Origin of the sequence: Marivirga salinae, assembly GCF_030503855.1 — a bacterium.
Taxonomy (GTDB): Bacteria; Bacteroidota; Bacteroidia; order Cytophagales; family Cyclobacteriaceae; genus Marivirga; species Marivirga salinarum.
Window position 1 is genome coordinate 2,746,715 of the sequence record NZ_CP129971.1, and the last position, 230,686, is coordinate 2,977,400.

Sequence of the window (230,686 nt, forward strand, 5' to 3'; positions counted from 1 at the left end):
TTCATCACCAGCATTTATCTGGGATGCAGCTAAAATAGATTTACCGAGCGGTAAAAAGGCTATGGCTCAATCTGCTTATCCAAAAGAAAGTGATGGAGAAGATGGTTATGGACGATCAACTGAATATTCTAAGGCATCAGTTGAGCATTATTCCAACAAATGGTTCGAATATCCTTATCCTAATGCGGTGAATGTGGCAGCTGATATTGGAGGAATGGAATATCCAGGATTGAACTTCTGTGGATACCAATCAAAGAACAAATCATTATGGGGAGTAACGGATCATGAATTTGGTCATAACTGGTTTCCTATGATTGTAGGTAGTAATGAAAGATTATATGCTTGGATGGATGAAGGTTTCAATACTTTTATCAATTTCTATTCTTCAGAGGAATTTAATGATGGAGAATTTGCAGATGATTTGGATGAAACCAGAAGCTATGTAGGTTGGTTGACAAGCGATAGTAGAGAAAAAATAGCAACCTATCCAGATGTTGCTGATACTAGAAATTTAGGAATGATTGCCTATATGAAGCCAGCAATGGGGCTTTTGATGCTAAGAGAATATATCTTAGGTCATGAAAGATTTGATAATGCTTTTACAGCTTATATTGAAAGATGGGCTTACAAGCACCCAACTCCTGGAGACTTCTTTAATACGATGGAAAATGTTTCTGGTGAGAGCTTATCATGGTTCTGGAAAACTTGGTTTTATGGAAATGGAAATATTGATATTGCGTTAGATGGAGTTTATCCTTACCAAGGAAGTTATTTATTGGTTTTAGCTAATAAAGGTGAAGTTCCAATGCCTGTTAAAATGAAAGTTACCTATACAGATGGAACAGATGAGATGGTAGAATTGCCTGTAGAAATATGGCAAAGAGGAAATTCATGGAATCATTTGTTGACTTCTGGAAGTAAGGAAGTTGAAAAAATAGAAATTGATCCTGATAAAATTCTCCCAGATGTAAATGGAAGTAATGATGTTTGGCCAAGCCAATATTATGAAGATAAATAATCTCTATTTTTAAGATACAGTATAGTTGAAAAGCTCTCCTTTTGGAGGGCTTTTTTTACTTCTCAATAATTGGCACAAAAGGTGGCTCATTTAAATTACAAAGTACAACTTGCTCAATAGATAAATAGTATTTATTAAGTTTATCCTTATAAGCTTGGCTTACGAGTTCATGATTTAAAACCCATTCCTTAGTCGCAATAATCTCTTCTCTAAAACCTCTTTTAATGGCTATATAATCAGCTTCATGTTCTGTTTTTATTTTAAATGAATTGGAGAAGATATATTTCAAGCCATATTTTATCATACCTAAATTGGAGTAGGAGAGATAATCCACCAAATGACCTAATTCATGAGCGAACCAACCGGTCATCACTTCTTCTGGAACATCTTCCATTTTTAAATTTTCACTGCTGCTTACAAAAACACCTAATTTTATTCTATATCGCTTCACCCCACTAAAAATATTTTTCAAAGATATAATAGGCTGAGCCTGCATGGTAGATGATTTTACTCTTTTTTGATATAGCGTAATAGAATAATCATGCAAGTCCTCATACTCTTTTAAAGCAGTGAGAAAACTATCTTTTATTTTGTCACTTTTAATCTTCTTGAATTTTACTTTCATACAAAATTAGTAACGATGCAAATTTCTCATTGTTTAAATGCGAATACTGAATTTAACAAATAGAATAGAGCTTTTACCTCTTACCAAGACTTTTACTGACTATATTCTAATGATAGAATAGGAGTAATCTTTCAAATAGCTTTGGTTATTGGAACAAAATTTTGCTTTATGCGGATTTTAATTGAAAAGCTACCTCAGTGTTTTAAATACACATATGAAACCTAAAAGAATTAAACTATGCAGTTAGCTGGTTTAATCATTAAACTCACTCATTGTTCTATTGACACCAATAGTGGTAAATCCAAGAACCATATCACAGGCTTTATCCATTATAAACGGCAACTCATCAAATTCCTGCTGAGTAAAGGGACTTAATACATAATCTACTTGCTGACCTTTATGAAAATCATCACCTATACCGAATTTTAAGCGAGCGTAATTTTGTCCGCCAGTCATATCTTCAATATTTTTCAACCCATTATGGCCTGCAGCGGAACCCTTTGCACGCAATCTTAATTTTCCGAAAGGCAAGGCAATGTCATCAGTAATCACCAAGATATTTTCTTTAGGAATTTTAAGCTCTTGCATCCAATAGTTTACTGCCTTGCCCGAAAGATTCATGTAGGTAGTAGGCTTTATTAAATGGATTTGTCTGCCTTTATATTTGAACTCTGATTTCATTGCTAATTTCAAAGTTTCAAACTCCACTTTCTGTTGGTCAGCTAATCTGTCCAAAGTTAAAAAACCGATATTATGGCGGGTGATTTCGTATTCTGCTCCAATATTTCCTAAACCTACAATCAGGTATTTCATGTGTATAGTGTTTAATTTAAATGGTCACAACTTGTCCCGTATTTATAGGGATGGAATTCGCAAGAAACATTCATCAGGCGGTTGGTATAAATTTGCCCTCAAATATTTTTGCTCATTTCATAATGCTATTACTTTTTTCAAAGCGCAAAAATAAATGATTTTTGTGGGAGTGCCGAGTATTTTACTCATTCAAATATTCAGATAAGATTTTATTAATAGGAGAGGATTGAGTTAAAGTCATCATATGAGAACCATCTTCAATTATATGAGTTGGCTCAACATTTCTTATGGGGATTGTATGATCTTTTGTCCCATGGATATGTATAATGTTCTCCTGAGGGTTTTCCCTTTCCCATTTAATGATCATTTCTACAGTTCGTTTCATGTATATAGGATCTTTACTTGCAAGCATGCGTTTAAAAGTAGCTTTATTGGTATTTCTGTCTGGCTCAACTATCGGCTGTAGAAACTTGGCTCCAGCTAACATTAATTTTGGAGGTACTATTTTATAAAGTGGAATTGCTTTTTGAAATCTATATCTAGATGGAAGTTCTGATCGGGATTTTGCACTGGAAATGATAATAGATTTCTCTGGATTTAAATATTCTTTAAGCTCAGTAATAATCATACCACCTAATGAAACACCAATTAGAATGAAATGTTGAGTTGTGTCGATTTGCTCAGAAATTCCTTTTGCATATTCAGGCAATGAACTGCCTTTTTTAGGGATTGGATATTTTATATGGACTATTTTCTGATGGTTTTCGAATTTTAAGCTGTCAAATAAGCGCTCATCCGAACCTTGGCCGGGGAATAAATAGATAGTGGGTTGTTCTTGCGAGAATGAAATGCTAAAACTGCAAAGGCATAATAGTATTGTTAATATGAAGCCCCTAATTGTCATGGGTTTTATCGGATTCGCTTACCAGTTTTTGGATTTCGCTTAGTTCATTTGGAGTTAGATTCCTCCATTTTCCTTTATCTAAGTCTAGTTTAACATTCATAATCCTAATGCGCTTTAAACCTGCAACTTTATAATCAAAAAATTCACACATTCTTCTGATTTGGCGGTTTAAGCCTTGTGTAAGAATAATTCTAAAAGAGCTTTTGCCTATTTGTTCTACCAAACATTTTTTAGTAACCGTATCCAAAATAGGAACTCCATCACCCATTTTTTGAATAAAATCGCCTTTAATGGGTTTATTTAAATGAACGATATATTCTTTTTCGTGATTGTTTCTGGCTCTTAATATTTTGTTGACAATGTCACCATCGTTAGTTAAGAGAATAAGTCCTTCACTGTATTTGTCCAATCTTCCAATAGGAAAAATTCTTTCAGGATAATTGATGTAATCTATGATGTTGTCTTTTTCTCTGCGCGTATCTGTTGTGCAAACAATACCTCGTGGTTTATTAAAAGCTAAATAAACGAAATCAGATTTTGGTTCGGTAATCAATTTTCCCTTAACTCTTACTTCATCATCGGGTCCCACCTTAGTACCCATTTCAGGAACTTTTCCGTTGATAGTAACAGCACCTTCTTCTATCAATTTGTCTGCATTTCTACGGGAACAGTAGCCCGCTTCACTTAGAAATTTATTGATTCTCTTTAATTGTGTCTCCAAAATTCTGATAATTAGTTGCTTGGAAAAAGTATTATTTTGATGATGCTAAGATATTAAAACTAGGACTAAAAATTGTAGTTATTATATAAACAAAAAATCCTGTCCATAAAGTATGAACAGGATTTGAATGATTTTTTAGAGTTTTGAGAATTAACTTTCTGCTCCTTCTGCTGGTGCTTCAGCTCCTTCGCCTTCAGCTCCTTCTTCTCCTTCTTCTCCTTCAATATCTTCACCTTCAGCATCAGTTGCTTTTCCTCTAAGTGCTCTTGGAATTTCAACAACAGCAATAGATGCTTGTGGAGTATCTAAAATCTCACAATCTTCTACTGATACTGATTCAACTTTGATTGATTTACCAAAATCTAATGCTCTAATATCTAAAGTAATATGCTCAGGCATATTTTTAGGTAAAGCTTTCACTAAAAGACTTCTTCTTTTGTGAATTAAAGTACCCCCTTTGGTAACACCAGGTGCAGTACCTTCCAAATGAACAGGAATATTCATTTTGATATTCTTTCCTTTGTGTAATTGTAAGAAATCAGCATGTAAAATGATTTCACTTACTGGGTGGAAAGCTACATCTTGTAGTATTGCTTGGTACTCATCGCCTTCAATATTGATGTTAACGAAATGTGCTTCAGCTGTAAATACTAACGGGCGAAAAAGAATCATTGGCGCATAAAAGTGGATTTGCTCGTCACCACCGTATAATACGGCAGGAACCATAGCTTCCGCTCTTAATCTTTTCGCCTCTTTTTTGCCAAGATTTGCTCTTTTATACCCTATAATCTCAACAGTTTTCATAATATATATTTGTTAAAAGTGAATAATTACTATTTTTTTGTACTCTATTTTTTAATTTACTTATAATCAGTCTTTTGATATAGAATATCAGGTAATTACTAAAGATTTTCAAGTAATTGCCCAATAGGGTCTATTTAAATGAATAATGAACTGATAGATTCATTATCGTGAATTTTTCTAATGGCTTTGGCAAACATATCAGCTACCGAAAGTACTTTAATTTTATCTGTTTTTTGCTTTAAAGGCAAAGTATCAGTAGTGATCAACTCATCTAATGTTGAGTTGGCAATATTTTCATAAGCATTTCCTGATAATACAGGATGAGTAATAATTGCGCGTACTGACTTAGCACCTTTTTCTTTCAGCATGTCAGCTGCTTTACATAAAGTTCCTGCAGTATCAACTAAGTCATCAAAAATAATAACATCTCTACCATCAACATCACCAATCACTTGCATTGCGTCAACCTCGTTTGCTTTTTTTCTTTGTTTATCACAAACCACCATATCCACTTTAAAATGCTTAGCATATTTTCTTGCTCTTGCTGAACCTCCTATATCTGGTGAGGCAAAAATGGTGTCTTCAGTAATACTTTCCTGTAAATAAGGAACAAAAATAGCTGATGCATCCATATGATCAACTGGGATGTTGAAAAAACCTTGAATTTGCCCAGCATGTAAATCACAAGTTACAATTCTGTCAGCACCGGCTGCTTCAAATATATTAGCTAACATTTTAGCTCCTATGGCAACTCTAGGTTTGTCTTTTCTATCTTGGCGAGCATATCCGAAATATGGCACTACTAGAGTGACCTTATAGGCACTTGCTCTTCTTGCTGCGTCTATCATTAGAAGTAATTCCATGATATTGTCAGCAGGAGGGAAGGTTGATTGAATTAAGAATACATGATGTCCTCTAATCGACTCAGTAAAATAAGGTGAAAGCTCACCGTCACTAAATTTTTGTAATTCTACATCTCCTAATGGTTTGCCATAACTTGCAGCTATTCTTTCGGATAAGTATTTGGAGGCTGAACCAGAGAAGATTTTAACGGAGGACATGTTTTTATTTTTTGCGCGTAAAATAAAATATCCCGTCCTAACTAATTATGGACGGGATTTTGTTGCCCGACTAGGGCTCGAACCTAGACTCTTCTGTACCAAAAACAGACGTGTTGCCAGTTACACCATCGGGCATTTTTGTTTGCCTTATCGCTAAGGGAATACAAAGGTAAAAACGGATTTATTATTTGCAAATAAAGAGCTGAAAAAAAATCATTTATTTTTCATTTATTTATTCTGCTATTTACGTTTATTTCAACATTTGATTATTAAAGTGTTCAATTTCAAATTATTATAGTTTGTTAATGATTTTTCAAATTTTCACACTTTACTTGGTGAATTAATACAATTCAATAAAACTGAATTTATTTTACTTTTTCAACCCACTTTCTAGCATTTACTAAAGCTTCTACCCAAGGAGAAATTTCATCTTCTTTTCTTTCAGTAGGGTAATTTGCCCAATTCCAAGGGAAAATGCTTCTTTCTAAGTGTGGCATAATGGCTAAATGCCTTCCATCTTCGGAAGAAAGCGCAGCAGTATTGTAGTCAGAACCATTCGGATTAGCAGGATATTGGCCATAACTATATTTTGCTGCAATGTTATACTCTCTTTCTGCTAAAGGCATTTCAAATTTCCCTTCACCGTGCGCTACCCAAATACCTAGTTTGCTATTTTTAAGACTGCTTAGCATGATAGAATTGTTTTCTGGAACATCAACATTCACAAAGCCACATTCAAATTTATGAGAGTTATTATGTGCCATTTTGATTTTTTCCTTATGATGTGGGTAAATCAAATCTAATGCGATCATTAATTGACATCCATTGCAAACGCCCATGCTAAGAGTGTCTTTTCTGTTATAGAAGTTTTTTAGCGCCTTCTGTGCATTTTCATTATATTTAAATGCACCAGCCCAACCTTTTGCAGAACCTAACACATCTGAATTAGAAAACCCACCCGTGAATACTATGAAATTCACATCTGATAGATCTTCTTCTCCACTCATTAAATCGGTCATATGGATGTCTTTCACATCAAAACCAGCCATATACATCATATAAGCCATTTCACGCTCACTGTTCACACCTTTTTCACGAATAATAGCAGCCTTTATACCGCTTTCTGAATTTCTATTTGGATCTAAACCTAATGATTCAAAAGTTCCTTTGAAATGTTCTGGGAAATCAAATGATAAGCCTTGATTTTTAAAATTGTCAAATCGAGATTTTGCTAAATCTTTTCCACTTTGTTTTTCATCTAGTAAATAAGAAGTTTCATACCACTCATCTCTTAAGCTTGCAACATCTAAATCAATGGTTTGATTGTCCTTCCTGATCTTGATTTTACCTGATTTATTGACTGTTCCTAAAGCAATAACTTCAATTTCTGCAGTCTTCAATTCTTTGATTATTGAATCATCTTCGATTTGAAGTAATAGGCCTGGCTGTTCACTGAATAATAATTTCACTATATCTTTTTCCTCAAAAGCATCAAAATTTAAATCTAATCCTAAGTTTTGATGAGGGAAAGTAGTTTCTAATAGTGAAGTAATTAATCCTCCTGAACCAACATCATGACCGGATAAGATTTTATCTTCATTTATTAATTTCTGAGTGATCTCAAATGCTTTTTTGAAATGCTTAGCTGAATTAATTTTAACAGTTTCTTGTCCTAAAGAAGCACGAGTTTGAGAAAATGCTGAACCGCCTAATTCAAAGCTTCCTTTTCCCATATTGATATAAATCAATTGACTATTTTCTTTTGGGATTAAAGCAGTTTCCAATGTTTTTCTAATATCAGAAACTTCCCCAGCTGCAGAAATAATTACAGTTCCAGGCGCGTAAACCTTTTCTCCTGAAGGATATTTCTGAACCATGGAAAGTGAATCTTTCCCTGTAGGAATATTGATTCCTAATTCAACCGCAAAATCACTGATAGCTTCCACAGCTTCATATAATCGAGCATTTTCACCTTCGTTTTTAGCAGGCCACATCCAGTTTGCACTCAATGAGATTCCTTTTAGGCTATCTTGAATAGGAGCGAAGATGATATTGGTTAATGCTTCTGCTATGGATAATTCTGAACCTGCTTTTGGATCAATTAATGCGCTCACTGGTGCATGACCAATCGAAGTAGCAATCCCTTTTTCTCCTTTAAAATCTAGCGCCATTACGGCAACATTATTTAACGGTAATTGAATTGGTCCAGTAGTTTGTTGTTTAGCTACTTTTCCAGTTACGCATCTGTCGACTTTGTTAGTCAACCAGTCTTTACAAGCAACTGATTCTAATTTTAGAACATCTTTTATATAACCTTCAATTTCTGTTGCCTCATATTGCAATGTAGTGAAAGTAGTGTTGTGTTTTTGGTCAGCCAATATAGTTTTTGGGGCACTTCCAAACATGGAAGCTAATGGCCAGTCTACCGGGTTCTTATCGCTCTCTTTATCTTTAAAGCTGAAATGATGATCGCCAGTAATTTCACCTACCACATAAAATGGGGCTCTTTCACGTTGTGAGACTTTTTCTAACTTAGCAATTTCTTTTGCTTTAATTACTAATCCCATTCTTTCCTGAGATTCATTTCCCACAATCTCTTTGGCAGATAGGGTAGTATCTCCAATTGGGAGCTTCCTTAAGTCAATTTTACCACCTGTGTCTTCCACTAATTCAGAAAGACAATTTAAATGTCCACCAGCACCATGATCATGAATAGAAACAATAGGGTTTTCTGATGATTCAGCCATTGCACGTATAGCGTTGGCTACTCTTTTTTGCATTTCAGGATTGGCACGTTGAACTGCATTCAATTCAATTTGATTGGCAAAAGAACCAGTATCAACTGAAGAAACTGCACTACCGCCCATGCCGATTCGGTAGTTGTCACCGCCCATTACTACAATTTTATCGCCTTTTTGCGGAACGTCTTTTTTGCTTTGCTCTGCTACTCCATATCCAATTCCACCAGCTTGCATGATCACTTTATCATATCCATATTTTTTACCAGCATGTTCATGCTCAAAAGTCAATACAGAACCAGAAATTAACGGCTGTCCGAATTTATTCCCAAAATCTGATGCTCCATTGGATGCTTTTATCAAAATATCAACAGGACTTTGATAAAGCCATGGTCTTTCTTCCATGTGGTTTTCCCAAGGTCGATTACCTTTTAATCTTGAATAAGAAGTCATATAAACAGCAGTTCCTGCTAAAGGAATTCCAGCTTTTCCACCAGCCATTCTATCTCTTATTTCACCACCTGAACCCGTTGCAGCACCATAAAAAGGCTCTACTGTAGTTGGGAAGTTGTGTGTTTCAGCTTTTAATGAAATAACGGATTTGAATTTCTTTTTTTGAAAATAATCTGCCTTTTCAGGGTTCGGAGAAGCAAATTGCTCCACTTCAGGACCTTCTACATAAGCCACATTATCTTTATAAGCGGATACAATTCTATTAGGATTCTCTTTGGAAGTCCTTTTAATCATCTGGAAAAGCGTATTGGGCATTTCCTTTCCATCGATTACAAAAGTTCCATTAAATATTTTGTGTCTACAGTGTTCTGAATTTACTTGTGAGAATCCGAAAACCTCACTGTCAGTTAATGGGCGATCTAAATCTTTGCTTACTTGCTCAAGGTATTCTATTTCTTCTTTGCTTAGCGCTAAACCTTCCTTTTCGTTATAAGCAGTAATGTCGTCTATTAATTCTACAGGGTCTGGTTGTTTTTCAATGGTAAAGATATCTTCATTTAAGCCTTGATATTTAGCTTGAAGCATAGGGTCGATTATATCCGTTAGCTTTTCAATCGCTTCAAACATCTCAATTCTGAAGATGCCATTTAAGCCCATGGTTTGCGTTATTTCCACCGCATTAGTACTCCATGGACTCACCATTTCTTTACGAGGGCCAACATAAATACCTGCTAGTTCAGACGAAGGGATTGTTTTTTCAGCATCCAGTAGCCATAAAAGTTTTTCTAAGTCTGTATCTGAAAATGGATTTTGATGTCCTAAAGCGTAAATTTGATGATTTTTACCCTGAAAAAAGCTAAGCATAATGTGTTTTATGTAGGTGGAAGAAATAAAGCTGCAAAGTTAGAAATTATCCATTATTTAGAATAGAGAATGCTCAAATAAGTTGTCAGGTTTTCAAGTTATCAGGTTAGCAAGTTTGTTAGAGCCATGTGAAAAATTAACAATAAGAATTAGAGGTTAACAAAACTTGTAAAAAGTGGGTGTATTAAAAACGCTAACGTAATAGCATATTAACTTGTCAACCTGCTAACTCGCCAACCTGTCAACTTTAGCGCTTTGCGCTTAAATGCTTTGCAGTATCCGCTATCAATGTATTGTGACCGGCTTCCAAAATCACATGCTCATATTCTTTTACATGCTTTAATAAATCCATCATGTTCTCGGCTGTGATAATTTTATCATATTTACCTGTGAACATCATGGTGGGGATTTTATTTTGGTTAATAAGAAAGGCGATTAGTTTTAAATCAAATTTAAGATGACGAAACACTACCCAAGTCAAATAAACTCTTCGTCTTTTTTTACGAGTGTTCATTTGCGTATTGGCAAACTTCAACAAGCTTTTGTCAACCAAACCTAATTTTTTTGTGAATTTTAATATTTGATAAAAATACTTTGGCTGCACAATCATAGCTCTAAAAAATCTTCTGAAAGAATTGGGATAAGTAGCTAAACTATACCAAAAGGAAGTTTTAATTCCATCAGGAGCTATTAAAAGAAACTCTTTAATCTTTCTAGGGAATAATTCCAGACTTGCCAATGCAAATTTTCCACCCATACTATACCCAACAACAGCAAATTCATTGATTTCATGTTTTTGAAGAAACATTTTTAAAATTTCTTCCCAATCTTGTTTTTCTAAAGCTTGATTTCTGTCTTTCCATTCGCTTTTGCCATGATAATAGATGTCAAAAGCATAAACTGTATATTTTTCTCCTAATAATTCAGAAAATGAATTGTAAACTTCTTTTGACTGACCGAAGCCATGAAAGGCTAAAAGTGGTGTTTTACCATTTCCTGCAATAGAATAGTGTAAAATATTTTCTCCAAATTTTATATGGCCAAATCTCATTTACGAAAAAGTATTGTCTGTTTTAATATTATCAACGGAATTTAAAATTATTATTACGGAAAAATCAAAATATGTTCAACTATCTGTATATCAACAGATTGAAAATTTATTTTGATATGTATAAAAATTTGTAAACAAAAGCTACCTTTGTCCGTTGGAAACCGAGGAAACTTTTAATCTAATTCAAGTTTCCTTAGTACAAAACGCAATATAGTAATTTGAGTACAGAGAAAAATATATTAGAGGGAGCAAAAAGTTTATTTATGCAATTTGGCTTGAAGTCCATCACCATGGACGACATAGCTAGAAAAGTAGGCGTAAGTAAAAAAACGATCTATCAGTTCTTTAGTGATAAAAATAGCATTGTTTTTAAATCAGTTCATGAACATTTTTCTGATCATAGAAATGAGATTGAGAAAGTATTGGATAATAGTAAAAACTCAATTGAAGCTATGTACAAAATATCCAAGTGCATGAAATTGCAAGTAGAGGCAGTAAATCCCACTGTTTTATATGATTTACAACGCTATTTCCCAAAAGCACATAAAAGGTTTTTAGAATTTAAAAACACTTTTATAAAGGACAGGATGACAAAAATCATTGAGGATGGAATAGCTTCAGGTTTTTTTAGAAAAGAAATCAATACTGAAATACTCGTAATACAAAGAATTGAGCAAGCTCAATTAGCTTTTAACAATGAAATATTTCCCAGAGATAAATTTGACTTTAAGGAGATTCACGAACAATTGTTTGATCATTTTTTACATGGGATTTTAACTGAAAAAGGAAAAGAAAAATATAACCAATATTTAAATGAAGAGCATGATGCTTAACAAAATCAGAATTTTATGTGCTGCGATTTTTTTAATGCCAATAGGCATAATGGCACAAGAGGAGATTATCAAACCAATGAGTTTGGAAGAATGCGTGAATTATGCATTGGAAAACAATCGTAATTTGAAAACCACCAGATTGGAAGAAGCAATAGCTGAAACACAAGTGGGTGAAACTCGCTCACAGGGCTTACCACAAGTGAAATTTCAATCAGGAGTGAATTATAATTACCAAATTCAAAGAGCCTTTTTACCTAACTCCATCATTACCGGAGATCCTAATGCAGAAGGATTTACACCAGTGCAATTTAGCCCTGAATATGATGGGAATGCAGTTGCTTCTGTTTCACAACTTTTATTTGATGGATCTTACTTTGTAGGACTACAAGCTGCCAAAACTCTTAGAGAATTGAGGCAAAAAGAATCTAATCAGTCAGAAATTGAGACAGTTGAAGCCATTACTAAAGCATATTATTTGGTTCTGATAACCGAAGAGCGTTTGAAACTACTCGATGCCAATCAAAATCAATTAGATAGAGTTTTGAAAGAAACCAAGGCTTTATATGAAAATGGCTTTGCTGAGAAAATTGATGTTGATAGAATTACAGTTAATTACAATAACATTCAAACAGAAAATAATAAAGCCAAAAGAAGTTATGACATGACCATGGATATGCTAAAATTTCAAATGGGAATGCCTTTGAATTCTCCTTTAGCTTTATCGGGGGATATTTCTAATTTAACTTTGGAAGCAGAAGAATATTTAGGCAAATCTGAAAATTTTGACTTCAGAGAGCGAACTGAATATTCGATTTTACAAACTAATCAAGATTTAGCTAATCTGGATTTGAGAAATAATAAAGCCACTCATTTACCTAAACTATACGCTAATTTCAATTATGGATATAATACCGGGGTGAACTCTACTGGGGATCTATTTAATTTTAGTGATAATTGGTTAGAATTCGGAGCAGTGGGAGTTTCATTAACATGGGATATATTCACAGGTTTGAACCGCTCTAGCAAAATGGAAAAAAACCGAATTCAAATTGAACAAATTGAAATTCAAAAAGAGCAACTAAAAAGCTCCATAAATATGGAAATTAAACAAGCTAAGGATGATTTAAAATCTGCAAAGGAAAGCTTGGATGTACAAGAACAAAATATGGAATTGGCAAATTCGGTATATGAACAAGTAGAAACAAAATATAAAAATGGAATGGCCAGCAGTCGAGAATTATTGGATGCTGAGACTTCAAAAAAGGAAGCAGAAACCAATTATTACAGTTCACTTTATGATGCTGTAATAGCCAAAATAGAATTAGAAAAAGCTTTAGGAATATTGTATTGATTTGATAAAAATGAGAAGAACTATAAAAATGAAAAATTCAATTTTAATAATTGCCCTTGCAGTTTTAATGGGAGCTTGCGGAGGAAATTCGGATGTGGAAAAACTGAAATCAAAACTTGAGAGAATAGAAAAAGATATTCAGTCAAAAACAATTGAAGCTGCTGAGCTTCAAGATGAAATTGCAGAATTGGATCCTGAATTTTCTAAAAAATCTGATCAGTCTGTTTTAATTAAATCAGAAAAGGTAAAACCACAGGATTTTCAACATAAAATTCAGGTTCAAGGTGAAGTAGCCTCTCGCAGGAATATTACGATGGGTGCTGAAACTATGGGCAGAGTTACCCAAATAAATGTTTCGCCTGGAGATATGGTGAAGCGTAATCAATTATTAGTGAAATTGGATGCTGCTACAACAGAAAATAGCATTAAGGAATTGAAAACTGCTTTAGATTTAGCCACCACCATATTTAAAAAGCAGAAAAATCTTTGGGAACAAAAAATTGGTACTGAAGTACAATATTTGGAAGCTAAAAATAGAAAAGAGTCTCTTGAGAGACAACTGGCAACAGCACAATCTCAGTTGGATATGGCTTATCTTAAAGCTCCTTTTAACGGAAGGATTAATGATGTAAATGTGAATACTGGCGAATTAGTACAGCCAGGCATGCCTATTTTAAATATGGTGAGTCAGGAAGAAATGTATCTTAAATCTGATGTTTCAGAAGAATATATCAATGATTTTGATATGGGAGATTCAGTAGAAGTCTATTTGCCATCTATTAAAAAATCTTTCACAACGGTAGTAAGCTCAGTGAGTTATGTGATTAATCCTGCAAATAGAACTTTTCAACTAGAGGTGAAGGTAAATGAGTTTGTTGATAAATTGAAGCCCAATCAATTTGCTAAATTAACATTAGTAGATTATGAAAATGAGAATGCTATTGTTGTTCCTTCTTATGTAGTTCAGCAAGATAATATTGGTGACTTTGTATACATAGTGAAATCTGAAAATAACCAGAAGAAAGCTGAAAAAGTAAGAGTTGAAAGAGGTAAATCTTACGATGGCAAAACTGAGATATTAAAGGGAATCAAATCTGGAGATACCATCATTTCAGAAGGATATAGAGAAGCAGTAAATGGTATTGCAGTCCGTTTAGCACAATAATTTCGAAAAAAGATATTTATGAGCGATCAAAATAAAAAGAAAGTAGAAAAGGAGTTTGGGCTTACCACCTTATCGGTAAATAACCGAACTACTGTTTACGTATTGGCTTTCCTTATTGTGGTTTTAGGTGTAATTTCTTATATCAATTTACCTAAAGAAAACTTCCCTGAGATAGCACAACCTACCATTTATGTAGGAACACTTCATCCTGGTAACTCACCAGCCGATATGGAGAAATTGATTACCCGTCCGTTGGAAAAGGAAATCAACACTATTTCATCTGTGGACAATATTAAATCCACTTCAGTGCAGGATTTCTCCACCATTATTATTGAATTTACCACTGATACGGATGTTGATGAAGCTTTGCAAGAAGTAAAAGATGCTGTAGATCAGGCAAATTCTGAGTTACCTTCTGACTTACAGGATGACCCAAATGTGTTTGAGTTGAATGTGGCTGAATTCCCGATTATGAATATTAACCTTTCGGGAAATTATAGTGTGGAGACCTTGAATTCCTATGCAGAATATTTGGAAGAGGAAATGGAGAAATTCCCTGAAATGTCCAAAGCTGAAATTCGTGGGGTTGATGAGAAGGAAGTTCGTATTATGGTGGACCCACTAGAAATGGAAGCGCGTAAAATCAGCTTTAATGATATTGAAACTGCTGTTCAACAAGAGAACATGACGATGTCAGGCGGAAATATTAAAATGGGTGATATCAGAAGAACTGTATCTATTTCAGGTGAATATGAAAACCCTGAGGCTTTAGAAAACCTGATTATCAAAAATGAAAACGAAAATATTGTTTACCTAAAAGATATAGCTGAAATAGAATTTGATTATAAAGAAAAGCAAAGTTATGCTCGCTTAAATAATGAGGCGGTTGTGATGGTGGATGCCGTTAAAAGAAGCGGTGAAAATTTACTGATTCTTACCGATAAAATATATGAGGTAGTAGAAAAAGCGAAAAAAGAGGTTTTTCCTGAAGATTTGGTAGTGACCATTACAAATGATCAATCACAACAGACTCGTGATCAAGTAAGCAGTCTGGAGAATAATATCATTTCAGGTGTGATCTTGGTTGTTATAGTGCTTTTATTCTTTTTAGGAACTCGAAATGCACTTTTCGTTGGAATCGCTATTCCGATGTCTATGTTCATGGCTTTTATGATTTTAGGAGCATTAGGGATTACCATTAATATGATCGTGTTATTCTCTCTGATCATGGCCCTTGGTATGTTGGTGGATAATGGAATTGTGGTAGTCGAAAATGTTTATCGTTTAATGGAGGAAGGATATTCTCCAATTCAAGCTACTAAAATTGGTGTGGGAGAAGTTGCCTTACCGATTATTTCATCAACGGCAACTACTTTGGCTGCATTTTTACCATTGGCTTTTTGGCCAGGCCTAATTGGTGAGTTTATGAAATACTTGCCAATTACTTTGATTATCACCTTAGGATCATCATTATTCGTGGCCTTGGTGATCAATCCGGTATTTATCGCTTCTTTTATGAGAATAGATGAAGGTGGTAAACTCAATTATAAAAGAGTTTGGAGAATTGCTCTCATATCATTTGCTATAGGTGCAATCTTTATTCTACTGAAAGTATATGCTCTTGGTAATTTGGCTATTTTATTTGGAGCTTTAGGATTGTTAAATACATATGTTTTAACGCCACTTTCTCGTAGATTCCAAAAAGGATTTTTACCGGCACTGGAAAGCTTATATTCTAGAACACTAGGATTTGCAGTTAGGGGTTGGAATCCATATTATTTTCTTGGAGGTACAGTCTTGGCTTTGATTGGTTCCGTAATGTTATTGGGAGCTTTTACTCCAAATGTTTTATTCTTCCCAGAAAATGAACCTAAATATGTCAATGTATTTGTTGAATTTCCTGTTGGAACTGATGTAGAACATACTAATGAATTTTCTACTAAAATTGAGCAGGATGTAAAAAAGGTTATTGAACCTTATAGTGATATTGTAGAATCTGTAGTTGCGAATGTTGGTAGAGGTGCGAGTGACCCAAGTGACCCAACTGCAATGGGACAATCCGATACGCCTAATAAAGCTAGAATCACCGTTAACTTTGTGGAATTTAAATATAGAGATGGAATTTCTACCACTAAAGTAATGAATGAAATCAGGGATGTTGTAGCCGATAAATATGCAGGTGTTTCTATAACAGTAGATAAAGATCAGGCAGGTCCGCCAACGGGTAAGCCACTTAATATTGAAATTATTGGAGAGGATTATGATAAACTCATTCAAATCACAGAAGATTTAACAGTTTTCATTAATAATCAAAGTATTGGTGGAATTGAAGATTTAAAAAGTGATTTGGAGGTCGGAAAACCTGAATTAACCATCAATATTGATAGAGAAAGTTCAAGAAGATTTGGATTGAGTACCGCAACTATTGCCAATGAAATTAGGACTGGCCTTTTCGGAAAGGAAATCTCTAAATATAAAGAGGGAGAGGATGATTATGAAATTCAGCTGCGCTATAATGATGAATATCGCTATGACGTGAATGCATTGATTAATAAAAAGATTACTTATAGAGATCAGTCTTCAGGTAAAGTGAATCAAGTACCAATCAGTGCGGTGGCAGATGTAGAATATACGAGTACTTATGGTTCTATCAATAGAAAAGAAATGGATAGGGTAGTGACTGTTTATTCTAATATTTTAGATGGATATAATGCCACTAATGTTAATAATCAGTTGAAAGCGGCCATGAAAGATTTTGAGGTTCCTGCAGGATATGAAGTGAAATTCACCGGAGAACAAGAAGAACAAGCTGAGGAATTGGAATTCTTAAGTGTGGCTTTATTGCTGGCGGTATTCTTAATCTTTTTAATTATAGTGGCTCAGTTCAATAGATTAACTGCTCCATTTATTATCATGAGTTCTGTAATATTCAGTACGATTGGTGTATTCCTTGGATTGGTTGCATTCCAGATGGATTTCATTATTGTAATGACCATGATAGGAATTATTTCACTTGCAGGAATTGTTGTAAACAATGCCATTGTATTGATAGATTTCATCGAAATCAGTAAATCTAATAAAAAATTGAACTTAGAGGAAGGCGAGAGTCTAAATTATGAGATGGTAAAAGAAGCGGTGATGTTGGCAGGTAAAACTCGTCTAAGACCTGTTTTATTAACCGCGATTACAACGGTCTTAGGATTAATTCCTTTAGCTATTGGTTTCAATTTTGATTTTATTCAATTGTTTACAAGTTACGATCCTGATTTCTACCTAGGTGGAGATTCCGTAATGTTCTGGGAGCCGATTTGTTGGACGATTATATTCGGTTTAACATTCGCTACCTTCTTAACATTAGTGATCGTGCCTGTTATGTATCTTATTGCAAATCAGTTAAATGCCAAATTTGGGATAGGTAGGTAAGTTAGGAGTTGGGAGTAGGAAGCTCGAAGTTTCCCCTCCCAACTTCAAACTTCCAACTTCCAACTCCACCACATGTCAAAAATCATTCTCATACCGCTAGTTGCTGTTGTTTTCATCTTGATTGATCTATATGTCTTTCAAGCTGTGAAGATTGCAGTTCAAAACTTTGCTCCTTTAGGGAGGAATATTGCATTTGGGATATATTGGGGATTTACTGCTGTTACGCTTTTAGGTTTTTTTCTATATCATTTTGGTAATCCTGATTTCTTTTCACGAGTCGCTCGACAGTTTATGTTGGTGTTGGTTTTTATGAATTATCTTTCTAAAACAATTACCTTATTGGTATTTTTGATTGGGGATGTAATTCGCTTGGGTCAATGGAGTTTCTACAAGATTACAGATCTTTTAAATAATTCAAAAAGTGGTATAGAAGGACAAAAAATAAGCAGGTCTGAGTTTTTTGCTAAATCAGCTTTAGTGGCAGGCGGTCTGCCATTAGCAGCAATGAGTTTTGGTATTATTTCAGGAGCACACGATTACCGCATTAGAAGAAAATCCATCATAATTCCCAATCTTCCTAAAGCTTGGCATGGAGTGAAAGTTGCCCAGCTGTCGGATATCCATAGCGGTAGTTTTTGGAATAAGGTAGCAGTTGAAGGAGGAGTGGATATGCTGATGGCTGAAAAGCCTGATATGATTTTCTTTACTGGTGATTTGGTGAATAATGAAGCCGATGAGGTAGAGAAATATATCCCCATTTTTTCAAAGCTCAAGGCAGATTTAGGCGTGTATTCTACTCTAGGAAATCACGATTATGGCGACTATAAAAACTGGAGCAGTGAAAAAGCCAAAGCCCAAAATCTAGCAGATGTAAAAGAAGCCCATAAAATAATGGGCTGGGATTTGTTATTGGATGAAAATAGAGTTTTAAAAGTAGATAAAGAGCCTTTAGCTATTTTAGGTGTTGAAAACTGGGGAGCAGGCAGATTTGCCAAATATGGTAATATCAGCAAAGCCTATGCAGGTACAGAAGATTTACCAGCCAAAATATTACTTTCTCATGATCCCAGCCATTGGGATGCCCAAATCAGAAAAGACTATCCCGATATAGATTTAATGTTAGCTGGCCACACCCACGGATTTCAATTTGGAATAGAAATACCTGGCTTTAAGTGGAGTCCATCACAATATGTGTACAAACAATGGGCAGGACTTTATCAGGAAGACAATCAAAGTTTATATGTCAATAGGGGATACGGGTACCTTGGTTATCCTGGACGGATAGGCATCCCGCCTGAGATTACGATTTTGGAGTTGAGGCAAAGTTAAGTGATTCTTAGTAATATATTCATAATTGTGTGATGCATGAATAAATACATTTTAGGATAATCAAAATGAAGATACTTACTCCTAGTGTAGTTTAGATTAAACTTATTCCACTTGAATTTTTGGAAATAGCCTTATCAAGATTGTATTAATCTAATATTTTTAAAAAGGTTCCAAGATTTATTATTTCTTTTATAAATAAAAATTGGTGGTACTATTCTTTAGGTTTATCATTGAAGATAAATTTAACCAAAATGAAGAAATATTTATTCTTTCCCATTGTAGTCTTTTTTGTAATCTCTATAAATTCACAGGCTCAAATTAGTTTCCAACCAAGTGATACGATTCAATTTAATACTGAACAATCAACATTTGCTGAATTGGTAGATATTGATGAAGATGGACAAAACGAATTAGTTTATAAATTGGATAATAAGATTTATTCAAAGAAAAATTTTCAAGATAAATCAATTTCTAGTAAAAGTTTAATTATTGATTTAGACAATATTTCAATACACAGTATTACAAATTTTGTAGATTATAATGGAGACGGCCACTTAGATTTTGGTATTGTTGCATTTGATTCAGAGGAGACGTTGAAATCATACATTTATTTTATTAAAGGTTCAGAAGATGGGTTTTCAATTGATTACAGAAGAGAGATAACGTCTATTTATTTTGCAAAGTTTATAGATATTAATAACGATGATTCCTTCGAGCTCTTTTATTCAGAAGGAAGTCGATTTGGCTATGTGGAGGATTGGACTTCAGGTATTGATGGTTTTGATGTAGAAATTCAACAAGAAGCGGTAACTGGAATAGAAGCGGTTGATTATGATAAGGATGGTGATTTAGATATAGTTGCAACTGGAAATAATAGTTTTAATATTTATACTATTGGTCAAAATCAGGAATTTGAACAGGTATATTCTGTTGAAACTGAATATACATCCAATATAATTTCTTATGGTGATATCAATTTAGATGGCTTTACTGATTTTATTTTCAGAAATCAAAATAATGTTTATAGTCTCATTTATGATAATGGTGGATTTATTAAAACCAACATAACAGAATCCTTAACCCTTATCAATGTAAGATCGCCAAAACTAGTTGACATCGATCAAAATAATACTTTAGACGTAGTGTTTAGAGATCAACAAGACCGACTAGCTTACCTAAGAAATCAAAGTGGCACTATTGACCAACTACAAACAATAGGGCATACTGGAATTAGATTTGTCGATAAATTACTTTTTGATGATTTTGATCAAGATGGCTTCATCGATATTTTAACTTATAATTCTGGGGTTTATGATTTAATATATACAGATCAAAATCAGGAAATTAAAGAGATATCTTCTGGAGAATTTTATAATCAATCTAATGGTATATCATCATTTGATATGGATAATGATGGAAATAAAGATTTAGTATCTATAGCAACTTCTGGCTCTATAAACATTACTTATAATTATAAAAACAATCTTAATGGAGAGCCAATCAAACATCCCATTCAAAGGGGTAGCGAAAATTTGAATATTTTTGATGTAGATAATGATGGTTTATTGGATGTCTTTTATTATAAGGCAAATTTATCTGGTGGAAATTCTGAACTATATCTAATGAAAGGATTGGGTAATAGAGATTTTGAAGAACCAGTTCAATGGAAATATGTTCCATATGGTGATACCTTTTTCGAAACTGATTTAAATAATGATGGAGTAAAAGAATTTTTAACCTTTATGTTTTTTTATGAAGAAATAGTAATTGTTCATCCTAATTCTGGGGATACTGACGACTATTTTAATTCTGAAAATGTTATATCTATCCAAAACGGAAATGGAATAACAGCAATTGATCTGGGGGATATATCAGGTAATGGATCAGAAGATATTGTAACGGCAAATTATGAATCTCAAAATGTTTCAATATTAATAAATGATGGAACGGGCGCATTTACCGAGTCAAATATTGAAGTAGGGCAAAATGTCAATTCTGTAAGAATTTTTGATTATGATTTTGATGGTGATAAAGATTTATTATTAACTGTTGAAAATCAAACTGATTACACTGAAAAATTACAAATATATCTGAATGATGGACAGTTAGGATTTAATTTATCAGAGGAATTTGAATTAGATATTTACCAGGCTATTCATATAGATATTTTGGATTTAGATAATGATGAGGATAAGGATATTCTGGTTAGTGGATATTCCTTTTCTTCTCAAGAAGTTTTTGAAAATATAAACAGCACTTATGAAAAGATTTCAGTTGATATTGATGCTTCTGGTCAAGTTTATCGAATATTTGACGATATCAACGAGGATGGTAAAGTCGATTTTTTCTCTAAAAGACTTAATTATGGAAATACATTTATACACTACAATAATTCCGTTTCCAGTCCTTCAATTAATGATTTTAATTTAAATATTCAAGAAACTGGGTATTCCAACATAAGGGTTTCTCAATCAGATTTAACAGCTTCAGGCTATATTGTTTTATTAAAAGAAGATAGTAGCAGCACTTTAAATGATTTGCCTGTAGATAACTCTTTCTATGCTGCTAATTCTTCATTAGGAGTTGGTGGTCAAATTGATGGGGCATATGTAGTATACTCTGGTAGCGCATCATCTTTCGAAATTAATGGTTTAGCTCCATCTTCAAATTATAAATTATTCGCATTTCCATATAATAGTAACTCTCCTAATAATACTATAATAAATTACACAGATGAATTTATTTCTTTAAATATAGTAACAGACTCTTCCATATATCTACTGCAAGAATTACCAGTGGTTGAGGTAGATGAAGATAGCTCAACGGAGTTTGATTTGACAGAATATATTTTTGATGATGGGATCAATACTTATTCCGCTTCATCTGAAGTAGAAGATGTTGAATTAAGTTTTGATTCAAATATCTTGATAATTGAATCTCTAAACGATTTTAATGGAGAGGCTCAATTTGAAATTATGGTAGCAAATGAACACGAAGAAAAAGGTTATATGCTGCAATTATTGGTTAAGCCTGTAAATGACGCACCTGTTTTACAGGAGGGTAGCTCACTTCAAATAGTTGGATTGGAATCATCATCATTCAGATTATATTTTAAAGATGTAGATGATGCTGTTGAAGAATTATCTATGAATGTTACCTCATCCAATGATGCTATTATTAATCCTGAAGGTATAGATTTACAAATAACAGATGATTCAATTCAGGTAAATTTCACACCTTTGAATTTTGGAACAACAACTATTACTATGACTGTTTCTGACTCAGAATTTGAAACTTCAACTAATTATGAGATTGAAGTTACCGAACAAGTTTTGAGTAATTTATCAAAACTGGAAGGAGTTCGCATTTATCCAAACCCTGTTTCTGATTTAATCCATTTTGAAGGGATAAATGAAAATATGGCCTATAGAATTCTAACACTTAATGGCAAACTAGTAATGGAAGGCTATAAAATTCCTGAAATTTTGGATATTAGTAAATTAGAAGATGGTGTTTACATAATGGTTGCTAATAATAAGAAATTAAGATTTATAAAGAAGTAAAGCTTTTTCCTGCTGGTTCAGGCATCCCGCTCTGAACCAGCAATTTTCCCATGTTGGCGCACGCGTTTCGCGTGTGTCCCTTCTAACTTTCTTAGCAATTCATAGATAATTTACAACAATAATTATCTGCAATTTCAAACTAATTTTAAGCGTGTTTACATACACAAGTTACCTTTAATGTAAAAATTATTGGATATAATGTACAGTTTGTTTTACTTTATGTAAAGCAAAATGATTATTATGAACTTTGAACTGAAATATCCATTATTGAACAGAAAATGGAAATGGATTGCTTATGCTTTATTTCCGTTCCCAATAGTTTTCTTATTGAGTTTTATATTTATTCCATATCCATTTGAATTCCCACAGGAATCAGTAGCCGATTTTGTCTATTTATGTTGGGCTATAGGTTTTGGGTTGTTGATTTTTATTAAAGAACCAACAGAGGATGAAATGATCGAACAACTAAGGTTGAAAGCGTTTGCAATGGGAGTTTTTTATTTGTTTTGGGGGCTTGTTGCAGTTGCTATTATCCAGGTAATTACTCAAGGGACAATCTTTACTGATTTCATGAGTGCTTACTCTGCAGTTTGGTTACTTAACACTTACATATTTCTGAATTTTCAATATTTGAAATGGAAAAATCGTTAATCCCATGACCAATAACCTAAGAGTAGAAAGGGCTATTAAAAACATTACTCAAGAGGAACTTGCTAAAATAGTGGGAGTGTCCCGACAAACGATCAATTCCATTGAAAGTAATAAATACGTGCTGTCTACAATGTTAGCTTTGAGGATATCTGAATATTTTAAAAAGCCGGTTAATGAAATATTCTTTTTGACAGATGAAGATCGGAATTAAGTTAAACTTTTGAATAAATTTATCAGTTTACGTACTCAGTTCCTGTGAGTTAATCTTAAATTAAGTAATTTCTGATTCAAACTTTTGGACTCAGGAATTCTTTTTTTGGCAAAAAGAGATCTTTGTAAAAAGAAAGTAGGACTAACAGAATAATTTTTATGTTTGAAACAAAATAACACTTAATAGTTGTTAATTTTAAAGAAAATAAAGTGGTAATGGATATAAAGTCTGAAAAACTTAATTGAATGGTTAGCAGGGGTAAATGATAACCGAATTATAAAATAGTTAAAAACTTTCCGAAAATCTAGTCAGCAGGGAGTATTACCATCTCTTTCTAAGGAAGAAAAAATAGCTATTGACAAAGGGCTTGATTCTATTGCTAACGGTAGAACTCACTCAAATGAATCTGTTTTAAAATCAACCAAAGAAAAATTTCCGAAGTTAGCACACGCATTTCGCATATGTCCTTCCTAATTAGATTTATCAACCCTTCCGCTCAATCTCCTTCAAATTCTCCATTTTCTTATTTCTTAAGAAACCGTTAATATCCTCGAAATGCTCTTTTACCCGCTTATTACCAAATTCAAATACTTTGTTGGCTAAGCCATCAAGGAAATCCCTATCGTGAGAGACTAATATCATAGTACCTTCAAAAGCTTTCAAGGCATCTTTTAAAATCTCCTTTGTTTTGATATCCAAATGGTTGGTAGGTTCATCCAGAATTAACAAATTAACAGGCTGAAGCAATAATTTAATCATGGCCAAACGGGTGCGTTCTCCTCCGGAAAGTACTTTTACTTTTTTATCAAGTGCATCCCCACTAAACATAAAAGCACCCAACATATCTTTTATTTTAGTTCTTACATCTCCTTTAGCAATATTGTCAATAGTTTGGAAAACAGTTAAGTCACCATCTAATAAAGCTGCTTGATTTTGAGCGAAATAACCAATCATACTATTATGGCCCACTTGCAATTCACCCTCATAGTCAATTTCACCCATAATGGCTTTTACCAAGGTGGATTTACCTTCACCATTTTTACCCACAAAAGCAATTTTTTCACCTCTGGCTATGGTCAGAGAAACATCATTGAAAACCAAATGATCACCATAAGCTTTACTCAAACCATCTGCAATTACCGGATAATTTCCTGATCGTGGAGCAGGAGGGAATTTCAAATTTAATGCAGCGGTGTCAACTTCATCTACTTCCACAATCTCCATTTTTTCTAGCATTTTCACGCGAGATTGTACTTGGAGCGTTTTGGAATAGGTGCCTTTAAACCGATCAATAAATTGCTGAATATCAGCTATCTGCTTCGCTTGTTCATCAAAATGTTTTTGTTGTTGTTCGCGTCTTTCTTTGCGGAGTTCTAAATAATGCGAATAGTTGGTTTTATAATCGTATATTTTTCCTTGCGTGATTTCAATGGTGCGATTGGTTAAATTGTCCACAAAGGTTTTATCGTGACTGATCACCATTACTGCCTTTGCACTGGTGGTTAGAAAATCTTCTAGCCATTGCACTGATTCAATATCCAAATGATTGGTTGGCTCATCTAACAGGATTAAATCAGGTTTTTTCAGTAGAATTTTAGCCAATTCAATTCGCATTCGCCATCCACCGCTAAATTCAGCAGTAGAACGATCAAAATCTGACCTTAGAAATCCCAAACCGAGTAAAGTTTTCTCAACCTCAGCATCCACATTGATATCATCAATGCTATAGTATTTTTCACTGAGTTCAGAGACTTGCTCTATTATTTTGCTGTATTCATCGGATTCATAATCTGTACGTGTTTCTAGCTGCTGATTACACCACTCCATCTGATTTTTCATCTCCAAAATGGCAGCAAAAGCTTTTGAAGCTTCTTCAAAAACGGTAGAGTCGTCTTCTGTTAATAAATGCTGAGGTAAATAGGCAATTATTGCATCTCCTGGAGCTGAAATTTTACCATAAGTAGGTTTATTAGCACCAGCAATTATTTTGAGTAAAGTCGATTTTCCTGCACCATTTTTACCCATCAGGGCTATGCGATCATTCTCATTAATATTAAAAGTAATGTTATTAAATAGGGTGGAGCCACTAAATTCAACGCCAACTGCATCTACTGAAATCATATAGTATCAAATTAAGCCGCAAAGGTATCAATTATTCAGATGATTATTTCAATAGCTTAGAAATGTTTATATAAGTTGTTAAGATCTGATTAAGCTGCTTTTCTATTAAATGTTTCCAATTTATAGTATTTACCTATTCAATTACCTAAGTGAATACAAACCAGTAATTAAGTAAAAGTTACTTTCTTGATGTGACCAAGAATAAAAATTATGATAATAAATACCACAACTAAAGGTTGGGAAATCATTTCTCAATATGCCCATGGTTTACTGGCAGAGCGAATTGCTGCACAAATCCATCCAAAATATAGATCTATGCAATAGATAGAGACCCTCGCTGCTATTATTGAGCATGATGATAAACAATTTGACCTGGATATGCAGTTCTGTCTATCAGGCGCTGGTTTACCGATTGTTTTTATCTTAAGCAAAAGGGAAGCCCAAAGTAAAATAGTAAAACGGGCTAGAGGTTTAATGGGATTGGCAATGAATAAGTCTAGGTGGATAGCACTCTTAATTTCTTGCCATTTAGATTCTTTATATAAAAATGGGGAGCTAGGAAAAGAAATGAAGGATTTTTAAAAGGAAGGGAAAAAGTTTAGAAAAAAGACCGTAAATAAATTTAACATTAACGAAGAAAAGTTGAATGAATACTATAAGATACTGAGGTTCAGCGATCGGCTTTCTTTAATCCTTTGAAAAGATGAAGTGCCTGAAAACGGGAGAAAATTAGAAATCAATAAAAGCATTAATAATAAAACTTTTTATGTGAGCAAGGATCAAAAAAAATCAATTAATCATTGATTCTTGGTGTTTTAAGGCGCAATCATTTGACTTTTCATTTGAAACAAGATACGTAGAACAAGCCACCTTCAGTTCAGGAACTGCACTGCAGAATGCTATCAATAAAACAGAAGTTACCTTAAAAGATTCTAAGTTTAAATCAGATGTTTAGGGATCTTCTTAAAATCCACAAAAACTTTCACCAAAAATTATATTTCACATCGAAAGTGGTTTAAATTCTTTGATTTATGTAAGTTATATAAATTTAGATGTAAGAGTTTTCTATTAGCTATGCCTGATCTTTGAATAGAAAACAACTAAAATCATTTTATGAAAAATTTTAAAGTTTACATCGCAACGGTAGCCCTTGCTTTTTCATTTTTTCCTGTTAGTCTGAAAGCTGATACAGGAAATAATGTAAAGACAACAGAGCCTACTAAAAACACTCAAATCAGAGCTGAACTATTAATTAATAGGTTGGAAGAGATCAAGGATATAGATAAGTCTGATATGAATAGTTCAGAAAAGAAAGAAATCAGGAAAGAGGTCAGAGCCGCACATAAAGAATTAAAAGAATCGAGTGGGGGAGTTTACCTTTCGGTTGGTGCAATTTTATTGATTGCGCTTCTATTAATCCTTTTCTTATAACCTAAATTAGAATCGAACTCAGGTTTATAGGATTAAGATGAATATATGATTCAAGGTTCGAGTATCTAGCTCGGATCTTGAATCATTTTACACTCCCTAGAACAAGCCCAGTTGTTCCCCAAATTCATGCTTTTCAATAATATCTGCGGATTGGGTTTTATTTTTCTTACCTCTAATAGTTTTTACAGGCCATGCTTGCATTAATTTCTCATCAAATGGCTGAATGAGTGCTTTCACTTGTTCTTCGCTAATTTTATCTTCAATCATCATTAACCATTCTGATTCCAACTCTTCAGGAAGAATTAAAGGCATTCTAGCTTCTTTCAATTTTGGATTGTTATGAATTTCTGCCATTAAAGAATTAGCCTTAGTGGTCACAATGCTTGCGGTGGATATTTTCTTTCCATTTTCAGGATTTTCCCAATCTTCCCAAATCCCTGCTAAACTGATAGGAGATTGATCTTTTAAGCTAATGAAATAGGGTATTTGTTGTTTTTGTTTGTGGTGGTGTTCAAAAAAACCATCTACCATAATGATACATCTTCTATCCGCTGCAGCTTTTCTAAAAGCAGGCTTTTCAAATAGGGTTTCACCTCTGGCATTGATTGTTTTATTGTGGATTTCGTTTGCTTGCTTGTCATCTTTTGTCCAAGATGGTATCAAGCCCCATTGAATCAAACTAATCGCCTCTGGATTTTCATTTGTTATAATCGGCAGTTTAGGATGCTCAAAACCTGTGACATGAAAAATAGGCTTGATGGGTTCTCCTTTTTCATTAAATAGATCTTCTAAAGCACTCATATCCTTATCAGGATGGCGCTTTGCATATTTCTTTTTCTTTTGGGTTAAATAACTGACATCATAACACATATTCTAATGATAAGAATTTATTTTGGTTTTAAGGAAATAAATAAGAACTTAAGCACTATTATTTAAAAATAAGCCTACCTAAAAATGCAGAATAATAAAATTGATTCAGTTAAAAATGAATTAGCAAAACCTATAGAAGCCATCACAACTAAACTGGATACATGGATGGAAATGTTAGTGGAAATGATTCCCAACATGTTATTATCCATTATTTTATTCATCATTTTCATCGTTCTAGCTCGCTTGGTTAGAAAATTATTTATTAAGGTATTTCAAAAATCCTCTGATAATAAAGCACTCCAAAACCTATTCGCCACCATTATCCATTATTCCATGATTGGCATAGGGTTGTTCATTATTCTAGATCTTCTTAATTTAGACAAAGCGGTCACTTCACTATTAGCGGGAGTAGGGGTAATCGGTTTGGCTTTAGGTTTTGCATTCCAAGATATAGCTGCAAATTTTGTTTCAGGGGTTATTTTGGCATTTAGAAAGCCTTTTTTGATAGATGATGTGGTTCAAGTAGGAGATTTGATGGGAATTGTCAATCGAACCAATCTACGTGTTACAGTTATTAGAACATATCAAGGGCAAGAAGTTTACGTCCCTAATAAAGACGTTTTATCAAATGCTATAACCAACTATTCTATTTTAGGAGAAAGAAGAATTGATTTAGCTGTTGGGGTCTCTTATGGTGAGGATCTTCACAAAGTCCATGATTTAGTATTGGAAACGCTTAAGAATTTGGAAGGTGTTATCCGCCATGAAGATATGATATTTACATATAAAGAATTTGGAGATAGCTCTATTAATTTTGAAATAAAATTTTGGATAAAATTCCCTGATAACCCCAGCTTTTTAGAAATGCGATCAAAAGCCATAATGGCTGTAAAAGATGCCTTCGATAAAGATGGGATCACAATACCTTTCCCAATCCGAACATTGGATTTTGGCATAAAAGGAGGTCAGAAATTATCTGAAATGAATATTGGTCCAAATAATAGTTTAAGCAGTAAATGATTTTTTAGTAGACTAAAATAATGTTTTTAAAATGAAGAATATATTCAAAGTTCTATTATTGCTAAGCATTTTATCCTTTATCTTATCTTGTCAGAAATCTGATAATAAGGTGAACAGCACTGAAGTTCAATCAACTAAGTGTATGCTTCAGCATAATGTCTATTTCTATTTGCAGGATAGTATTAGCAATGCAGAAATTAAGGAATTTGAAGCTGGACTCAAAAAACTTCTTTCAATCGATGTAATTTATCAATCTGAAGCGGGCATGACAGGTACTACCAAATCAAGAGAAGTCACAGATCATGAGTTTGATTATTCACTTTTTATCTGGTTCAAAACCATGGAAGATTATGAAGTTTATGCTGAGCACCCCGATCATATGGAATTTATAGATGACTTTAAGCATTTATGGTCAGACGTTAAAGTTTATGATTCCGAAATCATTGAAATTGGTGCTGAATAAGATTCCTAACCTTTAAATTGAATCAAATTTTTTCTAAAATTATAGAATTTTGGTAGTCACGCTTTTTTAGAAAATCCTTAATTGGATTAAATTCTAACGGTTTTTCCATATACATGTCTGCCTTATTTTTTAGCGCAAACTCTTTGTCATAGTCGCAACTAGAAGAAGTTAAGATGATGACTGGAATATCCTTTAAATCAGGAGTGCTTTTTACTTCTACCAAAACTGCAAAACCATTACTTTTGGGTAAATTTATATCTAATAAGATAATGTCAGGCTTTTCAGCAAAATGAAAAGGACCTATCTTGTTTAAATACATGAGTGCTTCTTCTGCACTACTTACAGAATTAAGAATATTCAAACCACTTTCTTGATTTAAAATCTCTTGAGTAATTAGAATATCAGCTTCATTATCTTCAACGAGTAAAATGTTTAAAGTATCCATAACCTTTACATTTAATAAAAGTAGGCTTACTGATGATGCTACTAATTGATAAAAAAGATGGATGATGATGAAAGCTATACAAACTTACTACTATTCACGTTTAGTACTATATAAAGATGCGTGTTTTCGATGAACGAAAGCTAATAATAGATTGGATACAAAATTGAAGCTATATGATTTTAAATATTCTTACAATATGTCAAATTAAAGCTATTTATGTATCTGAGTATAATTACTTATTATATTTAAGTGATATACTTAAATCTATTTTAAGTGAATTTCATAATTAAGTAGAAATTGTATTTAAATAATTTTTAACAATTTGTTTTTCGACCATTTAAAATGGTTTGATTTAGTCTTATTCCCAATCTTCTAAACACTAAATCTTTTAAGCTTTAGCTGAATATCAGTATAAATTATGTTTTAAGTGTTTTAACATAAAAAAACCCAAGCCTCTCAGCTCGGGTTTTGAATACCTATCTATTTATATTTTACCCTTCAGCAGGCTCTCTGAAACCTACCCAAGTAAATCTTTTTATCACATATTCAGGATTAGTCAAAGATGCGTTTCCAGCAGGATTACCACCTGTAACGTGGAAATCTGAGAAACCAGCATTTTGATTTACGTGAATAGCACCTGTTAAATTAAAACTAACTGAAGTAGCGGCCATTCCCATTTTATCCATAATCAGATTTTTGATAGTTTCATCTGTAGTATAAGCTGCACATGAAATTGCTCCATGATTTTCAGCTAAACTAGATGCTAAATCTACTGATTGATTGGTGTCTTTAGTTTTGATTAATAAAACTACAGGGCCGAACAATTCATTGGTGAATTTATCTTCATCAGAAGCACTCATTTCCACCACAATTGGAGTTGCAGTCCTTGCCTTATCGAACATTGGGTTTTCAATTGTTCTGCTCTCCAGCCATACTTTTCCACCTAATTTCTTAGCTTCTTCCGTATGGCTTAAAGTATTAGCATTTTGTATTGCTCCCAACACAAATGGTCCTGCTTTAGGATTATCAACTAATCCATTGATGTTATCAGCTAATTTTTGTGCAAAATCTTCGAAACTTACTTTTCCATCAGGAGTGTTGATACCACCTTCAGGAATAAAGAAGTTTTGCGGGCAGGTACACATCTGACCCGAATACAAACAAACTGAAAAAGCTAAATTTTGAGCTACCTTATCTATGTTTTCTGCAGAATCAAGAATTACAGAATTCACTCCAGTTTTTTCTGTGAAAACAATTTTACCATCTAAACCTTCCAAATAATCTCCAAATGCTGAGCTTCCGGTATAATCAATTAATTTGATTGCTTTATTTTCTGCTAAATCTTTTGTGATCATTTTATCATAGGTATCAGGAGCCAATTGACAAACATTAGGGTCAATTCCGTTTTCCTTTAATACTTTCTGAATTTCAGCTACCACTATAGCCATTGGCAAGATTGCACCTGGATGTGGTTTAACAATGCAAGGATTTCCTGTGATTAGTGAAGCATACAATCCTGGAACTGAATTCCAAGTAGGGAAGGTGCTACAACCTATCACCATGCTTAATCCTTTTGGCATTGGTTTCCAGCTTTTATTCAATTGTACATTGAATTTGCCCATAGGCTTATCCCAGAATTTCTTTTCTGGGAATCTTTTCAATTCATCATATCCAAAAGCAACGGCTTCCATCGCACGATCTGCAGCATGAGGACCTGATGCCTGAAAAGCCATCATATAACCTTGTCCGGTTGTATGCATGGTGGCATAAGCATTTTCAAAGAAACGCTCCTTAAATCTATCTAAACTTTCTACTAAAATAGCCGCTCGGTCATCAATAGAGGTGTTTCTCCATTGCGTCCAGGCTTTTTGGCTTCTGTCAATCAAAGTTTCTGCACTAAATGCAGGGTATAAAATCCCTAATGGTTTTTGTAAATAAGGAGATTCTTCCTGACCCACCCATGCTTCAGGGTCAGTTTGCAATAAATCCTCAAATTTCTTATCTAAACTTGCTTTGAATTTGTCCTGACCATCTTTATCGGCAGTTTCTCCGTAAATTTTGGGTGATGGATGCTCAGGGTATTGCGCATAAAAAGAGCGATCATGAACAGCATCTATTGCCTTTTTTAAAGTGTCTTTGTGCTTTTCGTATAAACTCATGGATATTATTTTTAAATTTGTGTTATATTCTTTAAAGCCTAAATATACATTTAAGATTTGAAGCAAGAAAATGCTTTTCTGTAAGAGGAAAAAAAATTAGAAAAAACAACACCTTAAAAGTTAACCTATGAAGTACATTTTAACACTCTTGCTGAGTATTTTTATTTTTCAGCAAAGTTTAGCTCAAGATTATGTCCCAGGGCTAATTGTAGTGAAACTAAAGGATGAAGATCAAACAAATAGAAAAAAATCATCGAACACATTAAGTTTAGACCTTTTAGAAAAGGATAGTAAAGTTAAAAATATCCAATATCTGGGAAAGAAAAGTGGATTTTTTCAAAGAAAGCAAGAGAAAAGTCGATTAGATAATATCTACAAACTGGATATCAAAAAGGATATCTCCGAGGAAGACTATATAAAATATATCAACAGCTTTGATAATATTGAATATGCAGAGCGATATCCGAATGTAAAACCACTCTACGTTCCCAATGACCCGGAAGCTCAATTTGGTCGGGAGCAATTTCATTTAGCTCAGATTAATGTTTATGACGCATGGAATGTTACACAAGGGAATGAAGATATTATTATAGGAGTTATTGATACCGGAGCAGATTTAGACCATGAAGATTTAGTAGGGAATTTGTATTTGAATGTCGATGATTCTGAAGATGGAGTAGATAATGATAATGATGGTTATATAGATAATTATTATGGTTGGGATTTTGCCGATAATGATAATTCTCCTGAAGCGGATGGCAGTACCCACGGAACAGGTGTGACTGGCATTGCAGCTGCTGCTACTGATAATAATACTGGAATAGCAGGTATCGGTTTTAACACCAAATTTATGCCGATTAAAATATTTCAGACTGAGAGTAATTTTTCTCGAAATAGTTATGAAGCCATAATCTATGCGGCTGATCAAGGTTGTGATGTCATTAATCTTTCTTGGGGGAGTTCAGGTAGATATTCACAGTTTGCCCAAGATATTATCAATTATGCAGCACTCGAAAAGGATGCAGTGATTGTTGCTGCGGCAGGTAATACAAATGCAGAACTTGATTTTTTTCCAGCATCCTATGATAATGTCCTTTCTGTAGGTTTTGTAAATGCTGATGATAGTCGAAATTCTAATGCCACTTATAGTGATTTTATTGATTTGGTAGCCCCAGGCTCAGGAATTTATTCTACTGAAAATAATGATACTTATGCCACTGATGGTGGTTCATCTTATGCTGCCCCTATGGTTGCTGGAGCTGCTGCTTTGGTTCGATCAGTTTTTCCCGAATGGAATGCACTTCAAGTTATGGAGCAATTAAGAGTAAGCACTGATGATATTAATGATGTAGCTAATAATAGCAATTTTCAATATAAATTTGGGAAAGGTAGATTGAATGTTTTCAAGGCTTTAGCTGATTATGAAACTCCAGCTATCCGTATCTCAAATGTAAATTATACAAATGGATTAGATGAGGCAGCATATTTTGGTGATACCTTAGATATCACGATTGAATTCACTAATTTCTTAGAAGCAGCTGAAAATATAAGTGTGAGTTTAACTTCATCTAGTCCTTATGTGAATATTTTACAAGGTGATTTCGAAATTCCTGCTTTAGGCACATCCCAAAAAATCACGAATGAAAACAACAGTTTTAAAGTAGTGCTTTCGGAAGATTTACCAGAAGATGAAGCCTTGAATTTCAGAATCTTATTTGAAGGCGAATTTTATAATGATTACCAATCCTTTCAAATTCAAAGCAGTCCTAAAATAAGGCTATTTGAATACAATGGGTGGGAATTTGGCTTTACGGCCACTGGTAATTTAGGAAGAAGTTATGCTACTCCATTTTCAAATTATGCAGTCACTTTTGATGGTAAAAGATTGATAGACCATATGGGATTGATTTTATCCGTAGGAGAGGATAGCCTAAGAAGAAACACCTTGGTCAACCCGAACTCATTTCAATATTTGGAAGAATTTCAAAGCACAGAATCCTTAAAAAGATATGATGATATCACAGCTGATTTTGATGTGAGAAGTGTTTTTAAAGAACAGGATACTATTTCTAATCCACTGAATATTTATATCGATCAACGCTTTTTAGGTTGGGATGATGAAAGCAACATTTTAATTCATCAATATCAATTACAAAATAGGAGTAAAGCAAACTATGATTCAGTTTATTTTGCCCTTTTTACAGATTATGCTTTGTCTGATAAAATTGATAATAAATTAAATTATGATAGTGCCTATCAGCTTTCTTATGCATTCAATGAAGCTGAAAATGAGTATGTAGGATTGGGCTTTATTGGAAATCAGGATTCAATATTTTACGCCTTCGATTTGGCTGAAGAAAACGGACACATCAGCGATCTGGAAAATGATAGTCTTAGGCAAAACGTTATTCAAAATGCTTTGCAAAATCCATTCTCTCAAAGACAAGCCGGAGAATTGGCCGGAGGAAATAATGTAGGAGGATTACATGGATTAATGATTTCTGAATTTCCTGCTGCAAGCACACAATCCTTTTCTTTCGCACTATTAAGAGCTAATAGTTTAGCGGAATTGCAGGCACTAATCGAAAAAGCACGAGAAAAAGATTCTTTATCAGCATTAAAGCCACCATTTGGAAAGCAAATATTGATTTGTCGTGATGATACGCCTGTAATTGAAGCGCAGGATGGGTATTCACTTAAAGTTTATGCTTCTCCTTCAGTTGATACCACTTTATATGAAGGAACTGCTTTTGAAACAGGTACTATTAGCAATGATTCAGTATTTTATATATCAGAAATTGACACTTCCGGTATTAGCTCAATTAGAAAGCGATGGATTTTGAGTATTACTAAACCTAATGCAGCTTTTATGGTTCCTGATGGACCACTATTACTGGAACCTGAAATTGATAATGTTTTCAGATTTATGGATGAGAGTAATAAGGCTGTAAGTTGGGATTGGAGCTTTAGTAATGGTTTTACATCCACTAATCAAAATCCTAATATCACCATAGAAGAAGCGGGAGATTATGAAGTGGAATTAATTGTCAGTAATACTTTTGGATGCAAGGATACGTTGATTCAAAGTTTTCAGGCAGTTATGAGGTCACCTAAACCTCAAATAACCAATCAAGAAGTTTGTAAAAATGAAAGCCTGAGTTTGAATGATCCAACAATAGATGAAATTACGGTTTATGCCGATAGTTTAATGAATAATAAGCTTTTTACAGGGGCTGAATTTGTGGTTGAAGAATTAGATCAGGATACAGTTTTCTTTTTACGAAATGAGACAGGAGAATATCCATCAACATTAGTGGAAGTGGAAGTTTCAATTATTCCTATTGCTGCCAAAATGGAAGTAAGTCTTGATTTAAATTCATCAAATGAAGAATTGCAAGGAGTTGCCATAAGCAATAGTGAATATGCCACAAACTTGATTTGGATGATGGGTAATGATACCCTAGGAACTGAAAATGAAATCTATTTCAATTTAAAAGATTTGAATGATCGGCAGTTGAAATTAATGGCTATTTCAGAATACGGATGTATTGATTCAACTGTATTTGAAACAACTAAAAGCGAAATTCCTGAATTTGATGATTATTATTTATGCCAAAGCCAATCAGTAAATTTATCAGCTTTGAATACGGATGCTGTTTACTATTTTACAGATGAAAATCTGAGTGAATTTATAGGGAAAGGTTCTAATGTTACTGTTTCGGCAGTCAGCGAAGATATGACTGTTTATGCAGTAAATGTAGAAAACATTGAGCCTTCGGATATAGTTGAAGTACCCATATTTGTTAGTAATCTATCGGCTGATTTTAATGCCTCTCACGATACTATCAATTTGGCTTTCGAGCAAAATATCATACTTGAAGCATTATCTGAGTCTGGAACAGAATGGACTTGGCACTTAAATGGAAACGAAATAGGAAATAGTAAAAATCTACAACACGAGATCGGTAAAGCAGGCGTGTTTACTGTTGAATTATTGGTTTCTGATTCATTAGGCTGTAGCGCACAATCTCAACAAGAAGTTGTGGTTTTTAATGATCCATTACTGGGTACTAAAAATGAATTGAAATCCTATTTTTCAATATTTCCTAATCCAGCTGATAAAATGATTCATTTAACTGGTGATGGTCAATTTAAATATGATAGCTATTCTATAATTGATACCAAGGGAAAAGAATTGATGAAAGGGGAAAATGATAAACCCATCATTCAAACTGAAATTATTGATGTGTCAGAATTAAAAGAAGGACCATATTATTTAATCATAAGAAAAGGTAAACAAGAAGGGTCCTTTTTATTTGTAATAAGACGTTAAGTAGTAAATAAATTATGCGAGATATTTATGCAGAACTTATTTCCATAGGAGATGAGATATTGTACGGACAAACATTAGATACTAATTCACATTTCATAAGTGCTGAATTGGATAAGCTGGGCATTAGGGTGAAGAGAAAAGTAACCGTTGCGGATAACAGAGATTCCATGATGCGCGCTTTTAAAGAGGCGGAGGCCAATGCTGATCTTATCATTATAACAGGAGGACTTGGGCCAACCAAAGATGATTTAACTAAACTGCTTTTGGCTGAATACTTTGATTCAGGCATGAAACTTCATGAAGATATTCTAGAGGATTTGAGGGAAAGATTTGCTAAGAGAGGAAGGGAACTCAATGAATTAAACAAAGGGCAGGCTGAATTACCTGAAAAGTGTAAGCCAATTGAAAATAAATACGGCACTGCTCCTGGAATGTGGTTTGAGAAAAACGAAAAAGTTTTTATTTCCATGCCGGGTGTTCCTAAGGAAATGAAGTATATGATGGAAGATACCATCATTCCTAAATTCAAAGAAATTTATAAAACTCCGGTTCTTATCCATAAAATGGTGAAAACGGTTGGTATTCAGGAAAGTATATTGGCTGAAAGGTTAGAAGATTGGGAGGACAATCTGCCTAAAGAAATTAAATTAGCATATTTGCCTGGATTAAATCAAGTGAAATTGAGATTGACCGCTTCAGGTGAAGATGAAAAGCATTTGCAAAAGCTGATTGACAAGGAAGTGGATAAGCTTTATGAGCAGGTAGGAAAATACATTTATGGTACGGACGACACCAATTTGCCAGCTAAAATAGGAGAGTTGCTTAAAGAAAAGAATTTGACTATTGCTTGTGCAGAAAGCTGCACAGGTGGATATATTGCACATTTAATTACTTCCAATGCAGGAAGCTCTGAATATTATCGTGGTGGAATAAATCCTTATCACAATGATTTAAAGATCAATATACTAGGAGTAAAAAAAGAAACTATTGAGCAAAATGGTGCGGTAAGTGAGCAGACCGTAAAAGAAATGGCGGAAAGAGTTCGTGAACTTTTTGGCGCTGATATTGGTATTTCTACCAGTGGAATTGCAGGTCCTGGAGGTGCAACTGATGAAAAACCAGTGGGTACTACCTGGGTAGCTTTGGCAGATGGAGAGAATACCCAAACGAAATTGTATCATTTTCAGTTTGATAGGGAGAGTAATATCGAGATTACCTCTAATTCATTATTAAATTTGGTTCGACAAACTTTAAACTCAAAAGAATTGAGAAAAAGTTTATAAATGCTAATTTTGTACAAATTTGATTTGGTTTTACTATGGAAACTAAAACTGTCAAGTTTGATTAATTATAAAATAAAGGAAAATGTCCTTTTGAAAATTGATTATATTTCAAAAAGTTTTTCATTTCAATAAACGACTAATTATTACATGGCAACGGTAGAAATGGTAATGCCCAAAATGGGCGAAAGTATAATGGAAGCAACAGTGCTTACCTGGTTGAAAAAAGAAGGTGACACTATTGAAGAAGATGAATCAGTATTGGAAGTAGCCACTGATAAAGTGGATACGGAAGTTCCTGCATTAGAAGCTGGAGTTTTAAAACAAATATTAGTTCAAGAAGGTGATATAGTAGGAGTTGGAAAACCAATCGCTATTATAGAAACCGAAGGAGAAGCCGCTGCCGATAATGGCGCTGCTGCTAAACCAGAAAAGCAAGAAAGTTCAGCGCCAGCTACCGCAACTGCTGATACTAGCTTATCTTCATCTTCTGGAAATAATGGACATGAAATTGCTGCTCGTTCTGAGTCAGGAAGATTCTATTCTCCTTTAGTAAGAAACATTGCTAAAGAAGAAAATATAGTCATGGCTGAATTGGAATCCATTTCAGGAACTGGTAAAGAAGGACGAGTAACGAAAAAAGATATTTTATCTTATTTAGATAATAGGGGAGATGCTCCAGCTCAAACTGCAAGTCAGCCAAGCACTGCTCAGGCAGCTCCGAGCTCACAACCAGCAGCTCAGCCAGCTCCTAAAGGAGTACCGGTTAGTATTTCTGGTGATGATGAAATCATTGAAATGGACAGAATGCGTAAGATGATTGCCGGTAGAATGGTGGATTCTAAGCGTATTTCTCCACATGTTACTTCATTTGTAGAAGCGGATATGACCAGTGTGGTGCAATGGAGAAACAAGCATAAAAACACCTTCAAAGAGCAAGAAAATGGTAATCTGACTTTTACTCCTATCTTTATTGAAGCGGTAGTAAAAGCAATCAAAGATTACCCAATGATTAACATTCAGGTTGATGGTGATAGAATCATCAAAAAGAAGCATATCAATATTGGGATGGCAGTTGCCTTGCCAAGTGGTAATTTGATTGTGCCTGTAATCAGAGATGCTGATCAATTAAACATCAGAGGATTGGCTAATAAAGTAAATGATTTAGCCAAAAGAGCTCGTGATGGTAAATTGAAAGCCGAAGAATTAGAAGGTGGTACTTTCACGATTTCCAATGTAGGTTCATTTGGTAATGTAATGGGAACACCTATCATCATGCAACCGCAGGTTGGTATTTTAGCATTAGGAGCTATAGTGAAAAAGCCTGCTGTTTTGGAAACCCCACAAGGTGATGTGATAGCTATTCGTCATAAAATGTTCTTATCCCACTCTTATGACCACCGAGTAGTGGATGGTTCTTTAGGCGGAATGGTAGTAAGAAGAGTAGCAGACTATTTAGAAAAATGGGATGTGAAGAAGGATTTATAATTGATCATTTGGATTTTATTGATTAGAAAAGGGCTGTTTTACAGTCCTTTTTTTGTTTCTGAATTGTTGTAAATCCGCCAGAGGCGGTAGTAGTTTCCACTAGCGAGACGCTAGCGGAAGAGTAATGATTACGGGAATTGGAAAAGGGTGGACTCCTGTCGCTAGCGCTAGTGACTTTTACTGTTGCCTGGCATAAAAAAAGGGCAGCTCAATGCGAGCTACCCTAATCTTACTCCCCTATAAAAATCAATAGTGCTAAGAAATTAATTTTATCCCGATTTGTTGGGATCATTCTATTGTACTATTTCTTAATCAACTTTCTCATTGCTTTTCCTGAGCCATTTCTTATCTCTAAGAAATACATATTGCTATGTAAACCCTGAATATCCAATTGAATGAAATCGGTGAATTGCTCTTCTTTTACCACTACGCCATTGATGTCAATTACTCTAATAGAGGCTTTACCTGGCACTTGAATATTCACAAAATCTTTTACAGGATTTGGATAAACCGCCACTTCAATTTCGTTTTCTATTCCGAGAACTTCTTCAATTGCGAAGCTAACACCTTCTTCACTCACGGCTGCAGAAATGGTCAAAGGAGTACCTTCTTCATCCATGGTAAAAGTAGAACCTTCAAGATTTAGGTCTATACCTGCAACATCTAGTATTAATTGATACTCACCAGCTGGTATACCAGTGATCTCAAAATCTCCATTAGCATCTGTTACTACATTAGTCATGATTTCCTCATCAGACGTCCTCACAAGAAACACTTTCACTCCCTCTAGTGGATTTCCCTGAAGGATTCTTCCCTGAACTATTCGCCCTCCGCTTGAGCTTGATACCACTTTCCCAGATACACTTCCATTTCCTGTCATTTTATTGGTAGATGTTTTTCTAACCATTTTAATTGTGACATTTGATTTATTGTAATAAATAATCCTTTGGGAAAGTGGAGAGTTTGTACTTCCTAAATAGGTAATATCGTATTCATCAGTATTAGAAGGTAAAACCCATAAATTATTCACCCCTGTACTTAACTCAATAGTAAAATTACCTGAAGCGTCAATTTCAGCCGTTGGATTTCCTTTTTGATATTGATATCCAATTACTGTACCAGATGTAAAAGCGTTTCCATTTTCGTCAACTACTTTTCCTGAAATTTTTAACTTTTGATCTCCTTCAAGCACCCATTTGTGTATCGGAAAATGCCAAGGATAATGCCACACATTCGTGAAATCCCAACCTGCTTCAGTAAATGTTCCCTTATTTCTTAATTGATTATGCGTTTTAGGTAATGCGCCATTTTGACTACTACCAGTCTCGGAATCGGACAACCAAAAACTATTAATGACATTACCGCCTAATGTTCCCAAATTTAATTGGTTATCTTTAGCGATAATGTAACAATTTGAAATCGTACCTATTGCATCAACGTTATTTATCAAAACCAGTGAGCCTTCATCCTGCAGAACAGCGTAAGAATCCTTTATTGTACCACGATTAATTGAAGCAATCCCTAGTCTGCCTGGCAAAACAGCAAATGAATTGCTAATTGTACCACTAGCTTCATTATAGTTGACCATAGGTGAATTTCCAGTCGTGTAAGAGTTTCTTATTATGCCTTTATTATTTCCTGTTATACCACTGGATGAAACAGCTCCAAAACCAATACTAGATTCTCCAGAAGCTTCCAGTTGGCTAGTTGTATAACATGACTGTATTATACCAGTAGATCTATTTTCAGCAACCAGCCCATCTACACTTACTGTATTTCCAGAAGTATTACCTTTACCTTGCATGGTCATATATGAGTGACTATCTTGTATAGTTCCACTATTAACATAGGCAATTCCACCAATTTTGACAAGTTCACCAGCACTATACTCAAACTGTCCATATGAAGAGCTGTTAATGATTTTAGCGCCTTGATGAACCGTAGCTGCAAGTCCTCCTCCTTTTCCTGTTGACACTCCATCACTTAAAGACAAAGAAACATTACCATCAAATGTTGAATTGCTAATTTCACCAGTTCTCATAAGGTCTACTACGAGACCCCCAAAACTTAAAGATCTATCATTACTTAGATTGATATTGCCTTTAAAACTACAATTATCAATAATACCCTCACATAAATTTACCAATACGCTGTAAGTAGTAGTATAATCAAGGTCATAATCATTCTTCGATATATCATTTTCAATACTCAAGTTGCTAATTCTACCCAGACTAGAAAGTGAGTTAAAAAGACTGCCAATTTCTCTTAAGTAAAAATTTCCTGTGGTGTGAGCTTTAAAGTTTACAAGTTTAAATCCACCGCCATCATATGTACCACTAAAAACACCTGTACTGCCACCAATTGTATAAATATAATTACCTTCAAAATTTAAATCTGATGTTTGAAGAAAAAAGCTAGCCCAGTCTTCTTTTTCCTTAGATATTAATTTAAAGTCTTCAGCATTGCTAATCAAATAAGGATCTGCCTCTGTTCCAGTTCCTCCGCTGTATTTTTGCTGCAACTCAAAAGAAGCACTTGCTGCTTCATTGCCATTACCAGCTGCATCGGTTACTATGTTCTCAGCAATATCAATCGTGATTGTACCGACTGCCTCAGGTGTAATTTTCGCCGTAAATATTGGGTTATTATCAGTTAAGTCGCTAGCCGATGCATTCGTAACTGCAATGTCCGTAAGGACAAAATCAACTACGGGCTCACTAAAGGTAAAAGTGAAAGTTATTGGATCTTTGCTGGTCACTGCTGTTTCCGGTGTTCCTGTAACCGCAAGGGTTGGTCTGGTCGCATCAAAAGTAATTGTTTTGCTAGCTGATTCACCAGGTGAGGTGTTGCTATTTCCTGCCAGGTCACTAAATTCAACTACTGAAATTGTGATATCTCCAGCACCTGAAGGGGTGATGGGCGTTGAGTACATGTTACCTTCCTGTGTAATAGCACCCCGAGAAGCATTTTCCAGTGTGATATTGCTGGACTCCAAACCAGTTATAGCTTCATTGAAGGTAAAAGTTACTGTAAATGGCTCGTTGCTGTTTACCGCATCAGGGCCTCCAATTGTTACAGTTGGAGCAACATCATCGAAAGTGATGGTGAATGAACCCGTGTTTGTATTGAAATTACCGGCAAGATCCGTCACAGAGGCATCCTTCAAGCTAATATTTAATTCTCCATTAGCTGTAGGTGTAATATTTGAAGTATATACCAAGTTGTCCTCAGTGTTTAGTTTACTGGCAGTAAAGTTGCCTTCAGCAATATCTTCAGCCGCAAAACCAGTCGTTTCTTCATTAAAGGTGAAGATTACCGGTATTGGAGTTTCATTAGTTGGATTACTAGCATTTGAAGTAATTTCCACAATGGGGCCTACCACGTCTACCGCAATATTGAATGTAGTTGCTAAATTGCCAAAGCCTAAAGCGTCAGTTATTGCATCTGCTGAGATTTCAATCACTACATCCTCTGTTCCAGTAAGTGCAATATCTACACTATACCTTATAGTACCAAAAATGTTCTCTTCAACAAAATTGGATTTTGTTCCATTGGTGACATTGATATCAGTAATGTCAAATGTGGACACAGGTTCTGATATGACAAAGTAAGCCGTAAAATCGCCATTTACGGCAGTAAGTGGAACATACATATCATTTGTCAAATTGATCTCAGGAGCCTGATTGTCGAAAGTCACTGATATGGAGGTGGGAGCTGCAGTATTACCATTTCCTGCTATGTCCAATACTTTATCGGCTTCTAGGTCTATTGTAACCACAATTCCGGCAGTGGAGGTGTTCCCTTCGGCTACTTCGTCCGGTGTTATTTCTAGGGTGTAGGTGATGTTATCTTCGGTGCTTACAGCAGTGACTGTTCCGTTGGTGATTGTTAAATCCTCTACCACTAAGCTTTGCACTGCTTCACTGAAAGTAACTGTAGCCATAACTGGACTAGTTGATACCGCATTGGCTGCAGTAGTAATTTCCACAGTAGGTGATGTAACATCATAAACCATCTCCAACAATTCCGAAGCCACTGCATTGGTATTTCCCGCCAGATCCTCTACTGCACCTAGAGGTAACTGCACTGTTAATGCTCCTTCAACAGCGGGTATGACATTCATGGTATAGGTTAAATTATCCTCAGTGGTAAGATCTGATACAGAGCTAACGTTAGTCACCGCCAAATCAGTGCTTTCAAATGCAATCGTCTCTTCATCGAACACAATTTGAATCGGAATAGTGGACATATTGGTGGTGTTAGTACCTATTGGTTCTATGGCCGTTACAGCAGGTGCTGTTCCATCATAAGAAATCGTAACGCTTTTCCCTGGATTTGGATTGCCTGCAAGGTCAGTAACTGCACCCATGGGCAGGGTAACCGTTACCTGCTGATCAACGCTTGCGTCTAGCAGGGGGATAGTTAAGCTGTAATAGTTTCCTGCTTCATCCTCTACAAATGCAAGAGCTGTGGTACCTACCTGGCCATTTATTTGGATATCTTGAAGATTTAAAGCTGTTACTTCTTCACCAAAGGCAATAGTAACCAAGAGCGGCTGCTCATTTACCGGCTCTGTAAATAAGTTAAGGCCAGTCAAATTCCCATTTAGGAAGAAAAAATCAGGATCGGTCAAATCTATTTTTAAGTAGCCTTCTACTGGCTCACTGCTTATCTCTAAAGCATTTGTTGCTGTGGCACTTATAGTATATTCACCCTCATTTAATACAGGTTGTATAATATTGTCACGCAATGTCCATGTGCCATCTCCGTTATTGGTGGCATCATACGCATCGCCGTTCACCGTTACACTAACTGTTGCATCATTATCATCGACATCACCTGTCAAAGCAGGGGTTTGATCACTGGTATAAAGCGTATCGATGGTGACAGTGGGAGGTGTAGTATCTGGTGCACCCTGTTGAAATACCCTAACATGCCCGGCATCTGCACCGCCAGCATCATTTAGATGTGCCCCAATCGCTGCATACATACCTTCTTGTGATAAACTCAGGGAATAGCCAGCTTCATCTCCAACTGCTTCACCAGTAATGGCCTGCTCTACCAGCGTCCAGTTAGCGCCATTGAATTCATATATTTCGGCACGCCCATTCTCATTTCCAGTGACATTATTATTCGCTCCAATTCCTAATCTAGAACCATCACCTGACATGCTTATGGAAATTCCAAAATTATCGCCAAATATTGCTGAAGTTAGGGTTTCTTGTAAACTCCATGAAGTGGTATAATTATAAATACTAACAGAAGCACCGCCTAAAAAAAAGTTGACAGCACTGACTGCTAACAGATTACCGTTATCAGAAAGGCTTACTCTTTGGCCTAAATATTCATCAGCAACCCCATCAAAGGTGCCGGTATTGGTATAATTAGTAGAGTTCCAGCTGTAAGTGGTAAACTGTCCTTCCAAATTAGCCCCATTATCTGGTGCACCAATCGCCAGAACATCTCCGTCCAAGTCCAAACTGACTGCAGAACCAAATCCTGAATTATCTGTAGATCCATTGATATTTTCACGGCTTTGCCATACAGTTCCATCCCAAGCATAAACGCTCACTCTTCCGCGAGCACTACCGCCTCCTGCATGAAGTGGAGCACCTATGGCCAGTATATTTCCATCTCCCGAAAGACTTAAGGCAGCACCTAGTCTATTTTCGACTGCATCACCATCTATAAAGTGTATTAAATCCCAGTCGCTGGTAGTTGAATTCCAGTTATAAATTTGAACCAAGCCTGCATTGATAGACGAACTTGAATTAGTAGGGGCACCTATTGCCAGTTTAGTTCCATCATCACTCAAACTCAGCGTCTGTCCGAAGGAGGCACCATCATTTGTTCCATTTATAGTGGAACCCTTTTGTACCCAGGAGCCACTTTGTAATTCATATATTTCTACACTTCCACGAAGAGAAAATTCAGTTCCTCCCGCATCGGAACTAGGCGCACCAATGGCTACTATAGTTCCATCAGCTGAAATGCTAACAGCTGCGCCAAATCCTTCGTTAGCAGTTCCCTGCATCGCTGTACCTACTTCGGTCCAGACATCCTGTGCCTGAACCCATGGTGCAGCGCCCCAAAGGCAGGCTATAACAAAGATTAATTTTGTAAATAATTTTTCCATAAATAGGTGTTTTATAGGTTAGTGAAAATTGCTAGCTGCTTAGTTAGTATTAATAATAGCTAGAAATTGTAACATAAAAATAGGGGTAGAAAGGGCATGGGTATTATCGAATTCCTGCCATTTATTATCAAATTCCTGCCAAAATTCAAAAGGATAATTGCTGATCGAAGATATTAGGCATTTCATCCTAGTAAGGATATTTTGTATTTATTTTTGATTGAAAAGTCAGCGAAAACTTAAGACTTTTTGTTTGCTTAAACAGAAGCAGGAAATTGTGATAAAAATCTACCAGAGGTGGTTTTAATTTCGTTGGTAAGAGGTCAGCGGTAGACTAAAACAAATGTTTTATCGTTGCCCATTTCATTAGATCCAAAAGCCCATTTTTTCCATGTTTTCGGCCAAAATATTTCACCAAGTAGCGATAACCCACAGAAATTAGGAAGCTAAAAACACATATAAAGCGAGTGATTTAAAGAGGAATCAGGATCAATTACTTATAGATGTATATTCTTTAGGGGTTTTGCCGAACCTCTTTTTGAATGACTGACTGAAATGAGCCAGGTTATCCATGCCACATTCCTGAGCGATTTCTGAGATATTCATTTGCGGTTCATTGTCCATTAACTCACGTGCTTTCTGTATACGAATCTCCCGAATGTAACTTGCTGGGGTTTGACCAGTGACGGCTCTTACTTTTCTAAACAAATTACGCTCGCTTAAATTTAGTTTTTTGCTTAAAAACTCATTTGAAAGTTTAGCGTTCTTTAAATTCTTCAGAATAAAATTATCCAGCTTAATTTTAAACGATTGCAGGTTTTCATTATCTAAATCCTCTACTTCTTTTTGAAGAGGCTTTTTGCGGCTAATTGAAAAATTTAAAGCATTTTGAATTCGTACTTTTAGTTCATCCAGATTAAAAGGTTTTATTACATAATCATCTATACCAAGATTCAATATTTTTACTTTTTCGCTGCTAAGACTTTTCGCTGTTAAAAAAATAATCGGAATATCCCTCCATTTAGGATTGCTTTTTAACCTTAGCGCTAATTCATATCCATCAATATTAGGCATCATATAATCCGTGAGGATTAGGTCTGGCAGAACACCTTTTTCCAATTTATTCAAGGCTTCTTGTCCGTCAGCGGCTTCCATTGAATTGTATTCGGACAATTTTTCTTTCAAATACGTACGCATGAAAGCATCGTCTTCCACGAACAAAATGCTTTGCTTTGCTTGATCTATTGAAGAGATTAAGGTGGGAGCATCCTCCTCAAAATATTCTTCAATAGCATTCGGAAATGTAAGTTTAAAAGTTGTTCCTTTTCCTAATTCACTAAGACATTCAACTTTCCCTTGATGCAATTCCATGAATTCTTTTACAATGAAAAGACCAATCCCTGTACCTCCTGTTTTTGATGAGTTCTCTGATTGAAAATAGCGATCAAATATTCTTGCTAAGTCGTTCTGACTAATTCCTATGCCTTCATCTCTAACTTCAATATTTAAATCTTTTTTATGCTTATCAATCTTAATATAAATACTGCCAGACTTATTGCTGTATTTAATCGCATTAGAAATTAAGATCGTAATGATCTTTTCAAATTTATCCTGATCAACGTATGCTACTATAGTCTTTTCAGAAGGATTCAGCACAATAATTTGGTCCTTATATTGTGCAGCATCTTGCAAATTGTGTTGAATATTTGTTATGAGCTTTGTAATGTCAGTGGGTTGGCAAACCGCAACAAGTTCAGCATCATCCAGTTTTGCCAGATCGAGCATTTCATTTACAAGCTGCAACAAATATTTACTGTTTTTTAAAGAAAGATTAAGGTCTTTTTTAATAGCTGGCACTAGTTTTTCATTCTTCAAACTGCTTTCCAGTGGAGATATGATTAGCGATAATGGAGTTTTAAGTTCATGCGATACATTATTGAAAAATTGTGTTTTAAATTTTTCAACGCGCTTCAGCTGTTTTTTTTCTTCTTTGAGTTGGTTGATTTGCACTTTACTTGATAAAGATTCTTCTTGAAGTTGGAAGTAATCTTTTAGCCAAGCAAGAGTAAAGATGGCATCCCTAATCAATAGACTGATATATACAGTCTTGGTTGTTAAATATGTGCTTGGTAAAATTCCATTTATGGCAAGAATGGTTAAAGTGGCAGCCAAAATAGGAGGGATATTAGCAATTATATAAATGAGGCAATTGTGCCGTTCTTTATTCCACACTTTTATGATCAACAATATATTTGCTAAAACAAATAGTACGAAATATAAGCCTGAGCTTACTTTTAAAAACAAGCTGTTATCTTCATTGATAAAAGCTAGTTGAATAATAAAAAATGGAAATACTAATATGTAAAATAAAACTTTTGAATGTTGGTAGGCTTTGAGATAAAATGCAGTAAAAAATGTATAAGCTCCAACGAGAAGAATATTGAGAATGATTTCTGCCTGATGTATTTTCCATGCACTGATATCTATAAGCCCTATAAAAGATTGATGTACAACGTTGACCAGTAGTATGCTAATGATAATAAGAATAATATAGGTAGCTTGACTGAGGCTTGGCCTTAGGAAAAATAATATAAGGTTGATCAACAAGATGATGAGCTCCATTCCGCTCAGGAGTATAACTACCGTATTAATTAAACTTGAATCGTGCTCAAATTCTTCAGAAGAAACGGCTTCTATGTTTGATAATGTTCTAAGAGGTGTTGAATAACTCGTTTTGCTGATCAGTTTTAGGTAAAGATTGCCACCTTCAGGCTCTAAATCAATCACATTAAGATAGAAACCTTTTTTGTAGCCTCGCTCTGAAAACTCTACTAGCCTTCCTGAGCGCGAGTGCGGATTTTTGTCCTCCGGATAATAGGCTTCTATCCTTTCAAAATATTCAGATAGATATAAATAATCTGCACCATTTAGGGCTTCCTGTTGGATCTTAATCCAATAAATAGGTATTTCTTTGGATAAGCTATTCGATTTCTCGAATGAGATTTTTTGATTGGTTTCAAGATTTTGGATTTCAGAAAATGATAGATCAGTTGTATCAGCAAAAACCTTGAAACTGATGTCACTTGTAGTTTGACCAAAAGATGAATCTGCCCAAAATAGAAGCAGTATAAATAAAAATTTTCTCACAGATTTGGAGTATTTACTATCTAGCAAATGGAAACTATAAAAAGCCTAATTATATATTTTTCAAATAGCTAAAATAATGCTTTTTTAATCTTTCGTCAATATCTTATGAGATAATGCTGGGTTCTTTCGACCAATACTATTTATACTTAGAGGAATAGGTGATGGGGATTCAATTGCTATAATTACTACTCCGTAATTAGCTCTTTTGGTTTAAAAGCTTGGAAAATAGGTAAGCCCAAAAGTAGAAAAACCTTCCAGGTTTTAAACGCCTGTAAGGTTTTTTAATAATGGCTGATCTAAATCTTGTTAGAGGTTTCTGCCCCGGATTTGTATTTTAAAAATCATATGGAGCTGTGAAGACACGACTTTTGGCTATCATTAGATAGTAGGACAAGTTTAACATAAACAATTTTAAAGATAAAATTGTAAACCTAAAGCAAAACTACCGGGATTAAAGTCTAAGCCAAATCTTTGCGATACATCGCTTACGTTTTCATTAGGATCATCCGATGAAGTTTTGGAAGAGTTGTAACCTAATAGACCATATTTACCTTCAATTCCGAATTTTTCGGTTATCATGAAAAGAATTCCTGGTTGAATACCTGCATGAAAATCAAAACTATTTAAATCATTATTCTGACTTTCTTCATATCTGATTTTTCCAAAACCTACTTCAATATTTCCTTGAAGAAATAGATATAAATTTTCCTTTATTGATTTATGTACACGGGTAAATGTGCCAAACCTAAATGTATTGTCTTTTCTATTGTAATCTGACATAGTGTTTTGACCAGATTCATAATAATTTAAAAATGATGCCCGTGAATATCCGATTTGTCCACCTATTGAAATATTATCACTAATAAAATAACCAAACTGAGGTGTAATGGAGAAATTCGTACGTTCAATTATCTGATTTCGGTAATCTATTCCCGAACCACTTTCATACTCTGAATTATTTGTGAAATACGAAGCACTTCCACCTAATTGAAATTTCCCATCTAAAGATTGGCTCAATACTGGAAACTGTATGAGTATAAGGATAGCTAATAGTAATCTTTTCATGATTTTTTGTTTGGATTTAAATTTAATTATTGAAACAGAATAAAGTTTATTGCAATTAACTTAGTGACTTTCCGTATACATAAACTATGCCACTAATTTATTGAAATATGGATTGTGAATTGATTTATTGAGATAAGCTGTTGTATTCATATTCCGCCTCAGCTAAAGCTCTAAAAGCTTTTAATTTAAGATTGGATAATTCCAGCGTAATCATTTCAGGCGGGGCATAATATCGGATTTTGACATCCTCAGCATTGGCTATATCTCTAATTAAGTTCTCTTCAAGGGTATATTGAATACTAATTAAACTATAATTTCTAATTTCATAATCTCTGATAACAGAAGTAGTGCTCGAATCTGCTAAAATTAAATCTTCTTCCTCTTTATCCACTTCTGTAAGGCTTTCTTTTGATTGCGAATGGATCTCAATCGGGTAATTTCTGCCATCCACAATGAAATAAATAGTGTTTTCAATAGATTTCAATCTATTTTCTAATTGCAGATAATCATAAAATTTATATTCTTGTTTAAAGCCATTGGTTTCCTTGTAGATAAGTTGTTCATTTTTAATGAAAGAAGAATTCCGTTCCTCGGAAAAATTGTAAAAGAGTGTTTTCTTAAATCTAGTTATTCCTTTAATTTCATCATGCTCTACCTCAGGTTTCGGGTTAGCTTTTATTAATAAAATAGCAGCAAGACAAGATTGAAGGCTGAAAAATACATTGACTAATAATATTTTTATAATTATTGATTTGCTGTAGCGATATAATTTAAAGGCTGTCATAATTGAAAATGGTTTTTAAATCTATTTTCAAAAACTGTGCCTTTTATATAAATTAAGCTATAAATACATTACATCTTAGAACTTCTGGATACATATTGAAAGCTTTTGGATTAGATCCTTGTTCAATTCTATTCAGTTAAGGCCACATTTAACTCATCAATTTTCACATCAATATATTCCTACCACAAAGTGAACAATAGAAAAAAAAACCAAGGTTATTTGTGAGATAATTCAATTTTATATTTATGTAAAATCTTTTGTTTTCTTTTGAATCTCTTGTGGTTAAAAGAAATCAGTCTTAGGCTGCCCTTTTCCATTGCGGTTTAAAATATAGCAGTTATTAATCATATTTTCTGTTCCCATTGTTGAAGCGAATAAAAAAACAGACTTCAAAGTTTAACTTAATTTTCCCGTTGGGGATTAAGAGGCTTCAACTTCTCCTTCAATTCTTTCATTCCTTCTACTGCACTTTTGGCAATGGCCGATACCTGATTATTTCCATAATATTCTGGAGTGCTAGGATCTACCACATAAATCGGAACATCAGTCTCTACTTGATGAATCAAACCTGCAGCAGGATAAACTTGCAAGGAAGTGCCTACTACTAATAATATATCTGCGGAAGCGGTAATGCGAGCTGCCGGCTCAATCATCGGAACCATTTCACCAAACCAAACAATATGTGGACGTAATTGAGAGCCTTTTTCGCATAAGTCTCCTTCATTAATTTCCCAACCGTCCAGTTCATAGATTAGATTTTCATCCTGACAGCTTCTGGCTTTTCTAATTTCTCCATGTAAATGCAAAACATTGGATGAACCACCTCTTTCATGCAAATCATCAATGTTTTGTGTGATGATTTGGACATCATAATATTCTTCTAGTTCTGCCAATATTTTGTGTGCTTCATTAGGTTCTGCCTCTAATACGGCTTTTCTTCTTTGGTTATAGAAATCTAATACCAATGCTTGATTTTTAGCCCAGCCTTGAGGTGAAGCTACTTCCATCACATCATGTCCTTCCCATAATCCATCGGCTCCTCTGAAGGTAGGAATGCCACTTTCTGCACTTATTCCGGCTCCGGTTAAGACGACTAATTTCTTTTGCATAACTTTATATTTTGAATTCATACAATCAAATTTGAATTCGATTCGTTACAGACTTCAATATAATAAAACTTGAAAAAATGATAGCAAGAATAATTTTTATTGCCTTAGTAATTTTTAGTAGTGCAGCCTGCGTAACGCAGAAAAAGTATGATGAACTCCTGGCTGAGAAAGTAAAACTTGAAGCTGAAAAAATGGGCTTAGAGGATAAAGTGGACTTGAAAAACAACACTATTGAATCTTTAGAAGCACAGTTAGCAGAGGAGAAAGAAACTTTAGCGCAGGTCAAAAAAGCTTATCAAAATTCTCAAAGTAGTTTGGACTCTTTGCAACAGCAGTATACAACGCTGAATGATTATTATGATAAATTAATGAGCAGCAGCGGAAAGCTCAATACAGATTTAGCGAATAAGGAGAAACAACTCTTACAAATGGAAGCTGATTTGGAAATTTCCAAGCAGAAAAACGATGAACTAGCGGCTGAATTTAGCAGAGCGTGAAGAGCGAGTAGCAGAACTTGAAAAAGTATTGGCCGATAAGGAAGCAGCAGTAAATGCCTTAAAACAAAAAGTGAGTGAAGCACTCCTAAATTTCAAGGAAAACGATTTAACTGTTGAAGTGAAGAATGGGAAAGTATATGTTTCCTTAGCAGAGCAGCTATTATTTAATTCCGGAAGCACAGTGGTTGACTCGAAAGGAGCAGAAGCTTTAAAGAAATTAGCCCAAGTATTGAAAGATAATCAGGATGTAAATATTGTTGTAGAAGGTCACACTGATGATGTGCCTATTTCTGGAAATAATAAATATTTAAAAGATAACTGGGATTTAAGTGTTTTAAGAGCTACTTCTATTGTAAGGATTTTAACCAATAATGGTGCATCTCCAGAAAGAGTTACGGCTGCTGGAAAAGGAGAATTTTCCCCTAAAGCATCGAATGAAAATGCAGAAGGTAGGAGAGAGAATAGAAGAACAGAAATTATCCTGACTCCAAAATTAGATGAGTTATTCCAGATTTTGGAAACGAATTAGTTAGAAGTGGGAAGTCTGAAGTCTGAAGTTTATGATACCAACAATGATTTATAAACCTAGACTCCAGACTTCTTTCATCCATCACCCCTCATCTCCACATCCATCACCCTTCCTCAACATATCTTTCTTCCCACTTGTACTAAAGCGGATTATTTGGTAAAATGCATGAAATTTTAATACGGCTTACGTTTTAATTAATGGAAGAAAATCAAGAACAGCTTGCGCAACAATGGCATTCATTTTTGCAAGAGTATTTTCATAAAATCATTCAACAAAAAAAGGATTTCTTAAAGACTCATATTGAGTTTGTTAAGAAGCAGAAGCCTATCCAAACGGATGAGACAAACTTTAAAGCAGATGATGAATATAAGCAGGCAGTTTTTGAGTTTATCAAAAGTACTTATGGAGAGCAGCCTAAACTTGAACATTCAGATTTTGAAGAATTACATGCCACTTTAATTACGGAATTTCAAAATTTGCTCTCTTCTGTTCCGGATGTAATAGTTAAGGAACAAAAATCGGAGCGTTTTCAGATTCAAAAAGAAGATAGTTTTGGCTTAAAATTGAGAAAGCCTTTTAAGATCTTCTTTTTCGGATTAAGTAAAGTGCCTTTCCATATTGCTAATCTATTCAGAAAACAAAAGAAACCACTTAAATACTGGAAGCATGAAGTCAAGTCCAAAGCCTTATTTGAAAGGCACTTTTTCAATGGATTTCAGAATGCTTTTATTGAACTCAATCAACAGATATTAAAAGAATTTACAGCTTCATTGGTTAAATTGAGAGATTATGAAAATTTACCAACTGATGATAACCATACAGATTTTGAAAATTCGGCTTTAGGTTTTCAGGAGGGTTTTATAAAAATAATCAAATCAAAAATAAATGATGAATACCTTCGATTGTGTCAGGCTTATGATGATGAATTTAAATTAGTAGGCACCATTGAATACAAGAGCAAACTATTAAATCCTAACAGACTTGATAAAGATTATCAGCAGTTCAAGAAGCAATATTCAAAAAAACATCATTGTTGGAATAATACAATACATGCGCTTTTTGAGGATTGGCGTTCTGAACTCGAACTTTCCGCTCTACAATCATTTTTGCAAAAGAGTATAAAGGGATTGAATAATAACGTAGGGGAATGGAATGATAAATTGCAAGATAATTTCATAAGCCCCATCAAATCTTTTTTGGAAGAGGCTCAATCAACTTTTGATAAAGATGAAAAGGAAAGTGAAGATATTGGTAAAAAAATTACTCAAGTAAAGTATATTACAAATAAGCAATTGGATCGAGGGTTGATTCAAAAAATGCAAGAAAGCCTTTCTAAGAATACTATTCTAAATCAGATGGATAGATTAGAGCATTTGATAGGGGAACGCATTGAAAAGCTAGCCAATGATTATGTAGTAACCAAATCCAATCATTTTGATAGACCTTTAGAAGATAATGAGCTTTCTTCCATTTCTAACTATGAATTATTATCATTTGAAATTAAGCCAAAGCTAAATGATAAATTGGAAGCTTTAAAAAGTAATATTTTCCAAAAAATGGGGGAATTGCTTATTAAGGTAGGGGATATAGATGAAATTGTGCATTATGTATTGAGTTCAGCTTCCAATTCATTAAATGCGGAGCCCAAGGAGAATCAAGCCAGTACTATAATTCTGGATGGATTTAAAAGAGCTGAAAACACAGCCGAAGAAGTAGATAATCAAATTCAAGAATTGATTGAAAATGCACAATCTGAGCTCAAGAAAATAAGTGATGAGCTGATTCAAGAATTACAAAAACTTAAGGAAAATGAAAATGTTTCTGCCTTAAAAATCCGAATTAGCAAGGCTAAAGCAATTCATAAATCAGAGGCACTCACACAAAAGATATTAGATTTTGGAAAGCAGTATTTTGATGTCACCAAAAAATTCAGTCTAACTTATTATCAAAAAGCTAAGGAACTAAAAGAAGAACTTTCCAAACGCTTTTTATCGGCTACTATCGAAAATGAGCCAAATAGAGCAGTTTCTGATTTTTTAAATGAGTCCAATCAAATAATAGAAGGGTTACCTGTTATTTATAAAAGATTATATGCCATTGAGCCGCTAACCGATATGGTGCTGTTTGAAGGCAGAGAAAAAGAAATCGCAAGAATTTCAAAGGCTTATGTGGCTTGGACGGCCGGGAAATATGCTTCTGTTTTGATCACTGCTGAAAAATGGAGCGGTATGACCTCACTAGTTAATTATGCCATTAAAAATATTAAATTCAATAATGTTCCGCTTCGCACTGAGTTGAAATTTAATAATCCTGATCCACAGTTTTTTCTTAAAAGTTTATCGGATTTATTGGAATTAGAGTCAAGTGATAAACAAACCATTATAGAACATCTCAATTTGGGTAAAAGGCGCATTATCATATTTGAAAATCTGCAAAAGCTTTTTCTTAGGGAAATGCATGGACAAAAAGCTTTAGTAGAGTTTATTGACATCATGACGGCCACCCAGAGAAATGTATTTTGGATAGGAACGATGTCCATTTATACGTTTAATTACTTGGAGAAATCATTGAAAATGAGTGCTTTTTTCAGTTATCATGTTCCGCTTGAGCCATTAAGCGATGATGAGATTAGTCAGCTAATTATTAAGAGAAACCGAATAAGTGGTTTTAAAATAAAGTTTGAGGCTTTAGAAAAGGATTCCAATGATAAAAAGTTTAAGAAGCTGAATGAGTCAGAAAAGCAGCAATATTTAAAAGAGCGTTTCTTTAAAGATTTGAATAATTTTGCGAAAAGTAATATTAGTATGGCGCTGATGTTTTGGCTGTTATCCACAAAAAAAGTTGATGACCAAACCATCGTTATCCAAAACTTTAAAAAGCCTGATTTTAGCTTTTTAGCTTCTTTAAAAAATGATAGGGTTTTTGTTCTGCAAGCTTTAATAATGCATGATGGATTAAAATTGGAGCAAGTTTCCAATGTATTATCCTACAGTTTGACTAAAGCTAAATTCTTACTGTTAGAATTATTGGAAGATGGCGTATTGATTGAAAGAAATTCGCAATATCTAGTCAATCCGATTATTTATAGAAATACTGTTCAACTCCTTAAATCAAGAAACTTATTATGAAGGTAGGGCAAATAAAATGGATGCTTTCTTTGTTTGTTGGGCTATTAATTGCTTTTCAAATTCAAGCTCAGGACAGTATAGAAAATCAAAAGAAAAGCTTGGTTGGAGTAAAATCCGTAGTGGATTCTCAAGCTGTAAAACCAAAAAAAGTAAAAGTTCAAAAGCCAGCTATAAAATCAGATTCTCTTAAATTTCAAAAGGACAGTTTAAAGAAGGAAGAGAAAGCAGAAAAAACTACAGAAAAGGATTTCGAGGCGGATACTTTAATAGTGAAAACTGAAAAAAGAGAAGAGGGGGAGGGATTTGGAGAAAGCAAAATCAAAGAATTGTCTAATTTGATTTCCAGTGCTAATATCTTCTATACTATTGTTTTTTTACTTTTTGGCTTTGCATTTATTAAAGTCATCACTTTTATACTAAATGGACTTGCTGAAAGAAGCACTAAATATAGAATTGCTTTTAAAGGCTCTATTCCGATAGTTAAAATCGTAGGATGGGTCATCATTATCCTATTAATTATTGTAGTGATTTATCAGCCTTCCGTAGCCTCCATGCTGGCGGTTTCCGCTTCTATTGGAGTCGCGATTGGCTTTGCTTCTCAGGATATATTGAAGAATATATTTGGAGGGATCGTCATTTTGCTCGACAGACCCTTTGTGTCAGGGGATAAAATTGAGGTAGATAAGTATTATGGTGAAGTAGTGGAAATAGGTTTGCGTTCTACTCGCATCGTTACTCCTGATGATTCTTTGGTTTCTGTTCCTAATGCAGTGATGATGAATAGTTCTTTATCCAACTCTAATGCAGGAGAGCCCAATTGTCAGGTGGTAGCTGAAATATATTTACCGCTAACCATTGATACTATTAAAACCCGAGAAATTGCCACTCAAGCCGCTACAGTCTCCAAATATATTTATTTAGGAAAGCCTATTACAGTCCTGTTCTTTAATGAAGTCAATAATAATCATTCTTATTATAAAATGAGAGTAAAAGCCTATGTAATGGATATTCGTGATGAATTCCGTTTTAAAAGCGATATGACCGAATTAATCATCACAGAACTGGTCAAAGAAGAGGTATTGGACGGTAAATTTTAGAAAACAGGTAGTTTACTGTGTAAACAAAGAAAATCCGCCAGAGTCGTCAGTGATTTCCACTAGCGAGACGCTAACGGAAGGGATTTATACTATCGCTAGCGTCTTGCTAGTGATGGTTACTATTGCCTCTGGCAAGGAATTACTTTTGGTGCTTATATTGTATCATTTACCATAAGGTCGTTCCTCTGGAACTTAACTCGCACAATTCATCTTACTGAATAGATATTTGTAGCCACCTTAGATACCAATAAAACCCGCCAGAGGCGGTAGTAATTTCTACTAGCGAGACGCTAGCGGAAGAGCACTTTTTTCTATCGCTAGCGTCTCGTTAGTGATGGCTACTATTGGCTCTGGCATTTTATTCAATATATTAGTACTAAATCATTGAACAAAGGTCATTTTGCTTTTCACTTATTTTTAAAGTTTAAGGAAATCGGAGAAACCACATGCTATATGATATAATCCGTTTATTGATTTTAAGTTATTCAGATGTTCAATAGAAACTTGCTGTCAACTTTGCAACCAATAATATTCGCCTGAGGCGGTAGTAAATTCCACTAGCGAGACGCTAGCGGAAGAGCACTTTTTTTCTATCGCTAGCGTCTCGCTAGTGATGGTTACTATTACCTCTGGCAAGGAATTACTTTTGGTGAATTTATCCCTTATAAGGTCGTTCCTACGTAACTTTTGGTGCTTATATTGTATCAGTTACCATAAGGTCGTTCCTCTGGAACTTAACTTGCATAATTCATCTTACTGAATAGATATTTGTAGCCACCTTAGATGCCAATAAAATACGCCAGAGGCGGTAGTAATTTCCACTAGCGAGACGCTAGCGGAAGAGTACTTTTTTTCTATCGCTAGCGTCTCGTTAGTGATGGCTACTATTGGCTCTGGCAAAGAATTACTTTTGGTGAATTTATCCCTTATAAGGTCGTTCCTACCTAACTTTATTATTTTATGTGGTTTTAATTACCTATTGACGTTCCGCAGGAACTTATGGAAAGTAAATCATACTCTAACATTATCACTAGAAAATTATATTTTTCATGATTTTATTATGAATAAAGTGGGTTAAAATGCTTTTAATTTAATTAATTTGCACAAAAACTAAAGTATGCGTCAACCTTTTACCATTCTATTGATCCTTATTGCTGTGAATTTTACATTCGCTCAACAGGATACTCCAAAAAATTTGGGTCAGAATATTAATTCCTCTTATCAGGAAACCAAGCCAGTGATTTCACCTGATGGCAACACCTTGTTTTTTGCCAGGCAGAATTACCCGGAAAATTATGCTGGTTCCAATGATCCACAGGATATTTATGTGTCGGAAAAAAGAAATGGGAACTGGTCTAGCGCCCAAAATATTGGAGAACCATTGAATGATAAATACCCTAATGGGGTAAGCTCGGTAACGCCTGATGGTAATACGATGCTGATTATAAATGGCTATAATGAATATGGAGATGTGCTAGATGGTGCTTCTATTTCCCATAGAAAAGGTGGAAGATGGCAATATCCTCAAATGATTAATATTCAAGAGTTTTATAACCTAAATGAATATATCGATTATTATTTAGCCAATAACGAACGAACACTTTTACTGGCCATTGAAACTGAAGAGAGTTTTGGTGATCAAGATTTATATGTCAGCTTTAGAATAGATGAAAGAAATTGGTCTAAGCCAGTAAATTTGGGCAGACAAATAAACTCTTCTTCTCCCGAGTTTTCTCCTTTCTTGGCGGCTGATAATAAAACCTTATTTTTTGCTTCATACGGGCATAATGGATATGGCGATGCCGATATTTTTTACTCTAAAAGACTGGATGATAGTTGGCAAAATTGGTCCAAACCTGAGAATTTGGGGACTGATGTCAATACAAAAGAATTTGAAGCCTATTATACTATAGATGCCTCAGGAGAAGATGCTTATTTCGTGACCACTAAAGGGAGTGTTGCAAATTCTAAGGATATCTATCAGATGACGTTGCCTTATAAATTTAGACCTGATCCCGTTTTATTATTAAATGGTGAGGTCGTGGATTTAGCAAATGGCAAAAAGCTTGAAGCAGAAATTGAGTTTGTGAATACCAATAATTACAATAAAAATGAAGACGTTATTTCCAATACTGAAAATGGGTTCTCTCATATTTTAGAGCAAGGCGCACTTTATCAATATCTACCTGTTAAAAGAGATTATGTAGGAATTTTACAATATCAGGATTTAACAAAGCTAAGTGAATATTTAGAGAAAGAACAAAAACTTGGTATGCTACCAATTGCTGTGGGATCTGAAATCCCTGTTCATCATATCACTTTCGTAAATAATGCCGATATTTTCAGGTCTGATGCTTATTATGAATTGGATCGATTTGCTTCCATATTGCAAAGCAATCCTCAGATGCAAATTGAAATTATAGGACACACTGCCCAACTACCTTTAGAGGCCGAAAATGATAGATTATCCTACAATAGAGCCAAAGCAGTGGCAGAATATTTTGAGAAGAAAAACGTACATCCTGATAGATTAAGAATTAACGGAGCAGGAGAGAAGGTTTCTTTTTCTTCGAACACAGATATTGCTTTGAAAAATGGTATAGCCTTAGAGGACCGCATCACCATCAAAATCATCAGCATGAACTGGGAAAAGCCAAAGCCAAAAGATACTGATGAAGATGGAATTATTGATTTAGAGGATGATTGCCCAACTTTAGCGGGAGTAGCAGAAAATAATGGTTGTCCTGAAATTACGGAAGAAACCAAAGAAGTGTTGAAAGAAGCTCTGGAAGGTATTGAATTTGAATTAGCTTCTGATGTGATCCGTGAGCAATCGCTTCCAATTTTGGATAAAGTGGTTACCGTTATGGAAGAAAATCCTGATTACAATTTAAAGATTTCAGGTCATACGGATAATCAAGGAGATGATGATGCCAATTTATTATTATCGCATAAAAGGGCTCAAGCCACCAAAAAATATCTGCTGGATCAGGGAATTGCTATTTTGAGGCTAGATGCAGTGGGTTATGGTGAAATGCAACCGGTAGAAAGCAATGATACAGCCGAAGGCAGAGCAAAGAATAGGAGAGTGGAGTTTGAGATTGTGTTTGATTAAGTTGGCAGGTTGGCAAGTTTTCATGTTGGCGGGTTGACAGCTAGGGGGATTATGAATGATGAATCGGATGCTAAATTTCTTGACTCTTGACTCTAAAATGGGCTATTAGGTCAGTACCGCAGGTCAGACAGGAAATGGCTTGAAGATGGAAGTTGGAAGTAGGAAGCTCGAAGTGGGAAGTTCTAAGAGGGAAGTTTACCTTTATTCAAATTGCTTCAATAGAAGGGAACTGGATGAATTAGGAATGATGAATATCGGATGCTAAATTTCTTGACTCTAAAATCTAGCTACTAGCTACTCATTACTTAAAACTTAAAACCTAAAACTTATTACCAAATCCAATTACCGTAAAAAATTCGTAATTATTCCATTCGTAATTCGTAATTCGTAATTAAAAATTCTTAGTTTTGCTATTTGAAAAATTAAAATGTTGATTAGAAATATTACATTATTTATTCTTGTAGCCATACTATTTGCTTCTTGTGTAGGCAATAAACGCCTGGTGTATCTTCAAAAAGATGATTTACATGAAAATCAGCCTAAAGACACGGTTTTAAGGGAATACGATTTAACTTATCACGACTATAAAATCCAACCGCAGGATATACTTTCAGTTCAGTTTACAAGTATTACAGATGAAGACTTTGATATCTTCAGTGATTTTGGAATGGGTGGAGGAAATGCTGGTGGTGGAGGCGGTGGTATGCTTGCATTAAGAGGTGAACTAGTAGATCCACAAGGTCAGATTGGTTTTCCGGTTGTGGGGAAAATTAAAGTGCAAGGCATGACCATTTTTGAAGTGCAAGATACATTGCAAAGCATAGCCGCACGGTATGTAGAAGACCCAGTAGTGAAGGTCCGGCTGTTAAACTATAGGTTTACCATTTTAGGTGAGGTAAATGGAGAGAGTGTCATTACCACCCAAAATACGAGAGTTACTTTTATGGAGGCCATAGGAATGGCTGGAGGACTTACCGAATTAGCCAGTAGAGATAATGTAAAGGTTGTTCGCCAAAAAGGTGATACTGCTGAAGTTTTTTACATTGATTTATTAGAAGAAGAATTTCTAGAATCCGAAAAGTTTTATGTTTATCAAAATGATATTATAATTGTTCCACCATTGCAGCAAAGACCCATCAGACGGTATTACAGTCAAAATTTAAGCTTATTGCTTTCATCGGTTTCTGCTGTTTTGTTTATTGGAAGTTTTTTCGGTTTAAGCGCTACAAGATAAAAGATATTGGATAATCAATTCAACCCATATAGTTCTGATTTTGCCGACCCAAGCATGGGTACCTCATCCACTGAGGGAAATCAGTTGATTGACTTCAAAAGAGTACTCTATAAGATAATTAAGTTTTGGTATATAGTTGTAATCACCTCTCTTTTAGCATTATCTGTAGCTTATATTATTAATCGCTATAGTACTCGTATATATCCAGTTACTGCCTCCATTATGATTAAGGAAAATCAGGAGGAAGTAGGAGCGAAATTTTTATATAACAATGCCATTTCTGACCCCTACAGAAATTATTATAATGAAATGTATGTCATCAAATCATTTCCTTTGATAAATTCTGCAATAGAAGAATTGAATTTTCATGTTTCATACTTTCGAGAGGGTGAAATCAAAAGTTCTGAATATTATAATCCTAATTTTCCTGTAGAAGTGAAGCCTGAAGATGAAAGTGAATTACCTTATGGTAAGTCTGCAGGGATTACTTTTTTAAATCAAGATGAATTCAAACTTTTCAATCTTACTATCACCTCAGAAGGAGAAGAGAGCAAAGGAGAAAAAATATTTAAATTTGGAGATTTAGTACCTATTAATGGACACAAAGTCATATTCCATAATTATGGAATCATTCCTGAAGGTGATTTAAATAAATATTATATCATCAGGTTTAATGCTCCGGAAAGCATTACAGGTCAATACCAATCCAAGTTAAATGCAAGATGGGCTGAGCAAGGTTCGTCCGTTTTAAACTTAAGCTTGAATGGACCTGAACCTCGGAAAGAAATTGATTTTTTAAATACTTTCATTGAGAAATATCAAAAGCTTGATATTGACAGGAAAAATCAAACCGCTAGTCAAACCATTCAATTTATTGATGATCAATTAAATGCCATTTCCGATACGCTCCAATTCTATGAACAAAGGTTGATGCAGTTTAAGAAGGAAAATGTAGTCACCAATATGGATGGGGAAGCGCTTAGAATTTATGAAAATCTTCGTGAAATTGAACAAGAAGCTGTACAATATACAGTTCAAGAACAGTATTATACGTACTTAAGAAAATTTTTGAGGGATCCCAATAATAAAATGGATCAGGTGGTTACTCCTCAAAGTGTGGGCATAGAAGATCAAGTGATAGCTGAAATGCTCGGAAAGCTTTTGCAATTGGATATTGAAATTAAACGCTTTCAACAAAAGGATAAAGCAGCTAATCCGATTTTAGAAGACAAAAAGCAAGAAATGCAAGCGCTCAGAACCAATATTCTAAGCAGTATCAAAACTTTGGAAGAAACGAGAGGGATTATGCAGGAATCTGTAAAGCGTCAGCAACGGATTTTGGAAGATCAACTAAAATTATTGCCTGGATTGCAACAAGATTTCATTAATATCAAAAGGGATTATTCATTTAGAGAAGGTTTATATACTTTCTTGATGCAAAAAAGGGCAGAGGCCGCTATTTCAAAAGCTTCTACCACTAGTGATATCAGAACTGTTAACCCTCCTAAGTTAGCAGGTGGTCCCATTACACCTAAGACTACTCAAAATTACATGATATTCTTAGTGATAGGTTTGATAATCCCAATAGGCTTTTTCATTATTCTAGAGTTGTTTAACAACAAAATTCAATCTAAGGAAGATATAGAAAGAGCTACTTCTATTCAAGTAATAGGAGGGATTGGACATAAAAAATTACAGGATAATTTGATTGTATTTCGTAAACCAAGGTCTGCAGTAGCAGAATCCTTCCGAGCATTACGATCCAATTTGAACTTCTATACAGAAGGAAAAGAGAAAAAAGTATTTTTGGTTACGTCCTCTATTTCTGGGGAAGGGAAAACTTTTACCACTATTAATTTAGCCACCGTTTTAGCGCTTTCAGGCAGACGTACTTTATTGATTGGAGCTGATATGCGTAGACCCAAAATCTTTGATGATTTTAATCTACATAATGAATTTGGTTTAAGTAACTTACTATCTGGCCAAGCTGAAATGGAAGAAGTAGTACAAACTACTGAAATAGATAATCTGGATTTATTGAGTGCTGGACCCATTCCACCCAATCCAAGTGAGTTATTAATGAAGAATATCATGAAGGATAGCTTGGATAAAGCATTCAAAACCTATGACTTTATCATTATTGATTCACCGCCAATTGCATTGGTGACGGATGCTTTTGTGTTGTCTAAATTTGCAGATCACACCATTTTCATGGTCAGACAAGATTATACGCCTAAGGAAGCAGTTGTGGCAGCAAATGAACTCTATACCAAAGGCAAAATTAAGAATATCAGCATTTTATTCAATGATATCAAAAAAGCTGGGCCAGGTTACGGCTACGGATATGGTTATGGCTACGGATATGGTTATGGTTACGGCTATGGTTCAGGCAAAAGAAAAGACGGTTACGGCTACTACCAAGAAAGCTGATTTTTAATTAATAATTACAGGCAGGCTTGAATTTAACAGCAAAGGCTGTTATTTTAACTACAAAGTGAACAAAGCTTTTCACAGAGTTTCACAAAGAAAATTAAAGCCAGCCCACGGTCTGACGCATTTAGCGTCTTACCGTTAAATGTAAAAAAGGGATTACCACTATTCATGCAATTAAATTTAGATTTGGTCACTTTTAACTCCGGTCATCAATCAACTTTAGCTGTATTTTTTTCAGTGACCTTCGTGTAAACCTCAGTGCAACTCAGTGGTTAAACCATTTCAGCTTTAGCTGAATATTTCTTATTGTTCCTTAGTGCAAAACTCAGTGCAATTTAGTGGTTAACCAATTACAGCTTAAGCTGTAATTTCTTTTGTTCTCTCATGTTACTTTGTGGTTGATTTATCAGCTTTAGTTGCATTTTTCTCAGTGACCTTTGTGTAAATCTCAGTGCAACTTAGTGGTTAACCCATTTCAGCTTTAGCTGAATTGCTTTTTGTTTTTTAGCATATTAACTCAGCTGTTAAACTTTTTTGCTTATATTTTTTATCTGTTTATTGCAATTCAAATTTTAATCTCATAAATTTATAATTGAGTAGAAATTCTACTCGTTTTGCATTACAGAAAATAGCTCTTTACTAGGTTCCGAATGGGACTGAAAGGGCGGAGCTGAAGTTAATTACGAATTACGAATTATTTAATTAGGAATTGAAGATTGAATCAAACAACAGAAGTAAAGGTCAGTACCGCAGGTCAGACCGGTTTTAATTAATGATTAGTGATTTTTAATTGATATGTCGAGCTTCAAACTTCAACTTTACATCAATTTTTGACAGCCTATAGCCACAAAGTAAGACAAAAGCAGACTGAATAATTATTACTACCAACAAAACTTCCCACTTCTCCCGATTCGTTACTCTCGGGATCTCCGTTACGCTGCGACAACCTTTACACCTGAAAACTTGTAAATTCGACAACTTGACAACCTGACAACGCGTCAACTTGCCAACCTAATAATGTTAGACACCCTCATCACCTCAAAAACCCGAATCAAACTCCTGCTGAAATTCTTCTTGAATGCTCAGACGAAGAGTTATTTACGATCCTTGGAAGGAGAATTTGGAGAGAGCACTAATGCCATCCGATTGGAACTCAATAAATTTGAGGAAGCAGGTATGCTAAAAGCTGATGTGGAAGGCAATAAAAAAGTGTATCAAGCCAACACAAAACATCCCTTATTTGAGGAAATACACAGTATTATTAAGAAATATATTGGCATTGACCGAGTGATTGAACAAATAATAGGAAATGTAGGGCAATTGGAAAAGGTCTACTTAATTGGAGATTACGCTAAAGGGGTTGATGGTGGTATTATTGATTTTTTATTGGTAGGCAATCATTTTAATTATGACTACATAGCGAATATGACCGGCATAGCCGAAAAGAAAATAGATCGTAAAATAAGGTTTTTGTATATGAACCCGGATGAGTTTGTTGGGCAGGTGCCCACTGCGGAAGCGGGTTTGCTGCTGTGGGAAAACTAAAGTAATTAATAATTAATAATTATCGAATTAAGAATTTGTCAGATATTCCCGTCATTGCGAGGAACGAAGCAATCTCAGCTAGTCCTTGTTTGTAATGAGGGGTTCACTAATCATTGAGTTTTTAACTCAGTTCGAACTAAGTGAGAGTAATTGTGGCTGCTTTTTTTGTTCCCTACGTTCCGGGACGGGTTTTGTCTCTGTTTTGGTTAAATAAACAGCCTTCGCGATGAATATGGGACAAGTAGCCTGTCCATCAAAGTCAAAATAAATACTGAACTTTTTATGAGTTTTATTTTTTATAGATTTGTAAGAGTTAATTAAATTTAAGGGTCATGAACATTGAAGCACGAAAAATATCGTTTATTCAAGAATTTCTGAAGATACAGAATGAAGATATCATCAATAGTTTAGAGCAAATTTTGAAAAAGAGGAAGTTAGAATCATATGATGAAAATTTAAAACCTATGAGTACTGAGCAGCTAAATTCAGAAATTGACAAAGCAATGGAAGATTCTAAAAATGGAAGAATGACTAAAGCATCTGAACTGAAAGCGAAGTATAAGTAATGGAATTAGAGGTTTACTGGCTTGAATTAGCAAAAAGCAAATTAGACGATATTTACGATTACTACACATATAAAGCCAGTAGGAAAACAGCCAAATCCTTAGTAGATGGGATAATTGATAAGACCCTCCAATTAGTTGATCAGCCTTTTGTAGGTCAAATTGAAGAAAACTTAATTAATAGACCAGAAAAATTTAGATACTTAGTTTATAAAAATTATAAAATCATTTATTGGGTAAATACTGACAAAAAGAGGATAGAAATTGCCAATGTATTTGATACCAGACAAGATCCCGATAAGTTAGGAGAAAATGCTGCAACTTAAGAAATATTTCTCCTTGCATAAACTTTGCGCCTCCCGACTTTCAGTACGGGACAGGTTCCGCGGCTCTGCGTGAAATTTTAGCAGCCTTTGGCTATCTTTTGTGTTCTATTGTTTCTTTGTGGTGAAAAACAATCAGCTTTAGCTGATATTTTCTCAGTGACCTTTGTGAAAAACTTAGAGAAACTTAGTGGTTAAACCTTTACAGCCTTAGGCTGTCCTTTTGTTTTCTTTTGTCACTTTTGTGGTAAAGAATTAATCAGCTTTAGCTGATTTAATCTCAGTCTTAGACTGTAAAAATAAAATCTTAGAAATTTGAAAAAAATATTAGTAACAGGTTCAGCGGGGTTTATTGGCTTCCACCTTACCAAAGCTTTGTTAGAACGAGGCGATACAATTATCGGCTACGACAACATCAACGATTACTACGATGTAAACCTCAAGTATGGCCGCCTCAACGAACTCGGCATCAAAAGAGAACTCGTTCAAGACCATCAATTAGTACTCAGTTCACAATACCCGAATTACCGCTTTGTCAAAGCCGACTTATGCGATAGAGAATACCTATACAAATTATTTGAAAAAGAAAAATTTGACCATGTAATCAACCTGGCAGCACAAGCAGGCGTGCGCTATTCAGTAGAAAACCCCCAAGCTTATTTGGACGCCAACGTACAAGGCTTTTTAAATATACTCGAAGCTTGCAGACATTACCCCGTTAAGCATTTAGTTTACGCCTCATCCAGCTCGGTTTACGGCAGCAATACCCAAATGCCCTTTTCAGTGCACCACCATACTGACCACCCATTATCACTCTATGCCGCCACTAAAAAGAGCAATGAAATGATGGCGCATACTTACAGCCATTTATTCAATATTGCCACTACAGGCATACGATTTTTCACCGTTTACGGCAGCTGGGGCAGACCTGATATGGCACTTTTCCTCTTTGCAGAAGCTATAAGGAAAGGAGAAAAGTTGAAAGTATTCAACCATGGCAAAATGGAAAGAGATTTTACCTATGTAGGGGATATTGTTCAAGGTGTAATGGCAGCCTTAGATCAACCGGCTAAATCAAATCCTGAATTTGACAATGCCAAGCCTGATGCCGGAAGTTCTCATGCGCCTTACAGACTTTACAACATTGGAAATAATCAACCAGTAAAACTAATGGATTATATTGAAGTCTTGGAAAAAGCCATGGGTAAAACAGCTGAAAAAGAATTTTTGCCCATGCAGCCTGGTGATGTTCAAAAAACTTATGCTGACGTACAAGATTTAATCAATGATTTTAATTATCAACCTAATACACCTTTGGAAAAAGGGATAGGGGAGTTTGTGGCTTGGTTTATAGCTTATAAGAATTTAGAGAATAAGTAAATAATAAATATCGCTTTATCAATTATTATTTAAAATTGTATAAATGGAATTATTAAATAAAAAAATATTAGTTACAGGAGCAGATGGTTTTATAGGAAGTCATTTGACAGAAAAATTGGTGGATGAAGGCTATAAAGTAAAAGCATTTGTTTATTATAATTCTTTTAATTCATGGGGATGGTTGGATACTTTACCAAAAGAAAAATTAGCTAAGATTGAAATATTTTCCGGGGATATTCGTGATCCTAATGGGGTAAGAACTGCCATGAAGGATGTGGATATTGTTTTTCATTTAGCAGCTTTAATTGCTATACCCTTTAGTTACCATTCTCCCGATTCGTATGTAGATACTAATATTAAAGGAACGCTTAATATAGTTCAAGCTGCAAAAGATTTTGGAACTGAAAGAGTTTTAGTTACCTCCACTTCTGAAGTCTACGGTACGGCTCAATTTGTACCTATAACTGAAGAACATCCCAAACAACCACAATCTCCATATTCAGCAAGTAAAATAGGGGCTGATTGCATAGCCGAGTCATTTTACCGTAGCTTTGATTTACCCATTACCATCGTAAGGCCTTTTAATACCTATGGACCAAGGCAATCTGCCAGAGCTATAATTCCAACCATAATTTCTCAATTGCTTAAAGGAGCAACTGAAATTAAGTTAGGAGATTTAAGACCTACCCGTGATTTGCTTTTTGTAGAAGATACTGCAAATGCTTTTATTGAAATTGTGAAATCTGATAAAGCAATAGGAGAGCATATCAATATTGCTACTGAATCCGAAATTTCTATGAAAGAATTAGCGCAAGGTCTAATTGATATCATTAATCCTAAAGCGAAAATCATAACGGATGAAGAAAGATTGAGACCTGAAAAAAGTGAGGTGTTTAGATTATTTGGTTCAGCTCAAAAAATTAAAAAATTAACGAACTGGAAACCACAAAATGATTTGACTACTGGATTAAATAAAACAATTGAATGGTTTTCAAAAGAAGAAAATCTTAAGAATTATAAAACCGATATTTACAACCTTTAAGATTCTATATTGTTTTTTGATAAATAGAAATTAGATATGAAAGAATATTATATAATTGGATCATCTGGCTTTGCAAAAGAAGTATATTTTTTAGCTGAGAATACTTTAGATAAAGAAATTCAATTTAGTGGATTTATAGATTTTAGACCAAAAGAGAAAGAAATAGTAGTTAGAGGTAGAAAAGAGAGAGTGATTGATGAGAATTACTTTCTCTCCAATATTAAACCGAATGAGAATATTTCCCTTTTTATGGGAATTGGAGACCCTAAATTAATTAATAAACTTTCAATTACCTTTAAAGCTTATAAGTTTCCCAATCTAATAAATAAAAAATTTGTAATGGATCATTCCATTTCTATGGGTTCAGGAAATATTATAACTTTTGGATGTGTTTTTACAGTAGATATTACGATAGGTTCCTTCAACATTTTTAACTTAAATAGTACTATTGGTCATGATACTGAAATAGGTTCGAGTAATGTTTTTAACCCAGGGACAAACATCAGTGGTGGAGTAATAATAGGAGATACAAATTTATTAGGTACAAATTCAACAGTTTTACAATATAAAAATATTGGAAATAATAATACTGTCGGAGCATCTTGTTTAATTAACAAAGATTTTGATTCCGGCAATCTAATCGTTGGTATACCCGGTAAAGTTTTGAAAAGATGAAAAATAAAGTAGTAATAATAGCAGAAGCTGGAGTTAATCATAATGGCAGTTTTAATAATGCTTTAAAGTTAGTGGATGCAGCAGTGTTTGCTGGTGCTGATTTTATTAAATTTCAAACGTTTAGAACGGAACTGAATATTTCTAGAACAGCTTCAAGGGCAGCATATCAAATTAATAATACTAAATCAGATGAAAGTCAGTTTGATATGGTAAAAAAACTTGAACTGTCATTTGAACAGTTTTTAGAAATTAAAAAATATTGTGATAAAAAGAACATTGGTTTTGTATCAACAGGATTTGACATTCCAAGTCTTGACTTTTTAGAAACTTTAAACCCTACATTTTACAAGATTCCTTCAGGTGAAATTACCAATAAACCTTATCTACAACATATCGCCAAGATAAAAAAAGCAATTGTACTTTCCACAGGAATGGCAGATATGCAGGAAATAAAAGTGGCTTTGAATATATTAATAGAAGCAGGATTGGATAAATCGAAATTAACTGTTTTACATTGTAATACAGAATACCCAACTCCAATGTCAGATGTGAATCTTAAAGCTATGTTGCACATCAAGGAAGAATTGGATGTTGGTATAGGATATTCTGATCATACCTTAGGTATAGAGGTACCAATAGCGGCAGTTGCTTTAGGAGCCACTGTAATTGAAAAACATTTTACATTGGATAGAAACTTACCCGGTCCTGACCATAAAGCGTCACTCGAGCCGGGGGAATTGAAACAAATGGTTCAATCGATAAGAAATATCGAAATAGCCATTGGTGGGAGCGGTAGAAAGGAGCCAAGCGAAAGCGAAATACCCAATAAGGCGATTGCCAGAAAATCGATTCATTTATTGAAATCACTAAAAGCAGGACATAATTTACAAGAGTCAGATTTGATTATGAGAAGACCTGGTGATGGTATCAGCCCTATGGAGATTGATCAGGTAGTAGGTAAAAAGCTTAAATGTGACCTGCAGGAAGATGTAAAACTTTCACAGGATCATTTAGAATGAAAAAGGTTTTAGTACTTACAAGTTCAAGAGCTGATTATGGGATATATCTTCCCCTTTTAAAGAAGTTAAGAGCTTCTAAAGAAATTGAAATTGAAATTCTTGCATTCGGAACCCATTTATCCAAATTTCATGGCTACTCTATTGATGGAATAATCAAAGATGGATTTGAAGTAAGTTACAAAATCAGTAGCCTTGTTTTAGGTGATACAACCAGAGATATAGCTAACTCCTACGCCTTAACTGCTCAAAAATTCGCTGACTTTTGGAACGATCATGCTAACCAGTTTGAGTGGGTGCTTGTATTAGGAGATAGATTTGAAATGGCTGCTGCAGTAGCTGCAGGAATACCTTTTAATATTAATTTTGCACATATAGCGGGGGGGAGACTACTTTAGGTGCAATAGATAATATTTATAGACATAATATTTCGTTGGCTTCAAAACTGCATTTTGTTTCGCTTCCTCAATTTAAGGATCGGCTTAATGGTATTTTAGGAGATAGTGATAATATTCATATAATTGGTGCGCTAAGTCTGGATAATCTGAAAGATATTAAGCTCTTGAATAAACAAGAATTTAACTTAAAATGGGGAATAAATCTGGATAAACCAACGGTTTTAATTACTGTCCATCCGGAAACAGTAACTTCTGAAATAAATAAATTGTACGCTGAAGAGTTAATTATTGCATTGACTAAACTTTCGATGCAGTACCAACTAGTTATTACTATGCCTAATGCAGACACATTAGGTAGTCTCTACAGAGATAAATTTGAAATCCTAAAAACTGCACATCCGGAACAAGTATTTTTAATTGAGAATTTTGGGACTCAGTCTTACTTTACAGCAATGAAATATTCGGATATAATGCTAGGAAACACTTCAAGTGGTATTACTGAAGCAGCTAGCTTTAATAAATACGTAATTAATGTTGGAGATAGGCAGAAAGGGAGAATAGCGAGTGAGAATGTAATCCATACTCAATTTAGCAAAGAAGCAATTTTGAAGGCTGTCAAGAAAATAGGAAATAAAGAGTTTAAAGGTCAAAATATTTATTATCATGGTAATGCCTCTGAAAAAATTGTGCAAATAATTGAAAAGTTATGACCTTTAAAAAACATTTAATAAAACAAAATTGCACTGTAAAAGAGGCTTTGGCAAAGCTTGATCTACTAGCAGCGGATGCCATTTTATTTGTGGTAGATGAGGATCAGAAATTAGTGGGTTCACTTACAGATGGAGATGTAAGAAGGGGGTTATTAAAGGATATGTCAATTAATCAAAAAGTAGTTGATTTTATACAACCCACCCCTAAGTTTATTATAAAATCAAATTATAATGTAGAAGATTTGGATTACTTTAGAAAAGCGAATTTAAAGATAATTCCTGTTTTAAATGATTCGCATCAAGTTGTAAATGTTATAAATTTTAGATTTCTTAAATCCTATTTACCCATTGATGTGATTATCATGGCAGGGGGTAAAGGGACAAGATTGAAGCCTTTGACAGATAAAATTCCAAAACCACTATTGAAAGTAGCTGATAAACCGATAATCGAACATAATATTGATCGATTAATCAGCTATGGAATAGATGATTTCTGGCTTTCCATTAACTATTTTGGCAATCAGTTAAAAGATTATTTTAAAAATGGGGAGAGCAAAGGAGTTCAAATAGATTATGTTACTGAGGACAAGCCATTGGGGACTATAGGAGCGGTTCGAGCTATAAAAAACTTGAAACATGATACAGTCTTAATCACTAATTCTGATATACTAACTAATCTTGATTATGAAGACTTTTATAAGGATTTCATTCAGTCAGATGCAGATTTAAGTGTGGTTACCATTCCTTATGAAGTTTTAATACCTTATGCGGTTTTAGAGACAGAAAAAGAAAGAGTTAAATCTTTTAAGGAAAAGCCTACCTACACTTATTATTCGAATGGTGGGATTTATTTGATTAAAAAAGAATTATTGAATTTGATCCCTGAGAATGAATTTTACAATGCCACTGATTTGATGGCAGAATTGATTAAACAAGGAAAAAAAGTAAAATCTTATCCTTTAATAGGCTATTGGTTAGATATTGGAAAGCACGAAGATTTTAAAAAAGCACAGGAAGATTTTAAATATATCAAGTTTTAATGAAGCCTTTAGTAATTATACCAGCAAGAGGTGGTTCAAAAGGTGTACCACGCAAAAACATTAAAGAGCTAGGAGGGAAGCCATTAATTTATTACACTATTGAAGCAGCCAGAGAGGTTTTTGAGGATAAACACATAATTGTCAGTACAGATGATGAAGAGATTAAAGCGGTAGTGGAAAAAACAGGGCTAAAAGTTCCTTTTACTAGGCCAGCAATATTAGCTACTGATGAAGCAGGAACACATGAAGTATTAATGCATGCAATTAAATTTTCAGAAGAAAATGGTTACCACCCTGATGTACTAATTTTATTGCAACCTACTTCTCCCTTTAGAACAGAAACACATATTAAAGAAGCATTAGCGTTATATCATGATGGGTTAGATATGGTAGTTTCAGTTAAAGAAACCAAATCTAATCCTTATTATGTGCTTTTTGAAGAGGATAAAAACGGTTACTTAAGAAAATCCAAAGAGGGTGATTTTACTAGAAGACAAGATGTACCTAAGGTTTGGGAGTACAATGGCTCCATATACATAATAAGTATTAATTCTTTAAAAAAAAACCCACTGCACTCATTTAAGAAAATTAGAAAGTTTGTAATGAATGATTTTTCCTCTCATGACATAGATAACCAAATTGATTGGCTTTCAGCTGAAAGTATAATTTTTGGTAATGTTCTTAAATCCTAATGTTAAAAAAGCTTTTTTCTCATACAGCTATTTATGGTCTAGCTCCACAAATAACCAAAGTAGCTAGCTTTTTTTCACTTCCTTTAATAACTCAAGAATTAACGGAGCTAGATTATGGTGTTGCAGGGGTTTTGACTGCCTACACATCTGCATTAGCGGTTTTATCTATCTTAGGGATGAGAGTAGTTCTGGTTAATGCTTTTTTTAAATCACCGCAACAGTATAAATGGGGCTGGCGCCAAATCTATGGATTTCTGACTATGTGGAATATAGTATATGGCATTTTACTAGGGGCATTGATATTTTTAATTGTGCCTTCTGAGGCTAATGATGACAGGTTATTGATTACAGTACTTCATATTGGACCTATCATTTTCTTTGGTCCTACTGCCAATATTTGTAGCACATATTATCAGCTAAGGCAAAAGCCTTTGCAAATAGCAGTTCGTTCAATCATTTTTGGTTTTCTAGCTATTGGTTTAAATATATTATTTATAGTGTATTATAAAATGGGCTACATGGGTTGGTTTTGGTCAGCATTTTTAGTGGGTATTTTTAATAATCTTTCCTTTTACTATCCTTTAAACTATATTTTGAAACTTAAACCTATTTTTAATTTTAAATGGCGATACCTTAAATCCTCTCTAAAAGTGAGTTTACCGATGGTTCCTCATTATTATTCTGGCTATTTGCTTGAAAATTCAGACAAAATGGTAATGGATTTAAGCGGAATAAATACCGGTAATATAGGTAAATATAATGTTGCTTATACTGTTGGTAAATTTACCAATAGTTTAGGTATGGCTAGCGGTTTAGCAATAGGCCCTATGTTAATAAAGTATTACAAAGAGGGAAATGATTTGGAAGCATCTCGTTTAGTTTTCATACTGCAGATTGCTTTTTTCTGTATTACAACCTTATTAAGCTTATGGATGAAAGAAGCCTTTGCATTCCTGATTAGAAATGAAGTTTTGGCTTCAATGTATTATTTAGGTATTATAATTGTAATGGCATATAATTATCGTCCGATGTACTTAGGCTTTAGTACTAAAACTATGTATAATGAAAAAACTAGCATTATGTGGAGAGTGACTTTTGGTGCAGGTATTATCAATGTGTTGCTAAATGTCATTTTGTTACCCATTTATGGCTTTGAGGTAGCCGCAATTACCACTTTTATAGCTTACATGTTTATGGGGTATGCTGGTTATTATTTCAAGATGTTTAAGGAGATTAACACCATTTCCTACTACCCCATATTGTGGTTGGGGGGCACTGTAGTTTCAACTATATTTGTATTTTTTGCTGTGGAGTTATTGGTCTTATATAAGTTAATAATATCTTTTCTTATAATAACTGTCGGAGGTTTTGCAATTTATTTTTTAAATAGAAAATTAAATGGATTATCAAAGTAGAAAAGATTTAATTGATAAACTACAGGAATTAGAATTAAAATATGAAGTTCAGGAATGGAAAATTAAAGAAATCCATATTTGGCCGCTAATTAAACAAATTATTTTTTTTTATCATTATCAACAGATTTTCTCGGATGTACATGAGAATACTTTAGAACAAAATGAAGTTAAAGGAATTGTAAATAGAATTTATAATAGAATTAAAAATTTCATTTTTTTCTATAGTATCAAAATTCCAAAAATTGACTTTTTATTCTCCGGAGCTCCTTCACACAGAGTTGATTTTAATGGAAGTTTTATTAACAGGTATTTTGATCCTTTAATTGATATAAATGAAAAAGAGGGGATAAGTTCACTTTTGGTAGAGAATCAAAAATTACCTGCTAAAAAAATAATTTATAAGAAAGAGCGTGTATTAGATGCAACCTCTATATTTCCTGTATTTTTTAAAAGATACCATATAGCTTCTGAATGGAAATTATTGTTTAAAGATAACAAGGGGTTTAAAGAGTTTTTACATGATATTGAGAAAAATGGTGTAATAGACCGGAATATTTTGAATATAAATCTTCAAAAAAAAATTAATCACGTAAAAAGTTGGTCTAACTTCTTTCGGTGGTTAATAAAAAAAACTGAAGCTAAGATGGTTGCGGGAATTTGCTATTATAGTAATGCCATGTATGGGTTAAATTTGGCTGCACATCAATTAAATATTAAGTCCGCAGATATGCAACATGGTGCGCAAGGGAATATGCATATTGCATATAATTTTAATAAAATACCTGATAATGGATATAATATTCTGCCCAAGTATTTTTGGGTATGGGATTTTGAATCAAAAAATCATTTGGAAAATATATTTAAATCTCAAAATTTTCATAAAGTAGTTTTAAAAGGTAATCCGTGGTTTAATTTTATAAAAGAAAACAGTTCAAAATTGAGCATTCGTGAAAATAAACCCCTTATTTTAATATCAGTTCAACCATTAAGAGAAATTTTGAATACAAATATATATGAAATAATAAGGTCAACAGCAAATATGTATGCTTGGTGGATAAGGTTACATCCCAGAATGAGTAAAACAGAAACAGCAAATTTTATTTCTGAATTGAAATTCAACCAAGTTTATGATAAAATAAATATAAAGGAAGCCTCTAATCTGCCGCTACCGATAATATTACAAAATGCTAAATTACATATCTCCAAATATTCAGGAACCATTTCAGAGGCTGCTATGATGCAAGTACCAAGTTTGATTATTGATGAAATCGGTACAAAAACTTATGATAATTTAATAGAGAAAGGGATTGCCTATAATGGATTGAATCTAACAAGCGCATTAATTGAAAAAATAATTTCAGAAAAATAAATGGGACTATCAAACTTGAAAATATTTAGATTTCTAATATTTAGGATTAAAAATATATTAAATAGTTACAATCATTTTGAGGGTAAGAATATAATTGGAAAGAACTGCAAGATATATGGCACACATTTAAAAGGAAATATAAATGTAGGTGATTTTTCTTCATTAAAATATACTACTTTAAATGGTAACATCTCCATAGGTAAATTTTCCCAGTTAAACGGACCAAATATTCACATAAATGGTAAAATGAAAGGCGTTTCAATAGGTAATTATTGTTCTATTGCTCGTGGTGTAATAATACAAGAGGTCAATCATAAATTTGAAAAAGTCAGTACATTTTACTTTAATAAACATATTTTTAAGAATAGTGAATATACAGATGAAATTACAAAAGGAAAGATACAAATAGGTAATGATGTATGGATTGGCGCTAATTCAATGATTTTGTCAGGTGTAAAAATTGGGGATGGAGCTGTTATTGCTGCAGGTTCAGTTGTTACAAAAGATGTTTTAGATTATGCTATTGTTGGTGGATCACCAGCAAGATTAATTAAGATGAGGTTTTCTGATGAAATAATTTTAAAACTTAAGAATCTTAAATGGTGGGACTGGTCATTAGAGAAGATTAAAAAAAACAGTGTTTTTTTTATGGAAAATATTTCTGAACTAGATCTGAATTCATTGAATGAGTAAAAATAAAACCAAAATCTTTCTCTATGCCCACATCAATAACATAGGAGCTTTTAATTTAAACTGCAGGACTATTGCTAAATATATTGATAAGAAAAGGTTTGAAGTTTATACTTTATCACTATCATCTGGAAATCTTGACACTCCAAATTTTAAAGGAGTTAAAATTTTTAATTGTTTCTACCCAGCTAAAATATCAAATTATTTAGGTATTCTTTGGGGTATCTATAATTGTGATGTAGCCTACATACCAGGTGGGAATTTTTATCGATATATAAATTTTTTATTAAAACTTTTTAAAAAACCTTCTTTCAAGCGACAAGGGAATTTAATCGATGAAAAAGCCTTGAAGTCTTTTCTGCCAATCATAAGAAAAACTGAAAATTTAAAACGGGTTTACAATTTTCATACTAAAGTATTAGCGCCATCGAAATTCGTAGGTGAATACAATTATAAGAAATGGGATTTGAAATATGATTCCACTGTTTTTATGCCACCCTTTATGGATTCTGATTCATTTACTAAAAAAATCATTTATAATGAAACGGTTAAAGATATAATTTTTATTGGAAATGATATGGAAAGGAAAGGCATCCATGAGTTTTTGGATATAGCTTTTAAATTTCCAGAATTAAATTTTCATATTGTTGGCAGAGACACTGTTTTAGATGGTATTTTAAATCAAGTATATAGAAAGCAGTTGAAAAATATAAAATATCATGGTGAATTATGCCCTGATAAATTGAATTCTTTATTGGTTAACGAAATAGATTTACATGTTTTTCCTAGTAAGTCTGAAGGATTTGGGAAAGTTACAATTGAAACTGCCTTTTGTGGTATCCCATCTATAATTTATGGTACTTATGGGGCAGAAGAATGGCTCAAATCAGGTGATGAAGGAATCATTGCAAGTTCATTTGATGATTTTATTTTATATATCGATCAATTATCTAAAGACAAAGATTATTATTCTAAACTAATTAAAGGTACAGATGATTTAGCCAACAGATTTGAAATTAGAAAGAGGATTAAAGTGTTTGAAAAAGTTTCGATTGAGCTTACAAAAAATGAATAACATAATCTACCATATAGGCTTTCCAAAAACAGGAACAACATATCTACAGAATAGAATATTTCCACTTTTGAATTTAGAATATTTCAATTTGGAGCAATCAGCTTCAATTTTCAGTAATTTGATTTTTGCAGATGATTTGGAATTTCAACAGCCTGATTTGAAAATACAAAATGGTAATAATTACTTATTTTCTCATGAGGGACTGATTAATCCATTATTTATTTATGGTGGCATAAATAAAAGTAAAATTGCTAAAAGGTTATATAATTTAAGTGAAGATAATAATGGAACTAGTAAAGTAATTATTAGCATACGCAAACAGGAGGACCTAATTAGGTCCTTGTATTGCCAATATTTAAATCAAGGCGGCACATTTAATTTTGATCAATTCATTTTTAGCAATAAAGGGAGCCAAAATTTAACTTTATTTAATCCTGATTATTTGAATTATTACAATATAGTTAAATGCTATCAAGATATATTTGGTTCTGAAAACGTCATGGTTTTGTTACAAGAGAAATTTATAGACAATGAGGAGGATTTGTTAAAATCAATTAGTGATTTTTGTAATGTTTGTATTTTAGAGGATATACAAATTCGAAATTTGCAAAATAGTAGCTTGTCAAGGTTTAGTTATAAAGTATTAAGAGTTTCAAATTATTTTTCTTCTAGTTATTTTATTCCAAATGGTTTTATACCCTTTTTGAAGAATGGACATGTGAAAAAACAATTGAAAAGGTTTGACAGAATTTTTAAAAACAAAAAATATCAACCTAAAGTAAAAAAAAGCAATGTCTCAAAATTTGAGGAGTTGCTTAATAAATATAAGGAAGGGAATAGGATGTTAGACAACATAATTAAAGAAGATTTATTAAAATTTAAATATTATTAATGCCTAACATCCAAATTATAATTCAAGCTCGTCTTTCTTCCACAAGAATGCCTCAAAAGGTTTTAAAGCCATTTTATGGTTCTCAGAGTATATTAGATATTCAGTTAAAAGTCATAAAGCAAGATTCTAAATTTCCACTAATAATAGCTACTACCGATCAGCCAGCTGACGATAAAATAGAAGAATTTGCAAATCTACATCAGGTGGAACTTTTCAGAGGGAGTGAGGAAGATGTATTAAGTCGTTTTATTCAGTCTTCTGATACTAATTTTATTGTAAGGATATGCTCTGATAATCCTTTTATGCAACTTGGCAGTATCAATGAGTTTTTAAAGTCTATGAAGTCGGATACTGATTATATTTCTTTTGCTGATGTCCACGGTACTCCCGCTATTCGTACTCATTGGGGATTATATCCTGAAATTGTGAGTAGAAAGGCTTTGGTACAAGCACATAAAGAAACCGAAAATTCTGAAAATGGAGCATTTTATAGGGAGCATGTCACCAATTACATTTATGGAAATCCAGATAAATTTAATGTGAAATTACTTCCTGCCCCTGAAATTATCAAAAACAGAAAGGATTTGAGGTTTACCATTGATACGCCTGAAGATTTTGAAAATATGCAGAAGCTGTATAAGATCATTCAGATAAATGGTGGGGATTTTTCTTTGGAGAATTTAGTGAGAACTGCTGATGAGCATAAAGAGATTAAGGCGGTGATGGGCGAGGGGATAGCTAAGTTCAGTAAGTAAGGTTTCACGTACAAAAGGTTTCACGCAAAGGCCGCAGAAGTGATTTGACGCAAAGTGCGCAAAGAAAAAAATAAGAAAAAAACAAAAACTTTAATTCAATTCAGCAAGGCATTATTTGTTTAGTTAATGCCTTGCAATTAACTTTAATTTTAATAAAACCTTTGCGCACTTTGCGTTTTAGTCTTAGCGCTCTTTGCGGGAAACCAAATGTCTATGAAGAACACATACTTAATCGGAGAAATCGGTCAAAACCACAACGGCTCCGTAGATATAGCCAAATTATTAATTGATAAAGCAGCTAAAGAAGTGGTAGATCCTCTTTTTGGGCAGCACCTCAAGCCTTGGGATGCAGTAAAGCTGACCAAACGGGATTTAAGCGAAGAGCTTTCTGCTTCGGCTATGGCTAAGCCTTATGATAATCCTAATAGTTTTGGAGCAACCTATGGCGAGCACCGTGCAGCTATTGAACTGAATGATGAACAACACTTTGAGCTTTATCAATATGCTAAAAGTTACGGACTTGATTTTGTAGAAACCCTTTGTGCTACAGGCTGCTTATCCATGATGCGTTATTTTGAACCGGACAGACTAAAAGTAGCCAGCCGTGATTTAACCAATCTGCCTTTATTGGAGGCCTTAGCTGAAACTAAAATTCCTATTATTTTTTCTACCGGTATGGGCGGAGTAAAGGAAATCGATAATGCCTTAGAAGTAATCACCAAGCATCATGAAAAAATTACGATTTTGCATTGCCTGTCGCAATATCCTTCTGAGTACAAAAACATAAATCTTAATAGTATTCATTTCTTAAAAGAGCGCTATCCCAATTATATCATTGGCTATTCCGATCATTCGATTGGAATTTCCATTCCTACTGCAGCGGTAGCCATGGGAGCGGAAGTGATTGAAAAACATATCACTTTAGACCGCAGCATGAAAGGCACTGACCAGAAAGGCTCGTTAGCGCCTGATGGGATGTACAGAATGGTGAGAGATATCCGTAACCTTGAAATGGCATTGGGAGAGAAGAAAAAGGAAACCAGTGAAGCAGTAGAATCAGCTAAAATCAAACTGGAGCGTTCCATAGCTACCAAAATAGAGCTTAAAAAAGGAGATATCATCAAAGAAGAGGATTTACATATGTTGAGCCCTGGAGATGGGTTTAAGTGGGCAGAAAGAGAAAATGTAGTAGGGAAGAAGCTTAATCAGGATGTTCCTAAGGACGAGGTGATCTACAGGAAAATGGTTGATTGACCGCAAAGGCGCTAGGACGCAAAGAAAAAAAGACTAACCGCAGAACCAGTCCCGTACTGCAAGTCGGGAGACGCGGAAGCGCAAAGAATAGCAAAAAAAGTATAATTTAAATTGAATAGATATTTAACTGAAATGGTTTAAAATATTGAAATTTAATTTCAATAGACTAGATTCCCCTCTACAGGGGAATGACGTTCTAATCGAGTTTAGCAGGTAAAACAAATTATGAAATACTATTATTATTAATTGAATTATCTTTACTTAAACTCGACACAATTTGTTCCGAGCGTCATTCCTGTGAAGGCAGGAATCTAAACTTTTTAAGCTTTGCTTAAAATATCTTGTACTGAGATTTGCAGAAATCATTTAAAGTTTGATTCTAAAATCCTAAAAAACGAAATTCATCGAGTTGTAAATAATTTATAAAGACTTAGCGTTCTTTGCGTTTCAACCTTTGCGCTCCTTGCGTGAAACTTGTGCGCAGTTTGCGGTTAACTATTATGCTACCGAAATTAATACTAACAGACATAGACGGAGTATGGACCGATGGCGGGATGTACTACGACCAGTCAGGCAACGAATGGAAAAAATTCAATACTTCCGATTCGGCAGGCGTACTTTTCGCCCGCAAGCTTAATATTGAAATCGGCATCATCACTGGTGAAGACACCCAAATAGTCCAAAGGCGAGCCGATAAACTCAAAATCAAACATCTTTTCATGGGCATAAGCGATAAATTGCCCGTTGCCCAAAAGCTTTGTGATGAATTAGGAATCAGCTTGGAGGAAGTAGCCTACATAGGAGATGACATAGGAGATCTACAGCTATTAAAAGCGGCAGGAATCTCTTCAGCTCCAGGTAATGCCCCTGATTACATTCAAAAGCATGTGGATTATGTAACCACTAAAAAAGGGGGAGAAGGATCGTTTAGAGAGTTCGTTGAGTGGATTATCTCGAAAGAAATGGATATCGAAGATTTATTATAACCGCGAAGACGCTAAGGCGCAAAGTTTTTTTATTTTTAAATTCAGTATCAATTATTACTTAAATATTTATAGAAACAATTAAAATCAGTCTCTTTTTATTTCTTAGCGTCTCCGCGTCTCTGCGGTTCATTATAAATTTAACATGAACATCAAGTATTTATAGAATTCAAATTTTTTCAATGCAAACACTTAAAATCAATTCCTTATTTTTTCTTAGCGTCTCTGCGCCTTTGCGGTTAGTTTTTGCCCCTCTGCGTCTTTGCGGTTCCATTATTGGATCTATGCCATGAAAAGGATATTAGCCATATGGCCCACCCACAGAGAAGACTGGATTCTCCCTTTCAAAGCACTATCCAATCAATTTGAATTTATATTTCTCTCAGGCATCTCTCCCGATGAAGAAAAAGAAACCTATGTTCAAGATTTTGCTCAAACCATCCACTGGTCAGATTACAGTTCAGCCCAGGATTTATTAGCGCAAATTCAAGCCGATAAACTAGTATTTATGTCCATTGACAGCGGACTAAATATCGCCTTAAATATCAATGCAAAAAAGCATAAAATCTCTACCTATATCCTTCAACACGGAATTTATACCAATTACAAAGACTATCGAACCCGTGAAAAAATCTGGCAAAAGAAAGAACTAGCAGCCCAAAGTAATCAGGCAAAAAGTAGTAGTGGTTTCAGCAGTTTTCAATGGATCAATAATTCTTTAAGTGGAATTCAAAAGCTAATCCTTTTACCCATCACTTTATTTATAAAAGCATCACAAAAGGTTGGTCCTTATTGGGCGGCTAAGCATTTGTCTTTTGAAGCCAAAAAACCTAATCAATATATTTGCTTTTCACCTTTTAATGCGACTATCCATAAAGAAGTGGATAAAATAGGAGAAGAGCGGATTCAATATATTGGGAGTCCTGAGTTGACGCAATATTTAAAAGAAGAAAATGATTTAATTCAGGAGGACTTTTATTTGCATATAGATCAGGCTTTTGCAGAAAACAGCTTTGGAGAGGAGACGGTTAGCAAAGAAAATATGATTCAATTTTACTTAAAACTGAATGAGTTTTGTTTACAGCAAAATGCTAAACTTTATATCAAATTGCATCCCGAATCATTTAATTCTGATTGGTTACCTCAAGATGATAATATCATTTATATACGAAAAGTAGAAAATTTCAATCGCTATGTGCAATCTGCTAAGGGCTGTTTTGGTTTTTACTCTACTATGGTGATTCCCGCAGTTTATTGGAAACCGACTATTTTATTCAATATTTTCTATTCCGGTTTACAGGAGGCTTTGGAGGATATCGAACAAGTGAAAATCTTAGCTTTTCATCAATTTTCGGTAGATGATTTGAATTTTAACAAAGGTAAATTGGAGCAGGACAAATTGATCAATCGTTTCTTTTACAGCAAAGAAGCCATATCTTTGGAGCTTTTGGCTGAAATATTGAATGCAGAAAACTAAAATCTTACATATTCTTTACTCAGGACAAGGCGGATTGGGGACTTACTTCATGAACTTTGTCAACAGCGATCAGGAAAAGCAATTTGAACATTTTGCTTTTTTTTATGGAATAGAACCTTTAAATCAAGAGTTAGAAGATTTTTGTATTGATAACAAAATCCAGTTTAAATATCAGCAAAAACAATCAAAAATTGATTTTAAGGCTTTAAAGACAGTTATGGCTTTTCAGCAACAACATCAAATTCAATACTTGCTTTTACATACATTTAGTTTAAGTCTATTGACCTTATTTGGTCTTTTCATGAGATGGAGATTGATTGCTTTTGACCATACCACCTTGGCATACAAAACATTGATAGAAAAAGTTTTTACTTTAATCAATCATTTATTTGCCTATAAAATGATTTACTTTTATACAGGCCATTTTGAGCAAAATAAAAGTGTTTTTCCATTATTAAGCTTTGGCAAAAACTCTCATATCATCCCAAAAACCGTTGATATCAATTTCTTTCAGCCGCCTGAAGAAAAACCAAAAAACGATGTTTTCACTATAGGTATTACAGCTAGGCTTATTCAAGGTAAAAGACATGATTTAATAGTAGAAACTTTGGCAAAACTTAGAGACCAAGATTTAAAAGTAAACTTTAAAATTGCGGGCATCGGTCCAAAAGAAAAGGAAATAAAAGAGTTGGTTAGCAAGTTACATTTAGACGAGCAAGTTGAGTTTACAGGCTTACTAACTAGAAATGAATTATTGTCTTTTTATCATTCATTGGATGCTTATATTCACGCTTCAGAAGGAGAAACGATTTGTTATTCTATTATGGAGGCTCAGGCTTGCGGATTACCCATTTTAGCATCGGATGTAGAAGGAATTAATAATGTGATTTTTGAAACCACAGGGGGTTTTTTGTTTAAAAATAATAATGCAGATTTAGTGAGTAAGTTTAATGCCTTGCTAAGCTCAGATGAGAAACTTAACTATTATAAAGAGCAATCCAGAGAAGCTGCAGTAAATAATTTCACTAATTTTAATAATGCAGCATTACTTTATTCAAAATTGAATTAATGAAAATACTTTTTATACAAAAAGAAGGCGGAATTTTTGGAGCGGAGCAATTTCAACTTAGAACAATTCCAGCTCTTTTAAAAGCGGGAACCGAAGTTGAATTTCTTCGATTATACACGGATCACCAATTAGGGAAAGATTCTCCATTTGTTCAACAATTAAATGATTTGGGTGTCAATGTTTATCAGGTGAAAATCACCAATATTCCAAGACCCTCTCAATTTTTCCAGATCAAAAATATTATTAAAAATGGTGAATACGATTTAGTGCATACTCATTTAATACATGCTGACTTATATGGAGCAGTGGTGAAGAAATTTTTATTGCCTAAAATGAAATTGATCTCCACTAAACATGGCTATGAAGAGGATTATAATAATCGATTTGGATTTGACCCTTCCTACAAAAGAAAGGATTTATATTGGCGAATAAATAAATTTTCTGAATCTGTTGCAAACAAAAGTTTTGCTATATCAGATGGATTAAGAGACCTATTTATCAATACAGGAATATCAAAATCAGAAAAATTAGACAGAATTCATTATGGTTTTGAAATGAAAGATTTTATCCCAGACGATAATAGGGATAAATATAGGTTTGCAAAGCATCAATTGGTCATAGCAGGTCGTTTGGTTGGTTTTAAAGGGCATCGATATGCTTTGGAGTCATTAACTATCATAAAAAAGGACTTTCCTGAAATACAATTATTGGTAATTGGCATAGGAGAGCTTGAAGAAGAACTTAAAGCATATACTGCTAAATTAGGACTGGAAGAGAATGTGTCATTTTTAGGATTTAGTGATCAGGTTCAGAATTTCATGTATCATTCAGATGTGGTATTAACACCTTCTATAGCAGAAGGATTTGGGGTGGTATTTTTAGAAGCCATTAATCAAAATACTCCAATTGCAGCCTTTGATGTCCCTGCTGGTAATGAAGTTTTACCTAAAGAATATCATGAATTTTTAGCAAAGCCATTTAATGTTGAGGAATATGCTAAAAAAATAAAACTAATGCTTGAAGAGCCTCATAAATTAGATAATGCGATTAAAGCTGCAGAAGATCGAATGCTAACCTATTTTCAATTGGATAGAATGATCAATGAGATGATCAAGTTTTATCAAGAGGTAATTAAAAATTAATTTTTGATATGTGTGGAATATTAGGAGCTTGGCTTCCGAAAAATAATATTACTAATCAAGATTTCACCTCTTTAGTGGATAGCATTTATCATAGGGGACCTGATGAAGCGGGTTACTTAATTGAAAATGATTTCTATTTGGGAATGAGGCGTTTGTCAATCATTGATTTAGCAGGTGGACAACAGCCAGTTTTTAATGAAGATCAGTCAAAAGCGGTTCTTTTTAATGGTGAAATTTATAATTATAAGTCTCTTATTAACTCCTTAAAGGATAAAGGCCATGATTTTCAATCTGTAAGTGATACAGAGGTAATTGTTCATTCCTTAGAAGATGATTTAGAAAATATAAATCAGTTCCGAGGCATGTTTGCATTTGCTTATTTTGAAAGAGAAGAACAAATCCTTCATTTGTTTCGGGATAGGATTGGAGTAAAGCCTTTATACTATATTTTTATACCGGGTAAAATATTTGCATTTTCCTCTGAAATCAAAGGGCTGGAGAAAATCTGTGATTCTGCAGGGATAGAACTTACAGTAAATGAAGAGGCTATCTATCATTATTTGTCTTTTGCCAACATACCTCAACCCATCACAATTTATAATGAAATTAAGGCTTTAATGCCTGGGCATCATTTAACTTTTGATAAAGAAACAATTGAAATTGAGCAATATTGGAAATATAATTATCAACCAAAGCTAAAAATTGATTTTGATGAGGCAAAAGAACTTATTCATTCAGAATTAAAAGAAAGTGTAAACTTAAGGCTGAATAGTGATGTTCCAATGGGATTATTTTTATCGGGAGGTCTTGACAGCAGTATTATAGCCTATTTGGCAGCCAAGGAATTGAATACTAATTTAAAAACCTTTACCATAGGTTTTCCTGAGCATAAAGAGTTTGATGAAACCGACATAGCGACTAAGACTGCTCATCATTTAGGCTTGGAAAACGAGATCTTGCCGTTAGAATATGATCCACTGGAAAGCTTAATGAACATTAATGCTATTTATGATCAACCTTTTGCTGATCCAAGTGCTATCCCAAGTGTTGAGATTTCCAAATTAGCGAGTAACTACGTTAAGGTAGTATTGAATGGGGATGGCGGAGATGAACAATTTGCGGGCTACAGAAGATATATTTTAGCGTCTAAACTCAACAATATTCCAAATCTGTCAGGCTTTAATATTTTACTAAATCAATTGAACCCTAAACGAAGAAGTATGTTAGGGTTTTTGCAGCGGACTTTGAAAAATACGGGTTTAAAAGCAGAAGAACAAAGTATTGCCCTAACAACAGATATGCTTTTAGATCAAGATAAAAAACATATCTTTAATTTTGACACGGCTAAATTTAGTACTCAAGATATTATCAGTAATTTTAATTTAGGTGAGGATGCAGCGTTTTTAGATCAGGTGATGCACTATGATAGAAACTTTAATTTACTGAATGGCTTATTAGTTAAAATGGATATGGCTACCTCATCAGCTTCTATAGAAGGCAGATCCCCATTTTTGGATAATATACTGTTCGAAAAATCATCTCTATTACCTGCTAATTTTAAGGTGAAGGGTAAAAATACAAAGTATATTTTAAAGGAATTATATGGTGAATTTCTACCTTATGAGGTTATTCATGGAAAAAAGAGAGGCTTTGAAATCCCTTTAAAATCGTGGCTGTCAAAAGAGTTTCAACCGCTGATAAATCAAATGAAAGCTGATAGTCAAAGTCCTTTTTACAATTATTTAAAAGTAGATTTTGTTACTAATTTATTTGAAAGTGAAAGATATAAATCGTTTAACTTAGATTATTTGAGATATTCTGTATTAATTTTATATCTGTGGTTTAAAGAAAGGGAGAATTAATGTTTGGGATATTAATATCAATTATAATTCTTTTTTTAATAAGTTATTGGGTAAGACCAAAGCATGTAAAACTGAATTCAAAATTAAATACTTACTATAATTATGGCATAGTACTACGAATTTTGGGTACATCAGCTTATATCTTTTATGCCTTTCAGTTAAGTGATGGTTCAGTTGATGCATTTATATATGATAATTATGCTTTAGAATTTGCTGAATATTTTTTAAGAGGTGACTTTTCTCCTTTCTATGATGAAAAGCTTTGGCGTACCGGTCAGTTTTTCTATACCAATTTTGTAGCATATCCAGCAGCATTATTTTTAATATTAACTTTTAATTCGACTTTTGGTATTTATTTACTTTTCAGTCTTTCCTGTTTCATAGGGTTAGTTTTGTTGTATAAGGCTTTTGTGAAAAATTATGTATTTTTAGATAGGAAGATGATGATGTTGGTTGTCTTTTTATTTCCTGCTTTATGGTTTTGGACTTCTACGATTGGGAAAGATTCCTGGATGTTTTTAGGTATGGGGCTTGTATGCTTAGGGATAACTAACACTAAAATCAATTATTTTTATGTGGCATTTGGTATTTTTGTCATGTATGCCTTTAGACCTCCAGTTGCTTATATTTCAATTTTGGCTTTTGGCTCCTTTTTTATTTTAAATACAACTGATAAATTTTTAATGAAGTTTTTTAAAATTGGCTTAGGCTTATTTGCAATCGTTTTTCTATTAAATTATTTACGTGAAGAGTGGGGTGTTAGTGATTTTAGCAATGAAGAGCTTACTGAATTACAACAGGAAACCTTAGTAAATACTGATTATGGTTCAGGTGCATTGGATGAAAAACAAGGTGGTATATCTTCGATTCCACGTGGTATAGTCGATGTCCTATTTCGCCCATTTATATGGGAAACGAATAATATCTTATCTTTAGCCTCAACAATTGAAATTAACTTTGTCGTGATTTTATTATTGGTTAAAAGGAAATCAGTTTTTCAATTTATTAGAAATGGTTTAAGGCATAGACTATCAACATTTACATTGGCTTTTGTGGGTCTTTATGTGGTAACAATTGGTCTATTTGAAAATAATATTGGTATTATAGCCCGCCACCGTGCGATTATCTTTCCTTTCCTCTTCCTCATGGCATTTGCTTATGATGATAAAGTCAAAAGAGCCTATCAACAGTTTTTATGGAGAAAAAGAAAGCAAGCTGAGATTAACCGCAATACCTGTCCCGCACAGTAAGTCGGGAGACGGAGAGACGCAAAGGGGTTTAATTATTAATTAGTGATTGGATAATTAATAATTGGGGCCGATTGTTTTAATTATTAGTGTCCTTTGTGTAATCCTCAGTGCAACTCAGTGGTTAAATTTCTTTCAGCTTTAGCTGATATTTACTTAGTGCCCTTTCCCGATTTGTCGGGACATGTTGTGAAATCCTCCGTGTAACTCCGTGGTTAACACCTTTCAGCTTTAGCTGAATAAACCTTGCGTCTTAGCGTCTTCGCGGTTAACTTTGCCCCATGCAAAAACCCACAGCCATTGTCTTCGGTAGCTACCTGCCATCTGTCATCAACTTCCGTAAACCTTTACTCACCGCTCTCCAAGCAAAAGGTTATAAAGTCATTGCTCTAGCCCCAGGCAATGATGAAGCCACCGAACAAACTTTGGCAGAACTGGATGTAGAATTTATACAAGTCCCCTTAGGCAGAACAGGCTTTAATCCCCTCCAAGATTATAAAACACTTCAATTTCTTAAAATGCTATTTAAGGAGCTTCAGCCGGAGGTAGTCATCACTTACACCATAAAGCCCAATATTTATGGCAGCTGGGCAGCAAAAAGCCTTAAAAACGCCAAAGTATTGGCTTGGATCACCGGACTTGGTTATGTCGGCATGGAAGCCGATACTTTTAAAAGAAAATTAGTCCGCTCGGTGATTTTTAAGCTTTATAAAAAAGCCTTTTCAAAACTACCTTTTATCGCCTTTCAAAACCCAGATGATCAACAGTTTTTCAAGCAACATAATTTGCTTAAATCACAAGCTAAGCAAACCATAACAGCCGGTTCAGGAGTGGATTTAAATCATTATCCCAAAGCAAAACCACAAGTCAGCCCTATTAAATTTTTATTAACAGCCCGTTTAATAGGAGCAAAGGGCGTAAATGAATACTTAGCCGCAGCGAAAATTATCAAGAAAGATTATCCTGAAGTTATTTTTCAACTCATAGGCATGACCGATGAAGGCAATCCAGATTCACTGGAAGAAAAGGAGCTGAATGAATTGCATGAAGAAGGTATAATAGAATATTTAGGCTTTCAATCTGATGTGCGAAAGTATTTGGCAGAATGTTCTGTATTTGTTTTGCCGTCTTATTACAGAGAAGGAACACCAAGAACTATATTAGAATCCTTAGCCATGGCTAAACCCATCATCACTACCGATAACCCAGGTTGCAGAGAAACAATTGATGGAGATAAAAATGGCTATTTAATTCCAGTAAAAGATGCAGCATCATTGGTAAAAGCCATGAAATTCTTTATAGAAGACCCAGCTTTAATAGAAAAGAAAGGGGAGGAGAGCTACCGACTTGCCACAGAGAAATATGATGTTAATAAAGTAAATGAGCATTTGTTTGAGTTTATGGGGATAGAATAGAGTAAATCATCCCCATTCCCAGACAAAAGCAGCCCTTCCGCCTGCTTCCGACTGGTGGAAATTACTGCCGCCTCAGGCGGATTTTAGCTATGAAATGCCACTTTATACTCCTAAAACTAGCTGATATCCCGTGCCAGAGGCACCTAGTAAAAATCGCCAGCGGGACGCAGGCGATAGGGCAATGTCGTTAAGTTAAGATAATTTCTCTTCTCCAATAGGAGAAGGATTAAAGGATTTGCCTGCCAGCCTTTGGCTGGAGGCTTAATAAAAGCTTAACTTAACGACATTGGGCGATAGGGTGTGCAAAATATTCCCAAAGTACTCAAAGCAGCTCCCATCCTTAAAAAAGGAGGGCTAGGCTGGTTGTACCATAATCTAAGAGAAGGAAATTCGGTCTGACGTTTTTTCAGATTAATTGAAATGCTGAATTGTCCCCATTTACTGAAAATTTTATCCAAGATTCATAGCTTCTGACCGATACTAGCACATCCAATGCTCTATGCATCGGAGTTAATGAGCAAAATTTTAACATAAAAAAAGCCCTTTAAGCTTAATTAAAGGGCTTTTTTGCTTTGAAACGTGATCCGTTCAGGGTTTGAGCCAGATACCTTCCCGCCTTTGCAAGTCGGGATGCTCTATCCATTTGAGCTAACGGAAAAAATTTGCAATAAAAAAGCCTATCCAAAATGTTTGAATAGGCTTTGTAGAAGTGATCCGTTCAGGGTTTGAGCCAGATGCCTTCCCGCCTTTGCAAGTCGGGATGCTCTATCCATCTGAGCTAACGGAAAAAAAAAGCAATAAAAAAGCCTATCCAAAATGTTTGAATAGGCTTTGTAGTAGTGATCCGTTCAGGGTTTGAGCCAGATACCTTCCCGCCTTTGCAAGTCGGGATGCTCTATCAATCTGAGCTAACGGAAAAAAATTGCAATAAAAAAGCCTATCCAAAATGTTTAAATAGGCTTTGTAGTAGTGATCCGTTCAGGGTTTGAGCCAGATACCTTCCCGCCTTTGCAAGTCGGGATGCTCTATCCATCTGAGCTAACGGAAAAAAAATACAATAAAAAAAGCCTATCCAAAATGTTTAAATAGGCTTTGTAGTAGTGATCCGTTCAGGGTTTGGGCCAGATACCTTCCCGCCTTTGCAAGTCGGGATGCTCTATCCATTTGAGCTAACGGAAAAAAATACAATAAAAAAGCCTATCCAAAATGTTTGAATAGGCTTTGTAGTAGTGATCCGTTCAAGGTTTGAGCCAGATACCTTCCCGCCTTTGCAAGTCGGGATGCTCTATCCATTTGAGCTAACGGAAAAAATTTGCAATAAAAAAGCCTATACAAAATGTTTGAATAGGCTTTGTAGTAGTGATCCGTTCAGGGCTTGAGCAAGATACCTTCCCGCCTTTGCAAGTCGGGATGCTCTATCCATTTGAGCTAACGGAAAAAAATACAATAAAAAAGCCTATCCAAAATGTTTGAATAGGCTTTGTAGTAGTGATCCGTTCAGGGTTTGAGCCAGATACCTTCCCGCCTTTGCAAGTCGGGATGCTCTATCAATCTGAGCTAACGGAAAAAAATTGCAATAAAAAAGCCTATCCAAAATGTTTAAATAGGCTTTGTAGTAGTGATCCGTTCAGGGTTTGAGCCAGATACCTTCCCGCCTTTGCAAGTCGGGATGCTCTATCCATCTGAGCTAACGGAAAAAAAAGCAATAAAAAAGCCTATCCAAAATGTTTGAATAGGCTTTGTAGTAGTGATCCGTTCAGGGTTTGAGCCAGATACCTTCCCGCCTTTGCAAGTCGGGATGCTCTATCCATTTGAGCTAACGGAAAAAATTTGCAATAAAAAAGCCTATCCAAAATGTTTGAATAGGCTTTGTAGTAGTGATCCGTTCAGGGTTTGAGCCAGATACCTTCCCGCCTTTGCAAGTCGGGATGCTCTATCCATCTGAGCTAACGGAAAAAAAGCAATAAAAAAGCCTATCCAAAATGTTTGAATAGGCTTTGAAACGTGATCCGTTCAGGATTCGAACCTGAGACCTACTGCTTAGAAGGCAGTTGCTCTATCCAGCTGAGCTAACGGACCATTTTTATATATTCGTTTAGGAAAATTCACCGCTTTTCCCTTAAGCGAGTGCAAAGAAAAGCATTTCTATTTTTTTATACAAAGCTTTTCTCATGAATTCTTATAAAAATATTTTTAATATTTATTAGAGGCTGTGAATGAATAACTTAATTGAAAGAAAATTTTAAGCTAAGCCCACCAAAGTAATCCCATCACCACCTCTTTCTTCGTGTTCGTTTTTTAATGACTTCACATAATTATACTGCCTTAAGTAATCTCGGATAAATCTTCTTAGGATTCCATCGCCTCGACCATGCAATATACTGACTTCATTATAGCCTAATACCATAGCGTCATCAATGAATCTATCCACTGCCTGAATGGCTTCTTCTGCACGCATTCCCCTAACATCTATCTGATGATTGAAATTAGTGCTGCGTTCCACCATACCAGTAGAAGTGCCAGAGAAACTCTTCTTTTTCTCTTTTTTGATGGCTGTCTTAGACATTCTTTCCAATCGGTTTAGCTTTATTTTGGATTTCAATTCTCCCAACATGATTTCAGCTTCTTTTTGTCCTAATGCTAAAACTTCACCAATCGTATCCTGTCCTTTTATTTTGACATAATCACCCACTTTGATATCACCTTCCGCTGTTTTAAAAACTGGTTTTGAAGGTTTAGCGGGTTTGTTCTCGACAAGCAGGCTCCATCTTTTGATCGTAATCTGTGAGCTGTTTACGGGCTTTCTTAGTCCGCTCTTTTTCTGCTTGCGATTCTTTTATTTCCCTGATCGCTTGCTCTACTCTCTTATTGGCTTCCTTAATAATGGATTTCGCTTCTTGCTTAGCCTCTATGATGATCTGCTTCTTTTGGGATTTCAGAAATTCATTGAGCTCGTCATAATCCTGAGCACTTTTTTCCAAGTGACCTTCTCTCTTTTGAATTTCTTTGATTTTACCCTCTAGTTCTCTTTTTTCCTTCCCTAATTGATTTAAAAGCTTGTCGTAATTCACTCGTTCAGTACCAATTTTTCCTTTGGCTTTATTCAAAATAGCAGGAGGGATGCCCATTTTTTCAGCCACTTCTATGGCAAAGGAACTACCCGGCTTGCCAATTTCCAATTCATAAAGCGGTTCCAGATTACGCTCATCAAATTTCATGGCTCCATTGATGACATTCTGGTTTTTTACAGCAAAGTTTTTAATGTTGTCGTAATGAGTGGTAATGACTCCAAAAGCTTTTTGGCTATACAATTCCTCCAAAATAGATTCTGCAATGGCTCCACCAAACCTAGGTTCAGTTCCGGTTCCAAATTCATCTATTAAAAATAAGGTTTGTTTATTCGAATTCAGTAAAAAATTCTTCATGTTTTGAAGATGAGAACTGTAAGTACTCAAATCATTTTCAATACTTTGCTGATCCCCTATATCAATAAATAGATTTGAAAACATTCCACATTTACTATCCGGATGAACTGGAATCAATAAACCACACTGCAACATAAATTGCAAAAGCCCAACGGTTTTCAGCGCTACGGATTTACCACCGGCATTAGGTCCTGAAATAATCAATATTCTTTTGTCACCTTTCAACTGAATGGAGAGCGGGATAACTTTTTTATTTTGTTCTGCTAAGCTTAATTTTAAAAGAGGATGCTCAGCATTTCTATATTCAATTATTCTGGAATTTTCTAACTGTGGCAATACAGCTCCAATTTTTTGAGCAAATCGTGCTTTGGCTCTTATGAAATCCACTATGGCTAAAAAACGATAGGCCTTTTCTAGGTTTTCCAATTCAGGCTTCACTAAGGCAGTCAATTGCGTCAAGATTTTAACGATTTCTCTGCGTTCGGCATATTGTAGTTCCCTTACCTCATTATTTAATTCTAGGGCTTCTGTGGGCTCTATATAAACCGTCTGACCTGTGCCAGACTGATCATGGATAAATCCTTTGACTCTTTTCTTATACTCTGCTAGAACGGGTATGACAATCCTTCCATCGCGAACTGTAATGGAAGCATCTTCTGGTGTATATTTATTAGCAGAGGCTTGTTTATAAATTTTCTCTACCTGCCTTCTTAATTGAGCTTGAGCTTTGAAAATATCACTTCTAATTTGCTGTAAGGCGGGGCTGGCATTATTTCTTAAGGCGCCTCTTTCATCTATTTTAGCATCAATGGCTTTGTATAAAGTAGGTTCCAGATTTACAGCTTTTCTTAAGTTGAATAAATTTGGATAATCTTCCTCAAATTTATCAAAGAAAGAAATACAATCTAATATGGTTTTAAGGCTTAATTTTAAATCGAAAAACTCCTCTTCTGTAAAAAAGGTACCATCTACTTTTGCTCTTTTGATGAAATGGCTGACGTCAATAAAGTTTCCTGAAGGGAAGTATTCTCCAGATTGAAATATCTTGACAAACTCATGGGTTTGCAATAATAAGGGTTCAAGCTTTTCGAATTTTCGAATAAAGCCCATTTTCTCTACGATTGCTTGACCTAAGTTGCTACTACACTCAGCAGAAATTAGTTCTCTTACTCTATCGAATCCAATCCTTTGCTCAAAATCCTGCGGTAAAATCATAAAATAAGGTAGGCTTTATTGTCTATCGAATTTATCTCTCTTTTTATTCTCATTTAATACTTGCTCACGCAAACTGACCGTATCAATAACGATATCGTATATGGTTTCTAATTGGTCAGGGTTTTCTAAATAATACTTAAAACTTTCTTTGTAAATGGAATCATTTGTATTATGATCTTCAAAAATTTTCAATTCATAATGACGTAAAACTTCTTTAGCTGAGTCGTTTTTTAAATCAATATGAGTCGCTTTATATTCAGCCAGATAAATATCTGATAAAATTAAGGCCATTTTTTCATGAGAGATGACGCCTTTAGGTCTATCTTCTTTTCCACTACAGGAAACTATTGTTAATATTGCGATGATGTAGATAAGTTTTCTCATTTTTATATTAATATTACAATTGGCTTCATCAAATTCGTTGCCAATTATATTTTTGTAAACTGATAATGACAATTATCGTTATCTTTTTCGTTTGTGTTTTATGCAATGCAAAATTAACAATTTAAAAGACCTATTATGAGGGAGCTCTTTAAAAAGCTTCGAAAATATGAAATAAAAATTCGAAAAGCTGTTAACAATCAAATGCAGGGTGATTTTCATTCTGTATTTAAAGGTTCAGGTTTGGAATTTGATGATGTGCGCCCATATCAATACGGAGATGATGTGCGAACCATCGATTGGAATGTTTCGGCCAAAGGACATGGCACCTTTGTTAAGACCTTTAAGGAAGATAAAGAACAAAATGTTTATTTTTTGGTGGATGTGAGTGCATCTCAGGAAATTGGTCTGGAAGGCAAGCAGAAATCCGATATAGCCAAAGAGATTACGGGTGTTTTGTGTATCTCTGCCTTAAAAGAAGGGAGTCAGGTTGGCATGGTGGGCTATTCCGACCAAAGAGAATTATACATAAAACCTGGTAAAGGACAAAAACATGGATATTATGCTATTTCTAAACTATTTGATTTAACTCCAAAGTCCTTAAAAACAAGTTTAGATAAAGGTCTTTCCTATTTATTGGGATTGGTTAAAAGAAGAAGTGTTATATTTTTGATTAGTGATTTTGTGGATGAAGGCTATGAGCATCATTTGAAAGCATTGGCTCGTAAACATGATTTAATTGTCATTCATATTAAAGATAAATTGGAAACTGATTTGCCTATGTTGGGCATAGTTCCGATAAAAGATAAAGAGACTGGTAAAACCAGATGGGTGAATACTTCAAGTGCGTCATTTAAAAGGCATTTTCAACAAAAAAATAAGGATCATTCTTCCGAATTGAGAGATATTTGCAAACGTAATCAAGCAGATTATTTACTGATCGATACGCAGGAAGATTATACCTCTAAATTAATTAAACTATTTAAAATCAGGAATTTAAGCAAGAAAAAGGCATGAAGAAATACGGGTTGAGCTTAATTTTCAGTCTTGCATTTATTATAAATTTATTCGGGCAAAAAATCGAGCCAAAAGGACAATTCCTTCAGGACAGTATGGCAATAGGAGAGCCTGTGCAATACAGCTTGAGTGTGAGCTATCCAGCTGATTTTCAAATTTTAATGCCAGATTCCTTATATGATTATACTCCTTTCGAATATACTCGAAAGCAATATTTTCCTACTAGAACTGATAGTGTTCAAAGTTTTGATAGTGTAGTTTATACTTTAACATCATTCGAAATTGAAAAAGTCCAGAAATTAAAGTTGCCTGTTTTTATTATTCAAGGAAAGGATAGTACTGCACTCTATGCCGATTTGGATTCTGTGTTTTTAGAAGAGCAGATCCAAATGGTGAGCGATAGTTTGCAAATGAAAACAGAGACTACCATCTCTAAACTAGATAAAGATTTCAATTATCCTTATTTGATTGCTTTCCTGATTGCTTTAGGCATAATTATTCTGCTAGTCATTATAATTTTTGGCAAGAAATTTAGAAAAAAATGGCAAATCTGGCGATTGAACAAACGCCATAAGAAGTTTAGAATTTCATTTGAAAGTAAATTATCCTCAGTAGGTGATATGCCAGTGGAGAAAATTGAAAAACTACTTTACACCTGGAAAAAGCATGCTGAATTTATCTCAAAATCGCCTTATGCTAAGCTGACCAGTAAGGAGATTAATCAAATGCAACAAAATGAAGAGTTGTATGAAAATTTAAAGTCAATTGACAGAACAATTTATTCTTCAAAAGGAAGGGAGAATGCCACGGAAGCTTTCAAATTCCTCTTGAATTATACCGATGTTATTTTAGAAGAAAGAATTAAAGTGATCACAGATGGAAAGTAATAATTGGTTTAGTTTAGATTGGTTTTTCCCTGAAAGGCTTAAAGCTTTTGAATATGAATTTCCTATGGCTTTTTATGCCATGATTGCTTTGCCTATCATTTACTTATTGGTAGAATGGTTAAAAAGTAGGTTTAGTCCTAAAGTGCCAGTTGCTTTCAGAGGGGAAGGAATTGGTTTTCAGTTTTCTTCTATTCTCCGATTTATTCCCTTAATTCTTTTATTGTTTTCAGGATTATTGATGTTGCTGGCTTTAGCCCGCCCACAACAAACTAATGAGCGCGTTGAGCAGTGGACTGAAGGAATCGATATCATGTTAGTGTTGGATATTTCGGAATCCATGAAGATTCAAGATTTTACGCCTAATCGCTTGGAGGCTGCTAAGCAAGTTGCCAATGATTTCATAGATGGTAGATTTCAAGATAGGATAGGGTTGACCATTTTTAGTGGGGAAGCTTATTCCTTATCTCCATTAACTACGGATTATAAAATGCTAAAAAATCAGATTACGGATATAGATTTCAAAATGATGGAAGCTTCAGGTACTGCTATTGGAAGTGCCTTGGCTGTGGGAACTAACAGAATGCGAGAATCAGATTCAAAATCTAAAGTTTTGATTTTATTGAGTGATGGGGATAATAATGCAGGAAATATTGATCCGGAAACGGCTGCCAAACTAGCCAATGCTTATGATATTAAAATTTATACTATTGCAATCGGTAAAGAAGGAAAAGTACCTTATGGAAAAGATTTCTTTGGAAGAACCCGCTACATTGAAAATTCAATGGATGTTACAGGCTTAAAACAAATAGCAGAAATTGGAGAAGGTAAATTTTACCGAGCCACTGATAATCAAGCTTTGGAAGAAGTATTCAGCATTATTGATGAATACGAAAAAGCCGAAATCAAAGAAACTCGCTATAAGGATACCAAAGACTATTATGATGTCTACCTAAAATGGGCGATAGTGTTTTTCCTTCTGTGGATGCTGACTAAGTCGACTTATATTTCTAATGTTTTAGTGGATTAGGTTAGAGCTCTTGGATTGTTTTAAAATCGAAAAGCAATATAATGCGGTATTAAAAATCGCTATAATTACTATCCCTTTGGTCTAACCTTTAAATCCTATCAAAGAAGTAAAGGAAGAAGTTTAGCAGTTCCGATATCTTGGGATAAAATCAATAAATGAAACTAAATTAGGAACTGAAAATGTTATCTTTACATAAATTAAACATTAATTATGGGTACAGCTCAAATTAGAGAATTACTTCATGAATACATTAACAAAGCAGATGAACGTCTGATCAATTTAATGTATGCCATGGTTCAGGCAGATCTTAAAGAAGATGGCTATGATTTAAGTGAAGCGCATAAAAAAGTATTAGATGAAAGATTAACAGCATATCAAGCTAATCCTTCCGCTGGATCAAGTTGGGAAGATGTTAAAAATCGCATTCGTAATAAATTATGAGTTATAGCTTAATTGTCAGGCCAGAAGCTGAGCTTGATATATTAGAATCGTCTCAATGGTACGAAGATAAACAGGAAAATCTAGGTGTACGTTTTTTAGATGAGGTTGAAGAAAAAATTCATTTAATTACTCAAAACCCATTACATTATCAAGTCAGGTATAAAAATACCCGTTTAGCTTTAATAAAGCATTTTCCGTACGCCATCCATTTTATTGTAAATCAGCAAGATATAATTGTGTTAGCAGTACTGGGTACTCGGGAAGACTCTGAGAAATGGGTTTGACCTCAGATCTTACCAATTTTAGAAAAATCAACCCTAAATACAGTTCAGAAGGAATATGCTGGTTTAAAAACAGAGTTGTTGGAAATTGAATTATTGTGCTAAGCGCGTGTTTTGCTTCGCAACGCGCGCTATGGGAGTCGACTTATATTTCTAATGTCTTGATGGATTAGGTTAGAGCTCTTGGAATATTTTAAAATCGAAAAGCAATATAATGCGGTATTAAAAATCGCTATAATTACTATTCCTTTGGTCTAACCTTTAACTCCTATCAGAGGAGCTACAACAAGGCGAATAACTCCAAGTACAAAGACAAGGAAGAGGCAAAAAACTCACTTCCAAACCTCACCACATAAAAACTTCAACACCTATATAGGCTTAAAACTCTCAAAAGCTTCACCGCAATTATTGCAATGATGCAATGACCTACAAAGCGTTGGCCCAAAAGGAGATTTTAAAGTAGTATTAGTGCTGTCACAATTAGGACACTCTGCATGTTCAATGATGTCCAAATCTTCAATGACATTATTATGAACAGGGGGAGGAGCAAGCCCAAATTTCTTTAGAGCTTTCTTACCTTCATCTGAAATTAAATCAGAACTCCATGTGGTTTTCAGATTTAAGTTGACCGTATGATTATCTATACCATTTTTATTGAGCACATCCACCACATCCTGCTTCATATAATCCATAGCAGGACAGCCAATGAATGTGGGAGTCATATTGACAGTCACATGATCGTTTTCGATTTCAATCCCCGTTATAACGCCTAAATCTACTAATGAAATAACAGGGATTTCAGGATCTTTCACCTCTTTCAACAACTCTATAATTTTATCCTCAGTTAATGTCATTTCAAATATGGTTTATAATTAAATTCTAGCTCCACAATTCCTCCAATTGATCACCAATCCGCTGATGGATCCACTCTAAATACTTCACTCATCTCTTCTACCAATGGTTGAAGATGCTCTGTATGTTTGCCGTATCTTCCGCCATAAACAGGTTTAACCGTATCCCAATCAGGTAATTTTAAGCCCGCTTGCTCTAATACTATTGCAATATTCTCTTTCCATTGCTCTTCAATAGCTTTTTCTCCAGGATAAACTCCAGCTTCTATGATTTCATTTTCGAATTTAGAAGGTTCAAACACACCTAAAGCATAAGGTAAGGCTTCATCTAAACTCTTTTGAAGTCTCTCATGAGCTTCTTCATTAGCTGTAGCCAATTGCTTAATCCATGTATTAGCATGCATGACATGATATTTGATTTCACCTTTCAGTTTTCTTGCAACTTGAGCTACTTCCTCAATTGGGCAATCTGCTAACATGCTAAATCTGATGTAATCCGCGTGGTCAAATAAGAAATGGCGAATTAAGCTGAAATCATATTCACCAATGGGCAACTCCACAAACTGACTGTTATGAAACTGATCGGCATTTCTTGTGAAAGCTACAGTATCAGGATCTTGCTCGCCCAATTCATGTAATAGATTATAAAATGCTAAGCTTTGGCCCACTTTATCCTGTGCCATGGATGAGAATGCAATATCTTCTTCCAATAAAGGACCAACTCCTGTCCACTCGGAATTTCTATGGCCTAAAATCAATAAATCATCCGCTATTTTATATAATAAATCTTTTAATGCTTCTTCAGTCATGGCTTATGCGTTTTGTTCTGCTTTAAATTTCTTGATTTTATCGGTTGCCTTGTAATCCATGGCATCACGGTATTTTTTATCAGGAAGTGTTTCCCATATATCGGCAAAATCTTCACCTTCAATTTTCATGAATTGCTTAGTTTTAGCTACCCAAATATTTAAAACTGATTTTTCTTCCTGGAATTGGCTTTTAGCTTTAAAAAGAGCCTCTTCATAGCATGTAGCATCTAAACTGCCCACATGTGCATGTTGCTTTCCTCTTTTTTTCAAATGGAAAATCTCATATTTCTCAGAATCTCCTTTTTCAGCTCCTTCCATTATTTCTTCATGAATGAAGTCGTAAATATCTTCATCATTTTCGGTGATAGGAGATACTTTAACATTATTAGTGTTCACTACCCAAACTCCAGAACAGCTCATTCCTCTTCGGCTGAATTGCTCTTTGGCAAATAAAAATGCCATATCTATGGTTGGTGCATGCACTATTCCTTCATGCTGATAAGGCTTGTTTTCCTTAGGCTGAACAAATACTTCAAAAGTCACAAACTGATCTTTGTTTTCTTTTGAAGGAAATGTAGTACCAAATTCAGCAGGTATATTTAATCTGTTGATCCGAGGATCTAGTGAGTTTAAAAAATCAGACATTGTTAATTAATAATTAGTAATTAAAGATTAATAATTAAGAATTGATTGATTACCTAGTTTCGTAATTAAACAATTCCTAAATCGTAATTAAGCTAGTGGCGCTACGTATTCTTCACCTTTTGTTTTAGCAGTTAAAGCTCTTCTTACCCAAGCACCTCTTTCTTCTGCAGTTCTTCTAACAGCTAAACGTTCTTTATTACAAGGACCATCACCATTAATTACTCTTTTGAATTCTTCCCAATCTGGCTCAGTAAATTCCCATTCACCTGTTTCAGTATTCTTTTTCAAGTTTTCATCTGGAATAGTTAAGCCTAATTCCCAAATTTTTGGAACATACATATCCAAAAACTGCTGACGGCATTCGTCATTAGTCGCCATTTTCACTTTCCACTTAGTTAAAATCTGAGTGTGGGTTGACATTTTATCGGAAGGGCCAAAGAAGTGCATCATTGGTGGCCACCATCTATCTACAGCTTCCTGCATCATTTCTCTTTGCTTTGGGGTTCCTGTAGCTAAGTGAATAACACAATGGTGTCCGTATTTTAAGTGGAATGATTCCTCAGCACATATTCTATCTAATGCTCGACAATATGGACCATAGCTACCTCTAGCATTCGCTAATTGGTTTACGATAGCGCCTGCATCTACTAACCATGAAATGAAACATGAATCTGCCCAAGTGAAAGTAGGATAGTTGAAGATGTTGGAATATTTAGATTTTCCTGTGATTAAATCTTCGATCATTTGTTCACGGCTTTTGCCTAATGTTTCGGCAGCACCATATAATAACTGTGCGTGACCAACTTCATCCTGTACTTTTGCCATTAAAGCTAATTTCCTTTTGAAACCAGGAGCTCTGGTAATCCAGGTTCCTTCAGGCAAAGCGCCAATGATTTCAGAATGACCATGTTGTTCAATCATTCTGATCAACTGCTTTCTATATAGCTTAGGCATCCAATCATTAGGTTCAATTTTTTCACCTCTTTCAATTCGAGCTTCAAATTCAGCTAATTTTTGTGGGTCTTCATCTTTTAGTAATTCATTGTTTACTGATGAAGATTCAAATACTTGTCCGCCTCCGTACATAATTTTTTATTTTTATAATTTCCAAATTTAAAACACAAAAAATTGTCAGTTGTTACTGCAATTGATTGTATTGTTGCCTAATGGGCATTGTTCATGATCTAATTTTCAGTCCGTTAATGAAAACATCTGTTACATTCTCAGCTATTTCCTCTGGACTTAATTTACCTTCAGGTTTATACCATGAAGGCATCCAGTTGATGGAAGAAAGTAATGCTAAAACTGTAAATTTTGCATCCATCTTTTTAAAAATGCCTTCCTTATGACCATCAATTAATATTTGTATAAATTTATTTTCGTAATTGTTGCGCATTGCCAAAAAATCTTTCAGATATGATTCACTTAAATGTCGCCACTCTGAAAAGAATACCGCACTGGCAGCACTATCTTTCGTTAATACTTTAACATGAGAGATCACCGCTTTCTTTAATTTTTCATCTGCACTTAATTTTTCTAGTTCAATTTTTTCTAATGACTGAAAAAAATCATTTGCCATTTGAAAACAAATGGTTTGCAGTATTTCTTCTTTAGATTTTATGTGAGAATATAAGCTTGCTGCTTCAATTCCTATATAGCCTGCTAAATCGCGCATACTAGTTGCAGCATAGCCTTGCTTTTGAAAAAGTTGAGTAGCTTTTTCTATTATTTGCTGCTTTCTATTTACTTTAGTCTTAGTAATCATTTTCCAAATATAATAAACAAACGTTCGTTAGGGAAATATAGTTCAAAGAAATTTATCGTCTATTTTTCTTAAACTTCCATAAAAGAATATCTCAATTCATTTAAATCTGATAATTATTTATAAATTAAGCTAATTGAAGCCAAATCAATAATTATTTTAAATCCATCTTAAAATATCCAGCAATTAGAAAATGTTGAATAGAAGTATATATAAACTACTAATTTGTTTCATTCTTACTTCCAATTTTGTCTCTGCTCAACAGGAAGATACGATCCAATCCATAAATAAAACAAGACTTGGGATTTCTGCTGGATTAACGGCTACTGCATATACTGCAGGTATTTTGTATTTATCAGAAGTATGGTATAAAGATCATGAGCGTGTTCCTATGCATTTTTATAATGATAATGCAGGTTGGAAGCAGATGGATAAAGTGGCACATGCTTACATTGCTTATCATCAGAGCAGGGTCGGTTATGAAATGCTGAAATGGAGTGGTGTAAATGAAAATACAGCTATTTTTTTGGGTGGTAGTTTAGGGTTTATTTTCCAGCTGCCCATTGAAATATTTGATGGTCTTTATGAAGGATATGGTTTTTCTTGGGGAGATGTATATGCTAACACGGCAGGGACTTTATTATTTATTACACAACAAAAATTTGCCGATGAGCAAGCTATTAAGTTTAAGTTTTCATATTTTCCTACTTCATACTCAAAAATAAACCCGCGAGTATTGGGTGAGAATGCATTAGAAAGCTTATTTACGGATTACAATGCCCAAACTTATTGGCTAAGCTTCAATCTCAATAGAATCATTCCAAATCAAAGAATACCTGATTGGCTAAATTTGGCAATTGGTTACAGTGCTGGTGGTATGTTGTCAGAATTTGAGAATCCCAAATGGATTCAAGGAGAGAGGGCTCCAGTAATAAATTGATATCGGCAATTTTTCTTATCTCCTGATATTGATTATGCCAAGCTGAAAAGCAAAAACAGTTTTTTAAATGGAGTATTGGAGGCTTTGAATTTAACTAAATTTCCTGCTCCTGCGCTGGAGTACAGCACTGAATATGGCTGGGTATTCCACTTTATTCATTTTTAACACTATTTTCTAAATTCTTGCTGATCGTGAAAATAAAGGTGCTTCCTACTTCTGGTTCTGAATCTACCCAAATTTTGCCTCCATGTATTTCTACTATTTTTTTACAATTTGCTAGGCCTAATCCAGTTCCAGGAAATTTGTCTTTATGCAATCTATGGAAAATAGTAAATATTTTTTCTTTGTATTTAGGATCAATTCCTATACCATTATCAGCCACTAAAAATTCCCAGTGCTGATCTTTCTCATTTGCTTCAATTTTAACTTCAATGTCTTCTTCATCTTTTTTGAATTTGATAGCATTAGCAATTAGATTTTGAAGCAATTGTTTGAATTCTATTTCATATCCGACTATTTCTGGTAAACCATTATAAATTACCTTTGCTTCATTTTCTTCTATTAATTGACTAAGGTCTCTCTCTAACTCTTTAACTAATTCTTTCACAGAAAAAGCAGACATTTGCTTTCCTTTACCTATTTGAGCGTAATTCAACAAGGAATCTAACAAAAGCGCCATTCTTTCAGAGGAAGTTTGAATATGGGTCAAAAATTCCTGTCCCTTTTCAGGTATAGATTCTTTATACTTGCTAATGGTTAAATGCGCAAATGCTTGCATTGATCTTAAAGGTTCTTTTAAATCATGAGCTATAGTATGAGCGAACTGATTGAGCTCTTCATTTTTCTCTTTCAGGACTTTCTGAGCATCTAACATTTTTTGATTATCCTGATTTACAATTTCGTTTAGTTGCCTCTGTTGAATAATGATTTTTTCTAACTTTTTAAATATTACTTCAAAACAAGCAACAATAATAATGCTTAAGAAAATTAGGTTTACCACAACTCCAAACCATGTGGTGATAGATTGTCCTTCTGAAATTGCTAAAGAAAGCCATTGAAATTCAATATTTAAACCAATTAAACTTAAAATTATTGAATTAATCAATATCAATAGATAGGCTACTTTACCAGAGTGAATAAGGCAAGTAACAATAGTAACTGTAAACAGATACATTAATCCAGGTCCTTCTAATTTCAATTCAAATAATAAAGTCCATGAAATTATAAATAGAAATGAAACCAAAATTAATTTTCTGGTTTCAATTTTGATAGGTTTGATAAAGGCTAATACTAATAAAATAAGAAAAGTAAGAGCATTTAATATAGCGAGATTAATAAAACCTGTTTGATAAGAGGCGAAAATGCCAGGGACAATTGCAATAGGAGAGAAAACTAAAGTATATAATACTATGTAATAAAATAGCTGATTACGGTAATATGATAAGTTCTGTATTGCTTTTTGTTGACCCAGAATTGTTTTAGCCAACCTAATTTTATACTCCCCCCAGTACTTCATCAGAATAATTTAAAAAGTGATAAATTAGAGTATTAATATAGTTTAAAAAATCTTCTTTATGAAGTTATATAATCCTTAAAAATGTAAATGTAATGTATCATATTTGAATTATGATATAATCTATTAATTTATAGCTATTTAAATAGTAGGCTTGAATATAAATCACTTTAAATTTATCCTAAACTTACTTTTATATGAATTTATAAAAATGTGATAAATCATTACTTTATGTGAATAAATCTTTATAATTACATAAGTTTTAATTATATTTTTATAGTAAAGCCAAAAAAGTATTTTTTAATTAATAATCATGTCCGTAAAACATAAGTTATTGATATTTTTCACTTTATTTTATCTACCTTATTTAGGTTTTAGTCAAGGTTGTAGCGATGCGGGGTTTTGTACTATGGGTGCAATGAAGCCTGCTCAAGATTTCAATAAGAAAATCCCTGTAAAGCTTCGTTCCATTGGATTGACTTTATATGAAGGACAAACTAATACTTCTCCAATTATTCGTGCTGCAATAGTTGACTTTGGATTGCTAATAGCTGGTGAATATGATTTACAAGTAAAGGTTCCCTATATGAGGGTAGATGGTAATTTTGCCAGCACTTCAGGCTTAGGTGATATTTCTTTAAGCCTAACTAAAAATCTTCACTCAACGCCAGAATATAATATTATGGGGACTTTAGGAGCTAAAATCCCTACCAATAGATCAGATTTGAGACCACCCGATAGACAATCTGTTTTACCTATGTATTATCAAACCTCTTTGGGAACTTATGATTTTATAGCAGGCGGAACATATATTAACAGAGAATGGATGATTTCTGCTGGATATCAACAACCTATTATTCATATAAATGAAAATACATTTGAGCCTACCGAAGCTAAATGGTCTTGGTATGAAGGGGGAATGGATTATGTGAGAAAGCATGATGGAAGTAGAATGTTGAAAAGAGGAGCAGATATCATGATGCGTTTTGAACGGAATTTTAGAATGTCAAGACTGAACCTTAGTTTAGGATTACTGCCTATTTATCGCATAACTAAAGACCAGGTCTTGAATGATAATGATGAATATGTGAAATTGGACGGAACTACCGGTTTAGCACTTTCTGGATTAGCTGGTGTGAATTATAAATTCAATGTATTTTCTAGCATTCAGTTAATATATGGTCATAAAATCACCGATAGACCCGTTAATCCAGATGGTTTAACAAGAAAACATGTCATAAATTTAAGCTTTAACTACAATTTTTAGCAATGCTTAAGTATTCAATTTTTTTAATTCTATTTTCTATTTCAACTTTTTCCTTTGGGCAATTATTATCTGAGGATTACCATAAAGCAATTAGTGAGTCAAGAAGTAATAATATTGATCAATTGATTAATCAAGTAAAGAGTTTAGAGTCTTCTCTAGAAAATAGGGCGTTGATAGCAGAACTCTACTTTTTGAAAGGAAGAAATGATTTGGCGAAAGATTTATTGGAGCAGATTCTGAATAAAGAAAGTAATTCAATTTCCAAAAGCTCTGAAATTCACGCTCGGCTTTTAAAGAATTATGGTCTTTTATTATGGAATGCAGGTAAAGATGATCAAGCATTGGAGTATTTGCGGCAATCCTTAAAGTATTACGGACAAATAGAAGGTATCGGTAAAGTAAATGAAGCTGATTTATTTAATAATATTGGTTTGGTGTTTTCTCAAACTAATGATGATGAAGCCATTCGAAATTATGAAAAAGCTTTAGAGATTTATGAGACTGATGTAGCAAAATATTTAGATAAAATAATCCAGATTTCCATTAATATCAGTTTAGTAGAAGTAAATCAGGGGAATTATGTGAATGCTCTCCGTTTATTGAATGAAGCATTAGGTAAATGGAATGAAGCCCATCAAAAGGGATTGCCAACGGAAGGATTTATAAAAGCAAACATTGGCGCTGTTTACCTGAATACAGATCAATTTATTTTAGCTGAAGATTATTTTAATGAGGCAAAAGAAATATATCAGCAGAATTATGGGACTAGGCATTCGGAATTGGCTAATGTGTTTGCGCAGCTGTCAGAATTGAAATTGAAGCAACAAGAATATGAAGAATCCCTTTCTTATATACAAAGAGCTTTAAAAGCGAATAGTTTTAAATTTGAAAAGCTTCAATTTACATCTAATCCGAAAGCTGATGATGTCAATAATTTAGACCTTCAAGTAGTATTACTTTTACGGAAAGCCAGCATTTTAGAAAACTATTATTTTGGGTATTCACTTAAGAGAGATCATTTGATTTTTGCACTAGATGCAATTGATTTAGCTGATGAATTGTTGGTTAATATGCGAGCTAGTACTAATAATAAAAAAGATCTGTTGGATTTAAGTGCTCTTTCAGCAGAATTGTATGAAGATGGTCAACGAATTTCATTACAATTAGATGATGTTACACTGCTAGGGGATAAGTATATACATAAAGCTTTTTCTTATTCTGAGAAATCAAAATCCTCTATGCTTTATAATGCTGTTATTGAAGCAGAAGCCAAAAGTTTTGCCAGAATTCCCAATGAATTATTGGAGAAGGAAAAATCATTGACAAGTCAAATGGCTTATCTCAATAATCAAATTTCACTAGAATCGGATCAAATGGAATTAAACTATTTGAGAGATCGATATTTTCAAGTGAAAAGCGAATTTCAAAAATTTATTAACGATTTAGAAAAAGTATATCCAGATTATTTTAATCTAAAGCATCAGAACAAAGAAGTAGAAGTCACAAATATTCAAGAAAAATTAATGTTAGGTGAGATCATTTTCGAATATTCCATGGCACCAAAAACGAATGAAATATATCTCTATACAATCACCAAAGATGATTTTTCCTTCAATAGGATCTATTTCAAAGATGAAATTATCAAATATATTAAAGCATACAGAAATACTATGGTCTATAATCTGCCGGGTAGTTTTAAGGAGATATCTTTCAGTCTTTTCAACTATTTGTTTCCAAAAGGAATTAAAGGAGATATAAATAAACTAATTATTGTTCCTGATGGAGAATTATCAACTATACCGTTTGATGCTTTAATTCAGAATGAAATAAAGGAAAATGATCAGGCATTTTATGAATTGGATTATCTGATTCAAGATTATGAAATCAATTATGCTTATTCTGCTAGTTTATATAATAGTCAGTTTAACAAAGAATATGTAAATGAAAGTTTGTTGATCTCACCTGTAGAATTTGGAAATGAAATTCCTGCTTTGCCAGCATCAGAGGAAGAAGCGGAGCATTTTATATCCTGGAGTGAAAAACAACAAATAGAAGTCAATGCGCTGGTTAAATCTTCCGCTACAGAGGCGAATTTCAAAAAATCTGATTTAGAAAGCTATCGTTTTATTCATTTGGCTACCCATGGAACCGTAAATATGGAATCTCCTGATTTATCAGGAGTTTATTTTAAACAGACTGAGAATGGAGGTCTTTCTGAAGATGGGATTTTGTATGTTGGAGAAATTTATGGTTTAAGCATAAATGCTGAATTAGTAGTTTTATCAGCTTGCGAAACAGGCTTGGGTAAGATTAATAGGGGAGAAGGTGTGATGGGATTGGGTCAGGCCTTTGCTTTTTCCGGTGCTGATAATTTGATTTTATCTTTATGGAAAGTAGCCGATAATTCAACCTCTTTTTTAATGAAATCATTTTATGATAATCAATTAGATGTAAATAAAGCTTCATTTTCAAGTTCACTTAGAAAAGCTAAACTTGATTTAATCAACTCAGATTACAGTGCTCCTTATTATTGGGCACCATTTATTTTGTGGGGCAAATAAAAATTACGCATAAAAAAAGCCTTTTGCATTACTACAAAAGGCTTTTAAATTTTTTTAAGGAAAATTAATCAGCTTCCACAACTAGTGAAATCTCTTTTTTCACTTCTTTATGTAAGTCGATATTTGCTTTATATTCTCCTAATTGCTTTATATCTCCTGAGATTGCAATTTTCTTTCTGTCAATATCAAAACCTTTTTCTCTCAAAGCTTCAGCAATTTGAACAGTAGTTACTGCACCAAATATTTTGCCACTTTCTCCAGCTTTAGTTTTAATATTCAAAGTCAAATCACCAATTTTATCAGCAATTGCTTGAGCATCATTCTTCAATTTCTCTGCTTTATGAGCAGCTTGACGAATATTTTCAGCAATTTTCTTTGCGTTTGAGTTATTAGCTATGATAGCAAATCCTTGAGGGATTAAATAATTTCTACCATATCCGGGCTTAACGTTTACTGTATCATTTTTATAGCCCAATCCATTTATATCTTGTGTTAAGATTACTTCCATTTTTATAAATATTTTTGGGTTAATTATTTTAATGAATCAGTAACATAAGGTAATAAAGCAATGTGTCTTGCTCTTTTTACTGCCTGCGCCACTTTTTTCTGATATTTTGCACTTGTTCCTGTAATTCTGCTTGGTAATAATTTACCTTGCTCATTTACAAACTTCAATAAGAAGTTAGGATCTTTGTAATCAATATATTTGATACCGTATCTTTTGAATCGGCAATATTTCTTTTGATTATCCTGCTTTTTCTGGTTAATTGGCTCGTTATGAAGTGTCATTTCGCTACCTCCTCTTTTTGTTCTTTAGGTTTATTAAATGCGCCTTTTCTGCGTCTTTCTCCGTATTCTATAGCATGCTTGTCTAAAGCTACTGTTAAGAATCTCATGATTTTCTCGTCTCTTCTATACTCCAACTCCAGTGCAGCAACAACTTCAGGTGTCGCCTTAAATTCAATTAGGTTATAGAAACCAGTGCTTTTATGCTGAATAGGGTAAGCTAATTTTTTTAAGCCCCATTGCTCAACATTAATGATTTCAGCCTTTTTGTCCTCTAAGACTTTTCTGAACTTGTCGACAGCATCCTTCATCTGTGCATCAGATAAAACGGGAGTAAGTATGAATACCGTCTCGTAATTGTTTAATTGCATTGTATAAATATTTAAATTGAAGCGCAAAAATAGTGATTTTGTTCTTATTCAGCAAAACTTATATGAAAGTTTCTTAAAAATATCATTTTGGTTACAACCTTTAGTCTAGTTCCGATGTCTTTTGACTACTTATAAAATTTTATGAAATACATTTTACCTATTCTATTTATATCTATTGTTGCATTTGGCTGTATGGACATGGATGATGCTAGCCAAGATTTGTGTATACCTGTTATTTGTGGAAGCACTCAGGCTGATAAAGTAAGTTTAGCCATTTACAATGGTAGCGGTATTGATTTTGATTCTTTTTATTTTGATATAGGAGGCCAATCAGATTCTACTGGATTTTTGCCTTTACAACAATATACATGTTGGTACAATTATGATACGCTTAATACAGAGTATTTTATTGCTTCTGGAATTTCTGAAAATGTATCCTTTACTTCAGACACTTTATGGTTAGAATCAGAATCGGAAAAATTCACCAGTGGAGTTTATGTTTTAGAAATTCTACGTTCAGATGATAATAAATTATCATTTGATTTCCTTGAAGAATTTGATGGGGGATGTAAAGATTTACAATAATTTTCTGTTTACTCAACTTTTTTGAACATAATAGGTTTTCTTATTATGATGAGAAAGCTATTCCTTTTTTTTATATCACTTCTAATTCTTGCTGTTCTTTTAGTCCCTTCGCAGTCTGATTATTTTCAACGTCTTGAAAATGATTATAGAAATACTCATCATGCTAACTTATTAAATAAGGAACTTTTACGAAAGGTGGGAGAATTTGAATATAGAAATCGATTGCTATTCAGTCAGTTTGATTATAGTTTTGGCAATATTTCAGTTTCTTATTATGGGTTTTTAGATATTATCTTTTTTAAAAGCTCTACGATCAAAGAGCAGGAGAGTCCTGAAATTACTGTATAAAGCAGTTATTTGTTACACCATCTTTTTTCAGCAGAGATATTTTTTCTATTTTTAAGGCTGATTTTTATCATATATTTTAAATAACATATTTTCTTCTATGAATATTTTTTCTCGCTTACAAAGAATTGGCGTTCGTGACAATTATCCTGAATATGGAAATGCCAAAATCAGATTAAGCAATATGGCAGCATTATTTATTATGGTTTTTGTTGCTGTACCTTTCTCAGTAATAGCTTATTATTATGTACCTGAATTAATTATTATTCCTCTTTTAGGTATTTTAGTATTGTCTTTAGTTTGGGTATTTAATAGAATTGGTGCTATTTATTTGGCTAGAATTTTAGTAGCCGTAACCCCTTTGCTTTTGGCTGCTACTTTTACAGCCAACTTAATGAATGGTAATGATTTAAGACCATTAGTTTTGTATTTAATCATGATTTCTTTTTCTATCATTCCTTTCTTGGTGTTTGATATAAGAGAGAAAAAGTATTTAATCATTTCAGCAATTCTTAATTTCTTTATTTTTAGTGGGGTTGAATATCTACCGTTCCTTTGGGTAGAAAATGTAAACTTAGATTTCATTACGGAAGGATTTCTATTTCAACTTAATTACTTAGTTGCTTTCCTATTGACCTACGTGGTTGTATTTCTTCTTGCTTTTTTTAACTACAAGTCTGAAATAAAAAGCCAACAGCTAATTGAAGACAATAAAAAACAAACTGAAGAGCTTCATGAGTCAGAGAATGTATTGAAAAAGAATTTAGAAGAAGTTCAAAAAGCTCAAGAAGAAGAGAAAAATCGTGCTTGGGTAACTGAAGGATTAGGTCGAATTAATAATTTGACACGTCAATTTGATGATCCAGCAGCTTTATCTAAAGAAGTGATTAGTGAAATCGTTAAATATGTTGATGGCAACCAAGGAGCAATTTATTTGGTGGAAAAAGAAGAAGAAAATGATGAGCCCTTTATGGAAATGAAGGCTGCTTTTGCTTTTGGAAGAAGAAAAGCCATTAAAGATAAAGTTATGCCTGGAGAAGGGTTAATTGGTCAGTGTTTTCTTGAAAAAGATATGATTTACTTAACTGAAGTTCCTGATGACTTTGTTAGGATCAAAAGTGGGTTAGGAGATGCCCCTCCAAAAAACATTGTCATTATGCCTTTGATGACGAATGAAAAAATTGAAGGAATCCTCGAGGTTGCCTCATTTCAGGTTTTGCCTGATTATAAAGTAGATTACCTCAAAAAACTAGGGGAGAGTTTAGCAACATCCTTTAGTATGAATAAAATTAATGCTAATACCAAGCGGTTGTTAGAGCTTTCGCAGGAGCAAGAAGAACAAATGCGATCTCAAGCTGAGGAGTTACATCAAAATATGGAGGAGTTGCAGGCTACTCAAGAGGAAATGGAGCGTAAGAATAAAGAGACTGAGGAACAGAATCAGCAATTGCAGCAACAAGAGGAAGAACTTCGTCAGAATATGGAAGAATTAAGTGCACAGTCTGATGAAATGGAAATTCAAATGAAGGAGATGATGAAAATGCAGTCAGAGATGAAGGCTCGTGAAGATATTCTGAATGAAACTACCATTGTTTCAGAAGCGGACTTACATGGTACTATTACTTATGTAAATCAAAAGCTGATTGACACTGCGAAATATTCTAGAGAGGAAATGATAGGCAAAGGTCATAATCTATTCCGACATCCTGATATGCCTTCCGAAATATATAAATTAATGTGGGATACTATTCAATCTGGGAAAGTATTTAGAGGTATTGTGAAGAATCGGGCTAAAGATGGTTCTGTCTATTGGGTAGATGCCACCATATCACCAGTGTTAGATGCTGATGGTAAGCCAGAAAAATACATAGGAGTTAGATATGTAATAGAACAAGAAGATGTTGCTCAGAAAATGTTTGATAAGCAACTAAAAAAATTAGGATTGAAATAATTTTTCAATTGAAGTTATAAACATATCCCAAGCTCGCTTCTGAAAAGTCTGCCTGACCGAAATTTGCATTAATATGAGCCGAAATATATACATTATGTTTGGGCTTTTTTGCGGTATTAATAAGATATAATTTTAGTCCCATTCTGCTCGGGAATATTTTTTTCAAAGTATACTTTATACTCTCAGTATTTTCATAATCCTTTGCGAAATGATAATAAAAAGGTTTAGATAGATTAATACCTCCTTCAATTGAAATCCCCACATGGTATACTAAATATTCAATTCCCATCATGAAAAAATGATTATTAGGGTGAACATTTAAATCCTGTAATTCTGGACTGTTCGCAATTGAATCAGCATAATGTTGATAATGTCGTGTTCCAAATCCTGCATACCACCTGAAGTGTTCTCTGAAGGTGAAACCAACACCTATACTGTTGCTAAATACCAATTTCTTTTCTCCTCCAACAGGTGAAGTCGTACTTCCTAATTCATGTATACCAATTCCGCTTCTTGCCAAGAGAAATAAATTTCTGCTTTTAGGGATTTTTTCTTTATTAAAATTTGATTTTCGCAATCCATTAGGAGTGAGGGCTATTGAAAATACAGCAGAATTGAGACCATAATTCGGTAATTGTGTATGACCATTAGAGGAATGATGGTAGCCAATGCCTAAGCGGATATTTTTATTTTCTGTTATGCTTAAGCTTCTATAATACATCCATTGAAAAGCCCAGTTCAAATGACTTCCTATTGATTGGTTTAGTTCGTTTTGCTTGTGGGTTTTGGTAAAATAAGAGGCGCCAATTCCCCATTGGAACATGCCTTTTTTTAAGTTTAATCCTAATACAGGCATAAAATTTATTTCATTTCCATAAACAAATGGATTGCCTAATCTATGAAAACCAGCTTGAAAACCTAAAAGGGGATATTTGTAATATAGATTTGTTTTATTTTCTTCAGTTGATTGTTTATAATAAGTGACAGCCAATCCTATTCTTGGTCCAAAGGCTGGGCCATTCATATAATTAGGTACGATTGAACCGCTTAAGATTTCAGGGATAAAGTAATTTTGCTGCTGTGAATATACTGGTGACTGTAGTAAAAAAATACAGAAAAAAGCAACAGTTATACTTTTCAGATTCATTAATTTTAATGTTAATGCTGGCCTAGTTAACTATGAATTTTTCTTTACCTATCAAGTAATCGTCTGCATATAGCTCTAATTGGTAAACACCTTCTTCATATTCTTCACCTCTATCATAAATAAAAGAAAGCTCTTGCTGAGTATTATCAAAAAGGATCTCTTGCTTTGCAGTATAGAACATTTCTTTGCCATTTATCATAAAAGAACCTGAACCTGTTGCTACATCAAATAAGGCATTTCCTACGGGATTAATAACTCTTAAAATGATATCTTTCCCTTCTGGTTGCGCAACACTGTTTTCAGCTAAATTGAATTGAATTTTTAATTTTTCAATATGCCGTGGCTTATATTCTTTATCATCTCTTTCACGTCCTCTTGAATTAACAGCAATTATTTTAATATTTTCAGCCTTTAATCTTGAAGCAACTGCAACTTTATCTTCTAATTCTTCTCTATTATTTCTTAGTCTGGAAATACTATCATTCAAAACATTTTTTTCAGATTTTAAATCAGTGTTTTCTGTTAGTAACTTCTTATTAATAGCTTCTAATTTTGCAATTTTTTCATCCTGAAGGTTTAATAGCTCTTCATAACCTCCTACTTTGTCTTTATATTGCTGAATTTGATTTGCAGCCCAATTATTAGACTTCTTTAACTCTTCTTTTTCAGATTCTAAATTTTTTCTAATAAGCTGAAGTTCAGTAATATCTCCACCTAACGACTCTATTTCTGCTATTTTCAAATCTAGTTGACTGCTTATACTGTCTAATTCACCGTAGGTCTGCTCTAAGTTTGCTTGTAATTGCTCGTTTTCTTTTTCAGAATCTAGATAAAATTTGACACCAATAACAGCTACAATTATCACTATGAAAGCAATGATAATCATATTTCTTTTTGAGTTTTTATTCTCATTTTCTAATTCACTTAAATTAGAATTTTTTGATTCCTCTGACATGATAGGTCGAACTTTTTAATAAATTTACAGATGAAACTATACTATTGAACTACAAATAGTATAATTTCTACGTTAAATACAAACTGCAAATTTAAACAAATATTATATTTTACCGCATGGAGTTAAATGAATCTTACTGGACTAGCAGATATAAAAGTAATCAACTGGGTTGGGATATTGGATATCCATCACCCGCTATCACTGATTTTATGGATCAAATTGAGGATAAAGAGGCAAAAATCTTGATTCCAGGATGTGGAAATGCATATGAAGCAGCCTATTTATGGAAAAAAGGATTTAAGAATGTTTGTTTATTAGATTTTTCTCCAATTCCATTACAGAAATTTGCAGAAGAAAATCCTGAATTCCCCAAAAATCAATTATTAGAGATCGATTTCTTTGAAGTAAAAGGTGATTTCGATTTTATAATAGAACAAACCTTTTTCTGCGCTTTAAATCCTGAATTAAGATTGAAATATGTAGAGAAAATGGTGAAACTCTTGAAACCTGATGGTCTTTTAATAGGATTATTATTCAATATTCCCCTTAATGATGATCATCCACCTTTTGGAGGAGATCAGAAGGAATATGAGCAATTATTTTCTAAATATTTCGAAATACAAAAGATGGAAACAGCTTATAATTCTATTCCTGAAAGGCAGGGGAGTGAGCTTTTTGTGAAAATGAAGCTAAAGAATCAAAAATCCAATACATAATGCTGCTTCTCAAAATCGGGATTGAAGAATAGCAAGCCGGCATCAAATAAATCGATACTAGAACTAACTTCTTTTCTTAACTTTAAATCTTCCCAAGCTTTTTTCATGCCAGCCGACCAATGGATATCATCCATAATATAAATAGATTCAGTAGCCAAATAGGGTAGAATGATGTTGAAATAGTCAATACTGGCTTCATAAGTATGATTAGCATCAGCATAGACTAAATCGATTTTTGAATTTGAGTTTTGAAGCATTTTAGGAAGTAAGTTGGCAATATCTCCTTCATGATAAAGTATGTTTTTATGTTTTGCGTTGACTTCTTTTGCAATCTTCAAAGCATTTGGATCCGCCTCAAAGGTGAAAATGTTAGCGGAAGGATTTGCTTTAGCTAAATAAGAAGTATTAGTCCCTAAACTAGTGCCTAATTCTAGTATTTTTTCAAATTTATTATCATCGATTAAGTGGAACAGGAACTGTGAAAATTTAGGACTTGACAAGCTATTTTTTGCAATAGACTTTACTTTTCTAAACTGAGATTTATCTACTTTTGAACCTGCACCCAAATCAACTATTTTAAATTCAGTGTCATCTCTTAATAAATCCTTTCTGTTATTTTCTATGCTTGTCCATTCCTTTGATATGGATTTATTCTTAACAATATTCAGATAAAAATTATAGAAAAAAGGGGAGTGGAGTGAGTGTTCGTCAGTCTTTAGATGGAAATATCGAAGGTATTCTTTAAGTAAAAAGAAATTCAATTTATCTGGATTCTAAAAAGAAATTTTACAAATTTTTCGAATGAAGCTTTGATTGTCAGGCTATTACCCGACAGGGTATATTTAGTTGAGTTTATAGGGTACAATCATATTAAATTCAGGAATTCTTACTTCAATTAATTGTCCATCTAACATTCTTTCCATTTGATAGGAGCCATGCATTTTCCCGTAAGGTGATTTTAAATTACATCCTGAAACGTATGTGTGTTTTTGACCTGGCTCTAATATAGGTTGCTGACCAATTACGCCTTCACCTTCTACTTCTTTTATTTCAAAGCCAGCATCATGAATAAACCATTGTCTTCGGAGCAATTGTACAGTTTGGTCGCCTTTATTTTCAATCTCCACTTTATATGTAAATACATAGTGAAATTGAACCGGACTGCTGTATTCCGGTTGGAATTCCGTTTCAACGGTAACGTGTATGCCTTTTGTGATTGACTGAACCATAATGTAAATATAAACAAATCAACGCTGCAACCGCATGAATAGTTAATAGATTTATTACATTCGAACAAAACTATTGGCTTTTTACATCTTTTTATAATTTTGTGGAAATTTAAATCAATGGAAGTTAGAATTGAAAAAAGCTGGAAGGAAAAACTCTCAAGTGAATTTGAGCAAGATTATTTTCGTGAATTAGCAAGTTTTGTTAAAACTGAATTTCAAAATAAAACCATATATCCTCCGGCTAACGAAATATTTAAAGCTTTCGATGCTTGTCCTTTTGAAGAGGTGAAAGTAGTGATCTTAGGTCAAGACCCTTATCATGGAGAGGGACAAGCCAATGGTTTGTGCTTTTCAGTACATCCTGGTGTTCCCATGCCTCCATCTTTAGTCAATATTTTTAAAGAACGAAAAGTAGATTTAGGAAAATCCATGCCTCCTAACGGAGATTTGACATCTTGGGCTACACAAGGCGTACTCTTATTGAATGCAACATTGACAGTGGCTGCTAAATCTCCAGGATCTCATCAAAAAAAAGGATGGGAAGAGTTTACTGATGCTGCCATCCAGAAGCTTTCAGATGAAAAAGAGGATTTAGTATTCATTTTATGGGGAGCATATGCTCAGAAAAAAGGTGCTGTAATAAACCGAAATAAACATTATGTAATTGAATCACCTCATCCATCTCCCTTTGCAGCACATCGTGGCTTCTTTGGTTCTAAACCTTTTAGTAGATGTAATGAGTTTTTGATATCTAAAAATAAAGAACCGATTGAATGGTAGTTATGGACTTATCTTTTGATCCATTTCTATACTAATTTTAACACCATTTTTTTGCAAAGTTTCTAAGGTGTTTTTCAATTCCTCAGCTTCCTCTTTTCCTGATGCTTCAAATGTTATCCCTCGCATCCATAGGTATTTTAATTGATTGAGTTTTAACATTTCTGGTGGGAATTTATGGATTTCATTATAAGAGATATCCAAATCTTCTAGATTCTTAAAGTTTAAAATGAATTCTGGGAAACCTTGAAAGTAGTTGTTATGGATATGGAAATCAGTAATAAGTTTTAAATTGGAAATGCTTTCAGGTAAATAAGAAATGCGGTTATGATGCAAGTAAAATTCCTTCAAGAATTTCAATTCTCCTATACTTTCAGGTATGCTGAAGAATCGGTTATGTGCCACATATAATTTTTCCAAATCTTTAAGATTACCTATTTCATTAGGGAGTATTTCAATTTCATTAAAATATAGATCTAGTTCTGTTAAATTTTTCAAATCAAAAATAAATGGAGGTAAGCTGTCTAAATCATTTTTGTAAAATGAAATTACTTTCAACTTTTTTAGACTTCCTAAAGCTGGGTGGATCAAATCACTTTGAATGTCATTTTCTGCAAATTGTAAATCGACTAAATCTTTTAATAAGCCAATTTCTTTAGGAATAGTAGTTAAGTTATTAAAAGATAGGACTATATATTTTAAATTGTTGACAGTATCCTCAGCTAAATTGCTTAGGTCAATATTGTTCCTTGATAGATTAAGATGCTCTAAATTTTGAAGCTTCTCTAGATGAAATTTACTATTTGCTCGAAAGTCATTTCTAGCAAAATCAATTTCTTTTACGTTTTTAAGTTTATGGAAATTTTTGGGTAGAGGAGAGTAAGGGCTATCCCTGTAGACTAATTCTTCAATATTAGTATTCCTTTTAAATTTGATTTGTTTATTTGGAGCGTGGTTATAAATCCTAATGGTTTCCAAACTATCTAATCCAAAGAGTGACCAATTTAGTAGCCATGGAATTTTTTTAACCGATGTATTCACTAATTCAATTTCCTTAAGATTTTTACATTTCAATAATTTAAAAACAGGGAGTCTTTTTAAATCTCTACCTTCAAATGAAACATGAGTTATGGTGTCAAATTGATTTGTTCTATTTAGTTGTTCTATTTTAGTATAACTTTCATTTTGTTCACGGATGTAATATTCAAATTTTGAAATTTGTTTTTGTAAAGTATAAGCGGAATCATAATCAATGTAATTTTCGGAATCCTGATAACTACTATCTACTAAAACTCTTTTTAAAAGTCCATTCCAAGCTTTCCATTCATAGGCTTCAGTCATTATTATTCTATAATGATGAAAATCAATTGAGTCTTGTTTATTATAAAATTTATATGATTTTTGCGCTTTTGAAATGTGGCAAACTGCCATCATTAATGTTATTAAAAAAAGAAATTTTTTCATAAATCAATTTATTTATAACTAAATATATAGTATTTAATTAATAGTTACAAGTTATGTTTTAGATTCCTTTAAGGAAGGATAAAGCTGGAAAGTGGAAAAAACCCATTATAATGCTATCAAAATCCATTAAAATAACCTATTTTTGACCTTTTGGTAAAAACACTATGAGTACAGAAAAAGATAACAAGAACAAAGAATATTCAGCGGGTAATATTACCGTTTTAGAAGGCTTAGAAGCAGTTAGGAAAAGACCAGCCATGTATATTGGCGATGTTGGGGTTAAAGGACTTCACCATATGATTTGGGAAGTAGTGGATAACTCCATAGATGAAGCGATGGCAGGGCATTGTACCACCATAACTGTAGAGTTGAATGAAGATAATTCAGTTACCGTAATGGATGATGGTCGTGGTATCCCAGTTGATATTCATGAAAAGGAAGGTCGTTCGGCATTAGAAGTTGTAATGACGGTACTTCACGCTGGTGGTAAATTCGATAAAGATTCTTATAAAGTATCTGGTGGTCTTCACGGTGTAGGTGTTTCCTGTGTAAACGCCTTATCTACTATGCTAAGGGCTACTGTTTACAGTCGGGATGGTAAAATATACGAACAGGAATATTCTGAAGGTTTTCCTAAGGCACCTGTTAAACCAGTAGGTGAAACGGATATAACAGGAACTAAAATCCAGTTTAAGCCTGATGAAACTATATTCATTGAGTCTGTATATAAATATGAAACTGTTGCTTCTCGTTTGAGAGAATTAGCTTATTTGAATGCTGGAATTAAGATAAAATTACAAGATCATAGAGATAAAGACGAAGAAGGCAATTCTAAAGAAGAAAATTTCTTCTCTGAAGGTGGTCTATTAGAATTCGTAGAGTATTTGGATGTGAGCCGTGAAAAATTAATTCCTCAGCCTATTTATATGGAAGGGGAAAAGAATGGTGTTCCTGTTCAAGTGGCTTTAAATTATAATACTTCCTATAGCGAAAATGTTGTTTCTTATGTGAATAACATTAATACTATTGAAGGAGGTACTCATGTTTCTGGTTTTAGAAGAGCTTTAACTAGAACTCTTAAAAGTTATGCTGATAAATCAGGGCTTTTAGAAAAACAAAAAATTGAAATAACCGGGGATGATTTTCGTGAAGGATTAACAGCTATTATTTCTGTAAAAGTAGCTGAGCCTCAATTTGAAGGACAGACTAAAACCAAATTAGGTAATTCAGATGTGATGGGCGCAGTAGAAAGCTGTGTATCTGAAACCTTGCAATATTTCTTAGAAGAAAATCCTAAGGCAGCTAAAACCATTGTTCAAAAAGTAATCTTAGCAGCACAGGCAAGAAATGCAGCTAAGAAAGCCCGTGAGATGGTGCAAAGAAAGAATGTGATGTCTGGGTCCGGATTGCCCGGTAAACTGGCGGATTGCTCTGAAAAAGATCCCTCTATTTGTGAAATATACTTAGTAGAGGGAGATTCAGCAGGTGGTTCAGCGAAACAAGGACGTGACCGTAATTTTCAAGCTATTCTACCATTGAAAGGTAAAATTTTGAATGTGGAAAAAGCGCAAGAGCATAAGATTTACGATAATGACGAGATTAAAAATATCTTAACTGCATTAGGTGTTCGTTTTGGAACGGAGGATGATGAAAAAGCCCTTAACCTTGAAAAATTAAGATATCATAAAATAGTGATCATGACCGATGCTGATGTGGATGGGTCCCACATACGTACACTTATCTTGACATTATTCTTCCGATATATGCGTGAATTGATCGATAAGGGATATGTATATATTGCTCAGCCACCTTTATATTTAATTAAAAGAGGGAAAACCGAGCGCTATGTATTTACTGAAGATGAAAGAGTGCAAGTAGTAAAAGAAATTTCTCCGGATGGAACTGAAGGAGCTGTTCATTTGCAACGATATAAAGGTTTGGGTGAAATGAATCCTGAGCAATTGTGGAGCACAACAATGGATCCACAGACTAGAAAAATGAAGCAAGTATCAGTGGAATCTGCCGCTGAAGCCGATCACTTATTTAGTATGTTAATGGGAGATGAAGTACCACCAAGAAGGGATTTCATTGAGAAAAATGCAAAATATGCTAAAATAGATATTTAAACATTTTGAATAAATCATTATTATTAAAGCCTGAGCCTAAAAGTTCAGGCTTTTTTGTTTTCAAAATTTAGATTATGATTGAAACAGCCAATAGAATTAAGAGTGTTGAGGAATATTATTTCAGTAAGAAATTACAAGAAGTAAGAAGTTTGGATAGTCCAGACTTCCCTGTGATTAATTTAGGAATAGGAAGTCCTGATTTGGCGCCACATCCTACTGTGATTCAGGCTCTGAATGATGCAGCAATTAAGCCAGATGTGCATGCTTACCAATCCTACAGAGGGATTCCTGAATTGAGAACTGCCATAGCAGGTTATTATGCTCAGTATTTTGATGTAAAATTAAGTGCTGAGAATGAAATATTACCCTTAGTGGGTTCTAAGGAAGGGATAATGCATATCACGCAGGCATTTGTTAATCCTGGTGATAGAGTATTGGTTCCTAATCCTGGATATCCAACTTATGGCGCTGTGGCAAATTTGGTTCAAGCAAACATAAAATATTATAATCTAAGAGAAGAAAATAATTGGCAATTAGATATCAATTTAATTGAAAAACTGGAGTTGGATAAAGTGAAATTATTTTGGCTGAATTCGCCCCACATGCCAACAGGAGTTCAATATTCTAAGGAAACACTTCAGAAATTAGTTGCTTTAGCTAAAAAGCACCAATTCTTAATAGTGAATGATAATCCCTATTCCATGATTTTGAATAAAGATTATCAAAGTATTTTGTCAATAGAGGGAGCTTCTGAAGTTGCTATCGAGCTAAATTCCTTAAGTAAATCCCATAATATGGCAGGTTGGAGATTAGGATGGTGCATGGGTAAAACTGAATTTATTGATGCCATTTTGAAAGTGAAAAGCAATATGGACAGTGGGATGTTCAAACCATTGCAAATAGCAGCATTCAAAGCCTTAAAATTAGGAGATGATTGGTTTGAAAGCTTAAATACAGTCTATAAAGAAAGAAGGGTTTTAGCTGAAAAGATTATAAATAAACTAGGCTGTTCCTTTGATGAAAATCAGCAAGGATTATTTTTATGGGCAAAATTACCAGCCAATATTTCTTCCTCTGAGGAACTGGTTGACCATTTACTTCATGAATATCGAGTTTTTCTAAGTCCAGGATTTATATTTGGAACACAAGGTCAAGGGTATATTAGAATTTCATTATGTGCTAATGAAAATCAATTTAAGACTGCATTAGATCGCTTTCAAAATTATCAACCATGAATAGTATTATTAATAGCCTTAGTGTATTTGGTTTAGGTTTAATAGGAGGGAGTTTTGCTTTAGCCATTAAGAATAAGTTTCCAGAAATTAAGGTTTATGGAGTGGATCAAAATCTAGAACATGCACGAAAGGCTTTGGAATTAAATATTATTGATGAAATCAAATCGGCTGATGATAATGAGGTATTGCAATCTGATTTAATAATTCTGGCTATTCCAGTGAGCGCAATACATGATATTCTACCTCAACTTTTATCTGATGTTTCTGAAAAGACTGTAATTATAGATGCTGGCTCAACCAAAGGCAGTATTTGTCAAAATATAAGTAAACATCCGAATAGAGAACAATTTGTAGCAGCGCACCCAATAGCTGGAACGGAATATTCAGGACCGGAAGCTGCTTTTCCTAAGTTATTTGAGGATAAGAAGAATATTATATGTGAGTTTGATTTAAGTAGTGAAAAAGCCCAAAAATATGCTAATTGGTTTTTTGAAACTGTAGGGATGAATAACATTTTTATGGATGCTGAAGACCATGATAAACATTTGGCTTACGTATCTCATCTTTCGCATATAAGTTCATTTATGCTGGGACTAACAGTATTGAACATCGAAAAGGATGAAGAGAATATTCTTAATTTGGCAGGAAGTGGATTTGCTAGTACGGTACGTTTAGCCAAAAGCTCTCCTGATATGTGGGCGCCAATATTCCAGCAGAACAAATCACATCTAAGCAAAGCATTAGATGAATATATTCTTCAATTACAGGTTTTTAAAGAGAATTTAGAAGAAGGAAATTCAGAAGAATTGAAAGCAATAATGCTTAAGGCAAATCAAATTAGGAAAGTGCTTAGTTGAATATAGGCCAAGTACTGATAACCTGAGTTCGACATTAATTTGGAAATTCAGATTTTTCACCCAAGGGGTGACCAGCCTATGGCTGGCATCCATTCAATAGACAAGGCGTCTTTTTGAAGATATAGCGAGCTATATCGAAGAAAGACAACGCAGTATATTGGATTATATGGGAAAGTTTTTCTGATTCCGCTTGTAAACAGCGATTTTCTTCCTAAAAATTTCTTACAATAGCCCGCTATTGCTTCAAAATTTTTAGTTGAAACTCATCCGCCAGCTGGCGGAGGTTCTGAATCCTAAATTAATAATCGAATTCAGGTTGATAGTGTTTTATAGTAAAAATGCACAAAATGAGTAAGGTTCTAGATTTAGATTTCCCTTATTTAAATTAGTATAAAATATCAGAGATCTACTTTGAATGCACTTTCCATGTGTGTATTGATTACATCAATCTTCATTTATAAGTCCATTTTGAACGGCATACATCACCAATCCCGCAGTATTTTTAGCATTTAGTTTGCTTAAAAGATTTTTTCGGTGGGTATTAACTGTATTTTGACTGATAAATAGTTCTTCGGCAATTTCCTGTGCCGTAAATTCTTTTGTGATCAATTTTAATACTTCGAGTTCTCTTCTGCTAAGTTGAATTAATGAGCTTTTAGCTTTTTTGCTAGTGAATACACTATTCATGTAATCATCTTTAACGGATTGACTAAAGTATTTTTCACCTTTATATATTTCTTTCAAAGCAGTAATTAATTCTTCTTTTTCAGCATTTTTAAGTAAATATCCATCGACTCCATTCTTTATACATTTTTGTACCATGCTTATTTCACTATGCGTACTTAAAATCAAGGTTTTGATATCAGGATAGTCATCTTTTATCTTTTTACTTAGTTCAATTCCGTCCATTTCCGGCATATTGATGTCTGTAACAATGATATCGATAGGATGCTTTTCAATCAAAGGGAAAACCATTTTCCCGTTTTCGCAAGTCTCAATTATTTTGAAATCATCAACATTATCCAAAAGCGCACTAATTCCTTCCAAAAACATGTGATGGTCATCTACTATTATTATGTTGATAGTTTTCTTCATTTTTATACTGTCTCTAATTTAACACCAGATTTGATATAGTAATCGATATCTATATTTATTATAGTGCCTCTTCCTTTTACCGAATCAATATTAAGGTTGCCATTCAAGGATTGTATTCTCGACTTGATATTTTGTAATCCCAGGCCGTTTGATTTCTCTTTGTAATCAAAACCTTGCCCATGGTCTTCTACTATTAAATTAATGTTATTAAGATTAGTCACTATTTGAACTTCTACAAAATCTGTTTTAGCATGTTTTATTATATTGGTAATCAGTTCTTGTAAAATTCTATAAATCTCAACTTTAAAATTATCATCAAGCTGATTAAGTTTTCTCTCATTATGAAATATATATTCTATCTCAAAAGTGGCTATTTCAGAAACATCGGATAGATATTTCTTCAAGAAATCTGCAAAAGAATGATTAAGCATTTCTGGTGGTGTGAGGTTATGCGAGATTGTTCTTACCTCAGAATATATAGTATCCACCCCTTTTATCAGTTTTTTCAGCTGCGTATTTTCGTTTGATGAATTCTCTAATGATTGTAATTTCATTTTTATGGCGGCCAATCCTCCAGCAATTCCATCATGCAATTCTTTTGCTATGCGTTCTTTTTCATTTTCCTGACCTTCTATCTGTGCTCTGATTGTTTTAATTTCAAATTCTCGTATTAGTTCTAGGGTTTTTTGTTGATTTACTTCCTCCGTTTTTGCAGCTAATTGCTCTTTGCTTTTTACTTTTTGTCTATATACAATTAGTAAAATGATTACAGGTACCAAAATTGAAATTGCGCTTATAATCACGATGTTTTTTATTAGAGCTTGACGTTTTAATTCATTTTCCTGATTGAGTATGTTTGCTTTTTGAAGCTCTCGATTTTTGTTTAAGATGTCTATTTTTTTATCTCTTTGTAGTAATTCATATTTGTTTTCCTGTTCTTCTAAAGATTTATTTAATAGTTCTTGTTCAAAGATGGCAATCTCCTTTTCCTGTTGAATTTCACGTAATGCTTTGTTTTTCCTTAATAATTCAATTTCCTTATCTTTCTTTTCGGTTTCATATTGAGCTAATAATTCCTCAGTTTTCATTTTATGCTCTAATGCGTTAATACTGTCTAATTGCTGATAGAATTTTTCAATATGAGTAAGCGCATTTTTGTAGTCTTTTAAGTTTTCATAACTATCAGAAATATTAGCATGAATATAGGGAGTATGTATTGAATTTATTCTGTTTGATATTGTTAGGCTTTTTTCATATTCCCTAATAGCCTTTTCATATTCTCCCATAGCATTATATGTCAGTCCAAGGCGATTATAACTTACAAGAAGATCTTTATCTAATTTCTTTCTTTCTTGAATCTCGATTGCTCTTTTAGTGGTTTCTAGCGCTTGTTCGTAAGCATTCTGTTGTAAATATGTATTGGCAATCCCGTTTAAAGGGGTTAAAGTGCAGTAATCATCATTAATTTCTTTGCAGGCTTCCAGGCTTTTTTGATAATATTCTCGAGCTTCATCATATAATCCCTGTTGATATTTTACTACTCCAATATTATTTATAGTAATGGCGTATTGATATCCTTTTTTACTGAGAGAAGCGCTTTCTTTAAATAATTCAGATGCTTTATCATAATGTTGCTGTTTAAGATAGATAGTTCCAATATTATTAATGAAAGGTGGGATTAGTTCATTGAAATTATGATCTCTAGCTATTTTCAATCCTTTGGTATAATAGGCTAGGCTTTCCTCTCGTTGGCCAGTTTCTTCTAAGAGTACACCAATTTCTTTATAACATTTACTGATCGCTTTATATTCCTTCTGGATTAAATAAGTTGATAGCGCTTTTTTTAACAACACTTTTGAAGAGTCATAATTTCCTTCGTTTAGGAGTAGTTTACCTAATCTGAAATAACTATCTGCCTCTTCTTTTTCCAACTTATATTGTTTACTTAAAGCAATTGCTTGGTTAATTAAACTTTTTGCCCGAGTAGGTTCTGAAGTAATTTTAGAATCAAAATCATCTAATAGGGCATGTACTCTTTCAACCACCTCCAGTTCATCTGTATTTCCTTGTGAAAAACCACTTGAACATAAGAAAAGGGAAATAATTGATGTAAGAATTATAAAACACAGTTTATCCATCTCAAGCGACTTTCATTATTGATTACATAATTAAGCATAGTTTCACAAAAAACACTCATCATTTTTAGTGATTTATTTTTATGGTTATTTCTAATGATGCTTATAGTCAATGACTTAACTAATTTTGATAAAATTAAATCGGAAGTTAAAACTAATTGAAGTTATCATGAAATGAGCATAAATTTTAGAATCCTCAACATACCAACTGAGGATAGCTTGCCTGCCTCTGGCAGGGATAAAATTTATTGAATTCCATGTGACCGTTGAAAGTAAACACTATACACATGAAAAATCAAATGTATTTAATGTTATTTTTTTCAGTACTCATCGGCAGTCTATTCCATTCGGTAGAAATTAAAGCCCAGGAATTAGGGAAATATATCGAACAATATGAAGGCAGAAAAGGGGCTAGAACCTTTAGGGTGAAATTACTAAGAATAGGAGAGAAGGAAAATGAAGAAGTTTTAATTCAAATCTCAGGTGTTGATGATCCAATTAGTGGCAAAATTTATAAGTATAAAAAAGAATGGCAACGTAGTGAAAAAAGATTCAAAAACTATCAATATGTGACTACACAAATTCCTGATAAAGAACGGTTTGCAACACTTCATTCCAATACTCAATACGGGAGTCAAGTATTGAAAGTCTATTTAATTGATAATCCTTCGGAAGCAATATCAATTTACCCGACAGAGTATCAGAAGAATTTAGATCCATTATTTATGTATGATCAGTACAAAAGACAGATGGAAGAAGTAAAGAAGTAGTAATAAAGGCTAAGCTCATTTTAATCTATACTTGTAATCAGCTTGCTGGACCACTCACCATTTTTAGTGATTTTTATACTTACTGTTTTATGATGGTTTATTCCATGCCATCCAATCCTAGATTTGCTATTGTTCAAATGTAAATGATTTGACCATTAACACATATATATTTTAATCTAAATCAGAACCTTTATTTGAAATGAAAAAACTACTACTATTAATTTCATTTTTTACATTTATTTCTTTGCTGTATTCAGCTAATAAGCTTTCAGCACAAAATTACCCTCCAGTTTTTGATAAAAATACTCTTAAAGGAACTAGGGGGATTACAATTCCTAAACCAGATGCTGATGACAGAAGTGGTTATGGCACTGATTTACAATTTATAGGTGATATTAATAATGATGGACTGGAAGATATAGCTATTTCTAGTGGAGCGACAACAGTTGATGGACTGGATAACGCAGGTAAGGCTTATATCATTTTCGGTTCTAATGATGAATTTGATTTTCCATTTGACCTGAGTACGCTGAATGGGAGCAATGGGTTCGTAATAGAAGGAGTTGTAGAAGGTGAAAGGAGAGGGAGAGAAGTTGCAGGCCCTGGTGATATTAATGGTGACGGAATAGATGATTTAATTATTGGTGGGGCAGGTAGTTATGATGTGAAAATTCTATATGGAAAACCGTCTTTTCCTTCTTTAATTGAATCTTCAGATATAGGCGGAAGTAATGGTTTTAGTATAGAAGTTTCAAAAAGTGGTTCTGTTGCTAAATTGGGAGATATCAATGGAGATGGAATTAATGATTTTATTATAGCTACCCCTGATAGTTTCAATGGCTTCAGTGCTTGTATAGTTTTTGGGCGATCTGATAATTTTCCATCAGAAATTGATGTTACATATCTTGATGGAGTAAAAGGTTTTAGAACCACTGATTTTATGGCATCTGGTCCTGGAGATCAAGTTGGAAGCGCTGGTGATATCAATAATGACGGAATAAATGATATTTTAATTGGAAGCAGGAATGGTTTCAGCCCTGAAAGATCAATCAGCTATGTATTGTTTGGTAAAAATGGAACATTTGACCCCTTAGTTGAAATAGAAGATGTTGACGGAAGTGATGGATTCAAAATCGATAACAGAGATAATAATTTTTTAACTTTTGTTGGCCCTATTGGTGATGTCAATGGTGATGGAATAGATGATTGCTTTTCTGAAAATAATATCATTTTTGGCTCTAATGATCCTTTTCCTGCTGAGATGATGATGGCAGATTTTGACGGGGATAACGGTTTTGTTGTGAAAGACATGCTTCTGTGTGCCGCCCCTGCAGGTGATCTTAATTTTGATGGTATTGATGATTTTATAATTGCTGACCCCAATATTAACATTGTATATGGCACAACAGATGGGTTCCCTTCTGAATTTGATAGGGCAGATATTGATGGAACTAATGGTTTTTTGATTGATGATATGGATCATTCTAATGTTGGAAGACCAATTGACGGGGGCAAAGATTTCAATGGTGATGGTTTGGATGACTTCATTTTTGGTGAATGGACTTATCGGTCTGAAAGTGTATATGTTGTTTTTGGTGGGGATCATTACGCAATTCCTTTTCATGATGACTATCCTAAACTGGAAAATATAACTACAGAGGGATTTTCCTTGCTTGTAAATGCAAAGGAAAAAGGTAAAGTTAATTATGCTGTTTTTGAAAGCAGTACTTATTATACTGTTGATTATGAGGAAATTAATGAAGGAACAGATGCAGTTTTACAGGGTAGTTTTCCAATAAATACCAAGGATACTGAAATCATTAATGTTATTGATGAACTGAAATCAAGCTCTCAATATGATGTTCATTTCTATTTTGAAGATGATGCTAATAATTTTGGAGAAATATTTTCATTTGAGGATATAGAAACATTATTTGACCCTGAAAGTGCTTTTGTAACAACTTGGGATACTGAAGAAGAGGGTGATACTAATAATGATCAAATAGAACTAAGAGTTTCTGGTGGATATTATGATATCTATTGGGAAAAGGTGACAGATCCTTCGGTAAATGGAGTTTTAGAAGATCAATCTGGAACCACTACTATTACATTTCCTGAACCAGGAGTTTATCAGGTTTCTTTACCAGAGAGTATTACTCGCTTTTATTTTCCGTTTTATAGTAATGATCCTGCCAAATTATTAACTGTGGAACAGTGGGGTGATGCTCAGTGGCAATCGATGGAGGATATGTTTTATGGTTGTTCCAATTTGACTATTCCAGCTGATGATATACCTGATTTATCAGAAGTAACTAGTATGAATTACATGTTCTACCAGGCTTCATCATTTAACAGTGACATCAATGATTGGGACGTATCTAATGTGACAGATTTTAGCTCTCTTTTTACATTTGCCCATAGTTTTAATCAAAACCTAAATAATTGGGATGTAAGCAATGCCACCACCATGAGAAGTACATTTTATGGTGCATCTTCTTTTAATTCTGATATTTCTAACTGGGATGTGAGCAATGTGACAGATATGTATTTTATGTTTTCCAATGCCACTTCTTTTAATCAGGATATCGGGGATTGGGATGTGAGTAAGGTTACAAAAATGGGTTGCTTATTTAGGGAGACACCATTCAATCAGGATATTGGAGAATGGAATGTGAGCAATGTTAAGAACATGAATGAGATGTTTAGAAAAGCATCAGCATTTAATCAGGATATAAGTGGCTGGGATGTAAGCCAAAATACGACTATGTATTTTATGTTTTCTGAAGCCTCTAGTTTTAATCAAGATATTGGAGGGTGGGATGTTGGAAATGTAGAAGATATGTATTCCACCTTCAGAGATTCACCGGCTTTTGATCAGGACCTTGGAGATTGGGATATTTCAAAGGTGGAAAATATCCGCATGTTTTTAGATGATAGCGGTCTTTCACCATGTAATTATTCTGCTACACTGGAAGGCTGGTCAAAATTATCTCTTCAAGATGGTTTGTTTTTTCATGCTGGGAATTCTAAATATCCATCTGAAGCTGCAGAATATAGGCAGTCCATTAAAGATGATTTTGGTTGGACTATTTATGATTACGGTGAACTATCAAATGAAGTAACTATTTCAACTAGTCAAGAGATTTCATGTCCTGGAGCATCAGAACGCCACTCTTGAGGGTGAGTCATCAATTAATGATGTTGAATTTAAATGGTTTAATGAGGAAGATGAGTTAATTGGTGAGGATGAAGTATTGGAAAATATTGGAGCTGGAACCTACACACTCAAAGTAGAAGCTACAGCTGATTGTTTTTATACTAAAGAAATTACACTCACTGACGGAACAGATACGGAGGCACCGGAGATTACTTGTCCTGATGATCAAAAATTAAATCCAGGTGAAAATCTTAAGGATTATACTTCTCTGGCAGTAGTATCCGATAATTGTGATTCTGATGTTTCAGTGAGTCAATCTCCTGAAGCAGGTACTGAATTTACAGAAGAAACAACAGTTACTTTAACTGCTGAAGATGCTAGTGGAAATACAAAAGCTTGTACTTTCATTATTGAAGTAACTCCTGATACTGAAGCACCTGAACTGACTTGTCCAGATAATCAAGAACTGGCCTGTGATGCTACAGTAATTCCAGATTATACTGATTTGGTAAGTGTTTCCGATAATAGAGATTCAAGTCCTGAAGTGACTCAATCTCCGGCAGCTAGGAGTCCTTTTACTGCAGGTATGACTATTTCCATAAAGGCAAAGGATGAAGCAGGAAATGAATCTACCTGTGAATTTTTGGTTAATCTTGAAGAGGATACTGAATCTCCTGCTATTGAATGCCCTGATGATCAGGAATTAATTCCAGGTGAAAATCTTAAGGATTATACTTCTCTGGCAATAGTATCCGATAATTGTGATTCTGATGTTTCAGTAAGTCAATCTCCTGAAGCAGGTACTGAATTTACAGAAGAAACAACAGTTACTTTAACTGCTGAAGATGCTAGTGGAAATTCAAAAACTTGTACTTTCGTTATTGAAGTAACTCCTGATACTGAAGCACCAGAACTGACTTGTCCAGATAATCAAGAACTGGCCTGTGATGCTACAGTAATTCCAGATTATACTGATTTGGTGAGTGTTTCCGATAATAGAGATACTAGTCCTGAAGTGACTCAATCACCGGTTGCAGGAAGTCCTTTTACTGCAGGTATGACTATTTCCATAAAGGCAAAGGATGAAGCAGGAAATGAATCAACTTGCGAATTTTTAGTCAATCTTGCAGCAGATACTGAATCGCCTGTTATTGAATGCCCAGAAGATCAGGAATTAATTCCTGGTGAAAATCTTAAGGATTATACTTCTCTGACAGTAGTATCCGATAATTGTGATTCTGATGTTTCAGTGAGTCAATCTCCTGAAGCAGGTACTGAATTTACGGAAGAAACAACTGTTACTTTAACTGCTGAAGATGCTAGCGGAAATACAAAAATCTGTACTTTCATTATTGAAGTAACCCCTGATACTGAAGCACCAGAACTGACTTGTCCTGATAATCAAAGTCTAGCCTGTGATGCAACTGAAATACCTGATTACACTGATTTAGTAAGTGTTTCTGATAATAGAGATGCAAGCCCAATTATCACACAATCGCCAGAAGCTGGAAGTGAATATACAGCAGGTATGACCATTACTATTTCGGCTGAAGATGAATCGGGTAACGTATCCAGCTGTGACTTTGTAGTCAACAGTGAGGAAGATACTGAATCTCCGACTTTAAGCTGCCTAGCACCTCAAACCGTAACAATTGGTGGAAGTTTAGCTGATTATACTTCACTTGTAACAGTTGAGGATAATTGTGATGCGGAACCTACAGTAAGTCAATCAGTTGCTCCTGGTACTGAGATTACAGAAGATATTACTATTACAATTACAGCTGAAGATGCTAGTGGAAATATAGAAAACTGTGAAATAGAGATTATTGCAACTTCAGAACCTGATACCGAAGCTCCTGAAATCACATGTCCAGATGATCAGTTTTTAGCCTGTGGAGCTACCGAAATTCAAGATTATACTGATTTGGTAAGTGTTTCTGATGATAGAGATCCAAATCCGATCATCACACAATCACCTGAGGCTGGAAGTGAATTTACAGAAGGTATGTCCATTACTATTTCGGCTGAAGATGAATCGGGTAATGTATCCAGTTGTGACTTTGTGGTCAACAGGGAGGAAGATACAGAATCTCCGACTATAAGCTGCCTAGCTCCTCAAACCATAACAATTGGTGGAAGCTTAGCTGATTATACTTCACTTGTAACCGTTGAGGATAATTGTGATGCTGAACCTATAGTAAGTCAATCAGTTGCTCCTGGTACTGAGATTACAGAAGATATTTCTATTACAATTACAGCTGAAGATGCAAGTGGAAATATAGAAAACTGTGAAATTGAAATAATTGCAACTTCTGATGCTGATACGGAAGCTCCTGAAATCACCTGTCCAGAGGATCAGGTTTTAGCTTGTGGAGCAACGGAAATCCCTGATTATACTGGTTTAGTAAGTGTTTCGGATGATAGAGACCCAAATCCGATCATCACACAATCGCCAGAAGCTGGAAGTGGATTTACAGAAGGTATGACCATTACCATTTCGGCTGAAGATGAATCGGGTAACGTATCCAGCTGTGACTTTGTAGTCAACAGTGAGGAAGATACTGAATCTCCGTCTTTAAGCTGCCTAGCTCCTCAAACCATAACAATTGGAGGAAGCTTAGCTGATTATACATCACTTGTAACGGTTGATGATAATTGTGATGCAGAACCTACAGTAAGTCAATCAGTTGCTCCTGGTACTGAGATTACAGAAGATATTACTATTACAATTACAGCTGAAGATGCAAGTGGAAATATAGAAAACTGTGAAATTGAAATAATTGCAACTTCTGATGCTGATACGGAAGCTCCTGAAATCAGCTGTCCAGAGGATCAGGTTTTAGCTTGTGGAGCAACGGAAATCCCTGATTATACTGGTTTAATAAGTGTTTCGGATGATAGAGATCCAAATCCGATCATCACACAATCACCTGAAGCTGGAAGTGAATATACGGAAGGAATGACCATTACTATTACTGCTCAAGATAATTCAGGAAATACTTCAACTTGTACATTTCAAGTTTCGGCAGAGGGTGATAATCTCAATTCGCTGACTTGTCCTGAGGAGCAAGAAATTTCACTGAATGAAAATTGTGAAGCTGTTTTACCTGATTTCAGAGATTTAGTTAAAGTTGATGCTAGTTGCAGCAGTATTGAAAGTATAAATCAATTTCCTGAACCAGGCTCTGTTATTAATGAAGATTCTGAAGTGATAATTGAAGTAGTAGATCAATCAGGGAATAAGACTTCCTGCAATTTTAATCTAAAAATAATAGGTGAAGGAATACCTCAAATTGAAGTTGGTGAAGATGTTGAAATTAATCTAGGGGAATCAGTAGAGCTAAGTGCTGAGAGTTCCTCTGATGGAAGTTATAAATGGTTTCCCGCACGTGGTCTAAGTAACACAACTATTTCAAACCCAATAGCTAGTCCTGATAAGAGTACCACTTATACTGTAATATTTACCAATTCTTTTGGATGTTCTATAGAATCGGAAATCACTGTCAATGTAGAGGAAGGTGTTCAAGTAGCAAAAGGCTTTTCACCGGATAATGATGGGATAAATGAAATATGGAAGATTGAAGGAATTGAAGAATATAGAAATAATGAAGTAGTCATCTATAATCGATGGGGAAATATAGTCTTTGCTATTAAAGGCTATGATAATCAGTATAATGTATTTGATGGAAATGCAAATCGGAATACAAGCTTAGGAGGGGGACAACTTCCTGAAGGTACATATTTCTATAAGATCAGATTTGCTGAAGGGCATTCTGATTTAGAAGGATTTTTAGTACTTAAAAGATAATAAACCTTAAAATTTAACCGCTTGATATGAAAAGATTTTTAATTCTTTTAGCTATTGGTATGATTGCATCTGTTGGTATGGCGCAACAGATGCCCGCCAATTACAATTATTTACTTGACCCATTTTCGATTAATCCTGCTGTTGCAGGATATGATATAGATCCTGTCTTTAACTTTTCTGCAAGAGGTTCTTTCCAAGGAATGGAAGGTTCTCCTCGGAGCATGTTTTTTTCGACACACGGGAAGGCTTTAAGTCCGAAAGTTGGCTTAGGAGCTAATTTTTATAGTGATAAAATAGGGGTGACGAGCACAAATGGTGTTTATGGTAGTTATTCCTATTCGCTAATTTCAAAAAACAAAAATTCTTTTACTTCCTGGGGATTTCATCCAAATGTTTTGTCTTTTGGCTTGCGAGCAGGAGTGTCATTTTTTAATGAAAGCCTTAGAAGTCTAAAAGTAGATGATGATCCTAATTTTGAAAAGAATATATCAATTGTTAGACCTAGTGTTGGAGTAGGTCTTTATTTTAGTAAAAATAAATTTTTTGCTGGACTTTCTATTCCAGAGGTATTGACAGTATGGGAAAATGAAAATCTGAATTTGAACAGACACTTATTTCTTAATGCGGGATATGAACTTATATTAAATCATACTTCTAAAATCCAATTGAATAGTTTGATAAAAGTGGTAAAAGGTTCTCCTATTCAAGCCGATGGAAATGCAATATTGGAGTTTAAAGACAAAATCAAAGTTGGGCTAGGATACAGATCTGTTTCTTATGTAAATTTTATGATAGGATTCCAGTTCATTAATGATTTAGACTTTAATTATTTTTATGAGCTTCCTTTATCATCTTCTGTCAAACAAATGAATTTCAATATTCATGAAGTGAGTTTACGATATAGGCTTGGAAGATAATGAGTATAGCAGAAAATAGAGGATTTGGTTTAACAGTTATAAGATTTAAACTAAAATGAAGAATACGGATTGATCTACATCAGTAAACACCTGAATTTGAAGATGATTCTTTAAAAACCTTCATTATTTCAGCTATTACTTTTTCTCTGTTATTTGTTAATCCGTGACTATCGTTTTCAAATATTTGTAGATCAACATTTTTGCTATATTTTTTTAAACTATCCGCTAACATGAGTGCCTGTGAATGATGAACATGCTCGTCAGTGTTACTGTGCAAAATTATGTAGGGGATATCAGGTAATTCATTTGTCCAATAATTTGCAGATCTTGCCTGAAGTACTTCTTTTGGCTTTTCATTATAGTCGGGGATTAATTCTTGGTAAACACCTTCCATCTCAGGGTGATGTTTTAAAGTGATCTCTAGGTCAGAAACACCACCTATGGCTGCTGAAGATTTAATTTTATCACCCTTGTAATTCTTTAGGGTCAAATAATTCATCATTCCACCTCTGCTAATTCCCAATAAATTAATATTATTTGTGTCTGCTTTCTCAATTTCATGTAAATGAGAAATCAAATTAATATTGTCCATAACATCTGCTCCACCAAACTCTTCTTTACCTTCACTTCCGCTATTTCCTCTATAGTTAGAAGCTACTACCACAAAGCCTTCAGCTGCAAATGGAGCCATTACTTCCACCGCAGTAGCCACCAATAGTCTGCCTAATTCCTGATTTCCACCTCTATTTAAAATAATCACGGGATATTTCCCAGGTTTTTTAGGCTGAACCATAAATCCAGATACTAACAGACTGTCGCTATAGTAAGCCATTGAAAATATTTCGACTTCATCTAAGTGGGTGAATAATTCAGGATGATGATCTATTTTTTTTGCAATAGGAGCGGCCATATAATCTACCGTCTTTAGTAAAATATTCTGCCCACTAAATTCCGCAATATTCTCTTTAACATCATGTCCTTCCTTCTTGCTATTGCAGCTAAGGAAAGTGGATAAAACTATGGTGGTTAAATATAAGGTGGTTTTCATAATGATGAAATTAAATCTCTTCAATAGACTGTTGATACATATTAAAAAACAAAAATGGTAGGAAAGCGAAAGCTAAAATGACAAATGCAATAATAAATGTGATGTTGGCAAAAAAGTCATTGGTAAATCTGAGCCATGTGGAAATCACAAAAATTACTACAGCTGATTGCCCAAAAACCCACTGAAATAATACTCTTTTTGTCGAAAGTTTATGAGTTCGCCATTTATAATAAAAAACTAAAGGAAAACAAATAAGCCCTGCAACTGTGCCTCCTACGTAAAGCATAATAAATGAATAGGGCAACTGTAGGATTTTGAATAGAAATCCAATTACGAATATGAAGCTAAATAGCCATCCAGATATATAGATGATCTTTTTCATGTGAATAGTGTTTACTTTTAAAGGTCACAACTTGTCCCGTATTTATATGGATGGAATTCGCATCAAATCTATTCATCCTTCGGTTGGTATATTAAGGATTCTAGATTTATGCTCATTTCATGCTTGTTTTTGGTTTAGAGTTTCTTTTTGACTGGTTTTATACATTCTGAAAAATAGGAATGGTAGGAACAGCATACCAAAAATCAACATGCCTAATCCGAAAATTACTGCGGCACCTTGCAAATGCAATACTTTAAATCCACTACCAATCAGGATAAGCATTATACTTAATGTCCCAAATATCCATTTTAGTTTTTCAGACATCACATTAAAAACCTTGTATTTAAATTTATTGATCAACAATAAAGGCAAGAAAATAAATGATATACCCAGTAAACCTGAGAATAACATTATGTTAGCGCCAGGAAAGTGCATGACTTTGAAAAATGCTCCCGCAGTTGTTGATAGGGCAAATAAATAGCCTGAAATGTAAGTGAACTGTTTCATGAGTATTATTTTTTTATGGTTTAATAAAAACAAAGTTTCGAAATGTATTTCTTCAAATCCATTTGGAGTGGTTTGTTGGTATGCTTTCTCGTAAGCGCCTTCAAAAGAATTTCCTCTTTGCATTTCAATTTCTACCAAGCAACAAAAGTGATCAATCAAGTCGTCTTGAATTTCTTTAGAGGCAATCCCACTCTTTTTAATTTTTTGGTTGATAAAAGAAAATTGTTCATCCGTAATCATAGTGCAGGCGATGTTTTGTTGTCCGTAAAAATTATTTTGTTCAAGGTCTCCATAAAATCTTCTAACTCTTTCACCACAATCTTTTTCTCACCCTGTCCTTTAGGAGTTAATGTATAATATTTCCGTACCCTTTTGCCAATTTTCACTTCTTCAGTGGTTAAAATCCCATCTTTTAAAAGCTTATGAAGGGTGGGATATAGGCTTCCATCTTTAATCAAGATTTTACCATCTGAAATATCCTTTACCTTTTGGCAAATTTCATAGCCGTACATTTTTCCGTTTTCTTCGAGAAGTTTTAAAATGATAACTCCTAGCGTGCCTTTTAATAATTCTTTTGAATACATAGCACAAAAATACATCATAATACGATGTATCAAAATATAATGTTAAATAATTTTATGAAATTCAATCTTATAATAAATGTATTTTATGATTTTGAACAGTTAAATCACTGTCTAATTTAAAATTGAGAGGTTTTTGTAGATAAATTAAACTTTGTAATACTTAAAAGGCAGGCTTTTATTGCCTGCCTCTGTAAGCTAATTTGTGTTATAGTTATTTACCTTAGATAATAATAGGTATGGGTTTTCAAGCTTATTTACCAACCTTATCGATCAATTTAAATGGATTAACCTGCCGGAGGTTTAATGAAAAACGGATATGATCCCTGAAACTAACAAAGCTTTCCACTACACCATTATAGTTAGTTCCTACTAGAGGGAAATAAAAACCTAGCGCATTATTAAATAGGTCTATTTTTAAACCAGAACCGTAGTAAACATCATTTGAAATCAGACCTAGATCACCGTAGAGAGAAACTAGATTGGTAAATGGCATGTCAATATCTACATTGGCTGCAGCGAGCCAATTATTGCTAATAGCAATTGGTAAGAATGCTCGAAAGCCTCCATCTTCCAAATTTGTTTGATGCTCAAATGCTGTAAAAGTATTCGAGATCTGTGCTCTATCTAAAAAAGTGGTTTCCATTAGGTAATCTGTGCTACCATTCATTCTTAATAGAAATGAAGGATGTACATTATCATTATTTAAAAATGAGCCAAAGAATAAATTTAGTGAAGCAAATCTTCCTTTCTTATATTGATGTTTAACTTTAGCCTTATTTTTCCAAAGTGTAAAATCCTGAAGTTTATATTGAAGTTCACTATTGAAGCTATATTCTGTGAGAGCATTTCCATTTTCAATATTATAGATAGCAGATACAATTTGATAATCTGATTCATAAGTGGGTTGTAATTCCGTATCCACCCCAATTGCTGTATATCTAAATTTTAACCACTGTTTAGGACTTGTCCTTAGTTTTTTCGGCTTGAACGTAAACGTGATAGTAGGTTCGGCTTTTTGATAGCCAGCATATTGTTTGGCTTCACCTCCAAAAGTAATTTTCTGAAAAACTTCGGATGGATATACAGAATAATTTACTTCAGCAGAACCTGCCATTTGATTTAGCCCAAAACTATACATAGGCATGATAACATAATTAAATTTTTTCTGAGGAACCACATTATTATAAAAAACTGCACCAAGCATATATTTATCTCGAGTATTAGCACCCATAGTGGGGATAAAATTTATGCGCTTTTCAGGCCCTGTTTCTATACCTCCTATAAGTCCAATATCCAACCCATCATTTTTCTTAAATGCCTTATTTAAATAAGCTTGATTGTCTTGCCAATATAGTTCTAGAGTATGATGTTCGGGGTCAATAATGACTTTGTCGATCTTATTATCTGGTAATTCAATTTCTTTTTTTCCTACAAAACCTTCAAGATAACGATTCATGATAGTATCCTGGCCTGAAAGTGCAACAATTGGGACAGGTGAAGCTATTCTACCCTTGTTTTTTAAAGTAATATTATAGCCCTTTCCTGAATTGTCAATTTTACTAATCTTATAATCAACTTTTTTTGTGCTTTTTAAAAGATCATCAAAAAACCATTCAAGATTTTTATCACATTCTTTTTCAAAAATGGCTCTAAAATCTTCAGGTTTTGGATGTTTAAATTTCCATTGATCATAATATAACTTCATGATGCGGTCAAATTCTTCCTGTCCTAAGTATTGCGATAAATGAGAAAAAGCCATGGCCGATTTCATATAAACCATAGTGCCATAATTCATTGAAGTATATTCACCTGCTTCTAGGTCAAGTGGCTGATCAAGGTTTCTGCGTGCATTAAGTAAATAAGATAATTCAGTTATTTTACTATATTCCAATTTGTCAAACTGAGTAGTTTTTGCGACCCATTTTCCAAACTCATTGTCTTCCTCCAGCCCCGTCAAAGTGATTAGTTTCAGCGCTGGGTATTTAGTTTCAATATAACGGTTTTCATAAAGGGAATTAATACCTTCATCCATCCAGGGATGTTTTCTTTCATTACTAGCTAAAATTCCGTAAAACCAATTATGGCCTATTTCATGTGTAGTAACTTGATCTAGCGCAAAAGGACTGTTTCCACCCAATACAGTAATGGTTGGGTATTCCATGCCTGCACCTGCACTAAGTGCACCGTCAACCACAGTCACCACATCGTATGGATAATCACCTATCCACTTGGAATAATAAAAAGTGGCGTCTTGCATATATTGTATGATATCCTGCCATACTTCATAGTTTTTTTTATTGAAAAGTGCATATAGTTTTACTGTACGCCCTGAATTAGGTAATTCTATTTCACCTTTAAGCACTTCATAAGTTTGATCGGCAAACCATGCAAAATCATGGACATTATCCTGGGTATAGCTAATGGTTTTGTATATTCGATTTGTTGGTGCCTCATTAGCACTTTCCGAATCAGTAGCATCTGAAGATTGTTCTGACAGTAAATGCTGCTTATCGGTTTTGGCCAGAGAGTCAAGAAAACTAATTTCCTTTTCAGTGTTTAAGTTACCTGTTGCGCCTACTACATAGGTTTCAGGAATCGTTATGGATACTTCAAAGCTTCCGAATTCCGAGTAAAATTCTCCTTGATCAAGATAGGGCATAGGATGCCAACCATCTTCATCATATACGGCTGGCTTTGGATACCATTGTGTAATTTGATATTGCTTTCCTACGTGGCCAAGCCTTGAGAAAGAATCAGGAAGTTTTACTTTGAATGGTGTGCTAATCATTATTTTTTCACCTGGAGCTAATGAATTTTTCAGGTATACTTTTGCAATATCCTCATGCTTTGGATGGTATTCCCATTTCAAAATCTGACCATTTGTTTTAAAATTCAGACTGTCAATATAGCCTTTTTTAGCATCCTCGGAAAAATGAAATCGGGAGGAGCCGTTTGCTATCTGCTGCTTTGCGAAGGCAGTTTTACAGTTTTTATAAGCATTGGGCCATAGATGAATCCATATAAAATCAAGTTTGTCCGGTGAATTATTGATATATTCTATTTCTTCGTAAGCGTGAAGGGTATGAGTGTTATCATTAAGCTTAACTTCAATGTCATAATTAACCTCTTGTTGCCAATAGTTATTCTGTGCATGGAGCATTATAGCCTGCATCAATAAATAAGTACAAATAATAATTTTTTTCATTTGGTTTAAGTTGATGTTTTAAAAAGTTGTTTTGTTGCTAAGTTGATGCATTTTTTCAAACAAAGGTTGCAGAATAATCAAACAACACATTTGTTAAGTAAAGAAAAGTAGCTAATTTAATTGTTAAAATTCGAGAATAAATTTTTTATTAAATATTTTTGAAGTGATTCAAAATTGATAAATTTTAAATCAAATGAACCGTTATTAATTATCTCCAAAAATGAAAAAACACTTTAAATTTATACTACGTGTTATTTTAATTTTATTTATAGCTGAAATGAGTTTTCACTTTTTTTCGGGCATGCTTTTTCCTTTTGTTTCGAATGAATAGTGATCTTTTATTTAAGATAGCTTTTAATTTCATTTAGATTCGTGCTATTAAATTCTTTAATATATTTTCCATCAGGATCAATCAAAACATAAGTTGGATAACCTCCAACATTGAAATAGGAGCGCATTTCCGAATTCCCATCCACTAGGGTTTGAGCGTATTTTATATTGAATTTATCAATTGCTTTTAAAAATCTTTCTTCAGTATCTACTGGGTCAATTCCGATTATACTGAGATTTTCATTCTCTTTTTCTAAAGCATTAAGTTTCGGTACAGCTTTGAGACATGGTTGGCAGCCAGAGTACCAAAAATCCAGTAATACATATTGGTCTTTATAATCGGATAATTTCTTAGTAGATTGATCTAATAATTCAAATTGAAAGTCTGGTACTTTTTTACCTTCTTTTAACTGATTCATTTTAGCTTTCAGAACTTGAGCAAATTTTAGAATTGTTGGATTTATTGGGTTGTTTAGTATTTTTTCTAAAGTGCTATTGATCAAACTGTCGTTCGGTTCAAAATTGAATGATCCATACAGTATATTGTTAAGCATGATTAATTCAACAAACTGTTCCAGCGTATCATTTGGAACGTATTTCGCTTCATCTAACAAATAAAGAGTTGGCTTTGATGGAGGTACATCGCTTTCAATTAAATCAAAAGAATTAGCTTTAATTGGATATACATTATTTATAAGCATGATGAATGCTTTGTTATCCAATAAAACCCCATTGTTTATAATGTCATTTTCTAATTCCTTAAACTGTTTAGTATTTTTTAATGTATTAAATTCCTTGTGCTTCAATTCATAAAATATAATGTCTTCTGCATATTCTGTAAGTGCTTTCGAGTCAATTAATTGCTTTATTTCTTCAATATATTTTTCATAATTCGAATCATAATTTTTCTTTTCCTTACCTATTAGATTAGTGTTCTTTTTTTGAAATTCTTCAAACTGTTTTTGATTTTCTGCCAGTAAATAGTTCAGAGGGTCTTCAGAATCTACATTTAGCTTACCATTTTTTGACTCTAAGTTATAGGTAAATCCTGGTTGTAAATAAATCCCATAGCTATTGTCGGCAATTTTCAAATTGTAGAAATCAGCCTTTTCTAATTCAAAAATATAAACTTCATTTGTAGGTTGAATTTCTTTAAAAGCATAATATTCAGGAATGAAATGTTGATCAGTTTTTTCCAAAATCAGCGTTTCGTCTTGCCATTCATTTGCTGAAAACTTAATTTTCGTTTTCTTTTGTGCCTGAGTTTGGCAGATTAACAATAGATTAATGCAAAACAAGCTTACAATTAGACGCATTTTCTTTAATTTGTTGTTTAAGGTTGAGTTCAAGTCCCAAACTAAAATTTTCTTCTTTATTGAACAAATAAGCTAAAAGCTTTTTAAATTTAGAAATTGAATCATTACCCATGGCTATAGATAGAATAACATCATTAATTAATAAGAGTAATTTAGTCAGCAGAGATTTAAGCTGGTTACAGTTTAACTATAGAGTGTTGGATTTGGCTCGAAAGCCTAGTCGAAATATCTTTGATAGGCTTAAATTTCTAGCGATTACAGCTTCTAATTTAGATGAGTTTTTCATGATTAGAGTAGGCTCACTGTATAATTACATTGATTATGGAAGAGAGCGAATTGACTATTCAGGTTTACGTGAATTACCTTTCCGTAAAAAACTCTTAACGGAATGCCAGAATTTTGTAAAAGCACAAAACCAGCTATTTGAGGATGAACTTGAGCCTCTTTTTGAAGAGAATGGCTTTAAGTTTGCCGATTTAAACGATTTATCTGCAGCTGAATTAAAAAAAGCCAATAGCTTTTTCGATAAAATCATATTCCCAATGCTCACACCAATGGTTTATGATAATTATCATACTTTCCCTATTCTGATGAATAAACTACTGATTTTTTCAGTTGTAACTCGATCTTTTGGGGAGAAAAAAGATAATAAGAAACTTTCCTTTATTCAGATTCCACAGAATATCCAGCGTTTCTATGAAGTAGAGCGAGATGATAAAATGCTTTTTATTCCTATAGAGGAATTAGTAAAAGCCAATATTGAAAAGCTGTTTAGAAATATCGAAATATTGTCAGTAAACCTTTTCCGGATTACTAGAAATGGAGATTTCACTTTAGAGGAAAGTGATGATATTGAGGCTAATTTCTTAGAAGAGATGCGTAAAAAGCTTAAAACTCGAAAGACGGGTAGGGTAGTGCGTATTGAAATTGACAAGGATTACGATAAATGGATGATGAAAATTCTTTGTGATCGGTGGGAGATTGATAAAGACAATATTTTCAAATTCAAGAAAGGTGATTTGGTGGATTATAGTGCTTTATGGCAAATCATTAAGCATACTGAATTTAAAGATAAAATTCCAACTACCCCTGATCCAGTTCCGCCTTTAGCATTTCCGGAGCATAAATCTGATTCGGATAATATCTTCGAAATATTGAAAGATAGAGATATATTATTGCATCACCCTTATAATAATATTGAACCAGTAATTGATATGCTAGAACGGGCATCTGAAGACCCAAAGGTCTTGTCTATCAAGCTTACCATTTATAGATTGGCCGAAGATTCTAGAATCACCAATGCTTTGCTTAAAGCTGCTGAAAATGGAATTCACGTTTCAGTTTTATTTGAAGTGAAGGCTCGTTTTGATGAAGAAAATAATATAAGAGAAGCCAAAAGATTGCAGAAAGCAGGTTGTTTTGTGATTTATGGAATCAGTCGTTATAAAACCCATACTAAGCTTTTGATGATTGTTCGTAAGGAAAAGGAGAAAGTAACGCGCTATTTGCACATGGCAAGTGGTAATTATAATGAAGAAACCGCAAGATTATATACTGATATTGGGCTGATGACAACAGATGAGACATATGCTCAAGATATTTCGGAGTTTTTTAATGTAATCACTGGGCACAGCCTGCCGCATGAATATGAGCGATTAATTACGGCTCCGAAAGACATGCGAACCCGCCTAATTCATTTAATTCAGCAAGAAGCTGAAAATGCTAGAGCAGGATTACCATCTGGTATTTGCATTAAAATCAATTCCTTGGAAGATAAGGAATCAATTGAAGAACTTTATGCTGCTTCTCAAGCTGGAGTTAAAATTAAATTGATAGTGCGTGGAATTTGTTGCTTGAGACCAGGAAGAAAGGGATTGAGTGAAAATATTACTGTCAGATCAATTGTAGGAAATTATCTTGAGCATTCAAGAATCTATTATTTCCATAATAATGGAGAACCCAAACTTTATGGTGGAAGTGCTGATATGATGGTAAGGTCTTTTGAAAGAAGGTTGGAGTCTTTATTCTTAATTGTAGATGAAACCTTGAAAAGACAGGTGATGAATATCCTACGATATAATTTATGGGATAATGTGAACTCCTATGAAATGAATGAAGAAAGTTTTTATAAAGAGCTGGAAAGAAATGGAGAACCTGTATTTAATATTCATGAAGAATTTTTCAAGGTTACTCCTGAGCTGATAGAGGATGTGAAATTGTTTGATTGAGGTTAATAGGTTGATGACACATCAACCTATTCCTAAACATCATCCAAAAACCATTTTATAGCTTTTTTATGATCTTTAAAAACCTTGGTTAAAAAAGTTGCGTTTTCATCATCGTTATTGTACTCAGCCACTTTATTAGAAGCTATTTGTGTAATTGGAGAAAGTACAGCCTGATGAGTAAAACCGAGTTTTTCGTATTGAGGATTGATTTCAGAATCAAGCCAGGTTATTTCCTCTTGCCGGATCATTTCTAATTCTGTTACGTCTGCGTAAAGCAGAAATTTATCTTGACCTGTAATTTTATGCTTTTTGATTTCCGTTTCATAAATCTCCAATGAAGTATTAATTAAATCCCTGAAAACTACTGGATTCAAAATTCCTCTCCATACTTCTTTTATATAAGGAATATTATTTATTTCCTCAACAGTGATCCTTAATTTGGGGTGAGTGTATAACCTCATATTTACATGATTTATTAACACATTTCAACCAATAAGTTAAAGAAATATTTTTAGTAATGGTACTATTCAAGTAATTCTTTACTTTTTAATCGATAAAAGCTTTGAAAATCAGCGTTTTATATGGTAAAAAATTATTGATAATAATGATGTATTAATTCAGTAGAACTTTTACAGCCTGATTTTTTTAAAATATTACTTCTGTGTTTTGAAACAGTTTGCGGACTTATAAAAAGAATATCTGCAATTTCTAAACTTGATTTTCCAGCAGCTAAAAGTTTGATGATTTCAATTTCCCTTGAAGTGAAATTAGATAGAAAATCTTTATTAACAGCTTTAAACTCATTTTGGTAAAATTTATTGATTGCCATATTAATGGCAACCTCTAAGCTTCTTTCATTATAAGGCTTTACTAAATAACCGAATGTAGAAGAATCAGTAATTCTTTTTATAAGTTCTTGGTCTGAATAAGCAGAAAGGTAAATTACCGGTATTTTTTTAATTTTGTTTAGCGCAAATACAGTTTCAATTCCATCCTTATCTCCCTCTATATTTATATCGCAAAGAATAAGATGTACATCGTTAGTATTAAATAAAAACATAGCTCTCTCATAATTTTTAGCAATGCCAATGCATTTAAAACCTAAATCTTCTACTAAATAGGAGAGGTCTTGAGCAATTAACAACTCGTCTTCAATTATCAATATGTTTTTATATCCTTCCATTTTTATTCAGTTTCTTTACTTATGAACTCAAGTATAAAATGAGGTCCTTTTTTAAGTCCTACAGTTAATTTCCCATTTATTTGATCTACCAATGATTTTATCATGCTAATTCCAAAAGAGTTACTATTCTCAAATTGTTTTTGACTAATGCCTTTTCCATTATCTTTTAGCGTAATGTAAATATGCTCTTTTTCCTTCTTCGCTATTAAATCAATTATTAATTCATCTTTACCACTGTGCTTTAATGAATTAGTAACCAATTCATTTAAGATTAAACCCAATGGTACTGCTTGATCTAGGTTTAATTTGAAATTATCAATATCTAAATTGAAATTCACATCAGAATAGTTGCTTTTAAAAGCAATAGATAAATAATCTATTAATTCTCTTATGTATTCTTTGCAATTGACTTCTGTATATTTTTCAGTCATATACAGCTTTTGATGTAATAGAGACAGCGCCTGCATTCTTAACTTACCTTCCGTTAGCGCCATTTTTGCATCTAAGTTATCGGTACTACGGCTATGCAGATTTAATATACTGGAAATTAGCTGCAAATTATTTTTTATTCTGTGATTAAGTTCTCTTAATAATAGCTCAATTCTTTCGTTTCTTGTGAACAATTTCTCATTTTGGCTTTCAATTTCTTCTTTTTGAGCCATAACTTCTTCTGTTCTATTATTTACTAGCGTTTCAAGTTTCTTATTAATATTTTTGATTTGATTGAATCGCCATCTTAATGTTAACCCAACAATCAAAAGAATTGAGAGACTAAGCAGGATTCTAAACCAATCTGAATTATACCAATAGGGCAATACTTTAATAGCTAAAGTTGCCTCTTCCTTGCTCCAGATGTTTTCATCATTTAATGCTTTTAAGCGTAAAGTATAATTGCCAGGTGTCAATTTGCTTAAAGTGATGGATTTTTTAGTGCTGGCTGGTCTCCACTTTTCATCCAACCCATCAAGCAAAATTGAATATTGATTTTTATTGCCATTAATTAAATTGAGTCCATCATAACTAATATTTATTAAATAGTCTTCGGGGTTTAGGGTTATATTCTTAGTGTAGGAAAGTGCCTTTTTTAATTTATTATTTGAACTACGGACATTAATTACTTCATTATTGATTTCCAATTGATCAAAATATACTGTTGGTGGTTTTTTATTAAACGATAACTCATCTGGTTGAAAATGAATGAACTCACGGGAAGTTCCAAAATAAAGTGTACCATTATTGCCCTTAAAAGCAGATCCGAAAATGAAATATTCTTCTCTTAAACCATCTGATTGGTCATAATTTATGAAGCTTCCGTTGTTTTCCATTTTTGATAGACCCGATGCAGTTGCTATCCATAAATCACCATTACCGTCTTCAAGTGAACTACTGATAACATTAGAAGGTAATCCATCTTTTTTAAAATATCTCGTAAAACTGCTATCTTCAATATTTAAATAGTTCAAACCTACTTCAGTGCTAATCCAAATGCCACCATTCTTACTCGCAGTAATATGATTGATATTGCCATTGCTTAAATATTCATCTTTCTTTGAAGCTTCAAATTTCTTAAAACTATTATCTTGCTCATTATAAAAATGAATTCCATCAGCTGTACCAATCCAAAGTCTATTTTTATTATCCTCTGTTATATATTTTATATATTCATCTCCGCTATTTTCAATATCAGTCAAATCACTGACAGGAAATGGAATTAAGTTTTCATTTTCTAAATCATACTGAAACAATCCTTTTAGGCTATTCCCTAACCAAATTCTCTTTTTATGATCTACAAAAATTCTAAGATTGAATTTTAAATCTGTATCTTCTGAATTATTCTTGAGAGCAGTTAACTTTTTACTCTGATGGTTCCAGTGATATATAAAATTACCCCATACTGATATTAAATATTCATTTTCTTTCCATTTCTGAATTTGAGTCATTCGATTCACACTATTCGGATCACCTTCATCAAACTGATAAATCTTGTGGGTATTTTCTACTGGATTCCATTCTATCAGTCCGGAATAAGTGGTGATTAATATCGTATTTGCATCATGGTCAATATAGCTGGTATATCGATTAAGGTATTTGTCAGTATCTGTTGGGAGGAAACTTTCATAATCAAATTTGTTAAAAGCAGGATGTGAATAAAATACTCCAGCATTATTAACTGCTGCCCAAACCCCTCCATTTCGATCTTCAAAGACATTGTATATGCTACTTCCACCAATATTATCCTTGTTTTTTTGTCTTGCCTTTACTTGATGAAAAGTCTTTTCATTTTGGTCATAGAAATTAATTCCATTCATAGTGCCAAACCATATTTTATCTGGGTTTTGTGGATTTTGATAAATAGAAAAGCATACACTATGACTTAATCCAGCTCCATTTGTTGATTCATTTGGAATATGAGTGACTTCATAAGTTTCAGTATCCACAATTTCTAATCCACCTCCCGTGGCTACCCACAGCTTATGGTCATCTGTTTCCATTAAATCATAAATGTAAGCGTAGCGAAGCCCTTCATTTTGAATTGTTGATTCTCCTATAAAATGAAAATTATTGGTCTCAAGATTTAATATGTTTAATCCTACTGCTGTTGCAATAAATAGCTTTTTATTATCCTTTGATTGTTGGATAGTTCTGATAGTATTATCTGCTAGCCCATCCTTAATGTTATATCTTGTAAATTTTTCAGTTTCAGGATTGAGTTTATTCAAGCCCTTATTGGTGCCTACCCAAATGTTCCCCTCGTGGTCTTCTTCAATACCTCTTACTTGATTATTACTTATGGAAGTGCTATCGCCTTTTTTATGAATATAATTAGTGAATTGATTATATTCAGGATTGTATTTTGAAAGGCCACCACCATAAGTTCCAGCCCAAATATTTCCTTTACTGTCTTCAAATACTTTCCATACAAAATCATAGGCTAATGAATTAGAATCTGTTACACTATGGTGGAAATGCTTGAATTCACTTCCACTATATCTCCACAAACCATTTTCTCCACCTATCCAAATGAAGCCGGATTGATCTTGGATTATACTATAAGGAAAGGGTTGATCTAATCCATCATTTTTATCTAAGTGACGAAATTCCATCGGGTTTTGCTGTCCCCATAAAAAGTGTAGATAGAAAAGTAAAAAGTAGCCTAGTGAAAAGTATTTTTTCATATACAATTATTTGAATAATTAAATTAGAAAACAATACCTATAAAGCTGTATTTTTTCACGGATATTTTAACTACAAAAAACAATAGTTAGCCTAAGGCTGGAAAAGGTTAACCCACTAAGATCTATACTAAGGTCACGAAGAAGTAAACAGCTAAGGCTGAAATGATTTAATCACAAAGATTTCTTCCAAATTCACAAACACAGATTTTTTGCAATTAAAGAAAATCAAAACATACTATATATGGAAAAATGCTTTGGAGGACAGGAATAAAAAAAGGTGAGCCATTGCTGACTCACCTTGTGATTTATATCTGTTTAAGAAGAATATTTATTTTTTCTTCTTTTTATTTTTATCCTTTTCTTTTTTAGCTTCTTCGCTTGCTTTCATTGCTTCTTGCAATCGCTGCTGGAATTTAGAAGTCTTTTTATTAACGTTCTTCTTCTTATTTTCTTCCAGAATTGCAATGATTTTATCTTCATCAATCATTCTTCTAATTAAAGTCTGCTGACCGAAGGTTATTAAGTTGGCAATCAAATAGTAAAAACTTAAAGCTGCTGGAAAACTATTCAATACGAACATGAAAATGACAGGCATAAAATACTGTATATTCTTCATTGGCCCTTGTACTGAACTAACCTGACCTTGTGACCATGTTATCAATAAGGTTGATAAGGTCATTAAGATTGTAAACAAACTCACGTGATCACCATAGAAAGGAATTTCAAATGGTAAACTTAATACACTATCGTAAGTTGATAAATCACTTGCCCATAAGAAAGATTCTTGTCTCAGCTCAATAGAACTTGGAAAGAAATAGAACATAGCAAATAGAATCGGCATCTGAAGCAATAATGGAATACAACCCGAAAGTGGATTTACGCCTACTTTTCGATAGAGATCCATTTGATCTGCCTGAGCTTTTTGCATATCGCCTCCATGCTTTTCCTTAATCTCGTCCAATTGTGGCTTTAAAACTTTCGTTTTGGCCATTGAGACATAAGATTTATAAGAAAGAGGAGAGAGTGCTAATTTGATTAAAAACACTAAAATGATGATAATCAATCCATAATTACTGATGTATTTTTCCAATACATAGAATACATTGATGATCACATATTTATTCACTAAACTGATAGGGAACCAACCTAGATAAACATTTTCTTCAAAGTCTGGGGCTACTTTTTGTAGCGTTTTATAATTGTTTGGTCCAAAGTAGTATTTGAATTCACCTGCTTTATTGGTAACTTCAGCTAAAGGGATTTCAACTTTGGCTTTTCCTCTTTTTACATAATCGTCAGATAATCCTTCAATGTCAGTAGCAAACTCAGCTCTCTTCATTGGAATATCCGTAATCAAGGCTTCCATAAAGAAATTCTGCTTAAAGGAGAACCATTTTACGGGTTCAGCTATTTCTTCGCTGTCATCATCAGAACGTTCGCTTAAACCATCCATTCCTTCTTCTTCGGAATAGTAGTTCATGGTGACTTTAGTTCTACTTTGAGCAAGATCTTTTTCGAACTTGCGCATTTTCTTGTTCCAGCGCAATGTTAATTGATCTCCCAAAATTTCATTTGAGAAACCATTGAAAGCCAATGAATAACCTACCTGATATTGATTGCCGGATAAGGTGTAAATTTGCTCTATACTTTTGCCCTGTGCTAACTGTGCTACAAATTTAATTTGAATGCTATCCCCATTTGAAAGGTTTCTTTTTGGAGAACCCTTCATTTCAAAGTGAAGATCATATAAATTTACTTCACCTGTAGCTGTATTAAATAGCAACTCTTTTTCTTCATCTTCTTGATTGGAAATAATGAGAGGCTGGCCATCGTAAGTTTTAAAATCTTTTAATTCAACTCGATTAATTCTACCACCTTTGGAATCAAATGCAATAGCCAAAGTTTCAGTATCGAAAGTAGATATTTGAGATTCTCCTTTAGCCAAACTTGCAAAAGCACCATATTTTTGAACCATTGCCTGGTTTAAACTAGAGTCATTTTGGATTACAGCAGTTGACTCACTTGTGCTTGATGAATTTGATTCTACTTGTTGGTCGTTTTGTTCTATTTTATTGGGTTCAATATTTTCTGGCTGTTGCGGTGCATCCGCAAAAAACCAAAAATAGGCAATCATTAAAATAGAAATCAGGATGAGTCCTGTTGCTTGATTTTTGTCCATCTAAATTGTAATTAATTCGATTCTGATAAAATTTTATGTTCTAAACTCGCTTTTACAAATCGCACAAACAAAGGATGTGGATTTAAAACAGTACTTTTTAGCTCAGGATGAAATTGTGTGCCCACAAACCAAGGATGCTCTGGAATCTCTACGATTTCGACTAATCCTGTTTTTGGATTAACTCCAGTAGCTTTCATGCCCGCAGCTTCAATATCCTGCAAATATCTATTATTAAATTCGTATCTGTGCCTATGACGCTCATTAATTTTAGTTTTTCCGTAAGCTTGGTATGATTTAGTATTCTTTTTTAGCTCACAAGCATAAGAACCCAATCGCATTGTACCTCCTTTTTGGGTAATGCTTTTTTGTTCTTCCATTAAATCAATGATAGGATTTTTAGTTTTAACCTCCATTTCTGTTGAAGAAGCATCCTTTAATCCTAATACATTTCTTGCAAATTCAACTACGGCACATTGCATTCCTAAGCAAATGCCAAAGAAAGGAAGTTTTTCTTCACGGCAATATTTTATAGTTTCAATTTTCCCTTCAATACCTCTTTCTCCAAAACCAGGTGCCACTAATACACCATGAACATTGGCAAGTAATGATTCTACATTTTCAGCATTTACCTCTTCAGAATGGATCCATTTTACGTTAACCTTAGTCTCATTTTCTGCACCAGCATGAATAAATGCCTCAGTAATAGACTTGTAAGCATCAGGTAATTCAATGTATTTACCAACTAAAGCAATATTGATATCTGAAATTGGATTTTTTAATTTCCCTAAGAAATTCTTCCATTGGGTCAACTCAGGCTCAACTTTATGTGATAGCTTCAATTTAGCTAAAACTCTTTCATCAAGCTTTTCTTTTCTCATTAGCAATGGCACATCATAAATTGAATCAGCATCCATGGCTTCGATTACAGAATTGATGTTTACGTTGCAGAAAAGGGCTAATTTCTTTCTGATTTCTTGAGGTAATTTATGCTCTGTTCTGCAAACTAGAATATCAGGTTGAATACCTGATTCAAGTAATTGCTTTACGGCATGCTGTGTAGGCTTAGTTTTTAATTCTCCAGCAGCTTTCAAATAGGGGATAAGGGTCAAATTAATAACTAGGAAGTTATTGGTTCCAACATCCCACTTTACTTGTCTTACGGCTTCAATAAAAGGTAAAGATTCAATATCACCTACACAACCTCCAATTTCTGTAATTACGATATCGTAATCGTTTTTTTCAGCTACAGCATAAATATTTCTTTTGATTTCATCAGTGATATGAGGAATTACCTGCACTGTTTTCCCTAAATAGGCACCTTCACGCTCTTTTGTAATCACATTGTTGTAAATCCTTCCTGTAGTGACATTATTTTCCTGAGAGGTGTTGATGTTCAAAAACCGTTCATAATGACCTAAATCCAGATCAGTTTCAGCACCATCTTCTGTTACAAAACACTCACCATGCTCATAAGGATTAAGAGTTCCAGGATCAATATTAATATAAGGGTCTAATTTTTGGATAGTAACTGAGAAACCACGCGCTTGTAGTAGTTTGGCTAGTGAAGCTGCGATAATACCCTTACCTAAAGATGAGGTTACACCACCAGTAACAAATATGAATTTAGTGTTTTTTTGAGATGCCATAAGTTATTTTTGAAATGCCTGCTATACTTATGGGATACAAAGGTAGTATAAGCATTTTAAAATCTTCATCTATTTGAGATTTTAATGTTAATTTTTCTGCTCGTTTTATGGAATACTTTCACAATTAGGGGATTAATGATAAAATAAATTTAGATTATGATAAAGTAGTCTTTCAACCGTATTATTCTAAAACAGTAAATTCATTAATATTTGGATATTCTTTAGCAGAAATCCAGGTGTCAAGCTGATCAATATTTACATTGAAAAAACTCTCATGTGCTTGCGATATTTTAGCTCCACCTGCTGTTGTGTGCCAATTTTCCCAGCTAAATTTGATTCCACCTATAGGAATAACCTGCACCCACATTTTTACAAATTCAGGCATAGCTGTTTCCGAATTGATTAACCATAAATAGGAATCACCAGGAGTAACACCGCCACTTTTATAAGTTATCAAAAGTCCTTCTAAGTTCTCATCTTTTTGAGGCACATATCTTCTTTCTGTTCCAGCGTCTCTTACTTTGGTAATGGGATTGAGCCAAAAAGAATCATTTACCCAAATAGCATAAGCATCTTTTAATAATTGCTTAAGTACTTCCTCTCTTTCAACTTTCTTGCCTTTAGCAAAAGCTACTCCTTCTTTGGAATCCAACTTGATGAATACATCATAGTTTTCCCAAGAAACTTTAGCCCAATGCCTGTCTTTGTCCCAAACAAGATGATGTTTACCTGCGTAATCCCATTCCACTATGGCAATTTCCTGCCAAGCTGAATCATTTACAGCTGCTAACATTTTGTCAGCTAATTGCTCAGCTTTCGCTCCTTTTTCACCTTGAGGCAATTCTTCATCTAACACTAGATATGTAATATAACCTACTAATCCTAAAACGATTAATACTATAAATATCCACTTTAAAATTTTCATTGATCAACTATTAGAAGGGTACAAAAACAATTTTCTTAGTCTCGAAAAAAGGTTCTGAAAAGTAATCAGAGATTGAAACTTCTTGATACATTCTTTTAATTTCCGCCATTTCTTCGTTTAAATCACCTCCTTTTAAGGCGATGATTCCGCTATTTTCTTCTGGTTTATCAGAATGTACTTTTTCAATCACCCAATGTATGAATCCTTTCATTCGAGTAACGGCTCGGCTTATTACAAAGTCAAATTTACCTTTCGTTTTTTCAGCTCTTTGATGGAAGGCTTCCACGTTTTCCAAACCTAAACTTTCTGCAACTGCTTTTACCACTTTAATTTTCTTTCCAATGGAGTCTACTAAAGTAAAGTGTGCATCAGGAAACATAATTGCTAACGGAATCCCTGGAAAACCGCCACCAGTTCCTACATCCAATATTTTCTTACCAGAAAGGTCTTGAAATTTCGCTATAGCTAATGCATGAAGAATATGTTTTTCATAAATATGCTCGATGTCTTTACGGGATACCACATTTATTTTTTCATTCCACTCAGCATATAAATTGCCTAATTCTTGAAATTGTGCTTTTTGCTGTGCATTCAGATGAGGGAAATACTTTTCTACTATAGCACTACTGTCCATATTAGAATTGAGTTTCTTTTCCAGTGATCAATTCACGCATTAATTCTCTTGAACGGTGAAGTTGCGCTTTAATAGTACCTAAAGGAGCCTCTAATTCAGTAGCTATTTCTTCATAAGACAATTCCTGGAAGTATCTTAATTTCACTAATCGCTGATATTTTGCAGGTAATTTATCCACAAACATGCGCATCAATTCAATTCTTTGTGTTTTAATAGCTTTATCTTGTGGGGTTAAATTCCCTTTGTCTTCCACATCCAATTCTACAGCATCCCCATTATCATCTGTATAAGATGAGTGAATACTGATGGTTCTTAATTTCTTCTTTCGAATAAAATCAATTGCATTATTGGTTGCAATTCTAAAAAGCCAAGTACTGAAAGTGTAATCTTTTTTAAATCGATGAAGACTTTTAAAGGCTTTAGAAAATGCCTCAATGGTTAAATCCTCCGCATCATCCACATTTCTCACCATTTTCAACACCATGTGATAAACAGGTTTTTTATATCTTTTCATCAACTCAGCATAAGCCATTTGGTCTTTGGCTATCACTGCTTGGTCAATGAGTCTAAAATCCTTTAATGCCTTCTCTGAAAAATTTCTATTTTTATTTATTTCCATTTAAGATGCTTTGTAAGTGAAGCATAAATTCCCCAAATCCAATAGTATAATATAAATAGGATTTCTAAAACGGGTAAATTGTAATGCGCATATTTAATCCCAAAATTAATGCTAAGCTTGTAAAATACGACATATTGTCCTACTATATACATTAAAATAAGGAAGCTTAAAATTAAACAATCAGTTGGACTTCCCAACACTAAGCCTAATATAAATAAAATCCAGAGTAAAGTTTGTGAAAAATGGAAAATTCCTAATTTCAATTTATCTTTGAATTTATAATATTTCCCTACTGATAAATGCCTCTTTTTTTGTTTGAAAAACGAACTCCACTTATATTCTGGTATCGAAAAAGTCAAACTTTTAGAATCAGTACAAATTGAAGTGTTCTCTTTATTTGTATGTCTGTTAACCCATAAATCATCATCTCCGCCTAATATTGAGCTTAATTCTTTAAATCCTCCATTGGCTAAGAAAAATGATTTTCTGTATGCCATATTTCTACCGATACCCATGTAGGCTTCATTTTTGAAAGCAAATGATAAATAGAGCAAAGCGGTTTGTAATGTTTCAAATCGAATAAATTGATTTAGCAGTCCTTTTCTCTTTTTGTATAAAGAAGCTCCTAAAACGATGGAAGCTGACTTTGTGAAAGATTGTGACATTCTGTCAACCCAATACTTGGATGCAGGCTGGCAATCTGCATCGCTTAATAAAATAATGTCGTTTTTTGCAAATTCTATACCTTTGGTAAGCGCATATTTTTTGGAATTAAAATTTTTAGGAGTTTTTTCAATGTGAATATACTTTAAATGGGGGTGGGATTCAGATTGCGAAATTAACCAATCTTTGCTTCCGTCATCGGACCGATCGTTTACTAAAATCACTTCATAATCATCAAATTCCTGATTTAAGAATAGAGCTAGGTTCTGCTTTAGGTTTTCAAGCTCGTTATGTGCACATATAATTACAGATACAGCTTCTTTTTTATGATTTTCTGTTGAAGATTGATTTGGGTTAAAAACAAATGTGAAAAAATACTTGAAATGGAAATACACTTGGATCAAAAATGCTATAATAAATATAAGACTAATGAGGTGGATTTGATCCATATTTTAAAATTGATTCAGCTTTTTGACAAAGATATTGGAAAATAAAAACTATAAATTCTTAAGAAGCTATATTTTTGCATTCTTATGCAATTTACGATTTCAAATAAAGATAAAAACTCAAATGCTCGTGCGGGTGAATTAACCACAGCACATGGCAATATCAAAACTCCTATTTTCATGCCTGTTGGTACTGCTGGTTCAGTAAAAGCTGTACATCAGCGTGAATTAAAGGAAGATATTCAGGCTCAAATTATTTTAGGGAATACCTATCATTTATATCTGCGCCCTGGCTTAGATATATTGCAAAAAGCAGGCGGGCTTCATAAATTCAATGGTTGGGATAAGCCAATTTTGACGGATAGCGGTGGTTATCAGGTTTATAGCTTATCAGGAACAAGAAAAATTAAAGAAGAAGGTGTGACCTTTAAATCTCATATTGATGGCTCTTCTCATATTTTCAGTCCTGAGGGCGTGATGGATATTCAGCGAAATATAGGAGCAGATATTATCATGGCTTTTGATGAATGTACTCCTTATCCATGTGATTACGAATATGCGAGGAAATCTATGGATATGACTCACAGATGGTTGGATAGATGCATTAAGCAATTTGACAACACTGAAGGTCATTATGGCTTTGAGCAATCCTTATTTCCCATAGTGCAGGGCAGTACTTATAAAGATTTAAGGAAAAGATCAGCAGAGGAAATAGCTTCAAAAGGCAGGGCTGGAAATGCAATTGGTGGTTTATCTGTTGGAGAACCAGCTGAAGACATGTATGAAATGACCGAGTTAGTTTGTGATATTCTACCTCAAGATAAGCCTCGTTATCTGATGGGAGTGGGGACGCCAGCCAATATTTTGGAATGTATTGCTTTAGGAGTAGATATGTTTGACTGCGTAATGCCAACTCGAAATGCAAGAAATGGTATGTTATTTACCACAGAAGGGATCATCAATATAAGAAATAAAAAATGGGAAGATGATTTTTCCGCTATTGATCCAACTTTAGGAACTTATGTGGACACTTTTTATTCAAAAGCTTATTTAAGACATTTAACACATTCAAAAGAAATTCTCGCGGCTCAAATCGCCAGTATTCATAATTTAACTTTTTACCTTTGGTTGGTGGAGCAAGCTAGAGAACAAATTATATCTGGCACATTTTATGAGTGGAAGGGGAAAATGGTCAAAAAGTTAATGACTAGGTTGTAAAAATATATGAAGCTATTAGATAAATATATACTCAAAAAGTTCTTATCCACCTTTGTTTTTGTGGTGATTATTATTCTAGCGATAGTTACAGTAATTGACTATACCGAAAAGAATGATGATTTTATGGAGCATAATCTGACCTTTCTTCAGATTTTACCTTATTATGGTGCATTTATTCCCTGGATAGGAAATTTGATTACACCGATTACAATTTTTATAGCAGCTGTATTTGTAACTTCTAAATTAGCAGGGCATACTGAAATTGTTGCTATGTTGGCAAGTGGTATGAGTTTTAGAAGATTGTTAGTACCTTATATGATGGGTGCTGGCTTGGTCGCAATATCAAGTTTTTATTTAAATGCCTATGTTATCCCCGATGCTAATAAAACCAGAATAGCTTTTGAATCTGCCTATATTAAAAAACCATTTTATTTTACCGATAGAGATATTCATTTAAAAATTGCCCCGGAGACCTATGCTTATATGGAAAGCTACAATAACCAACGGGATGTCGGATATCGCTTTACTTTGGAATTAATTGAAGATAGAAAGCTTATTGAAAAATTAAGTGCCAGAAGAATTGAATGGGATTCAGCCAAAAGCAGCTGGACTGTGAAAGACTGGACTTTAAGGAAATTTGATGGATTGGAAGAGGAATTTTCGGAGGGAAAGGAGATGGATACCGTACTCAATATCACACCCAAAGATTTTGGAAACACTTACGGTTTGCAAGAAACACTTACCCTAACTGAATTAAATGATTATATCAATTTATTGAAAGAAAGAGGTGCTGACAATGTTAAAGTGTATCTAATTGAACGTTATATACGATTTATGGCTCCATTTGCGGCCATCATTTTAACTTTTATCGGTGTGATAGTTTCATCCAAAAAGAAAAGGGGAGGAACAGGTTTTCAAATTGCTTTAGGGTTTGTGATAGCCTTTGTCTTTATTATATTCTTTATTTTAAGCAAAGCCATAGCAGAAAATTCTACTATGAATCCACTGCTAGCTGTTTGGCTTCCAAACATTACTTTTAGTATTGTAGGTTTGATTCTTTATAAATTTGTACCTAGATGACAAATGAGGTAAAAAATTATGTGCAGCTGCATTTTATAGTTTTGATTTGGGGACTGACAGCTATTTTAGGTCTCTTAATTAATATTTCTGCAGTAGCTGTAGTTTTTTACCGTACACTTTTCGCTACCGTCATACTTTTATTTTTACTTTACTTCTGGAAGCTTAGCTTTAAAATAGGCGTGAAAGAATTCCTGAAAATTATTGGAGTAGGTCTAATTATCGGTTTGCATTGGATTCTTTTTTTTGCTGCCGCTAGAGTTTCCACAGCCTCTGTATGTTTGGTGGGGATAGCCACTTGTTCTTTTTGGACGAGTTTGATAGAACCCATGATGAGCAGTAGAAAAGTGAAAATATATGAATTGGCATTGGGTATAATGGTGGTTATTGGGTTGTACATTATATTTAGTGTTGAATTTCAGTATATAGAAGGTCTAATTATGGCGATTTTAGCTGCTATGTTAGCCAGTGTATTTACCGTACTGAATGGTAAATTGACTCATCGCCACAACCATTATGTCATTACTTTTTATGAAATGATGGGAGCATTTATTGGTTCTGTTCTATTAATTCCTCTATATCTATTCTATTTTGATACTGAAGTCCTAAATTTTATTCCAGTTGAATGGGACTGGCTTTACTTGATTATTTTAGCAGGTATTTGTACAGTCCTAGCTTTTTCAATGTCTGTAAAAGTACAAAAAGTATTAAGCGCTTTTGTAGTAAATCTTACAGTTAACCTTGAGCCAATCTATGGAATTATTCTAGCTTTTCTTATTTTTGGTGAGGAAGAGAAAATGAGCCTTGGCTTTTACATAGGAACCGCTATCATTTTACTTTCTGTGCTTTGCTACCCTATGGTGAATAGGATTATGAAACGTAGAGCACTGCAAAGCGATTTAATCAGATAAATCATCTTATGACATTGAGGATAAGCATTTTATTTATTTTTTTCACTTTTTTATCAATTAACATTCACGCGCAGAAGGATGTTACATTAGAATCACCAGAATTAGTTGAATCTAAGGTTGGAGAAGGAGTGGTATTCTTAGTTAAATATAATAAAGAGGATAATCCGCAGCTTAAACTTACATGGAAAAGCGATATTTTAGATGCTAAATTTGATGATCAAGAAGGTGAATTTTACTGGCAGACAAGCGGTGAGGATATCGGGCTTCATTCTGCTTACTTTTATTTAAAAGATACTGCGAAACAAATAATTGCCAGTTCTAAAACACTTATCAAAATTGATTCGAGAACTTCTGTCCCTTCTATTGATATGGAGCCAGATTCTCTTGATAGTCGTGCATTCATAAAACTATTACAAGGAGAAGAGTATAATCTTGAATTTATAGCTTCCACTCGGAATAGTCGAAATGCAGATGATGTAGTACTCACTTATATTTGGAATAATGATACAGATCTAGCCACAATTGATCAGGCTGATACTCATGTAGTAGGTAACCGACTGTTACTCAATTGGACTCCCAGTCAGAAGCAAGCGGCTGAAAAAGTATTTTGATTTGGATTTAATTGCCATTGATAATTCTGATGCGGTTAACAGGCGAAAGTATCGCTTTCAAATTATCGGGCAAGAGCTACCACCCAGATTAAGAAATAATGTTAACGATACTTATATTATTACAGCAGATCAGGAATTAGATATTGATTTTTCAGTATATGATCCTAATAATGATCCTGTGGTTTATTCTGTGGATATACCGGTAACTGTAGGTGCCCCTACTATCAATGAAAATGGAATTTTTACGTGGGAATTGAGCTCAATGGAAATGAGTAATATCAGCTCAATTTTCCCCCTCAAAATTAATTTGAAGGCAGAAGAAGCTGAGGATTCTAAGCATTTTGTAGAAAAAGAAATTACTATTCTCAAAAGTGAGCAAAATGATCCTCCGCTTATTACAAAGCTCAGTAATTTAAGTGTAAGGGAAGGATATGATATAAAAAGAAGGGTTTTTATACAGGATAACAATCATCCAATAGAAGAACTAAAGTATTCATTAGAAAATGAGCCTGACTGGCTATATGTTCAACAAGAAGGCGATAGGCTATTCTTGATGAGTGATACATTGGGTTTTGATATAGTGAAAGCAGATGGAATCCCCGTTCAATTTGATGTGTTATTTACAGTAACAGATCCTGAAGGAGCTACAGATAGTAAGTTTTTTACCGTAACGGTAAATGAAGGAGTAAATACTCAAAAATTGTATGGGCAATTAGTTGATTATCAGAATTCCACAGATGGACTGTTGGTAGGGTTGAGGAAACAAATTAGAGAGCTTGATTCACGTGTACAAAGAAACCAAAGACTTAAAAAAGGATTGCTTTTCACTACCTTTTTCTTAGGTAGCTTTAGTGCAACTGGAGCTTTTTTTGAAGATCACACAATTGCAAATGAAGCTATTCCTTATGCTGGGGCGCTTTTAGCTATCACCAGTAGTGTGAATGCTTTGGCATTTAATCAAGAAAACAAGGTAATTAATCTTAAAAATCGATTAGAAGATGTCGAAAAATCTATAGTTAGGAATAAGAGTTATCTTAAAACTTATTCTATTGATAATGAAAGCAATGATGAGTTGAGAAATAGTGAATTGGTTAATAGAGTACAATCCTACCGACAAGCTTTAATTGAGCAACGCATAGAATTACGAAGATTAGAAGATGAATACCGTGAGTTAAATTATGTTCAAAGAAAGGTTAGGAGATTCAATCGAAAAGGAAAGGCTGAAAATTTAAGATGGAATTTTATTGACAAGATTTAGGCTGATTGCTTAATTCAGAAGTATTATAGCTTTAAAATCGTATCATAACGATTTTCAGGAAACTCTTTAAAAATTCCAAAAATTGTAGAGCCACTTCCTGTCATACTTGCAAAGACTGCACCATCATCATAAAATTTGTTTTTGATTTTATTTAGTTGTGGGTACTTCCCAAAAACAGCATCTTCAAAATCATTTTTTAATAAACCTTTCCAATTCTCAACAGTATGGTTTTCAATAACTTCCTTCACAGTGATTTCAGGTTTCTGAGGATTCACTCCACTGTAAGCTTCGGCAGTACTGATATGAATATTAGGATAAACTAAAGCTAAAAAGTATCCAGATAAGTCTAGCTTAGTCTTTTCAAATAGTTCTCCTCTTCCGTTAACTAGTTTGGGTTTGTTTTCAATGAAAAATGGACAATCACTTCCCAAATTTAGAGCGTAAGCTTCCAGTTTTTCAATTGAAATTTCTAGTTTAAAATATTCATTAAGCAAAGTCAGCATAAATGCTCCATCTGCAGAACCACCGCCCATTCCAGCACCCATGGGTATGTTTTTATGAAGAACGATTTGTATAGGCGGCAAATCAAACTCAGCTTTTAACAATTCATATGCTTTCAGCACTAGGTTGTCCTTTGAACTGCCTGGAATTGTTAAACCAGAGGTTTCAAAGCTTAATTTTTCAGAAGGTATAATTTCCAATACATCCTTCAGAGGAATAGGATAGAAGCAGGATTCAATATCATGATAACCATCTGTACGATTGGCAGTTATATTAAGTCCTAAATTGATCTTAGCATTGGGAAATTTTAGCATTGGGATGTTGTTGAATAAAAAACCTTCCAGCTTGTAAAAGTCTGGAAGGTTCGTAAGTTAAAGTATATCCTGCAAGGATTTTATTTCATTTCCTCTATCAATTCCTCTGAAATACCAGTGAAAGAATATCCACCATCATGGAATAAATTCTGCATAGTTACCTTTTTAGTGAAATCAGAGAACATCATAATGATATAATCTGCACACTCTTCAGCTGTTGCATTTCCTAATGGAGACATTTTTTCTGCAAAATTATAGAATGAATCAAATCCACTAATTCCAGAACCAGCAGTAGTAGGAGTAGGGGATTGAGAAATGGTATTAACTCTAACATTTTTACGTTTTCCAAAATGGTAACCATAACTTCTTGCAATAGATTCTAATAAAGCTTTAGCATCCGCCATATCATTATAAAAAGGATATGTTCTTTGTGCAGCAATATAAGATAAGCCTAAAATGGAACCATATTGGTTCATGATATCCATTTTATCTGCTGTTTGCATCATTTTATGAAATGAAACGGCAGAAATGTCATAAGTTTTCTGTAACCAATCGTAATTTAAATCATTATAAGCTTTTCCTTTTCTCACATTTGGGCTCATGCCGATTGAATGTAAAAGGAAATCAAAATTTCCGCCTAAAATTTCTTTTGATTCAGTATATAATTTAGTGATATCATCAACTGAAGTAGCATCAGCTGGAATCACCTCAGTATTACATTCTTTAGCTAATTCCTGAATTCCGCCCATTCTTAAGGCAACAGGAGCGTTGGTCAAAACAAATTTTGCACCTTGCTCTTTTGCTTTTAAAGCTACTTTCCAGGCAATAGAGTTTTCATCTAAAGCACCTGTGATAATTCCTTTTTTTCCTGCTAATAAGTTATTTGACATAGTTTTCTGTGTTGTGTGTTTAGGCAAAAATATAAATTTATTATGATTATGGCATAAGGATTTAGAATATAGTCAACCAAAAGCTTTAGATCATACAAAGCATTTAACTTTTATTTGGTCTTGTCCCTTCTTTTCCCTCTGTATGATTATAATATATTCTTTGAGTAGGGTATGCAAAATCTATATCATCATGTTTGTTGATTTCATCTAATATTTCTTCCCATACGTTATTTTCGATAACTCTTCTTTTCTTTGGCTCTGAAAGAAATCTAATAGTTAATTCAACTCCACTGTCTTTAACAGAGGTATATACAATAGGAGTGAGGTTACTATAGAAAATCATAAATTGTTTAGAGGCTTGCAAAAGCTTTCTTTTTGCGCTAAAAGACAATTCTTCTGCATGATTATTAATTATTTTGTCTAGCAGCTCTTTAGCCTTTCTCCAGTTACTTTCAAATGTAACCAAAACAGGCATTTCTATCCATATATGGCTAAAACCTTGATTATAATTAGCCTGACTTACTCTAAAAACTTTACCATTAGGAATATGAATTATTCTACCTGTACTTTGATCTGCACCTACCCAATTACCAATTTCATTTATCGTAAATTGAAAAAAACGAATATCTATCACATCTCCGGCAACATCTGCAATTTCTATTCGATCTCCAACTTCAAAAGGCTTACGAATTATAATAAAAAGCCATGCTGCAAGATTCACAATAGGAACCTGTAATGCAATAGCTAAACCGGCACTTACTAGTCCTAAAAATGTACCAATTGAATCAATTTTATCAATCCAAATATTCAGTAAAATGATAAGTAATAAAATGTAGTAAATATTTTTTACGCCATTTTTCCACAGATAGCGATGTTTAGGATCTTTAATATTTTTGAAAACTACTTGAAGAGCGGAAAACCGAAGTATGACTAAAATGAGTATACTTAGTAGACTGAAAAATATTTTATATTGCAAATCAGGGCTAAGCTGCCAATATTCTTCAAAATAGGAAATGATTTCTTCGATCATACTGCAATATAGGAAAATGATAGTTTTCTCAAATTGATCAGGATATCAATATTTAGAAATATGAGTAATTTATAAAGTTCAAAATCTCTTCAAAGCCAGATCACTCACATGATCTCCAATCGATAAGGAAGAAGTTGCCGCAGGTGAAGGAGCATTGCAAACATTAATGGCATTACTTTCTTCCAAAATTAGAAAATCATCAATTAAGCCTCCATTTCTATCACATGCTTGGGCTCTTACGCCAGCCCCTCCAGGAGTTAAATCATCTTCGGTAATGTCTGGTAATAATTTCTGAAGTGCTGTTGTGAAGGCTGATTTAGAAAAAGAACGATACATTTCCCCAAAACCAGTTTTCCAATATTTAGCTGCCACTTTTTGAAAACCTGGCCACGCTAAAGATTCTCCCAGTTCTACTAAATTGAATAATGATTTCCGGTAGCCTTCACGCTTAAAGGCCAAGACTGCATTAGGGCCTGCTTCAATACCTCCATTGATCATTCTAGTAAAATGAACACCTAAAAATGGGAAATTAGGATCTGGCACTGGATAAACCAAATTCTTAATTAGGTATTGTTTTTCAGGCTTTATCATAAAATATTCACCACGAAAAGGGATAATTTTTAAATCGAGTTTTTCTGAGGTTAATCTGGCGATTTTATCAGAATATAAACCAGCACAATTCACTACTAATCTGGTGTCAAAACTGCCTTTATTGGTAATTATGGTTGTAATTCCACTTTTTTCTTGAATATCAGTCACTTTCTGCCCTAGAGCAATTTCTCCTCCCAGTTCTTGAATTTTTTCAGCATATTTGAGAGAAACAGCTGTATAATCAATAATTCCTGTTTGTGGGACATGGATACCAGCTATTCCATTTATATATGGCTCATGTTCTTTTACTTCCTCTTTGGTGAGTCGCTTTAAATTTTTGAGGCCATTTTGTGCTCCTCTTTCCTCAATCATAGAAAGTGTAGGGAGCTCGCTCTTATCAGTAGCCACGATTACTTTGCCGCATAATTCATAAGGAACATCTTCCTTATCACAGAATTTTAATAACTGATTATATCCATCAATGCAGTTTTTGGCTTTCAAGCTGCCAGGTTTATAATAAACTCCTGAATGAATCACGCCACTGTTATTGCCTGTCTGATGCTGCGCCAATTTATCTTCCTTCTCCAAAAGAAGCACTGAAAGTTTAGTGTTTTTTTGTTTGATTTTCAAAGCAGTAGCTAAACCCACAATTCCACCTCCAATTATGATTATATCTTTCATTTAATAGTTTTAAGTAATAAGTTTTAGGTTTTAAGTATCGAGTAGCTAGTAAACCTTCGGACCTACCAACTCGAAAACCTGAAAACCTGCCGACTTAGCTGACAGTCACCAAAAAATAATTCTTTTTACCCTTTTGAGCTAAAATATATTTTCCTTGTAACAAGCTTAATTCAACAGGTGCATTTGCATCTAAAACCTTCTCTTTATTGATGCTTACTCCACCACCTTTAATCATCTTTCTGGCTTCTCCTTTTGATGGAAAAACAACTCCTTGAGTCAATTCAGAAAGGAAATCCGTTACATTTTCCGTTTTATCTAAATCAGCTTTACTGATTGTTACCTGTGGCACACCTTCAAAAACACTTAATAGTGTATCTTCATCTATGCTTTGCAATTCCTCGGTAGTTGACTTTCCAAATAGGATAGAAGATGCTTTCAGTGCCATATCCAAAGCCTCCTGCGAGTGAACTCTAACAGTTAGTTCTTCTGCTAATGCTTTTTGTAAAACCCTTAAATGTGGAGCTTCATTATGTTCTTTTTCCAAAGCTTCAATTTCTTCTTTTCCTTTTGTACTGAATATTCGGATGAAATTACTCATATCTTCATCCGAAGCATTCAACCAGAATTGATAGAATTTATATGGAGATGTTTTCTTAGGGTCAAGCCAGATGTTTCCAGTTTCTGTTTTTCCAAACTTTGAACCATCCGCTTTTTTAATCAATGGACAAGTAACAGCAAAAGCTTCGCCTTGATCCATTTTCCGGATCATTTCAGTTCCAGTAGTGATGTTTCCCCACTGATCGGAACCGCCCATTTGAAGCTTACAATTCTTTTCCCTGAACAAATGAAGGAAATCATAGCCTTGCACCAATTGATAAGTGAATTCAGTGAAACTCATGCCTTCACTCGATTCTGATGATAATCTTTTCTTTACAGAATCTTTAGCCATCATATAATTTACAGTAATATGCTTTCCAACATCACGGATAAAGCCAAGAAAGCTAAAATCCTTCATCCAATCATAGTTATTCACTAATTCAGCACTATTGTCACCTTTGGCATCAAAATCCAAAAAGTTTTCAATTTGTGCTTTTAAAGAAGCTTCATTATGGCGCAAGGTTTCTTCATCCAAAAGATTTCGTTCTTGAGATTTTCCAGAAGGATCACCAATCATTCCAGTGGCGCCACCAAGTAATACAATAGGTTTATGTCCTGCATCTTGAAAATGTTTCAACATCATAACACCCACTAAATGACCAATATGAAGTGAATCGGCAGTTGGGTCGATACCAACATAAGCACTGCTCATTTCTTTAGCCAATTGTTTTTCAACTCCTGGCATCATATCATGGATCATCCCTCTCCATTGAAGCTCTTCTATAAAATTCTTTTGCATATTATTAGTAATTGAAAGTCTTGTGATTGAATAATAGCTGCAAATATAAAAGGCTTAAAAAGGAAATAATAGAAAATTAGAAAATAGATTCAAGAACCAAGATTCTAGAAACTTCCATCATCTAACTTCTGACTTACTACTTCTTAAATAATTACGAATTACGAATTTTGGAATTACGAATTGATTTCATCGCCAATATTAGTTTGTAATCAAATATCTAGTACTTTTTTGAACTCACCCGACACCCGACACCCCACATCCTTCATCCTGCTTTCACTTCAAACTTCCTACTTCCAACTTTTTTACTTCAATCTTCCGACTTCCCACTACCAACTGTTCATTTTTCGCAAAATCGGACTTAACTTGCAGCCATGTTAGCATTAGGAAAATGGAATACCTTAAAAGTAGTCAGAGAATCACCTCAAGGACTATATCTCAGCGATGGGAAGGAAGATGTATTATTGCCCAATAAATACGTCCCGCAGAATACCAAAATAGAAGATGAGATTGATGTTTTTATCTATAAAGATTCAGCTCAGCGGCCGATAGCCACCACTTTAAAACCTTTGGCTGAACTGCATCAAGCCAGACTGTTTGAAGTAATGCAAATAACAGAGGTGGGTGCTTTTGTGGATTGGGGATTGGAAAAAGAGCTTTTAATTCCATTTTCAGAGCAAACAGATGAATTGGAAGTAGGGGATTTAATTGTGGCTTATGTCACTTTAGACCCCAAAACAGAAAGAATTGTAGCTTCCATGCATATTGAATCTTTCTTGGAAACGGGTTCTGGTGATTTGAAAGAAGGGCAGGAGGTAGATTTGTTGATTTACAGAATCACAGATTTAGGCTATGAAGTAGTCATCAACCAGCAATATAAAGGCTTGGTGTATGAAAACACTGTTTTCGATCCGCTAGATATTGGAATGGAAGGAAAGGGAAAAATCAAATCCATTAGAGCAGATGGTAAAATGGATGTGCAGTGGAAGATTGAAAAAGAAGAGAAGCAAAAGGAAATTCTAGAGTTACTGAGAGACCATAATGGTTTTATGCCTTATCATGACAAATCCAAGCCGGATGAAATTTATGATGTGTTTGGGCTAAGCAAAAAAGAATTCAAAAGACAAATCGGACATCTATATAAAGTAAAGAAAATCCAGATTAAAGAGGATGGGATTTATTTGGTATAATCTTTTTGTAAAAAATGAGCACCGAATTATATCAAAACTGGAAAGAAAACAGCAAAGATTATGTTGCTCAAAACAAAGCGCTTTATCAACAATTGCGCAAAAAGAAAAAGCTTGATGATGAATTTCATGAATTAGACGCAAAGGTTTTCGAGAAAATGGATTGTCTGGATTGTGCGAATTGCTGTAAAACCACCAGCCCAATTTTCCAACAATCTGATATTGAAAGGGTTTCCAAAGCTTTGAAAATGAAAGTGCCTGAATTTATTGAAACTTATCTGCACATTGATGAAGACCAAGATTATGTACTGAATTCTGCTCCTTGTCCATTTTTAGGCTACGATAATAAATGTATAGTCTATAAAAACAGACCCACCGCCTGCAGAGAATATCCGCATACCAATCGCAAAAGAATGCATCAAATTTTGAAGAAGACTTTCAAGAATGCGGAGGTTTGTCCTGCGGTGTATGAGATTTTGGAGAGGATGAAAGCCCCCTAACCCCCAAAGGGGGGATTGGAAGCATCAACTGTTGAAATATGGTTGAGGGAAATAGTTGGAAGTTGGGTGTGGGATGAAGGGTGAATTTCGCTTTAGCGAAAAACCTTTTGTGTTCTTTTGTTTCTATTGTGGTTAAAAAAAAGTAGTATTTGTATTCTTTATAAGCCAGTCTAATGCAAGACATTCCCAATAATTATACATTTTTATTTAAGTTTTACAACAAAGGTTTACTTTCGCATTGAGACAGAGTAAGAAGGGAATTCTAGATACTAAATACTTGCAACTTGATACTGACAATCGGATAGTTTATATTCGCACCAATACTTCAATTTTATGGCAAAATCAGCAGAACAAATACTGGCAGACCTTAAAAACGGAAATTATGCACCCGTTTATTTCCTACATGGAGAGGAGCCTTATTTTATAGATTTAATCAGTAATTACATTGAAAAAAATGGGTTGGATGAAAGCGAAAAGGGCTTTAATCAGCAGGTTCTTTACGGCAAAGATGTAAAGCTTGATCAGGTGGTTTCTGCTTCCCGCTCTTTTCCAATGATGGGACAAAGGCAAGTAATCATTGTGAAGGAGGCTCAAAATCTTGGAGAATTTACTGAAAGTAATTTTGATTTTTCAATGTTTGAGAATTACTTGAAAAGCCCTCAGCCTTCAACTGTTTTGGTTTTTTGCTATAAGCACAAAAAGGTTGATAAGCGTAAAAAAATAGTTAAAACCCTCGATCAATTTTCAGTTTTATTGGAATCCAATAAGATTTATGAAAATAAAGTACCTGATTGGATTCAGAATTATGTAAAGTCAAAAGGACACAGCATCAATAGACAAGCATTATTGTTGTTGACAGAATACATCGGCAACAATCTGGAAAGACTTTCCAATGAAATCGATAAAGTATTGGTAAACTTCTCCGATCCAGTAGAAATCAATGAAGGATTGGTTCAGGAGTATGTGGGCATCAATAAGGATTTTAATATTTTTGAATTACAGAGTGCTATCATTAAAGGAGATGCTTTGAGAGCGAATAGAATAATTAATTATTTTGCATCTGATCCTAAAAATCATCCTGCAGTGGTCAATATTGCTTTTCTGCATGCTTTTTTCGCTAAAGTTTTACTCATTCATCATTCTCCTGACAAAAGTGAAAGAGGAGTGGCTTCAGCAGCAGGTGTAAATCCATTTTTCGCTAAAGATTATTTGGCAGCAAGCAGAAGATTCAATTTGAATAAAACCATTCAGAATCTGGCACATATCTTTCAAGCTGATTTAATGTTCAAGGGAGTCACTGCTAATATTACTGAGGCGCAGCTCATGAAGGAATTGGTATACAAATTGATGCATTGAAAAAATAATTGATGGATTATTCAGTTATTTAGCTGTAATAGCGTTAGATAAAATACTTAATATAAGTTGATTTTTGAAAATTAGATTTACCAGACATATCATCATAAGAATGAATAAAAATATTTTACTTCTAGGGCTCATTTTAATGTTTCCCTTTTCTCTATTTAGCCAATATGCTTTCGTTAATTCTCATGCTGATAAAATTTATCAGGATGGAATTGAATTTTTTGAGCAAAAGCAATTCACAGCGGCACAAAACAAATTTGAAGATTATCTAAAACATCAAGATAAAACCAAGCTTAAATCAGATAATGCTGAGTATTTCAGTGCGCTTATTTCAATTTATCTGTATCATGCAAATGGAGAGAAACGTGTAAAATCTTTTGTTGAATCGAATCCGACTCACCCGAAAGCATCAGAAGCCTATTTTGAATTGGGTAATTTCTATTTCAGGGAGAAAAACTATGCTAAAGCTATTCAGTATTATGAAAAGACGGATGCAGAAAAGTTAAGAGGAGAGGATAAAACCCACTATCAATTTAAAGTGGCTTATTCTTATTTCAGTAGAAGAGCATTTGAGGAAGCTTTACCTTATTTTACCCGATTGAAAAGGCGTGATAATCAATATCAATCTGCCGCAAATTATTATGCTGGTTATATAAATTTTGAGCAAAAGGATTTTGATGAGGCCCTCATTGATTTGGAAAGAGCTGCCGAAAATGATGCCTATAAAGTTTCAACGGCAAATATGATCGCCAATATCTATTATCAAAAGGGGCAATATGATGAATTGATCGATTATGCAGAGGATTTATTACCTCGATTAAGTAGATTGGAAGCACTTAATATCAAATTAATAATAGGAGATGCCTACTTTGAACAGAATAAGTTCGAGGAAGCAAACGAATATTTTGAAGAGTATAGAGACGAAAGTAAGAGCAAAATGGATAGGGAATTGCTCTATCGGATGGGATACGTAGCCTATCAACTAAAAGACTATGAAGAGGCTATCAAACTTTTTGAAGAAGTGGGTATTGCCAAAGATTCACTTTCACAATTTAATGCTTATTATTTAGGTGAATTATATCTTAAGAACGAAAATTATCGCTTTGCAGCCAATGCATATGAGCAAGCAAAACTCTTGAATTTTAATAAAGATATCGCTCAGGAAAGCCATTTTCAATTAGCGAAATTATATTTAAAACAGGGAAACACGACTTCTGCAGTAAATGAACTCTCTACTTTTATTGAAAAATATCCTAAAAGCAGTTATATAACGCAGGCTAATGAATTATTGAGCGAGGCTTATTTAAATTCCAATGCCTATGAACAAGCTATTGATTTTCTGGAAGCTATAGATAATAAATCCTTAAAATTGAAAGCAGCTTATCAGAAAGTTACTTTCTACCAAGGGGCTGAATTCTTTAATCAAGCTAATTATTACCGAGCCATGCAGTTATTCCAAAAATCAGTGGATTATCCTCAGAATAAATCATTGCTAGGGGAGACTTATTTTTGGATGGGAGAGTCCTATTCTACTGGAAAAAAATATAAAGAAGCTATTTCATCTTATGAGAAGTCTATGAGGAATAGTAATAGTTCGGATGGTTGGTATGCTAATTTGAATTATGGTGTAGCTCATGCTTATTATAATGATAAGCAATTCGAAAAATCATTACAGTATTTCAAAGATTATTTGAAAAAGGGAAAATCAGCTACTTATTATCAAGATGCTGTTATTCGATTGGCCGATTGCTATTATGTGACTAAAAATTACCAATTGGCTATCAATTATTATCAAAAAGCCATTGATGAAAGGAATTCTAATATTGATTATGCCTATTTCCAAAAAGGAGTGGTCAATAGTATAAATGGAGAAAATAAATTAGCCAATCAGAGCTTTGATAAGGTTATTAGAGACTATTCCAATTCAAATTATTACGATAATGCAGTATTTCAAAAAGCGCAATTAGCTTTTGAATCAGGTCAATATCAAACGGCAATTAGTGGTTTTTCTGATTTATTGAAAAATTTACCACAAAGTCCTTTGCGGCCATTTGCATATTCAAAAAGGGCGTTAGCCTATTTTAATTTACAAGAATATGAGCAAGCAGAAGACGATTACACTATGATTTTGCAAAATTATCTGACTCATTCCACTGCAAATGGTGCATTAGCAGGTTTGCAAGAATTGTATTCTATCATGAATAAGGAAGGAGATTTGGATCAATACTTAACAGCATATAAAAATGCCAACCCTAATGATGGGGAAGTCACCAAAATTGAATTTGATGCAGCCCAATCGCTCTACTTCAATCAAAAGTATGATAGAGCTATTTCATCTTTCAAAGCATATATAGATAATTATCCTGAACATTCATTAACTGCTGAAGCCAGATATTATTTAGCAGATTCATATTATAGAAATAGCCAATTTGATCAAGCTTTAGAATTATTTTATCAGGTTGTTGATGATAATAACACTTCATTCAATAAACGATCAATTCAAAAAATAGCAGAAATTGAACTGGAGAAAGAAGAATTCGATAAAGCTCGATTGTATTTCACCAAACTTTTGGATCAAGCGGAAAATAAGAAGGATAAATACAATGCATATACTGGTTTGCTAGAAATTGCCAAAAGAAATTCGGATTACAGCAAGATGATTATGTATGCAGATTTAATTCTGGAGGAAGCAGCCGTAAATGCTAATGCAATCAATGAGGCCTATCTCAATAAAGGTATGGCAAATTACTATCAAGGAAAATATGATGAAGCAAAAGTAAGCTTTCAAAATGCAGTTAATGCTGCTAAGGATGAATATGCTGCTGAATCTCAATATATGATTGCTCTAATGCAATATAACTCGAAAGACTACCAGGAATCCATTAATACTTTATTTGAATTGAACAAAAACTTTGGCTCTTATGCAAAATGGTTAGGTAAATCATTTTTGTTGATTGCAGATAACTATTTTGCGATGGGTGAAATCTTTCAAGCTAAGGCTACTTTAAATTCTATAATTGAAAATTCAGATTCTAGAGTTTTAAAAGATGAGGCGAAATTAAAGCTTGACATTATTGAACAATCTGAAGGAGATAAAAAATCTGAGCAGGATAGTTCGAAAAATACCCTTGAAATGGAAGAAGTAATTGAAAATGACTCTACAAAAAATTAATATGCTAAAATATATTTTATTCATCATATTTTTCTTTCCTCTTACTGCAATAGGGCAGGATAACTGGGATCAAGAGGGAGACTTAAAGGATTCTCAAGTAATCATTGAGAAAAACCGTAAGATTGATTTACCGCGAATTAATAGAGATTTTAAGAAGGTACCTGAGATTAAAAATAATCAATCAGCTTTAGATGTAGAATTTAATTCAAGGCAGTTTATTCCTAATCTCAATAGTTTAGCTCCTCGGATTAGAGTGTTAACTATTCAGGATGAAAAACTAGAAAAGCTTTATGCCAATCAAGTAAAAATTGGAGGTGGAAACTATGGTGCATTATATTTAGAAGGAAATTTTGCTAGTAAGAGAAGCAAGGATAAGAGTTTTGGACTAAATGTTTTTCATCAAAGTTTTGCAAATGGTGCAATTGATAAAGGAAATTCAGGTTCAGGATACCAAAGAGTAAATCCTTATGGAAAGATGATTTTTCAAAAGGCAGTATTAGATGCAGAGGCTTTTTATGAAAGACATAATAATTTTTTATATGGATATGACACCGCTTTATATTCTGAGGTAGATAGGGATTCATTACAAAGAACTTTTCATACCATTGGTGCATCAGTTTCATTAAAAGACCAAAATGAAACTAGCCGGTATCATTACAATCTTGAAACAGATATTTATCAATTATTTACAAACATTAATAACAAAGAGTTTTCATTTGACTACGATATTGAGAATGAATTTGACATAAATGATGATTTCGCTATTTACCTTAATTCAGATGGATATATCAGCAATTTAAAATTTGACGAGTTGGATTCAGCTCAAAATCGGAATTTGCTCAGATTTAAGCCAGGGGTAAAGTTTACAAGAGAGAATCTAAGAATTGGTTTGGGCTTTAATATGGTTCATGAGAATGACACTTTGGAAGGTATGAATAAATTCCATGTTTTTCCAGATTTAAATATCATTTATACTCCATTCGATAAATTGAGTGTTTTTGGTGGTCTTAAGGGAGATGTCCGTGCTAATCGATATAGAGATTTACTAATGGAAAATCCATATTTAGATAACACAGTAAATATTTATAATACATTGATGCCTTTCCAATTTTATGGAGGTTTAAGAGGCTCAGTAAATAATTTCCTGGGATATGAAGCAGGTTTTAGTCTTTCTTCTGTTCGTAATAATTTTGGTTATGAGGCAGTTTATAATGAAAACCAAGGAGAAATCAGATATAGAACTAAATATTTTAATCAAAATAATACAGAAGCCAATGTTTATGCATCTATATCAACAAATATTAATAAACTGAAATTGAATCTTAGGGGTGACTATTATTATTACAATGTAGGAGAAACCCAATTAATGCCATTTCGACCTAATTTCCGTTTGAAATTTAACACAGATTATTGGGTAGTAGATAAGTTAAAGATTGGATTAAATGCTCATTTGCAAGGCAGTATGAATAATGCCAATACCTTTGTACAGGAAAATGCAAATTATTCATTCAATATCGATGAATCTATACCGCCCATCTATGATTTAGGAATAAAGTTAGGGTATCAACTAAGCAATAGGAGTCAGGTTTTCTTACATGCTAATAACCTGATAGCCAATAAATACGAGTATTATTTGGGGTATCCTAACCGTGGTTTTCAAATTTTAGGCGGGTTCACATATTCATTTTAATGTTTTTAATATCAATAATTGCCATTATATTTGATTCTTATAGTTAAATCTACTTATAATTGAGTATTGATTTTATTGAAAAATAATAGTTTATTGATAAAGTATTATAATTATTTAATACTTTTAAGCTAGAATAAACCTTAAAATACCAGAATATGGCCAAGAAGGACAAAAAAGACGAAGAGTATAAGGACGAAAACTTACATAATGAGCCGGAACAAGATGATGAAGATTTCGGGCTTCCTGATTTAGATGATGATTCTGATTCAGATAAAGATAGTTCATCTACCACAGAAGAATCTGAACAAGAAACTTCATTTGACACTTCTGAAACTTCAGAGGAGCCAATTGCTTCCGATTATGAACAAGAGGATGATGAATATGATCCAGATCCTTTCGGAGATGATGAAGAAGAAGAGCCAGTATCCACTTATACACCACCGAAAAAACAATCTGCAGCACCTATTATCATTACATTATCTATAATTGTAATCTTAGCTTGTGTATTGGTTTATTTTTTCTTTTTGAGAGAGCCTGAAAAGGAGCCAGTTGCTCAAAAGCCTGTTAAGGATACAACTTCTTATGTAGTAGAAAAGCCTGTAGAGCCTGAGCCAGAAGTGATTGAACCTGAAGAACCTTCAGTTGGAGTTGTGAATACACTAAACTCAAGAACAGGTCGTTCATATGTTGTTGTGGGTAGTTTTTTTGATGAAGATCTAGCTCAAGACTATGCAGATAAGCTTACAAAAGACGGCACTAATGCTTATATTATTCCGCCATTTGGAAAAAGTAAATTCAATAGAGTAGCTATTGAAGAAACTGAAAGCTTTGCAGCAGCAAGTACTAGAGCTACAGAATTATCAGGACAATTTAAAGAACAACCTTGGCCATTGAAATATTGATATATAAAATATGACACTATTACAAGTTACCACCGCTGCAGACTCTGCAATGGTAAACGCTTCTGACAGCAGCGTTAATTTGTTCGACTTACTTTTAAAAGGGGGATATGTTATGATTCCCCTTTTGTTATTATCAGCTGCCGCAATTGCTATTTTTGTGGAGCGTGTTTTAACCATTAAAAAATCTTCGAAAACACCTGCTGGATTGTTAAACCAAGTGAAATCATTGGTTTCTGAAGGTAAAATTGATCAAGCAAAGATGATGTGCTCTCAAAATGAAACACCCATTGCCAAAATGTTGGAAAAAGGGGTTTCAAGAATTGGAAGCCCATTAAAGAATATTGAGGTCTCTATTGAGAACGTTGGAAAAATTGAAATTTACCGATTAGAAAAGAATTTATCATTATTGGCCACCATTTCTGGTGCTGCTCCTATGATTGGATTCTTAGGAACTGTAACGGGTATGATTCAAGCTTTTATAGCTATCGCTCAAGAAGAAGGTTCTGTAAGTCCTAAATTGCTTTCTGAAGGGATTTATGAAGCTATGATTACTACTGCAGTTGGTTTATCAGTGGGGATTATTGCTTACTTAGGCTATAATTATTTAGTAACCCAAGTACAGAAGGTAATTCATAAAATGGAATATACTTCAGTTGAGTTTATTGATTTACTTCAAGAATCTAAATAAGACGCTATGTCAATGAAATCCAGACATCAGGTTGACCCAGCTTTCAGTATGTCATCTATGACTGATATTATATTTCTGTTGTTGATTTTCTTCATGTTGACCTCTTCTTTCATCACACCATCAGGATTACCTGTAAATTTACCTTCAAGTAAATCCACGAATATTGTAATGCAAAAAGTGAGTGTTACTATAACAAAAGACATGTTGTATTTCGTTAATGATAAAAGAGTAGCCGTTTCTGATATAGAAACAGCTATCAAAAGAGAATTAAGAAATGCAGACGAAGGTGTAGTAGTATTGCACATAGACAAAAGTGTTCCTACTGAACATTTAGTAAGAGTTGCAGGTATAGCTTCGTCTTTAAAAGCAAAAGTATCGATTGCAGCACAGCCAAATGAGTGATTATGCACATAGGGAAAAGAAAAATCGGATAATTGGAATATCCGTATCGGTAGGGCTCCATATTTTGTTGCTTCTGCTATTCCTGTGGGTTACCGCTTGGAAAGAACCCTTTCCTCCAAATCCTGAATACGGAATTGAATTAAATATAGGAATGGATAATAGTGGCTCAGGAAATGAGCCAGTTTCTGGTCAAGAAACTGAAGAAATAGAAGAAACACCTACCGAAGAGGCCGAAGAATCAATTGAAGAAGAAATAGAAGAAACTACAGAGTCAGAGACAAATGATGTTGTAGAAGAAGTGTCAGAACCTGCCGAGGAAGTTGTAGAAGAAGCGGTAACTGAGGAAGAAGCTCCGGTAAAAGTTGAGGATACTCCAACAGAAAAGGCCAAAGAAACTCCAAAACAGGAAGAAAAAGAAGAAAAGAAGGAAGAGCCAAAAGCCAATCCAAATGCACTGTTCCCTGGTGATAATACTTCCCAAGGAGAAACTAATGATGATAGTGGTGACCAAGGTAATCCAGAGGGTGAAGTGGATGCAGAAGCGATGATGGGACCTCAAGGTGGTGGGAGCGGCAGTAAATTGGATATGTCAGGATGGAGATGGGATTCACCTCCTAGACCAAATGACCCTACTCAACAAAGCGGGAAAATTGTCTTTGAAATACGAGTAGATAATAATGGTGAAGTAATTTCAGTAAGAGCCATAGAAACTACAGTGTCAGCAGAAGTTGTAAAAATTTATCAGGATGAAGTGGCTAAATTATCTTTTAGCAGAACTTCAGGAGGAAAAACAGCTCCTCAATCAAAAGGAACCATTACATTTTTGATACGCTCGAATTAAATCTTAGAATTTATAATATCCTATGACATACCAAGAAGCGGAAGCTTTTTTATTTGAACAATTACCCATGTTTCAAAGGGTAGGAGGTTCAGCCTACAAAAAAGATTTACATAATACTGTAGCTTTATTGGAAGTATTAGGCAATCCTCATCAAAAAGGAAAATATATTCATGTAGCCGGAACAAACGGAAAAGGAAGTACGGCTTCATTTTTGGCTTCCGTTTTGAAAGAGTCTGGTTATAAAACTGGACTTTATACTTCTCCTCATCTTAAAAGTTTTACTGAAAGAATGAGGATAAATGGTATCCCGATATCAAAAGAAGAGGTAATTGGATATGTAGAAAAATTCAAACCCATCATTGAAGAATTAAGCCCCTCTTTTTTTGAATTGACCACTGCCATGGCTTTTGATTATTTTGCCAAACAAGAAGTCGATATTGCAGTGATTGAAGTAGGCATGGGTGGAAGATTAGATTGCACCAATGTAATTCAACCAGAGGTGTCTATTATTACACAAATTGGATTGGATCATCAGCAATTTCTAGGAAATACGCTAGAAGAAATCACAAAAGAAAAAGCTGGAATTATAAAAGATAAAACATCTATAGTTTGTTCAGTTATAGAAAATGAACTTAAGTTAAGTATTAAAGATACTGCAAAAGCTAAAAATGCTCCATTTATTGACAGTAATCTGCTGTATAGAGTTTCCATACGAGAGGAGTCTATTCCAAACTGGAAATTAGCTGCTGAAAATCTTAACACTTCAGATGTTGTTGAATTTGAATCCGGGCTATCAGCAAGCTATCAATTACAAAATTTAAGGGGCGTTTTTGCTGCTTTAGATATTTTGAAAGATAAAGGATATTCAATGACCAATGAGAATATCAAAAATGGTTTAAAGAATGTTATAGAGAATTCAGGAATTAAAGGAAGGTGGCAAAGGATACTGAATGAGAAATCCAAAACAAAGATTATTGCAGATACTGGACATAACATCCCCGCTTTTGAACATATTGTAAAGATGTTGGGGAATGAAGCATTTGATCAGTTACATTTTGTTTTTGCGACAGTTAATGACAAGAAATTAGATGGGGTTTTGGATTTGCTTCCTAAAAATGCCGTATATTATTTCACACAGGCTAATATTCCTCGTGCATTAGATGCAAATGAATTAAAAAAAACAGCTAGTGAATTTGGCTTAATTGGAAATTCTTATCCTACTGTAGCCGAAGCATTTGAGAATGCACAAAAAAATGCAACTGATAAGGACTTAATATTTATAGGAGGTTCTACCTTTGCAGTAGCGGAAATTCCCAATTTGTAAATATGAGTAGACAAAAATTAAAGCGGTTTGATGATTTAAGAAATCGCCACAATGTAATTGAGTATGATGATGATAGGTTTCCAAATATAAAATCAAATTGGGGAAAAGAGATTTTTGGTAATTCTAACCCCATAAATTTAGAATTAGCTTGTGGAAGGGGGGAATATTCTATTGGCTTAGCTAAGGAGTTTCCTAAAGAAAACTTTATAGGTATTGATATAAAAGGCGAGCGTTTGTGGCAAGGAAGCTCAAAAGCAATTGAGGAAGGCTTAGAAAATGTTGCATTTGCCCGAAATTTCATTTTAGACTTAGAGCAAATGTTTTCTGAGGGTGAAGTGAATGATGTCTGGATCATTCATCCTGACCCGAGACCTAGAGACCGTGATGAAAAAAGAAGGCTGACTTTTCACCGATTTCTAGAGATTTACAAAAGAATTCAGGGAGGGAAAGGACGAGTTTATTTTAAAACTGATAATACAGACTTATTTAATTGGACACTAAATGAAGTATTGCCAGTAAGAGATGACATTAAAGATTTGCATTTTACGGATGATTTGCATAATTCTGTATATTTAAGGGAACATTATGGAATCTCTACCCGATATGAAAGAAAATTTTCAAAAGTAGGGGAAACCATAAAATATTTAAGATTTGAATGGAAAGCTTAAAAGATAAATTACAGAGCCCTGCTTTTTTGATGTATGTGCTTTATTTTCTCACTGCATTAGTCTTAGTGTTATTTTTAGATAAAGGAACTTTTTTGTTTTGGCTAAACCAAAGACATAATCCGTTTGGAGATGTCTTTTTTAGTTATGTTACCCTCTTAGGGGAGGCACATATTTTCGTGATTGCAGGTATCATACTCTTACTCTATAGAATTTACTATGCAATTTTACTGACTTTGACAGGAATTATTCATTATATAATCGTACAATTTCTAAAAATTATAGTTTTTGATGCTCATAGACCTTCTCTTAAATTTGAAGAGTCCCTGTCATCATTTAACCTAGTGGAAGGAATAGAGTTACATTCGCATTACAGTATGCCAAGCGGACATACTGCTTCTGCTTTTGCACTTGCCACTATCTTGATTCTGCTGACCAAAAATAAATTATTGCAAGTCATTTACATGCTATTAGCTATTTTAGTTGCTATTTCCAGAGTTTATTTATTTCAGCATTTCATGGTAGATACTGTAGTTGGAGCCACTATCGGGCTTTTAGTCTCAGGAATTATTTGGTGGTATTTATCTTTTAAAAACCCATACCTTCTTTACAATATCAATCCTTTACATAAAGGTTTAATTTTCAATAGATGATTATAAATGGAATAGAAATAGCTCCAGGAGAGGAAAAAGTGGTCGATGTTAACATTGCCCGATTGCCTTCTCACACTACAATTGATGTATCCATTACTATTGCCAGATCCACTGAACCTGGGCCAGTTTTATTATTAATGGGAGGTTTACATGGTGATGAAATTAATGGTTCTGAGATAGTAAGAAGAATGATTGAGAAAAATGATCATATTCCTAAAATTGGAACAGTGATTTGTATTCCTATCATCAATGTTTATGGTTTTATATATTTTTCACGTTATGTACCTGATGGGAAAGATGTAAATAGATCCTTCCCAGGTAATAGAAATGGCTCTTTGGCTTCTCGAATGGCTAATTTTCTTACCAAAGAAATATTACCAATAATCGACTATGGAATTGATTTTCATACCGGTGGGGCTGATAGAACTAATTATCCTCAGGTTAGGTGTATGATGAAGGATCCGAAAAACGTGGAGCTAGCAGAAGCTTTTCATGCGCCTTTCACTTTAGATTCAAAATTTCGTCCAAACTCATTGCGTCAAACAGCAAACAAATTCGGTAAAAATATATTAGTTTATGAAGGTGGCGAGTCTTCTCGTTTTGATGAGTTTGCCATTCGAGAAGGTATAAAAGGCGCTAGAAGATTGATGCAACACTTGGAGATGCGTGAATTTGCAGAAAAAGCAGATTATGAAAACCTTGTTATTAAAAATTCTTCATGGGTGAGGGCTAGAAGATCTGGTGTTTTTCTTTCGGCAGTAAAAAGCGGAGAAAAAATCAAGAAAAATCAGTTGTTGGGACACATTAATGACCCATTTGGAGGATTTAAAAATAAAGTCACTTCTACGGTAAATGGATATGTTATTGGATTAAATCACAATCCAATAATTCATGAAGGCGATGCTTTAATGCATTTAGGAGTAATTAAATAATATGTACAGAAAATTAATCAAACCTTTTTTTGATAAACTTACGGCTTTGATAGCATTAGTAATTGCAAGTCCAATTTTTCTAATTGTCAGTATTTTACTTGCTATTTTCCAAAATGGAAAGATCTTTTTTTCTCAGAAAAGACCAGGATTGAAGGAGCAAATATTTTTGTTGGTCAAGTTCAAAACCATGCGAGATGATAAAGATGCAAATGGTGAACTTTTACCTGATGAAGAGCGATTAACTTGGATTGGCAAAATTGTAAGAAAAACCAGTATGGATGAAATCCCTCAACTTTTGAATATCTTAAAAGGAGATATGTCTTTTATTGGTCCAAGACCACTATTAGTTGAATATTTACCTCGATATAGTGAAGAGCAAAGAAAAAGACATTTAGTTACACCAGGCATAACAGGCTGGGCACAAATTAATGGTAGAAATACTATAAGCTGGCAAAAGAAATTTGAATATGATGTTTGGTATGTTCAAAATCAATCATTCTTACTTGATATGAAAATAATTTTTATGACCATCTTCAAAGTTTTTAAAGCTGAGGGAATTAGTGCAGAAGGTATGGCTACCATAGAAAAATTCAAAGGTAATAAAGATTAAAAAACAGGCTGTTTTACCACAATATTAATAATTCACAAGATTTTCATATCCAATATTAAGTTTCCTTTACCATCAAGTTATTTTCATTTTAACATCAATTATTAGAGGTAGATTCAATTTAAAATAGTGCTTTCTTAGAGAAGCGAATAAATGAGGTGTCTAAGAAATGCAACAAAGTAGAACGGCTGTAATAGCGGATGATGATAAAGAAACTTTACGGGATTTAGTCAAAATATTAGAATCTGAAAATTTTAATGTGGCTTTGGCATTAGATACTCAGCATGCGATCCAATTAATCAATAGACATCAACCTTTACTTATCATTTCTGAAATAGCTAATCATAATTATGATGGAATAAGTCTTTTTAATTATCTCAAAAATGAAGCCACTAAAAAGGAACTTGATCCTAAAATTATTGCTTTAACTTCTAATAAAGAAGAGCGATATGAAATCATGAGCTATGAATCCGGAATCGATTATTTTCTTAGAAAACCGCTTAGAAAAAATGCATTTAAGCAACGATTATCTAAGTTTTTTGGTGAAGAAGAAAGTGTTTTTTATCTCAAACCTTTAGGTGAGTATGAGATAAGGGATTTACATTTCGATATTAAAAAGCACCTACTTTTTAAAATACCTTCAAATGAATTAATGGAAATCCAAGCAAAATCATTTGAAATATTTTTATTCCTAGCACGCTTTCCAAATCAAGTTTTTTCACGTGAACAAATCATGCAGGCAATATGGGGGAATTCTTCTAAGGTCACATTGCGGTCAGTTGATATACATATTCTAAAAATTAGACAGCTTTTAGGAGAAGACTATATAAAAACAATTAAGGGGGTGGGGTACCTATTTAAGGATAAAAAGTGAGTTTTGCAGTTTTATTTTGTAACCAATCAAATTTGAATCAGTTGATTTAATGTAATCAAATTTTAAATTATGCAAAACATAGAAAATAAAACAGCACTTATTACAGGAGGAAGTAAAGGCATTGGATATGGAATAGCTGAAGCACTATTGGCAAAAGGCGTTAATGTAGCCATCACTAGTAGAAGTCAAGAATCTGCAGATAAAGCAGCTGAATCTCTAGCAAAAAATGCTAAAGGCGAAGTTTTAGGACTTCAAGCTGATGTTCGATCTTTTGAAAATCAGCAAACTTGTGTGAATGCCGTTCTCGATAAATGGGGGAAATTAGATATTGTTATAGCTAATGCTGGTTTAGGACACTTCGCACCTATTGATGAAATGGAAATCGATAAATGGAATGAAGTAATAGATACTAATTTAACTGGCGTTTTCTACACCATTAAATCAAGTGTAGAAGCACTTAAAAAGAATGGAGGTTATTTCTTTACTATTTCCAGTTTAGCAGGTACCAACTTCTTCCCATCAGGTTCGGCTTATAATGCAAGTAAATTTGGCTTAACTGGATTCACGCAATCCGTAATGCTGGATTTAAGACAGCATGGTATTAATGTTTCTACTATAATGCCAGGCTCAGTCGCTACTTATTTCAATGATCATGAACCAAATGAAGATGATTACTGGAAAATTCAAAAAGAAGATCTCGGTAAAATGGTAGTGGATTTATTAGAAATGAATCCTAGAACCTTACCAAGTAAAATTGAAGTGAGACCAAGTAGACCGCCACAGAAATAGTAATTTTTAAGTGTATAGGAAAGTAGAAAAGGTCAGCAAATGCTGACCTTTTCTATTGTTACCCATTAAAAATTTTAACTGGAAATTAGTATAAATATTCTATCGCTACTCTATCATATAAACCGAATTCTCCATCTTCATTAGCACTAAAACAAGCTAACATTAAAGAATTTGGATCTATGTCAGTTGGGGTACCAGGTATATGAATTGCTCCTACACCAGCAGTTCCTTCACTTCCACCAGAACCACATGAGTATGATCTGTTAAACCAATCTGTATGACGTAGTCCAATAGAATGTCCCATTTCATGTCCAATTACATGTTCTACAACATTTGTGTCATAATTGCTTGTTCCAGACTGAATCTGAATGAATTTGTTGGGATCGCCTCCGCTAGGAAATCCTGCACTTCCTCCACCAGAACCGCTTACTCTGTAAACTACCATGTCATAAGAACCATAATTAGTGCCGTAGGTTAATGTAAATGTTAAGCCTGTATTTAGAGCATTGTAATTATCTACTGCCCATTGTAGGCCAGTTCTCATTTTTGAATCTAATCCATTTGAATTATTACCTGTATAGCCAATTACATTGATAGTGCGATTTTGGCTAACAAGGTTGGTTGTACGGTACTGTTCGGCAAACTTTCCTGTATGGAATAGCTCACTTTTAGACATTTTTTCCAATTGCTTATCGCTAATTAAAATGTCTCCTTCTACTACATAGTTAAATCCTCTTTCTCCATTTAGTGGATTGGAGAACTCCTCGCGATAAACATCGCTTGGATCAAAGCCCAAATTTTTCAGTTGGTCTTTGACTTCTTCAGACACTATGCTGTTGTCAATTTCATTTGCCATTTCATCATCTTGTTGGCAAGAACTCATCATTACTGTTACGGCCATGCAGGTAATTACATACATGACACCTTTTCTTAAATTTGTCATAACTTTTGTTAAGATTTTAGTTAGGTTTGCAACATATTATATTTATTTTGGAAAGGAAAAATATTACATTAATTTATTTTGATATTATTAAAATATCAATATATAATATTGGTAATGTTAAGAATATGTTGATAAAAATTAACCAAAACCCATTGTCTAATAGCCATAAGAATTTTAAAATACGACATGCTACAGTTAAGATTATCTTCCTATTATTCTATTTTCTATTTGTCGAAAATAGTGCCTCATATTCTCAAAATCAGGTTTTAAGCCCTAATTACTCTTTTATTAAATCAAAAGTAGAATCTTCTGATAGTTTAAAAGAAGGTAATTATTACCTTATCAATATTGAATCAATAAAAAAAGAATCAAATAGGTTTTCTAATCATTTTAAAATTGTAAAAAGACTTAAAAATGACTCATACATTGTGTTTTATGAGTCTATTGATTCAAAGTCAGTTGAATTTAAACCTAATTATTTCTCTTTATTTGAAGTTGAAAATATCTGGAAGAAGTCAATAAATATAACAAAAAATCAAAATGATTATCTGGCTGGTGATTATTGGTTGAGAATTTCAAATTTTAAAGATTGGGAAAAGTTCGAAAGCAGTGAATCAGGAATAAATACAATTTTTCTATCTAAAAGTTTCGTAAAAGTCGAGCTAGACAATATTCAATTTAAACTTTTATTAAATAAGGGTTTTATTACTTACATTGAAAAGGCGTCTAGATCACCAATTAGTGAAGCAAGAGTATTAGACCTCAATTTAAATCCAAATAGAATTAATACAATTCATGCATATTACCCTGAACTTGATGGGGAAACAGAAGTGGTAAGTATTAAAGAACCTTTCTACAACATTAATGATATTGATATTTCTGGGAGATATATTAAATCCGAAAGGGAAAGCGAATTTTCAGATTCACATGCTTTGGAAATGGCGACCATCATAGCGGGTAATGGCAATTCATTTTTAACTGGACTTGGGGTGGCTCCAGAAGTATTTCATTCTTCTAGTTCGAATGAAGAAGTTTTGCCTGATCCAATTGATTATTTTAATTCCAATAATATTCAAACTCAAAATCATTCTTATGGTACTGAGATAGAATCCTTTTATGGGGTTTCAGCTTCACTATATGATCAACATCTTTTTGAAAACCCTCATATTATACACGTTTTTTCTATAGGTAATTCAGGTTTAGATGCTTCTGATCACGGCAGATATGAAGGTTTAACCGGTTTCTCAAATATTACTGGTAATTTTAAACAGGCTAAAAATATATTGACAATAGGGGCAGTAGATACCAGTATGAATACCATCGAACTGAATAGTAATGGACCAGCTTTTGATGGCCGGATTAAACCAGAATTAGTAGCTTATAGTATGACAGGAACTTCCAATTCCGCAGCATTAGTAAGCGGAGTTTCCGTTTTATTACAGCAAGCTTATAGAGATATTTTTCAGGAGAATTTAACTTCTTCATTAGCCAAAGCCTTATTAATCAATAGTGCTGATGAAATTGGCAATTTAGGTCCTGAACATAAAACCGGCTTTGGAAGTCTTAATGCTTTTGAAGCTATAAAACAGCTTAATAATGAGCAATTTATTCAAGATGAAATAACGGGGAGTATTGCAAAGAAATTTAAAATTAAGGCTCCTGATAATGTAGTGAATTTTAAAGCTACCTTAGTTTGGACTGATCCGCCAGCCGAGGCTAATGATGAATTTGCTTTAATAAATGATCTGAATTTCAAAATTCGAGATGGATCTGGAGAAGCACATTTGCCTTGGGTTTTATCTACCACACCTAATACAAATGATTTAAATGCTTCAGCCACCAGAGGAAAAGATCATTTAAATAATATAGAACAAATCTATATTGAAAGAATAGGTGCTGACTCTATTGAATTTATAGTAAGTTCAGAATTTGCTTTAAGCAGTCCGCAGGCATTCTCCATTGCATATACTTGGGAGTTTGAAAATGATTTTAACTGGACTAGTCCTACATTCAATGATAATATTCCATATAATGGAGAAACTGCTTCTCATATAAGATGGCAAAGCAGTTACCTAAGCCAGAAAATTGGAAATCTTTATTACAAACTAGTATCAGACGATAATTGGGAATTGATTGAAGAGAATATTGTTTTATCAGATGAGAATTTTAGATGGGAACCTGAAATAGTGAATGATTTTGCTCAGCTAAAAATGGAGATCGATAATCAAAGCTATTTAAGTGATACTTTTTCCATTTCAAAGCCACTTAGATTAAATGTAGGTTTCAATTGCTCAGATTCCTTGTCTTTTTATTGGGATTCAATACTAGATGTAGATTATTATAGCTTATTTCATTTGGAGGGGAATAAAATGAAAATGCTGGTCAATACTCAAGATACAAGTATAACAATTCATAAATCAGCTTTAGGAAGTTCTTTTTTAAAGGTTCAGGCTTTTAAAAAGGGTAGAGCACTTATTCAAGGAGGAATCATAGATTATAATCTTCAGGGATCAAATTGCTTTCTGGAATCCTATTTTGTAGAATCTGTGCAAGGAGAAGGTATATATCATGATTTGCAATTATCTTCTTTGACTGGAGTGGAAAAAGTTCGATTGGAAAAAAGAAATGAAGAAGGGAATGAATGGACAACAATAACTGAATTTGAGGCTAATGATTTTGATATTGAATATTTAGAAAATGATCCTTATAATGGATTTAATTTATCTCGGGCTATCCTATTTTTTACTAACGGAGAAAGGGTTGTAAGCGAGACTCAAACTGCTTATTATGTTAAATCTTCAGATTTTATCGTTTATCCTAATCCGATTAATAAAGAAGAGGATTTAAAAGTATTTGCAAAAGAAGCATATCCTGATGCCTTTATTTCTTTTTATAATTTTCAAGGGCAAGAAATAATATCTGTGGCCATTCCTAATGATCGCAATTTCCTAGATCTCGATATTTTAAGTGAAGGAATATATTTTTATAAAATTTTCGATAAAAATGGTCAATTTACTAGTGGTAAAATTTTAATACGAGATTAAATCCAAATACTCTCCAATAATTTGATAATTAAACCATTTATATAATTCCCGAAAATTTCATTGTTCGCATTCACATTTTCCCGTAAACTCGTGAAATGAATAAATTTTTCTTCACACGCTTACAATATGAATCAGGGGATTGGAATGTGGATCAAAGGATGCCAAGCAACCTGTTGAATTCGATTATTGAATATACTAATATTCCTGTTGATACTCAAGAAAGGATAGTGGCACTAAGCAGTGATGAAATTTTCGAATGTCCTTTTTGCTACTTAAGTGGACATAAACTGGTTCAGTTTACCAAAGCTGAGAAGGAAAATTTCATAAAATATATAGATAATGGTGGATTCATCTTTGTTGATGACTGCAATCATGATATAGACGGACTTTTTGCCAAATCATTTGAAAGTCAGATGGCGGAAATATACGGTGAGGAAGGATTAAATAAAATCCCGAATGACCATCCTATTTTTTTCAGTTTTTTTGAATTCCCTGATGGTCCACCTACCACTTCTCAGGAACTGAATGGCTGGGGAGATGATATCGTTCATGATTATTTGAAGGCTATTGAAAAGGATGGGGAAATTAGAGTTCTATATAGTAATAAAGATTATGGTTGCGAATGGGATTACGATTTCCGAAACAAAAGATGGCTAGCAGAAGATAACACTAAGTTTGGAGTGAATATAGTGATGTATGCGATTTTTGGGTGATGATGTGTTGAAGTGACGAGGCTTTTAAGTATGGTTTAATGCAGGATGATGGGTGTAGGATGATTAGGTTAGAACGGGTATAGCTAATAATTAAATATATAGAAACAAGGTAGAAATAGTTTGTTGAAAGCCATAAGAGGGTAGAAGCAAGAGAAAAAAGTCCCGTAGGGAAGAAATTATGGTAGAAACAAAAAAAAGCATAACAAACCCCATAGGGGTGACATTACAGAGCAATGGAAGACATACAAAATACAGTAAAAAAGTTTAAAGAAGCCCGAAAGGAGCTATCCAAAGCTATTATAGGTCAGGAAAATGTCGTAAGCGAAGTTTTTATGGCTTTGCTGGCTGATGGGCATATTTTATTAGAAGGTGTTCCTGGCTTAGGTAAAACACTTTTAGTGCGTTCTTTAGCCAAAGTATTACAATTGGATTTTCATCGAGTTCAATTCACGCCAGATTTAATGCCTGCTGATATTATAGGAATGGAGGTTTTAGAAGAGGACAGGAGCACAGGGAAACGATTCTTTCAATTCAACAAAGGGCCAGTTTTCACTAATATTTTGTTGGCAGATGAAATCAATAGAACGCCACCTAAAACTCAATCAGCATTATTGGAAGCTATGCAAGAACGAGAAGTTACCTATGCTGGCAAAACCTATAAATTACCTGAGCCTTTCTTTCTATTAGCTACACAAAATCCATTAGAACAATCCGGAACTTATCCATTACCCGAGGCACAGTTAGATCGATTTCTATTTTACACTGTCGTGCAATATCCTGCTGAGCAAGAGGAAGTTGACATCCTTCAACTCACCACTGGAAATCAAAAAAATCAGCTTAATCCAACCTTAACGGCAGAAGAAATTTTGAAAGCCAGAAGCTGGGTTAGGGATATTCATATCGATAAGGAATTATTAGTGAAAGTAAGTCAGTTGGTACGCTCTACTCGTCCTCAAAACTCAGATATTGAGTTGGTAAAGCAGTATGTAGATTGGGGAGCAGGTCCAAGAGCTGGTCAATCCATAGTATTGGCAGCTAAAGCCCACGCTTTCCTAGATGGTAGACTCTCTGTTATTCCAGAAGATATTAAGGCAGTGGCATTAGCTGTACTTCGCCATAGGGTTGTATTGAATTTCGTGGCAAAAACAGAGAAATTTACAGTGGAACAATTGATTCCGGAACTTCTGAAGACCATTAAATAGCACTGCTCCAATGCAATCCATGAATCAAATATTTCAAATGCCTGACTTTGAAGCACTCAAAGCACTTCAATTGTACATTAAGCATCATATTGAAGGGGTGATGATTGGGATGCATCAAAGCCCAAAAACAGGTTTTGGAATTGAATTCAAGGAATATAGAAATTACGTTCCGGGAGATTCTTTAAAACAATTGGACTGGAAATATTTTGCCCGCACTGATCATTATATGATTAAGGAAGCGGAAATGGAAAAGCAACATGATTTCATTTTCGTTTTGGATAAAAGCTTGTCCATGAAGTTTGAAATGGCAAATGCAAGCAAATTCAATTGGTCACGCACGCTCATAGCTGCCTTGGCTTTTTTAGCCAATAATCAGCATGATAAATACCTTATCTACAATCAGGATAATCCACCTACTGATTTTGAGTCTTTCCTTTACCGATTGATTCAACTTAAGCTGGAAGATGAAACCAGTATCAAAGATTTAAACCCCATTCAACAAATTCAAAATAAAAGCACTGTTTTTATCTTCACAGATGGTTATTCAGATGAAACTGAATTTCATAGTCTATTGAAAAATTGGGCAATGGCATCGGAGGAAGTCATGCTGGTTCATTTATTATTTGAAAATGAGGAACAGCTCGATTTCAAAGGACAATATTTCACTTTTAAAGATTTGGAAGGGAAGGGTAGTGTTCAAGTGAATACACAAGAAGGTTTTCAAGATTATCAAAAGAAAATCGAAAGCTGGAAAAGTGAAATTCAAAAAACTTGTGCGAAAAATGGAATAGCTTATTGGCAGCTGAATGGTCGAGATTCTATCCAAAAAGCAATTTTTGAGCTATTAAATCACTTTAACCAATCTTGGGTGTGAACTGGCTTAATCCTATAGCGCTCTGGGGGTTAACCGCTTTGGTGATTCCAATTCTCATCCATTTGTGGAGCAAGAATAAAACAAAGGAAATTGCTTTTGGAAGTATTCGGTTTTTGAGGGAAAGTAGCACTTTACAATCCAAAAAAATCCAACTTTCAGAGATTCCATTATTATTAGTTCGCTTGATTATATTGGTTTTGGTTGTTATGCTCATGGCAAGATGGGTCAACTACCAAGAAGTAGAAAAACAGAAAGCTTTATTGCTGGGAGAGGACGTTAAAGTACCTGAAGCCTATGCAAATGATGAAATAACTGTTTTTAGGGCTTCTGCATTTGGTGAAAATTCTAATCATTGGTATTTATTGGAAGAACTTGCAGTGGAGCATCCCGAAATTGACTCCTTAATTTACATCAATGATTTTAGGGATACGGATTTTGTAGGAGCTATTCCCAAATTAAACTTCCAATCAGAGCTTATTTCTGCTAATCAAAAGCAGAATTCACAAGGAAAAAGGAATTTGGACACTTTACTTATCCATTTTGCGGAGCTTTCTGAAACTGTTCAAGGAAAGTTTGTTAAAGTATTGAAAGCAAATCAGTTATACACCAATGGGAAAGTGAATTTCAAAGAAGCAAAAAGGAGTGAGGCTCAATTGATTTTTACTCTTTCCCCACAGAAGCTGGAAACCAATCAAATTGTGGTGAGTGACAGTATATCAAGTAATTATCAAATCCAGAAGAAGTACCAAAGCAGCCTATTATACCTAAATGAAAGCTGGCTAAATAACCCATTGAATGAGGATATGTTTTTATTGATTGTTTCCGAGTATATAGCGCAAGTAGTAGAACCTAATTATCAGTATTCTTCTTTTGATATGCTTTATACCAAAAAATCAGAGGGAGTGGAAGAAGTTAAAGAAGCCAAAACATTTGATGAGGAGCTTTTATGGCTGATTGTGTTGTTGATCCTTTTAGAAAGGTATTTTAGTTTTAGAAAAAAGCATGTATAAGGATTTCGAAAAATATTGGTCGAAGCTCAAAAAGCAATTTCAACTATTGTTGGCAGCATCCATAGTGATTCCACTTGTGGCTGGAGTACTTTTACTGTTGTCAATTGCCAATATCGCGCATCTAAGTATTACTTTTGCCTTTTGGATCGTTTATACTGTATCCATAGCTAGTTTACTAATGCTATGGAACTCAAAACTATTTTGGAATAATCAAAAGCTGATCCAGTTTCTGCATCATAAATATCCTGATTTGGAATATAGCTTATCCATTTTCTTCCAAAAGGATATTAATTCTTTAGGAAAATTGCAGCAGGCAAAGATTTTTAAGCAACTACCTTCTATTCAAAATATAACTTTCCCAATACCTTTAAGAAAGGTGTTTATCTTATTGGTATTTAGTGGTTTATTGTATTTTGCTTCATTCAATTATCAAATGGAAAAACCTTCCGGAATTCAGTTGACATCAATCGAAAATAAGGCTGAGGTGGAAGTTGATAGTGCAAATCAAAATGAAGTTGGAAATTTTGCTTATCAATTAAAAGTATATCCACCAAGCTATACTGCTTTAAGAAGTTTTGAATGGCAAGGCAATAAAAAGATTCCGGAAGGAAGTCGGTTGGTTTTTACCAATCAGGGAAATATCAATTTCGATTTGATATGGCAAAATCAATATGAATTCAAGCTTACTGATAATCAATCCAAGACATTTTTTCTCAATCAGTCATCCATTTTCCAAATTGATTATTTGCAAAATGATGATTCTATTTCCTTGAAGCCTGAAATATTGGAAATGAAAAGAGATGAACCACCGATTCTCTCTACCAATTTGAAAGAAAATCGACATGAGGTTAGATGGGAAGATTTAGATAAGGATTTCAATTTGAATCTGACTTTGCAAGACGATTACGGAATTGGCTCGACTGACATTATCATGACCTTGAGTAGAGGAGAGGGCGAAGCGGTGAAGTTCCGGGAGATGAAACAATCCATTAGAGGCATTTCTCAGAAGCTTCAGCGACAGCAAAAGAGCATCAGCTTACCAATGGATACTTTTGATCTAGAGCCCGGTGATGAGCTTTATTTTTACTTTTCAGCTAAAGACAATAAAAAACCAAAAGCAAATACCGGCAAAACGGATGTCTATTTTCTTTCCATAGCAGATACGGTGGAATCAGAGCCTGTGGAGTATGAGGGCTTTGCATTGACTAACGAGGCAGAATATTTTAAAAGTCAGCGACAAATCATAATAGATACCGAGAAATTGCTAGAAGAGCAAAATCAAATCAGTCAAAATGAATTTGAACAAAGGAGTAATTCTATTGGTGCTGACCAGAAATTGCTAAGGTTAAGGTATGGTGTATTTTTAGGAGAAGAATATGAAACAACAGGAGGATTGGGAGAGGTGGATCATACAGGGCATGATCATGGCGCTATTGAAGGAGAGGATGATGAGCACGAAGGTCATGATCATGACGAGCAGGAATCCGAAAGTAATTTCTCCAACCCGATTTACAATGAAACCCCAGAATTGGAAGCATATGTGCATGCGCATGATGAATCTGAGCTATCCACTTTTTTAGATGCTAATGTAAAAGCCAAATTAAAAGCAGCGCTCACCAATATGTGGGAAGCGGAGCTTTATTTAAGAACCTACAAGCCAAAAGAAGCACTTCCTTTTGAGTATGAAGCCCTAAAACTGATAAAGGAGGTAAAGAGAGCCTCCAGAATTTATGTGGAAAGAATGGGCTTTGAACCACCTCCAATTGATGAAGAGAAAAAAAGATTGACAGGTGATTTGGATAAAATTGATGCCCAAACAACCGAAGAAGAACTGAGAGAAAAATCATTTGAAGAGAAACTGGCTGAAACTTATACTGAATTAAAAGCTGCTTATCAAGTTGGAGATATGAGTAAGGCTGAGGCAGTGGTAAATGATTTCACAGATGATTTAGTTTCAATAATTACTTCAGAACCTGTGCGCTATGGAAGTTTGTTGGCTACTGTTAAGCAATTCCGAAACACTAACTCACAAAGTAGACTAAGAGATATTTTAATCATAATGGAAGATATGCTGCCGGCATCAGTTTTGGAAGAGGCTAATGCAGGCAAAAGCATAAAAACCTCTTTGCATAAAACTTATTATGACTTGCTGAATGAATGATTTGATAAAAAATATCGGCTGGGAAAATAGTGTTGAAGTTTGGCATTTAGCTGTGCTTGCAGTAGTTTTTATACTTGCCTTCGTATGGGAAATCAGGAAGCAAAAGCCTCGAAAAGCATGGAGAACAATTGCTTTATTATTTGCATTTATTTCTCTGTATATCATTTATTTATCCCCATACATTTTAACTGAAAAATCAAAAAAGTCTGTATTGCTTATTGGGCAAAATATATCTGAAACTAAAGTGGATTCATTACGAATTACTTATGATTTGGAAATCTTTCAACGGCAATCAAATTCTAAATTTCAGAATATGGAGACGGAGCAGCAGATAATTTTAGCAGAACTCAATTATCAGATTGATACCGCTTTTGTTTATGGATATCTTCCGCAATTAAATCCTGACCATTATCAAGTCCGAGAAGATATTAAAATCGAAAAAGGTATTCAGATTGATTATCCGAAATCCATTGCCTTAGGTGATAGTTTGCAAATTAACATTCAGAATTTAGAGCACAGAACACTTAATATCACCGCTATTATTGCGAATAATAGTATTTCAATATCCATTCCAGGCGAAACTCATAGCCCTATTTCAATTCTACCAAAGTCATCAGGTTATATTTTATCAGAAATTAGAACGGACAATGAAGATTATCACTTTGCAGTTAAGGTGGAAAAACCCGAACATCATGTCATTCAAATCCTGGCTGCCACTCCTGATTTTGAGTGGAAATTTTTTAGTGATTATCTGAAATCTAAAAAGCATTCTGTCTATCAGAAAACTCAAATTTCCAAAGGAAAATTCAAATCTTCATTTTTCAATTGGCAGGATACTTTACAAATCAATAGGGGAGTTGCGAAAGATTTAAAAGTACTATTTGTAGATGCAAAAGCTTGGGCAGATTTAGTACCAAATGAGAAAAATCTATATCTAGAAAAATTGAAGGAAAACAAGGGGAGTTTAATCTTTAGAACTAACCCAAATAGCCGAATTCAGCTTAATTTAGACAAGCCTAAATCTACTAATATTTTTAGTACAAGCAATAATTTACTTGAGCAAAATAATTATAACTACTTACAATTCAATAATCTATATCAATTAGATGAAGTGGCAAAAAACAGTGTTTTCAGAAAAGTAAATCCTGATTTGATTTGCGGGATTTTAAATTTTCAAAACAGTTTTCAACTCAAGTTGTCAGGAAAAAATCGGGAATATGAACAAATTTGGTCTACTGTTTTTAGTGAATTAATCAGAAAATCATCTGAGATTTTTTATGATAAATCGAAATGGTCGGTTCATCATCAGCCCTTCTTTTTTAGACTTTGGTCAGATGAAAAAGTAGACAGTATTTCAATTTTCAATCTTCAAAACGACACCATCAAATTGCATTCGATGTCAGATTTTATGTATCCCGAAAGGAAGCATTTTATGTTTTATCCACAGCAAAAAGGCTGGCATTTTATCAAGGTGAAAAATCAATTGGATCCGATCCTATTTTTTGTTCATTCGGATTCTCTAGCTAACCAATCAGAATTCTTAAGTAATTACAATTATGATTACCTAAATTATCTTAATTTTACAGATTCAAGTATTAAGCAGAATGGTGAAAAGTATAATAAAGAATCCGTAACATTATGGTTCTTTGTTCTGTTTCTGTTGTGTGTAGGATATTTATGGATTGAAGATAAAATTACTTAAAATGACGCTAAGATTATTCGTGCTATTTGTTGTATTGTTTTCCACTTCAGCTTTAGCTCAAAATAGTAGCGAACCCATCAAATTACCTAAGTCTGTTTCTTTAAATCAATCCATTGATCTGCTTTCAGCATATATCCAAAGAGAGAGCGTATCTGGCAGTGAGAAAGAAGCAGCCATTTTTATAGAGGATTATATTTTAACCACAGATTTGAATCTAAAGGTTTTCTCTGATTTTTCAGATAATTATAATCTTGCTGCTTCACTATATCCCTTAAATTCAGGAAAGCCCAATATTATTTTACAAAGTCATATAGATGTTGTTCCAGTCGAAGATTTTGATGATTGGGAACACGATCCTTATAGTGGACATTTTGATGGAGAATACATTTATGGTAGAGGAGCTTTAGATGCTAAAGGATTAGGTATTATGCAATTGAAAGCCTTAGAAGCTTTTCAGCAGGATTATGATACTACAGACTTGCCTTTTAATGTAACAGTACTTTTTCTTTCTGCAGAAGAAACAGGTGGTGATAAAGGTGCAAGATACCTTATGAAGAATTTTAAAGAAGAACTTAATGCAGCAGTTATTCTAGGAGAAGGAGGAGCAGGTTATCAAAATGTTCTTAAAAACAAGCCTGATAAAGTGGTTTTTGGTGTTTCCATTGCTGAAAAGCAAAGTTTATGGTTGCAATTGAAGATTAATAGCAACTCTGCAGGCCATGGGGCTGCTCCTTCAAAAGACTATGCAAATATTCAATTAATTAGTAGTTTAAATAATCTTACCAACAGAAAAGTACTTTTACTTTTTAATAGAAGTACTAGAAGAATGTTCAGAAGCTTAGGAAGAGCTGAAGGAGGTGTCAGAGGCTTTTTTATTCGTAATATTAATTGGTCTATTTTAGCACCTTTCGTCCGAAAGCAAATTGACAGAGAACCTTTTCTATCCTCATTATTAACTAATACAGTGACGGTTACAAACATTTACAATCCACCCGGGCCACCTAATCAAGTCAGTAATTCTGCTACTGCAGTGTTGGATTGTCGTTTGGTGCCTGGGACATCGTCCAAGAGTTTTATTCGCTATATTGAAAGAAAACTAGATAATGATAATATTAAAGTAAGCGTAATTTCGGAAAGTCCTGAAGCTCAACCTTCACGTTTAAACAAATTTTATAGGGCTTTGGAGGATGCTATTGCTACCAGCTATCCTGATGCGGAAACAATACCGTTTTTATTTCCAGCAACTAGTGATAACAGTCTTTTTAGGTCTTATGATATTCCTTCCTACGGCCTTATTCCTGCTGTAATAACTGAGCGGGACATTAATAGTATTCATAGTACAAATGAAAGAATCAGCTTGGATGTGTTAGAATCAGGAATAGGCATTTATTATAACTTTCTAAAAGAAATCCAGTTAAAAGAACCGTTTTCCTTATTTGGAATTAATGATGATGAAGAATCTGAATAGAAATGAAGAAATCTAGAATTTTTTTACTTATCGCAATCCTATTTATGTTGATTGTATTTTACGTGGTTTACGATATGTCAAGGAAAACCAAATTTCCAAAAGGAAGACCGGGTGCAGAAACTGAACAAAACAAATCTGTTAAAGATAGTGTTGAGCAAAAAGACCCTATGGAAGTTGAAATCCGAAGGTAAATTGATCTTAATAGATAGGTGTAATGGTGAGAGCTATTAACTTCCTTATAATTAGCACCTATAAAACAATTTTTGGTGTAATTGAATTTTAGAATACATACAATTTGAGAAATGAGTGAAGCAGGCAAAAAAATAGATGTTGATAAAATTGATTTAGAAAAAATGAAGGAAGGCACTTCTGATAAGCCTGGAACTATTGCCTTTCCTCATCATTCTGGTAGTGCTATTATTAAACCCACTGATAGAGGTAAAATAAAGGGTCGTGCTGTTTCAGCTATGCATGAGCAAACTGATAGGCAAATGACTCAGCTATATGAGCAAATGCAATTATTAGCTAAACAAGCAAATGATCTAAAAAGCCGTGTTGAAATTTCAGAACGTATCTATCTAGCTAAAATCAATTTTGAACCACTTATTAATCATACCTATCATATGTATGAAGATGCTGAAGGAAAAGACATATTGTCCTTGATTGCACCCGGAGAATGGGGCAGAAGCCAAAATAGTATGAAGTATTTGGCTAGTGTTAAACTGCTGGCAGATCATACTTGGGAGGTTTTGGAGAAAGCCAAGGACTGCTAAATTGCTAGCTGGCGGGTTAAAGAATCTTTAGTAACTAAAGTTACTCCATTCCAATCCTTTCATTAGTATATTGAACTAATCAATAATGAAAGTGAATCATGAAAACTTTAGGACTAATTGGAGGCACATCATGGCATGCTACAGTAGAGTATTATAGCCAAATTAATCAGAAAGTGGGGGATGTGATTGGTAAACAAGCCAATCCCGAACTGATTATTTATAGCATTAATATTGAATTAATGCGGGAGCAGAATAAGGAAAAGATCCAAGCTAAATATCTTGAAGTCAGTAAAAAGCTTCAAGAAGTCAAAGCAGAAGGTATTATAATTTGTGCCAATACTCCTCACATGATTTATGATTACGTACAGCCTAAAATTGATATTCCAATTTTACACATTGGTGTAGCTACAGGACGAGCAGCGCAGGATGCTGGGCTTAAGACTTTGGGATTATTGGGCAACAAACCCACTATGACGGGAAAATTTATTCCTTCAATTCTAGAAAATGATTTCGGAATAAAGATTATAATTCCGGAAGGGGAAGATTTAGATCAATCCCATCATTATGTTTCCAAAGAACTTACACAAGGCACATTTTCACAAGAGGCTAAAGCATTTTACCTCAAACAAATAAAGGAAATGAAAAGTAGAGGAGCGGACGGAATTATTCTAGGTTGTACGGAATTACCTTTGTTATTGAAAGATATTAAAGCTGATTTACCTATGTTGGCTACCACTGATTTGCATATTGAAATGGCTGTAAATTTTATTTTAGACCATTAAAAATTTTAATAAACTTAACAAAAGTAGAAGCTATAAGTTACATTCTAAAATTAAAAAATGGAAACTACCCAGACGCTTCAGCTTAAACCTATTAAGTTTAAAACACACATTTTCACCAAGGAATATGAATCACCTTATCAAGAATCTCAAATTTGGGATTGGTTGAATGATCCTAAAACTTTTACTGACAATCAGGTTTGGCCATTTAGAGTAGAGTTTCTACGAAATGAAAATCAGGAGCATGATTTTGAAGAAGGGGTTTTGAACATACATCATGGACCAATGCTTTCATTGGCAGGTGAAATTGGTGAGATTACTTCCCATTATAGAGATTTGCAATATTTTTACGGAAGTTACGCTATTTCATTTCGAATTATTCGTCCTTTCAGACTTGAGTTTAGGACTGAAGATAAAGAGGATAAACGTATTGTGAGAGTACAACTGAGTAGTTATGTAGCCCCCTCTTTCTATAAAATCTGGAATTGGAGTCAAAGTATTTTTTGGAGTCGCTTTGGAAGATGGATGAATAAAAGCATTAAAAAGAGAATATCATGAGTTTAATTGAATTAAAAGATAACTTATCTGATGTTAAAAGTACTATGCTTGGTGCACTGAATCAAGCAGGCAATGATAAGCGTTCTGCTTTTCGATATATCATATTGAATACTATTTCAGAAGGAATTCCAAATACAAGGTATGTAGTCTTAAGAAAATTCAAAACTGATTCTCAGGAGCTATTTATTTTTACTGATTACAGATCAAATAAAATTAGAGAAATCAAGGAAAATCCTTTTGCATCTGTTTTAGCTTATGATCAACAAAATAAATGTCAAATTAAATTGAAGGGGAAAATTAACATTCATCATCAGGACGAAATAGCTGATGATTTATGGGATTCAGTTGAAGATGGACAAGAATCCTACAATACTAAATCGCAGCCAGGGAAAAAGGTTGATTCTTTGAATGATGCTCATCAAATGAAAAATGATTATGATGATAAATATTTCGCTGTGTTGATCATGAAGGTTTCAAAAGCAGAAATTCTTCAACTTAAGGGAGATGGACACATAAGAGCATTTTTAGATTTTGAAAGCGATGAATCAAGTTATTTAGTACCTTGAAAGCAGGCCATTTTAATAATGACCTGCTTTTAAATTATAATTGACTTGCCTTATTTACCAGAGATTTCAACTCTTCCTTATAACCATAAGGATCATCCAAATTAGTTTGATATAACCAATCATTAATATCTTGGTAGCTTGCAGTTCCTTTAAATTGGGAATCAATTAATTGCATTCCAAAAGCTGCAACAGAAGCCGTGAATTTCATATAGTCGGAAGATTGTGCAAAGCTTTTATCTTCATCTACTATATCCAATTCAAAAGGAACACTGGTGGTGTTGTCAGGCAATTTATATCGCATATCAATGGAGAACGTTCTTCCGGTTTCAAACCCAACAGCAGGATTAGGTATGATTTCATAGATTGCTGTAATGCTCTGTCCTGCACCTAATTCTCCTGCATCTTCGCTATCATCTTCAAAATCTTCTTCATTCAATATTCTGTTTTCATAACCAATTAAACGATAAGCATCTACAATTTCAGCGTTGAAATCTACCTGAACCTTAACATCCTTTGCAACCGTATAAAATTTATTCTTTTCATAAATAAACACCTTTTTTAATTGCTCTACATTATCTATGTATTCATAAGTCCCATTTCCTTTATTAGCTATTTGCTCTAAAGTGCCCTCATTCAAATTACCGCGACCAACACCGAGAGTAGTTAAAAATATACCGTTGTCTCTTTTTCCTTCTATTAGGGTGATAAGCTCTTCTCGGTCAGATATACCAACATTAAAATCGCCATCAGTTCCTAAGATGATTCTATTATTGCCCCCTTCGATGAAATTATCCAAGGCAATATTGTAAGCTGTGATTATACCATCAGCTCCTGCAGTTGAACCACCGGAGCCCAAACTATTGATAGCCTCTTTGATTTTTCCTTTTTGATCACCTGATGTTGATTCCAATAAAAGTCCAGCCTGACCAGCATAAGTCACTATGGCAATTTTATCTTGACTTGTTAATTTATCTACCAATAAATTAAAGCCTTGTTTTAATAATTGTAATTTATCCTTGCTACTCATTGAGCCCGAAACATCAATCAGAAACACATAATTTGAGGCTGGAAGCTGGCTTTCTGGAATATCCTTTCCCTGAATTCCTATTCGAATTAGCTTGTGTTCTGGCTTCCAAGGACATTTAGCTACTTCTCCATTAGCTGCTATTGGCGAACCATCAGTGGGCTGAGGATAATTCAGGTCAAAATAATTAATGAATTCCTCTATTCTTACAGCACCATTAGGCGGAAGGTTTGATTCTTGCGTTAAAAACCTTCTGGAATTCGCATAAGATCCACCGTCAGCATCAATTGAAAAAGTAGATACATTTTGTTCCGAAGTACTGATAAACGGGTTTTCTCCATTATCAATATATTGGTCTCCTTCATTATAATAGGATTCTGCAGAATAATCGGGACCATAACCATCTTCATAATTGCTATGACAAGAAAAAATAAATAATAGTAAAAATAGTGAACTGAGTTTTGTAATTTTTTTCATTTTGATAGTTTTAATGTTTTATAAATGGAAGATAAAGTGGTTGGTTTAAGACCACGGTTGAAGGCAGGATCCAATCAATAGACTCAAGGTTTTTATTTTTGGTTGTAACCTAAAGTGAAAAAACGGTTAGGAGATGTGATATATTAAAGATCATAGTTATGGCTATTTAAATATTTGTTTTTCATAACTTTTTGAAACTAAAACACTTATTTATTGATAGAAATAAGTTTCCATTAAAAATATCTTATGAAAAAAATAAAACCAAAGGCAGGTCAAGAGTCTGTTTGGGATTATCCACGTCCACCAGCAGTTGAAGCGGTTAAGAATCACTTAAGGATTATTTTCAATGGTGAGGTTATTGCAGATACAAATACATCTTACAGAGTGCTAGAAACCAGTCATCCACCAACTTATTATCTTCCCATTTCATCTTTCAAAGAGGGGACACTAATTGAAGGAACTCACAGCACAGCATGTGAATTTAAGGGAGTTTCATTTTATTATGATATTAAAAGTGGTGATAAAAAAGCCTTAAACGCTGCTTGGGGATATCCAACTCCGAATGGAAAATTCAAAGTGATAAAAGATCATATTGCAGTCTATGCTCACAAAATGGACGCATGTTATGTTGGGGATGAAAAAGTAGAACCACAAGAAGGAGATTTTTACGGGGGATGGATTACCGCTAAAATTGTCGGGCCTTTTAAAGGAATAAAGGGAAGTTGGGGATGGTAAAAGGCTTATTTCAAAGGATTCTTTCTCATTTTCTTTTTATCAGAGTGCATTTTTTTCTTTTCTAATCTCTTCTTTTGAGAGGCTTTAGTGGGCTTTGTCTTTTTGCGGATTTTAGGCTTTTCAAATGCCTTTGATAAAGTACGCTCCATTTTTTTATAAGCCAGTTCTTTATTTTTGATTTGAGAAGAATGGTTTTCAGCTGTAATAATAACATCACCTGATTTAGTCAGTTTGCCTGCTAAAGCTTTTTGAATGGTCTGTTTTTCATATTCTGATAATAATTGAGATTCATTTACATTGAATCTTAGTATTACTTTTGTTTCTACTTTATTGACATGCTGACCACCGGAACCCCCACTTCTTGCTGTAGAAAGTTCTAATTCTTTTTTGATTTTGCTGAGTTTGAATTTTGGTTTGTCCATGCTTTATCTATCGAAAGATTATGTTGTTTGTTGTAAATCCTGTGGATGACATTAAAATACAATAATGATTATTATTATCAATAAATATAGTATTTTGTAGATAGAATGAGTTTTGGGTGAAAAAACATTACATTAATCGAACAAAATGCATGTTTAATCATACCATCTATAATAGATGGTAAATTTCCATTAATTTGATGAGTTTTTAATTAAATTGATTTAAGCAATGCTAATAATTAATTGAAAATGGGGGGGATAGTTGAATTCTTTTTAACAGAAGACAGGAAGAAAAACCGGGTTAACTTAAGAAAATCTAAGTTACTGATAAGAGCTTCACTTTTAACTAGTCTGTTTTCTAGTACCTATCTTGTCTTAAGTTTAACTTTTGATTTTGATATAGGAGTTAAGCTAATGGCATTTAATGTTATAGGGTTTCTATTATTACCCTTCTTTCTGAAATTTAAGATTTCAATCAATGGTATAGGCAATTTGTATGTTTTTGTGGGAGGTATTGCTGTTATGATCCTAGCTTATGCCTCAGGAGGAATATTTTCAGCCATTTATCCTTGGATTATCTCTATCCCCATTTTAGCATTATTAGTTGTAAATAGAAAATCTGCCATTTTTTGGGGCATTATAAGTTTTGCTGTAATGCTTGGAATGGGAATCAGCCGCTACCTCTGGTTTTGAATTTCCAAATCAGTTAAAAATTTCAGATGAGGCATTATGGATTACTTTCGTCCAGCCTGGTTTGTTATTGATTATCTTTTTAGTAGCGTATATTTTCCAATCTACCCAAACAGCTGCTCTGGAAAAATTGGCGAATCAGAACAATACGTTGATCGAACAAAAAAATATCATTGCCTCTCAAAAGGAAGAATTAACCACCTTGATAGATGATAAAAATTATGTCATTCGAATATTAGCCCACGATGTGAGAAGCCCATTAAAAAATATTCAAGGCTTAGTTAAACTTTTAGAGTTAGAAACGGAGGAAGAACGAAGGTTAGAAATAAGAGAATTGTTATTACAATCTTCTACTAATGCCGAAAATTTGGTGAATAAGGTTTTGGAATTGGATAGATCTGAACATGAAAGCTCAAAGAGTAATATTTCAAAAGTTGATGTTAAAGAACTGCTGCTAGAACTAATTCAAAATATGCAAGAATTAGCCAATAGAAAGCAGATCAGCATCTATTATGTAGATGCCGCAAAGAAATCCCAAATTGAAGCAGATCAAACTTATATTCATTTGATTTTTGAAAACCTATTGTCAAATGCTATTAAATTTTCGGAAGAAGGAAAAAAAATTGAAGTAGATATTTCTAATTCAGATAGTCATTTGCTAATTAGCATTAAGGATGAAGGACCTGGAATTGACTATTCAGAAGAAGATCAATTATTCAAAAAGTTTTCAAAGCTGAGCCCAAGACCAACAGCGGGGGAAAGTTCAACAGGCTTGGGTTTATCTTTAGTGAAGCGCTATGTTGAATTAAGTAATGGAAAGGTTTGGTATGAGAGAAATCCTGAAAGACAAGGCGCTATATTCAAAGTGGAGTTTCCTTTAGCAAATTAGTAATCAAAATTAATTTGAGATGAGCCAAATCTAGATACAGGAGGCTTATACTAGCTATTTAAATAATCAATTTCCAAAACCTCAATGCTCCTTTTCTCCTTACCCAATTGAAAATCACCACTATCCCCTTTTTTCTTTCCAATTAAAGCTTTAGCAATAGGCGCAGTAAAAGCAATCTTTTGTTTTTTGACATCAGCTTCATCCACACCTACAATTTGAAAGCTTTGTTCTCGTCCATTCATTTTGAATTTTACTTTTGCACCAAATCGAACTTCATTTTTGGGTTGGTCAGTCGGATCTAAAACTCTGGCTGAATTGATTCTTTCCTTTAGCAATTTAAGTTGACCATTTATGGTGGCCATATTTCTCCTTCTATCTTGTTCTTTCTCTATGGACTTAACTTCGGATTTATCTTTTTCTAAAATGGCTTTCTCATCTAATAGTGCTTGCTTTCCTGCAGGGGTAACATAATTTGGTTCACCTTCGGGCAATGGAGCTCTTGGTGGTATAAATGGAGCTTCTTCCTGATCGTCTTCTTTTACAAATGCTCTGCTCATGATGAATTCCCTTGTTTTGAAAGTATTGAAACAATTAAAGATTTCCCTTGTTTTAACGACTGTTTATAGAAGTTGTTCATTAGTGATATAAGCTAAATTTTCTAATCAGTTTTATACAATAGTAAGTGCAAACGTATATCTCTCAATAGATTTTTAGAACTACTTTTTTTTTATTAATTTCAAATCATTTATTTCTAAATCATCATTTTGAAGAATCCATTAGTATTACTTTTAGTATTCCTTCTAATTTCCTGTAACTCTTGGGCACAAAAAGAAAATAGAGAAAATAGTATTGCAGCTTCCTACCAAAGAGATTTTTTTGACCGTGATTTTAATGACTGGAATCAATTTTCACTATCCTTAAAATCGGATGGCCCAAAATACGTTTGGATTCCACAAATTCAATTGGTTAATAGGTTTAGTCTTTCTGATATTGCTGGTCAACTTTCAATCTATAGAAAATTTAAAAATAAAGATTATGCATTATTAGAGGGAGGCCTTTCAGAAGGAAGAATTATGTCAAAAAACCATTTGCGTTTTATTTATTATCATACCGCAGGATTATGGGAAGTGAATGCGGGCTTTCATTACTTAGTATTTCCCGATAATTCACAGTTTTTTGGGCCTCAAATAGGCTTGTCGAGATATATCGGAAATTTTTTAGGAAATTTTACAGCCCAATATTTTTGGGATAGTCAAAATGAATGGCCTAACAATTATTCCTTGCAACACAGCTGGCGCTATTACTTACAGGGTAAATCGCATTTGTCCGTTTCCGGCTCTTATGGGTATGATAATTCCTTGGTTATTATTTCGGATCAACTAAACAGTACAACCAATAATCCTTATTTATGGAATATTGGCACCTATTTCCAAAGTAAATTTTATGGACGTACAGCTTTTAGGTTGTCCTATGTTTACGCTCGCTATCAGCTTGAACTTTTTGAACGAAACCAGCATAGTATTCAATTATCATTTGAATTTAAGAGATATAAAGATGGAAAATAAAGTGTTTCATATCTTACTAGCAGAACATAGCGAACTTTTAAGGAAAGTTTTAAAAGATAGGCTAGACATGGAAAAGGATTTTAAAGTCTCCACTGTGGTGGATGGTTTGGAATTGCAGTCTTATATGCAAGAAAAAATGTGTGACTTGATAATAGCTGAGGAGTTATTACCATTTAAAAGTGCTTTCGAATTGTTAAAATTGGCGAATGACAAGCAAATCCCCATGATTATTATCAGTGATGCGGATTTGGAAGAAAAGATATTGGAGGCTTTTTCTTTAGGTGCTGCTGATTTTATCGATAAGCCTTTTAGTCCAAATGAAATGGTAGCCAGAGCTAAAAATGTATTTCGAAAACAAAGCCAATCTGCATGAACACTGGAGATCAATTTTTAATTTATTGTATTTTCGTTGTTTTGATCTTTCTGCTAATTGTAGTTTTTGGAATAGGCATAAGTAGATCATTTTTCATTTTAAGGGATAAAAATTATCATAAACGTGAAAAAACACTTCAGTCAATTTTATCCATGATTTTGAATCATCCTGATAAAAAGAAAGCAGGATATTCTAAGCTTAAAAAGTTTTTAAAATCTGATAACGATCATCAAGTCTTGGTGGATTTACTAACCTCAATTGGTTACAATTTGTCTGGGCAATATTTTGAGAGGGCAAAGGCTATTTACGATGATTTTAAATTGGAAGAGTTTTCCATTAAAAATTTAAACAGTACAAATTGGGATAAGATCGTGGAAGCTATTATTGAATTGTCAGTTTTGGGCTCAGAAAAGCATACAAAAAACATTCTACCATTATTAGAGCATCATAATTCCAATGTGCGAAGACAAGCAAAAATAGCTATAGTTGAAATTGGCAAGAGTAAGGGATTAATGCAGATGGAAGATAAGATAGGCGTAATGTCATCTTGGACTTATATTTCCATTTTATCTATTTTGCATAGAACACCTTTTAAATTAGGCAACAAAGAATTAGAGAAATTGCAGAATTCAAGAAACCCATCAATGAGAAAGTTGTCCTCTCATTTGGGAAGATTTTCAGTTATTTATCAATAATTTATGTATCAGGAAATAAGTCAATTTTTTAATTATACTATATTTTTCTACGCTATCAGCATTATGCTTTTCTATTTAGTGTTGGCGGTCATCTCGCTTTTTGCCATGCGGGAATACATAAGAAAAACGAAGCATGTTTATTTTGATGATATCTTAAGATCACCAATAGCTCCTAAAATCAGCATTATTGCTCCTGCTTATAATGAAGAGCTGTCGATTGTTGCCAATATCCGCTCACTACTAAATTTACACTATAATAATTATGATATCATCATTGTTAATGATGGAAGCAAAGATGATAGTTTGAAGAAAATGATTGCAGAATATGATTTGCAAGCTATTGATGGACTTCATTGTGTTGATTTACCTCATAAAGAGGTTCAAAATGTTTACCGATCACTTAATCCTGCATTTAAGAAATTAACAGTTATTGACAAGAAAAATGGTGGTAAATCTGATGCGCTCAATGCTGGTATTTCAAATTCTGATGCTGAATTAGTGGCCTGTATTGATGTAGATTGCGTGATTGAAGAAGATGCACTATTAAAATTAGTTAAACCTTATTTAGAAGAAACGAAAAATCGAGTGATTGCAGTTGGTGGCGTGGTAAGAATTGCCAATGACTGTAAAATTGAAGATGGCAGGTTAATCAAAGTCAAATTAGCTAAAAATCAATTAGCCAGATTTCAAACACTTGAATATATCAGAGCATTTCTCTTAGGAAGAATGGCTTGGGGTCATTTAAATGGTTTATTGATTATATCTGGCGCCTTTGGCATGTTTGACCGTAAACTTCTAATTGAAGTAGGAGGCTATGACACTTCAACAGTGGGTGAAGATATGGAATTGGTAGTGAGAATGAGGAGAAGAATGGCGGAACAAAAAATTCCTTATAAGGTCGCCTATGTGCCAGATCCGCTTTGTTGGACAGAAGTACCTGAGTCAACAAATTCATTTTTTAAGCAAAGAAATCGCTGGACTCGAGGGACAATAGAAACCTTAAGAAGCCACAAAAAAATATTTCTACGCAAAAAGTATGGCTTAATGGGGATGCTAAGTTATCCTTTTTGGTTCCTATATGAATGGTTGGCTCCGATAATCGAATTTTTAGGTGCCCTCTACTTTTTAGTGATGGCCCTATTAGGTTGGATCAATTGGCCTCATTTTTATATATTGCTTACACTAGTATATAGTTATGCTGTCCTTATTTCATTTTTGGCATTATGGATAGAAGAAATAAGCTACAGGGAATATAGTAGCGGTAGAGCATTATTAACTTTGATGTTTACAGCCTTAATAGAGCCTATATTTTATCATCCTTTAACGGTTTGGGCTGCAATCAAAGGTAATTTTGATCAGTTTATATTGAAAAAGAAAAGCTGGGGAGATCAACAAAGAAAAGGATTTAAAAAGGCATAATTTCTATGCCTTTTTAACAAATTCAGATTTTAATGCCATGGCACCAAATCCTGGAACTTTACAGTCAATATTATGATCACCTTCAACTAATCGAATACTTTTTACTTTCGTGCCCGCTTTAATCGGTTTTGGCGCACCTTTCACGGGTAAATCTTTAATGATTACCACGCTATCCCCATCCTCTAATGCATTGCCATTTGCATCTTTTATTTGTAGGCGATCATCATTGATGGATTCAGTTTCAACTTCTGCAGGATTCCATTCATGACCACATTCTGGACACATCATTAAAGTATCAGTAGGGTAGGCGTAAGGAGATTTACAATTTGGGCAATTATTAGACATGTTTATTATTTTTTAAGTCTGCAAAGTTAAGTTCTTTATTCAAATAAAAAGAGAATTAAAAATTATATGGTAATTCAATCAATTAGCATAAATTCAACCTTCGTAAATTAAAAATCTCATAAAACGAATAAAATGAAAGAAGCAGAAGCACTTAATTCCGTATCAAAATTCCATAGAACTTTTAATCACCCCATTTTATCTGAGCCACAAATACCACCAAAAAATCGAGCAGAATTACGTTTAAATTTGTTAAAGGAGGAATTAGAAGAATTACAGGAAGCAGTTGAAAATCAAGATGTAGTAGAAGCAGCAGATGCTTTATGTGATTTGCAATACGTATTGGCAGGAGCCATTTTAGAATTTGGGATGGGAGAGAAGTTTGCCGATTTATTTGCTGAAGTACAGAGGTCCAATATGAGCAAAGTATGCCGATTTAAAGAAGAAGCTCAAGCCACCGTAAACCATTTTGAATCCCAAAATCAAGAAGCCTATTTCGAAAAGAAAGATGATTTTTATTTAGTTTATCGTAAAGCGGATAATAAGACTTTGAAGTCAATTAATTATTCTGAGGTGGACTTAGGGAGGATTTTGAGGGGCGAAGGGTGATGGATGTAGGATGAAGAATGGTGTTTCAATTTCAATACTTCTTCCTTATACCTGTTTTCATTAAAAAATGTATCCAGTTTGATTAAAACAAGCACATCCTTTTTTTTGTTATGATTTTAAAATCTTAAATCATGACAAAAGAAGATGCAATAAAAGCCATTAAAAATATTCCAATAGGAGCTAAAATCCAAGTGATTCAGAAATCAGGGAATATCATGGATGTCAGATTATCCAGCCATGAAGTGAATAAAACTGAAGAAAAGCGATACGAAATGGTTACCGTTCCTGAATTGCCACCTGCATTATTGGTTCATGGACATATCAGACAGGGAAATTATAGAATTGAACTTGAAGATATTGTTCGAATTGCTTGGGTTCAAGATTGACTGGAAAGATAATCTGAACTTGAATAAAAAATAGCAATCTGAATTCACTCCAGATTGCTATATACTTTATTCTTTTGTGCCTTTGGTTAACCTATTCTATTGCTTTAGCTTCTTCCACTAATAGTTCATTATCATCTTCCAAACCAGCTTGAACGAAAGTATTAATCGCTTCATTTCTTTCCAAGCCTTTTTTCAACAACACACCTAATGCAATAGTAACCCCAATTCTAGTACCTACTTTCTTTTTGGCTGTTCCAAATAGCGGTTCCAGCTCATCATAAGTAACATCTTTCGCTAGTTTAGCAATATCGGCTCTTGCTGATTCCAATTTTGCACCTGAAAGATTTGTATATTTCTTACTGATTTTCTGAATTTCATTTATTGGACTTCTGCCTTGACCTTGTTGTTTTTGTTGCTGAGGTTGAGCTTGGGTTTGTTCCTTAGTTTGTGCTTTAGCCCAAGAATCTTTCAGTCCTACGGTTTTATTGAAAATCAAGTGATCCGCTGTTGCATCTTTATCTAGAGTAAAATACCCCACTCGCTGAAACTGGAATTTATCTTCCAACTTTGCTTCTTGCAAAAATGGCTCTAAATAAGCTTCATTGGTTATTTTTAAAGATTCAGGATTTAAAAATTCCATAAAGCTCTTTTCACCATGTGCATCTGGTGCTTCATCTAAAAATAAACGGTCGTACTCTCTGATTTCAGCTTTAATTGCATGCTGAATGGATACCCAATGCAAAGTTCCTTTCACTTTTCGCATACTTGCTTCTGTTCCACTTCCGGAACGAGAATCTAAATCTGCGGTACAGTGAATTTCAATTATATTGCCTTTATCATCCTTTACAACTGATTCTCCTTTGATGATATAAGCATTTTTCAATCGAACTTCTTGACCTATGGTCAGCCTAAAAAATTTGCCACCAGCATTTTCTTTAAAATCCTCTTTTTCAATGTATAATTCCCTAGAAAATGGAACTTCATGCGAACCTGAATTCTCCATTTCTGGATTATTCTCAGCCTCAAGCATTTCTGTTTTTCCTTCAGGATAATTGGTAATGATCAATTTAACAGGATCAATTACCGCCATGGCACGTGTTGCTCTTTTATTCAAATCTTCACGAATGGCATATTCCAAAAGGGAAACATCCGTTACGCTATCTCTTTTTGAGATTCCAGAAATCTCACTGAATTTACGGATTGATTCAGGCGTATAACCTCTTCTTCTCAAACCTGAAATTGTGGGCATTCGAGGATCGTCCCAGCCTGCTACGGTTTTGGTTTGCACTAATTCCAATAATTTACGCTTACTCATCACAGTATAGCTTAAATTACGTCTGGCAAACTCCCTTTGCTTTGGTCTTAATTTGTTTTCATCATAAATCTGATCTAAAAACCAGTCATACAGTTCTCTATGCGATTTAAATTCTAGTGTACATAAAGAATGTGAAATTTGCTCAATATAATCGGATTGACCATGTGCCCAATCATACATTGGATAAATGCACCAATCTGTTCCAGTTCTGTGATGAGCCCTATTTATAATTCTATACATCAAAGGATCGCGCATCAACATATTTGGAGAAGCCATGTCAATTTTAGCTCTTAATACATAAGAACCCGCTTCAAACTCCCCATTTTTCATTTTCTCAAAGATCTCCAAGTTCTCCTCGATTGGTCGTTCACGATGCGGACTAGGTTTACCGGGAGATGTAGGAGTCCCTTTTTGCTCAGCAATTAATTCAGGAGATTGTCCATCAATATAAGCTTTACCATTTTTGATTAGCTCTATTGCCCAATCATATAGCTGTTGAAAGTAATCAGAAGTATATAATTCATTAGCCCATTTGAAGCCCAACCAGTCAATATCATTTTTGATAGAATCAACAAATTCTTGTTCTTCTTTGATTGGGTTTGTGTCGTCAAAACGCAGATTTACAGGAGCTTGATGATCTTCACCTAATCCAAAATTGAGGCAAATGGAAGCAGCGTGACCAATGTGTAAATAGCCATTTGGTTCTGGTGGAAATCTAAAACGCAGTTTATCTTTCGATAATCCTGATTTTAAATCTTCCGCAATAATATGTTCTAAAAAATTAAGTGATTCTGATGCTTCCTTCATGTTTATTCTATTGAGTTGCAAAATTAGCTGAAAAGCATTCAATTGCAATAGGAGTGTTGGGGTATTTATATTTCATTTCAATGATAGGCTCGTACTAAAAAAAGTTTGCATTAAACCCATCTTCCAATACTTTATGATAGTTGCTTTTATGAAACTTATAGACAATTGGTGCTCTATTGCTGGATCCCATTCTTTTTTCATTAGTATCAATCAATATATCTAAGCTCAACATTTTCCGCCTGAAATTTCTCCTATCTATCTTTTTTTGAAGGATTGTTTCATACAAAGCCTGGAATTCGGGCATTGTGAATTTTTCAGGCAAAAGATTGATGCCTATCGGTTTTTGATAAAGATCCTGCTGAAGCTTTTTATAAGCTTCATTTATAATTTCCTGATGATCCAACATAAGATCAGGCAATTTATCAATTGAAACCCACTCACATTTTTCTGATATAAAATCTGGTTTAGGCTTATTCACTTTAGAATATTCAACCAAAGCATAAAATCCAATGGATATAAAACGATTTTGAAACCAAGCTAGGGAATCTTTATCCAACACTTCCTTCTTGATTAAATGCTCAATATGATGTGTATTGGATCTGTCAGGATTTGTGAATACATGAAATTGTTGCTGATATATATTCTCAAGACCAGTTCTGTCTTTTAACACGACATCTGCAGCCAAAGATGCACTTTGATTATTCTTTATAAAACCGCCTGGTAAAGCCCATAAATCAAGATGTTTTAATTTTAGAAGTAACACCTTTAATTCATTTTGATGAAATCCAAAAACCACGCAATCTATTGATACCGAATGAAGAAAATTTGAAAAATCCATGTAAATAATTTAAATCCTGATTAGATTTTATTACTATTGTGTAATATTGACACATTAGAATATGTATTCATAATATTAACTCAAATTTATCATAATTATTTAATTGAATACTTTAAGATCACGGCTATGGAGAATAGAATGTTAAAAATTAAAAAGAACATGATTATCTACAGGATATTACTTTTGGTAATATTTGGTGGGATATTGTTTTCATGTCAAACATCTGAAAAGGACGGGAATAAAAGCGAATTCGATGTTTCATCTGTAATTGAAAAAATGACAGTTGAAGAAAAGGCTCAATTAGTAGTAGGAACGGGGATGTATTTGCCATTACCGGATTCTATAAAAGCCATGATTCCAGAAGGGCTTAGAAAAGAATTGGACACTACTACCGCCTACGGAAAGATGGTAACTAGAATACGACAATATTTACCTGGGACGGCTGGCGTGACAGCTGAATTTCCAAAATATGGCATCACTAGTCAAACTTTGGCTGACGGCCCTGCTGGATTGAGAATATCACCAGTAAGAGAAGGAAAAGAAGGCACTTTCTATGCCACCGCATTTCCGATAGCAACTGTTTTAGCTTCCACTTGGGATACAAAACTAATCGAGAATATTGGACAAGCAATAGGAGAGGAAGTATTGGAATATGGAGCGGATATTCTGTTAGCACCAGGTTTGAACTTACAACGTGATCCGTTAAACGGTAGAAATTTTGAATATTATTCTGAAGACCCATTGGTGACTGGTAAAATGGCAGCTGCTATGGTAAACGGAATCCAATCGAATGGAGTGGGTACATCGATTAAACACTATGCAGTTAACAATCAGGAAACCAATCGTTTATCTGTAAATACAATCTTAAGCGAACGAGCTTTAAGGGAAATGTATTTGAAAGGTTTTGAGATAGCGGTAAAAGAAAGTCAACCATGGACGGTGATGTCTTCTTATAATAAAGTAAATGGGGTTTATACATCAGAAGACCCTGAATTATTGACCACAATTTTAAGAGATGAATGGGGTTTTGATGGATATGTAATGACAGACTGGGGAGGTGGAAGTGATATTGTAGCTCAATTGAAAGCAGGTAATGATATGATCCAGCCAGGCTCTCCTGAACAAATTCAGGCTGTAATTGCTGCTGTGGAGAATGGAGAATTGGAAGAAAGCATTTTAGACACCAATGTTAGAAGAATTCTTTCCGTTATGTTAAGAACCCCGAGATTTAGTGATTACCAAAATTCAAATAAACCAGATTTAGAAGCTCATGCTACTTTAACTCGTCAAGCTGCTTCAGACGGTATGATTTTACTTGAAAATAAAGATAAAGCACTTCCTTTTAGTTCTTCTGTTAAAAATATAGCAGCCTTTGGGGCTAATTCTTATGACTTCATTTCTGGAGGAACTGGTAGTGGTGATGTAAATGAAGCTTATACCGTTTCCTTAATTGAAGGTCTTCAAAATGCAGATTATCAAGTAGATAGTGAATTACAAGATATATATACAAGTTATATAAAAGAGACAAGAGCGAACCAACCACCGCCAGAAAATTTCTTGACCGCCTTATTAGGTGGAAAGCAACCACTTCCTGAAATGGAATTAGATGAAAATATTGCGAAGAAAATGGCTTCCAATTCTGATATAGCTCTTATTACCATCGGTAGAAATGCAGGAGAGGGTGATGACAGAAAGCCTGAAGCCGGAGATTTCTATTTAAATGATAAAGAAAAATCATTAATTAAAGTGGTTACTGAGGCTTTTCATGCTGAAGGGAAAAAAGCAATAGTGATTTTAAATATTGCGGGTGTGATTGAAACTGCTAGCTGGAAGAATGTTCCTGATGCCATTTTATGTTCATGGTTGCCAGGACAAGAAGCTGGGAATTCTGTAGTAGATATATTAAGCGGAAAGGTTAATCCATCAGGTAAATTAGCAACTAGCTTTCCAAATTCTTATGAGGATGCACCAACAGTTGAAAACTTTCCCGGCAATAGTGTAAAAGGAGAGACCGATGATAAAAAGGACGAATCAGGATTTTCATTTATGAAAAGAGAGCCATGGGAAGTGGTTTATGAAGAAGATATTTATGTTGGATATCGTTATTATCAGACTTTTGATGTTCCTGTTTCCTATGAATTCGGCTATGGAAAATCCTATACTTCATTTGAGTACAGTAATTTACAATTAAGCACCGATTCATTTACTGATCAATTGGAAATAACGGTTGATGTTAAGAACATAGGCCAAGTTGCAGGTAAAGAAGCAATTCAAGTTTATCTAAAGGCTCCTACGGAAAAATTGGAGAAACCAGAATCTCAATTGATAGCATTTGGAAAAACATCATTATTGGAACCTGAAGCTGGTGAAAGCTTGAGCTTCACAATAAATGCGAAAGATTTAGCATCCTTTGATGAAACTAATTCAAGATGGTTAGTTGAAGCTGGAGAATATACAATTAGAATAGGGGCTTCTTCACAAGATATTAAATTAACTGATCAGATAAGTGTAAGTGAAGATATCACAGTGGAAACCGTAAATAAAGCAATGACACCAAATAGGGAAATAGAAATTATGAGACAATAGATTGTTTAATTTTTCATAGGTTGGTTTAAGGGCAGTTACTCTTTTGGAGTGCTGCCTTTTTTCATTTTGATCAGCTAGTGTATACTATTTTCTTTACTGGAGAGTTAATTATGAATTAAAACTGAGAAATATGAAAACAGCCACCTTATTTTTAAGCATATCCGTAAGTCTTTTTGCCTTTAAGGCAAATTCACAATCCAAATTTTACATTTCAACTGAAGGTAATTTCAATTATGACCTTTATCAAGTTACGGATGAAGGCAATTCAGCTGGCCCACCCATTTTCAGATTAATAGCTCCTCCAGGAGCGACTTTTATTGCGGGATATGAATTAAATTCAATTTTTAGTTTGGAAACTGGAATTGCAATTCATCCTGTAAAAAGTGGTTTTTCCTTAGTTTTCAGTGATCACGGATCGGTTAGTGAAGGGACATACGAAGGCGAATACTATCACATTCCTATTAGAACAAGAGTAAGAATCCCACTTTTTAGTGATTGGTTATTTGCCACTACTAGTCTGGGAGTTCAATTAAGTGTTACTAACCCAGCTCAAGTTGGAACTACTTCTACCATTGATGGAAGCCAAGGTAGTTCCACCATAAATGGAGATCGTTTATATTCAGTAAGTACTCAAAATACTTATTATCATAAATATTATCTAACTGCATCGGTTGAAACTGGATTTGATTTCCAAATCAGTCCAAAATTTAATATGTATTCCACTTTCACCTACAATAGAGGGTTTACTGACCTTAGACAGACTGATATTCAGTATCAATATAAAAATGAGCCTGAGCGAGAGGCAAGTATTTTTCATCAAGGAAGTTATTTAAGTGTTAATATTGGGTTAAGATTTCATTTGAATGCTGGTTAATTTGATTGATTAAGTCTAGTTAATCGGTCTGCAGTTTATAATAGTTAATTTCGCATTGACTTTGGTAATGATTAGAGGACTCTCAATAAGTCCATTTTCAAATTTTATTAAATTAAATTTAAATCATTAGCTATAACTCAACATAACCCATTAATTTTAAGCTTTACAAATATTTAAAAGCATTATGTTTAACGGGGCATCATTTCCAAAACCATTGGAAGAATCAGTTTTTGAAGGTTGGCTTGAAACAGGTAGAGCCAGCAAAATTGGCTATAAATACATGTTGATTATCTGGGATAATTACGATGATGCTTACCAAGCTGTTTATGAAGAAGAAAGAGAGAGCATTTACAAATACGAACGCTATGAAAGCTCCACTGGTAGAGAATCGTTAGTGGCTGCTTATGATTTGTATTCGGAAAGTAGGGTGAGTTGAATCAATTTTATCCTAATTTTCTATTTATAAATATATTTACCTATATTAATAAATATGTAATTATTCGAATATTAATGTAGATGACAGAACTCAAGCTTAAGTTTTTTGAAAAGCATTCAGATTTATTTATTACAATAATATTTGGATTGCTTTCCGCAGTTTTAGGATTAATTACAATTGATACACCCGGCTTTGAAGGAAGCTATAGTGATTTAAGAGAAGTCCCACTTTTGATAGCTATTTTTCACCTAAGAAATCCTCTATATATAGTTTTACTTTGTATTCTTACTCTTTTAGGGTTGCCATTAGAGCTTAGGTTAATTCCTGTTTTTTTGATGCATGTCGTTCCCTTAATTATCTTTTGGTATGTCTATCAATGGATCAAAAAGTTTGATTTTAAGGCAATAAAATTAGGCTTCATTTGGTTTTTTAATGCTCTTATTTACTACTGCATTTTATTGTATCCTATGTTAATTTTCACCTATTGGATGTTTGGTTTTAACCAGGATGTATCATTTTTACCTTCTTATAAATCTATCTTTATTTCCGGAACTCTCGAGATGATTGCAACTGCTTTTGTTAGTTCTATTTATTTGGTTCAAATGAACTTTAGACGAAAGTTGGAAAGCAATAATAAAAATCTCGAGAAAATTGTAAATGAGCGGACACAGGAACTATCCAATGCTAATGATAAATTATTAGAATTAAATTCCAACTTAGAAAATATAGTAGAAGAGCGTACACAAATTGTTAATCAACAACTTAAAAGAATTACTAAATACGTCCACATGAACTCCCATGAAGTGCGTGCACCATTGGCTAGAATGTTAGGTCTATTAAATTTAATTGAATTAGAAACTTCTGAAGAAAAAAAGAAAAATCTAATGAAATTATTAAATATAAGCTCAATAGAATTAGATCAAATTGTTAAAAGAATGAACAAAATCCTTGAAGAAGAAAAAAAGTATTTAAATTGAGTGGTCATACCTTTATCAACCAACTTTTATTAGATTAATACTCTCAATTTTTCAGGATTTTTAATATGAATGATTTAAATATTGATTTCGACATCATAATAGTAGGAGCAGGGCCAGCTGGCTTTGCCTGTTCTTATCAGTTAAGAAATCAGAATCTGAAAATTGCCATAATTGATCATGCTACATTTCCTCGTGATAAAATTTGTGGCGATGCATTAAGTGCTGATGTGGTGAATCAATTTTATAGAATGGATCAGTCTTTGGGTGAAAAGTTTGAAAGATTTGCTCAGAAAATTTATTCTCACGGTGTTCGTTTTGTAGCCCCTAACCATTCATTCCTGGATATCAACTACCAAAATCCGAATCACGGCAATGCTGCCGGCTACATCAGTAAAAGAATAGATTTTGATCATTTTCTTTTTCAGCAAATTGAAAACCAGCCAAATATTGAGATTTTTCAAGGTGAAAAAGTGATGGATATTAAAAGTGAGTCATATGGAATTGAGTTAAAAACAGACCAAAGGCAACTGACTGCGAAAATGATAATAGGTGCAGATGGTGCACATTCCATCGTGAACAGAAAATTAGGTAACATCAAAGTAGAAAAAGATCACTATTGTGCTGGAATTCGTCAATATTATGAAGGCGTTACAGGTTTTCATGCTAATCATCATATCGAACTTCATTTTTATAAAGAACTATTGCCTGGCTATTTTTGGATCTTTCCATTACCCAATGGACAAGCCAATGTGGGATTGGGAATGTTATCCAGCGAAGTAAGCAAAAGAAAATTAGACTTGAAAAAGGCCTTAAATGACCTAATTCAATCAAAACCTGATTTAAAAGAACGCTTTAAAAATGCCAATTCATTAGAAAAACCTCAAGGGTTTGGTTTGCCAATAGGTTCGAAAAAGAGACCACTTTCAGGAGAGCGCTTTTTATTATTGGGAGATGCTGCCAGCTTGATAGATCCCTTTACCGGAGAAGGAATTGGCAATGCATTAAGGAGTGGAAGAATTGCGTCTGAGTATATCATTAAAGCATTTGAAAATCAAAACTTTACTGCTGATTTACTTAGGGAATATGATAAGATGATTTACCATAAAATGTGGAATGAATTGCGCATTAGCCGAAGGATTCAGATGCTACTTCGATACCCCAAACTCTTCGATTTTGTGGTTAATAAAGCAAATAGCAATTCCTCAGTTCGAACACTTTTAACTTCCATGCTTGATAATGTGGACTTAAAAAAGGAGTTGCTGAAGCCGAGGTTTTATGTGAAGCTTTTGTTTGGTGAGCGCATTTGATCCTTAAAACTCTTAATTATCGATAATCTACTTTTTTTGCAAGGAGATAATTATCTCTTAATTGTTAATTTATATGCTTCTTTTGTTTTTTGATAATAAAGGCATTTACTTTTGGTAATCCACTCTGATAATAATCTGTTTTAATCTTCCGTATATATTGTAGATTGCTGAAAAATATGATATAAGTCATTGTTCTACAGTATTTTACATCATTATTTAGATGGAGTTATTTTACTTACTTTATGCAATAAAAAGTAAAACTAAACCTTTTAAATCTATTCAAAATGAAAAAGCTATTAATACTTGGGGCAGGCACAGCGGGCACAATGATGCTCAATAAGCTTGACAAGAAATTAGATAAAAAGGAATGGGAAATAACCATTATTGACAAAGATGATACTCATTATTATCAACCAGGATTTTTGTTCATTCCTTTTGGTATTTATAAACCTAAAGATGTTGTAAAAAGCAGAAAGGAGTTTTTTCCGGCAGGTACTCATTTTATTATAGATGAAGTTGACAAAATAAATGGAGATGACAATAAGGTTATTCTTAAAAGTGGTGAGGTATTAACTTATGATGTTTTAATAGTAGCAACAGGCACCACTCCAGTTCCTAGTGAAACAGAAGGCTTAATGGGACCATTATGGTATAAGGATATATTTGATTTCTATACTTTCGAAGGAGCCAGTTTACTAGCGAAGAAATTGGAAAATTGGAAAGGTGGTAAATTGGTTATCAACTTAGCAGAAACGACCATAAAATGCCCAGTAGCGCCTTTGGAGTTTGCTTTTTTAGCGGATGCATATTTCACTGAAAAAGGCATAAGAGATAAAGTAGAGATAAATTATGTGACACCTCTTTCTGGTGCTTTCACCAAACCGATAGCAACCAAAATGTTAAGTCAGCTCATGGAGAAAAAGAATATTCATGTAGTTCCTGATTTTTATTTGGAGCATGTTGACAATGACCTTAAGAAAATAGTCTCTTATGATGGCATGGAAGTGGAATTTGATTTGCTAGTAAGCATTCCAACTAATATGGGCGCTGATATGGTCGCAAATAGTAATATGAGCGATGAGGATGATTTGAACTTTATCCCAACTAATAAAGAAACTCTTCAGCATAAGCAACATGAAAACATCTTTGTGATTGGAGATGCCACTAACTTACCGACTTCTAAAGCAGGATCAGTAACGCACTTTGAAGGGGAGATTTTGATAGAAAATATCTTGAGTTTTATTAACGGCAAACCTTTGGAAGCCAAGTTTGATGGACATGCAAACTGCTTTATTGAAACAGGCTTCGGAAAAGCTGCATTAATTGATTTTAATTATACTACTGAGCCATTGCCTGGGCAATTTCCTATACCAGTTTTAGGACCAATGGGCCTATTGAAAGAAACTAGAATTAACCATATGGGAAAATTAGCCTTTAAATGGATCTATTGGCATATGTTATTAACAGGTAAATCCTTACCGGTTAGTACCAATATGAGTATGACAGGGAAAAAAGCTCCTAAGAAAGAAGAAAATAAAGAGAAAGAAGAGCCTCAACAAGAGGAAGTTTTATTATAACAAAATATCAAGACCATGGACACATTAACAATCAACAAATCAGCAATTAAGGTAAATGAAGAAGGTTATTTCACAGATCCATCTCAATGGAATGAAGATATAGCTGTAGAAATGGCTAAGCAGCAAAATATAGACCTTAGTGAGAAGCATTTTGAAGTTTTGCATTTCTTAAGAAATAAGTATGCAGAGGAAGTACCACTTACAATTCGTAAAGTGGGAAAATCTGGAATTGTGGACATCAAAGAATTTTATAAACTCTTCCCAGGTGGACCATTAAAGATATCTAGTAAAATAGCAGGGATTCCAAAACCCGTAAGTTGTGTTTAACCCTTTAAAGAAATAGTCATGGAAGTCGTTAAAGAAATGACCGCAAATAAAGTGGTTGCTAAAGAGAAAAAAGAAGTAAAAAAAATATTGGTCATCTGTGCCAGAGGCACATTAGAGGATGTTTATGCTGCTCTTATAATGGCTAATGGTGCTTTGGCGGAAGGAAAAGAAGCTAAAATGTTCTTCACCTTTTTTGGACTTGACGCCATTACAAAGAAAAAAGCAGATCACCTCCATACTGCCACAGTGGGAAACCCAGCTTTTATGAGAGGATTACCTACTATGATTGGTGGCTTACCTGGTTTTGAGGCACTTGCTTCATCCATGATGAAAAAAGAGATGGATAAATTAGACATTCCACCCGTAACAGAATTTTTTGAAATGATTGAAGCCGGTGGGGGTGAAATATACGCTTGTAAATTGGCAGCAGATATGTTCCATCTTAAAAAAGAGGACTTTATTCCTGAGGTTAATGATATCATTACCGTTGGCCAAATGTACGAACTGGCTGAGGGAGAAGGTACCCACATGGTGTTTATTTGATTGTTTCTGATACCTAATCATATTATAAAGTCTTAAATTAGGTTCTTTTATAAGGGAAAGAAATCACTTTCCCTTTTTCTATTTATGACCTCAATAAATAAAATTCTTTTCCGAAGGGATTTGCTAAATTATATTTTATAGCATTAACTCCTTTCTAGTTATCATATTTATCAAAGGGCAATTTTTGAGATAGAAAAGAGACAGAATTATACAAGAGAGGTATAAAAACAGAAGACGGGCATCTAGATTACAATCAACGCCCGCCTCAAATGGTATTTCCTTAGATTTACCATATGTCAAGTTACAGTTATTGTGGACTCATCTTAATAGCTTTTAGCTTATGAGATTCAGATTAAATAAAGCTTCATTCTTCCCAAATCCTTTCCTAAATTGAAAAGGAAGATTTCCGAAATCCGGATTTCATTTAACCCAGTCTTAAAGACTTTCCTTTTATCTCTGGCTTGATGATATAAAGATATAAAGCTTTTAAATCTTAAGCGATGATGGATATCAACACTTTTGATAATTCTTATCATCGACATTATGTGAATTATTCGTGTTATTGAGGAATCAAATAAAGGAAAAAATCATGTTAGTCGAATTAGAAAAAAACAAACTGGATAAGTATACTGAAAAGAGACCTTGGGGTAATTTTGAGCAATTTACGCATAATGAAAAGTGTACGGTTAAATTAATTAATGTTGATGCTCACGCTGAGCTTAGTTTACAATACCATTTAAAAAGAAGTGAGTTTTGGAAAGTTATAGAGGGAAGCCCAATTATTTTGATAGGAAATCAAAAAGTGACAGCCAATAAAGGCGATGAGTTTTATATACCACAATTAACACATCACCAAATTATTACAGAAAGTAAACCAGCTTGTATTTTAGAAATTGCATTTGGTGATTTTGATGAAAATGACATTGTAAGAATTAAGGATAAATATAATAGAGTCAAAAATGAGTGAAATTCATTCCCTTAGAAGTATTTAAATGGTTACTTACTTTAGTTAAGCAGGAAACAGATGATCTTTAAAAAAAAACAATTTGAATTATTATTCTATCCTAAACAAATAGCCATTATTGGTGCTTCTACTAAAGTCAACAAAGTAGGCTATGCTTTATTGAAAAACATATTGGACGCAGATTATAAGGGTGAAGTTTTTCCAGTTAACATTAATGCAAAGCAAATTCTTGGAGTTAAAACCTATCAAAATATAAAGGAAATAAATCATTCCATTGACCTTGCAATTATTGCAGTTGCTGCTCCTATTGTTCCTGAAATATTAACTGATTGTCAAAAGAAAGGAATTAAAGCAATCATCATTATTTCAGCTGGGTTTAAAGAAACGGGATTAATAAGTGGTAAAATATTAGAGCAACAGATATCAAATTTTATTTCCGAACATGATTTATTGGTTGTAGGACCTAATTGTCTAGGCATTATCAATACAGATCCAAAAACTAGTCTTAATGCCACTTTTGCCAGAGCCATACCACCGAGAGGTAATATTGCATTTATTTCTCAAAGTGGCGCCATTGGTATTCACGCATTAGAATTTGCTGATAAGCACGATATTGGATTCAGTAAATTTGTGACCATTGGCAATAAATCTGCCTTGGATGAAAATGACTTTATAGACTATTTATACAATGATATCCAAACAAAGGTCATATTAATATATCTCGAGAATTTTGCAGATGGTATTCGTTTTCGAGAAATCGTAAAAAGAAACAATAAAATAAATAGAAAGCCTATTATTCTTTTAAAATCTGGGCGAAGTGAAAGTGGTAAAAAGGCAGCGCTTTCTCACACCGGTTCATTGGCAGGAGAGGATGGAATGATTTCGTATTTTCTGGAAGATTGCAGTGTGATAAGGGTTAATACGATGGAAGAAATGTTCCATTCAGCGATGATCATGGCCAATCAGCCAGTTCCTAAAGGTGATAAACTATTAGTGGTTACCAACGCAGGTGGACAGGGAATAATGGCAATGGATAGTGCAGAGAAATATCATCTAAAAGTTGCAGAACTATTAGAAGAGGAACAACATCTATTAAAAACTTTACTTCCACCACCTGCATCTGTAAAGAATCCTATTGATATATTAGGTGACGCAACCGCTGATAGATATCGCGATACCCTCAGAGATTTAATTAAGTTAAATTCTTTTGACTTGTTACTTGTCATATGCACACCTCAGTTTATGACCAAAAGAGAAGAAATTCTGAAAAGTCTTAAATCAATCTTAGAGAAAGCAAGAAAAAGGAATATACCAATTGCAGCAGTTTTTCCGAATGTACAAGATGATGCTGTTATGAAATTGTTTGATGAATATGATTTACCAAATTATGAATTTCCTGAGCAAGCGGTGAAGGCACTTTCATATTATTCGAACTTTGGAAAGTATTCACAAACGGAAGAATTAAACCCATCCAAAAAATTAGCTGAAAGGAAATACTTGACTATTAAAAAGCAGATAGATGAATTAAAAAAGGCAGGCGAACGCTATTTTAATGAAATTCAAAGCTATAGTTTATTAAAAGAATTTGGATTTGAAATAGCACCTTATGCTGTTTCAACTAATTTAAAAGAGGCACTTCAGACTAGTAAAATTAAGTATCCAATGGTTGCTAAAATTTTGGCAAAAGGTGTGATTCATAAGTATGATATCGGAGGTGTAATTGTGAATATCTCCAACAAAAATGACTTAATAGAAGCCTTTAGTAAGATATCAACTTGTGTGTCAGCAGATCGCTTTCAAGCTGTAGTACTCCAAAGTATGGTTAAAAATGGAGTCGAGTTAATAATGGGGATTAAGTATCATGAAGGATTTGGGCATGCCATAATGTTTGGGATGGGTGGAACCAAAGTAGAAATTCTTCAGGATGTAATTTTTGGTATGGCTCCATTATCTAAAACAAAAGCACTTCAAATGATCAATTCAATAAAAGGGGTCAAGTTGTTAGAAGGTTACAGATCTCAGCCTCCAGTAAATAAAGAAGGCTTGGCAAATTTGCTGCTAAAATTATCCTATATAGTTTATAATTTCCCAGAAATCAGTTCATTAGATCTCAATCCTGTATTTGCTTCTGAAACAGAGCTTTTAGTCGCTGATGCAAGAATCTTCATTAAATAAATTATCTATCCCAACCTGATAATGCTATTCAATAACCTAGCTAAAATCAGTCATTTCTAATTTTTGAATAAATCCCCTCAGTAGACCTAAGAAATTGATGATTTAATGAAACAACCCTAGAGGAAAGCAGAGCCAATAAAACATATAACTCCTAGTGTATATTTATAATTTATGCTCTCGATTTAAATCATAGATTTTGGTGATTTAAGTCATAATATGTCTCAATACCAATTTGTAGATTTATTTCCATAACAAAATGCTACCGATATGGAAGAGATGACTAAAACCCTCCAAGAAACGGCTGATGAGCTGTTATCAAGAGCTAATAATGAATTATGCAAACCTGAAGAGGACGTAGTACACTACAGCGTTTGTCAGAATGCATATAACGCCATCGTAAATTTTTTAGGAAGTTTTCTTTTAGAAAATGGAGCTGATTTTGATAAATCTTCAAATGTAGCTGACTTACTTTCTAGATGTAGAGAAATTGATAAAAGATTTAATGAACTCCATTTAGCACCACTTTATCATCCTACGCAAAACGAGGATGTGTGGATGAGTTTAGATACCGTCAATAGTTTTATGGCGATGGCTACAAATACACGAAATATGGTGCTTGGTAAATAAATAAAAATTAAAGGAAAGACTCATGAGTAAGATTGTCAAACCGAAATATCCAGGAATCGCTGCAGCACTAGACGGCAATTCTGCAGCCATTATGTGCGAACGTGAATCCTCAGATGCAGCTGGAGCTTATCCGATCACTCCATCTACGCAAATGGGAGAGTACTGGGCGGAAGAGGCCGCAAAAGGACATCTCAATATTTCAAATAAGCCACTTATATTCATTGAACCTGAAGGAGAACATGCAGCAGCAGCTGTAACTGCCGGACTTTCTATGACTGGTCAACGAGCAGCTAATTTTTCGTCTGGTCAGGGCATTGCCTATATGCATGAATCCTTGTATGCGGCAGTCGGTAAGAGACTTACTTATGTGTTGAATATAGGAGCCAGAGCCATGACAAAGGCCACGCTCAACGTTCATGCCGGACACGATGACTACCATGCAGTGGATGACACAGGTTTTTTTCAGCTATTTGCCAAGAATGCCCAACATGTAGCCGATCTCAATGTTATTGCCCACCGTGTAGCAGAATTGGCCCTTACACCTGGAATTATTGCTCAAGATGGATTTTTAACCACTCACTTAATTGAAAGCTTATTAGTTCCAGAACGTGAGTTAATCAAAGAATTTCTAGGTAGACCTGATGATATCATAAACACACCAACTCCAGCTCAAAAAATAATTTTCGGTGAACAAAGAAGAAGGATTCCTGAGTTATGGGATGTGGATAATCCAATGATGGCGGGTATCGTTCAAAATCAAGATTCCTATATGCAAAGTGTGGCTGCCCAACGACCATTCTTTTTTGATCATATTAAAGAATTAACCGATCAAGCTTTTAAAGAATATGGGGAACTGACAGGTAGAAAGTATCAACGTGTAATGTCTTATAAAGCTGAAGATGCTGATTACCTGATTCTTGCTCAGGGAAGTGTAATTCCAAGTGCTGAAGCAGTAGTTGATTATCTTAGAGAGACTCGAAAACTCAAAGTGGGTGTAGTAGATTTAGTGATGTTCCGTCCATTTCCTGCTGATCACCTATCCAAAATCCTTAAAGGAAAAAAAGGAGTGGTGGTCTTGGAAAGACTGGATCAACCGCTAGCAGAAGATTTACCAATAGCGCGTGAGCTTCGGTCAGTCTTATCAAAATGCCTCGAAAATGGGCTTTCAAAAAGGGATAAACCTTATCCTGAAATCGAATCTTATCAATTAAAAGAAGTACCAAGAATTTATTCTGGTTCCTTTGGAATGGGTAGCCGTGATTTGCAAGCTGAAGGGATCATAGGTGCTGTTGAAAATATGCTGCCTGAAGGCAAACACAAAAAATTATTTTACTTATCCATAGATTTTATCCGTGACAATCCTTTTACACCTAAGCAAAGAGCTCATCAAGAGACCATAGAGGCGGCATATCCTAAAGTAAAGGAATTAGCAGTGCATGGCTCTGAGAGCCCCAACCTTATGCCAAAAGGAGCTACTACTGTTCGTTTCCACTCTGTTGGGGGATGGGGCGCTATAACTACAGGTAAAAACTTGGCAATGACACTATATGACTTGCTTGGTTATGATATTAAAGCAAATCCAAAATATGGTTCAGAGAAGAAAGGACAACCCACCACTTACTATCTAGCCGCAGCTCCAGAACCTATTCGAATGAACTGCGAGTTCTATTTTGTGGATGTGGTTTTATCACCTGATCCAAATGTATTTAAGCATACCAATGCACTTGCAGGCTTAAAAGATGGTGGATGTTTTATAATCCAAAGCGATAAAGCAAATCAGGATGAAGTGTGGGCTAGTATTCCAAAGCAGTATCAAAAATTGATTGTCAAAAATAATATTCATGTTTTTTACATTGATGGCTTTAAAATCGCCAGAGAAGAAGCTACAGATCCTGAACTTCAGTTACGTATGCAGGGAATTGCCTTTCAAGGAGCCTTCTTTGCAGCCTCCCCTTTGATGAAAACAGCTGGTTTAAATGAAAAGGAATTATTGCAAGCCATTGAAGATCAATTACAATCCAAATTTGGTGGTAAAGGTCAAAGGGTAGTGGATGATAATATGCGTGTAGTAAAACGTGGGTTCACAGAAATTACTGAAATCACCAATAAAGAAATTCAGACTGGTTCCGCTATTCATTCCAATGGTTCTTTTGGAATTCCAATTCCAAAAATGTTGAAGGAGCTGCCACAAAGCAAATCCACCTTGAGTGATATCCATCGGTTTTGGGAGCAAACAGGCAACTTCTATGCACAAGGCATGGGAAATGATAATATAACTGATCCTTTCATTGGATTGAGTGTTATGCCGGCTGTTTCTTCAGTATTTCGAGATATGACAGGCATTCGCTTTGAACATCCTGATTGGATTCCAAATAATTGTACTGCATGCGGCAAATGCTATACGGTTTGCCCGGATACTGCTATACCTGGACTGGTTAGCGAATTAAAAGATGTGCTGGATACAATAGTTAAGCGGGTTAAAAAGAATCATGAAAAGGTAAGTCACTTACAAAAAGCCGCAAGAACTTTGGAAGGAAAGATCAGGACATTATTGAATTCATCTTCCAATGGTGCTACGGTTAATAATTATGTTAAAGAGGCTATCGATCAGATGATAGACGAGAATAAAGGTCAGGCCGAGATGGTGGAAGAGCTGGGATGGTTCAGGGAAGAGTTAGGGGATTTTCAATTTGCCCTCACCAGACCATATTATGATTTACATGAAAAGAAAGCGGCAAATAGTGGCGGTTTATTTAGTATTACTATAAACCCAAATACCTGTAAAGGCTGCAACGAATGCATTCAGGTTTGTGAAGATGATGCGCTCAGGCCAATTATTCAAACTGATGGCTCTATAGCTAAACTGAGAAAAGATTGGGACTTATGGATGGACCTTCCTACTACTCCAGAGAAATATAATCGCATTTCTGATCTGGAAGAGAAAATTGGCCCATTAGAAACTATCCTTTTAAACAAAGAGGCTTATTTAAATTTTGCAAGTGGTGATGGCGCTTGTCTTGGTTGTTCGGAAAAATCAGTGGTTCATTTGTTTGTAGCCACGGTAGAATCTTTAATGCAGCCACGTATTAAGAAACACTTAGATCATTTGGATGAACTCATTCAAAAGATGGAACATCACATCCAGTCTCGATTAATAGAAAATGTAAATATTAACGATACAGAGGCAATAGCAAGAATCCTTAAAGATACGCATGATTCAGATCTTACCATGTCGGGCATTGCCAGTAGGTTAGAATCAGAAAGTGGAAGTAAGCCAATTGATCAGGATTGGTTGCAAGAAACCACACAACTGCTATCCCAATTAAAGCGGCTGAAATGGAAATATACCGATGGAACAAGCGGTAAAGGTAGATCTTCAATGGGAATGACTAACGCCACTGGATGTACTTCTGTATGGGGTAGTACTTATCCTTATAATCCGTACCCATTCCCTTGGGCAAATCATCTATTTCAAGATTCAACCTCTATGGCAATGGGTATTTTTGAAGGACACATGGCGAAAATGGCGGAAGGATTTACTATTATTCGTAAGGTTGAGTTGGAATTAGAAGGAAAATATAAGCCAGAAGAAGACAAAGATTTCTTTACCTATTTCAATTGGCATCAATTTACGGATGAGGAATGGCTGCTTTGTCCACCAGTGGTGGCCTTAGGTGGCGATGGAGCAATGTATGATATTGGTTTCCAAAACCTATCCCGAATGATGGCTTCCGGTAAGCCGATTAAAGTGATTGTGGTTGATACTCAGGTATATTCCAACACAGGAGGACAAGCTTGTACTTCAGGCTTTATAGGCCAGATTTCTGATATGGCACAATATGGAAAGGTATGGAAAGGAAAATCTGAACCTAGAAAAGAAATTGGATTAGTAGCTATGGCTCATCGTAATACCTATGTGATGCAAGCTTCTCTGGCAAACACAAGTCATATGATTGAAGGTTTTATTGACGGCCTGACTACAAAAAGACCTGCATTGTTTAATCTTTACACCACCTGCCAACCTGAGCATGGGGTAGCAGATGATTTAGGAGTACATCAGGCAAAATTGGCAGTAGAGTCAAGAGCCTATCCAATATTCAAATACAACCCTGATTTGGGCGTAAAAGTCCAAGAAGCGCTTGACCTTTCCGGGAATCCTGCAATGGATCAAGACTGGCCAACTTACCAGTTGAAATATGAGGAAAACGGTATAGAGAAGACAATGGAGGTTCCTATGACTTTTGCAGATTTTGCCTTAACAGAAGCGCGTTTTAGAAAGCATTTTAGAAATGCACCACGCAATTCATGGAATGACAATATGATCTTACTGACTGACTTCCTAGAGCTGGAAGAAGGAGAGCGTGAAGGTAAATTCCCTTTTATTTGGGCAGTAGACAGGAAAAGTCAACTGAGTAGAGTATTAGTCGCCAAACCAATAGTAGAATCATGCGAGGAGCGCAGAGATTTCTGGATTTTGTTGCGTGATTTAGCAGGTACTAATTATGAAGATGCTACAGAAATTGACCTTGAGAGTAAGATAAGGTCTGAGGTGGTGAGTAAAATCACCCAAAAGCTCATGCAATTGGCAGGAGGAAAGGGTGCAACTATTCCAGATGTAAGTCCTGTGGTTAAAAAAGTTGAAAAGCAAGAGGAAGCTGAATCAAAAGCTGAACCAAAAGCTGAATCAAAAGCTGAACCAAAAGCTGAATCAAAAGCTGAACCTAGTACAAGTAGCGAGTCAGTCATGTCTCCATGGATAGAATCAGATGAGTGTACTTCCTGTGATGAATGCATCAATATAAATGCTAAAATATTTGCATACAATAAAGACAAACAAGCCTATATCAAAGATCCTACGGGCGGACCCTATCAAGATTTAGTGATAGCGGCTGAAAAATGTACAGCGCAAGTGATTCATCCAGGATTACCAGCTGATCCAAGCGCTAAGGATATGGATAAATGGATCAAAAGGGGAGAGAAATTTAATTAATCCGTTATGAAACTAGCAAAAAACACCTTCAAGAACGGAATACATCCTCCTGAAAATAAAGAGGAAACGAATGGATTACCTATTCGCCAATTTTCATTTTCACCTTTAATCATTTTACCGCTTGCTCAACATATTGGAGCACCCTCCAAAATTATAGTAAGAGAAGGGCAGGAGGTAGTCAGGGGACAAATTCTAGCAGAATCAGACGGATACCTTTCCGTTCCACTCCATGCTCCAGCTAGCGGAATGGTAAGGAAAATTAGCAATGTGCCCACTATCTCAGGAAAGATGACAACAGGCATATATCTAGAGCCATTTCCTTCTTCCACACAAGAGATATTAGAAGGAAATCCCATTGATTTAGACACTGCATCCCCAGAGGAAATACTTCTAGGAATTCAGCAGGCAGGAATCGTAGGATTGGGGGGCGCTGCATTTCCCACTCATGCCAAATTAAAAATTCCGGAAGGCAAGTATTGTGATACTTTAATCATTAATGGAATTGAATGCGAACCCTATTTAACCACCGATCATCGGGTAATGCTTGAGCAACCCAGTGATATATTCCTAGGAATCAAATACTTAATGAAAGCAACTGGAGCTAAACGTACCATAATTGGTATTGAAGCGAATAAGCAGGATGCGGCCAATTTCTTAAGAAGTCTTCTTCCTAAAAATGAACCAATTTCAATAGAAGTAGTGCCGGTTAAATATCCACAAGGAGCTGAGAAAATGTTAATTACCGCTCTTTTGGACAAAGAAGTGCCTTCAGGCGGCTTGCCTATTGATGTTCATGCAGTGGTAGTAAATGTAGCAACCACTGCGGAGATCGGTCGATTGCTTCCTCATGGTAGAGGTATTCAAGAGCGTGTGATTACCATTACAGGACCTGGTGTTAAGAAGAAGGGTAATTATCTTATTCCAATTGGCACTCCACTTCGATATGTATTAGAGCAGGTAGGAGTAGATGAATCAATTAGTGAAGTATATATGGGAGGCCCAATGATGGGAGTTGCGGTTGCTAATCTGGACATTTCAATTGTAAAGGGCACTTCGGGAATAGTGGTTTTTAATGAAGAACAGCTACATCGTGCTGCCCAGGTTTACCCGTGTATCAAATGTGGTGCTTGTGTAGATGCATGCCCACTTTCATTAAATCCATCCAAACTGGGTATTCTTGCCAAATTCGAATCTTATGAAAAAATGGCGGATGAATATCATCTAATGGATTGCTTTGAATGTGGTTCTTGCTCCTATGTGTGTCCATCAAATATTCCCTTAGTACAATATTTCCGACTATCGAAATCTATTATAAGAAAACGAAAAGTAGCCTGATGAAAAAGCATACACTCCATATCAGTACTTCGCCACATCTTAAAAAAGACCTTAGTGTAGAGGTGATTATGCGGAATGTGGTATTAGCATTAATGCCAACCGCTATATTTTCGATTTATGCTTTTGGATGGAATGCGGCTTTAGTATTGCTAACTGCTGTTGTTTCCTGTGTTTTGACTGAACATGTGTTATGTCGATTGACCAATAAGAGGAGTACTCTTTCCGATTGGTCTGCTATTATCACAGGATTGCTTTTAGGCTTGACATTACCACCTATTTTCCCACTTTGGATGACCTTTCTGGGAGGCGTGTTTGCCATCGGAATGGGTAAGTTCCTTTTTGGAGGATTGGGTTATAATGTATTTAACCCGGCATTAGTTGGAAGAGCTGTACTTCAAGCTGCATTTCCTGTAGCTATTACTACTTGGTATGCAAGCTTTTCTGTTAACCGTTTTACTGAACTTCATCCAGCTGTCTTAGGTGCTCCTTTTATGAAACCCATAGTAGATGGAACATCAGGCG

185 protein-coding genes, 2 tRNA genes and 3 pseudogenes (2 of these 190 cut by a window edge) are annotated in these 230,686 nt (G+C 34.1%); 126 read left to right on the plus strand and 64 right to left on the minus strand.

Annotated elements, in window-relative coordinates; genetic code table 11:
* Positions 1-1,018, plus strand: the 3' portion of a protein-coding gene (locus QYS49_RS11560; RefSeq protein ID WP_308347409.1) for a M1 family metallopeptidase. 944 nt of this gene lie to the left of the window's left edge; 1,018 of the gene's 1,962 nt are visible here — the last part of the coding sequence; its start codon lies beyond the left edge, outside the window; the stop codon is at positions 1,016-1,018.
* Positions 1,019-1,073: 55 nt separating this feature from the next.
* Here the strand turns inward: QYS49_RS11560 and QYS49_RS11565 are convergent, their stop codons facing one another.
* The 9 genes from QYS49_RS11565 to QYS49_RS11605 form a co-directional block, all read right to left on the minus strand.
* Positions 1,074-1,643 (minus strand): hypothetical protein, encoded by a 570-nt coding sequence (locus QYS49_RS11565; protein ID WP_308347411.1) that lies wholly within the window; start codon positions 1,641-1,643, stop codon positions 1,074-1,076.
* A gap of 252 nt (positions 1,644-1,895) precedes the next feature.
* Positions 1,896-2,456, minus strand: coding sequence for an aminoacyl-tRNA hydrolase (gene pth / locus QYS49_RS11570; RefSeq protein WP_308347412.1), 561 nt, complete (start codon positions 2,454-2,456; stop codon positions 1,896-1,898).
* Positions 2,457-2,637: 181 nt separating this feature from the next.
* A complete protein-coding gene (locus QYS49_RS11575) occupies positions 2,638-3,360 on the minus strand; it encodes an alpha/beta hydrolase (RefSeq protein ID WP_308347413.1) in 723 nt (240 codons plus the stop codon).
* A complete protein-coding gene (gene rluF, locus QYS49_RS11580; protein WP_308347414.1) occupies positions 3,350-4,081 on the minus strand; it encodes a 23S rRNA pseudouridine(2604) synthase RluF in 732 nt (243 codons plus the stop codon). The genes QYS49_RS11575 and rluF overlap by 11 nt, the downstream gene beginning before the upstream one ends.
* Before the next feature lie 150 nt (positions 4,082-4,231).
* Positions 4,232-4,885 carry a 50S ribosomal protein L25/general stress protein Ctc gene (locus tag QYS49_RS11585; RefSeq protein ID WP_308347416.1) on the minus strand — a complete coding sequence of 218 codons (654 nt, stop codon included), beginning with the start codon at positions 4,883-4,885 and terminating at the stop codon, positions 4,232-4,234.
* A 134-nt stretch (positions 4,886-5,019) separates the two neighbouring features.
* Positions 5,020-5,946, minus strand: coding sequence for a ribose-phosphate pyrophosphokinase (locus tag QYS49_RS11590; protein ID WP_308347417.1), 927 nt, complete (start codon positions 5,944-5,946; stop codon positions 5,020-5,022).
* A gap of 62 nt (positions 5,947-6,008) precedes the next feature.
* Positions 6,009-6,081 (minus strand) — tRNA-Gln (locus tag QYS49_RS11595).
* Positions 6,082-6,311: 230 nt separating this feature from the next.
* Complete coding sequence (gene purL / locus QYS49_RS11600) at positions 6,312-10,001, minus strand: phosphoribosylformylglycinamidine synthase (protein ID WP_308347418.1); 3,690 nt, start codon at positions 9,999-10,001, stop codon at positions 6,312-6,314.
* Between the two features lie 247 nt (positions 10,002-10,248).
* Positions 10,249-11,052, minus strand: a complete 804-nt coding sequence (locus tag QYS49_RS11605) for an alpha/beta fold hydrolase (RefSeq protein ID WP_308347420.1) — start codon at positions 11,050-11,052, stop codon at positions 10,249-10,251.
* Positions 11,053-11,270: 218 nt separating this feature from the next.
* Here QYS49_RS11605 and QYS49_RS11610 point away from each other — a divergent pair, with 218 nt between their 5' ends.
* From QYS49_RS11610 to QYS49_RS11645, 8 genes are all read left to right on the plus strand, one after another.
* Positions 11,271-11,885, plus strand: coding sequence for a TetR/AcrR family transcriptional regulator (locus tag QYS49_RS11610; protein WP_308347421.1), 615 nt, complete (start codon positions 11,271-11,273; stop codon positions 11,883-11,885).
* A complete protein-coding gene (locus QYS49_RS11615; protein ID WP_308347422.1) occupies positions 11,875-13,236 on the plus strand; it encodes a TolC family protein in 1,362 nt (453 codons plus the stop codon). The genes QYS49_RS11610 and QYS49_RS11615 overlap by 11 nt, the downstream gene beginning before the upstream one ends.
* Before the next feature lie 28 nt (positions 13,237-13,264).
* Positions 13,265-14,401: an efflux RND transporter periplasmic adaptor subunit gene (locus QYS49_RS11620; RefSeq protein ID WP_308347424.1), complete on the plus strand. Its 1,137-nt coding sequence runs from the start codon at positions 13,265-13,267 to the stop codon at positions 14,399-14,401.
* Between the two features lie 18 nt (positions 14,402-14,419).
* Positions 14,420-17,824 carry an efflux RND transporter permease subunit gene (locus QYS49_RS11625; RefSeq protein ID WP_308347426.1) on the plus strand — a complete coding sequence of 1,135 codons (3,405 nt, stop codon included), beginning with the start codon at positions 14,420-14,422 and terminating at the stop codon, positions 17,822-17,824.
* A 72-nt stretch (positions 17,825-17,896) separates the two neighbouring features.
* Entirely contained in the window at positions 17,897-19,153 is a 1,257-nt protein-coding gene (locus tag QYS49_RS11630; RefSeq protein WP_308347427.1) for a metallophosphoesterase, read from the plus strand.
* Between the two features lie 251 nt (positions 19,154-19,404).
* A complete protein-coding gene (locus tag QYS49_RS11635; RefSeq protein WP_308347429.1) occupies positions 19,405-22,716 on the plus strand; it encodes an FG-GAP-like repeat-containing protein in 3,312 nt (1,103 codons plus the stop codon).
* 240 nt (positions 22,717-22,956) lie between these two features.
* Positions 22,957-23,367 (plus strand): hypothetical protein, encoded by a 411-nt coding sequence (locus tag QYS49_RS11640; protein ID WP_308347430.1) that lies wholly within the window; start codon positions 22,957-22,959, stop codon positions 23,365-23,367.
* A 4-nt stretch (positions 23,368-23,371) separates the two neighbouring features.
* On the plus strand, positions 23,372-23,578 hold the full coding sequence (locus tag QYS49_RS11645) for a helix-turn-helix transcriptional regulator (RefSeq protein ID WP_308347431.1): 207 nt from the start codon (positions 23,372-23,374) through the stop codon (positions 23,576-23,578).
* Positions 23,579-24,061: 483 nt separating this feature from the next.
* On the opposite strand, the gene QYS49_RS11650 is transcribed toward QYS49_RS11645, so the two are convergent.
* Positions 24,062-25,699 (minus strand): ABC-F family ATP-binding cassette domain-containing protein, encoded by a 1,638-nt coding sequence (locus QYS49_RS11650; protein WP_308347432.1) that lies wholly within the window; start codon positions 25,697-25,699, stop codon positions 24,062-24,064.
* Between the two features lie 210 nt (positions 25,700-25,909).
* Here QYS49_RS11650 and QYS49_RS11655 point away from each other — a divergent pair.
* Positions 25,910-26,281 (plus strand): annotated as a pseudogene (locus tag QYS49_RS11655) (DUF3891 family protein).
* Positions 26,282-26,812: 531 nt separating this feature from the next.
* Positions 26,813-27,130 (plus strand): hypothetical protein, encoded by a 318-nt coding sequence (locus QYS49_RS11660; RefSeq protein WP_308347434.1) that lies wholly within the window; start codon positions 26,813-26,815, stop codon positions 27,128-27,130.
* Positions 27,131-27,226: 96 nt separating this feature from the next.
* Here the strand turns inward: QYS49_RS11660 and QYS49_RS11665 are convergent, their stop codons facing one another.
* Positions 27,227-28,000, minus strand: a complete 774-nt coding sequence (locus QYS49_RS11665; protein ID WP_308347435.1) for an SOS response-associated peptidase — start codon at positions 27,998-28,000, stop codon at positions 27,227-27,229.
* Between the two features lie 84 nt (positions 28,001-28,084).
* Here QYS49_RS11665 and QYS49_RS11670 point away from each other — a divergent pair, with 84 nt between their 5' ends.
* Both QYS49_RS11670 and QYS49_RS11675 read left to right on the plus strand, forming a co-directional pair.
* Positions 28,085-29,020, plus strand: coding sequence for a mechanosensitive ion channel family protein (locus QYS49_RS11670; RefSeq protein ID WP_308347437.1), 936 nt, complete (start codon positions 28,085-28,087; stop codon positions 29,018-29,020).
* Positions 29,021-29,051: 31 nt separating this feature from the next.
* Positions 29,052-29,483 carry a Dabb family protein gene (locus tag QYS49_RS11675; RefSeq protein ID WP_308347438.1) on the plus strand — a complete coding sequence of 144 codons (432 nt, stop codon included), beginning with the start codon at positions 29,052-29,054 and terminating at the stop codon, positions 29,481-29,483.
* Between the two features lie 22 nt (positions 29,484-29,505).
* On the opposite strand, the gene QYS49_RS11680 is transcribed toward QYS49_RS11675, so the two are convergent.
* Positions 29,506-29,928, minus strand: coding sequence for a response regulator (locus QYS49_RS11680; RefSeq protein WP_308347440.1), 423 nt, complete (start codon positions 29,926-29,928; stop codon positions 29,506-29,508).
* 491 nt (positions 29,929-30,419) lie between these two features.
* Entirely contained in the window at positions 30,420-32,087 is a 1,668-nt protein-coding gene (gene paaN, locus QYS49_RS11685; RefSeq protein WP_308347442.1) for a phenylacetic acid degradation protein PaaN, read from the minus strand.
* A gap of 127 nt (positions 32,088-32,214) precedes the next feature.
* Here paaN and QYS49_RS11690 point away from each other — a divergent pair, with 127 nt between their 5' ends.
* The 3 genes from QYS49_RS11690 to QYS49_RS11700 all read left to right on the plus strand — a co-directional run bounded on the left by QYS49_RS11690 (position 32,215) and on the right by QYS49_RS11700 (position 39,188).
* Positions 32,215-36,420, plus strand: a complete 4,206-nt coding sequence (locus QYS49_RS11690) for a S8 family serine peptidase (protein WP_308347443.1) — start codon at positions 32,215-32,217, stop codon at positions 36,418-36,420.
* A gap of 14 nt (positions 36,421-36,434) precedes the next feature.
* On the plus strand, positions 36,435-37,703 hold the full coding sequence (locus tag QYS49_RS11695; RefSeq protein ID WP_308347445.1) for a competence/damage-inducible protein A: 1,269 nt from the start codon (positions 36,435-36,437) through the stop codon (positions 37,701-37,703).
* Positions 37,704-37,850: 147 nt separating this feature from the next.
* Positions 37,851-39,188 carry a dihydrolipoamide acetyltransferase family protein gene (locus QYS49_RS11700; RefSeq protein WP_308347446.1) on the plus strand — a complete coding sequence of 446 codons (1,338 nt, stop codon included), beginning with the start codon at positions 37,851-37,853 and terminating at the stop codon, positions 39,186-39,188.
* 301 nt (positions 39,189-39,489) lie between these two features.
* Here QYS49_RS11700 and QYS49_RS11705 read toward each other — a convergent pair whose 3' ends face one another.
* The 5 genes from QYS49_RS11705 to QYS49_RS11725 all read right to left on the minus strand — a co-directional run bounded on the left by QYS49_RS11705 (position 39,490) and on the right by QYS49_RS11725 (position 51,426).
* A complete protein-coding gene (locus tag QYS49_RS11705; protein WP_308347447.1) occupies positions 39,490-45,324 on the minus strand; it encodes an Ig-like domain-containing protein in 5,835 nt (1,944 codons plus the stop codon).
* A 486-nt stretch (positions 45,325-45,810) separates the two neighbouring features.
* Positions 45,811-48,108 carry an ATP-binding protein gene (locus QYS49_RS11710; RefSeq protein WP_308347449.1) on the minus strand — a complete coding sequence of 766 codons (2,298 nt, stop codon included), beginning with the start codon at positions 48,106-48,108 and terminating at the stop codon, positions 45,811-45,813.
* A gap of 771 nt (positions 48,109-48,879) precedes the next feature.
* A complete protein-coding gene (locus QYS49_RS11715) occupies positions 48,880-49,533 on the minus strand; it encodes a hypothetical protein (protein ID WP_308347450.1) in 654 nt (217 codons plus the stop codon).
* A gap of 124 nt (positions 49,534-49,657) precedes the next feature.
* The gene (locus QYS49_RS11720) at positions 49,658-50,317 is read right to left on the minus strand and encodes a hypothetical protein (protein ID WP_308347451.1); all 660 of its coding nucleotides are present in this window, start codon (positions 50,315-50,317) and stop codon (positions 49,658-49,660) included.
* Positions 50,318-50,718: 401 nt separating this feature from the next.
* A complete protein-coding gene (locus QYS49_RS11725; protein WP_308347453.1) occupies positions 50,719-51,426 on the minus strand; it encodes an SIR2 family NAD-dependent protein deacylase in 708 nt (235 codons plus the stop codon).
* 77 nt (positions 51,427-51,503) lie between these two features.
* Between QYS49_RS11725 and QYS49_RS11730 the strand changes: the two genes are divergently transcribed.
* The 32 genes and pseudogenes from QYS49_RS11730 to QYS49_RS11880 all read left to right on the plus strand — a co-directional run bounded on the left by QYS49_RS11730 (position 51,504) and on the right by QYS49_RS11880 (position 89,488).
* Positions 51,504-51,923, plus strand: coding sequence for a hypothetical protein (locus tag QYS49_RS11730; protein ID WP_308347455.1), 420 nt, complete (start codon positions 51,504-51,506; stop codon positions 51,921-51,923).
* A 28-nt stretch (positions 51,924-51,951) separates the two neighbouring features.
* Positions 51,952-52,452, plus strand: a complete 501-nt coding sequence (locus tag QYS49_RS11735; RefSeq protein WP_308347457.1) for an OmpA/MotB family protein — start codon at positions 51,952-51,954, stop codon at positions 52,450-52,452.
* A gap of 197 nt (positions 52,453-52,649) precedes the next feature.
* On the plus strand, positions 52,650-55,580 hold the full coding sequence (locus QYS49_RS11740; protein WP_308347459.1) for a hypothetical protein: 2,931 nt from the start codon (positions 52,650-52,652) through the stop codon (positions 55,578-55,580).
* Positions 55,577-56,677 (plus strand): mechanosensitive ion channel family protein, encoded by a 1,101-nt coding sequence (locus tag QYS49_RS11745; protein ID WP_308347460.1) that lies wholly within the window; start codon positions 55,577-55,579, stop codon positions 56,675-56,677. The genes QYS49_RS11740 and QYS49_RS11745 overlap by 4 nt, the downstream gene beginning before the upstream one ends.
* 1,117 nt (positions 56,678-57,794) lie before the next feature.
* Positions 57,795-59,792, plus strand: a complete 1,998-nt coding sequence (locus tag QYS49_RS11750; RefSeq protein WP_308347462.1) for an OmpA family protein — start codon at positions 57,795-57,797, stop codon at positions 59,790-59,792.
* A 427-nt stretch (positions 59,793-60,219) separates the two neighbouring features.
* Entirely contained in the window at positions 60,220-61,026 is an 807-nt protein-coding gene (locus QYS49_RS11755; RefSeq protein ID WP_308347463.1) for a polysaccharide biosynthesis/export family protein, read from the plus strand.
* A gap of 6 nt (positions 61,027-61,032) precedes the next feature.
* Positions 61,033-63,456 (plus strand): GumC family protein, encoded by a 2,424-nt coding sequence (locus tag QYS49_RS11760; RefSeq protein WP_308347464.1) that lies wholly within the window; start codon positions 61,033-61,035, stop codon positions 63,454-63,456.
* A 1,020-nt stretch (positions 63,457-64,476) separates the two neighbouring features.
* Positions 64,477-65,004 (plus strand): ArsR family transcriptional regulator, encoded by a 528-nt coding sequence (locus tag QYS49_RS11765; RefSeq protein WP_308347466.1) that lies wholly within the window; start codon positions 64,477-64,479, stop codon positions 65,002-65,004.
* A gap of 332 nt (positions 65,005-65,336) precedes the next feature.
* A complete protein-coding gene (locus QYS49_RS11770; RefSeq protein ID WP_308347468.1) occupies positions 65,337-65,570 on the plus strand; it encodes a hypothetical protein in 234 nt (77 codons plus the stop codon).
* Complete coding sequence (locus QYS49_RS11775; protein ID WP_308347469.1) at positions 65,570-65,893, plus strand: type II toxin-antitoxin system RelE/ParE family toxin; 324 nt, start codon at positions 65,570-65,572, stop codon at positions 65,891-65,893. The genes QYS49_RS11770 and QYS49_RS11775 overlap by 1 nt, the downstream gene beginning before the upstream one ends.
* A 312-nt stretch (positions 65,894-66,205) precedes the next feature.
* A complete protein-coding gene (locus QYS49_RS11780) occupies positions 66,206-67,270 on the plus strand; it encodes an NAD-dependent epimerase (RefSeq protein WP_308347470.1) in 1,065 nt (354 codons plus the stop codon).
* 43 nt (positions 67,271-67,313) lie between these two features.
* On the plus strand, positions 67,314-68,312 hold the full coding sequence (locus QYS49_RS11785; protein WP_308347471.1) for an NAD-dependent 4,6-dehydratase LegB: 999 nt from the start codon (positions 67,314-67,316) through the stop codon (positions 68,310-68,312).
* Between the two features lie 36 nt (positions 68,313-68,348).
* Positions 68,349-68,987: an acetyltransferase gene (locus QYS49_RS11790; RefSeq protein WP_308347473.1), complete on the plus strand. Its 639-nt coding sequence runs from the start codon at positions 68,349-68,351 to the stop codon at positions 68,985-68,987.
* Positions 68,984-70,006, plus strand: a complete 1,023-nt coding sequence (neuB, locus tag QYS49_RS11795) for an N-acetylneuraminate synthase (RefSeq protein ID WP_308347474.1) — start codon at positions 68,984-68,986, stop codon at positions 70,004-70,006. The genes QYS49_RS11790 and neuB overlap by 4 nt, the downstream gene beginning before the upstream one ends.
* The gene (locus QYS49_RS19085; protein WP_505307693.1) at positions 70,003-70,401 is read left to right on the plus strand and encodes a UDP-N-acetylglucosamine 2-epimerase; all 399 of its coding nucleotides are present in this window, start codon (positions 70,003-70,005) and stop codon (positions 70,399-70,401) included. Before neuB ends, QYS49_RS19085 begins: the two co-directional genes overlap by 4 nt.
* A gap of 35 nt (positions 70,402-70,436) precedes the next feature.
* Positions 70,437-71,111, plus strand: a complete 675-nt coding sequence (locus QYS49_RS19090) for a UDP-N-acetylglucosamine 2-epimerase (protein WP_505307694.1) — start codon at positions 70,437-70,439, stop codon at positions 71,109-71,111.
* Entirely contained in the window at positions 71,108-72,151 is a 1,044-nt protein-coding gene (locus tag QYS49_RS11805; RefSeq protein ID WP_308347476.1) for a nucleotidyltransferase family protein, read from the plus strand. Before QYS49_RS19090 ends, QYS49_RS11805 begins: the two co-directional genes overlap by 4 nt.
* Positions 72,151-72,843, plus strand: coding sequence for an acylneuraminate cytidylyltransferase family protein (locus tag QYS49_RS11810; RefSeq protein WP_308347478.1), 693 nt, complete (start codon positions 72,151-72,153; stop codon positions 72,841-72,843). Before QYS49_RS11805 ends, QYS49_RS11810 begins: the two co-directional genes overlap by 1 nt.
* Complete coding sequence (locus QYS49_RS11815) at positions 72,843-74,258, plus strand: lipopolysaccharide biosynthesis protein (protein ID WP_308347479.1); 1,416 nt, start codon at positions 72,843-72,845, stop codon at positions 74,256-74,258. Before QYS49_RS11810 ends, QYS49_RS11815 begins: the two co-directional genes overlap by 1 nt.
* Before the next feature lie 358 nt (positions 74,259-74,616).
* A complete protein-coding gene (locus tag QYS49_RS11820) occupies positions 74,617-75,627 on the plus strand; it encodes a hypothetical protein (RefSeq protein WP_308347480.1) in 1,011 nt (336 codons plus the stop codon).
* A 399-nt stretch (positions 75,628-76,026) separates the two neighbouring features.
* Positions 76,027-76,320, plus strand: a pseudogene (locus QYS49_RS19055) (CatB-related O-acetyltransferase); the annotation flags it as partial.
* The gene (locus tag QYS49_RS11830) at positions 76,313-77,392 is read left to right on the plus strand and encodes a glycosyltransferase family 4 protein (protein ID WP_308347483.1); all 1,080 of its coding nucleotides are present in this window, start codon (positions 76,313-76,315) and stop codon (positions 77,390-77,392) included. The pseudogene QYS49_RS19055 and the gene QYS49_RS11830, both read left to right, overlap by 8 nt.
* Positions 77,385-78,284: a hypothetical protein gene (locus tag QYS49_RS11835; RefSeq protein WP_308347485.1), complete on the plus strand. Its 900-nt coding sequence runs from the start codon at positions 77,385-77,387 to the stop codon at positions 78,282-78,284. The genes QYS49_RS11830 and QYS49_RS11835 overlap by 8 nt, the downstream gene beginning before the upstream one ends.
* A complete protein-coding gene (locus QYS49_RS11840) occupies positions 78,284-79,039 on the plus strand; it encodes a cytidylyltransferase domain-containing protein (RefSeq protein ID WP_308347487.1) in 756 nt (251 codons plus the stop codon). The genes QYS49_RS11835 and QYS49_RS11840 overlap by 1 nt, the downstream gene beginning before the upstream one ends.
* A gap of 213 nt (positions 79,040-79,252) precedes the next feature.
* Positions 79,253-80,293, plus strand: coding sequence for an N-acetylneuraminate synthase family protein (locus QYS49_RS11845; protein ID WP_308347488.1), 1,041 nt, complete (start codon positions 79,253-79,255; stop codon positions 80,291-80,293).
* Positions 80,294-80,793: 500 nt separating this feature from the next.
* Positions 80,794-81,279 carry a 3-deoxy-D-glycero-D-galacto-nonulopyranosonate 9-phosphatase gene (locus QYS49_RS11850; RefSeq protein ID WP_308347490.1) on the plus strand — a complete coding sequence of 162 codons (486 nt, stop codon included), beginning with the start codon at positions 80,794-80,796 and terminating at the stop codon, positions 81,277-81,279.
* A gap of 286 nt (positions 81,280-81,565) precedes the next feature.
* The gene (locus QYS49_RS11855; protein WP_308347491.1) at positions 81,566-82,753 is read left to right on the plus strand and encodes a polysialyltransferase family glycosyltransferase; all 1,188 of its coding nucleotides are present in this window, start codon (positions 81,566-81,568) and stop codon (positions 82,751-82,753) included.
* Positions 82,740-83,822, plus strand: coding sequence for a glycosyltransferase family 4 protein (locus QYS49_RS11860; RefSeq protein WP_308347493.1), 1,083 nt, complete (start codon positions 82,740-82,742; stop codon positions 83,820-83,822). Before QYS49_RS11855 ends, QYS49_RS11860 begins: the two co-directional genes overlap by 14 nt.
* Positions 83,822-84,964, plus strand: a complete 1,143-nt coding sequence (locus QYS49_RS11865) for a glycosyltransferase family 4 protein (RefSeq protein ID WP_308347495.1) — start codon at positions 83,822-83,824, stop codon at positions 84,962-84,964. Before QYS49_RS11860 ends, QYS49_RS11865 begins: the two co-directional genes overlap by 1 nt.
* A gap of 8 nt (positions 84,965-84,972) precedes the next feature.
* Complete coding sequence (asnB, locus tag QYS49_RS11870; RefSeq protein WP_308347496.1) at positions 84,973-86,826, plus strand: asparagine synthase (glutamine-hydrolyzing); 1,854 nt, start codon at positions 84,973-84,975, stop codon at positions 86,824-86,826.
* Positions 86,826-88,076 carry a hypothetical protein gene (locus tag QYS49_RS11875; RefSeq protein ID WP_308347497.1) on the plus strand — a complete coding sequence of 417 codons (1,251 nt, stop codon included), beginning with the start codon at positions 86,826-86,828 and terminating at the stop codon, positions 88,074-88,076. Before asnB ends, QYS49_RS11875 begins: the two co-directional genes overlap by 1 nt.
* Before the next feature lie 278 nt (positions 88,077-88,354).
* On the plus strand, positions 88,355-89,488 hold the full coding sequence (locus QYS49_RS11880; protein WP_308347499.1) for a glycosyltransferase family 4 protein: 1,134 nt from the start codon (positions 88,355-88,357) through the stop codon (positions 89,486-89,488).
* 2,005 nt (positions 89,489-91,493) lie between these two features.
* Here the strand turns inward: QYS49_RS11880 and QYS49_RS11885 are convergent.
* The 3 genes and pseudogenes from QYS49_RS11885 to QYS49_RS11900 all read right to left on the minus strand — a co-directional run bounded on the left by QYS49_RS11885 (position 91,494) and on the right by QYS49_RS11900 (position 94,584).
* Positions 91,494-91,567: transfer RNA gene (locus QYS49_RS11885), tRNA-Arg, on the minus strand.
* Positions 91,568-91,730: 163 nt separating this feature from the next.
* Positions 91,731-94,128 (minus strand): annotated as a pseudogene (locus QYS49_RS11895) (endonuclease MutS2).
* Positions 94,129-94,143: 15 nt separating this feature from the next.
* Positions 94,144-94,584 carry a DUF4296 domain-containing protein gene (locus tag QYS49_RS11900; protein WP_308347504.1) on the minus strand — a complete coding sequence of 147 codons (441 nt, stop codon included), beginning with the start codon at positions 94,582-94,584 and terminating at the stop codon, positions 94,144-94,146.
* 63 nt (positions 94,585-94,647) lie between these two features.
* On the opposite strand from QYS49_RS11900, the gene QYS49_RS11905 reads away from it, so the two are divergent.
* The 5 genes from QYS49_RS11905 to QYS49_RS11925 all read left to right on the plus strand — a co-directional run bounded on the left by QYS49_RS11905 (position 94,648) and on the right by QYS49_RS11925 (position 98,165).
* Positions 94,648-95,526: a DUF58 domain-containing protein gene (locus QYS49_RS11905; protein WP_308347505.1), complete on the plus strand. Its 879-nt coding sequence runs from the start codon at positions 94,648-94,650 to the stop codon at positions 95,524-95,526.
* A complete protein-coding gene (locus tag QYS49_RS11910) occupies positions 95,523-96,413 on the plus strand; it encodes a hypothetical protein (protein WP_308347506.1) in 891 nt (296 codons plus the stop codon). Before QYS49_RS11905 ends, QYS49_RS11910 begins: the two co-directional genes overlap by 4 nt.
* Positions 96,403-97,440 carry a vWA domain-containing protein gene (locus tag QYS49_RS11915; RefSeq protein WP_308347507.1) on the plus strand — a complete coding sequence of 346 codons (1,038 nt, stop codon included), beginning with the start codon at positions 96,403-96,405 and terminating at the stop codon, positions 97,438-97,440. Before QYS49_RS11910 ends, QYS49_RS11915 begins: the two co-directional genes overlap by 11 nt.
* Positions 97,441-97,650: 210 nt before the next feature.
* Positions 97,651-97,881 carry an addiction module protein gene (locus tag QYS49_RS11920; RefSeq protein WP_308347509.1) on the plus strand — a complete coding sequence of 77 codons (231 nt, stop codon included), beginning with the start codon at positions 97,651-97,653 and terminating at the stop codon, positions 97,879-97,881.
* Positions 97,878-98,165 (plus strand): type II toxin-antitoxin system RelE/ParE family toxin, encoded by a 288-nt coding sequence (locus tag QYS49_RS11925; protein ID WP_308347510.1) that lies wholly within the window; start codon positions 97,878-97,880, stop codon positions 98,163-98,165. Before QYS49_RS11920 ends, QYS49_RS11925 begins: the two co-directional genes overlap by 4 nt.
* Positions 98,166-98,530: 365 nt before the next feature.
* Here QYS49_RS11925 and paaD read toward each other — a convergent pair whose 3' ends face one another.
* The 5 genes from paaD to QYS49_RS11950 all read right to left on the minus strand — a co-directional run bounded on the left by paaD (position 98,531) and on the right by QYS49_RS11950 (position 102,232).
* The gene (gene paaD, locus QYS49_RS11930) at positions 98,531-99,016 is read right to left on the minus strand and encodes a 1,2-phenylacetyl-CoA epoxidase subunit PaaD (RefSeq protein ID WP_308347512.1); all 486 of its coding nucleotides are present in this window, start codon (positions 99,014-99,016) and stop codon (positions 98,531-98,533) included.
* Positions 99,017-99,066: 50 nt separating this feature from the next.
* Complete coding sequence (gene paaC / locus QYS49_RS11935; RefSeq protein ID WP_308347513.1) at positions 99,067-99,822, minus strand: 1,2-phenylacetyl-CoA epoxidase subunit PaaC; 756 nt, start codon at positions 99,820-99,822, stop codon at positions 99,067-99,069.
* Positions 99,823-99,825: 3 nt separating this feature from the next.
* A complete protein-coding gene (locus QYS49_RS11940; RefSeq protein WP_308347514.1) occupies positions 99,826-100,467 on the minus strand; it encodes a phenylacetic acid degradation b in 642 nt (213 codons plus the stop codon).
* Between the two features lie 87 nt (positions 100,468-100,554).
* Complete coding sequence (gene paaA, locus QYS49_RS11945; RefSeq protein ID WP_308347516.1) at positions 100,555-101,553, minus strand: 1,2-phenylacetyl-CoA epoxidase subunit PaaA; 999 nt, start codon at positions 101,551-101,553, stop codon at positions 100,555-100,557.
* Positions 101,554-101,644: 91 nt separating this feature from the next.
* Positions 101,645-102,232 carry a TetR/AcrR family transcriptional regulator gene (locus tag QYS49_RS11950; protein ID WP_308347518.1) on the minus strand — a complete coding sequence of 196 codons (588 nt, stop codon included), beginning with the start codon at positions 102,230-102,232 and terminating at the stop codon, positions 101,645-101,647.
* 190 nt (positions 102,233-102,422) lie between these two features.
* Between QYS49_RS11950 and QYS49_RS11955 the strand changes: the two genes are divergently transcribed.
* Positions 102,423-103,169 (plus strand): DUF2279 domain-containing protein, encoded by a 747-nt coding sequence (locus QYS49_RS11955; protein WP_308347519.1) that lies wholly within the window; start codon positions 102,423-102,425, stop codon positions 103,167-103,169.
* A 151-nt stretch (positions 103,170-103,320) separates the two neighbouring features.
* Here QYS49_RS11955 and QYS49_RS11960 read toward each other — a convergent pair whose 3' ends face one another.
* Complete coding sequence (locus QYS49_RS11960) at positions 103,321-104,685, minus strand: sensor histidine kinase (protein ID WP_308347521.1); 1,365 nt, start codon at positions 104,683-104,685, stop codon at positions 103,321-103,323.
* Between the two features lie 310 nt (positions 104,686-104,995).
* Between QYS49_RS11960 and QYS49_RS11965 the strand changes: the two genes are divergently transcribed.
* Complete coding sequence (locus tag QYS49_RS11965) at positions 104,996-105,949, plus strand: hypothetical protein (RefSeq protein WP_308347523.1); 954 nt, start codon at positions 104,996-104,998, stop codon at positions 105,947-105,949.
* Positions 105,950-105,951: 2 nt separating this feature from the next.
* The gene (locus QYS49_RS11970; protein WP_308347524.1) at positions 105,952-108,510 is read left to right on the plus strand and encodes a CHAT domain-containing protein; all 2,559 of its coding nucleotides are present in this window, start codon (positions 105,952-105,954) and stop codon (positions 108,508-108,510) included.
* 64 nt (positions 108,511-108,574) lie between these two features.
* Here the strand turns inward: QYS49_RS11970 and rplI are convergent, their stop codons facing one another.
* From rplI to rpsF, 3 genes are read right to left on the minus strand one after another with little or no spacing between them, the layout of a single operon-like run.
* Positions 108,575-109,018: a 50S ribosomal protein L9 gene (gene rplI, locus QYS49_RS11975; RefSeq protein ID WP_308347525.1), complete on the minus strand. Its 444-nt coding sequence runs from the start codon at positions 109,016-109,018 to the stop codon at positions 108,575-108,577.
* A gap of 23 nt (positions 109,019-109,041) precedes the next feature.
* Entirely contained in the window at positions 109,042-109,299 is a 258-nt protein-coding gene (rpsR, locus tag QYS49_RS11980) for a 30S ribosomal protein S18 (protein ID WP_013452439.1), read from the minus strand.
* Positions 109,296-109,667 (minus strand): 30S ribosomal protein S6, encoded by a 372-nt coding sequence (gene rpsF / locus QYS49_RS11985; RefSeq protein WP_296618914.1) that lies wholly within the window; start codon positions 109,665-109,667, stop codon positions 109,296-109,298. The genes rpsR and rpsF overlap by 4 nt, the downstream gene beginning before the upstream one ends.
* Before the next feature lie 141 nt (positions 109,668-109,808).
* Between rpsF and QYS49_RS11990 the strand changes: the two genes are divergently transcribed.
* From QYS49_RS11990 to QYS49_RS12000, 3 genes are all read left to right on the plus strand, one after another.
* Complete coding sequence (locus QYS49_RS11990) at positions 109,809-110,252, plus strand: hypothetical protein (protein ID WP_308347532.1); 444 nt, start codon at positions 109,809-109,811, stop codon at positions 110,250-110,252.
* A gap of 45 nt (positions 110,253-110,297) precedes the next feature.
* Positions 110,298-110,600 (plus strand): hypothetical protein, encoded by a 303-nt coding sequence (locus tag QYS49_RS11995; protein WP_308347534.1) that lies wholly within the window; start codon positions 110,298-110,300, stop codon positions 110,598-110,600.
* Positions 110,601-110,697: 97 nt separating this feature from the next.
* Positions 110,698-112,548, plus strand: a complete 1,851-nt coding sequence (locus QYS49_RS12000; protein WP_308347535.1) for a PAS domain-containing protein — start codon at positions 110,698-110,700, stop codon at positions 112,546-112,548.
* Between the two features lie 4 nt (positions 112,549-112,552).
* Here the strand turns inward: QYS49_RS12000 and QYS49_RS12005 are convergent, their stop codons facing one another.
* Positions 112,553-113,695 (minus strand): acyloxyacyl hydrolase, encoded by a 1,143-nt coding sequence (locus tag QYS49_RS12005; RefSeq protein WP_308347537.1) that lies wholly within the window; start codon positions 113,693-113,695, stop codon positions 112,553-112,555.
* A gap of 22 nt (positions 113,696-113,717) precedes the next feature.
* Positions 113,718-114,650: a DUF8428 domain-containing protein gene (locus QYS49_RS12010; RefSeq protein WP_308347538.1), complete on the minus strand. Its 933-nt coding sequence runs from the start codon at positions 114,648-114,650 to the stop codon at positions 113,718-113,720.
* 116 nt (positions 114,651-114,766) lie between these two features.
* On the opposite strand from QYS49_RS12010, the gene QYS49_RS12015 reads away from it, so the two are divergent.
* Positions 114,767-115,366, plus strand: a complete 600-nt coding sequence (locus tag QYS49_RS12015; protein ID WP_308347540.1) for a methyltransferase — start codon at positions 114,767-114,769, stop codon at positions 115,364-115,366.
* Here the strand turns inward: QYS49_RS12015 and QYS49_RS12020 are convergent.
* Positions 115,348-116,127, minus strand: a complete 780-nt coding sequence (locus tag QYS49_RS12020; protein ID WP_308347542.1) for an O-methyltransferase — start codon at positions 116,125-116,127, stop codon at positions 115,348-115,350. The two genes, QYS49_RS12015 and QYS49_RS12020, sit on opposite strands and share 19 nt — an antisense overlap.
* An 81-nt stretch (positions 116,128-116,208) precedes the next feature.
* Entirely contained in the window at positions 116,209-116,595 is a 387-nt protein-coding gene (gene apaG, locus QYS49_RS12025) for a Co2+/Mg2+ efflux facilitator ApaG/CorD (RefSeq protein WP_308347544.1), read from the minus strand.
* A 117-nt stretch (positions 116,596-116,712) separates the two neighbouring features.
* Here apaG and ung point away from each other — a divergent pair, with 117 nt between their 5' ends.
* A complete protein-coding gene (ung, locus tag QYS49_RS12030; protein WP_308347545.1) occupies positions 116,713-117,375 on the plus strand; it encodes a uracil-DNA glycosylase in 663 nt (220 codons plus the stop codon).
* Here the strand turns inward: ung and QYS49_RS12035 are convergent, their stop codons facing one another.
* A complete protein-coding gene (locus QYS49_RS12035) occupies positions 117,376-118,836 on the minus strand; it encodes a leucine-rich repeat domain-containing protein (RefSeq protein WP_308347546.1) in 1,461 nt (486 codons plus the stop codon).
* 164 nt (positions 118,837-119,000) lie between these two features.
* Here QYS49_RS12035 and gyrB point away from each other — a divergent pair, with 164 nt between their 5' ends.
* The 3 genes from gyrB to QYS49_RS12050 all read left to right on the plus strand — a co-directional run bounded on the left by gyrB (position 119,001) and on the right by QYS49_RS12050 (position 123,054).
* Positions 119,001-120,962, plus strand: coding sequence for a DNA topoisomerase (ATP-hydrolyzing) subunit B (gyrB, locus tag QYS49_RS12040; RefSeq protein ID WP_308347548.1), 1,962 nt, complete (start codon positions 119,001-119,003; stop codon positions 120,960-120,962).
* A 74-nt stretch (positions 120,963-121,036) separates the two neighbouring features.
* On the plus strand, positions 121,037-122,197 hold the full coding sequence (locus tag QYS49_RS12045; RefSeq protein ID WP_308347549.1) for a pyridoxal phosphate-dependent aminotransferase: 1,161 nt from the start codon (positions 121,037-121,039) through the stop codon (positions 122,195-122,197).
* Entirely contained in the window at positions 122,194-123,054 is an 861-nt protein-coding gene (locus tag QYS49_RS12050) for a prephenate dehydrogenase (RefSeq protein WP_308347551.1), read from the plus strand. Before QYS49_RS12045 ends, QYS49_RS12050 begins: the two co-directional genes overlap by 4 nt.
* A gap of 444 nt (positions 123,055-123,498) precedes the next feature.
* Here QYS49_RS12050 and QYS49_RS12055 read toward each other — a convergent pair whose 3' ends face one another.
* A complete protein-coding gene (locus QYS49_RS12055; protein ID WP_308347552.1) occupies positions 123,499-124,149 on the minus strand; it encodes a response regulator transcription factor in 651 nt (216 codons plus the stop codon).
* Between the two features lie 2 nt (positions 124,150-124,151).
* On the minus strand, positions 124,152-126,287 hold the full coding sequence (locus tag QYS49_RS12060; RefSeq protein WP_308347553.1) for an ATP-binding protein: 2,136 nt from the start codon (positions 126,285-126,287) through the stop codon (positions 124,152-124,154).
* Between the two features lie 284 nt (positions 126,288-126,571).
* Between QYS49_RS12060 and QYS49_RS12065 the strand changes: the two genes are divergently transcribed.
* From QYS49_RS12065 to QYS49_RS12080, 4 genes are all read left to right on the plus strand, one after another.
* Positions 126,572-127,054 (plus strand): hypothetical protein, encoded by a 483-nt coding sequence (locus QYS49_RS12065; protein WP_308347555.1) that lies wholly within the window; start codon positions 126,572-126,574, stop codon positions 127,052-127,054.
* A 199-nt stretch (positions 127,055-127,253) separates the two neighbouring features.
* Positions 127,254-130,232 carry a BspA family leucine-rich repeat surface protein gene (locus QYS49_RS12070; RefSeq protein WP_308347556.1) on the plus strand — a complete coding sequence of 993 codons (2,979 nt, stop codon included), beginning with the start codon at positions 127,254-127,256 and terminating at the stop codon, positions 130,230-130,232.
* 76 nt (positions 130,233-130,308) lie between these two features.
* On the plus strand, positions 130,309-134,019 hold the full coding sequence (locus tag QYS49_RS12075) for an HYR domain-containing protein (protein ID WP_308347557.1): 3,711 nt from the start codon (positions 130,309-130,311) through the stop codon (positions 134,017-134,019).
* 26 nt (positions 134,020-134,045) lie between these two features.
* On the plus strand, positions 134,046-134,936 hold the full coding sequence (locus QYS49_RS12080; RefSeq protein ID WP_308347558.1) for a PorP/SprF family type IX secretion system membrane protein: 891 nt from the start codon (positions 134,046-134,048) through the stop codon (positions 134,934-134,936).
* 79 nt (positions 134,937-135,015) lie between these two features.
* Here the strand turns inward: QYS49_RS12080 and QYS49_RS12085 are convergent, their stop codons facing one another.
* The 6 genes from QYS49_RS12085 to QYS49_RS12110 form a co-directional block, all read right to left on the minus strand.
* Positions 135,016-135,984, minus strand: a complete 969-nt coding sequence (locus QYS49_RS12085) for an alpha/beta hydrolase family protein (RefSeq protein ID WP_308347560.1) — start codon at positions 135,982-135,984, stop codon at positions 135,016-135,018.
* 10 nt (positions 135,985-135,994) lie between these two features.
* Entirely contained in the window at positions 135,995-136,366 is a 372-nt protein-coding gene (locus QYS49_RS12090; RefSeq protein ID WP_308347561.1) for a hypothetical protein, read from the minus strand.
* Between the two features lie 117 nt (positions 136,367-136,483).
* Positions 136,484-137,113: a hypothetical protein gene (locus QYS49_RS12095; RefSeq protein ID WP_308347562.1), complete on the minus strand. Its 630-nt coding sequence runs from the start codon at positions 137,111-137,113 to the stop codon at positions 136,484-136,486.
* Positions 137,110-137,472, minus strand: a complete 363-nt coding sequence (locus QYS49_RS12100) for a PadR family transcriptional regulator (RefSeq protein ID WP_308351584.1) — start codon at positions 137,470-137,472, stop codon at positions 137,110-137,112. Before QYS49_RS12100 ends, QYS49_RS12095 begins: the two co-directional genes overlap by 4 nt.
* 235 nt (positions 137,473-137,707) lie before the next feature.
* Positions 137,708-140,662 carry a M1 family metallopeptidase gene (locus QYS49_RS12105; RefSeq protein WP_308347564.1) on the minus strand — a complete coding sequence of 985 codons (2,955 nt, stop codon included), beginning with the start codon at positions 140,660-140,662 and terminating at the stop codon, positions 137,708-137,710.
* A 338-nt stretch (positions 140,663-141,000) separates the two neighbouring features.
* The gene (locus QYS49_RS12110; protein WP_308347565.1) at positions 141,001-142,308 is read right to left on the minus strand and encodes a TlpA family protein disulfide reductase; all 1,308 of its coding nucleotides are present in this window, start codon (positions 142,306-142,308) and stop codon (positions 141,001-141,003) included.
* 110 nt (positions 142,309-142,418) lie between these two features.
* On the opposite strand from QYS49_RS12110, the gene ppk1 reads away from it, so the two are divergent.
* On the plus strand, positions 142,419-144,536 hold the full coding sequence (ppk1, locus tag QYS49_RS12115; RefSeq protein ID WP_308347566.1) for a polyphosphate kinase 1: 2,118 nt from the start codon (positions 142,419-142,421) through the stop codon (positions 144,534-144,536).
* A gap of 32 nt (positions 144,537-144,568) precedes the next feature.
* Here ppk1 and QYS49_RS12120 read toward each other — a convergent pair whose 3' ends face one another.
* From QYS49_RS12120 to QYS49_RS12160, 9 genes are all read right to left on the minus strand, one after another.
* The gene (locus QYS49_RS12120) at positions 144,569-144,997 is read right to left on the minus strand and encodes a hypothetical protein (protein ID WP_308347568.1); all 429 of its coding nucleotides are present in this window, start codon (positions 144,995-144,997) and stop codon (positions 144,569-144,571) included.
* Between the two features lie 131 nt (positions 144,998-145,128).
* Complete coding sequence (locus QYS49_RS12125) at positions 145,129-145,719, minus strand: response regulator transcription factor (RefSeq protein WP_308347570.1); 591 nt, start codon at positions 145,717-145,719, stop codon at positions 145,129-145,131.
* Between the two features lie 2 nt (positions 145,720-145,721).
* Positions 145,722-148,895, minus strand: a complete 3,174-nt coding sequence (locus QYS49_RS12130; protein ID WP_308347572.1) for a ligand-binding sensor domain-containing protein — start codon at positions 148,893-148,895, stop codon at positions 145,722-145,724.
* A gap of 328 nt (positions 148,896-149,223) precedes the next feature.
* Entirely contained in the window at positions 149,224-151,074 is a 1,851-nt protein-coding gene (yidC, locus tag QYS49_RS12135) for a membrane protein insertase YidC (protein ID WP_308347574.1), read from the minus strand.
* 11 nt (positions 151,075-151,085) lie between these two features.
* Entirely contained in the window at positions 151,086-152,720 is a 1,635-nt protein-coding gene (gene pyrG / locus QYS49_RS12140; RefSeq protein WP_308347576.1) for a CTP synthase, read from the minus strand.
* Between the two features lie 181 nt (positions 152,721-152,901).
* The gene (locus tag QYS49_RS12145) at positions 152,902-153,645 is read right to left on the minus strand and encodes a hypothetical protein (protein WP_308347577.1); all 744 of its coding nucleotides are present in this window, start codon (positions 153,643-153,645) and stop codon (positions 152,902-152,904) included.
* Positions 153,646-153,655: 10 nt separating this feature from the next.
* Positions 153,656-154,279 carry a 16S rRNA (guanine(527)-N(7))-methyltransferase RsmG gene (gene rsmG / locus QYS49_RS12150; RefSeq protein WP_308347579.1) on the minus strand — a complete coding sequence of 208 codons (624 nt, stop codon included), beginning with the start codon at positions 154,277-154,279 and terminating at the stop codon, positions 153,656-153,658.
* Position 154,280: 1 nt separating this feature from the next.
* Positions 154,281-154,898: an RNA polymerase sigma factor gene (locus QYS49_RS12155; protein WP_308347581.1), complete on the minus strand. Its 618-nt coding sequence runs from the start codon at positions 154,896-154,898 to the stop codon at positions 154,281-154,283.
* Entirely contained in the window at positions 154,889-156,010 is a 1,122-nt protein-coding gene (locus QYS49_RS12160) for a glycosyltransferase (RefSeq protein ID WP_308347583.1), read from the minus strand. The genes QYS49_RS12155 and QYS49_RS12160 overlap by 10 nt, the downstream gene beginning before the upstream one ends.
* A gap of 84 nt (positions 156,011-156,094) precedes the next feature.
* Here QYS49_RS12160 and tgt point away from each other — a divergent pair, with 84 nt between their 5' ends.
* Genes tgt through QYS49_RS12185 form a run of 5 tightly spaced genes read left to right on the plus strand, consistent with a single transcriptional unit; the run spans position 156,095 to position 161,082 of the window.
* A complete protein-coding gene (tgt, locus tag QYS49_RS12165) occupies positions 156,095-157,225 on the plus strand; it encodes a tRNA guanosine(34) transglycosylase Tgt (protein WP_308347584.1) in 1,131 nt (376 codons plus the stop codon).
* Positions 157,226-157,231: 6 nt separating this feature from the next.
* Complete coding sequence (locus tag QYS49_RS12170; protein ID WP_308347585.1) at positions 157,232-158,305, plus strand: LptF/LptG family permease; 1,074 nt, start codon at positions 157,232-157,234, stop codon at positions 158,303-158,305.
* On the plus strand, positions 158,302-159,213 hold the full coding sequence (locus tag QYS49_RS12175; protein WP_308347587.1) for a DMT family transporter: 912 nt from the start codon (positions 158,302-158,304) through the stop codon (positions 159,211-159,213). The genes QYS49_RS12170 and QYS49_RS12175 overlap by 4 nt, the downstream gene beginning before the upstream one ends.
* 8 nt (positions 159,214-159,221) lie before the next feature.
* Positions 159,222-159,824: a hypothetical protein gene (locus tag QYS49_RS12180; protein ID WP_308347589.1), complete on the plus strand. Its 603-nt coding sequence runs from the start codon at positions 159,222-159,224 to the stop codon at positions 159,822-159,824.
* 1 nt (position 159,825) lies between these two features.
* Positions 159,826-161,082: an Ig-like domain-containing protein gene (locus QYS49_RS12185; RefSeq protein WP_308347591.1), complete on the plus strand. Its 1,257-nt coding sequence runs from the start codon at positions 159,826-159,828 to the stop codon at positions 161,080-161,082.
* Positions 161,083-161,105: 23 nt separating this feature from the next.
* Here QYS49_RS12185 and ispE read toward each other — a convergent pair whose 3' ends face one another.
* From ispE to tyrS, 5 genes are all read right to left on the minus strand, one after another.
* Positions 161,106-161,897, minus strand: coding sequence for a 4-(cytidine 5'-diphospho)-2-C-methyl-D-erythritol kinase (gene ispE, locus QYS49_RS12190; protein WP_308347593.1), 792 nt, complete (start codon positions 161,895-161,897; stop codon positions 161,106-161,108).
* 80 nt (positions 161,898-161,977) lie between these two features.
* Positions 161,978-162,787 carry an enoyl-ACP reductase FabI gene (locus QYS49_RS12195; protein WP_308347595.1) on the minus strand — a complete coding sequence of 270 codons (810 nt, stop codon included), beginning with the start codon at positions 162,785-162,787 and terminating at the stop codon, positions 161,978-161,980.
* A gap of 103 nt (positions 162,788-162,890) precedes the next feature.
* Entirely contained in the window at positions 162,891-163,817 is a 927-nt protein-coding gene (locus QYS49_RS12200; protein WP_308347597.1) for a mechanosensitive ion channel family protein, read from the minus strand.
* 78 nt (positions 163,818-163,895) lie between these two features.
* Positions 163,896-165,089 (minus strand): L-2-hydroxyglutarate dehydrogenase, encoded by a 1,194-nt coding sequence (gene lhgD / locus QYS49_RS12205; protein ID WP_308347599.1) that lies wholly within the window; start codon positions 165,087-165,089, stop codon positions 163,896-163,898.
* 94 nt (positions 165,090-165,183) lie between these two features.
* Positions 165,184-166,485 carry a tyrosine--tRNA ligase gene (tyrS, locus tag QYS49_RS12210; RefSeq protein WP_308347601.1) on the minus strand — a complete coding sequence of 434 codons (1,302 nt, stop codon included), beginning with the start codon at positions 166,483-166,485 and terminating at the stop codon, positions 165,184-165,186.
* 371 nt (positions 166,486-166,856) lie between these two features.
* Here tyrS and QYS49_RS12215 point away from each other — a divergent pair, with 371 nt between their 5' ends.
* The 16 genes from QYS49_RS12215 (at position 166,857) to QYS49_RS12290 (ending at position 183,070) form a co-directional block, all read left to right on the plus strand.
* The gene (locus QYS49_RS12215; protein ID WP_308347602.1) at positions 166,857-167,672 is read left to right on the plus strand and encodes a CvfB family protein; all 816 of its coding nucleotides are present in this window, start codon (positions 166,857-166,859) and stop codon (positions 167,670-167,672) included.
* A gap of 14 nt (positions 167,673-167,686) precedes the next feature.
* Positions 167,687-168,169: a YkgJ family cysteine cluster protein gene (locus QYS49_RS12220; RefSeq protein WP_308347603.1), complete on the plus strand. Its 483-nt coding sequence runs from the start codon at positions 167,687-167,689 to the stop codon at positions 168,167-168,169.
* Between the two features lie 333 nt (positions 168,170-168,502).
* Positions 168,503-169,525 (plus strand): DNA polymerase III subunit delta, encoded by a 1,023-nt coding sequence (holA, locus tag QYS49_RS12225; protein ID WP_308347604.1) that lies wholly within the window; start codon positions 168,503-168,505, stop codon positions 169,523-169,525.
* Between the two features lie 109 nt (positions 169,526-169,634).
* Positions 169,635-172,703 (plus strand): tetratricopeptide repeat protein, encoded by a 3,069-nt coding sequence (locus QYS49_RS12230; protein WP_308347605.1) that lies wholly within the window; start codon positions 169,635-169,637, stop codon positions 172,701-172,703.
* On the plus strand, positions 172,684-174,393 hold the full coding sequence (locus QYS49_RS12235) for a TonB-dependent receptor (RefSeq protein ID WP_308347607.1): 1,710 nt from the start codon (positions 172,684-172,686) through the stop codon (positions 174,391-174,393). The genes QYS49_RS12230 and QYS49_RS12235 overlap by 20 nt, the downstream gene beginning before the upstream one ends.
* A 155-nt stretch (positions 174,394-174,548) precedes the next feature.
* A complete protein-coding gene (locus QYS49_RS12240) occupies positions 174,549-175,295 on the plus strand; it encodes an SPOR domain-containing protein (RefSeq protein WP_308347608.1) in 747 nt (248 codons plus the stop codon).
* A 10-nt stretch (positions 175,296-175,305) separates the two neighbouring features.
* On the plus strand, positions 175,306-175,983 hold the full coding sequence (locus QYS49_RS12245; RefSeq protein ID WP_308347609.1) for a MotA/TolQ/ExbB proton channel family protein: 678 nt from the start codon (positions 175,306-175,308) through the stop codon (positions 175,981-175,983).
* A 6-nt stretch (positions 175,984-175,989) separates the two neighbouring features.
* Positions 175,990-176,385, plus strand: a complete 396-nt coding sequence (locus QYS49_RS12250; protein WP_308347610.1) for an ExbD/TolR family protein — start codon at positions 175,990-175,992, stop codon at positions 176,383-176,385.
* The gene (locus tag QYS49_RS12255) at positions 176,378-177,226 is read left to right on the plus strand and encodes a hypothetical protein (protein ID WP_308347611.1); all 849 of its coding nucleotides are present in this window, start codon (positions 176,378-176,380) and stop codon (positions 177,224-177,226) included. The genes QYS49_RS12250 and QYS49_RS12255 overlap by 8 nt, the downstream gene beginning before the upstream one ends.
* A 22-nt stretch (positions 177,227-177,248) precedes the next feature.
* Positions 177,249-178,550: a bifunctional folylpolyglutamate synthase/dihydrofolate synthase gene (locus tag QYS49_RS12260; RefSeq protein ID WP_308347613.1), complete on the plus strand. Its 1,302-nt coding sequence runs from the start codon at positions 177,249-177,251 to the stop codon at positions 178,548-178,550.
* 2 nt (positions 178,551-178,552) lie between these two features.
* Positions 178,553-179,218 carry a tRNA (guanosine(46)-N7)-methyltransferase TrmB gene (gene trmB, locus QYS49_RS12265; protein ID WP_308347614.1) on the plus strand — a complete coding sequence of 222 codons (666 nt, stop codon included), beginning with the start codon at positions 178,553-178,555 and terminating at the stop codon, positions 179,216-179,218.
* On the plus strand, positions 179,206-179,868 hold the full coding sequence (locus tag QYS49_RS12270; protein ID WP_308347616.1) for a phosphatase PAP2 family protein: 663 nt from the start codon (positions 179,206-179,208) through the stop codon (positions 179,866-179,868). Before trmB ends, QYS49_RS12270 begins: the two co-directional genes overlap by 13 nt.
* A complete protein-coding gene (locus QYS49_RS12275) occupies positions 179,865-180,800 on the plus strand; it encodes a succinylglutamate desuccinylase/aspartoacylase family protein (protein WP_308347618.1) in 936 nt (311 codons plus the stop codon). Before QYS49_RS12270 ends, QYS49_RS12275 begins: the two co-directional genes overlap by 4 nt.
* Before the next feature lies 1 nt (position 180,801).
* Positions 180,802-181,410, plus strand: coding sequence for a sugar transferase (locus QYS49_RS12280; protein ID WP_308347620.1), 609 nt, complete (start codon positions 180,802-180,804; stop codon positions 181,408-181,410).
* A gap of 166 nt (positions 181,411-181,576) precedes the next feature.
* A complete protein-coding gene (locus QYS49_RS12285; RefSeq protein ID WP_308347621.1) occupies positions 181,577-182,281 on the plus strand; it encodes a response regulator transcription factor in 705 nt (234 codons plus the stop codon).
* A gap of 69 nt (positions 182,282-182,350) precedes the next feature.
* Positions 182,351-183,070, plus strand: a complete 720-nt coding sequence (locus QYS49_RS12290) for an SDR family oxidoreductase (RefSeq protein ID WP_308347622.1) — start codon at positions 182,351-182,353, stop codon at positions 183,068-183,070.
* An 85-nt stretch (positions 183,071-183,155) separates the two neighbouring features.
* Here the strand turns inward: QYS49_RS12290 and QYS49_RS12295 are convergent, their stop codons facing one another.
* Complete coding sequence (locus QYS49_RS12295; RefSeq protein WP_308347624.1) at positions 183,156-184,013, minus strand: M57 family metalloprotease; 858 nt, start codon at positions 184,011-184,013, stop codon at positions 183,156-183,158.
* Between the two features lie 125 nt (positions 184,014-184,138).
* Here QYS49_RS12295 and QYS49_RS12300 point away from each other — a divergent pair, with 125 nt between their 5' ends.
* The 13 genes from QYS49_RS12300 to QYS49_RS12360 all read left to right on the plus strand — a co-directional run bounded on the left by QYS49_RS12300 (position 184,139) and on the right by QYS49_RS12360 (position 198,863).
* Positions 184,139-187,057 carry a S8 family peptidase gene (locus tag QYS49_RS12300; RefSeq protein WP_308347625.1) on the plus strand — a complete coding sequence of 973 codons (2,919 nt, stop codon included), beginning with the start codon at positions 184,139-184,141 and terminating at the stop codon, positions 187,055-187,057.
* A 95-nt stretch (positions 187,058-187,152) separates the two neighbouring features.
* Complete coding sequence (locus tag QYS49_RS12305) at positions 187,153-187,770, plus strand: DUF4159 domain-containing protein (RefSeq protein ID WP_308347626.1); 618 nt, start codon at positions 187,153-187,155, stop codon at positions 187,768-187,770.
* A 233-nt stretch (positions 187,771-188,003) separates the two neighbouring features.
* On the plus strand, positions 188,004-188,972 hold the full coding sequence (locus QYS49_RS12310) for an AAA family ATPase (RefSeq protein ID WP_308347627.1): 969 nt from the start codon (positions 188,004-188,006) through the stop codon (positions 188,970-188,972).
* A gap of 19 nt (positions 188,973-188,991) precedes the next feature.
* Entirely contained in the window at positions 188,992-189,846 is an 855-nt protein-coding gene (locus QYS49_RS12315) for a DUF58 domain-containing protein (protein WP_308347628.1), read from the plus strand.
* Positions 189,843-190,856 (plus strand): BatA domain-containing protein, encoded by a 1,014-nt coding sequence (locus tag QYS49_RS12320; protein ID WP_308347630.1) that lies wholly within the window; start codon positions 189,843-189,845, stop codon positions 190,854-190,856. The genes QYS49_RS12315 and QYS49_RS12320 overlap by 4 nt, the downstream gene beginning before the upstream one ends.
* Entirely contained in the window at positions 190,849-193,017 is a 2,169-nt protein-coding gene (locus QYS49_RS12325) for a hypothetical protein (RefSeq protein WP_308347632.1), read from the plus strand. Before QYS49_RS12320 ends, QYS49_RS12325 begins: the two co-directional genes overlap by 8 nt.
* Positions 193,010-194,719 carry a hypothetical protein gene (locus QYS49_RS12330; RefSeq protein WP_308347633.1) on the plus strand — a complete coding sequence of 570 codons (1,710 nt, stop codon included), beginning with the start codon at positions 193,010-193,012 and terminating at the stop codon, positions 194,717-194,719. Before QYS49_RS12325 ends, QYS49_RS12330 begins: the two co-directional genes overlap by 8 nt.
* Position 194,720: 1 nt before the next feature.
* Complete coding sequence (locus QYS49_RS12335) at positions 194,721-196,187, plus strand: M20 family metallopeptidase (protein WP_308347634.1); 1,467 nt, start codon at positions 194,721-194,723, stop codon at positions 196,185-196,187.
* Positions 196,188-196,189: 2 nt separating this feature from the next.
* Entirely contained in the window at positions 196,190-196,378 is a 189-nt protein-coding gene (locus tag QYS49_RS12340; protein WP_308347635.1) for a hypothetical protein, read from the plus strand.
* Between the two features lie 111 nt (positions 196,379-196,489).
* The gene (locus QYS49_RS12345; protein WP_308347637.1) at positions 196,490-196,960 is read left to right on the plus strand and encodes a DUF2452 domain-containing protein; all 471 of its coding nucleotides are present in this window, start codon (positions 196,490-196,492) and stop codon (positions 196,958-196,960) included.
* A 98-nt stretch (positions 196,961-197,058) separates the two neighbouring features.
* On the plus strand, positions 197,059-197,742 hold the full coding sequence (locus QYS49_RS12350; RefSeq protein ID WP_308347639.1) for an aspartate/glutamate racemase family protein: 684 nt from the start codon (positions 197,059-197,061) through the stop codon (positions 197,740-197,742).
* A gap of 57 nt (positions 197,743-197,799) precedes the next feature.
* Entirely contained in the window at positions 197,800-198,297 is a 498-nt protein-coding gene (locus QYS49_RS12355) for a hypothetical protein (RefSeq protein ID WP_308347640.1), read from the plus strand.
* A complete protein-coding gene (locus QYS49_RS12360) occupies positions 198,294-198,863 on the plus strand; it encodes a pyridoxamine 5'-phosphate oxidase family protein (RefSeq protein WP_308347642.1) in 570 nt (189 codons plus the stop codon). Before QYS49_RS12355 ends, QYS49_RS12360 begins: the two co-directional genes overlap by 4 nt.
* Before the next feature lie 34 nt (positions 198,864-198,897).
* Here the strand turns inward: QYS49_RS12360 and QYS49_RS12365 are convergent, their stop codons facing one another.
* On the minus strand, positions 198,898-200,364 hold the full coding sequence (locus QYS49_RS12365) for a vWA domain-containing protein (RefSeq protein WP_308347644.1): 1,467 nt from the start codon (positions 200,362-200,364) through the stop codon (positions 198,898-198,900).
* Between the two features lie 246 nt (positions 200,365-200,610).
* Between QYS49_RS12365 and QYS49_RS12370 the strand changes: the two genes are divergently transcribed.
* Positions 200,611-201,099, plus strand: a complete 489-nt coding sequence (locus tag QYS49_RS12370; protein WP_308347645.1) for a DUF427 domain-containing protein — start codon at positions 200,611-200,613, stop codon at positions 201,097-201,099.
* Positions 201,100-201,104: 5 nt separating this feature from the next.
* Here the strand turns inward: QYS49_RS12370 and arfB are convergent, their stop codons facing one another.
* On the minus strand, positions 201,105-201,521 hold the full coding sequence (gene arfB, locus QYS49_RS12375) for an alternative ribosome rescue aminoacyl-tRNA hydrolase ArfB (protein WP_308347646.1): 417 nt from the start codon (positions 201,519-201,521) through the stop codon (positions 201,105-201,107).
* A 246-nt stretch (positions 201,522-201,767) separates the two neighbouring features.
* Here arfB and QYS49_RS12380 point away from each other — a divergent pair, with 246 nt between their 5' ends.
* Both QYS49_RS12380 and QYS49_RS12385 read left to right on the plus strand, forming a co-directional pair.
* Positions 201,768-202,211: a hypothetical protein gene (locus QYS49_RS12380; RefSeq protein ID WP_308347647.1), complete on the plus strand. Its 444-nt coding sequence runs from the start codon at positions 201,768-201,770 to the stop codon at positions 202,209-202,211.
* A complete protein-coding gene (locus QYS49_RS12385; protein WP_308347649.1) occupies positions 202,177-203,097 on the plus strand; it encodes a sensor histidine kinase in 921 nt (306 codons plus the stop codon). The genes QYS49_RS12380 and QYS49_RS12385 overlap by 35 nt, the downstream gene beginning before the upstream one ends.
* Before the next feature lie 50 nt (positions 203,098-203,147).
* Here the strand turns inward: QYS49_RS12385 and QYS49_RS12390 are convergent, their stop codons facing one another.
* A complete protein-coding gene (locus QYS49_RS12390; protein WP_308347651.1) occupies positions 203,148-203,654 on the minus strand; it encodes a GreA/GreB family elongation factor in 507 nt (168 codons plus the stop codon).
* 207 nt (positions 203,655-203,861) lie between these two features.
* Here QYS49_RS12390 and QYS49_RS12395 point away from each other — a divergent pair, with 207 nt between their 5' ends.
* From QYS49_RS12395 to QYS49_RS12410, 4 genes are read left to right on the plus strand one after another with little or no spacing between them, the layout of a single operon-like run.
* Positions 203,862-204,662, plus strand: coding sequence for a YaiO family outer membrane beta-barrel protein (locus QYS49_RS12395; RefSeq protein ID WP_308347653.1), 801 nt, complete (start codon positions 203,862-203,864; stop codon positions 204,660-204,662).
* Positions 204,652-205,035, plus strand: coding sequence for a response regulator transcription factor (locus QYS49_RS12400; RefSeq protein ID WP_308347655.1), 384 nt, complete (start codon positions 204,652-204,654; stop codon positions 205,033-205,035). The genes QYS49_RS12395 and QYS49_RS12400 overlap by 11 nt, the downstream gene beginning before the upstream one ends.
* Entirely contained in the window at positions 205,032-205,730 is a 699-nt protein-coding gene (locus tag QYS49_RS12405; protein WP_308347657.1) for a HEAT repeat domain-containing protein, read from the plus strand. The genes QYS49_RS12400 and QYS49_RS12405 overlap by 4 nt, the downstream gene beginning before the upstream one ends.
* 3 nt (positions 205,731-205,733) lie before the next feature.
* Complete coding sequence (locus tag QYS49_RS12410) at positions 205,734-207,149, plus strand: glycosyltransferase family 2 protein (RefSeq protein ID WP_308347659.1); 1,416 nt, start codon at positions 205,734-205,736, stop codon at positions 207,147-207,149.
* 3 nt (positions 207,150-207,152) lie between these two features.
* Here QYS49_RS12410 and QYS49_RS12415 read toward each other — a convergent pair whose 3' ends face one another.
* Positions 207,153-207,494, minus strand: a complete 342-nt coding sequence (locus QYS49_RS12415) for a zinc ribbon domain-containing protein YjdM (protein ID WP_308347660.1) — start codon at positions 207,492-207,494, stop codon at positions 207,153-207,155.
* A gap of 132 nt (positions 207,495-207,626) precedes the next feature.
* On the opposite strand from QYS49_RS12415, the gene QYS49_RS12420 reads away from it, so the two are divergent.
* A complete protein-coding gene (locus QYS49_RS12420; protein ID WP_308347662.1) occupies positions 207,627-208,100 on the plus strand; it encodes a pyrophosphohydrolase domain-containing protein in 474 nt (157 codons plus the stop codon).
* 131 nt (positions 208,101-208,231) lie between these two features.
* Positions 208,232-208,486 carry a hypothetical protein gene (locus QYS49_RS12425; RefSeq protein WP_308347663.1) on the plus strand — a complete coding sequence of 85 codons (255 nt, stop codon included), beginning with the start codon at positions 208,232-208,234 and terminating at the stop codon, positions 208,484-208,486.
* Between the two features lie 91 nt (positions 208,487-208,577).
* Here the strand turns inward: QYS49_RS12425 and QYS49_RS12430 are convergent, their stop codons facing one another.
* Entirely contained in the window at positions 208,578-210,608 is a 2,031-nt protein-coding gene (locus QYS49_RS12430; RefSeq protein ID WP_308347664.1) for a glutamine--tRNA ligase/YqeY domain fusion protein, read from the minus strand.
* Positions 210,609-210,702: 94 nt separating this feature from the next.
* On the minus strand, positions 210,703-211,446 hold the full coding sequence (locus QYS49_RS12435; RefSeq protein ID WP_308347666.1) for an NUDIX hydrolase: 744 nt from the start codon (positions 211,444-211,446) through the stop codon (positions 210,703-210,705).
* Between the two features lie 126 nt (positions 211,447-211,572).
* On the opposite strand from QYS49_RS12435, the gene QYS49_RS12440 reads away from it, so the two are divergent.
* The 14 genes from QYS49_RS12440 to QYS49_RS12505 form a co-directional block, all read left to right on the plus strand.
* Positions 211,573-214,032 (plus strand): glycoside hydrolase family 3 N-terminal domain-containing protein, encoded by a 2,460-nt coding sequence (locus tag QYS49_RS12440; protein WP_308347667.1) that lies wholly within the window; start codon positions 211,573-211,575, stop codon positions 214,030-214,032.
* A 130-nt stretch (positions 214,033-214,162) separates the two neighbouring features.
* Complete coding sequence (locus tag QYS49_RS12445; RefSeq protein ID WP_308347669.1) at positions 214,163-214,906, plus strand: outer membrane beta-barrel protein; 744 nt, start codon at positions 214,163-214,165, stop codon at positions 214,904-214,906.
* 184 nt (positions 214,907-215,090) lie between these two features.
* On the plus strand, positions 215,091-215,342 hold the full coding sequence (locus tag QYS49_RS12450; RefSeq protein WP_308347671.1) for a hypothetical protein: 252 nt from the start codon (positions 215,091-215,093) through the stop codon (positions 215,340-215,342).
* Positions 215,343-215,422: 80 nt separating this feature from the next.
* On the plus strand, positions 215,423-216,319 hold the full coding sequence (locus QYS49_RS12455; protein WP_308347673.1) for an MFS transporter: 897 nt from the start codon (positions 215,423-215,425) through the stop codon (positions 216,317-216,319).
* A 65-nt stretch (positions 216,320-216,384) separates the two neighbouring features.
* A complete protein-coding gene (locus QYS49_RS12460) occupies positions 216,385-217,626 on the plus strand; it encodes an NAD(P)/FAD-dependent oxidoreductase (RefSeq protein ID WP_308347675.1) in 1,242 nt (413 codons plus the stop codon).
* Positions 217,627-217,910: 284 nt separating this feature from the next.
* Complete coding sequence (sqr, locus tag QYS49_RS12465) at positions 217,911-219,203, plus strand: type III sulfide quinone reductase, selenoprotein subtype (protein WP_308347678.1); 1,293 nt, start codon at positions 217,911-217,913, stop codon at positions 219,201-219,203.
* Positions 219,204-219,218: 15 nt separating this feature from the next.
* Positions 219,219-219,530: a TusE/DsrC/DsvC family sulfur relay protein gene (locus tag QYS49_RS12470; protein ID WP_308347680.1), complete on the plus strand. Its 312-nt coding sequence runs from the start codon at positions 219,219-219,221 to the stop codon at positions 219,528-219,530.
* Between the two features lie 18 nt (positions 219,531-219,548).
* On the plus strand, positions 219,549-220,073 hold the full coding sequence (locus tag QYS49_RS12475; RefSeq protein ID WP_308347681.1) for a DsrE/DsrF/DrsH-like family protein: 525 nt from the start codon (positions 219,549-219,551) through the stop codon (positions 220,071-220,073).
* Between the two features lie 589 nt (positions 220,074-220,662).
* Positions 220,663-221,040 carry a phosphomannose isomerase type II C-terminal cupin domain gene (locus QYS49_RS12480; RefSeq protein WP_308347683.1) on the plus strand — a complete coding sequence of 126 codons (378 nt, stop codon included), beginning with the start codon at positions 220,663-220,665 and terminating at the stop codon, positions 221,038-221,040.
* Between the two features lie 57 nt (positions 221,041-221,097).
* Positions 221,098-223,212 carry an acetate--CoA ligase family protein gene (locus QYS49_RS12485; RefSeq protein ID WP_308347685.1) on the plus strand — a complete coding sequence of 705 codons (2,115 nt, stop codon included), beginning with the start codon at positions 221,098-221,100 and terminating at the stop codon, positions 223,210-223,212.
* A 267-nt stretch (positions 223,213-223,479) separates the two neighbouring features.
* Complete coding sequence (locus tag QYS49_RS12490) at positions 223,480-223,839, plus strand: hypothetical protein (RefSeq protein ID WP_308347687.1); 360 nt, start codon at positions 223,480-223,482, stop codon at positions 223,837-223,839.
* A 22-nt stretch (positions 223,840-223,861) separates the two neighbouring features.
* Positions 223,862-228,829, plus strand: a complete 4,968-nt coding sequence (locus tag QYS49_RS12495) for a 2-oxoacid:acceptor oxidoreductase family protein (RefSeq protein ID WP_308347688.1) — start codon at positions 223,862-223,864, stop codon at positions 228,827-228,829.
* Positions 228,830-228,835: 6 nt separating this feature from the next.
* Entirely contained in the window at positions 228,836-230,164 is a 1,329-nt protein-coding gene (gene rsxC / locus QYS49_RS12500) for an electron transport complex subunit RsxC (protein ID WP_308347689.1), read from the plus strand.
* Positions 230,164-230,686, plus strand: partial view of an RnfABCDGE type electron transport complex subunit D gene (locus QYS49_RS12505; protein ID WP_308347690.1) — the 5' portion only. 491 nt of this gene lie beyond the right edge of the window; only the first 523 of its 1,014 coding nucleotides appear in the window; the start codon lies at positions 230,164-230,166; the stop codon falls past the right edge of the window. The genes rsxC and QYS49_RS12505 overlap by 1 nt, the downstream gene beginning before the upstream one ends.

Coding starts and splice junctions, on each gene's coding strand:
- QYS49_RS11565 (WP_308347411.1), bottom strand. CDS start 1,643: ATGAAAGTAAAATTCAAGAAGATTAAAAGTGACAAAATAAAAGATAGT.
- pth (WP_308347412.1), bottom strand. CDS start 2,456: ATGAAATACCTGATTGTAGGTTTAGGAAATATTGGAGCAGAATACGAA.
- QYS49_RS11575 (WP_308347413.1), bottom strand. CDS start 3,360: ATGACAATTAGGGGCTTCATATTAACAATACTATTATGCCTTTGCAGT.
- QYS49_RS11585 (WP_308347416.1), bottom strand. CDS start 4,885: ATGAAAACTGTTGAGATTATAGGGTATAAAAGAGCAAATCTTGGCAAA.
- QYS49_RS11590 (WP_308347417.1), bottom strand. CDS start 5,946: ATGTCCTCCGTTAAAATCTTCTCTGGTTCAGCCTCCAAATACTTATCC.
- purL (WP_308347418.1), bottom strand. CDS start 10,001: ATGCTTAGCTTTTTTCAGGGTAAAAATCATCAAATTTACGCTTTAGGA.
- QYS49_RS11605 (WP_308347420.1), bottom strand. CDS start 11,052: ATGAGATTTGGCCATATAAAATTTGGAGAAAATATTTTACACTATTCT.
- QYS49_RS11615 (WP_308347422.1), top strand. CDS start 11,875: ATGATGCTTAACAAAATCAGAATTTTATGTGCTGCGATTTTTTTAATG.
- QYS49_RS11620 (WP_308347424.1), top strand. CDS start 13,265: ATGAAAAATTCAATTTTAATAATTGCCCTTGCAGTTTTAATGGGAGCT.
- QYS49_RS11625 (WP_308347426.1), top strand. CDS start 14,420: ATGAGCGATCAAAATAAAAAGAAAGTAGAAAAGGAGTTTGGGCTTACC.
- QYS49_RS11630 (WP_308347427.1), top strand. CDS start 17,897: ATGTCAAAAATCATTCTCATACCGCTAGTTGCTGTTGTTTTCATCTTG.
- QYS49_RS11635 (WP_308347429.1), top strand. CDS start 19,405: ATGAAGAAATATTTATTCTTTCCCATTGTAGTCTTTTTTGTAATCTCT.
- QYS49_RS11640 (WP_308347430.1), top strand. CDS start 22,957: ATGAACTTTGAACTGAAATATCCATTATTGAACAGAAAATGGAAATGG.
- QYS49_RS11645 (WP_308347431.1), top strand. CDS start 23,372: ATGACCAATAACCTAAGAGTAGAAAGGGCTATTAAAAACATTACTCAA.
- QYS49_RS11650 (WP_308347432.1), bottom strand. CDS start 25,699: ATGATTTCAGTAGATGCAGTTGGCGTTGAATTTAGTGGCTCCACCCTA.
- QYS49_RS11660 (WP_308347434.1), top strand. CDS start 26,813: ATGAAAAATTTTAAAGTTTACATCGCAACGGTAGCCCTTGCTTTTTCA.
- QYS49_RS11665 (WP_308347435.1), bottom strand. CDS start 28,000: ATGTGTTATGATGTCAGTTATTTAACCCAAAAGAAAAAGAAATATGCA.
- QYS49_RS11670 (WP_308347437.1), top strand. CDS start 28,085: ATGCAGAATAATAAAATTGATTCAGTTAAAAATGAATTAGCAAAACCT.
- QYS49_RS11675 (WP_308347438.1), top strand. CDS start 29,052: ATGAAGAATATATTCAAAGTTCTATTATTGCTAAGCATTTTATCCTTT.
- QYS49_RS11680 (WP_308347440.1), bottom strand. CDS start 29,928: ATGGATACTTTAAACATTTTACTCGTTGAAGATAATGAAGCTGATATT.
- paaN (WP_308347442.1), bottom strand. CDS start 32,087: ATGAGTTTATACGAAAAGCACAAAGACACTTTAAAAAAGGCAATAGAT.
- QYS49_RS11690 (WP_308347443.1), top strand. CDS start 32,215: ATGAAGTACATTTTAACACTCTTGCTGAGTATTTTTATTTTTCAGCAA.
- QYS49_RS11695 (WP_308347445.1), top strand. CDS start 36,435: ATGCGAGATATTTATGCAGAACTTATTTCCATAGGAGATGAGATATTG.
- QYS49_RS11700 (WP_308347446.1), top strand. CDS start 37,851: ATGGCAACGGTAGAAATGGTAATGCCCAAAATGGGCGAAAGTATAATG.
- QYS49_RS11705 (WP_308347447.1), bottom strand. CDS start 45,324: ATGGAAAAATTATTTACAAAATTAATCTTTGTTATAGCCTGCCTTTGG.
- QYS49_RS11715 (WP_308347450.1), bottom strand. CDS start 49,533: ATGAAAAGATTACTATTAGCTATCCTTATACTCATACAGTTTCCAGTA.
- QYS49_RS11720 (WP_308347451.1), bottom strand. CDS start 50,317: ATGACAGCCTTTAAATTATATCGCTACAGCAAATCAATAATTATAAAA.
- QYS49_RS11725 (WP_308347453.1), bottom strand. CDS start 51,426: ATGCAAAAGAAATTAGTCGTCTTAACCGGAGCCGGAATAAGTGCAGAA.
- QYS49_RS11730 (WP_308347455.1), top strand. CDS start 51,504: ATGATAGCAAGAATAATTTTTATTGCCTTAGTAATTTTTAGTAGTGCA.
- QYS49_RS11740 (WP_308347459.1), top strand. CDS start 52,650: ATGGAAGAAAATCAAGAACAGCTTGCGCAACAATGGCATTCATTTTTG.
- QYS49_RS11745 (WP_308347460.1), top strand. CDS start 55,577: ATGAAGGTAGGGCAAATAAAATGGATGCTTTCTTTGTTTGTTGGGCTA.
- QYS49_RS11750 (WP_308347462.1), top strand. CDS start 57,795: ATGCGTCAACCTTTTACCATTCTATTGATCCTTATTGCTGTGAATTTT.
- QYS49_RS11755 (WP_308347463.1), top strand. CDS start 60,220: ATGTTGATTAGAAATATTACATTATTTATTCTTGTAGCCATACTATTT.
- QYS49_RS11765 (WP_308347466.1), top strand. CDS start 64,477: ATGTTAGACACCCTCATCACCTCAAAAACCCGAATCAAACTCCTGCTG.
- QYS49_RS11770 (WP_308347468.1), top strand. CDS start 65,337: ATGAACATTGAAGCACGAAAAATATCGTTTATTCAAGAATTTCTGAAG.
- QYS49_RS11775 (WP_308347469.1), top strand. CDS start 65,570: ATGGAATTAGAGGTTTACTGGCTTGAATTAGCAAAAAGCAAATTAGAC.
- QYS49_RS11785 (WP_308347471.1), top strand. CDS start 67,314: ATGGAATTATTAAATAAAAAAATATTAGTTACAGGAGCAGATGGTTTT.
- QYS49_RS11790 (WP_308347473.1), top strand. CDS start 68,349: ATGAAAGAATATTATATAATTGGATCATCTGGCTTTGCAAAAGAAGTA.
- neuB (WP_308347474.1), top strand. CDS start 68,984: ATGAAAAATAAAGTAGTAATAATAGCAGAAGCTGGAGTTAATCATAAT.
- QYS49_RS19085 (WP_505307693.1), top strand. CDS start 70,003: ATGAAAAAGGTTTTAGTACTTACAAGTTCAAGAGCTGATTATGGGATA.
- QYS49_RS11805 (WP_308347476.1), top strand. CDS start 71,108: ATGACCTTTAAAAAACATTTAATAAAACAAAATTGCACTGTAAAAGAG.
- QYS49_RS11810 (WP_308347478.1), top strand. CDS start 72,151: ATGAAGCCTTTAGTAATTATACCAGCAAGAGGTGGTTCAAAAGGTGTA.
- QYS49_RS11815 (WP_308347479.1), top strand. CDS start 72,843: ATGTTAAAAAAGCTTTTTTCTCATACAGCTATTTATGGTCTAGCTCCA.
- QYS49_RS11830 (WP_308347483.1), top strand. CDS start 76,313: ATGAGTAAAAATAAAACCAAAATCTTTCTCTATGCCCACATCAATAAC.
- QYS49_RS11835 (WP_308347485.1), top strand. CDS start 77,385: ATGAATAACATAATCTACCATATAGGCTTTCCAAAAACAGGAACAACA.
- QYS49_RS11840 (WP_308347487.1), top strand. CDS start 78,284: ATGCCTAACATCCAAATTATAATTCAAGCTCGTCTTTCTTCCACAAGA.
- QYS49_RS11845 (WP_308347488.1), top strand. CDS start 79,253: ATGAAGAACACATACTTAATCGGAGAAATCGGTCAAAACCACAACGGC.
- QYS49_RS11850 (WP_308347490.1), top strand. CDS start 80,794: ATGCTACCGAAATTAATACTAACAGACATAGACGGAGTATGGACCGAT.
- QYS49_RS11855 (WP_308347491.1), top strand. CDS start 81,566: ATGAAAAGGATATTAGCCATATGGCCCACCCACAGAGAAGACTGGATT.
- QYS49_RS11860 (WP_308347493.1), top strand. CDS start 82,740: ATGCAGAAAACTAAAATCTTACATATTCTTTACTCAGGACAAGGCGGA.
- QYS49_RS11865 (WP_308347495.1), top strand. CDS start 83,822: ATGAAAATACTTTTTATACAAAAAGAAGGCGGAATTTTTGGAGCGGAG.
- asnB (WP_308347496.1), top strand. CDS start 84,973: ATGTGTGGAATATTAGGAGCTTGGCTTCCGAAAAATAATATTACTAAT.
- QYS49_RS11875 (WP_308347497.1), top strand. CDS start 86,826: ATGTTTGGGATATTAATATCAATTATAATTCTTTTTTTAATAAGTTAT.
- QYS49_RS11880 (WP_308347499.1), top strand. CDS start 88,355: ATGCAAAAACCCACAGCCATTGTCTTCGGTAGCTACCTGCCATCTGTC.
- QYS49_RS11905 (WP_308347505.1), top strand. CDS start 94,648: ATGAGGGAGCTCTTTAAAAAGCTTCGAAAATATGAAATAAAAATTCGA.
- QYS49_RS11910 (WP_308347506.1), top strand. CDS start 95,523: ATGAAGAAATACGGGTTGAGCTTAATTTTCAGTCTTGCATTTATTATA.
- QYS49_RS11915 (WP_308347507.1), top strand. CDS start 96,403: ATGGAAAGTAATAATTGGTTTAGTTTAGATTGGTTTTTCCCTGAAAGG.
- QYS49_RS11920 (WP_308347509.1), top strand. CDS start 97,651: ATGGGTACAGCTCAAATTAGAGAATTACTTCATGAATACATTAACAAA.
- QYS49_RS11925 (WP_308347510.1), top strand. CDS start 97,878: ATGAGTTATAGCTTAATTGTCAGGCCAGAAGCTGAGCTTGATATATTA.
- paaD (WP_308347512.1), bottom strand. CDS start 99,016: ATGACATTAACTGAGGATAAAATTATAGAGTTGTTGAAAGAGGTGAAA.
- paaC (WP_308347513.1), bottom strand. CDS start 99,822: ATGACTGAAGAAGCATTAAAAGATTTATTATATAAAATAGCGGATGAT.
- QYS49_RS11940 (WP_308347514.1), bottom strand. CDS start 100,467: ATGTCTGATTTTTTAAACTCACTAGATCCTCGGATCAACAGATTAAAT.
- paaA (WP_308347516.1), bottom strand. CDS start 101,553: ATGTACGGAGGCGGACAAGTATTTGAATCTTCATCAGTAAACAATGAA.
- QYS49_RS11950 (WP_308347518.1), bottom strand. CDS start 102,232: ATGATTACTAAGACTAAAGTAAATAGAAAGCAGCAAATAATAGAAAAA.
- QYS49_RS11955 (WP_308347519.1), top strand. CDS start 102,423: ATGTTGAATAGAAGTATATATAAACTACTAATTTGTTTCATTCTTACT.
- QYS49_RS11960 (WP_308347521.1), bottom strand. CDS start 104,685: ATGAAGTACTGGGGGGAGTATAAAATTAGGTTGGCTAAAACAATTCTG.
- QYS49_RS11965 (WP_308347523.1), top strand. CDS start 104,996: ATGTCCGTAAAACATAAGTTATTGATATTTTTCACTTTATTTTATCTA.
- QYS49_RS11970 (WP_308347524.1), top strand. CDS start 105,952: ATGCTTAAGTATTCAATTTTTTTAATTCTATTTTCTATTTCAACTTTT.
- rplI (WP_308347525.1), bottom strand. CDS start 109,018: ATGGAAGTAATCTTAACACAAGATATAAATGGATTGGGCTATAAAAAT.
- rpsR (WP_013452439.1), bottom strand. CDS start 109,299: ATGACACTTCATAACGAGCCAATTAACCAGAAAAAGCAGGATAATCAA.
- rpsF (WP_296618914.1), bottom strand. CDS start 109,667: ATGCAATTAAACAATTACGAGACGGTATTCATACTTACTCCCGTTTTA.
- QYS49_RS11990 (WP_308347532.1), top strand. CDS start 109,809: ATGAAATACATTTTACCTATTCTATTTATATCTATTGTTGCATTTGGC.
- QYS49_RS11995 (WP_308347534.1), top strand. CDS start 110,298: ATGATGAGAAAGCTATTCCTTTTTTTTATATCACTTCTAATTCTTGCT.
- QYS49_RS12000 (WP_308347535.1), top strand. CDS start 110,698: ATGAATATTTTTTCTCGCTTACAAAGAATTGGCGTTCGTGACAATTAT.
- QYS49_RS12005 (WP_308347537.1), bottom strand. CDS start 113,695: ATGAATCTGAAAAGTATAACTGTTGCTTTTTTCTGTATTTTTTTACTA.
- QYS49_RS12010 (WP_308347538.1), bottom strand. CDS start 114,650: ATGTCAGAGGAATCAAAAAATTCTAATTTAAGTGAATTAGAAAATGAG.
- QYS49_RS12015 (WP_308347540.1), top strand. CDS start 114,767: ATGGAGTTAAATGAATCTTACTGGACTAGCAGATATAAAAGTAATCAA.
- apaG (WP_308347544.1), bottom strand. CDS start 116,595: ATGGTTCAGTCAATCACAAAAGGCATACACGTTACCGTTGAAACGGAA.
- ung (WP_308347545.1), top strand. CDS start 116,713: ATGGAAGTTAGAATTGAAAAAAGCTGGAAGGAAAAACTCTCAAGTGAA.
- QYS49_RS12035 (WP_308347546.1), bottom strand. CDS start 118,836: ATGAAAAAATTTCTTTTTTTAATAACATTAATGATGGCAGTTTGCCAC.
- gyrB (WP_308347548.1), top strand. CDS start 119,001: ATGAGTACAGAAAAAGATAACAAGAACAAAGAATATTCAGCGGGTAAT.
- QYS49_RS12045 (WP_308347549.1), top strand. CDS start 121,037: ATGATTGAAACAGCCAATAGAATTAAGAGTGTTGAGGAATATTATTTC.
- QYS49_RS12050 (WP_308347551.1), top strand. CDS start 122,194: ATGAATAGTATTATTAATAGCCTTAGTGTATTTGGTTTAGGTTTAATA.
- QYS49_RS12055 (WP_308347552.1), bottom strand. CDS start 124,149: ATGAAGAAAACTATCAACATAATAATAGTAGATGACCATCACATGTTT.
- QYS49_RS12060 (WP_308347553.1), bottom strand. CDS start 126,287: ATGGATAAACTGTGTTTTATAATTCTTACATCAATTATTTCCCTTTTC.
- QYS49_RS12065 (WP_308347555.1), top strand. CDS start 126,572: ATGAAAAATCAAATGTATTTAATGTTATTTTTTTCAGTACTCATCGGC.
- QYS49_RS12070 (WP_308347556.1), top strand. CDS start 127,254: ATGAAAAAACTACTACTATTAATTTCATTTTTTACATTTATTTCTTTG.
- QYS49_RS12080 (WP_308347558.1), top strand. CDS start 134,046: ATGAAAAGATTTTTAATTCTTTTAGCTATTGGTATGATTGCATCTGTT.
- QYS49_RS12085 (WP_308347560.1), bottom strand. CDS start 135,984: ATGAAAACCACCTTATATTTAACCACCATAGTTTTATCCACTTTCCTT.
- QYS49_RS12090 (WP_308347561.1), bottom strand. CDS start 136,366: ATGAAAAAGATCATCTATATATCTGGATGGCTATTTAGCTTCATATTC.
- QYS49_RS12095 (WP_308347562.1), bottom strand. CDS start 137,113: ATGATTACGGATGAACAATTTTCTTTTATCAACCAAAAAATTAAAAAG.
- QYS49_RS12100 (WP_308351584.1), bottom strand. CDS start 137,472: ATGTATTTTTGTGCTATGTATTCAAAAGAATTATTAAAAGGCACGCTA.
- QYS49_RS12105 (WP_308347564.1), bottom strand. CDS start 140,662: ATGAAAAAAATTATTATTTGTACTTATTTATTGATGCAGGCTATAATG.
- QYS49_RS12110 (WP_308347565.1), bottom strand. CDS start 142,308: ATGCGTCTAATTGTAAGCTTGTTTTGCATTAATCTATTGTTAATCTGC.
- ppk1 (WP_308347566.1), top strand. CDS start 142,419: ATGGCTATAGATAGAATAACATCATTAATTAATAAGAGTAATTTAGTC.
- QYS49_RS12120 (WP_308347568.1), bottom strand. CDS start 144,997: ATGAGGTTATACACTCACCCCAAATTAAGGATCACTGTTGAGGAAATA.
- QYS49_RS12125 (WP_308347570.1), bottom strand. CDS start 145,719: ATGGAAGGATATAAAAACATATTGATAATTGAAGACGAGTTGTTAATT.
- QYS49_RS12130 (WP_308347572.1), bottom strand. CDS start 148,895: ATGAAAAAATACTTTTCACTAGGCTACTTTTTACTTTTCTATCTACAC.
- yidC (WP_308347574.1), bottom strand. CDS start 151,074: ATGGACAAAAATCAAGCAACAGGACTCATCCTGATTTCTATTTTAATG.
- pyrG (WP_308347576.1), bottom strand. CDS start 152,720: ATGGCATCTCAAAAAAACACTAAATTCATATTTGTTACTGGTGGTGTA.
- QYS49_RS12145 (WP_308347577.1), bottom strand. CDS start 153,645: ATGAAAATTTTAAAGTGGATATTTATAGTATTAATCGTTTTAGGATTA.
- rsmG (WP_308347579.1), bottom strand. CDS start 154,279: ATGGACAGTAGTGCTATAGTAGAAAAGTATTTCCCTCATCTGAATGCA.
- QYS49_RS12155 (WP_308347581.1), bottom strand. CDS start 154,898: ATGGAAATAAATAAAAATAGAAATTTTTCAGAGAAGGCATTAAAGGAT.
- QYS49_RS12160 (WP_308347583.1), bottom strand. CDS start 156,010: ATGGATCAAATCCACCTCATTAGTCTTATATTTATTATAGCATTTTTG.
- tgt (WP_308347584.1), top strand. CDS start 156,095: ATGCAATTTACGATTTCAAATAAAGATAAAAACTCAAATGCTCGTGCG.
- QYS49_RS12170 (WP_308347585.1), top strand. CDS start 157,232: ATGAAGCTATTAGATAAATATATACTCAAAAAGTTCTTATCCACCTTT.
- QYS49_RS12175 (WP_308347587.1), top strand. CDS start 158,302: ATGACAAATGAGGTAAAAAATTATGTGCAGCTGCATTTTATAGTTTTG.
- QYS49_RS12180 (WP_308347589.1), top strand. CDS start 159,222: ATGACATTGAGGATAAGCATTTTATTTATTTTTTTCACTTTTTTATCA.
- ispE (WP_308347593.1), bottom strand. CDS start 161,897: ATGCTAAAATTTCCCAATGCTAAGATCAATTTAGGACTTAATATAACT.
- QYS49_RS12195 (WP_308347595.1), bottom strand. CDS start 162,787: ATGTCAAATAACTTATTAGCAGGAAAAAAAGGAATTATCACAGGTGCT.
- QYS49_RS12200 (WP_308347597.1), bottom strand. CDS start 163,817: ATGATCGAAGAAATCATTTCCTATTTTGAAGAATATTGGCAGCTTAGC.
- lhgD (WP_308347599.1), bottom strand. CDS start 165,089: ATGAAAGATATAATCATAATTGGAGGTGGAATTGTGGGTTTAGCTACT.
- tyrS (WP_308347601.1), bottom strand. CDS start 166,485: ATGCAAAAGAATTTTATAGAAGAGCTTCAATGGAGAGGGATGATCCAT.
- QYS49_RS12215 (WP_308347602.1), top strand. CDS start 166,857: ATGTTAGCATTAGGAAAATGGAATACCTTAAAAGTAGTCAGAGAATCA.
- QYS49_RS12220 (WP_308347603.1), top strand. CDS start 167,687: ATGAGCACCGAATTATATCAAAACTGGAAAGAAAACAGCAAAGATTAT.
- holA (WP_308347604.1), top strand. CDS start 168,503: ATGGCAAAATCAGCAGAACAAATACTGGCAGACCTTAAAAACGGAAAT.
- QYS49_RS12230 (WP_308347605.1), top strand. CDS start 169,635: ATGAATAAAAATATTTTACTTCTAGGGCTCATTTTAATGTTTCCCTTT.
- QYS49_RS12235 (WP_308347607.1), top strand. CDS start 172,684: ATGACTCTACAAAAAATTAATATGCTAAAATATATTTTATTCATCATA.
- QYS49_RS12240 (WP_308347608.1), top strand. CDS start 174,549: ATGGCCAAGAAGGACAAAAAAGACGAAGAGTATAAGGACGAAAACTTA.
- QYS49_RS12245 (WP_308347609.1), top strand. CDS start 175,306: ATGACACTATTACAAGTTACCACCGCTGCAGACTCTGCAATGGTAAAC.
- QYS49_RS12250 (WP_308347610.1), top strand. CDS start 175,990: ATGTCAATGAAATCCAGACATCAGGTTGACCCAGCTTTCAGTATGTCA.
- QYS49_RS12255 (WP_308347611.1), top strand. CDS start 176,378: ATGAGTGATTATGCACATAGGGAAAAGAAAAATCGGATAATTGGAATA.
- QYS49_RS12260 (WP_308347613.1), top strand. CDS start 177,249: ATGACATACCAAGAAGCGGAAGCTTTTTTATTTGAACAATTACCCATG.
- trmB (WP_308347614.1), top strand. CDS start 178,553: ATGAGTAGACAAAAATTAAAGCGGTTTGATGATTTAAGAAATCGCCAC.
- QYS49_RS12270 (WP_308347616.1), top strand. CDS start 179,206: ATGGAAAGCTTAAAAGATAAATTACAGAGCCCTGCTTTTTTGATGTAT.
- QYS49_RS12275 (WP_308347618.1), top strand. CDS start 179,865: ATGATTATAAATGGAATAGAAATAGCTCCAGGAGAGGAAAAAGTGGTC.
- QYS49_RS12280 (WP_308347620.1), top strand. CDS start 180,802: ATGTACAGAAAATTAATCAAACCTTTTTTTGATAAACTTACGGCTTTG.
- QYS49_RS12285 (WP_308347621.1), top strand. CDS start 181,577: ATGCAACAAAGTAGAACGGCTGTAATAGCGGATGATGATAAAGAAACT.
- QYS49_RS12290 (WP_308347622.1), top strand. CDS start 182,351: ATGCAAAACATAGAAAATAAAACAGCACTTATTACAGGAGGAAGTAAA.
- QYS49_RS12295 (WP_308347624.1), bottom strand. CDS start 184,013: ATGACAAATTTAAGAAAAGGTGTCATGTATGTAATTACCTGCATGGCC.
- QYS49_RS12300 (WP_308347625.1), top strand. CDS start 184,139: ATGTTGATAAAAATTAACCAAAACCCATTGTCTAATAGCCATAAGAAT.
- QYS49_RS12305 (WP_308347626.1), top strand. CDS start 187,153: ATGAATAAATTTTTCTTCACACGCTTACAATATGAATCAGGGGATTGG.
- QYS49_RS12310 (WP_308347627.1), top strand. CDS start 188,004: ATGGAAGACATACAAAATACAGTAAAAAAGTTTAAAGAAGCCCGAAAG.
- QYS49_RS12315 (WP_308347628.1), top strand. CDS start 188,992: ATGAATCAAATATTTCAAATGCCTGACTTTGAAGCACTCAAAGCACTT.
- QYS49_RS12325 (WP_308347632.1), top strand. CDS start 190,849: ATGTATAAGGATTTCGAAAAATATTGGTCGAAGCTCAAAAAGCAATTT.
- QYS49_RS12330 (WP_308347633.1), top strand. CDS start 193,010: ATGAATGATTTGATAAAAAATATCGGCTGGGAAAATAGTGTTGAAGTT.
- QYS49_RS12335 (WP_308347634.1), top strand. CDS start 194,721: ATGACGCTAAGATTATTCGTGCTATTTGTTGTATTGTTTTCCACTTCA.
- QYS49_RS12340 (WP_308347635.1), top strand. CDS start 196,190: ATGAAGAAATCTAGAATTTTTTTACTTATCGCAATCCTATTTATGTTG.
- QYS49_RS12345 (WP_308347637.1), top strand. CDS start 196,490: ATGAGTGAAGCAGGCAAAAAAATAGATGTTGATAAAATTGATTTAGAA.
- QYS49_RS12350 (WP_308347639.1), top strand. CDS start 197,059: ATGAAAACTTTAGGACTAATTGGAGGCACATCATGGCATGCTACAGTA.
- QYS49_RS12355 (WP_308347640.1), top strand. CDS start 197,800: ATGGAAACTACCCAGACGCTTCAGCTTAAACCTATTAAGTTTAAAACA.
- QYS49_RS12360 (WP_308347642.1), top strand. CDS start 198,294: ATGAGTTTAATTGAATTAAAAGATAACTTATCTGATGTTAAAAGTACT.
- QYS49_RS12365 (WP_308347644.1), bottom strand. CDS start 200,364: ATGAAAAAAATTACAAAACTCAGTTCACTATTTTTACTATTATTTATT.
- QYS49_RS12370 (WP_308347645.1), top strand. CDS start 200,611: ATGAAAAAAATAAAACCAAAGGCAGGTCAAGAGTCTGTTTGGGATTAT.
- arfB (WP_308347646.1), bottom strand. CDS start 201,521: ATGGACAAACCAAAATTCAAACTCAGCAAAATCAAAAAAGAATTAGAA.
- QYS49_RS12380 (WP_308347647.1), top strand. CDS start 201,768: ATGGGGGGGATAGTTGAATTCTTTTTAACAGAAGACAGGAAGAAAAAC.
- QYS49_RS12390 (WP_308347651.1), bottom strand. CDS start 203,654: ATGAGCAGAGCATTTGTAAAAGAAGACGATCAGGAAGAAGCTCCATTT.
- QYS49_RS12400 (WP_308347655.1), top strand. CDS start 204,652: ATGGAAAATAAAGTGTTTCATATCTTACTAGCAGAACATAGCGAACTT.
- QYS49_RS12405 (WP_308347657.1), top strand. CDS start 205,032: ATGAACACTGGAGATCAATTTTTAATTTATTGTATTTTCGTTGTTTTG.
- QYS49_RS12410 (WP_308347659.1), top strand. CDS start 205,734: ATGTATCAGGAAATAAGTCAATTTTTTAATTATACTATATTTTTCTAC.
- QYS49_RS12415 (WP_308347660.1), bottom strand. CDS start 207,494: ATGTCTAATAATTGCCCAAATTGTAAATCTCCTTACGCCTACCCTACT.
- QYS49_RS12420 (WP_308347662.1), top strand. CDS start 207,627: ATGAAAGAAGCAGAAGCACTTAATTCCGTATCAAAATTCCATAGAACT.
- QYS49_RS12425 (WP_308347663.1), top strand. CDS start 208,232: ATGACAAAAGAAGATGCAATAAAAGCCATTAAAAATATTCCAATAGGA.
- QYS49_RS12430 (WP_308347664.1), bottom strand. CDS start 210,608: ATGAAGGAAGCATCAGAATCACTTAATTTTTTAGAACATATTATTGCG.
- QYS49_RS12435 (WP_308347666.1), bottom strand. CDS start 211,446: ATGGATTTTTCAAATTTTCTTCATTCGGTATCAATAGATTGCGTGGTT.
- QYS49_RS12440 (WP_308347667.1), top strand. CDS start 211,573: ATGGAGAATAGAATGTTAAAAATTAAAAAGAACATGATTATCTACAGG.
- QYS49_RS12445 (WP_308347669.1), top strand. CDS start 214,163: ATGAAAACAGCCACCTTATTTTTAAGCATATCCGTAAGTCTTTTTGCC.
- QYS49_RS12450 (WP_308347671.1), top strand. CDS start 215,091: ATGTTTAACGGGGCATCATTTCCAAAACCATTGGAAGAATCAGTTTTT.
- QYS49_RS12455 (WP_308347673.1), top strand. CDS start 215,423: ATGACAGAACTCAAGCTTAAGTTTTTTGAAAAGCATTCAGATTTATTT.
- QYS49_RS12460 (WP_308347675.1), top strand. CDS start 216,385: ATGAATGATTTAAATATTGATTTCGACATCATAATAGTAGGAGCAGGG.
- sqr (WP_308347678.1), top strand. CDS start 217,911: ATGAAAAAGCTATTAATACTTGGGGCAGGCACAGCGGGCACAATGATG.
- QYS49_RS12470 (WP_308347680.1), top strand. CDS start 219,219: ATGGACACATTAACAATCAACAAATCAGCAATTAAGGTAAATGAAGAA.
- QYS49_RS12475 (WP_308347681.1), top strand. CDS start 219,549: ATGGAAGTCGTTAAAGAAATGACCGCAAATAAAGTGGTTGCTAAAGAG.
- QYS49_RS12480 (WP_308347683.1), top strand. CDS start 220,663: ATGTTAGTCGAATTAGAAAAAAACAAACTGGATAAGTATACTGAAAAG.
- QYS49_RS12485 (WP_308347685.1), top strand. CDS start 221,098: ATGATCTTTAAAAAAAAACAATTTGAATTATTATTCTATCCTAAACAA.
- QYS49_RS12490 (WP_308347687.1), top strand. CDS start 223,480: ATGGAAGAGATGACTAAAACCCTCCAAGAAACGGCTGATGAGCTGTTA.
- QYS49_RS12495 (WP_308347688.1), top strand. CDS start 223,862: ATGAGTAAGATTGTCAAACCGAAATATCCAGGAATCGCTGCAGCACTA.
- rsxC (WP_308347689.1), top strand. CDS start 228,836: ATGAAACTAGCAAAAAACACCTTCAAGAACGGAATACATCCTCCTGAA.